We start from the raw sequence: 223,497 nt of genomic DNA, 5'->3' as shown, positions 1-223,497 counted from the left end.
GCTCGACTGGTGCATCGTGGGCGAGCCCACGTCGGTCGAGCGCACCGGCGACATGATCAAGAACGGCCGCCGGGGCACGATGAGTGGGAAGCTCACCGTCAAGGGCATTCAGGGCCACATCGCCTACCCGCACCTGGCGAAGAACCCGATCCACCTGGCAGCGCCCGCTTTGGCCGAGCTCGCTGGCACGGCATGGGACGCCGGCAATGCCTTCTTCCCGCCCACGAGCTGGCAAATCAGCAACATCCACGGCGGCACCGGTGCGAGCAACGTGATTCCCGGCACCGTGGTGATCGACTTCAACTTCCGTTTCTCCACCGAGTCCACGCCCGAAGGCTTGCAGCAGCGCGTGGCCGGGATTCTCGCGCGCCACGGTCTGCTGCCCGACAGCGGCTACGACCTGAGCTGGACTTTGGGCGGTCGCCCATTCCTCACCCCACCCGGCACGCTGGTGGACGCGGTGCGCGAGGCCATTCGATCGGAGATCGGCATCGAGACCGAACTCTCCACCACTGGTGGCACCAGCGACGGGCGATTCATCGCGCAGGTTTGTCCACAGGTGATAGAACTCGGCCCCCCCAACGCCACCATCCACAAGATTGACGAGCACGTGGCCGTGTCCGACATCGAACCGCTCAAGAACATTTACCGCCGCACACTGGACAACCTGTCCCGCCTCGCCGGCTCCCCACACTGAGCGCTCCCGTGAAACTGAAAGAACTGCTGGCTGCGGCCACCCGCCGCCTGGATGCGGCCCATCTGGCCTATGGCCATGGCACCACCAACGCGCGCGACGAAGCCAGCTGGCTCGTGCTGTGGCAGCTCGGCCTGCCGCTGGACAGCGACCTGGACGCCCTCACCCGCCAGCCCGTCACGGCGCAGCAGCAAGCCGAGGTGGAGGCGCTGATCCAGCGGCGGATCGACTCCCGTGAGCCAGCCGCCTACCTCACCGGCGAAGCCTGGCTGCAGGGCGTGCCCTTCCACGTCGATCGGCGCGCCATCGTGCCGCGCAGCTTCATTGCCGAGCTGCTGGCCGAGGGCTCGATCGATCCCTGGCTGGACGAAAAAACCCGCGATGTGCTTGACCTGTGCACCGGCAACGGTAGTCTGGCCGTGCTCGCCGCCATGGCCTACCCCGACGTGCGCGTGACCGGCGCAGACATCTCACCCGAGGCCCTGGAAGTCGCCCGCATCAACGTGGCCCGGCACGAACTGCAACACCGCATCCAGCTGGTGGTGTCCGACGGCCTGAAGAACTGCCCCGGCCCCTGGGACCTGATCCTGTGCAACCCACCCTATGTGAACGCACAAAGCATGGCGGCCCTGCCGCCGGAGTACCGCGCTGAACCGGCGTTGGCCCTGGACGGCAACACCGCGGGCAATGTGGACGGCATGGACTTCGTGCGACAGCTGATCCGCGACGTGCCCCGCCACCTCAAGCCTCAGGGCGTGCTGGTGCTGGAAATCGGCAATGAACGCGCGCATTTCGAAGCTGCGTTCCCCCACCTGGAAACCGTCTGGCTGGCCACCAGCGCCGGCGATGACCAGGTCCTCTTGCTCACCCTTGAATCCATCACGGCACTGCACACCTTGCAGACGCCCGCTCCATGATCACCTTGAAAAACCTTGTCCTTCGCCGCGGCGTGAAGGTCCTGCTCGACAACGCATCCTGCACCATCAACCCGGGCGAAAAGGTCGGCCTTGTAGGACGCAACGGCGCGGGCAAATCCAGCCTGTTCGGTCTGCTCAACCACACGTTGCACGAAGACAAGGGCGACTTCTATGTGCCTCCCCAGTGGCGCATGGCGCAGGTGGCCCAGGACATGCCGGAGACCGACCAGACGGCCACGCAGTTCGTGATCGAAGGTGATGTGACCTTGCTCGCCGCCCAGCAGGAAGTGACCGCCTCGGAGGACAGCGGCGATGGCGAACGCATGGCGCACGCCTACATGGCACTGCACGACGCCGGCGCGCACGACGCGCCCGCCCGCGCTCAGGCGCTGATTCTGGGCCTGGGCTTTCGCACCGACGAGCTGGAGCGCCCGGTCAACAGCTTCTCTGGCGGCTGGCGCATGCGCCTGCAACTCGCGCGTGCCCTCATGTGCCCGAGTGAGTTGCTGTTGCTCGACGAGCCCACCAACCACCTGGACCTGGATGCCCTGGTCTGGCTGGAAGCCTGGCTCAAGCGCTACGAAGGCACCATGCTGGTCATCAGCCACGACCGCGAGTTTCTGGACGCCGTGACCAACGTCACCATACACATTCACACCGCGCAGCTCACGCGCTACGGTGGCAACTACAGCCGCTTTGAAGACATGCGCGCCGAGCAGATGGCGCTGCAGCAGTCGGCCTACGCGCGCCAGCAGGACAAGATGGCGCACCTGCAGAAGTTCATCGACCGCTTCAAGGCCAAGGCCAGCAAGGCCAAACAGGCACAGAGCCGCGTGAAGGCGCTCGAGCGCATGGAGAAGATCGGCCCGGTGCTCGCCGATGCCGACTTCACCTTCGAATTCACCGAGCCGCAGAACCTGCCCAACCCGATGCTGGCCATGAGCGACGCCAGCTTTGGTTACCCGCCACCCGACGAAGGCAGCGAGCCCACCATCATCGTGCGCAACATCAGCCGCTCGGTGCTCGCGGGCCAGCGCATCGGCATCCTGGGTGCCAACGGCCAGGGCAAGTCCACCGTGGTCAAGACCATCGCGCGCGACCTGCAACCGCTCGCCGGCCAGATCACCGAAGGCAAAGGCCTGAACATCGGCTACTTCGCCCAGCAAGAGCTCGACGTGCTGCGCCCGGCCGACACCCCGCTGGAGCACATGATCCGGCTGGTGCGCGAATGCACGGCCGAAGGTCGCCTGAGCGGCCAGCCCACGCGCGAGCAAGACCTGCGCAGCTTCCTCGGCAACTTCAACTTCACCGGCGATCAGGTCAAGCAAAGCGTGGGCAGCATGAGCGGCGGCGAGAAAGCGCGCCTGGTGCTGTGCATGATCGTCTGGCAGCGCCCCAATCTGCTGCTGCTCGACGAACCCACCAACCACCTCGACCTCGCCACGCGCGAGGCCCTGTCGGTGGCACTCAACGAATTCGAAGGTACGGTCATGCTGGTCAGCCACGACCGTGCCCTGCTGCGCGCGGTGTGCGACGAGTTCTGGCTGGTCTCTCGCGGTGGCATCGAGCCCTTCGATGGCGACCTGGACGACTACCAGCGCTACCTGCTGGACATGGCCAAGCAATCTCGCGAGGCGCAACGTCAGGAACAGCGCGATGCCCAGCGCAATCCCGTGGTGGCTCCCGTGGCCGCGCCCGAGCAGAAACGCAACGACGCCCAGCGCCGCCAGCAACTGGCAGAAAAAACCAAGCCGCTGAAGAAAGAGCTGGAGCAGACCGAGAAGCGCATGGCGCAACTGGCACAGGAGAAATCTCGCCTGGAAGCCAGCATGAGCCAACCGCTGAGTCCGACCGACCTCGCACACAACGGCAAGCAGCTCAAGGCCGTCAATGACGAGAACGAGGCTCTCGAAGCACGTTGGCTGGAACTCACCGAAGCAATCGAGTCCGTCAACGCCTGACCCTTCGCCGGACAACCGAAGTAGGTGCCCAGGGGAGGCGATGAAAAGCGGCTAGAGTGCAAGCTCTACTGCTTTTGTATCAATCTCAACCCTCTGGAGCCTTCCAATGATGTCCATCCTCGGCACCCTCTTCATCGGCCTCATCGCCGGCTTCATCGCACGCGCCCTCAAGCCCGGCAACGACAGCATGGGCTGGATCATGACCGCCCTGCTCGGGGTGGCGGGCTCGTTCCTGGCCGGCTTCCTGGGTGCAGCGCTTGGTCTTTACCGGCAAGGTGATCCCGTGGGCTTTCTGGCCTCGGTCGTCGGCGCCATCATTTTGTTGATGATCTACGGCTTCGTAAAAAAGACCTGAGGCCGCTCCCGCCTCATGACCTGCGCGAGCAACAAAAAAGCCCTGATCTTTCGATCAGGGCTTCAAATGTTTTGGTGGGACGTGCGGGGGTCGAACCCACGACAAACGGATTAAAAGTCCGCTGCTCTACCAACTGAGCTAACGTCCCATCAGGGCTTCGCGTTCTTCACACTGTTTACACATTGTGTATCCCGCGAAGCCTCAAATTATAGCTTCTTTTTTAGGGACTTTTGAAGACCTCGTCGAGATTGCATTCACATCTTTCGACAAGGTGTTCATCACCCACCCCGCAGCACAAAAGCCGAAGGTCGCCGTGACGCTGACCACTGAGCCATAGCCGTGGCAATTGAGCGAGCCATCGGGACCCTCGATGTTGCAGGACGCGTCGGGCGGGGCCACAGTCTCGCGGCTGAACACACAGCTCACGCCCATGCTCCCCGAGCGCGCGCCACCGTGGTGCTTGCGAAGGCGGTAACGCAATTGCGCCAGCAAGGGATCGTGCGTGACGTCAGCCAGATCGGCGACATCAACCGCATGGGCGAGCCGCTTGCCACCGGCAGCACCCGCGGTGATGAATGGCACCGAATGGGCTGCTGCCCAGGCGGCCAAGGTGGTCTTGGCACGCACCTGATCGCATGCGTCGATGACAGCCGAGGGCAAGCCCATAAGTCCCGGCAAGGCCTGCAGCAAGGCTGGCCAGTTGTCGGGCGTCACGAAGTCATCCACCACGTCGACCAAGCAGCCCGGGTGAAACAGCGCAATGCGTTCGCGCATCGAATCAGCCTTGGCCTGGCCCAGGGTCGGCTCCAGCGCATGGATCTGCCGGTTGATGTTGGATTCGGACACGTGGTCCAGGTCGATCAGCGTGAGACGGCGCACGCCGCTGCGCGCCAGGGCTTCCACCGCCCAGGACCCCACACCACCAATGCCCACCACCACCACATGCGCGTCAAAGACACGCTGCGCTCCATCGACACCATACAGACGGCGCAGGCCACCAAAGCGGCGTTCGAACAATGCGATGGCGTCTTGTGTCACTCGCGATCCAGCAACCAGATCTGAAAACGAAAACCACCGATGGCGCCCAGCACGATGCCTGTCACGGCGATGATGCTCGTCAGGCTCAGCGTGGACAGGCCCGACATGCCCTGGCCCACCGTGCAACCCAGTGCCGTGACACCACCCACTCCCATGCACACCGCGCCAGTCAGGTGCAGTGCCGTGTCTTGTGTGCTGCGAAACCCTTCCCAGCGGAAGCTGCCTTCAAGCAAGGCGCAGACAAGTGCTCCAACGACCATGCCCGCCACCGTGACGATGCCGAAAGTAAGCGCCTTGGAGGTGTCGCTGAAAAAGATGATCCAGTCCAGGGTGAAGGCCATCGGCGCGGTGAAGGTCAGCGCCTCCATCCGGCCCGTGTTGCTGCCCAGGTAGACGGCCTCCAGGGTCTCGGGATGTTCGGCCACGAAACCCAGTCGGCCACTGACCCACCACATTGCGATCACCACCAGCCCGAGCCCGATACCGGCCAGCAAGTTGTTGGCGTTGCGAAAATCCTGGCCCACCAGGGCCCAGACCACCAGCGCACCGCCGACCACCAGCGCAAAGACTAGCCCGGTCAGTGTGGGCTCCATGCCGGTGAGGCTGGCCAGCCAGGCGGGCAGCGCTGACCCGGAGGCCATCTCGAAACTCACCTTGTCCACGGTGTTGACGCGCAGCACAGCGGTCACGCCGCGCAGCGTGGCAAATGCTGCGAAACCCATGACGAAGAAGACCACCAGCGACTTCAGGCTGCCCGCGCCGATGCGCACCAGGGTCTTGCTGCCGCAGCCCGACGCCAGCACCATGCCGAAACCGAACAGGAGCCCACCCAACGTGGCAGAGAGCCAGATCACGCGGTTGCCGGTGTAAATGCTCTGGTTCGGATCTATCCAGCCCAACCATGCCATGCCGTAAAAGCCGATCATGGCGATACCCACTGCCATGCCCCACATGCGCATGCGGGTCCAGTCACCCATGTTCACGATATCGCTGATCGCCCCCATGGTGCAGAAATGGGTGCGTTGTGCGATGAACCCGAAAACAACAGCCACCGCGAAGGCGGCCCAGAGCACAAGGGCATTCAGCTTGAGAAGGTCGGCAATTTCCATGGCCGCCATTGTAGGAGGCCGACCTCACTGCTCATTGATCGATACGCGCCGAAGCGCGCACCGCGCATCAGCGCAGCCGGGCCAGTCGCTCGCGCGCCGCTGCTGCGGCTTCGGCGTTGGGGTACGCCTTCACGAGGTCTTCCAGCGTGCGCTTGGCGGTGCGCGCGTCTTTCAGCTCGATCTGGCTGTTGGCCATGGCGAGCATCGCCTCGGGCGTGCGCACATGGGCTGGGAACTCGCGCACCAGCCGGCCATGGGTAACCACGGCTTCCTTGTAAGCGCGGCTCGCGTACTGGGCGTTGCCCAACCAGTACAGCACCGAGGGTGTGTAGCCGCTGGCCGGATACCGCTGCATGAAAGCGGCATAGGCCGCCGACGCGGGCTGGAACTCGGACTTGCGCAACTGCGCCATCGCAGCATCGAAGTCGCTCTTTTCGGCGGGCGCTGCCGTGAACGTCTGGCCGTCGTACTCGATGCGCAGCGGCTCCACCTGCCGCAAGCGTTCGTCGATGCCGGATTGCACGTCCTTCTGCTGGCGCTGGAGTTCGGAGACTTCGCGCGCCAATTGTTCGTTCTGGCCCCTCAGGCGCGCCAGTTCACCACGCAACTGCTCGATCTGGTTGGACAGCTCGAGCATGCTGCGCCGCGCGCCGGCATCACCTTCCCGCGCTTCTGCTGCAGCGGCATCGGAAGCCTGCTTGTTGGCATCCACCTTCTGGCGCAGCTCGATGATGGCCTTGCGGGCCTCGTCGTCGCCGAACAGGGCATGGGCCTGGAAGGGCCACAAGACTGCCAGCGAAAGCGCCCAGGGCGCTGCGGTGGAGAGCTTCATGTTCAACGGTAGGTCAGTTCAACGCGGCGGTTCTTGGCGAACGAGGTTTCGTCCAGGCCGACCTGCGCAGGTTTTTCTTCACCAAAGCTCACCGCTTCCATCTGTGCATCGGTCACGCCCAGCAGGCTGAGCGCACGGCGCACAGCTTCGGCGCGCTTCTGACCAAGAGCCAGGTTGTATTCGCGGCCGCCACGCTCGTCGGTGTGACCTTCGAGGTTCACACGGCGAGTGCGGTTGGCATTGAGGTAGCGTGCGTTGGCTTCCAGCGTGGCGGCTGAATCGGCCTTGACCTCGAAGCTGTCGTAGTCGAAATAGATGATGCGGGCCACGGCGGCAGGCTGCGCCGAGTCTGCACCACCCACGGACACGCCCGACACGCCGCGCGGATCGACCGCACCACCTTGCCCACCCGCAGCACCACCGGAGTTGACCGCCGAGCCCGTTCGATTTTCAACCGGCACATCGTCGAGCTTCACGCCCGAGCTGCAAGCGGCCAGCACAGCGGCCAGGCCCAAGCCGGCAACCAGGCGAACGCCGCGTCGGGCCCAGGTGTTTTGAAGAGAAGCGGTCGAGATGGATGTGGTCATGAAAATTCCTTGGAAATGAAAAACGAATGTGTGTGGGAATGCTGCGCACCCCCAGGCTTGACTCAGCGCAGGAACGGGCCCCACTCGGGCTCCCGGATGTCACCCTGCGCGCCGGCCAGCCGGGTTTTGATGCGCCCATCCACCGTGGTGGTCATCAGGGCTTCCTGCCCCTTTTCCCGGGTGGCGTAGATGATCATGCGGCTGTTGGGCGAGAAGCTGGGGCTCTCGTCGGCGCTCGATTCGGTGAGCGCCGTGACGTTGCCACTGGAGAGCTCCATCACATGCAGGCGGAAGGCTCCGTTCACCCGTGAGATGAACGCCAGCCAGCGGCCGTCGGGGCTGGGCGCGGGCGAGATGTTGTAGTTGCCGGTGAAGGTCAGGCGCTGCGCATTGCCACCTTGCGACCCCATGCGGTACACCTGCGGCGAGCCTCCGCGGTCGCTCACGAAATAGATGGTCTTGCCATCGGGGCTGAACACCGGTTCGGTGTCGATGCTGGCCGACTGGCTCAGGCGGCGGGGTTCACCTCCGTTGGCATCCATGGAGTAGACCTGTGCGTTGCCCGAGAGCGAAAGCGTGGCCACCACCGAGCGGCCATCAGGCGACCAGGATGGCGCGCTGTTCGAGCCCTTGAAATTGGCCAGCAGCCGACGCTTGCCCGACGCCACGTCGTGGGCATAGATCACGGGCTTGCGGGCCTCGAACGACACATAGGCCAGCTGCGCACCACCCGGTGCCCAGCTCGGCGAGATGATGGGTTCGGGGCTCGTGAGGGCCGCACGAGCGCTTTCACCATCGGCATCAGCCACCCACAGGTTGTGGCGCTGTGCGGTCTTGGTGACGTAGGCGATGCGGGTGGAGAACACGCCCTTTTCGCCGGTGATCTTCTCGTAGATGAAATCGGCGATTCGGTGGGCCGCCAGGCGCAGGTCTTGCGCGCCCACCGGGTAGCTCAGTCCACCGAGGTCCTGGCCACGGACCACGTCCCAGAGACGGAAACGTACGTCAAAGCGGCCGTCGGCCAGTCTGGTGACGCTGCCGGTGAGCAAGGAATCGGACTTGCGCTCGCGCCAGGGACCAAGGTCGGGGCGGGAGGTTTCGTCCAGACCGCCCGCAATGGGCTCCACAAAACGGAACTGACCACTGCGTTCCAGATCGGCGCGCACGATGGCGGCGATGTTCTCGCTGGCCACCTCATTGCCGCGAAAACCCACGACAGAGAACGGAAACTGGGTGAGGCCGACGCCCGCCACCTCAACCCGGAACTGGGCTTGCGAAGCCAGAGGCCAAGCCAGCAGAGGGAGGGTGGAAACCAGGCCGAGCGCGCGGCGTCTCGGGATCAGGGGCAGCGCGTTGTGTCGGTTCAAATCCAGCATGCTGTGTGTGTCACTTGTCCTGTGGTCGCAGCAGGGGCAAAACGCCCTGCACAGCCGACCGATAATAACGGAGGCATCCGGCCCTTCCGTGACAAGATGTGTGTGCGCGGGCCGACGCTTGTGGTGCAAGGCTGATTCACCGCCGCGCGGAATGTTCCGCAAGCCCGCATACTTTGGGACCGATCCGCTTTTGACCGCCTCCAACCGTACCAACCCACCACTGGCCGGCACGCTGACCCAGCGCCTGCTGCGCCTGTGGCCTTATTTCCGTTCGGCCAAGACCGGCATCGCCCTGGCCGCCATCAGCACGCTGATCGGTGCGCTGACCGAGCCACTCATTCCCGCGCTGCTCAAGACGCTGCTTGACCGTGGCTTTGCCGAAGGCGACATCGATCTGTGGATGGTGCCCGTGGCGCTCATGGGCCTGTTCGGCGTCCGCGGGCTGGCCGGCTTCGTGGCGCAGTACACGCTGTCCTACACCGCCAGCCTGGGCCTGCTCAACCTGCGCCGGGCCATGTTCGTCAAGCTCAACGACGCCCAGATGACGCTGTTCGCCCGCCAGAGCGCCAGCAAACTGTCCAACACACTGGTCTACGAGGTGCAGACCGGCTCGCAGATGCTGGTGTCGGCCTTCCTCACGCTCACCAAGGACAGCCTCACGGTGATCGCGTTGATGGGCTACCTGTTCTACCTGAACTGGAAACTCACGCTGATCGTGTTGACCGTGTTTCCAGGCCTGATCCTCATCATGCGGGTGCTCTCGCGCCGCCTCTACAAACTCACCCGGGACAGCCAGACCGCCACCGACGAACTGGCCTATGTGGTGGAAGAAAACGCCCTGGCCCACCGCATGGTGCGGCTGCACGGCGCCCAGGCGCGCCAGACCGAGCGCTTCGACGTGCTCAGCGTGGCGCTGCGCCGGCTGGCGCTCAAGTCCACCATCGCCATGGCGGCCATGACACCGCTCACGCAGTTGCTCGCCTCGGCCGCCCTGTCGGCCGTGATCGCGGTAGCACTGTGGCAAAGCAGCAGCAGCGGCGTGACGGTGGGCAACTTCGTGGCCTTCGTCACCGCCATGCTGATGCTGATCACACCGATCCGCCACCTGGCCGAGATCAGTGCGCCCATCACGCGCGGCCTCGCGGCGCTGGAGCGTGGCCTGGAACTCATCGAGAACACGCCTGAGCAACCCGGGGGCGCGCACACGGCCGATCGCGTGGCCGGCTCCATCGACTTGAGGGATGTGTGGGTGCGCTACCCGGCCAAGGACGACCAGGTCGTGCGCAGCGACGACGACAGCCTGGTGGCGTTGCGCGGCATCTCGCTGAACATCCACCCGGGCGAGACCGTGGCCTTCGTCGGCCCTTCCGGCTCGGGCAAGACCACGCTGGTCAACCTGCTGCCGCGTTTCGTCGAATTCGAGCGCGGCGACATCCGGCTCGACGGCGTGCCCCTGACCGACTGGAACCTGGCCAGTTTGCGACGCCAGTACGCCATGGTGAGCCAGGACGTGGTGATGCTCAACGACACCCTCGCGGCCAACGTGGCCCTGGGAGCCATGGGCAACGAGGTCGATGAAGGCCGGGTGCGCGCGGCATTGCTGTCAGCCAACCTAGGCGAGTTGGTCGAGCGCCTGCCGCAGGGCATTCACAGCACCGTGGGACACAACGCCGCCGAGCTCTCGGGCGGCCAGCGCCAGCGGCTGGCGATTGCGCGAGCCGTCTACAAGGACGCCCCCATCCTCATCCTGGACGAAGCAACTTCAGCGCTGGACAACGAATCGGAGCGGCTGGTGCAGGACGCACTCGCCCACCTGATGAAGGGCCGCACCACCCTGGTGATTGCACACCGCCTGTCCACCATCGAACACGCCGACCGTGTGGTCGTGCTGGCCGACGGTCGCATCAGCGAACAGGGCACGCACCGCGAGCTGCTGCAGGCCGACGGCCTCTACGCCCGGCTGCATGCCCAGAGCTTCAGGCCCGAAACACCAACCTGAGCAGGCCGGTCACAACAGAACAATGTCGTATTGTTCCTGCGTCATCGAGCCTTCGCTCTGCAGTGAAATCGGCTTGCCGATGAAGTCCGACAGACCCGCGAGGTGCGCCCGTTCCTCGTCGAGGAACAGCTCCACCACCTTGGCCGAGGCCACCACGCGGAACTCGCGCGGGTTGAAAGCCCGGGCTTCGCGCAGGATCTCGCGCAGGATGTCGTAGCACACGCTGCGCGCGGTCTTCACCACGCCTTTGCCACTGCAGGCCTCGCAGGGCTCACTGAGCATGTGGGCCAGCGACTCGCGCGTGCGCTTGCGTGTCATCTCCACCAGACCGAGCTGCGAAAAGCCGCCGGTCATGGTTTTCACGCGGTCCCGCGCGAGTTGTTTGCGGAACTCGCTGAGCACCGAATCGCGGTGATCCTCGCGCACCATGTCGATGAAATCCACGATGACGATGCCGCCCAGGTTGCGCAGGCGCAGTTGCCTTGCAATGGCTTGCGCTGCTTCGAGGTTGGTGCGGAACACCGTGTCGTCGAAATTGCGCGCACCCACAAAACCGCCGGTGTTCACGTCCACCGTGGTCAGCGCCTCGGTCTGGTCGATCACCAGGTAGCCGCCCGACTTCAGGTCGACCCGCCGGCTGAGCGCGCGCACGATGTCTTCATCGACGTTGAACAGATCGAAGATCGGCCGCTCACCGCTGTAGTGCTGCAGCTTGGCCACGGTGTCGGGCATGAACTCGGCGGCAAATGCGGTGAGCAGGCCGTGCTGCTCGCGCGAATCGATGCGAATGGAATGGGTGTCGGCCCCCACCAGGTCGCGCAGCACGCGCTGCATGAGGTTCAGGTCTTCGTGCAGCAGCGTGGCCGAGGGCTGACGTGTGGCCGCCTCCTTGATGCGCAGCCAGGTCTTGCGCAAATAGGCCGTGTCTTCGGCAAGCTCTTCGTCGGTGGCGTCTTCGGCGTTGGTGCGCAAGATGAAACCACCCGCTGCGCTGCCGTCGGTGGTGGCCGTCAGGCGCAGCAGGCGCTGGCGCAGGGCCTCGCGCTGCGTCGGCGGAATCTTCTGCGAGACGCCGATGTGGTTGTCTTGCGGCAGGAACACCAGCAGGCGACCCGCAATGCTGATCTGTGCGGTGAGGCGCGCGCCCTTGGTGCCGATCGGGTCCTTGAGTACCTGCACCATCAGCGCCTGGCCCTCGAAGATTTGCCGCTCGATCGGCAGCACAGGGTTGGGAGCCAGCAGCTTGCCATTGGCGCCCGAAGCTGGTGCTGCGGGTTCTGACTCGGTCGCCGCCGGCACACTCGCACGTGGTGCCGCGTGTTTGGCCGCGATGTTGGGCATGAGGTCGGCAACATGCAGAAAGGCCGCGCGATCCAGGCCAATGTCGATGAAGGCCGACTGCATGCCGGGCAGCACGCGCGAGACCTTGCCCAGATAGATGTTGCCGACCAAACCACGCTCCAGCGTGCGCTCCAGGTGCACCTCCTGCACAGCCCCCTGCTCCACCACCGCCACCCGCGTTTCCTGTGGGGACCAATTGATCAGAATGTCCTGGCTCATGGGCCCTTCTCCGTGGCGTGATGCGGTTCAGATCAGCCGCACACCGGCGGCGTGCAGCACCTGCGCTGTCTCGTGCGCGGGCAAGCCCATGATGCCCGAATAGCTGCCGCTGATGTGGCTCACCCAGAGGCTCGCGCGCCCCTGGATCGCATAAGCCCCGGCCTTGCCCATGGGCTCACCGCTGGTCACGTAGCGCGCGATCTGCGCGGCTGTCAACGGCTCGAACGTGACCCACGAGGTGGACAGGGCCGTGTGGATGCGCGGATTGCGTTTGCCGGGCACGCCCACCGCCACGGCGGTGAGCACGCGGTGGCGCTGGCCTGCCAGGCTGGCGAGCATGCCGCAGGCCTCTGCCGCATCGGCGGGCTTGCCCAGGATGCGGCGACCCAGCGCCACGGTGGTGTCGGCGCACAGCACAGGCGCGAGAGGCAGGCCACGGCGTTTCAGGCGCTCGAGCGAGGCCTGCAGCTTCAGGCCTGTCACGCGCTGAACATAGGCGGCGGGCACCTCACCCGGCAACACGGCTTCCAGCGACTCGGCGTCTTCGTCAGCATCGGGCAGCAGCAGTTCGCAACGAACGCCCCACTGCTCGAGCAGCTGTTTGCGGCGCGGGCTCTGGGACGCGAGATAAATGAAGTCGCTCATTCTCTGTGGTACGGGTGGTTGGCGTTGACGGACCACGCGCGGTAGAGCTGCTCGATCAGGAGCACCCTCACCATGGCATGTGGCAACGTCAGGTCGGACAAGCGGATGCGCTGGTGGGCAGCGGCGCGAAACGCGGGGTCCAGGCCGTCGGGTCCGCCGATCACCAAGGCCACGTCGTCACTCTCCAACTGCCATTCGTTCAGCTGCTGGGCCAGCGCCTTCGTGGTGAGGGTGATGCCGCGCTCGTCGAGTGCCACGATGCGCGAGCCGCGCGGGATCGCAGCCTCGATGCGTTCCCGCTCGGCCGCGAGCAGCGTTTCCAGGGTCTTGGAGCCGCGCGGTTCGGTCTTGACCGCTTTGAGCTCCACACGGAGTTCGGGCGGAAAGCGCTTGGCGTAATCGTCGTAGGCGGTCTGGGCCCAGTCGGGCACCCGCTGCCCGACCGCGACGATCAGCAGCTTCATGCCTTTCTAGGGGCAACCGCCTTGGTGGTCTTGCGCGCAGGCGTCTTGGCGGCGGGGTTGGTGGCGGCCTTGGGAGCCGCTTTGGACGCCGCTTTCGGGGCGGATTTGGCGGCGGGCTTCGCGCTCGGAGCCACGCGGGGCTTGACCACCAGTTTCTGCAGCGCCGCTTTCGGTGCGCTGGTTGCTGGTTTGCGGGTGGTCTTGGCAGCCGTGGTTTTGGCTGGAGCGGACTTGGCTGCCGACTTCACTGCGGGCTTCTTGGCCGCGGTTTTGGCCACGGGTTTGGCCGGTGCAGCCGCAGCCGTGCGGGCCGCCGACTGCGCGGCCTTGCGCGCCGTGCTCTTGGCAGGCTGGGCGGCGGCCGTGGCCACCGGCTTCTTGCGGCTGGTCTTGGCGGGCTTGGCCTCTGCCACCACAGGCTTCTCGGCACCGTGTTTCAGGCGAACCGGCTTGGCGCCCCAGATCTCTTCAAGGCGGTAGTACTGGCGGATCACGGGCTGCATCACGTGGGCAACGGCAGCGCCGCAGTCCACGATGATCCATTCGCCGTTGTCTTCGCCCTCAATGCGGGGCTTGTCGAAGCCAGCTTCGCGCACGGCATCGCGCACACTGGCGGCCAGGGCCTTGGTCTGACGGTTCGAGGTACCGCTGGCGACGATCACGCGCTCGAAGAGCGGTGAGAGGTGTTCGGTGTTGAAAACCACAATGTCCTGCCCCTTGACGTCCTCCAGCCCGTCGACGATGGCCCGCTGGAGTCTCTGGATGTCTTTTTTGGCAATGGTTTCGCTGGTCATGTGGGATTCTGATAAAGGTGATGGGTTGAAATGTAGCTTGCGACGGCCTCGGGCACCAGAACCTCCAGGGTGCTGGTGCTCTGTGCCGCCTGCCCCAGTCGGGCCCGTACGGCGGTCGCGCTGATGTTCTTGAGTGGCATGTCCAGCCGGTCAAAGGGGAGCCCCACCTGCGACAGGTCGGTCTCGACGGCATGGTCCAGTGGGGCGTCGGCTCCGATGTTGGTCGCGCGGTTGGCCACCGCCAGCGTGGCCAAATCCAGTACCTCTTGCCAGCGCACCCAGGTGCGAAACGACAACAACTGGTCGGCACCCAGGATGAGAAACAGCTGTGCGCCTGGGTACTCGCGCCGGAGTTCGTGCAGCGTATCGGCGGTGTAGCTCGGGCCTTGCCGCTGGATTTCGCGCTCGTCGATCTTCACACGGGCCAGGTCGTCAAACGCGAGATGGCACATGGCCACCCGATCGACGGCGGGTGAGAGCACCCGGGTCTTGTGCCAGGCGTAGCCGGTGGGCAGGATGTGCAACACGTCCAGCCCGAGCTGCTGGAGTGCGGTTTCAGCCAGCGCGCGGTGCGCCCAGTGCGGCGGATCAAACGCACCACCGAACATGCCCACGCGCTGAGGGCTCGCGGCACCAGGCTTCAAAGCCAGTCCTTGCGAACCAGGAATTCCTTGTAGAGCCGCTCCTCGGGCGTGCCTTTTTTGGTCTTGCGGTTGTATGCCCAGCTCACCAGCGGCGGCATGGACAACAGGATGGATTCACTGCGGCCACCCGATTGCAGGCCGAAATGGGTGCCACGGTCCCACACCAGGTTGAATTCGACATAGCGCCCACGGCGGTAGAGCTGGAAGCTGCGTTCGCGCTCGCCGTACGGGGTGTTCTTGCGCCGGTCGACGATGGGCAGGTAGGCGTCAAGGAATGCATCGCCGACCGAGCTCATCATGGCAAAGCTGCCGTCAAAACCGAGTTCGGAGAAATCGTCGAAAAACACACCACCAATGCCGCGTTGTTCATCGCGGTGTTTCAAATAGAAGTACTCGTCGCACCAGGTTTTGAAGCGGGGGTACTTGTCGACGCCGAAGGGGTCGAGCGCGTTCTTCACCGACTGGTGGAAATGCACCGCGTCTTCCTCAAAGCCGTAGTAGGGCGTGAGGTCCATGCCGCCGCCAAACCAGCACACCGGCTCGCCACCGGCGGGCGTGGCGGCGAGCATGCGCACATTCATGTGCACCGTGGGCACGTAGGGGTTGCGCGGGTGGAACACCAGCGAGACGCCCATGGCTTCAAACGGCGCGCCGGTCAGTTCGGGCCGGTGTTGGGTGGCCGAGGGCGGCAGGCGAGGACCCGTGACGTGCGAGAACCCGCAGCCCGCCCGCTCGAACACGGCACCGTCTTCCAGGATCTGCGTGATGCCGTTGCCCTGCAAGGTTTCACCCGATGGCTTGGTCCACTTGTCAACCACGAAACGACCACCATCGACCATGGCCACGGTGGAGGTGATGCGGTCCTGCAAATCGGTGAGGAACTCGCGCACGGCGGTCAAGGACGTCTGTTTCATGGTCAAACCGTGTCAAGAGAGGTGGATTTGGACAGGGGCTGAATGGGGCTGGCCAGTTCGGGGTGCAAGCCACGGGCATCACCGTAGAGCTGCGCAATCCGGGCGTGATCGGCCGCCACGTCTCCGCTCAGGCGCACGAAGTCGGTCACATCGATCTGCTTGCGACTGTAATCCAGCCGGATCAAGGCCAGCGGCACGTCTGCCCCTCGCGCGACCTGGTAGAAACCGCTGCGCCAGCCGGACGTGCGCCGCCGCGTGCCTTCGGGCGACAAGGCCAGCCAGAGCATTCGGCCCTGCCGGCGGTGCTCGGCCATGAGGGCCACCATGTCGCTGACGGCGCCGCGTGGCGAATGGCGGTCCAGCGCAATGCCGCCCAGCCAACGCACCCAGGCGCCCAGCAGCGGCACACGAAACAGCGAGTCCTTGCCCCAGAAACGCGCAGGCACACCCATGGACCACTTGGCCAGCAGCATCACCACGAAATCCCAGTTGCTGGTATGCGGGTAGACGATGGCCACGCCTTGCAGGGCCGGAAAACCGCCGAAATTCACCGTCCAGCCCAGGCGTCCCAGCAGCCAGCGCGCCAGCCTTGAGCCCTGGAATTGCACCGCGTGTGGCGTGGGGAAATCGCAGACGGAATTCAAAGTGCGCGGTACCCGATGTCGCGGCGGCACTGCATGCCGGCGAACTGGATGCCATCCACCACCTCGTAGGCACGCTGTTGCGCAAGCGCGACCGTCTCGGCCAGGGCGGTCACACACAGCACGCGGCCGCCCGAAACCCGCACCTCATCGCCAGCCTTGGCCGTGCCCGCGTGGAACACCATGCGCTCAGCAGCATCGGCCGGCAGGCCCGTGATGGCATCGCCCTTGCGCGGGTTCAGCGGGTAGCCGGCGGCGGCCAGCACCACGCCCAGCGCTACGCGCGGGTCCCAGTCCAGCGCCACGCGGTCCAGTTCGGCCCGTGTGGCCGAGAGCAGCACCTGCGTAAGATTGCTCCTGAGGCGCATCATGATCGGCTGTGTCTCGGGGTCGCCCATGCGGCAGTTGAACTCCAGCGTCTTGACCTGACCATCGGGCGTGATCATCAGGCCCGCGTACAGGAAACCGGTGTACGGAATGCCGTCGGCGGCCATGCCGCGCAACGTGGGCAGGATCACCTCGTTCATGGCACGTTCGTGCACGGCAGGCGTGACCACCGGCGCAGGCGAATACGCGCCCATGCCGCCGGTATTGGGGCCCTGGTCGGCGTCCAGCAGGCGCTTGTGGTCCTGGCTGGTGGCCAGCGCCAGCGCGTGCTCGCCATCGCACAGCACGATGAAGCTGGCCTCTTCGCCTTCAAGAAATTCTTCGATGACGACGCGCGCCCCGCCCTCGTTGTGCGCCACGCCCAGGGTGTTGTCGAGCAGCATGAAGTCGATGGCTTCGTGCGCCTCGGCCGCCGTCATGGCCACCACCACGCCTTTGCCAGCGGCCAGGCCGTCTGCCTTCACGACGATGGGAGCGCCTTCGGCATCCACGTAAGCGTGGGCCAGCGCCGGGTCGGTGAAGGCCTGGTACCTGGCGGTGGGAATGCCGTGGCGCTGCATGAAGGCCTTGGAGAAGGCCTTGGAGCTCTCCAGTTGCGCCGCCGCTTTGGTGGGGCCGAAGATCGGCAGGCCGTGGGCGCGGAATTCGTCCACCACACCCGCGGCCAAAGGCGCTTCCGGCCCCACCACGGTGAGCGCCACGTTCTGGGCCTGCGCCCATTCACGCAACGCCACCTTGTCGGTGATGTCGAGGTTGACCAGATCCGGGTCGCGCGCCGTGCCGGCGTTGCCGGGCGCGACAAACACCTGGCTCACGCCGTCGTCGTGCTTGAGTTTCCAGGCCAGGGCATGCTCGCGGCCACCGCCGCCAATAACCAATACGTTCATTCGTTGATCTCGGCATTGTGGAAGACGCCTTGCACGTCATCCAGGTCTTCAAGGACATCGAGCAGCTTCTGCATGCGCGCCGCGTCGTCACCCGTGAGCTCCACCGTGTTCTCGGCACGCATGGTCACTTCGGCGATCTCGGGCTTGAGACCGGCGGCCTCCAGTGCGTTCTTCACAGCTTCGAATTCGGTCGGTGAGGTCAGCACCTCGATGGCGCCATCGGCGTCGGTGATCACGTCGTCGGCGCCGGCTTCCAGCGCCACCTCCATCACCTTGTCTTCAGAGGTGCCCGGCGCAAACACCAGCTGCCCGCAGTGCTTGAACTGAAAAGACACCGAGCCGTCGGTGCCCAGGTTGCCGCCGTGTTTGCTGAAGGCGTGGCGAACCTCGGCCACGGTGCGGACCTTGTTGTCGGTCATGGTGTCGATGATCACGGCCGCGCCACCGATGCCGTAGCCCTCGTAGCGAATCTCTTCCAGGCTCACGCCCTCCAACGTGCCGGACGCTTTCTCCACGTTGTACTTGATGCGATCGGCCGGCATGTTGGCCGCCTTGGCCTTGTCGATGGCCAGGCGAAGGCGCGGGTTCATGGCCGGGTCGCCGCCGCCCTGGCGCGCGGCCACGGTGATCTCACGGATGACGCGGGTCCAGATCTTTCCGCGCTTTTCGTCCTGGCGACCCTTGCGGTGCTGAATGTTTGCCCATTTGCTGTGTCCGGCCACGAAATTGTCCTTTTGCCTGCTTGGGCTTTGATCTAATAAGCCTGCGATTTTACGTTTTCACCCGCCCTGCCCCGAACCCGCACACAAGGAAGCTCCGCCATGGCCGAACCGATGCTGATCGCCCAGAACGCCAACACCACCTGCCAGTTGCTGCCGGGGCTGGCCAACCGCCACGGCCTGATCACGGGCGCCACCGGCACCGGCAAGACGGTGACGCTGCAAACCCTGGCCGAGCAGTTCTCCAACATCGGGGTGCCGGTGTTCATGGCCGACGTCAAAGGTGATCTTTCGGGCATCAGCCAGAAGGGCAGCTTCGGCGAAAAGATCAGCAAGGTTCTGCAGGACCGTGGCATCACCCTGCCCGCCCCGCAGGCCTGCCCCACCACGCTGTGGGACGTGTTCGGCGAGATGGGCCACCCGGTGCGCGCCACCGTCAGCGACATGGGCCCGCTGCTGCTGGCGCGCATGCTCAACCTCAACGACACCCAGGCCGGCGTGCTCAACCTGGTGTTCAAGATCGCGGACGACAACGGTCTCTTGCTGCTGGACATGAAGGACCTGCGGGCCATGCTGCAGCACATCGGTGACAACGCCAAGCAGTTCACCACCGAGTACGGCAACATCAGCGCGGCCAGCATCGGCGCCATCCAGCGCGGGCTGATGCAGGTGGAGCAGCAGGGGGGTGACCGGTTCTTTGGCGAGCCCATGCTCGACATCACCGACTTCATGCAGACGGTGGACGGCAAAGGCGTGATCAACATCCTGGCGGCCGACAAGCTGATGAACGCGCCGCGCCTCTACGCCACCTTCCTGCTGTGGATGCTCTCCGAGTTGTTCGAGACCCTGCCGGAGATCGGCGACCCCGACAAGCCCAAGCTGGTGTTCTTCTTCGACGAGGCCCACCTGCTGTTCAACGAGGCGCCCAAGGTGCTGATCGAGCGCATCGAGCTGGTGGTGCGCCTGGTGCGCTCCAAGGGCGTGGGCGTGTATTTCGTGACGCAGAACCCGCTGGACATCCCCGACAGCGTGCTCGGCCAGCTCGGCAACCGCGTGCAGCACGCACTGCGCGCCTTCACACCGCGCGATCAGAAGGCCGTGAAGTCCACCGCGCAGACCATGCGACCCAAGGCCGGGCTGGATATCGAAGCCGCCATCACCGAGCTGGCCGTGGGCGAGGCGCTGGTGAGCCTGCTCGACGCCAAGGGCCGACCCAGTGAAACCGAGCGCGTCTTTGTGCTGCCGCCGGGCAGCCAGCTCGGGCCCATCACCGATGCGCAGCGTCAGCAACTGCGCCAGGAATCCCTGGTGGCCGGTGTGTACGAAAAGCTGCTGGACCGCGAGAGCGCCTACGAAATGTTCGCCAACCACGCAGGCAAACGTGGTGCCGAAGCCGAGCCCGAAGCCACGAAAGACGCACCGAAGACACCCCGCATTCCCGGCGCTGCGAAACAGGAGGCCGAAGCTGGCGGAGGCGGCATCGGTGGCATGGTCAACGAGGCCTTGTTCGGCCGCACCGGTCCGCGCGGCGGCCAGTACGACGGCCTGGTGCAGACCATGGCCAAGACGGCGGCGCGCAGCGTGGCCAGCGGCCTGGGCCGCCAGATCGTGCGTGGCGTGCTCGGCAGTTTGTTGGGCGGTAAGCGCTGAGCCCGGGCCTGGCCATGAAGATCGCGCTCTACATCGTTCTGGGCGCTGTCGTGGTGGCCCTGGTGGCCGCTCAGATGGGCCTGCTGAGTGGTCAGCGGCCTGCTGACATCGGTATCAAGGACGGCCGCTTCAAGCCACCGTCCGGCACCCGCAACAGCGTGAGCAGCCAGGCTGCGCTCTATACCGACCACCCACAGCGCATTTACGCAGCCATCGATCCCCTGCCCCTCAAGGGTGCCGGCGCTGCCGACTCGCTCAAGACTCTGGAAGCCGTGCTGCGGGCCATGCAGGACGTGACCGTCGTTGAGCAGCGCCCGGACTACCTCTACGCGCAGGCGCAAACGCGCTGGCTCAAGTTCGTCGACGACGTGGAGTTCTGGGCCAATCCCGCCGGCGGCGTGATCGAGGTGCGCAGCGCCAGCCGTCTGGGGCAGGAAGACTTCGGAGTGAACCGCAAGCGCGTCGAGGCGATTCGGGCCGCCTACCTCGCGGCACCCTGAGCGAGCTGCAACCAGACAAAAGGCCCGGGATCACCGGGCCTTTTGTCTGGGAGAAGAACGGGCTCAGCCCGCCGTGGCCTCTTCGGGCTTGGCCTTGCCTTCCTTCTTGGGCAACGGCTGGATGTCCAGCAGAACTTCCTGCACTTCCTTGCCTGCTTCATCGTGCTTGGTCTCGATGTCCACCGTCAGGCGGCCACCTTCTGTCAGGCGTCCGAACAGCAGTTCGTCGGCCAAGGCGCGGCGAATCGTGTCCTGGATGAGGCGCTGCATCGGGCGTGCGCCCATCAGCGGGTCGAAACCCTTCTTGGCCAGGTGCTTGCGCAGGGCATCGGTGAACGTGACCTCGACCTTCTTCTCGCCAAGTTGCGTTTCCAGTTGCAGCAGGAACTTGTCGACCACACGCATGATGACGTTCTCGTCCAGCGCCTTGAAGCTCACCGTGGCGTCCAGGCGGTTGCGGAACTCGGGTGTGAACAGGCGCTTGATGTCGGCCATCTCGTCACCCGCTTCGCGCGGGTTGGTGAAGCCGATGGTCGCCTTGTTCATGGTCTCGGCACCCGCGTTCGTCGTCATGATCACGATGACGTTGCGGAAGTCGGCCTTGCGCCCGTTGTTGTCGGTCAGCGTGCCGTGGTCCATGACTTGCAGCAGCACGTTGAAGATGTCGGGATGCGCTTTCTCGATTTCGTCGAGCAGCAGCACGCAGTGGGGCTTCTTGGTCACGGCCTCGGTGAGCAGACCACCCTGGTCGAAGCCGACGTAGCCCGGAGGCGCACCGATCAGGCGACTCACGGCATGGCGTTCCATGTATTCCGACATGTCGAAGCGGATCAGGTCGATACCCATGATGTAGGCCAGTTGCTTGGCGGCTTCGGTCTTGCCGACGCCGGTGGGGCCACTGAACAGGAAGGCGCCGATCGGTTTGTCGCTCTTGCCCAGGCCCGAACGCGCCATCTTGACGGACGAGGCCAGGATCTCCAGCGCCTTGTCCTGACCGAACACCACGCTCTTGAGATCGCGCTCCAGCGTCTGCAGCTTGCTGCGGTCGTCGTTGGACACGTTGGCCGGGGGAATACGCGCGATCTTCGCCACGATTTCCTCGACCTCGGTCTTGCTGATGGTTTTCTTGCGCTTGGACACCGGCAGGATGCGCTGGGCCGCACCGGCCTCGTCGATCACGTCGATGGCCTTGTCGGGCAGGTGGCGGTCGTTGATGTACTTGGCGCTCAGTTCGGCCGCGGCCTGCAGGGCGGCCACGGCGTATTTCACGCCATGGTGCTCTTCAAAGCGAGACTTCAGACCCTTGAGGATGTCCACCGTTTCCTGCACGGTCGGCTCGACCACGTCCACCTTCTGGAAGCGGCGGCTGAGTGCCGCGTCTTTTTCGAAGATGCCGCGGTATTCGGTGAAGGTGGTGGCGCCAATGCACTTGAGCTGGCCGCTGGAGAGCGCCGGCTTGAGCAGGTTGGACGCGTCCAGGGTGCCGCCCGAAGCCGCGCCCGCACCGATCAGGGTGTGGATCTCGTCGATGAACAGGATCGCGTTGGGGCGGTCCTTGAGCGACTTGAGAACACCTTTCAAGCGCTGCTCGAAATCACCGCGGTACTTGGTGCCGGCCAACAGAGCGCCCATGTCGAGCGAGAACACGCTCGAATCGGCCAGGATCTCGGGCACATCGCCCTGGGTGATGCGCCAGGCCAAGCCCTCGGCGATCGCGGTCTTGCCCACGCCGGCCTCACCCACCAGCAGCGGGTTGTTCTTGCGGCGGCGGCACAGAATCTGGATCACGCGCTCGACTTCGTACTCTCGCCCGATGAGCGGATCGATCTTGCCGTCCTTGGCCATCTGGTTGAGGTTCTGGGTGAACTGCTCCAGCGGAGAGGCCTTTTCGTTGCTCTTGGCTTCACCGGCTTCCTCGTTCTCGGCGGCGCTCTCGCCCGACTTGGACGGCTCGGGCGGATCGCTCTTACGAATGCCGTGCGCGATGAAGTTCACCACGTCCAGGCGGGTCACGCCCTGCTGGTGGAGGTAGTACACGGCGTGTGAGTCTTTCTCGCCGAAGATGGCCACGAGCACGTTGGCGCCAGTGACTTCCTTCTTGCCGTTTCCGGTGGACTGCACATGCATGATGGCGCGCTGGATCACGCGCTGGAAACCCAGCGTGGGCTGCGTGTCCACCTCGTCGGTGCCGGCCACCTGGGGAGTGTTGTCCTTGATGAAGTTCGTCAAGGACTTGCGGAGGTCGTCGATGTTGGCCGAGCAGGCGCGCAACACTTCGGCGGCGCTGGGATTGTCCAGCAGCGCCAGCAGCAGGTGCTCGACCGTGATGAATTCGTGCCGCTGCTGCCGGGCCTCGACAAAGGCCATATGCAAGCTGACTTCAAGTTCCTGGGCAATCATGGGGCACGTCCTTTGGGCTTGGGTGAACGGATAAGCAAACGTCTGGAAAACAAATTGAACTGATTCGGAGGGTCAGATGGGGCGCGTCGTGCTTTATTCAACTGGCTCACTCATGCATTGAAGAGGGTGTCCGGCAGCCCTCGCGGCCTGGAGAACCTGATCCACCTTGGTGCTGGCCACATCACGCGAATACACACCGCAAATGCCTTTTCCTTCAAGATGGATCTTGAGCATGATCTGGGTGGCGGTTTCACGGTCCTTGCTGAAGAACTCCTGAATGACGTGCACCACGAACTCCATGGGCGTGAAATCGTCGTTGAGTAAAACCACCTGAAACATGTGGGGCGGCTGGGTGCGCTGGGCGCGCCGTTCGAGCACCACCGACTCGTCGTTGCTGACGCTGGGAGGCGCCGTCGGGTTTTCGGGTTTTTTGGGGTTCTGGGTGGCCATGAAAACCATTCTAGCGGCGCATATCCGCCCACCTCGCCACGCGGGATTAGGGACGGCCCTTCCAGCAAAACCACACCCCGCCCCGTGGCAGGGGCAGAACGCGGACGGCTGGTCGTTTCCATGCCTCATTGTGAATGGAAAGCCCAAAACAAAACCGAAGAGCTGACGGTTTTTGAGGGCGTAGTTCGCGCTATCGGGCGGTGGGTGGAGGCAACGCGAACTTCACCGGTTCTCAGAAGCCGCAGCCGAACTGAAAAAAGCCCCTGTCGCGCGGGCGCCAGGGGCTTTTGGATCCAGAAAGCTGGCCAGCGATGACTTACATGTTCTCGATCATCACCTGACCAAAACCGGAGCAGCTCACCTGGGTGGCACCCTCCATCAGGCGCGCAAAGTCGTAGGTGACCTTCTTGCTGGCGATCGACTTCTCGATCGAGCTGATGATCAGGTCTGCCGCTTCTTTCCAGCCCATGTGGCGCAGCATCATCTCGGCCGACAGGATTTCGGAGCCGGGGTTCACGTAATCTTTGCCGGCGTACTTGGGCGCGGTGCCATGGGTGGCCTCGAAGCAAGCCACGGTATCGGACAGGTTGGCACCCGGCGCAATGCCGATGCCGCCGACCTGGGCAGCCAGGGCGTCCGAGATGTAGTCGCCGTTCAGATTGAGCGTGGCCACCACCGAGTATTCGGCCGGTCGCAGCAGGATCTGCTGCAGGAAGGCATCGGCGATGCTGTCCTTGACGATGATGTCCCGTCCGGTCCTGGGGTTCTTGAACTTGCACCACGGGCCGCCGTCGATCAGCTCGGCGCCGAATTCCTTCTGCGCCAGGGCGTAAGCCCAGTCACGGAAGCCCCCTTCGGTGTATTTCATGATGTTGCCCTTGTGGACGATGGTCACGTTGGGCTTGTCGTTGTCGATCGCGTACTGAATGGCCTTGCGCACCAGGCGCTCGGTACCTTCGCGCGACACCGGCTTGATGCCGATGCCCGAAGTCTCCGGGAAACGGATCTTGGTGACACCCATCTCCTCGCGCAGGAACTTGATGAGCTTGACGGCCTTGGGCGACTCGGCTTCGTACTCGATACCCGCGTAGATGTCTTCCGAGTTCTCGCGGAAGATCACCATGTTGGTCTTCTCGGGCTCTTTCAGCGGCGAAGGCACACCCTTGAAATACTGCACCGGGCGCAGACAGACGTAGAGATCGAGCTCCTGGCGCAGCGCCACGTTGAGCGAGCGGATACCGCCACCCACAGGCGTGGTCAATGGGCCTTTGATGGAAACCACATATTCGCGCAGCGCGGTCAGGGTTTCTTCGGGCAGCCACACGTCGGGGCCGTACACCTGGGTCGACTTCTCGCCGGCGTAGACCTCCATCCAGTGGATCTTCTTTTGCCCGCCGTAGGCCTTGGCCACGGCCGCGTCGACCACCTTGAGCATCACTGGCGTGATGTCCAGACCCGTGCCGTCGCCTTCGATGTACGGCACGATGGGCTGGTCAGGCACATTGAGCGACATGTCAGCATTGACGGTGATTTTTTCGCCCTGGGCGGGCACCTTGATGTGTTGGTACATGGGAACATCTCCGAGAATTTTGGTGCGAGGCCGCCGGCTCGCGTGGAGCCACCCTGGGCCTGAAGTTCGCGCTGGGGCGCTCTGGAAATTCTAGTCTTCGCCGGCCTTGCGCCCAGCGTGGCTGCGGGGTCGTCCCGCAAGACGCACCCAGAGCAGGTGAATGGCGGAGAATGCGGATCTGAAGCGAACCACTCAACTCATTGCATGAAAAAGCTGTCAACCCTCTTGCTGTCTCTGCTGGTCCTCGCAACGGGCCCGGCCTGGCCCCAGGAAACCCCACAGCTCCAGTTGCCACGGGTCACGTTGGCAGCCGGCATGCACCTGATCCAGGCCCAGGTGGCGGCAACCCCGCAAGAGCGCGCGGTCGGCCTCATGCACCGCAAGGAAATGCCAAGCAACGAAGGCATGCTGTTTGCGTTCGAGCAGGCTTCGGAACAGTGCTTCTGGATGAAGAACACCCTGCTCCCGCTCACGGCGGCCTTCGTGGCTGACGACGGCACCATCGTCAACCTCGCCGACATGCAGCCGCAGACCTTGACATCGCACTGCTCGGCCAAGCCGGTGCGCTTTGTGCTGGAGATGAACAAGGGCTGGTTTGACAAGCGTGGCCTCAAGGCCGGCGCCAAGCTGAGCGGCCCACCGTTTGCCCGGTAGGCCGCTTCATTCCACGTCCAGGCGTCGCGTCAGGCCTGGACCGATGCCAGCGCAGCGTTGAAGGTGTTGCTGGGGCGCATGACGGCTTCAAGCTTGTCGAAGTCGGGCCTGTAGTAACCACCGATGTCCACTGGCTTGCCCTGCACGGCCGCCAGCTCGGCCACGATGGTCTGCTCGTTGTCGGCAAGTTGCTTGGCCAGGGGGGCGAACTTGGCAGCCAACGCAGCGTCGTCTGCCTGCGCGGCAAGTTCCTGCGCCCAGTACAACGCCAGGTAGAACTGGCTGCCCCGGTTGTCGAGCTGGCCGGTCTTGGGCGAGGGATTCTTGTTGTTGTCCAGCAGCTTGCCGGTGGCGGCGTCCAGCGTTTTGGCCAGCACCTTGGCCTGCAGATTGCCGGTCTTCAGGCCCAGGTCTTCCAACGACACCGCCAGCGCCAGGAACTCACCCAGTGAATCCCAGCGCAGGTGGTTCTCTTCCACCAGCTGCTGCACATGCTTGGGCGCCGAGCCGCCGGCACCCGTTTCGTACATGCCGCCACCGGCCATGAGCGGCACGATGGACAACATCTTGGCACTGGTGCCCAGTTCCATGATGGGGAACAGGTCGGTGAGGTAGTCGCGAAGGATGTTGCCGGTAGCGCTGATGGTGTCCAGCCCGCGAGCCACGCGCTCCAGCGTGTAGCGCATGGCACGAACCTGGCTCATGATTTGAATGTCCAGGCCAGCGGTGTTGTGCTCGTGAAGGTACATCTTGACCTTGGTGATCATCTGCGCTTCGTGCGGACGGTACTGGTCGAGCCAGAACACCACCGGCATGCCCGAGTTGCGCGCACGGCTCACGGCTAGCTTCACCCAGTCGCGGATCGCGGCGTCCTTGACCTGACACATGCGCCAGATGTCGCCCTGCTCCACGTTCTGACTGAGCAGGACTTCGCCGGTGGCGAGGTCGGTGATGTTGGCGACACCGTCTTCGGTGATCTCGAAGGTCTTGTCGTGCGAGCCATATTCCTCGGCCTGCTGTGCCATCAGGCCCACGTTGGGCACGGTGCCCATGGTCTTGGGGTCGAAAGCGCCGTGCCATTTGCAGAAGTTGATGATCTCCTGGTAGATGCGGGCAAAAGTCGACTCGGGCATCACCGCCTTCACATCTTTCAGGCGGCCGTCAGCGCCCCACATCTTGCCGCTGTTGCGGATCATGGCGGGCATGGAGGCATCCACGATCACGTCGTTGGGCGAATGGAAGTTGGTGATGCCTTTGGCCGAATCGACCATCGCGAGTTCGGGACGGCCTTCGTGGCAGGCGTGCAAGTCGCGCTTGATTTCGTCCTGTTTGGACTGCGGCAGCGTGGCGATCTTGTTGTACAGGTCGACCATGCCGTTGTTGACGTTGACACCCAGTTCGTCAAACAGCTTGCCGTGCTTTTCGAAGGCGTCCTTGTAGAAGATCTTCACGCAATGACCGAACACGATGGGGTGCGACACCTTCATCATGGTGGCCTTGACGTGCAGCGAGAACATCACGCCGGTCTTGTGGGCGTCCTCGATCTCTTTTTCGTAGAAGTCCAGCAAGGCCTTCTTGCTCATGAACATGGAGTCGATGATTTCGCGGTCAAGCAAGGACACCTTGGGCTTGAGCACGATGGTCTTGCCGCTCTTGGTGACCAGCTCCATCTTCACATCGCGCGCCTTGTCCAGCGTGATGGACTTTTCACCGTGGTAGAAGTCGCCCGCGTGCATGTGCGACACGTGCGAACGCGAGGCCTGGCTCCACTCGCCCATGCTGTGTGGGTTCTTGCGGGCATATTCCTTCACTGCCCTGGGTGCACGGCGGTCCGAGTTGCCTTCGCGCAAGACCGGGTTGACGGCACTGCCGGTGCATTTGGCATAGCGCGCGCGCAGGGCCTTCTCTTCTTCGGTCTTCGGGTTCTCGGGGTAATCCGGAATCTGGTAACCCTTGGCCTGCAGTTCCTTGATGCAGGCCACCAGTTGCGACACAGACGCACTGATGTTGGGCAACTTGATGATGTTGGCTTCAGGCTTGAAAGTCAGCTTGCCAAGTTCAGCCAGGTTGTCGGGCTCACGCTGAGCTTCGGTCAGGCACTCGGGGAAGGCGGCGAGCACGCGGGCGGCCACCGAGATGTCGCTGGTGGCCACGTGGATGCCGGCCGGCGCCGCGAAGGTGCGGATGATGGGCAGGAACGCGCTGGTCGCCAGCAAAGGGGCTTCGTCCGTCAGGGTGTAAATGATGGTGGGTTGCTGGCTGCTCATCGCGTATCTCCAAAATTGTTGGGGTATGGCTCGTTTGACTGTCCTGTGCAGGGTATGCCGGAGAGTCAGATCAGGCCAGCCTTGATTTTGCTTTCCAAGCGATCCGTGAAGCCCCGTTTTTTGAACCGCTATCTCACGATGCAAAAATCAGAATGAAATTTCTGCATTCTTTTCCTGTGCACGGCCAACAAAAAGGGCCCGAAGGTTGCCCTTCGAGCCCAGTGAGCAGGATGCGCTGCTTCAGGCGAAATTGGCTTCGGCAAACGACCAGTTCACCAATTTGTCGAGGAAGGTTTCCACGAACTTGGGACGGGCATTGCGGTAGTCGATGTAGTAGGCGTGCTCCCACACGTCCACGGTCAGCAGGGCTTTGTCGCCGGTGGTCAGCGGGGTGCCGGCGGCGCCCATGTTGACGATGTCGACCGAACCGTCGGCCTTCTTCACCAACCAGGTCCAGCCCGAGCCGAAGTTGCCCACGGCGGACTTCACGAAAGCTTCCTTGAACGCGGCGTAGCTGCCCCACTTCGCGGTGATGGCTGCGGCCAGCGCGCCGGACGGCTCACCGCCGCCGTTGGGCTTCATGCAGTTCCAGAAGAAGGTGTGGTTCCAGATCTGTGCGGAATTGTTGTAGATGCCCCCGCTGGATTTCTTGACGATGGACTCGAGGTCCATGGCTTCGAACTCGGTGCCTTTTTGCAGGTTGTTGAGGTTGACCACATAGGCGTTGTGGTGCTTGCCGTGGTGGAACTCCAGCGTTTCGCGGCTGTAGTGGGGAGCCAGGGCGTCCAGGGCGTAGGGCAATGCGGGCAGGGTGTGTTCCATGGGGTTCCTCGTGAGTGCTGTTGTTGAATGACTTGCCGCCGGGCTGGGTGCCCCTGCGATCAGCCGGCCATTGTAGGCACGCGTTTGTGCATCGATGGTGTCAGGGTTTCTGAAGGATGTCTTCCACGCGCACGGTCAAAGTGCCATCGGCCAGTGTTGCACCCAGTGCCTGGCCGGGTTGCACCTGGGCCGCCCGCGTCACCGCCAGGCCTTGCTGGTCGGTGAGAAATGCATAGCCGCGCTCCAGCACCAGCTGGGGGTCGAGCAAGCCCAGCGCGAGCTCGCACCGCTGCAACCGCTGCTGCTGCTGGCGGAACGAACGTTGCAAGGCGCTCGGCATTTCCCCTTGCAGGACCTGCAGCCGGTTGCGACGCTGTTGCGTGCTCAGCATCCAGCCGCTTTGCAACCGGTGCTGCAAACGGTTGAGTTGTTGCAGGCTGTCGTGCAGGCGCACAGACGGACGCCCCATGCGCTGCGCCAGCCGGTCCAGACGCTGACCGCGTTGGTCAACGATGGCAAAGGCGGCCGCGCCCAGCCGCTCCTGCAGGTAGTCGAGTTCACCCAGGCGTTGCTCGCGCGCCGGGGCGCACAGCTCCGCCGCCGCGGTGGGCGTGGGCGCCCGCAAGTCCGCCACAAAGTCGGCCAGGGTGAAATCGGTCTCGTGCCCGACACCACACACCACCGGCATCGGAGCACGCGACACCATGCGAACCAGTTCGGGATCGTTGAACGACCAGAGGTCCTCCAGCGATCCGCCGCCTCGCACCAGCAGCAACACCTCGCTCTCACCCGTCTGCGCGTGGCGCCGGTAGGCCGTCTGCAGGGCCGCGCACAGCTCGGCGGGCGCCTGGGGGCCCTGCACCGACGCCGGATAGATCACCACGGGCAGATGCGGTACCCGCCGCTGGAGGGCGGTGACCACGTCGCGCAATGCGGCGGCCCCCAGCGAAGTGACCACACCGATGCTGCGCGGCTGGGGTGGCAGGGGCCTTTTGCGCGCCGACTCGAACAGGCCCTCAGCCTCCAGCTGCGCCTTGAGCCGAAGAAACTGCTCAAACAGCGCGCCCTGCCCCGCCGGCTGCAAGGTGTCCACGATCAGTTGCAGTTCGCCACGCGCGCCATACACGTCAAGCTTGCCGCGGGCCTGCACGAGTTGTCCATCGCGCGGGGCGAACGTGAGCTGCTCGGCCGAGCGCCGGAACATGGCACAACGCACCTGTCCGGTTTCGTCCTTCAAGGAAAAATAACAATGGCCGCTGGCCGCGCGCGAGAAACCGGAAATCTCACCACGCACCGCCACCGGATTGAACCGCGCGGCCAAGGTGTCCGCCACGGCACGCATGAGCGGGCCAACTGCCCATACACGGCCCGCCGACGGGGCATCCAACCCTTGAAACAGCTCAGCCACGGGCGTCTCCCGGGCAAATGTGTCCACAGACCGCACCAGCGCTGGTGATCGAATGCGGAAGGCATGCGTGGACAGGCTGGGGCGGATAGCGCATTGATTCAGAAGCGTTTTGCACTGCCTGTTTGCTGATCGTTTTGTCAAAACCGAGGCCCTGCGCGGGCTCGGGACACTTGCGCGCCGGGTTCTTCACAAAGTTATCCACAGAATCTGTGCACGAAGTCGGCGCTGGGCATCGATGAATGGACACGGGGGTCGAGGCCATTTCGCGGGGCGGGTGCCACCCCTGAGACATAATCGCCGCACTGTCACGAGCCGCGCGACTCAGCGGCACCCGCCTGGAGCCCAGACTTGCTTTCCATCATACAAGCCGCCGGATGGCCCATCTGGCCTCTGATCCTCTGTTCCGTCATCGGACTGGCCCTCGTCATCGAACGATTCGTCAGTCTCAAAACAGCCAAGATATTCCCCCCCAAACTGCTGGATGAAGCCATCATGGTTTCGCGCAACGGCGTGCCCGGGCCCGACGTGGTGACCCAGCTCGAACAGAACTCCGTGCTCGGCACCGTGCTCGCCAGCGGCTTTCGTACCTTCAACAGCAACCCGCGCGCCAGCGAAGACGACTTGCGCTCCAGCCTGGAGGGCGCCGGTCGCCAGGCCGCAGCGCAGTTGCAACGCTACCTCGGCGCGCTGGCCACCATCGCATCGGCCGCTCCGCTGCTCGGTCTGCTCGGCACGGTCATCGGCATGATCGAGATCTTTGGATCCCAGGGCGCACAGGGTGCTGGCGTGGTGCCCGGCGTGGGTGACCCGGCCCAACTGGCCCAGGGCATTTCGATTGCCCTCTACAACACGGCTTTCGGCCTGATCGTGGCGATCCCCGCGTTGATCTTCTGGCGCTACTTCCGTGCTCGGGTCGACGACTACCTGCTGAGCCTGGAGTTGGCAGCGGAGCGTTTTGCGCGCCATCTGCTGAGTCTGCGCAAACACTGACGCCATGAACTTCCGTCCCGGCTCGCGCGACGAACCCGAGATCAACCTGATCCCGTTCATCGACATCCTGCTGGTGGTGCTCATCTTCCTGATGCTCACCACCACCTACAGCAAGTTCACCGAACTCAAGGTGAACCTGCCGGTGGCCGATGCCCAGGCACCCAAGACCAACACACAGGAAGTCGTTGTGGCCGTCGGCAGCGACGGGCGCTACTCGATCAACCGGCAGGTTCTGGAGAGCGCCAGCGTCGAACTGCTCACCAGCGTCTTGAGCCAAGCGTCGCAAGGCAACGCAGAGACCGTGATCATCATCAGCGCTGACGCCACAGCCACCCACCAGTCGGTCATCAACGTGATGGACGCAGCCCGCCGCGCAGGCCTGGCGCAGATCACGTTCGCCACCCAGCAGACGGGCGCCGCCGCAGCCCGTGGCAAGCCCTGACAGGCAGACTGTCGACCGCAGGCCGATGAGGCAGTCCCGCTGGCAGGCGCTGTGGTTGGTGCATTCGCGACAGCGCAGTTGGCTGGCCTGCCTGCTATGGCCGGTCTCGCTGGTGTACGGGGGCCTGATGGCTATGCGCCGCGGCCTGTACGCAGCCGGCGTCTTCAAGGCTCACCGCATCAAACTGCCGGTGATCGTGATCGGCAATGTGGTGGTGGGCGGCGCGGGCAAGACGCCCACGGTGATCGCGGTCGTCAACCACCTGCAAGCCCAAGGCTGGCAACCCGGTGTGGTTTCACGCGGGCATGGGCGGCACAGCCAGGCGGTTGTCGAACTCCGGCCCGATACGCCACCCGAGGACAGTGGCGACGAACCCGCCCTGATCCGGCGTCGGACGGGCGCTCCAGTCTGTGTGGCGGCCAACCGGGTGGCCGCAGCCAACGCTCTGGTGGGCAAGCATCCCGAGGTGAACATCATCGTGTGTGACGACGGCCTGCAACATTGGGCCTTGCACCGCGACGTGCAGATCGTCGTGTTCGACGACCGCGGCACAGGCAACGGCTGGCTGCTGCCAGCCGGCTTGCTGCGCGAAGCGTGGCCCCGCCGCGCCAGTGACAGCCCGACGGCAGATCTGGTGCTGCACCAGCACCGCGAAGATGCGCCCGCGCCGCCACTGACGAGCGCCCCAGGCGCAACGGCGTTCAGCGCCACACGGCGGCTTGCCGCACAGGCCGTGGGTCCTGCTGGAGAACGCATGCCACTGCACGAACTGCGCAGCCACCGCCTGACCGCCGTGGCTGGCATCGCCAGGCCCTCGGTGTTTTTCGACATGTTGCATGCGGCAGGCGTGCAACCCGAGCTGGAACTGGGCCTGCCCGACCACGCCGATGCGACCGGCTACACAGCCTTGATCCAGGACCCCGCGCGCACCGTGATCTGCACCGAAAAGGATGCCATCAAGTTGTTCCCCCTGCTGGCCCGGGTTCAACCCGCCCTGCGTCCGCAGGCCTGGGCCGTGCCCCTCGAAATGACGCCGGAGCCAGCCTTCTTCAACGCGCTCGACGACCGCCTCGAAGGCCTCAAGCACGCGCCCTGAACCGGCACCACGGGCTACCCGCGCGACTATCATCGCGAGATGGACACCAAACTGCTCGAACTGCTGGTCTGCCCCGTCACCAAAGGGCCCCTGATCTTCAACCGCGAGAGCCAGGAACTGCTCTCCCGAAGCGCGCGTCTGGCCTATCCGGTGCGCGACGGCATCCCGATCTTGCTGGAGCATGAAGCACGACCCCTGACGGAAGAAGAAGCCGCAAGGCCCAACGCGCCCACGCCCCTGCCATGAGCGCACCCGAGCAGTCGTGCGGCTTCACGGTTCTGATCCCTGCTCGCCTGGCCTCCACCCGCCTGCCCGACAAACCCCTGGCCGACATCGCGGGCCTGCCCATGGTCGTTCGCGTGGCCCGACAAGCGCAGCTCAGCAGCGCGCGCATGTGCGTGGTGGCGGCCGACGACGTGCGCATCGTCGAGGCCTGCAAGGCGCACGGCGTCGAGTCCATCCTCACCCGCAACGACCACCCCAGCGGAAGCGACCGGCTGGCCGAGGCCTGCGCCCTGCTGGGCTTGCCCGACGGCGAGGTGGTGGTCAATGTGCAGGGCGACGAGCCCCTGATCGATCCCGAACTCATCAATGCCGTGGCGGCCCACTTGCAAGCCCGGACCGATTGCGTCATGAGCACTGCGGCTCACGCCATCGATCAGGTGGCCGACTTCCTGAATCCCAACGTCGTCAAGGTCGTGCTGGACCGTCAGCAAACGGCCCTTTACTTCAGCCGTGCGCCCATTCCATGGTGGCGCGACGGCATGGCGGCCAGCAGCACTCCCGCGCTGCCCTCGCCCGCTCCCTGGCGACATGTGGGTATCTACGCGTACCGCGCGGGGTTTCTGCGGCGCTTCCCGGGGCTGGAGCCTGCGCCGCTGGAGACCACCGAATCGCTGGAACAGCTGCGCGTGTTGTGGCATGGCGAGCGCATTGCGGTGCATCTGAGTGCTGTCGCTCCCGGTGCTGGTGTCGATACGCCGCAGGACCTCGAAAGGGTCCGTCACCTGCTCTCTCAGGGCTGAATCTGGGATTGGCTCATACCCTGCAGGGCAGCCCTTTCTAGGCCGTCCGCTGTAAGCCGGGCGCGAGGATGTGCATGCTATCCTCGAACGGTCGCCCCGGCCCCACGCCTTGGGCGGCCGCTCGAGACAAGCGGCCAAGCCATTGAAACACCAAAGAAGGAAAGCGATGAGACTGATTTTGTTGGGCGCGCCGGGAGCCGGCAAAGGGACGCAGGCGACGTTCATTTGCCAGAAGTACGGCATTCCCCAGATTTCCACTGGCGACATGCTGCGTGCCGCAGTCAAGGCAGGCACTCCACTGGGACTGCAAGCCAAGGCTGTCATGGAATCTGGCGGTCTGGTCAGCGACGACCTGATCATCAATCTGGTGAAGGAGCGCATTGCGCAGCCCGACTGCGTGGGAGGTTTCCTGTTCGACGGCTTCCCCCGCACGATCCCCCAGGCCGACGCCATGAAGGCCGCCGGCGTCAAGCTCGACTATGTGCTGGAGATCGACGTGCCCTTTGACGCGATCATTGAGCGCATGAGCGGGCGCCGCTCGCATCCTGCGTCGGGCCGCACCTACCACGTGAAATTCAACCCACCCAAGGTCGAAGGCAAGGACGACGTGACCGGCGAGCCGCTCATCCAGCGCGAAGACGACAAAGAAGAGACCGTGAAAAAGCGGCTGGAGGTGTACAGCGCCCAGACCCGCCCGCTGGTGGATTACTACAGCAGTTGGGCGCGCACCGACGCCGCTGCGGCCCCACAATACCGCGCCATCAGCGGCATGGGCTCGGTCGAAGACATCACGGCGCGCGCCTTCGAGGCCCTCTCGAAGTAATCCGTCGTCCCCCATGAAAGACCCGGCCTTGTGCCGGGTTTTTTTGTGTCATGCCATGTCTCAAGCCGGGCTTGAGCGCAGACCGTAGACCTTGCCGCCCAAAAACACATATTCGGCCCGCACGGTGGCAGCGCCGGCCTCGTCCTTGAAGGTGAAGCCCACCAACGAGAGGGCCTCACCGTTCTTGATCTCGGGCATCTACCACTGCCCGAGTCGAAACAGCGGCGCCAACTCGACTTCCCATCGGCGATCGCGCCGGGTCGGCACCACCGCCTTGGCCAGCAAGGCAGGCCCGTCCACACCGGCGGTCTGCGCTGGCAGTGCTCGTTGGGCGAGATCGGCAGGCACACGCAGTGTCTCGGGCAGCTCAAGCGCCAGTTCGACGTGCGGGTTGCGCCATCTCACATCGGCAGCCTTGCCTTCCAGGTAGACCGGGCGGCTCTGATCAAAGCTGCTCCAGCCATGGTGTGCCAGGGCGTCCGCGATACCGCCGCCACTGCCCAGCAGCGCTGCCAATTGCACAAATTCACGACGTTGCATGAGGGTCTCCATTAGACGTAGGCAATCCAGCGCCCACAGGTGATGACCAGAATCCAGATGACCAAGGACACGAGCATGCTCAAGCGGGCAGTCGCGTCCTGGAGCTGCAGCGAACGGCGTGCATGGAACCAGCCCGCATTGCAGCCAGCCAGCATGATCAACGCGATTTTGACTGTGAACACACGGTTGGCCAGCAGTTCCCCGGGCTGTGTGCCGAACATCAAGAGACCCGTTATCGTGGCCAGGCCGAAACCCAGACCCACCAGCCCAAGGCTCAATCGGGCCAACGGCTCCATTGGCAACTCGGACACCCATCCGAACACGCGCAACTCCAGCAAGACCAGATTGCCCAGGATCAAGGCCACACCGATCAGATGCACCACCTCCAGCATGGGGTAAGCCCAAGGATGTGCACCCAGAGCCAGCAGCATCTCAGCTCTCCAGCAACTGCAACGCCAGCGCCAGACGCGCCTTGACCGGCGAGAGCCCGGCCGAGTCTGGCAGCGGTTGGCCAGGGTGCGGCACCACACGGCCTTGCGCGCACCGGCTGGCCACGACCACGTCGACGCCACGAGCCTGTGCTTGTTTCAACGCGATCAACAGATCGTCGTGCACCGTGCCGTTGCCCGTGCCCGCCACGACGATGCCGCGCAACCGCTGCGCACCTGCAGGGCTGTGGCTGAGCAGGGCACGCACCATCTCGCCATCGGCGCCAGCGTGACTGAACATCAATTCCACGCGGGGAAGCGCGGTAACGCGCATCAAAGAGCGCAGTCTTGCGGCATCGTGCGTGCCACGGCTCACGGCTTGCGGCCAGGGCCTGAACATGCGCAAGCGCGCCTCTTCGACGCAGCCCAGATCTCCCGCATCGCCTGAGCCAAACGGGTCCGTCCTGTAGGGGTGCACCTTGGCCACGTCCAGAGCGCCATGAATGCGCCCGGCGCACACGACCACCACGCCACTCGCCTGCGGATGCAGGGCCACCGCTACCGCATCGCTCAGGTTCTGTGGCCCGTCGGGCACCAGCGCGGTGGCGGGACGCATCGCGCACGTCAGCACCACCGGTTTGGACGGCATCAACAACGTCTGCAACACAAAGGCAGTCTCTTCGATCGTGTCGGTGCCGTGTGTGATCACGATGCCGGCCACCTCGGGCCTATCCAGGTGCGCGGCCACGCGCTGGGCCAGCGCTTGCCACACGCTCAGCACCATGTCCTTGCTGTTGATCTGGGCGACCTGCTCCACGTCCACCGGACAATCCGCCAGGATCGGAACCATCGCCACCAGTTCGCTCACAGCCACCTGTCCTGCCACATAGCCCACGTTGTCATTCGCCTGGGTTGCGCGTCCGGCAATCGTTCCGCCGGTACCCAGAACCACAAGGCGACGCGCCTGGTTGTCATTCACCACTTGCCAAGTCCTTTGAACTGGTTAAAAATACAGCCACTGGATAAGAAAACAGTGACTTACCGATCGGATACCCCGCCCGGTTAAGCATCCACCCCGATGAGGTTCACATGCTCGACATGCCCGCCACCACGCCCAAGCTCACCGCCCGGCAACAGCAGATTCTGGAACTCATCCAGACCGCCATTGCACGCACAGGTTCGCCGCCAACGCGTGCCGAGATCGCCAGCGAGCTCGGCTTCAAGTCGGCCAACGCGGCCGAGGAACACTTGCAGGCCCTGGCACGCAAAGGCGTGATCGAATTGGTCAGCGGCACATCGCGTGGCATCCGTCTGCGCAGCGAAGACCTGCGCTCCATCAACGATTCACGTGGGCGTCAGCTTACACTCCCGCTCCCCAGCCTGGCCCAGCTCATGCTGCCCCTCATTGGGCGTGTGGCGGCTGGCTCGCCCATCCTGGCGCAAGAACACGTGGATCAGACCTATCACGTGGAACGCAGCCTGTTCCAGCGAGAACCGGATTACCTGCTCAAGGTCCGTGGCATGTCCATGCGCGACGTCGGCATCATCGATGGCGATCTGCTCGCGGTGAAGTCCGCCAAGGAAGCCAAGAATGGCCAGATCGTGGTGGCTCGGCTGGGAGACGATGTGACCGTCAAGCGGTTCATGCGCCGGCAAAACGTCATCGAGCTTCACGCCGAGAACCCGGACTACAAAACCATCGTGGTCGAGCCCGGTGAACCGTTCGAAATAGAAGGCCTCGCCGTGGGCCTCATCCGCAACAGCTTCCAACTCTGACCTTCGGGTCGCGTTGCCTCAGCAGGTGGCGGGCGTTTGGTCCGACGAGCGAACGGCTCGTCATGTGGACACATCCCTGCGTTGGCAACTTCCTTCCAATCCTGCCTGTGTTCAACCCCTCATCTGGAGTTTCGCATGGGAAAAATCTTCAATACCAACACGTGGCGCGCCCCCCTGCAGTTGATCGACTGCTGGTTGCCCATGCCTTCACAACGCGATGCCCGCCCGGCCGCTTCAGCGGTGGCAGCCAGGGCCATGCAACGTTTTACCCGTGCGGGCTGGTTGAACAGGGAAGCGGCCAACAGCGCCACGCCTCAGACTCGCCAAAGCCAGGCGAGTGAGCCAGGCGCAGCGTCCTTGTGTCGGGTGCGCGTGCTGCGCCAGGCCGACGTGCGGCCAGTGAAGCGACCCGACATGCGTCTGGTCATATCTGGACCCATCAACGATGTGTGTGCCGAACTGGACCGCCTCGCTGCGCTGGAACAGGCATCCATGGCCCGCGCAGCCTGAGGCAAAAGAGCGACCAGCCTGGGCCGCGCGGGCACAATAGGCGCATGAACATAGTGATTCTTGACGACTACCAGGACGCGGTTCGAAAGCTGAAATGCGCAGAGAAGCTGGAGTCTTACCCTGCCAAGGTGTTCACCAACACCGTCAAGGGTGTCGGCCAGCTGTCAATCCGCCTGCGTGACGCCGACGTGCTGGTGCTGATCCGTGAGCGAACCCAGATTTCTCGCCAGCTCATCGAAAAACTGCCGCGCCTCAAACTCATCGCTCAAACGGGGCGAGTGGGGGCGCATCTTGATGTGGCAGCCTGCACCGAGCGCGGCATTGCGGTGGCCGAAGGTGTGGGCTCGCCCGTGTCGACGGCCGAACTCACCTGGGCCTTGATCATGGCCTCGATGCGCAGGATTCCCCAATACGTGTCCAACCTGAAGCATGGGGCTTGGCAGCAAGCCGGGCTCAAGTCTTCCGCCATGCCGACCAACTTCGGTGTCGGCATGGTGCTGCGCGGCAAGACACTCGGGGTCTGGAGCTACGGGCGCATTGGCCAATTGGTGGCAGGCTACGGTCGCGCGTTCGGCATGCGCGTGGTGATCTGGGGCAGCGAAGCGTCACGGGCCAGTGCGGTGGCCGACGGCTTCGAGGCGGCAGAGAGCCGGGAGGCATTTTTCGCCTCGGCTGACGTGCTGTCGTTGCACCTGCGGCTGAGCGAAACCAATGCTGGCTGTGTCACGCTGGAAGACTTGGGCCGCATGAAGCCCACCTCCTTGCTGGTGAACACCTCACGCGCAGAGCTGATCGAGCCCGAAGCTTTGCTCGCCTCCCTCAACCGGGGTCGGCCAGGATTGGCGGCGGTCGACGTGTTCGAGTCAGAGCCCATCTTGCAGGGACACGCCCTGCTGAGACTGGAGAACTGCATTTGCACGCCCCACATCGGCTATGTGGAACAAGACAGCTACGAGCAGTATTTCTCCTCGGCGTTTGACAACGTGGTCAATTTCATCAAAGGCACGCCCACCAACATCGTGAATCCCGGCGCATTGCAGGTTCGTCGCTAGGCTGCTCAGCGCACTCATAAAAAACGCCGCAGATGGATGCGGCGTTTTTTATGTTCCGGACGGACGAGCGGCTGTCAGGTTTTCTTGCCTGACCGTGCGCCGCCATCGGATTCGTTCGGCAGGTCGAAATCGAGCACCTCAAAGTCGATGAGATTGCCGTCGACCTCCCGAATTTCAAAGTCTGCAGGCTGGGTGGGCTTGGCGGACTGCTCCACCGCCACATTCACTTCGGGCAACGATGCCTCGAAGCTGTCCGTCTCTGCAAAGTCATCCAGATTGATGTCAAGACCCAAGCGAGATGAGGCCTTCGGCAGACTCTCCAGCCCCATGGGCTGGGTATGCCGCTCCGACGCATCGCGCAGCGAACCACTCACCTTGAACGCAGCCTTGTCCGCCGCTTTCAGCGGTTGCATGGAAGTGTGCTGAAAATCGCCGCTCGCGCGGGGAACTGGGTTGTCGCGCTGGATGAGGTCTTTGGCAATTGCGTGCAGCATCAGCAGCTCGCGATACGCCTCAAGATCAAAGACCTCGGACGCACTGTCGGTGGCATCACGGAAGATGGACTGTTCGATCAGGTCCAGCACACGGGGCTCCGGCCACAGCGCCTGGATGCGGCTGAACGCGGTTTCGTAGGCTTCAAGACCCCTGCCACGCTGGGAATACTGGTCGAACGGTGGCGCTCCAGCGTTGAACACGTGGTTGAACTCTTCGCGCAGATTTTCGTAGTCGTTGCGGCGTCCCAGCCGGTGGTAGATGTGGAACAGGTCCATGTAGGTGAGCGCACTGGGCTCATGGCTTTCCGCCAGATGATCCTTGAGGACCTGAATGGCTTGCTCGTCTTCGCCCAACGACACGAAGAAATCGGCCTGCTGCTGCACGTCGAACAGCTCCTCGGTAGCCACCGAACGGGACACATTCAGGGCACTGGTGGAGAACTCCCGCCGGTCGCGAGCGGACAACGGCGTCGCCGTCTGCTCGGTCAACCGCGACTCCTTGGCGCTCAAGGCCGCGTTGTTGGCGTTGGCCAGTTCGTCAAATGAAGAATCCTGGTCGAGATCGAGATCCAGATCAACGTCGTTACCCAACGGAGTGAATCCCGAAGTCTCCCTGGACACACCAGCCTCCGGCTCCAGGGGCACCAGCAAGGTTTTCTCTTCTTCCTCGGGATTCCACCAAGCGCGGGAGGCCTCCGAGCCCTGAACCACCGCTTCTTGACGTCGACGCGAGACCAGCAGCACGCCCAGCAAGGCCAGAAGCAACAATCCGCCCAGCAAATAGACCAACCAGTTTCGGTAGCGCTGCGCCTGCGATTGCTCCAGCTGCGACTTCAGTTCGCCCAGTGCGGCCTGGCTCTGCGCCTGCTCCTGACGAAGCCGCTCCATGTCGGACTCCAGCGCGATCAGCTTCTGGGCGTCGCGCATGATGTCTTCGGACGACGCGTTGATGCTCTTCCAGAGCAGGGCCGCAGCGGCCCGCGTTTCTTCCGAGGTGCTGGGCTCGCTCAACAGCATGGGCGAGAGTTTGAGGGTGGGGTCGCGCTCAATACCCGTGGTGAGGTCGATCGGATCCAGCTGCAACCGAGGGGCGGCGACCACGGGAGGCTTGGGAGGAACGCGTCGCACCACCGACGCTGGACGCGGTGCCGACCTGTCCGGGCTAACGGCACCATCCACTTTGGCTTGCGCAGAACCGTTGGCCGCGCTGGAAGCCGCGCCTGCTCCATTTGTAGAACCCGCCACTCGGGGCAACGCGGAAGCCGCAACCGTCGCCGGGGCAACCGAGGCGGCACCAGCAGCCGGCGGCACCGTGGCCGCGATGGGCTCGTTGACCAGATCCGCCAGCAACACGAAGCGGCGTGTGAACTGCGTGCTGCAACCGGCTTTGACGTACAAGGTCACGAAGGGCTCGTTGACGGGCAAGTTGGCCTGGACCCGCACGGACGCTTCGGTATCGGGTGTGGTTCGTTGCGGCGACGTTCGCACCAGGCTGGGCGAGACCTGGGTGTCTCCATAGAAGACATCGGTCTGGATGCAGAGGTTGGTCAAGTCTTCGCCGGAAGCCAGCAACACCTGCACGCGCACATCCAGCGACCGGCCGATCACGGCCGCGCCACTGTGACGACCGAGGGTCACGGCAGAACTGCTCAGGGCAGTTGATAGCAAAATACAACCTGTCCAGTACTTGCGCACGCCAGACTTCCTTCTTTCGTTCGTTGGGCGATTCTGTCATAGCTCCAGAAGCTCTCATTCCAAATACAACACACTTATGCAACCCATCTTCCAGAACACCGGCCTCGTGGGAACCGGCGCCATGGGCCGCGGCATCGCCCAGATGGCCGCCCAGGCAGGCAGCCAGGTTTGGCTCTTCGACGTGCAACCGGGTGCGGCACTTGCCGCGCGAGACGCATTGCACGCCACCTGGCAAACGCTGGTGACCAAGAACAAGATGACGGCCGAACAGATGCAGGCCTGTGTGGACCGCCTGCAACTGGCCAGCGCATTGAGCGACCTCGCGCCTTGCGATCTGGTCGTCGAGGCCATCGTCGAGCGGCTCGACGTCAAGCAGCGCCTCTTCGCCGAACTCGAAGACATCGTCGGACCCGAGGCAGTGCTGGCCACCAACACCTCGTCGTTGTCGATCACGGCCATTGCCGCGCCGCTCAAGCGACCCGCACAGCTGGCGGGCTTCCATTTCTTCAACCCGGTGCCGCTGATGCGGGTGGTGGAGGTGATTGCCGGCCTCAAGACCAGCGCCAAGGTTTGCCAGCAGCTCACGGAATTCACCCGTCGGTTCGGGCACACGCCGGTGACCGCGCAGGACACGCCTGGCTTCATCGTGAACCACGCCGGGCGTGGCTACGGTACCGAGGCCCTGCGGGTGGTGGGCGAGCGTGTGGCGGACTTCGCCACCATCGACCGCATCCTGAAAGACCAGATGGGTTTTCGCCTTGGTCCGTTCGAACTGATGGACCTGACCGCGCTCGATGTGTCGCACCCGGTGATGGAGTCGATTTACCACCAGTACTTTGAAGAGCCCCGCTACCGCCCCAGCGTGATCACCGCACAGCGGCTGGCCGGCGGCGTGGTGGGCAAGAAGGTGGGCGAAGGTTTTTATGCCTACGACAAGGGCGTGGCCCAGGTGCCGGCAGAGCCCGCTGTGCCGGTGGTGGCCGAGATGCCGCCGGTGTGGGTGTCGCCCAAGGCCGCGCGCCGTGCTGAGCTTTACCAGTTGCTGAAAGACCTGGGCGCGCAAATCGAAACCGCGGCCGCGCCCTCTTCCGCCGCGCTGATCCTGGTGGCACCGCTCGGACTGGACGTCACCACGCTGGCGGCTGTGGAGCGGCTCGACGCCACACGCACCGTGGGCATCGACATGATGCTGGACGACGCATCGGTCAAGCGCCGGGTGCTCGCCACCAACCCGGCCACCCGCCCCGACATGGCACAGGCCGCCCACGCGCTCTTTGCGCGCGACGGCAAGGCAGTCAGCGTGATCCGCGACAGCGGCGGTTTCATCACGCAGCGCGTGGTGGCCACCATCGTCAACATTGCCGCCGACATGTGCCAGCAAGGCATCTGCTCGCCGGCCGATCTGGACGTGGCGGTGACGCTGGGGCTGGGTTACCCCATGGGCCCGCTGGCCATGGGCGACCGCATCGGTCCGACCAACATGCTGGAGATCCTGTTCAACCTTCAAACGGTCTATGGCGACCCGCGCTACCGCCCTTCGCCCTGGCTGCGCCGACGTGGTGCCCTGGGCTTGAGCCTGACGCACGAAGAAGCCTGATCGAACTCCACAGGACGCACCCCATATGACCGCCAGCCTCAAAAGCCACAGCCATGGCCAGACCATGGTGCTGACCATCAGCAACCCCGAGCACCGCAACGCGCTCGGCCCCGACATGTACGCCGCAGGCGTGGAGGCGCTCAACGTGGCCGAGAGCAGCCCGGAGGTGCGCAGCGTGGTGATCACCGGCGAGGGCAACCACTTCTGCGCCGGTGGCAACCTGCAGCGGCTGCTGTCCAACCGCCAGCAGCCGCCGGAAGTGCAGGCACAAAGCATCGAGGGTCTGCACAACTGGATCGAGACCATCCGCGCGTTTCCCAAGCCCGTTGTAGCGGCTGTGGAAGGCTCGTGCGCCGGCGCTGGTTTTTCACTCGCGCTGGCCTGCGACATGGTGGTGGCCGCGCACAGCAGCGTGTTCGTGATGGCCTACAGCAACGTGGGCCTGTCGCCCGACGGGGGCGCCACCTGGAGCCTCATGCGCGCCTTGCCTCGCGCCACCGCCTTGCAATTGTTGATGTGTGGCGACCGCATTGGTGCCGAACGCTTGCAGCAGTTGGGCGTGATCAACACGGTGAGCGTCACCGGTGAGGCACTGGTGGACGCGCTCGCACTGTGCGAGCGTCTCAACGCCCGCGCGCCCAATGCCCTGGCCAGCATCAAGGAGCTGGCCAACGACGCCACCACCGTGTTGCTGCACGCGCAACTGGGCGCCGAGCGCGACCACTTCGTGCGCAACCTGCACCACGCCAATGCAGGTGAAGGCATCGACGCTTTCATCAGCAAGCGCCCAGCCCACTACCGCTGAACAGCGGCGCCCCTGTGGAGGCGCGGACGGTCTGCGCGCATACCCTGAGCCCGTTGCCACGTCCCAGTGGCGACAATCATCGACTTTTCAGTCACTCAAAAGACAGCCCATGGACGAACCGATTCTGACAATGGAAGAACGCGAGGCGATCAACAGTGGTCGCTGGTTCTCCAGCCTTTCTCCTTCCCTGCGGCACGACATACTCCGATGCGCCTACGTCAAGCGTTTCAAGGACAGCGACCTGATCGTTGCCCGAGGCGATCCTCCCTCCGAATGGACGGCGGTGGCCAAGGGCGCGGTGCGCGTGAGTTCCACATCGCTCTCGGGCAAGCAGATCACGCTGACCTATGTGGAGCCGGGTGTGTGGTTTGGCGATGTGGCGATGTTCGATGGCGACCAGCGCACGCACGACGCGTATGCCCATGGACCCACCACGCTGCTGTGCGTGGCCCGCACCGACTTTCAGAAGATCCTCAGCACGCATGTGGAGCTGTACGAAGCCTTGATGCGCCTGCAGGCTCGGCGCATCCGCACCCTGTTCGGCCTGGTGGAAGACCTCAACACCTTGCCGCTGCGCGCGCGTCTGGCCAAACAGCTGCTTCACCTGGTGCGCAGCTACGGTGTGCCCTGCCTGTCCGACGGCAACGAGATGCGCATCGGCCTGCAGCTGGCGCAGGAAGAGCTGGCTCAGCTGCTGGGTGCTTCGCGCCAGCGGGTGAACCAGGAACTCAAGTCGATGGAGCGCGACGATGCGATCCGCATCGAACAGGGAGGGCTCGTGGTGCGCAACCGGGACATGCTGATGCGCATCGCGGAAGCCGAGTCCTGAGGCTCTGCGTGACGGCCTCCTCTCCCACTTCACACCCAGGCCTTCACGAATGAGCGACACACAAAACTTCACCGGCACCCGGCCCGTGGCGGGCCAACATGCTTTCGACGAGGCCGCCCTGGCCACCTGGCTGCAAAGCCGCTTGCCGGGGTTCGAAGGTCCACTGACCGTGGAAATGTTCAAGGGCGGCCAGTCCAACCCCACTTACAAGCTCATCACGCCCCAGCGCGCCTACGTGATGCGCGCAAAACCCGGCCCAGTGGCCAAGCTGCTGCCCTCGGCCCACGCCATCGAGCGCGAGTTTCGTGTGATGAGTGCGCTGCACGGCACAGGCGTGCCGGTGGCGCAGATGCACGTGTTGTGCGAAGACGAGTCGGTGATCGGACGCGCGTTCTACATCATGGAGTGCGTCAACGGCCGTGTGCTGTGGGACCAGTCTTTGCCCGGCATGACGAACGAGCAGCGTGGCGCGATCTACAACGAAATGAACCGCGTCATCGCCGCGCTGCACACCGTCAAGCCACTGGCCATCGGCCTGGACGGCTACGGCAAGCCCGGCAACTACTTCGAGCGCCAGATCGGCCGCTGGAGCAAGCAATACGTGGCGTCCATCACCCAACCCATCCCCGAAATGGACCGGCTCATGGAATGGCTGCCCAACAACATTCCGGCCATGGCGCGCGACGAGTCGATGCTGTCGGTGGTGCACGGCGACTTCCGGCTCGACAACCTGATGTTCCACAGCCAGGAGCCACGCGTGCTCGCGGTGCTCGACTGGGAGCTCTCCACCCTGGGCCATCCGCTGGCCGACTTCAGCTACCACTGCATGTCCTGGCACATTCCGCCTGGCATGTTCCGCGGCATCGGCGGGCTCGACGTGAAGGCCCTGGGCATTCCCACGGAAGACGAGTACATCGCAAGCTACTGCGAGCGCACCGGCATCGCCACCCCGGCGCAGCTCAAGGCCGACTGGAACTTCTACCTCGCCTACAACATGTTCCGCCTCGCAGCCATCCTGCAAGGCATCGCCAAGCGGGTCGAGGCCGGTACCGCATCGAGCGACCAGGCGGTGAAGTCTGCCGCCGGTGCCCGCCCCATGGCAGAGATGGCCTGGCGATTCGCCAGCGGCACCTGAACCGTTTCAAACACCACACCACCCACTGGAGACACCATGAATTTCGACTACACCGACAAGGTCAAGGACATGCGCGAGCGCCTGCTGGCGTTCATGGACGAGCACATCTACCCGAACGAAGCGCGCTTCTTCAGCGAGATTGCCGCCAACCGCGCCAAGGGCAACGCGTGGATTCCCACCGAGATCATTGAAGAGCTCAAGCCCAAGGCGCAGGCCGCCGGCCTGTGGAACCTGTTCCTGCCGCGCAGCCCGCGCGCGCCGCAGGGCCTCTCCAACCTGGAGTACGCCCCCATGTGCGAAATCATGGGCCGCGTGCCGTTCGCCGCCGAGGTCTTCAACTGCTCGGCACCCGACACCGGCAACATGGAGACCTTCGAACGCTACGCCAGCGAGGAACTCAAGGACCAATGGCTGGAGCCGCTGCTGCGCGGCGAGATCCGTTCGGCCTTCCTGATGACCGAGCCCGACGTGGCTTCATCGGACGCGACCAACATCGAGTGCAGCATCGAGCGCGATGGCAACGAGTACGTGATCAATGGCCGCAAGTGGTGGTCGTCGGGTGCGGGCGACCCACGCTGCGCGGTCTACATCGTCATGGGCAAGAGCAACCCGGATGCGCCGCGCCACTCGCAACAGTCGATGATCATCGTGCCGGCCAACAGCCAGGGCGTCACCATCGTGCGTCCGCTCTCGGTATTTGGTTACGACGATGCTCCGCATGGCCACATGGAGGTGGTGCTCAAGAATGTGCGCGTGCCGGTGGGCAACCTGTTGCTGGGCGAAGGCCGTGGCTTCGAGATTGCACAAGGACGCCTCGGCCCTGGCCGCATCCACCACTGCATGCGCTCCATCGGCGCAGCCGAGCGTGCCATGGAACTCATGTGCAAGCGGCTCAACAGCCGTGTCGCGTTCGGCAAGCCGGTGTCTGCCCAGTCAGTGTGGCATGAGCGCATCGCCGATGCCCGCTGCCGCATCGAGATGGCGCGCCTGCTCACGCTCAAAGCCGCTTACATGATGGACACCGTGGGCAACAAGGTCGCCAAGGCGGAAATCGCAATGATCAAGGTGGTGGCGCCCAACATGGCCTGCGACATCATCGACATGGCGATTCAGGCGCACGGCGGTGGCGGCGTGAGCGACGATTTCCCGCTGGCCTACAGCTACGCCAGCCAGCGCACCCTGCGCCTGGCCGATGGACCGGACGAGGTGCACCGCATGTCGATCGCCAAACTGGAACTGGCCAAGCACATGCTCGTGAAAACCGAGGTGGAGATGCCGATCACGCGCGGCTCCTGAAGCCACGCTGTCAGCGGCAGGTTCAGCGGGCAGCCATCTCCAGCGCACGCTGGCTTGCTCGCTCAAACAGGCCCAGGGCGTGCAGCGCGGTGGCCGAGTCCCCCTGGCGATCGATCTGCATGCGCAGGTAGGTCTTGCCGCGTTGCAGCATCAACATCACCGGTGTCTCATCAGACACCCACTCGGGCCAGGCCATCAGCTGTTGTTCGGTTTCGCTGTCGATCCAGCGCTTGGCCATGTCTGGCGCGTCGGTGAGCACCGCGTAGCGGCTCCAGAAACGCCGGTCGGGTCCAGCCCATCCGGCATCGCGGTACATGGCCAGCCAGCGAACCTCTTCGGGCACCACGCCCGCCATGGTCTGCAGATCGTCTGTGTACTGTGAGTACAGGGCACGCGACTGCGCCTCCAGGACATCCTTCAGCCGGCGGTTCATCACCACCACGTTGCCCTCTTGCTTGAGGCCCAGGTCGGCGCGGGCCATCAACTCCATGCCTTGAATGAACGGGCGCGAAGTCTCCAGGCATTGGATGCGCACCGGGCGCTCTTGCCAACGACCCGTCAGGGCATAGGCGCCACCCTCCATCGGGTTGAACGTCAGCGCATGGTCCTGCGCCCATTTGGTCAGCGGCGCCGAACTGGCGCGCAGCCATGCGGGGCGCATCAAGACATTCTTCAAACTTGCAAACATGGTTTCGGGTTTTACCTTAGAGTGCGGCCACTTGCGCGTGGCAAGCCCCCACAGAAAGGCCGATTTGATGATCAATGTCCACTCATGGCCCACTCCCAATGGCCACAAGGTCCACGTCATGCTCGAAGAGTGTGGATTGCGCCTGGGCCGCGACTGGCAAGTGCACGCCGTCAACATCGGCCAGGGCGACCAGTTCCAACCCGAGTTCCTGAAGATCAGCCCCAACAACAAGATCCCGGCGCTGGTCGATTCCGATGGCCCGGACGGCAAACCCATCAGCCTGTTCGAGTCGGGCGCCATCCTGCTTTACCTGGCGGCCAAGACCGGCAAGTTCTTGCCCAAGTCCGACCGGGCGAAGTTCAAGGTGTTGGAATGGCTGATGTTTCAAATGGGCGGCGTGGGCCCCATGTTGGGCCAGGCGCACCACTTCCGCATCTACGCGCCGGAGAAGATCGAGTACGCCATCAACCGCTATACCAACGAGGCCAGGCGTCTGTATGGCGTGATGAACAAGCAACTGGAAAGCCAGAAGTTCATCGCGGGCAACCAGTACACCATCGCCGACATTGCGATCTTCCCCTGGCTGCGCAGCTGGCAGAACCAAGGCATCGACTGGGCCGACTATCCCCATCTCAAGGCCTGGTTCGACAAAATTGCCGCACGTCCCGCCGTGCAACGCGGGGTGGCGGTGCTCGCCGATGCCCGCAAACCCCTCACCGACGACAAGTCTCGCGACATCCTGTTTGGCAAGACTCAGTACGAAAAGAGATGAAAGTGGTGCCTGCGCTCCAGAACCGGGCATTTCAGCAGGTACAATTCGCAGCTTAGTCGGAGCGTAGCGCAGCCTGGTAGCGCATCTGCTTTGGGAGCAGAGGGTCGCGAGTTCGAATCCCGCCGCTCCGACCATTCATCGAAAAAGAAAAAGGCCCACTCTGTGGGCCTTTCTTCTATGTGCTGCCGGTTATCTGTCTGCCCGTAGCTCAACCGGATAGAGCAGCTGCCTTCTAAGCAGCAGGTCGGGGGTTCGAGTCCCTCCGGGCAGGCCACCCCAGCTTTGACGCCCAACGCACCCAACACAGGCCGTCGGCCACACCACACTGCATTTCACCCTGCCCTGTCGGGGTTTTCCCGGGGTGGTCAGCGGAAAAACATGAAGTATATTGCGTGCACATCATATGAGCACGCCTTCAAAACTCCTCATCCTGGTCGGGACCATGACCAACACCGCCGAGTACGTGGCCCAAGCCATCGAGATGGATTGCGCGGATCTGGTCTCAAGCATTGAAGTTCGCTTGATGGACGGTCTGGGCATCCAGGTTTTTGAGGAAGATGCACTTTACGTCATCTGCACATCGACCTACGGCGCGGGTGACGTGCCCGACAACGCGCGCCATCTGTACGAATCCCTGGCCAGTGAACCCAAGTACCTGGGCTCGGTGCGCTATGGCGTGATTGCCCTGGGCGACAGCGTCTATCCCCAGACGTTCTGCAACGGCGGCTTGCGGTTTGACGAGCGCTTGGCGGATCTGGGCGCGGTTCGCATCGGTGAGGTATTTCGGCACGACGCCTCGGCCGGCACCGAGCCCGAGGTGGTTTGCACGGCGTGGGCTCGCGAGTGGCTCGCGTTTGCCCTGAATGCCACAACCTGACAGCCGCTCTGTCGATTGATATGTAAATAGTTCAAGCTTCAAGTACGGGTTATTCTGTATCGCCAATCGGCACCCTCGCCCCTACAGTGCCGCTACATCCCACCGCTTTCCGCCAACCCACCTGGAGATCCTCAATGACCACTCGCCGACTTGTCCTGACCCGCAGCGCTGCCGTGATCGGCGCCGCGTCCACCGGCCTGTTGCTGCCCGAATTCGCGCGCGCACAGTCGGACAAGGTCCGTGTGGGTTTCATGCTGCCCTACACCGGCACCTTCGCCCAGCTGGGCGTGGCGATCGAAAACGGCTTCCGCATGGCTCTGAACGAACAGGGCGGCAAGCTCGGCGGTCGTGAGGTGGAGTTCTTCAAGGTCGATGACGAATCCAACCCGGCCAAGGGCATCGAGAACGCCACCCGCCTGGTGCAGCGCGACAAGGTCGATGTGCTCGTAGGCACCGTGCACTCGGGTGTGCAGATGGGCATCCACAAGGTGGCGCGCGACAGCGGCGTGCTCAGCCTGATCCCCAACGCGGGCGTGCACGTGGCCACCCGCGCGCAGTGCGCACCCAACGTCTTCCGCACCTCGTTCACCAACTCCCAGCCCACGCTGGCGCTGGGCAAGGCCATGATGGAGCGCGGCCACAAGAAAGCCGTGTGGATCACCTGGAACTACGCGGCTGGCGACGAAGCCTTCGAAGGTTTCGAACAAAGCTACACGGCGGCCGGCGGCACCATTGTCAAGAAGCTGGGCCTGCCCTTCCCCAATGTGGAGTTCCAGGCGCTGCTCACCGAGATCGCCTCACTCAACCCCGATGCCGTGGCCTGCTTCTTCGCCGGTGGTGGCGCCGCCAAGTTCCTGCGCGACTTCGCAGCGGCTGGCCTGAACAAGAACATCCAGCTCTACGGCTCGGGCTTCCTGACCGAAGGTGTGCTGGATGCCGCCGGTGATGCGGCCAACGGCGTGCTGACCACCATGCACTACAGCGATTCGCTGGACACGCCGCGCAACAAGAAATTCCGCCTGGAGTACGCCAAGACCTTCAAGCTGCAGCCTGATGTGTACGCGGTGCAGGGTTACGACACCGGTTTGTTGCTCGTGAAGGGCGCCAATGCCGTGAAGGGCGATCTCAACAACAAGCCTGCCCTGTACGCGGCCATGAACGGCGCCGAGATCGACAGCCCGCGCGGCAAGTGGAAGATGAGCGCCGCGCACAACCCGATCCAGGACATGTACCTGCGCAAGGTCGAGAACAAGGAAAACAAGGTCATCGGCATTGCGCAGAAGGCCGTGGCCGACCCTGCCACTGGCTGCCGCATGGGCTGAAGTCAGTCGGGCCCGCGCCCCATGCGGGCTGGTCTCGCAGCAGGCCGGCGCCTCACGGGCGCTGGCCTGTTTTTTGCACGCTAAACAGATCTCTCGACCCACCTGCTCGCCCATGGATTTCGCCAACTTCCTCATCCAGCTGCTCAACAGCCTGCAATACGGCCTGTTGCTGTTCATGCTGGCCGCGGGCCTCACGCTGATCTTCGGGATCATGGGTGTGGTCAATCTGGCACACGGCAGCTTCTACATGCTGGGCGCCTATCTTGCGTGGTTCCTGGTCGGCCAGCTCGACAGCCTGGTGTTGGCCATCGCTCTGGGCACGGTGATTGCCGTGGCGCTGGGCTGGCTGCTGGAGTGGTCGCTGTTTCGGCACTTCTACCACCGCGACCACCTGGACCAGGTGCTGCTCACCTTTGGCCTGATCTACATCTTTGAAGAGGTGCGCTCCATCCTCTGGGGCGACGACGTGCACGCGGTGCAGGTGCCCGAGGTGCTGAACTGGTCGATCCCGTTGACGGACAACCTTTCGTACCCGGTGTACCGGCTGGTGATGTCGGGCGTGTGCATCGCGCTGGCGCTGGGTCTGTACCTGCTGATCTCCAAGACGCGCCTGGGCATGAAGATCCGCGCGGGAGCCTTCAACCGCGAGATGACCGAGTCGCTGGGCATCAACATCCGCCTTATCCACGGCGTGGTGTTTGCGCTGGGCGTGGCGCTCGCCGCCATCGCCGGCATGATCGCTTCGCCCATCGCCAGCGTCTACCCCGGCATGGGCAGCTCGGTGCTGATCATGTGTTTCGTGGTGGTGGTCATCGGCGGCATTGGCTCGGTGCGTGGTGCGTTGGTGGCCGCCTTGCTCGTGGGCCTGGTCGACACCTTCGGCAAGGTGCTGGTGCCGCAGATCGCCGGCATGGCTGTTTACATGCTCATGGCCGCCGTGCTGCTCTACAAGCCCGAAGGGCTGTTCAAACAATGAGCTCCCCCAAAGCCCAACTCGAAAAGCTGCCACGCAGCATCCAGGCCATCTTGCTGCTGGGCGCCATCGCGCTCGCCGCGTTTCCGCTGATGCCTTTGACCGGTGCCGACTTCTACCTGCAGATGCTCTCGCAGATGATGATCCTGGCGATCTTCGCCATGAGCCTGGATCTGCTGCAGGGCGTGAGCGGCCTGGTGTCGCTCGGCCACGCGGCCTACTTTGGCCTGGCCGGCTACGCGCTGGCCTTTCTCACACCGGCAGATGCGCCCATCAGCCTGTGGTGGGCACTGCCCGCCTCGGCCCTGGGCGCGGGCCTGGCGGCGCTCATCATCGGCTTCTTCGTGGTGCGCACCCACGGCATCTACTTCATCATGGTCACCATGGCGTTTGCGCAGATGGTGTTCTTCCTGTTCTTCGACAACAAGGCGCTCGGCGGGTCGGATGGCGTCTATGTGAACTTCCGGCCCGACGCCTCGCTGTTCGGCTGGGCCGGCATCAACCTGGAAAACAAGACCACGTTCTATTACTTCACGCTGCTGTTGCTGGTGCTGGTCTACGCCTTCCTGCGCCGCCTCTTGTTCTCACCGTTTGGCCGCGTGCTCGCGGGCATCCGGGTGAACGAGCACCGCATGCGCGCCGTCGGCTATGGCACCTTCGGCTACAAGCTCGCGGCCTTCACGCTCGCGGGTGCGTTGGCCGGTGTGGCGGGCTTTCTCTGGGCCGCTCAGACCGGCTATGTGAACCCCGAGCTGATGGGTTTTCACATGAGTGCGCACGCCATCATGATGGTCATCCTCGGCGGCATGGGCAACTTCGCCGGGGCCATCGTGGGCGCCTTTGCGTTCGAGTATGTGATGCACTTTTTCAAGGACCTCACCAAACACTGGCAGTTGCTCATGGGCAGCTTCATCGTGCTGGTGGTGGTGTTCGCGCCGCGTGGCCTGCTGGGTCTGGTGGGGCAGTTGTCGAAGAAGCGGGAGACTCCATGAACGAGCTCCTGCTGAGCGCCAGCAAGCTCACCAAGCGCTTCGGAGGACTGGCCGCCGTCAACGATGTGTCGGTGAACCTGCACCGGGGACGCATCCACGCGGTGATCGGCCCCAACGGCGCGGGCAAGTCCACCTTGACCAACCTGCTCTCGGGCGACCTGCCGCCCACCTCGGGCCGCATCACGCTCAACGGTGTCGAGACCGCCGGCAAGAGCCCTGAGAAAATTTCGCGCCTGGGCCTGGGCCGCAGCTACCAGAAGACCAACATCTTCCTGCCCTTCACCGTGTGGGACAACGTGCGGCTGGCCGCGCAATCGCGCGAGCGGCACGCGCCGTGGAACCCGCTGCGCTGGGTGTCTTCGGCCAGCGCCATGGGCGCGGTGAACCAGCGTTGCGAACGCGCGCTGGAACTCGCGGGCCTGGCTGCGCGCGCCAATGTGGTGGCCGGCACCACCAGCCACGGCGAGCAGCGCCAGCTGGAAATTGCGATGACCCTGGCCACCGAGCCCACCGTGCTGCTGCTCGACGAGCCCCTGGCCGGCATGGGCCAGGCCGAGGCCGAGAGCATGGTGGCGCTGCTGCTGCGTTTGAAGAAAGACCACGCCATGATGCTGGTGGAACACGACATGGACGCCGTGTTCACGCTGGCCGACCAGCTCACCGTGATGGTGAACGGCCAGGTGATCGCCAGTGGCACACCGGCCGAGGTGCGCGCTGATGCATCGGTGCAAGCGGCCTACCTGGGCGAGGAGCACTGATGAGCACACCGGCATTGATTGAGGCGAAGGGTCTCCACACCCACTACGGCGCCAGCCACATCCTGCGCGGCATCGACTTCACCGTGGGCCAGGGTCAGACGATTGGCCTGATGGGCCGCAACGGCATGGGCAAGTCCACGCTGCTCAAATCCATCATGGGCATCGTCAAGCCCAGCGGCGGCAAGGTGCATGTGAAGGGCCGCGAAATGACCGGCGCGCCCACCTTCGAGATTGCGCGTCTGGGCCTGGCCTACGTGCCCGAAGGCCGCGGCATCTTCGGCAACCTGAGCGTGCGCGAGAACCTGGTGATGTCGGCCCGAGCAGGTACCAAGGGCCAGCGTGACTGGACGTACGACCGCGTGCTGGAAACCTTTCCGCGCCTGGCCGAGCGCCTGAACCACGGCGGGCAGCAGCTCAGCGGCGGCGAACAGCAGATGCTCACGATCGGCCGCGCGCTCATGACCAACCCCGACCTGCTCATCCTCGACGAAGCCACCGAGGGATTGGCGCCTTTGATTGCGCGCGAGATCTGGCGCATCTGCGGCCTGATCCGCGAGAGCGGCATCAGCAGCATCATCGTGGACAAGAACTGGAAACACGTCACCCAGATCACCGACCGCAACGTGATCCTGGTCAAGGGTGAAGTGGTGTTCGAGGGCAGTTCGGACGAGCTGCTGTCCCAGCCCAGCCTGCTGGAACAGCACCTGGGCGTCTGATCGGGTTCAGAGCAAGGGCCGCAGTTCGCGCGCGGCGTCTTGCAGCAGCGGCAGCATGTCGCGCTGAAACTGCGGCGAATCCATGCGCTCGGCGGACGACACCACGTTCAGCGCAGCCACCGCCTTGCCTTGCATGTTGCGCAGCGGCACCGCGAGTGCGAACACACCCAGCTCGTGCTCTTCTCGCGCAATCGACACGTCCTGGCTGCGCACCTCGGCAATCAGGGCTTTGAACGCCTTGTGATCGACCGCGGTGTGTGGCGTCAGCCGGGGCAGCTCGCGCCCCTTGAGCCAGGTGGTGAATTCCGCGCGGGGCATGGCCGCGAGCAGCACACGGCCGGTGGACGTGGCGTGCGCAGGCAGCCGGGCGCCCAGGTGCAGCCCATAGGCCATGAGCCGCTGACCGCCGATGGACACGTTGCGCGCAATGATCACCACCTCGTCGCCATCGAGCACAGCCGCAGAAAACGAGTCTCTGGTGAGCGCGGCGAGGCGGTTCAGCGTGGGCTGCAGCAAGCGTGGCAGGCGGGCCGAAGCCAGGTAGCTCCCCGAGAACCGCAGCACCTTGGCCGAGAGCCAGTAGTGGCTGCCGTCGGTGTCCAGGTAGCCCAGGTGCGCCAGCGTGAGCAGGTGGCGGCGCGCCGCCGCGCGCGTGAGGCCGGCGCGCTCGGCCGCCTGGGTGGCGTTGAGCCGCTGGCGTTGCGTGTCGAAACTCTCCAGCACCGCCATGCCCTTGGCCATGCCTTCGATGAAATCCGCCTTGGCGATGGCGTGTTCGGGTGCGTTCATGGCCGGATTATGCGCCGGGCATTCCATATTGCGCGGTGATCGCACAAGCTGTCCGATCATCGCGCAAGCTCGGCAATGAGCGATTGTGCTGAAGGCGCGAGGTTTTTACGCTTGACGATTCCCATCAGGAGACAAGTCATGAGAACCCAGGTCGCCATCATCGGCGCCGGCCCGTCGGGCCTGCTGCTCGGCCAGTTGCTGCACAAGGCCGGCATCGACAACATCATCATCGAGCGCCAGAGCGGCGACTACGTCCTGGGCCGCATCCGCGCCGGCATCCTGGAACAGATCACGGTGGACTTGCTGGCCGAGGCCGGCGTGGGCGAACGCGTGAAAACCGACGGCACGGTGCACCACAGCATCGAGCTGGTGTTTTCCGGCAAACGCCACGCCATCGACGTGCACGGGCTCACCGGCGGCAAGGTGGTCACGGCCTATGGCCAGACCGAAGTGACGCGCGACCTGATGGACGCGCGCAGCGCCGCCGGCCTGCCCACCGTCTACAGCGCGGCCAACGTGACGGTGAACGACTTCGACACCGACCACCCGGTGGTGCGCTACGAGAAAGACGGCCAGACCCATGAAGTGACCTGTGACTTCATCGCCGGCTGCGACGGCTTTCACGGCGTGTGCCGCGCCAGCGTGCCCGAGGGCGCCATCACCGAGTACGAGAAGGTCTACCCGTTTGGCTGGCTTGGTGTACTGGCCGATGTGCCACCTGTGTCGACCCACGCCATCGTCTACGCCAACAGCGAACGCGGATTTGGCCTGTGCTCCATGCGCAGCCTCACGCGCAGCCGCTACTACGTGCAGTGCCCGATTGACGACAAGGTCGAGGCCTGGAGCGATGACCGTTTCTGGGACGAACTGCGCCGACGGCTGGACCCCGACATGGCCGAGCGCATGGTCACCGGCCCCAGCATCGAGAAAAGCATTGCGCCACTTCGCAGCTTCGTGGCCGAGCCCATGCGCTTCGGGCGTTTGTTCCTCGCGGGCGATGCGGCGCACATCGTGCCGCCCACCGGCGCCAAGGGCCTGAACCTGGCGGCCAGCGACGTGAAGTACCTCTCCAGCGCCTTCATCGACCACTACATCGAGAAATCCAGCGCCGGCATCGACAACTACTCGCAGCAGGCACTGGCCCGCGTGTGGCGCGCCGAGCGCTTCAGCTGGTGGCTCACCTCGCTCATGCACCAGTTCCCCGACACCGCGGGCTTCGGCCAGAAGGTGCAGGAGGCTGAGCTGGATTACCTGGTGAATTCCGAAGCGCTGTCGCGCTCGCTGGCCGAGAACTACGTCGGGTTACCACTGGACTTCGACGTCGGGTTACCACTGGACTTCGGGCGCCGCTGACATCGGGCGGCACCTTTGAAACGGGCGACACTGTCGCCCGTTTGCGTTTCAGCCGGCAGATGCGGCGGTACATTGCATCGACCTCATCCAACGCCCCACCCATGACCGCCACCACCCGCCCCGCCCCCACCCTCAAACCCTTGCGCGGCGTGCGAGTGCTCAGCCTGGCGCTCAACCTGCCGGGGCCGGCCGCGCTCATGCGCTTGAAGGCCATGGGCGCGACCTGCACCAAGGCCGAGCCACCCGCACCCAAAGGCGCGACACCGGGCGCACCGGGCGACCCCATGGGCCAGTACAACCCCAAGGCCTACGCCACGATGCACGATGGCATCAAGACCACCACCATCGACCTCAAGACCGACCGGGGCCAGGCCGCGCTGCACAAGGCTCTGGCGAGCTCCGATATGCTGCTCACTTCATTCCGCCCTTCGGCACTCACCAAGCTCAACTTGGGCTGGAAGGTTCTGCACAAACAATACCCGTCACTCAGCGTTGTCGCCATCGTGGGTGCGCCCGGCGTGCGCGCCGAAGAACCCGGTCACGACCTCACCTACCTGGCGGATGCCGGCCTGGTGCCCGGACTCGACTTGCCCGCCACCCTGTTTGCTGACATGGGCGGCGCGCTCATGGCCAGCGAGGCAGCGCTCAAGGCGGTGATGGTGCAAAAGTCCACCGGCAAGGGTGTGTTCCAGGAAGTTGCCTTGTCGGATGCGGCCAACTGGCTTGCCCTGCCCCGCAGCTGGGGCCTGACGATGCCCACTGGTGCGGTGGGTGGCGCGCACGCAGGCTACCGCGTGTACCCCTGCAAAGACGGCCGCGTGGCCGTGGCCGCGCTGGAGCCGCATTTCGCCGCAGCGCTGTGCACGGCGGCGGGCCTGCCGGTGAGCGACATGCGCACGCTGTTCAAACCCGAGACGCACGCAGAAATTGCCGCGTTCCTGAAGGGCATGACGCGCAAGCAGCTCGACCAGCTCTCGGTGGCAAAGGACATTCCGCTGCACACGCTGGCCTGAGCCTCAGTCGGCCAGCACGGCGGACGCCCAGTCCGGCAATTGGCCCGGCATCACCGCCGGCAAGCCCTGGCGGCAGCGGGCCACCAGCCGTGGCGGCTGAATGGCGGTGCCCGAGGTGTCGTAGAGCAAGGCCAGATCGGCCAGGCGCACGGCGTCTTTCAAATGCGCCAGGGTACGTGGGTAGCGCGCGAGGATGCGGTCAGGCGGCACGGCGTGGCCTCCTTCTCGCACCCGCTGAGCCACCCGGCGCACCAGTTGCTGAGCATCGTCCACGCACACCACGAGCAACACGGTACGAAAACCCGCTGCCCGGGCGTCCTTCATGAGCTGCAGCTTGGAGGGGTGGGAGAACACGGTTTCGCTCGCGAACGAAAGGCCGGTGGCCAGCAACATGGCGCGGCGTCGGTCGGCCCACTCGCGCGCCTGCTCCGAACGCGCCTTCGGATCTGCCACCTGCGCGAGCTCTGCCGCCTCAAACAGGTCGGCGTTGACAAACTCAATGTCGGCGGGAATCAGGCCCTCGGCCACCGCCGCACGGTACAGGGTGGACTTGCCCGCGCCGTTGGGCCCGGCGAGCAGGTAAAAAACCGGCGGCGTCACGCAGCGCGGCGGGCGGTGGGGGCCTTGCTGCGGTTGTCCTGCACGGTCTGGCGCACCGCCTGAGCCAGGCGGCCGCTCGATTCAGCGGCCAGAAAACGCGCCTCGATCGCATCGAGCGGATCGGCAGCCACGGCGTGCCGAGCGGCCGCGTCGTAACGGGCAATGGCCTCGCGCGCTTCCTGCACCGTGAGGCCGGTCTCTTCGGCAATGCGCCCGAGCGTGGCCCAGTACTCGATCTGCCCGGCCACCGAGCGCCGCTGTGGCTGCGCCGCCTCACGGGCTTGCTGAACCAGCCCGGCGGGCAACTTGACAGACGAAAATGCGGAACCGGTGGTGGGCATGAAAAGTCTCCTGTTTGGCGCATTTTGCGCCATTCTGGCGATGCTCACAAGCCACCCTCCTCGACCCATCACTCAACAACATGCAAAAACAAGGAACCGTGGTGCGCTGGGATCCAGCCAAGGCGTTCGGCTTTATCCGCAGCGAGCAAACCGCCGCCGACATCTTCTTCCACCTGCGGGATTTCAGCGGCCACCAGCCGCCCCGCGAAGGGCTGCCGGTCACGTTCCATGAAATCCATGTGGGTGGCAAGGGGCCGCGCGCCTTGTCGGTGGAGCCGTTGCGCAGCGAGGTGAAGGCGCCGTTAGAAACGCCCAAGCCCATCGTGCCACCCGAGGCCGAGTTGCTGCCCCGCAGGGCGCCCGCCAGGCGCTCCCCCCTGCCGCGCGAGAAACGCCGCGAAGAGCTGCCGCTGTGGATCGGCCTGGGCCTGATCGCCTTCTGGTTGCTGCTGTGGCTGGTGGGCATCGGCATGGGCCGTTTTCCGTGGGTGATCCTCACGGCGGTGGTGCTGATCAACCTGGGCACGTTCTACATGTACTGGCGGGACAAGGACGCCGCCATCAACGAAACCCAGCGCACACCCGAAGACCAGTTGCACATGCTGGCGCTGGCGGGGGGTTGGCCGGGCGCCTGGTTTGCGCAGCAGATCCTGCGCCACAAGACGAGCAAGCAGCCGTTCCGGCTTTACTACTGGTTCACCGTCGGCGCCAACACCACCGCATTGCTGGGCTGGATCGCCTGGCCCGCTTTCGCTGGCTGAGAACTGCCGTCAGCGAGGCTTGCGCTTGCCAGCACCCACCGGCGAACCCGGCCGCCCGGCACCGGTCACCCGCGGCGGCAGACCGGTGTGTTGCGTGAGCAGGCGGCCAGCCGCCGGTTGCACCGCTTTGCCCACCGGCGTGCTGTTCTTGCGGCGCGCGCTCTGGTAGCTGCCATCCGTCATGGGCTGGAAGGTGGGAATCAGGTGGTGCTTGCCGTTGCCGATCAAGTCCGCGCGGCCCATGGTCTTGAGCGCTTCGCGCAGCAGCGGCCAGTTGTTCGAATCGTGGTACCGCAGGAACGCCTTGTGCAGGCGGCGGCGCTTGTCGCCGCGCACGATATCCACCCGCTCGGCGCGCTGCGCGTCGCGGCTGATGCCCTTGAGCGGGTTCAGGTTGGTGTGGTACATGGCCGTGGCGGTGGCCATGGGGCTGGGGTAGAAGGTCTGCACCTGGTCGGCGCGAAAACCGTTTTTCTTCAGCCAGACCGCGAGATTCATCATGTCCTCGTCGCTCGTGCCCGGGTGGGCGGCGATGAAGTACGGGATGAGGTACTGCTTCTTGCCCGCCTCTTCGCTGAACTTCTCGAACAGCTGCTTGAACCTGTCGTAGCTGCCGATGCCCGGCTTCATCATCTTGGACAGCGGCCCGCCCTCGGTGTGCTCGGGCGCGATCTTGAGATAGCCGCCCACGTGGTGCTGCACCAGCTCCTTGACGTATTCGGGGCTCTTGATGGCGAGGTCGTAGCGCAGGCCGGAGCCGATCAGCACCTTCTTGATGCCGCGCAACTCGCGTGCCCGCTTGTAGATCTTGATCAGCGGGCCGTGGTCGGTGGTGAGGTTGGAGCAGATGCCGGGGTAGACGCAGCTGGGCTTGCGGCAGGCGGCTTCGATTTCGGGTGTCTTGCAGCCCAGGCGGTACATGTTGGCCGTGGGGCCACCGAGGTCGGACACCACGCCGGTGAAGCCTTCCACCTTGTCGCGGATGTCTTCCACCTCCTTGATGATCGATTCTTCAGAGCGGCTCTGGATGATGCGGCCCTCGTGCTCGGTGATCGAGCAAAAGGTGCAACCGCCGAAGCAGCCGCGCATGATGTTCACGCTGAAGCGGATCATTTCCCAGGCCGGGATCTTGGTCGCGCCGTCGTGCTTGCCGTGTTCGTCGGCGTAGGCCGGGTGCGGGCTGCGCGCGTACGGCAGGTCAAAGACAAAGTCCATCTCGGCCGTGGTCAGCGGGATCGGCGGCGGGTTGATCCACACGTCGCGCGCCGTGGCGCCTTCACCATGGGCCTGCACCAGCGCACGGGCGTTGCCAGGGTTGGTTTCCAGGTGCAGCACGCGGTTGGCATGGGCATACAGCACAGCGTCGCTTTTCACCTGCTCGTAGCTGGGCAGGCGGATCACCGAGCGGTCGCGTGCCGGTGGCTTGCGTTTGCTTTGCAGCGCGGGGTTGGGCACGAACTTCAGCGGCTGGATGGCAGGGTTGGCCGTTGCGGGCGCGGCACCGCCATCTTCCTTCGAACACGTCTCCCCCTGCGCCTGCGCCTGCTCGCTGGTGGTCAGGTAGGGGTTGATGTGGTCTTCCACGCGGCCCGGCATGTCGACCTCGGTGGAATCGATCTCGATCCAGCCTTCTGCCGTGGGATCGTGCGGGCGGCGCACGAAAGCGGTGCCGCGCACGTCGGTGATGTGTTCGATCGGCTCACGGGCCGCGATGCGGTGCGCCACCTCGACCAGCGCGCGCTCGGCGTTGCCGTACAGCAGCAGGTCGCACTTGCTGTCCACCACCACGCTGCGGCGCACCTTGTCGCTCCAGTAGTCGTAGTGCGCGATGCGGCGCAGGCTGCCTTCGATGCCACCGAGCACGATGGGCACGTCCTTGAAGGCTTCTCGGCAGCGCTGGCTGTAGACGATGGCCGCGCGGTCCGGCCGTTTGCCGCCCACGTCGCCGGGGGTGTAGGCGTCGTCACTGCGGATCTTGCGGTCCGCCGTGTAGCGGTTGATCATGGAGTCCATGTTCCCGGCGGTCACGCCCCAGAACAGGTTGGGCTTGCCCAGGGCCTTGAAGGCCTCGGCGCTCTGCCAGTCGGGCTGGGCAATGATGCCCACGCGAAAGCCCTGCGCCTCCAGCACGCGCCCGATCACCGCCATGCCGAAGCTGGGGTGGTCCACGTAGGCGTCCCCGGTCACCAGGATGATGTCGCAGCTGTCCCAGCCCAGCTTCTCCATTTCAGCGCGGCTCATCGGCAGCAGGGGCGCCACCCCGAACCGCTTGGCCCAATACGGGCGGTAGCTGGTAATCGGCTTGGCAGCGCGAGCGAAAAAGGAGACGTCGACGGGAGCGTTCATGGGGTGACACGGACCCGGAGCGCGGGTGGGTGGAAAACCCCTGATTTTACGGGCTGCCCCTGATTTCAGGGGGTCGAGGGGCTACTGCCCTCCTGCCGGTCGTGCGCATGGGCGATCAGGCGGTCGAACACTGCCTCAAGCTGGCGCTGCTCGGCGCTGGAGAGGCACCCGAAAATGTCGGCGTTGCGCTGCTCGATCAGTCGCATCACCCGCCTCCACAACGGCCGGCCGGTGCGCGTGAGTGTGAGCACGACGCCGCGAGCATCGGTTTCGCTGGCCGACTTCAACACCAGCGAGCGCTCCACCAGCATCTGCGCGGCCCGGCTGGCCTGGGCTTTGTCCAGGTTGGCGCGGGCCGCGAGGTCTTTCACCGACAGCGGTGCGAACTGGCCAATGGCGGCCAGGCACCGCGCCTCGCCCACGCCCAGCCCGAAGACGTTGGCGTAGGCGTCGCTGCTCTGGCGATCGGTGAGTTTGGCGAGCCGGTGCAGCCGGTAGGTCAGAAAATCCTGAAGCGCCGGCGGGGTGGTGTCAGCGGCCATTGCCGGCACCCGCTGCGCACTGGCGCTCGGCCTGTGCCATCAAGGGCGGCAGGTCGTCGGCCTGCTGCATGCGGCTGATCAGCGAGAGGCAGAGCATGGAGAGGAACAGCGGGGCCTTGTCTTCCCCCACGCGGGTGAGCGCTTCGCACAGGGCGCTGTAGCTGCGGTCCAGATCGGCTTCGTTCATGCGGACACTCCGGTGGTGGTCAGGGTTTGCAACAGAGGTGCCAGGTTGTGGCCTTGCCATCGGCCCATCACGTAACCGTCGGGCCGCACGAGCACCAGGGCCGTGTCGGTGGCCGAAGGCAAACCGTAGCGCTGCCAGGCCTGCACGTGAATGTCCATGGCGGGATCGATGTTCAGCAACTCAAGGCCTGACACGGCGGGCGCCGGCTGACCCGTGGGACCGAACGCGAGCACGAGAAAGTCGCGCCCGAAACGGCTGCTGAGGTGAAAGCTGCCCGGCCCGTCCTGCAACAAGGCCTCGGGCGCGGGTGCGCCGGGTGCCGCCTGCTCGCTGGTCCACACATCAACCTGCGCCGCATTGAGCGGTGATCCCACGTAGGTGATGGGCGTGGACTGGCGCGGGTTGATGAGCGAACGCACCTGTGCATCGCCCTCGGCCAGCCGCAGCGTCGCTTCGCGCATGAGCTGGTAAGCAAAGTTGGGCGGCGCCATGAACTCGGTGCTCTTGGCGCCATAGGCGATGTTCTCGCGCGTGGCGTGCACGCGCTCGGTGGAGTACGAATCGAGCAGCGTGTGCGGTGACTGGCCCCGCACCACCCGCGCCAGCTTCCAGGCCAGGTTGCCTGCGTCATCCAGCCCGGAGTTGAGTCCGCGCACACCGAAGATGGGCACCAGGTGCGCGGCGTCACCCGCGAACAGCACACGCCCGTGCCGGTAACTCGGCAAGGTGAGGCACTTGGCGTTGTAGATCGAGATCCACAGCGGCTCCCAAGGTTCGTTTTCGCCGATCATGCTCAGGTGGCTCTGCACACGCGGCAACACGTTCTCGGGCTTCACCGCCTCCAGCGGATCTTCGTCGTCGCGGATCTGATAGTCGATGCGCCACACATCGTCGGGCTGGCGGTGCATGAGGATGGTGGAGCCGGGGTTGGACGGCGGATCGAACCACGCCAGACGCTCCACCGCGCGCCGCGTCTTCTGCACCACGTCGACGATCACGTACTTGCCGTCGTACTGCGTGCCTTCGAGCTGCAGGCCCAGTTGCTCGCGCACCGTGCTGCGCCCACCGTCGCAGGCCACCAGCCAGTCGGCGTGCAGGGTCTGCGGGCCTTCGGGTGTGCTCACCTCCACCTCGACCCCGTCGACGTGAGGCTTCACCTCGGTCACTCGACTGGCCCATTGAACTTGTGAAGCACCTGCCGCCTGCGCAGACTGGTGCGCAAACTCTTCCACATAAAACTGCTGGATGTTGACCATGGGTGCAAAGCGCTGTGTGGGCTCGCTGGGCATCTGGAAGTGCAGCACTTCGGTCTGACGCCAGTAACTGCGCCCGCCCACCCAGCTCAGGCCCTTGGCCACCAGAGCCTTGTCGGCACCCACCCAGCCCAGGATCTCCTGCGATCGGCGCGACATGCAGATGGCGCGGCTGCCGCTGCAGTAGCTCTCGTCGGCCTCGATCACGAGGTTGGCAATGCCCTGGCGGCAGAGCAAGGCTGACAGGGTCAGACCGACGGGGCCGCCACCGGCAATCAACACGGGAACATGGGCAGGCAAGGTCATGGGAGGCTGTTTCGGTTTTGTTGCGTGCGCAACTGTATAGCCGATTGGTTGTGTGCGCAACCGTTTTCTCGAGCCACAGACAATGCCCTTGGTTATCATCAAAAAAACAACCCGGAGACACGACATGCCCACCTACACCACCCTGCGCATCGACAAAGACGCCCACCAGCCCCGCGTGGCGCGTCTGCTGCTCAACCGGCCCGAGCGCCTCAACGCCATCAACGACGCGATGCCACGCGAGATCCGCGCCGCGGTGGACTGGGCCAACGCCGACGACGAGGTGCACGTGATCGTGGTCGAGGGCGCCGGCAAGGGCTTCTGCGGTGGCTATGACCTCTCGCAATTCGGCGAAGGCGAAATCGACCATCCCTGCCAGCAGGAGCGCGCGCCCTGGGATCCGATGGTCGACTACGCCTACATGAAGCGCAACACCGAAGACTTCATGAGCCTGTGGCGCAGCCCCAAGCCGACCATCGCCAAGGTGCACGGCGCAGCGGTGGCCGGTGGCAGCGACATCGCGCTGTGCTGCGACCTGCTGGTGATGGCCGATGACGCACGCATCGGCTACATGCCCACCCGTGTGTGGGGCTGCCCCACCACCGCCATGTGGACCTACCGGCTGGGTGCCCTGCGGGCAAAGGAAATGATGTTCACCGGCAACGTGATCGACGGTCGCACTGCGGCCGCCTGGGGCCTGGCCAACGAGGCCGTGCCATGGGACCGGCTGGAAGCCGTGACGATGGCGTTGGCCGAACGCATCGCCGGCGTGCCGCGCTCGCACCTGGCCATGCACAAGATGGTGGTCAACCAGGTCATGCTCGCGATGGGCCTGGAGCAGACCCAGATGATGGCCACGGTGTTCGACGGCATCACGCGGCACAACCCTGAAGGTGTGTGGTTCCGCCGCCATGCGCAGGAGGCCGGGTTCAAGGACGCGGTGCAATGGCGCGACAGCGGCAAACCGATTCCGGAGGGGGACGAAGCACGCGCGCTGATCCGCGAGATGGAAAATCGCAAGCGCTCATCCGCGGAAAAATGAAACCGCATGTACGGTTCATCTCGTTACCCCTCTTACGGAACCCACCTGAATGTAAGCCACGCCACACTTAGCATCAGTGCTTCACTTTTTGAAGGAGCTGGCATGGCACTGCACTTTGGCAAACGCGACATCGATCAACCCAAACCCTTGAACACCGGCATGGCGACACCGCGCTACGGACAAGCCACCAGTGGTTCTGTCGCGCAGCCCCAGGCCCAGACCGCCGCCCCATCTCAGGCCACGACCGATGCGGACCTGACACCCAGCACCACCACCAGCGCAGCAAGTTCTATCCCCGAAGGCGGCAGCAAACTCACCGTCGGCCCGAACATCAAGCTCAAAGGCGTGGAGATCACCGACTGCGACACGCTGGTGGTCGAAGGCATGGTCGAGGCCACCATGGACTCACGGGTGATCCAGATCGCCCAGCAAGGTGAGTTCAAGGGCTCTGCCGAGATCGACATTGCTGAAATCCGCGGCGTATTCGATGGCAACCTCACCGTGCGCAACAAGCTGGTGATCTATTCCACCGGCAAGGTGACCGGGCGCATCCGCTACGGCAAGGTGGTGATCGAGGAAGGCGGCCAGCTCTCCGGCGACATCGAATGCTCGGTGAGCGCCGGCAACAAGGCCACCAGCAAGCACGCGATGGCCCTGGCAGCCTGATTTTTTGCACTGGCGGGGCGGCGGGATCGGGTGACCCGCTCGCCTGAGCCGTCGCACGCATGGGGCGGCGCTATGCTTGGCGCCCGAAGAGCATCGGGCACCCAGCCGTGACACCACCCCCACACACCCACATTCTTGACGTCAAAAGCCTGCATTTCGGCTGGCCGGACATCCCGCTGTTTCAAGACCTGAACCTGCAAGTTCCCGCTGGCGTCTCGGCGGTGCATGGCGAGGAAAGCAGTGGCAAGACAACCCTGCTGATGTTGCTCGCGGGTGAGCTGCGCGCCCACAGCGGGAACTTCGTGCTGCGCAACACCGACTTGAACACGCACGCTGATGCCTACAGGGCCCAGGTCTTCCGCACCGAGCCACGCAGCGATGCGCTCGATGCGACCAGCGCGCAGGTGTGGTTCGCCACACTCACATCGCGCTACCCCAGCTTCGACCTGGACACCGCGCTGGAGCTCGCACGTGGCTTTGCGCTGGATCCCCACATCGACAAGCCGATGTACATGCTGTCGGCTGGCAGCAAACGCAAGGTCTGGCTGAGCGCAGCCTTTGCGGCAGGTACCGCCCTCACGCTGATCGACGAGCCTTTCGCGGCACTGGATCTGACATCCATCCGCTTTCTCAACGCGCTACTGCACGAAGCCTCGCGGCACACCGATCGTGCCTGGGTGCTGGCCGACCACTCACCTCCCGACGGGATCAGGCTGGGGACCCAACTGTTGCTCGGCACGTAGTTGGCTACCGCCCCTCTTGATGGTGCGCGATTGATTTTCGCTATTCAGTTTCACGAAAGTGCCATCGCCATCTGCGAAATGGACGCCTGCCCTGCTCGCTTCTAAATTCCTTCCATCGGCAACGCAGTCAATGGAGGATGCACATGGCAAACAAAGGTCCAATGCACGGCGCTCAACGCCTTATCGCACAGCCATCGTTCTCGCATTTTGATCAGATGCACGGGCCGGCAAGACCCGGCAACAGCACCTTCAACACCGGCTTTCGCGAATGGCTTCGAAAGATCACGTCAAGTGAACACAGCCCGACGCAGGTGGCGTGTGAACACATCAGGCTCGAACAACTCAAGAAGCTGCTGGGAAGCATGCTCGGCACACACATCGTCAGCATGTCACATCGGGACCTTCGGCTCTACCTGAAGATCATTTCAGCCTCTCACCTCGCCACCATTCACGACTTGCGTTTCGAATGCTTCGACCTGATGTGCCGAAAGATCAGCGAACCGGTTGCCGTGCAAAAACTGCGTGAAATGGACGCACTGTTGAATTGAAGCCGGCGGGCGCAAGCCACGGGTTCAAAGAGGTCTCAAGACGCGCCGGAAGTCATCGAGGCGTCGGCGACTGGCACATCTTCCTCCGACACCAGGGAGAGAAACTCGCGCAACTGCAAACGCAACCACCGGTGCGGCTTGCTGTTGTGCGTGCGCTGATGCCAGATCATGTTGACGGGCATGGTCGGCCAGTCGAAGTCGGTGGGCAGCGGAATGCACCGGATCTTCGGGTTGCTGCGCACCAGTTGCCGAGCCTGTTGCTGGCTGGTGGTCACGAGCCTGTCGGTGCGACCCAGCAACTCCGAACACAGGTGCCATGAGTTCACGATGGTCGTTCGCCGGGGCGTGAACCCGCGGGCTTCAAGCTCCAGGTCGATGGGGCTGCGGCGCCCACCGTGGCGCTTGAGAAAAGTGATCAGCAGGTGTTCCTCGGACTGGTACTGCTCCAGCGTGAGGGTGTCGAGGATGCGAGGATGGTCGACGTTGATGCAGCAGTGCGTGATCTGGAAATGCTTGACAGTTTCCACGTACAGATCGCGCGCATCGACAGGTGGCTCGTAGTGGCTGCAGACGACGTCGACATCACCACCGCGCAAGGCGTCGACGTCCTGAGGTCCGTTGGCTGGCGCATGAATGTCCAGACTCAGGCTGGGCGCCTTGCGAAGGATGCTGCGGTACAACTCGGCCAGTTCGGTTTCGCCGAAAGCGTCGTAGCACGACATGATGATGTGGGCATCGCATTGCAACGGGTCAAACGCCCAGGCGCTGTTGCTCACGTCCTTCCACAAACCGACCATCTGCTGAAAGACAGCAAATGCGCCGTCGGCATAGGGTGTCAGCTGGTATCGGTTCTTCTCGCGCACGCACAAGTCGTCGTTGAGCACATGGCGCAAGCGGGTGAGCGCCTGGCTGGCGGCCGAGGGCGTGATGTTCATGCGCGCGGCAGCTTCGGTCAGGCTCTGGCTCTCGATGAGCTCACAAAACAGCGCCAGTTGTTTGATGTCGACGTTTTTCACCTTCCACCCTCCCCAAGACAAAAAGCTGACGAATCATACTTTTTAACTACAAATATTGAATGGGGAGGAACGAATCAGGGCCGAAATATTTCGATGCCGGGTGTAAGGACGGCCCAGAAGTGCCGACTACCGCACAGGTGGTTGCAAGGTGCACCACCAAAGTCACCACCGAAAGGCACTCCACGATGAAACCCCTGCTTCTTGCCGCCGCCGTATCTGCCGCCCTGGGCAGCTCACTCCTGACGCCCACCGCCTTTGCCCAGCCCTCTCTGGCGGAATCCCAGGTCAATGCGCTGGAAGGCCTGGCCGGCCCGCAACCGGGCTCGCGGCGCTCGGGCGCCAAGGGCATCTGCGCGAGCGGCCATTTCATCGGCAGCGCTGCCGGCCGCGAGCTCTCGCGCGCCTCGGTGTTCAAGGGCGACAAAATTCCTGTGGTGGCCCGCTTCTCGGTCGGTGGCGGCAGCCCCAAGGCGAGCGACAAGGGCAAGACGGTGCGTGGCTTGGCGCTGCAGTTTCAGCTGCCCGGTGGTGAGCAATGGCAAATGGCCAACATCTCGGCACCGGTGTTCTTCGTGAGCAAGCCCGAGCAGTTCGCGCCGTTTGTGCAGGCCCGCACCGCAGACCCGGCCACCGGCAAGGCCGACCCCGAGAAGATCAAGGCCTTCAGCACCGCCAACCCGGACACCACGCGCCAGGGCGCGTACCTCGCGCAAGCGCCGGTGCCTGCGAGCTACGGCGCTGTGAATTTCTGGGGTGTGAACGCGTTCGAGTTTGAAACCACACCAGGCAAGAGCCGCTTCGCGCGCTGGCAGTTTGCGCCCGAGGCCGGCGTGCTCGGACTCACCGAAGACCAGTTGAAGACCATGGGCGACGAGTTCCTGGCCGGCGAGCTGCGCGAGCGTGTGGGCAAAGCCCCCGTGTCGTTCGACTTCCGCCTGCAGCTCGCCGAAGCCGGCGACAACCTGACCGACCCGACACTGACCTGGCCAGAGGCGCGCACCGTGGTCTCGGCTGGCAAGCTGGTGATCGACAAAGTGAGCGAGGGCATGGGCGGCGCCTGCGACACCATGACCTTCAACCCGCTGGTGCTGCCCGCCGGCATCAAGCCCTCGGCCGACCCGGTGCTCAATGCGCGCGCCGCGCCCTACGCCATCTCGCTCGGCCGCCGGCTGACGGAAGCGGCGAAGAAGTAAGCCGGCGCGCGGGTGGGCGGGCCGTCAGCGCCCGCCCAGTCCCATGCCGCGCGAGATCACTTCTTTCATGATCTCGTTGGTGCCGCCGTAAATGCGCTGCACGCGTGCGTCGGCGTAGGCGCGGGTGATGGGGTATTCCCACATGTAGCCATACCCGCCATGCAGCTGCAGGCACTCGTCCATCACTTTGCACTGCAGGTCGGAGCACCAGTACTTGGCCATGCTGGCGGTGGCCGTGTCGAGCTGGTCCACGCTGACCAGCTCGCAGCACTTGTCGACGAACACGCGCGCCACCTGCACCTCGGTCTGCAGCTCCGCGAGTTTGTAGCGTGTGTTCTGGAACGCGGCCACCGGTTGGCCGAACACCTTGCGATCTTTCGTGTATTGCACCGTCCAGTCGATCGCAGCCTGCGCCGCCGCCACCGCCCCGATGGCAATCTGCAGCCGCTCCCAGGGCAGTTGCTCCATCAGGCAGACAAAGCCGCGGTTTTCGTGCGCGGCACCACCCAGCAGGTTTTCCGCCGGCACCTTCACGTTGTCGAAGAAAAGTTCGGAGGTGTCCTGTGCCTTCATGCCCAGTTTCTTCAGCCGCTTGCCTTTCTCGAAGCCCGGCATGCCGCGCTCCACCAGCAGCAGGCTGGTGCCCTTGGCACCTGCGCTCGGATCGGTCTTGGCGACCACGATCACGAGGTCGGCGTGCCAGCCGTTGGTGATGAAGGTCTTGCTGCCGTTGAGCAGGTAGCTGCCATCAGCTTGCTTGATGGCGGTGGACTTCACGCCCTGGAGGTCGCTGCCGGCAGCGGGCTCGCTCATGGCGATGGCTCCCACCATCTCACCAGTCGCCAGCTTGGGCAGGTACTTCTGCTTCTGCGCCTCGGTGCCGTAGTGCAGGATGTACGGTGCCACGATCTCGCTGTGCAGGCCGAAACCGATGCCGCTGAAACCAGTGCGCGCGATCTCCTCCATCTGCACCACCGAATACAGCTTGTCGGCTTCGGAGCCACCATACGCCTCGGGCAGCGTCATGCACAGAAAACCGTTGTCGCCGGCCTTGCTCCACACCGCCCGGTCCACATAACCTTGCTCCTCCCAGGCCTCGTGGTGCGGGGCGATTTCTTTCTCGACGAACTTGCGAAAACTGTCGCGAAAGGCTTCGTGGTCGGCGTTGAACAGGGTGCGTTCGATCATGGTGTCACCTATCAGACTGGAGGACGGAATTTGACAAAGCAAGTGCTTGGCAAAAGTCTATACTGAGTCGCGGCATCCGCATTCCCCCAGGAGACACCATGAGCGAAGCATTCGTATTCGATGCCGTGCGCACGCCGCGCGGCAAGGGCAAGAAAGACGGCAGCCTGCACGAGGTCAAGCCGATCGACCTGCTCGCCGGCGTGTTGACCCAACTGCAGCTGCGCAACGGCTTCGATACTGGCGCAGTGGACGACGTGGTGATGGGCGTGGTCTCGCCCATCGGCGAGCAGGGCTCGGTGATTGCCAAGGTGGCCGCGCTCAAGGCCGGCTGGGACTGGCGCTGCTCGGGCGTGCAACTCAACCGCTTCTGTGCCTCGGGCCTGGAGGCGGTGAACATGGCGGCCATGAAGGTGAAGAGCGGCTGGGAAGACCTGGTGGTGGCCGGCGGCGTGGAAAGCATGAGCCGCGTGCCGATCGGTTCGGATGGCGGCGCCTGGGCGCAGGACCCGCAGACCAACAGCGACACGCTGTTCGTGCCTCAGGGCATCGGCGCGGACTTGATCGCCACGCTCGAAGGATTCAGCCGCGACGATGTGGACGCCTTCGCGCTCGAATCCCAGAAGCGCGCCGCGGCCGCGCGCGCGGCGGGCTACTTCAAGGGCTCGGTCGTGCCGGTGACCGACTTCCTGGGCCAGACCATCCTGATTGAGGACGAGTTCATCAAGCCCCACACCACGATGGAGGGCCTGGCCGCGCTCAAGCCCGCGTTCGAGCAGCTCGGCGGCATGGGGTTTGATGCCGTGGCGCTGCAGCGCTACCCGCAGGTCGAGCACATCCACCATGTGCACCACGCGGGCAACTCCTCGGGCATCGTCGATGGCGCCACCGCGGTGCTGATCGGCAGCGAGGCCGCCGGCAAGACGCACGGCCTCACGCCGCGCGCGCGCATCGTCGCGGTGGCGCTCTCGGGCGCCGACCCCACCATCATGCTCACCGGCCCGATGCCGGCGGCGCGCAAAGCGCTGGTCAAGGCTGGCCTCACCATCGACCAGATCGACCTGTTCGAAGTGAACGAAGCCTTTGCCGCCGTGCCCATGAAGTTCATGAAGGAGCTGGGCGTGCCGCATGAGAAGGTGAACGTGAACGGTGGCGCCATAGCCCTGGGCCACCCGCTGGGCGCCACCGGCGCCATGATCCTGGGCACGCTGGTCGACGAACTGCACCGCCGCCAGCTGCGCTATGGACTGGCCACGCTGTGCGTGGGCGGCGGCATGGGGATAGCGACCATTGTCGAAAGGGTCTGAAGACCGGATCCACCCATTGCACCGTTCGCCCTGAGCCTGTCCTTCGACAAGCTCAGGATGATCGGAACACCAACTCCGTTCGGGCTGAGCCTGTCGAAGCCCTCTAGCGATGCACCGCGCAAGCCCTTCGACAGGCTCAGGGCGAAAGGTGATTCCAGATACTCCGACAGCATGAAAACCATCCGCTACGAACTGCACGACGGCATCGCCACCCTCACCTTCGACGAGCCCGGCTCGCCGGTGAACACCATGTGCGCCGACTGGCAGCGCGACCTGACCACCGCCACCGGCCTCGTGGTGCGTGACAAGAGCTTGATCAAGGGCATCATCCTCGCGTCGGCCAAGAGCACCTTCTTCGCTGGCGCCGACCTCAAGAGCACGATGCGCCTGACACCGGCCGACGCGCCCCGCGTCTTTGCCGAGATCGAGCAGACCAAGAAGAACTTCCGCACGCTGGAGACCCTGGGCGTGCCGGTGGTGAGCTGCATCAACGGCGCGGCACTCGGCGGTGGCTGGGAAGTGGCGCTGGTGGGCCACCACCGCGTGGCCGCGGACGACCCCCGGATCCAGCTTGGCCTGCCCGAGATCACGCTGGGCCTGATCCCCGGCGCCACCGGCATCACCAAGATGACGCGCCTGCTGGGTCTGATGGGCGCGCAGCCTTTCATCCTGGAGAGCAAGCTGTTCAACCCGCGTGAAGCGCTCGAACTCGGTCTGGTGCAAGAACTGGTGCCGGCCAACGGAGCCGACCTGGCGGCTTCACTGCGCACCGCGGCACTTCTGTGGATCACGGCCAACCCCAAGGCCCAGCACCCCTGGGACGCCAAGGACTACAAGATTCCGGGCGGCACACCGGCCAATCCCAAGATCGCCGGCATGCTGACCGTGGCGCCGGCCATGCTCAAACAAAAGACGCGTGGCCTGTACCCCGCACCCGAAGCGGCACTGGCGGCCATGGCCGAAGGCGCGATGGTGGACTACGAAACGGCCACACGCATCGAAAGCCGTTACCTGGCCAAGCTCATCGTGAGTCCGGTGGCCCGGAACATGATCAACACCTTCTTTTTCAACATGAACGCGATCAAGAGCGGGCAGTCGCGTCCCGGCGCATCAGCAGGCACAGCACGCACCGAGAAGTACAAGCCCAGGAAGGTCGGCATCCTGGGCGCCGGCATGATGGGCGCGGGCATCGCCTACACCCAGGCCAGCCGCGGTATCGACACCGTGCTCGAAGACGTGAGCCTGGAAAATGCCCAGCGAGGCAAGCTGTACAGCGCGCGCCTCACACAAACCCGGGTCGACCAGGGTCGCATGACCCTGCAGGAGCAGCAGTCGCTGCTCGAACGGATCAGGCCCACCGCCTACCCCGCCGACCTGCGGGGCTGCGACATCATCATCGAGGCCGTGTTCGAGAACCGCGAACTCAAGGCCACCGTCACGCACGAGGCCGAACCCATGCTGGCCGAGGGTGGATTCTTTGCCAGCAACACCTCGACCCTGCCGATCTCGGGCCTGGCCCAGGCCAGCAACAACCCGGCCAAGTTCATCGGTATCCACTTCTTCAGCCCGGTGGACAAGATGAGGCTGGTGGAGATCATCCGCGGCAAGGAAACGGACGACGAGACGGTGGCGCGCGCCTACGACTACGTGCAGGCGCTGGGCAAGCTGCCCATCGTGGTGAACGACTCGCGCGGGTTCTACACCAGCCGCACCTTTGGCGCCTTCGTGATGGAGGGTGCGGCCATGCTGGGCGAAGGCATTCCCGCGCCGGTGATTGAAAACGCGTCCATGCAGGCCGGCATGCCGGTGGGGCCCCTGGCCGTGCTGGACGAGACCGCGCTGTCACTCTCGGTCCACGTCCTGGACCAGACCCGCGCCGACCTGGCCGCCGAAGGCAAGACGTACGCCGCCACACCGGGTGAGTTGCTGGTCGAGCGCATGGTCAAGGAACTCAACCGCGCGGGCCGCGCAGCCGGTGGCGGCTTCTACGACTACCCGGCCGGGCAGAAGAAGACGCTCTGGCCGGAACTCAAGCCCCTGTTCGAAAAGCCCGGGCACGCCTGGGATCTGCAGGAAGTGAAAGACCGCCTGCTCTACCGCCAGGCCGTGGAGACCGCACGCTGCCTGGCCGAGGGCGTGCTCACCTCCGTGCACGACGGCAACATCGGCTCCGTCTTCGGGATTGGCTTTCCGGCCTGGACCGGTGGCGCGCTGCAGTTCATCTACGGCATGGGCATCGACGCTTTCGAGCAGCGCTGCGCCGGGCTGGCTGCCCGCCATGGCGCGGGCTTCGCGCTCGACGAGGCCACTGCGCGTGCCATCCGCCATCACCAACCCGTGTACTGATCTCCCCCCCACCCACCGGCGGCGCACCCGCCGGTTTTTTTTCGACCCATTCCCGAACCCACAACATGAAACGTCTCGACGGAAAAATCAGCCTCATCACCGGCGCTGCACAGGGCATCGGCCTGGCCACCGCCATCAAATTCGCCCAGGAAGGCGCCGTGGTCATCGTTTGCGACGTGAAGCAGGCAGCGGTGGATGCCGCCGTGCTGCAATGCGAATCGATCGGCGCCCAGGCCGTGGGCTTCGTGATGGATGTGACCCAGCGCGAGATGGTGGATGCTGTGGTGGCACGCGTGATGGAGCGCTTCGGCCGCATCGACGTGCTGGTGAACAATGCCGGCATCACGCAGGACGCACGCCTGCAGAAGATGACACTGGAGCAGTTCGACCGCGTGATCGACGTGAACCTGCGTGGCGTGTTTCATTGCGCACAGGCCGTGACCGAGCACATGGCGGCGCAAGGCAGTGGCGTGATCCTCAACGCCTCGTCGGTGGTGGGTATCTACGGCAACTTCGGCCAGACCAACTACGCGGCAAGCAAGTTCGGCGTGATCGGTTTCACCAAGACCTGGAGCCGCGAACTCGGCCCCAAGGGCATCCGCGTCAACGCGGTGGCGCCCGGCTTCATCGCCACACCCATCCTCAGCACGATTCCCGAGAAGGTCATCACGGAGATGGAGCACCGCGTGCCGTTGCGCCGCCTTGGCCAGCCTGAAGAGATCGCCAACGTGTACGCGTTTCTTGCCAGTGACGAGGCAAGCTACATCAACGGCGCCGTGATCGAGGTGTCCGGCGGCATGTCGGTGTGAGCGGTTTCACAGTGGGTGGCATGGGGCCCGTGTCGAAGTCGACGGCACCGGGTATATCGCTTTGTAAAGGGTGATCAACACAGGGTGCTGTGTTACAACTTGATCGTTCCTCCGACGACCGCATCATGCAGACACCCCCCATCCCAGCCAACGACGCGCAGCGACTGGTCAGGCTCCACGGCCTGGGAATCCTCGACACACTGCCCCAGAAGGCCTTCGACGACATCTCGGCCATGGCCCAGATGATCTGCGGCACCCCGGTGGCGCTCATCACACTGATCGACAAGGACCGTCAATGGTCCAAGTCGCGCATCGGTGTTGAAGCTGTGGAGTTGCCGCGCGAGCTGGCTTTCTGCTCCCACGCCATCCTGGAGCCGGACAAAGTCATGATGGTGGAAGACCTGTCGCAGGATCCACGCTTCAGTGACAACCCGCTGGTGGCAGGGCCCACGAACGCACGCTTTTATGCGGGTGCGCCCATCGTCACCGGCGACGGCTTCGCCATGGGCACGGTGTGTGTCGTCGATCTGAAAGCCCGCACGCTGGACGCTGCCCAGCTCGACGCCCTGCGCCGCCTCTCCAGCCTGGTGAGTACGCTGTTCGAGCATGAGAAGGATCGCCTCCAGGAGGCTGAAAAAAGCGCTGCGGCTGCGCGCCTGGCACACGAAGAGCTCACCGCCATGGCCATCGCCGGCCTGGACCTGCAGGTCTACGTTGATGCCAACTATGTGTACCAACACGTCAACGACACCTTCCTGTCCTACTGGGCTTGCGGGCGCGAGGACATCATCGGTCGCTCGGTTGCATCACATGTGGGCGAAGAGGCCTTCCGAACCATCTTGCAGCCCGCATTGGCCACGGCACTGACCGGCGAACCCCATTCCTACAACCGCAAGGTCGAATTCCCCGGATGTGGCATACGCCATGTCGAGGTTGCCCTGCTGCCGGCGCGTGGCCCCAACGGCGAGATCACCGGGGTGGTCATGCGGGCACAGGACGTTCAGGAGATCCGGGAGCGAGAAGCGCATCTGCGCCAGACCGTGGCCCTGCTGGAGCAGAAAACGCTGGAGCAGGAGCGCTTCATTCACATCATCTCCCACGACCTGCGCGAGCCGATCAACACCATCAACAACTTCACCTCGCTGCTGGTCTCCGATCACCAGCAGGAGCTAACGGCCACAGCGCAACGCTACCTTTCGTTCGTGCAGTCGGGCGGCCAGCGCATGAGCTTCCTGCTCGACGATCTGCTGCACTTCGTGCGACTGGACAACCACGCCGTGAAGATCCGTCCGGTCGAAGTCAGCCGGCTGATGCAACAGCTCCAGAACGATCTGGCGGGGGTGATCTTCCGCGTGGGTGGGCGCATCGACTGCGCACCCCAGCCGCTGGTGATTGCCGACGAATCGCTGCTGCGCATCGTGCTGCAAAACCTGGCCACCAACGGCCTGAAGTTCTCGCGCCGGGGCGTGGCACCCGTGGTGCACATCTCGGTCGAACAGGGCGACGGCTTCCACAACGTCCATGTCACCGACAACGGCATTGGCATCGCCTCCGACCACCAGATTGACATCTTCGATATGTTCAAGCGCCTGCACACGCGCAAGCAGTACGAGGGTTCGGGCCTGGGCCTGTCCATTTGCCGCCGCATCGCACACCTGCACGGCGGCCGCATGTCGGTGCAATCGACGCTTGGTGAAGGCAGCCGCTTCACATTGCACCTGCCTGCGGCACACGCTGCATCCCATCTGGAATGACCATGACCGCACCTGAGCGCTTCATCCTGATCGACGACAACGAAGCCGACAACGTCTACCACGAGATCATGATCCGGCGTGCCGGTTTCGAGGGCGAGATACTCATCTTCGAAAGCGGCATCGAAGCACTGGCCCACCTCAGGACCGATCCGCTCACCCTGCCCACCTGCATCTACCTCGACATCAACATGCCCCTCATGGATGGCTTCGAGTTCGCCATCGAGGCCACCCCGCTTCTGGCTGGCAAGCCCACGGTGGTGCTGGTCATGTTGACCTCGTCAGGCTCTCCCAAGGACCGCGATCGCGTGGGCGAAATCCCCGTGATCCAGGGATTCGTCACCAAGCCCTTGCTGGTGGACGTTGTTCGGGACATGCTGCAGCGTGACTGAAGAAGCCCTCGCACAACCCAGCTCCAAAACCGACCTCTTCGTCTCGTTCACCTGGCTGGCCCTGCAGGGCTTTGGCGGCGTGCTGGCGGTGGTGCAAAGGGAGCTGGTGGAGAAGAAGCGCTGGATGACACGCGAGCAGTTCGTCGAGGACTGGGCTGTGGCGCAGATCATGCCGGGCCCCAACGTGGTCAACCTCTCGATGATGATCGGCGGCCGCTACTTCGGCCTGCCGGGCGCACTCGCCGCCCTGGCGGGCATGCTGGCCGCGCCACTGGTGGTGGTGCTGCTGCTGGTGGTGCTTTACGGCAGCGTGGCTGACAACCCCATGGCGCAGAACGCGTTGCGTGGCATGGGCGCTGTGGCGGCCGGCCTGATCACCGCCACCGGCATCAAGCTCATCGGCGCACTCGACAAGAACGCCATGGGCATGGCCGTTTGCATCAGCTTTGCCGCGCTCACCTTCATCGCCATCGGCCTGCTGCGCTGGCCCCTGCTCTGGGTGCTGCTGGGTATTGGCGGCGCGGCGTGTGTGTGGGCCTACCGCGTGCTCAAGCACAGCGAGGAGCAGCACCCATGACGAGCATGACGCCCGACGCGGCGAGCTGGATCAACCTGTTCACCCACTTCGCCTCGCTCTCGCTGCTGGGCGTGGGCGGCGCCATCACCACCGCGCCCGACATGCACCGCTATCTGGTCTACCAGAATGGCTGGCTCAGCGAAGCCCAGTTCACCTCGTCGATCGCACTCTCACAGGCTGCCCCCGGACCCAACGTGCTGTTCGTCGCCCTGTTGGGCTGGAACGTGGGACTCAACGCTGGCGGAGGCCCGGGCGCAGGGTGGACTTCCTGGGCGCTGGCGCTCCTGGGCGTGGTGGTCACGATGGTGGCCATCATGCTGCCCTCCTCCGTGCTCACCTACACCGCCACCCGCTGGGCCCACAAGAACCGAGAGTTGCGCGCGGTGCGCGCCTTCAAGACCGGAATGGCCCCGATCGTGATCGCCCTGCTGATCGCCACCGGCTGGCTGCTCACCGGTTCCCACGATCATCCCGAGCGCGACTGGCCGCTGTGGATGCTCACCGGCGTGGCCACGCTGCTGGTGTGGCGAACGAAGATTCACCTGCTGTGGATGATCGGGGCGGGGGCGGTGTTGGGGGCGATGGGCTGGGTTTGATCGCTTTGCCACCAGCACGCAAGTACACGACGGCCTTGCGTACGCCGTTCTAAAGCAGCAACTGGGGCAGACACACCGCAGCCGGTTCAGGCAAGCACTGCTCGGCCACCGCGTCGAGCGGCGTGGGCTCGGGATTGACGATCACCACGCGCGCGCCACACTGGTGGGCGATCAGGGCCAGCCCAGCCGCCGGGTACACCTCCCCCGAGGTACCCACCACCAGCATCAAGTTGCAATCGCGTGCGGCTAGCTCCGCGACCTCCAGCGTGGCCGCCGACAGGTGCTCGCCGAACCAGACCACTGCGGGGCGGCGCAGATTGCCGCAGACCTGGCAGCGCGGCGGGTGGCCAGCTTCGATGGCATCGACCTGACAGCACGCGCGCGGCGCGTCCAGCCACTGGTCTTCGGCGATGTTGCCGTGCAGGGCAAGGACATCGACGCTTCCTGCGCGCTGGTGCAGACCGTCCACGTTCTGGGTGATGAGCGTCAGGCGGCCGGGGTGTCGCAGGGCATACGTGGCCAGCGCCACATGGCCCGCGTTGGGCTCCACGCGATCGATCATCTCGCGACGATGGGCATACCAGTCCCACACGCGCTGCGGGTGCGCGCGGAAAGCAGCTTCAGTCGCGAGATCTTGCGGGTTGAATTTCGACCACAGCCCGGTCTGCGCATCGCGAAACGTGGGCACGCCAGACTCGGCACTCATGCCCGCCCCGGTGAGCACCGCGATGTGGCGCGCTTCGCGGATCCAGCCGCGCACCGTGTCGCGCATGTTCAGCTTCGCTGGCGCAGTGCCTCGTACAGACACACGCCACTGGCCACCGACACGTTCAAGCTCTCCACAGCACCGGCCATGGGGATGCTCACCAGCTCGTCGCAGGTCTTGCGGGTGAGCTGGCGCATGCCCGCACCTTCGGCACCGAGCACCAGCGCCACCGGACCCTTGAGGTCCACCTGGTAGAGCGTCTTGGGCGCGTCATCGCTGGTGCCGATGATCCAGATGTTGCGCTCCTTGAGTTCGCCCAGGGTGCGCGCCAGATTGGTCACCATGAAATACGGCATGGTCTCGGCCGCGCCGCTGGCCACCTTGGCCACGGTGGCGTTGATGCCGGCGGCATGGTCCTTGGGTGCGATCACGGCGTGCGCGCCGGCGCCGTCGGCCACACGCAAGCAGGCACCCAGGTTGTGCGGATCGGTGATGCCGTCGAGCACCAGCAGCAAAGGTGGCACACCCGTGGCCTCCAGCTGCTCCAGCAATTCGTCCAGCGAATGCACCTGCTTGATCTCTTCCACGCGGGCGGCCACGCCCTGGTGGCCGTGGCTGCCAGCGAGCTTGGCGATGCGCAGGCCATCTGCCTCGATCAGACGGGCGTTGGCCTCGCGGGCCTTGTCGAGAAACTGCCGCATGCGCGCGTCGCGGCGCGTGGGCTCGTAGTAGATCTCGATGATGGATTGCGGCGCGGTTTTCAGGCGCACGCCCACGGCGTGAAAGCCGAAAAGCACTTTGGGAGAAGACATGCCCGGATTATCCCCTCCGGGCGCGGGAGGGCTCAGGCGATGGCCGCCGACTCGCTGACTTCGGGCACCACCTGCCCGGCCTCGATGGTGATGCGCCGCTCGCAGCGCTGGGCGATGCTGCGGTCGTGCGTGACCAGCACGAGCGTGGTGCCCTGCTCGCGGTTCAGATCAAACATGAGTTCCATGATCTTGCCGCCGGTGGCGAAATCCAGGCTGCCGGTGGGCTCGTCGGCCAGCAACACGGCGGGCTGCACCACGAAGGCGCGCGCCAGCGCCACGCGCTGTTGCTCGCCGCCCGAGAGCACCTTGGGATAGCTCGACAGGCGCTCGCCCAGGCCCACGCGTTGCAACATGTGGGTGGCCGTGGCACGGGCATCGCGCCGCCCGGCGAGCTCCAGGGGCAGCATCACGTTCTCCAGCGCGGTGAGGTTGCCCAGCAGCTGGAAGCTCTGGAACACGAAACCAACCTTTTGTGAACGCAGCGCGGCGCGCTGGTCTTCATTCATCGCAAACAAATCAACGCCATCGATGTGAACTGTGCCGCTGGAGGGCGTGTCCAAACCGGCCACGATGGACAGCAGCGTGCTCTTGCCCGAGCCGGATGCCCCGACGATGGCGGCGGTTTCCCCCTTGTTCAGGGTGAAATCGATATCGCGCAGAATGGTCAGCGACCCGGTGGAGTCGGTGACCGACTTGAACACATGCTGGACCGCAATCATCACATCGGACATGGAAGGACTTCTCAAGTTGAAACGCCGTCACTTTAACGCGCTGGTCTGCAGCGTGTGCGCGCTCGCCGCTGCAGGGTCTTTGGGCAGCGCGCTCGCCCAAGCGCCCGCACAGGCCGCCAACGGCAACGCGCCGGTGGTCCTGGTGGTGGGCGACTCGCTGAGCGCCGAATATGGTCTCAAGCGCGGCACTGGCTGGGTGGCCTTGTTGGGCGAAACGATGGCCAAGGAAAAAGTGAAGGCGCGCGTGGTCAACGCAAGCATCAGCGGCGACACCACCTCCGGCGGGCGTTCGCGCATCGCAGCGCTGCTCAAGCAGCACCAGCCGAAGTGGGTGGTGATCGAACTCGGCGGCAACGACGCGCTGCGCGGCCTGCCGCTGAACATGACGCGTGACAACCTTGCCACCATGGCGCGCCTCTCGGTTGACGCAGGTGCCCGGGTGCTGCTGCTGGGGATGGAGATGCCACCCAACTACGGTGCGAAGTACGCGCAGGAGTTTCGCGACGTGTTCACCACCGTGGCCAAGACCGAGAAAGCCGCGCTCGTGCCGTTTTTCCTCAAGGGTGTGGCCGACACCACCAACCCGACCGCGTTGTTCCAGAACGACCGCATCCACCCCAACGAAAGCGCTCAGGCCACCATGCGTGACAACGTGTGGCCCGAACTGCGCAAGTTGATCGCGCGTCGATAATCGGACATGCCCGTACACACCCTGAATGCTGCAGAAGCGCTGAGCCGCCTGGCCGAGTTCGACCTCATCATCGACGCCCGCACGGAGGACGAGCACGCGCTGGACCATGTGCCCGGTGCGGTGAACTGGCCCACGCTCAACAACGAAGAGCGCATCACCATCGGCACGCTGTACAAGCAGGTCAATCCGTTCGAGGCCAAGAAGCGCGGAGCAGCCCTGTCGGCGCGCAATATCGCGGCCCACATCGAGCGTGAAGTGATCGACAAGCCGCGCACCTGGAAGCCGCTGGTGTACTGCTGGCGCGGAGGCAACCGCAGCGGGGCACTGGCCACCATCCTGGGCGCCATCGGTTTTCACGTCACCCTGGTCGAAGGCGGCTACAAGGCCTGGCGCGCGGCGCTGGTCGAGTCGCTGCCGGCGCTGGCCGAGCGCCTGCGCTACCGCATCATTTGCGGCCCCACCGGCAGCGGCAAGACCCGCCTGCTGCAGGCGCTGGCCGCGCAAGGCGCGCAGGTGCTCGATCTGGAAGCCCTGGCCAGCCACCGCAGCTCGGTGCTGGGCCACATTCCCGGCCAGCCGCAGCCAAGCCAGAAGCGCTTTGATTCCCTGGTGTGGTCGGCCTTGCGCGGCTTCGACCCGGCACGAGTGGTGTACGTTGAAAGCGAGAGCAAGAAGGTGGGCAATCTGCGCGTGCCCGACGCGCTGATCGACGCCATGCGGGCGAGCCCTTGCATCGATCTGCGCCTGTCGGATCAGGAGCGCGTGGCGCTGCTGCTGGAAGACTACGACTTCTTCGTGAAAGACCCGGTTTCGTTCTGCTCCCGCCTGGAGGCCCTGACGGAACTGCGGGGCAAGGAAGTGGTGTCGGGCTGGATCGAGAAGGTGAAGAATGGGCAGACGCCGGACGTGGTGCTGGAGTTGTTGACCCGCCACTACGACCCGATGTACGCCCAGTCGATCGGGCGCAATTTCAAACAATTCCCTCAGGCCCTGCCCTGTGAGCTGCGGGACCGCTCAGCCGAGTCGCTGAACGCTGCTGCGCTGTCGTTGACCGCCAGCGAAGCCAAGACCTGAGCATCGGCCCAGGTCTGGACGGAACACCAAGCTCAGTCCGCGGCCGCTGCGCCGTCGCCGCTGGCTGCAGCATCGGGGGCTTCGGAATCCGGCTGCTCTTCGGGCGCATCGGTGTCGTCGTGGCGGCGACCTTCCGCCTTGGCCTTGAGCTTTTCCTCTTTCTTTTTCTTCTTGGCAAGCTCGCGCTGGCGCTTTTCGTATCCGTAGTTGGGAGTAGCCAAATCAGTCTTTCAGGTCTGTTGAAACAAAAGGGTCAGGCTTGCAAGGCCGCCAAGGCCTGTGCAAGGTCTGCACGCAGATCGCGCACAGATTCCAGACCGACAGCAAAGCGTACCAGACCACCGGCGTCTTGCCAGCCCCGGGTGCGGATTGAAGCCAGGTTGTAGGGCGCGCACAGGCTGATCGGCCCGGCCCAGCTCCAGCCCAGGCGGAACAATTTCAGGCTGTCACAGAACGCATCAATGCGCGCCTGCGGAATCGAAGGGTCGAACTCGGCGCTGAACAGACAGGCCGCGGCCGTCGCGTCGCGCAGCCAGGTGGCATGTCCGGGCGAGCCCGGCAGCGCCGGATGCAACACCCTCACCACGCCTGGTTGCGCCTGCATCCAGGTGGCGAGTTCGCGCGTGCTGGCGTCCTGCGCACGGTAGCGCAGGTCCATGCTGGGCAGGCCGCGCAAAACGAGTTCGGCGTCGTTCGCGCCAACGCCCAGGCCCAGGCGCATGCGGGTCAGCAGGATCTGTCGGTGCAAGGCGAGGTCGCGTGTGATCACCGAGCCCATGAGCACGTCGGCCCCGCCGCTGGGGTACTTGGTGAGGGCCTGCACCGACACGTCCACGCCTTGCTCGAAAGGCTGGAATGCAATGCCGGCGCCCCAGGTGTTGTCCAGCGCGGTGACGATGGGTCGCTGGCCCGCGCGCGTGGCGTTGGCATCGCGCACGCGCTCCACCAGTGCCGGGATGTTCGGGTATTCGAGGGTGATGGATCCGGCCGCCTCCAGCCAGACCAGTCGCGTGGCCGGGGCGATCTGGCGCGCCAGGTCGTCCGGATCCATGGCGTCGTAATAGCGGTGCGTGATGCCCCAGGCCGCCAGCTCGACCTCGGCGAACACCTTGCCCGGACCGTAGGCGTTGTCGGGAATCAGCAGCTCGTCGCCGCTGCGCAGCAAGGCCATGTCCACCAGCGTCATGGCGGCCAGACCGCTGGGTGCCAGCATGCAGTGCTCGCCACCCTCGATTGTGGCCAGGCGCTCTTCCAGCGTAAAGGTGGTAGGCGTGCCGTGCAGGCCGTAGGTGTAGCCGCTCTTGTCTTTCCAGTCTTTGGTGCGCAGGGCCTGGACGTCGGGGAACAGGACGGTGGAGGCCTTGTGCACGCCCGGCGCCACGGCTTCAAAGCCCTCGGGGGGCTTGTAGGGGTGGTGGATCAGCCGAGTGGAAAGATCAGCCATTCAGATCAGAGTTTCCATTTTTCAAGGAGCTGCGCTGGGCGCATGCTGTCGTAGCCTTCGAACGGTTGATGGATCCAGGGGTTCGTGGGAAGGAACTCCACCGAGTAGTCGGGCGTGAACGTCGAGAGCTGCTTGGTCCAGATCACGGCACTGCGCATCTCGGTGATCGGCTTGTAGTTGTTCTTCAGCATGTCGATCACGGCCTTGAGCGTGTGGCCAGAATCGGCCAGGTCGTCGACCAGCAGCACCTTGCCGGCAATTTCGCCCTTGGGCGTGGTGATGTAGCGCGCGATGTCCAGGTTGCCCTGCTGGGTGCCGGCGGCGGCACGGTAGGAGCTGGTGGACATGATGGCCAACGGCTTGTCGAAGATGCGCGAGAGGATGTCGCCCGGGCGCATGCCACCTCGGGCCAGGCACAGGATGGTGTCGAACTCCCAGCCCGACTGGTGGACCTTGAGTGCGAGCTTCTCGATCAGGTTGTGGTACTCGTCGTACGAAACGTAGAGGTGTTTGCCGTCTTCGGTGAGCATGCGGACTCCTGGGGGTATCGATCGGGATTTTGCACGATGCACGGCCACGCGGGCCATGCATGGGCCGCTCAGCCGTGGTACGGGTGGTGGATCAGGATGGTGTGGTCGCGATCGGGGCTGGTCGACACCACATGGATCGGCACACCCGTGGTCTGCGCAATGCGCTCCAGGTAGCGACGTGCGTTCACGGGCAGCTTGTCGTACTGCGTGACGCCCACCGACGAATCGCTCCATCCCGGCAGGGTTTCGTAGATCGGTTCGCAGCGCGCGATGTCCTCGGCGCTCATGGGCAGGATGTCGATCACTTCACCGTCGAGCCGGTAGCCGGTGCACAGCTTGAGCTCTTTCAGGCCATCCAGCACGTCGAGCTTGGTGATGCACAGGCCAGTGAGTCCGTTGACCTGGGCCGAGCGCTTGAGCAGTGCGGCGTCGAACCAGCCGCAGCGGCGGCTGCGTCCGGTGGTCACGCCCTTCTCGGCGCCTACGGTGGCCATGTGCCAGCCCGGCGTGCCTTCCTTCTCCCATTCCAGCTCGGTCGGGAACGGGCCACCGCCCACGCGGGTGCAGTAGGCCTTGGTGATGCCCAGCACATAGTGCAGCAGGCCAGGCCCCACGCCAGAGCCGGCGGCGGCGTTGCCGGCCACGCAGTTGCTGGAAGTCACGAAGGGGTAGGTGCCGTGGTCGATGTCGAGCAGCGTGCCCTGCGCGCCTTCGAACAGCAGGTTGGCGCCAGCCTGATGGGCTTCGTTGAGCTCGCGCGAGGTATCCGCAATCATGGGCTTGAGCAGTTCGGCCTGCTGCATGGCCTCGGCATAAACCGGCTCGAACTGGATCGCACCGTCCTTCATATACGCCGCGATCTTCTCGTCCCAGACCATGTCGGCCGAGTGCAGATAGCTGGTGAGCAGGTGGTTGTGCAGGTCGAGCAGTTCGCGCAGCTTGGCGGCGAAACGCTCGGGGTACTTCAGGTCCTGCACGCGCAAGGCGCGGCGCGCGATCTTGTCCTCGTAGGCTGGGCCGATGCCACGGCCAGTGGTACCGATCTTCTCGTTGCCAGCCTTGACCTTGGCGGCTTCGCGAGCAATGTCGATCGCAGCGTGGAACGGCAGGATCAGCGGGCAGCCTTCGCTCACACGCAGGCGCGAGCGCACTTCCACGCCGGCCTTCTCCAAGCCTGCAATCTCCTCGAACAGCTTGCCTACCGAGAGCACCACGCCGTTGCCGATGTAGCACCTGACACCAGCCCGCATGATGCCGCTGGGGATCAGGTGCAGCGCGGTCTTCACGCCATTGATGACCAGCGTATGGCCGGCGTTGTGACCGCCCTGGAAACGCACCACTCCGGTGGCGGTCTCGGTCAGCCAGTCGACCAGCTTGCCCTTGCCCTCGTCGCCCCACTGGGTCCCCACCACCACCACGTTGCGACCGGGTGTCACGGCGCTGTTGCTGTTCTTCATTGGCTGATTTCCGTTTGAATGTTCTTTACTGTCCATGCGCCCGCCTGCGCCGCATCGGGCACCAGTTCGCGGTCGCAATGAAATTCGTCGACTTCGTGTTCGTGGCCGGGCAAGACGCACACCACCGTGTGGCCCTGCGATCGCAGGCTGGCCACGGCGTCGCGCAAGCTGGCGTCCATGCCCCAGGGCGCACGGATCGCAGCGACCAGAGGTCGTGGCGCCACCGCAACCACGAGCTCCTTCAGGTCCAGGCTGAAGCCAACGGCCGGGCGATTGCGACCGAACACGGCGCCCACTTCGTCGTAGCGACCACCCCGGGCCAGTTCCAGCGACTGGCCTGCACTGCCCTGCCACGCCTGCGCAAACAGGGCAAAGCGCATGCCGGTGTAGTAGGCATAGCCACGCAGGTCGGCCAGATCGATCGACACCGCCATGTCCTGCGCATGGGAGGCGAGCCAGCGCAGGTTGTCGAGCGCGGCATGCAACGCCGACGAGGGCTGCAAGGTCTGGCGCGCTTCATCCAGCACGGCCAGCCCACCGAACAGGCGCGGCAACGCACACAGATCGCGCCGCACGGTGGCCGGCAGGTCGCGCGCCAGGGAGCTGAGTTCGGACACATCCTTGGCGTTGAGCGCCGCATGAATGCGCGCCTCCTGGGAGGGCGTGAGTACCACTGGCGCCAGCACCGCGTCGATCACGCGCACATCGGCCATGTCGAGCTGCAAGCCCTTCACGCCAGCGCCCCGCAGACAGGCCTGCGCGAGTTCGATCACCTCCAGATCAGCCTCAAGGCCGGCGTGGCCATAGATCTCGGCCCCGAACTGCAGCGGCTCGCGGCTGGCCAGCGGACGATCGATACGCGTGTGCACCACCGGCCCGCAGTAACTCAGACGAGCCACCCCCTGGCGGTTGAGCAGGTGCGCATCGATGCGTGCGACCTGCGGCGTGCTGTCAGCGCGCAGGCCCAGCGTGCGGCCGGAGAGCTGGTCAACGAGTTTGAAAGTTTGCAGGTCGAGCGCTTCACCCGTGCCCGTGAGCAGGGACTCAAGGTGCTCCAACAGCGGAGGCATGACCAACTCGTAGCCATAGCCACGGGCGGTGTCGAGCAAGCTCCTGCGCAATTCTTCGATGTGACGGGCCTCGGAAGGCAGGACATCGGCAATGTGATCCGGGAGGACCCAGGCAGACATGGGCATTTTCAGGAGCTGTTAAAAGCGTGATTTTACCGGGGTGCGGCAGGGTATCCGCGGGCTTGTCGCATCAGCAGGTGGACACGGGCACGACAAGCACCTGGCCACCGGGGGAATTCAGCTGAGCAGCCAGACCATCAGAGCGCCGCTGGCCACGCAGATCACACCAAAGAAGCGAAGCTGCCCATCGCGCAGGCCCAGCATTTCAGAGAAAACCCGCCGCCACAGACGTGGCGCCACCAAAGGCAAGATGCCCTCGAACACGAGCACGAGAGCCAGTGCGGCCCAGATCAGGTCCACGCCAATTTGGCCGCGCGTTCAGCGCTGCCCAGTGGTGAGCTCAGGCGCAGCGTGGATCACCGGTTGGGCGCCACGTTGCTGCTGCGCAATGACTTGAAGAAGTCGGAAGACGGATCGACCACCACCACGTCGGACTTGCTGGCGAAGCTCGCCTTGTACGCCTCCAGGCTGCGGTAGAACTGGGCAAATGCCGGGTCGCGGCCGAATGCGTCGGAGAACGAAGCGGCTGCCTTCGCGTCGCCCTCGCCTTTGATCAACTGGGCATCGCGGTAGGCTTCGGAGACGATCACTTCCCGCTGGCGGTCGGCATCGGCGCGGATCTTTTCACCTTCAGCAAAGCCGGTCGATCGCAGTTCGTTGGCTACCCGTTTGCGCTCGGCTTCCATGCGCTGGTAGACCGACGCCGTGATGCTCTCCGCGTAGTCAACGCGGGTGATGCGCACATCCACCACATCCATGCCCCAAGGCTTGTCAGCGCTGCGCACGGCCGCGAGCACTTCGCGCTTCACATCGGCCATCAACTGCTCGCGTCGTGTCGACAGCAACTCATTGACAGTGCGCTTGTTCACCTCCTGCTGGAACGAGTTGCGCACCACACGGTTGAGCTGCAAGGCACCCGCGCGCTCGGTGATACCGACGTTGCGGATGTATTCCTGTGGCTCGGCAATGCGCCAGCGAACGTACCAGTCGATCACCACGCGCTGCTTTTCGGCGGTGAGCGTCGGCTCGGTGTCGGTACTCTCCAGCGTCAGCAGGCGCTTGTCGATGTAGGAGACGTTTTGAAACGGCGGGGGCAATTTGAAGTTCAGACCTGGCTCGGTCACGACCTGCTTGATCTGGCCCAACTGGAAGACCACGCCGAACTGGCGCTGGTCAACCACGAACAGCATGGAACTGGCGATGGCCAGCGCCACGACGAGGCTGGTGAGGATGAAACCCAATTTGTTCATGTGCGTTGCTCTTTGGTCTCGTGTGCTGCGTTCAACGGCCTTCGCGGTCGCGCGAGCGGGCCGCATTGTCGATGTTGCGGCTGGCCGGTGTCGAAGCGGTGCCCGTGGCGGGTGGCGGCACAGCAGGTGCGGCGGGTGCAGCCGCTGGCGACTGGGCCGTCATCTGCATGATCTTGTCCAGCGGCAGGTACAACAGGTTGTTGCCCGCTTTGGAGTCCACGAGCACTTTGGTGACGTTGCTGTAGATCTCCTGCATGGCATCGGTGTACATGCGCTCTCGGGTGACCTGCGGAGCCTTCTGGTACTCGGTCAGCACCGAACGAAAGCGCTGCGAATCACCGTCAGCCTGGGCGACGATACGTGCACGGTAGCCTTCAGCTTCTTCGGTCAGGCGCGATGCAGCACCGCGAGCGCGGGGCACCACGTCGTTGGCGTAAGCCTCGGCTTCGTTTTTGGCGCGCTCACGTTCCTGGCCAGCCTTCAGCACATCATCAAAGGACGCCTGAACCTGCTCGGGCGGGCGCACACCACCCTGTTGCAGGTTGATGCCGACAACCTCGATGCCCACCTTGTAGCGGTCCAGGATGGTCTGCATCAGTGCGCGAACACGCGGCGCAATTTGATCGCGCTCCTCGGCCAGCGCGGCGTCCATCTTCATCTTGCCGACAACCTCACGCACAGCCGTTTCCGCAGCCTTGACCACCGAGGCGTCCGGGTCGCGGCTCTCGAACAGGAAAGCCCGCGCGTCGTTGAGCCGGTACTGAACAGCGAACTTGATCTCAACGATGTTCTCGTCTTCCGTCAACATGGCTGATTCACGCAGGCCAGTGGCCGGCACGAGGTTGTCACGGCCCACGTCGACCGAGCGAATCTGGGTCACGAACACCGTCTCGTGGCGTTGGACCGGGTACGGAAGGCGCCAGTTGAAACCGGCACCCACGGTGCTGTTGTATTTGCCGAACTGCGTGATGACGGCTTGCTGACCTTCCTGCACGATGAAGAAGCCCGTGCCCAGCCAGATCAGCGCTGCCACGCCGACGATCAGGCCTGCACCGATGCCCGTGGTCATGGGGCTGGGGTTGAAGTTGGGCATGCCACCGCCCCCGGATCCGTTTCCGCCGCCCTGACCACCACCCTTTTTGCCCAACAGACCACCAAGCTTGCGGTTGAAGTCGCGCCACAGCTCGTCGAGATCCGGAGGCCCCTGGTTGGGTCCCTGACCCCGCTGAGGACGCTGCGGCGAACGGTTGTCGTCATTGCGCTCAGGCTCCTGCCCGTCTTTCGATCCCTCGTTGCGGGATGCATCATCACCCCGGCCCCAGCGCGGATCGTTCAAGTTGAACATGCCCAGCAGCTTGCTCACGATCCGTCGAGGGTTGGAGCTTGAGCCTGGCTGGACAGCGCGGGCGGGGTTTTGCAGATTCACATCCATGTGTTGCCAACTTTTTGTCGATTCAAAAACCATCACATTGTGCCCAATCAGGACACCGGACTTTCCATTTCAGGGAACGCCCCGGGGGTCATGGGGCCTTGCCCGTCTTTGAGGGCGTTGACCTGTGCCGCCAGAAGCGCCCGCAAGGCCGGCAACCCCTCACCTGTTTTCGCACTTACGTAGATTCGAGACACCGTGTGACCGTCCAGTTCCATTTGATCACTCAGGAGACGCGGAATGTGGGCTTCGTCCATCGCATCCAGCTTGTTGAAAACCAGAATCTGAGGGACCTGGTCAGCACCGATGTCCTTGAGCACTCCCATCACGGAAGCGATCTGTTCCAGATGAGAGGGGTTGGAGGCATCCACGATGTGCAGCAGCAGGTCGGCATCAGCCGCCTCTTGCAGAGTGGCCGCGAAAGCATCAACCAGGCCGTGCGGCAGGTCGCGAATGAACCCCACCGTGTCCGACAGGGACACCGACCGACCAGCCTCGCCCAGATAAAGCTGGCGGGTGGTGGTGTCCAGCGTGGCGAACAATTGATCGGCAGCATAGGCACGCGCCTTGACCAAGCCGTTGAACAGGGAAGACTTGCCTGCGTTGGTGTAGCCCACCAGCGAGATCGAGAAGGTGTCACGGCGCTCGCGCTGGCGGCGCTGGGTGGCCCGCTGCTTTTTCACTTTCTCGAGACGCTCTTTGGTCCGCTTGATCGAGTCTCCGATCATGCGGCGGTCGAGCTCGATCTGTGTCTCACCGGGACCGCCGCGCATGCCGATGCCACCACTTTGTCGTTCCAGATGGGACCAGCGCCGAACCAGGCGGGTCGACAGGTATTGCAATCTCGCCAACTCAACCTGCAACTTGCCCTCATGGCTGCGCGCGCGCTGGGCAAAAATCTCCAGGATCAGCAAGGTCCGGTCATTGACGGGCATGCCGAGATGACGCTCAAGGTTGCGCTGCTGCGCCGGGCTGAGAGATTGGTCAAACAGCACCTCGGAAGCGCCTTTCGTCTGTGCCAACATTTTGATTTCATCGGCCTTGCCGGAACCGACAAACAAGGCCGGGTCGGGGGCGCGCCTCTTGCACGTAACACGATCAGCCACGATGTAACCTGCGGTCTGGGCCAACAGGCCCAGCTCCTCAAGAGGAGCATCAAAATGAGGCGTGCCGAAATCCACCCCCACCAGAATGACCGATGGCGTGGGCGTAGCGAGGGTGTCGGGAGATTTCAAATCGGTTCAGCGACAGCGCAGCCAGCGCTGTGAACCGGGTCGCACGGCAGGGACGACCCGGCGTTCAAAAGCCACGCGTTCAAGGCGCGGCAGGCTCATCCGCAGACGCTGCGGTGAACTGCACCGGACGACCCGGAACGATGGTGGAGATGGCGTGCTTGTAGACCATCTGGGTAACGGTGTTGCGCAGAAGGACCACGTACTGGTCAAATGACTCGATCTGCCCTTGCAACTTGATGCCGTTAACCAGATAAATCGACACTGGAACGTGTTCCCGGCGCAGCTGGTTCAGGAATGGGTCTTGCAAGAGTTGGCCTTTGTTATTGCTCACGATATGCTCCGTGTTCAGAAGAAAGTTGGTAAGAGATCAACCATACCACAGGGTTTGTACGGCTCAAGCCTGCGGGGAAAATCCTATTCCTTGAAGGGATTGGTCGAGGTCTTGAACTCAATCCGCAAAGGCGTTCCCACAAGATCGAACGCCTTGCGAAAGCGTCCTTCCAGAAAACGTTTGTACGAGTCGGGCACGTGCTCCAGCGAATTGCCATGGATCACGATCACCGGCGGGTTCATGCCACCTTGGTGCGCATAGCGCATCTTGGGGCGAAACATTCCACCACGGGTTGGTGCCTGAAACTGCACTGCTTCGGCCAGCAAACGGGTGAGGACGGGGGTGGACATCTTGCGCATGGCCGAAGCCTGGGCCTGAATGATCGATTTCCAGACCGGCGCCAGCCCCTGGCGTTTCTGTGCCGAGATCATGTGCATCGAGGCGAACTTCAGGAAGGCCAGTCGAGTCTCGATTTGCCGCTCGATTTGCTCGCGCTGGTACGCATCCACCGCATCCCACTTGTTGATGGCCAACACCACGGCGCGTCCACTCTCCAGAATGTAGCCCGCAATGTGGGCATCCTGATCGGTCACACCTTGTGTGGCATCAAGCAGCAACAACACCACGTGGGCGTTTTCGATGGCCTGCAACGTTTTCACCACCGAAAACTTCTCGATGGCTTCAAATACGCGTCCCTTGCGGCGAATGCCGGCCGTGTCGATCAGTTCGAATTTTTGGCCATTGCGCTCAAACGGCACGGAGATGGCGTCGCGTGTGGTGCCGGGCAGATCAAATGCGACCAGACGCTCTTCACCCAGCCAGGCGTTGATCAAGGTCGATTTGCCGACATTGGGTCGGCCCGCAACCGCCAGCCGAATCACGCCGGCCGGCGCTGGCTCGTCTTCCTCGTCTTCCGGAGGCAGGCCGGGAATGCGCTCCAGCGCCAATTCGACCATGGAGCGCACGCCCTGACCGTGTGCACCCGAGACTGGCAGCACTTCCCCCAGACCAAGTTCAAAGAACTCGACGAGCTGCAGGCCTTGGGTCATGCCTTCGGCCTTGTTGGCCACCAGCACACAGGGCTTGCCGAGGCGGCGCAAATAGCTGGCAATCTCGTGGTCTTGTGCGCTGATGCCGGCACGGGCGTCAACCACGAACAGCACCACGTCGGACTCAGCCACGGCTTGGCGGGTCTGCTTGGCCATCTCCTTGTAGATGCCTTCGGTGGCATCGGGTTCAAAGCCGCCGGTGTCAATGACGATGTACTCACGGGCGCCGAGTCGGCCGTTGCCGTAATGGCGATCGCGGGTGAGGCCGGCGAAGTCGGCCACGATGGCATCGCGAGAACTCGTCAAGCGGTTGAACAGAGTGGACTTGCCCACATTGGGGCGGCCCACCAGGGCGATGACGGGTTTCAAGGAAGGCTGCTTTCGTTCAGGAGGCGGTTCGGCTCAACCGTCATTGGGGGCGCCAGGCATAAACGCCACCGTTGCGCGTCTGCACCACGAGCGCGTCACCCGAGAGCACAGGCGCGGCAAGGATCGGAGAGCCGTCGGTGCTCAGGCGGGTCATTTCACTGCCGTCTTCGCGCGAGATCAGATGCACCAGGCCAGTGTTGTCGCCCACGGCGATCACGCGACCCAGCGCCAGTGGAGCACTCAAGCCGCGGTATTTGAGGCGCTGGATGTCCCATGCAGGCTCACCGGAGCTGCGCTGCCAAGCCTGGAATCGGCCTTCGCTGTCGGCGCCAAATAAGAGGCGGTCGTCGCCATGAACACCGGTGGTGCCCTGCGCTGCGCGTGACCACACCACGGTGCCACGGCTGGCATCGACACAGCCCACGGCCGCTGAGTAGGCGCGCGCGCAAACGCTGTCGCCGATCCTGCTCACCGGCCCGACGATGTCCACCAGCCGCTCCACCTCGTTGGTGCCTCGCGACGTGGCCACCGGCGCTTCCCAACGCACGGAACCGTTCGCAGGATTGAAACCCACGAGCCGACCTGAAAGGCCTGCAACGAGCGTGTCGCCCACAGCCAGCAGTGCGCCGCTCTGGCTCAGCACCAGGGGTTCGCTGGTGCGGGACTGGGCCCACAGGCGTGCGCCGTTCTGGGCATCAAACGCGGTGACGGTGCGGTCGGCCGTGAGCACGAACACGCGTGCACCGGTCACCAGCGGCGCCGTGAATGCACGCGCGGGCAGGCGCACACGCCAAACCTCACGACCGTTGGCGAGCGCCACCAGCTGGTTGGACTGGGTGACCACTGCGGCCGTCTGACCATCCGAGCCGACGCCGGCAGCAATCGGCGCACCCACGTTCAGGCGCCAGATGTCCTGGCCGGTGGTGCCGTCCAGCGCAGCCACCGTGCCGGAGGTGCTCGCCACAAACACGCGGCCCGACGCCACGATCGGCGTGGTCGACTCTGTGCCGGCGCCCACTTGGGCTGTCCACGCCGCGCGGGTGCCCATCAACGCAGCCACGGGCGGCAGCTCGGTGGGCTGAGGCTTCTTGGTGCCGGAGGAGCAGGCCGTCAGGGCCGCGACGACCAGCGCGCCCATGCAAACGCTGGGCAGGCTGCGCTGCCATGAAATCAGAAATGGGTTCAACGGACCACCTCGGTTGTTGGAGTCAAGCTGGCCACATCCACGCCCAGCGAAGCAAGCTTTACTTCCACCAGGCGGCGGTATTCGGTGCGGCTGCTCAGGCCGCGCCATGCGGTCTGGTACTGCACCTTGGCTTCGTCGGCCTTGCCCTGCGCCATCAACACGTCACCACGGCGATCGGCCACGAGTGGTTCGAACGACTTGGGAACGGGTGCTTCCAGCATCCTGAGGGCCTGGTCATAGGCTTGGGCTTCGATGTCCAGCGCGGCGAGCCGCAAGCGGGCCACCGCCTTGTAGGAGTCGTCGGACGATTTTTCAGCGGCCCAGGCCAATGCTGCGCGCGCCTCGGGCAATTTGCCCGCATCGAACAGCGTCTTGCCGGCTTGCAGCGCCGCCTGGCTGGCAAACGTGGTGCTGGCGAACTGGGCCTGCATGTCGGCCAAAGCACGTTGCATGCGATCAGCATCCTTGGCGACGGCAGCACGGTCCACTTCGTCATACAGGGCGGCGGCCTTGGCGGCCTGGGTGCGCTGCCAATAGTTCCAGCCGTTCCAGGCAGCAAAAGCTCCGAAGACCACGATCAACACCCAGCTGATGAGGTTGCCGTATTGGTTCCAGAAGTGTTTGATCTGGTCGAGCTGTTCCTGCTCTTCAAGGTCGAGGTGTTTGGCCATGTTGCAAATTCAGTTCGGATTCGCGCGCTGAAGGCGCAACGTTCGATTGTAGGCGGGCGGCTCGGGCATCACTGCCTCGGCCGCGAGGAGGAAATAAGAGGGGATTCAGGCGCCGCGCAGACTGGCCGCCCAATCGGACACGGCGTTGAGTGACAGCAGCCTTTGCGCGAGTTCCGGGTGTGTTGAATCGCCGTCGGGCCGAGGCCCGCGCAGCGGTTTCAAGGCCACGCTGCCTTGCTGCAACTCTTGTTCGCCAAAGATCAGCGCGAAGCGCGCGCCGCTGGCATCGGCCTTCTTGAATTGCGACTTCATGCTCCCCATGCCGTCGGCGCCACCGGCATGCATCTGCACGTTCACTCCCTGGCGGCGCAGCGCGCGCAACACCGGCATGACCTGCGGCACATGGGCCGCATCGGGCACCACCGCATAGGCATCGGGTACAGGCTGCTCGGGCAGCCTGCCCTGCTCTTTCAGCAACTCCAGGATTCGCTCCATGCCCAGGGCCCAGCCCACGGCGGGCGCAGCCTTGCCACCGATCTGCTCGAACAGGCCGTCGTAGCGGCCACCGGCGCACACGGTGCCTTGTGATCCGAGCTGTGTGGTGACGAACTCGAACACCGAAAGGTTGTAGTAGTCCATGCCACGCACCAGGCGCGGGTTGATGCGGTAGGCAATGCCGTGCGCATCGAGCAGGCCGCGCAGGCGGTTGAAGTGGTCGAGCGACTCGGCACCCAAATGGTCCATCAAGCGTGGCGCGGCATTCACGAGCGCCTGCATCGCGGGGTTCTTGGTGTCCAGGATGCGCAATGGGTTGCTGTGCAGGCGGCGTTTTGCCTCTTCGTCCAATTGGTCAGCGTGGGCCTCCAGGTAAGCGATGAGGGCTTGGCGGTGCGCCAGTCGCTCGGGTGGCTGTCCCAGGCTGTTGATTTCGAGCTCGATGCCGGTCAGGCCCAGCTCGGCCCAGAGATCGCAGGCCAGCACGATGAGCTCTGCGTCCACGTCCGGCCCCGCAAAGCCAAGGGCCTCGGCGCCGAACTGATGAAACTGCCGGTAGCGCCCACGCTGCGGCCGCTCGTGGCGGAACATCGGGCCCATGTAGTACAGGCGCTTGCCACCGTCGTACAGCAGTGAGTGCTCCAGCGCGGCGCGCACCACGCCGGCGGTGTTCTCCGGGCGCAGGGTGAGCTGCTCACCGTTGAGCCGGTCCTCGAAGGAATACATCTCCTTCTCGACGATGTCGGTAACCTCGCCCAGGCCACGCACGAAGAGCGCTGTGGGCTCCACGATGGGCGTGCGCAGGTTGCGGTAACCGTAGCGGCGCATCAGGCGGCGCAAGGTGTCTTCAAGCCACTCCCAGTGCGCTGACGCGGGAGGGGCGATGTCGTTCATGCCTTTGACGGCGTTGAGTTTTTCTGCCATGTGCTGGAAGCCTGTGCGGTCAGCGGAAGCCGGGTGTGGACCCAGCCTCAAGCGGTAACGCCGAACTTCTTCTCGATGTAGTTGTCCACGATGACCTGAAACTCGCGCACGATGTCGTCGCCGCGCAAGGTCAGTGCTTTTTGTCCGTCGATGAACACCGGCGCAGCCGGCGCCTCGCCGGTGCCGGGCAGGCTGATGCCGATGTCGGCGTGCTTGCTCTCGCCGGGCCCGTTGACGATGCAGCCCATGACGGCCACCTTGAGGTTTTCCACGCCGGGGTATCGGACGCGCCAGACCGGCATGGAGCTGCGCAGGTAGTCGTCGATCTGCTTGGCCAATTCCTGAAAGGTGGTGCTGGTGGTGCGGCCGCAGCCGGGACACGCGGTCACCGAAGGCACAAAGGCACGCATGCCCAGCGCCTGCAGGATCTCCAGCGCAATCACCACCTCTTGCGTGCGGGACTCACCCGGCTGCGGCGTGAGCGAGATCCGGATGGTGTCACCGATGCCTTGCTGCAGGAGCACCGAGAGCGCAGCGGCAGAGGCCACCGCACCCTTGGTACCCATGCCGGCTTCGGTCAGGCCCAGGTGCAGCGCGTAGTCGCAGCGCTGCGCCAGTGCCTGGTAGACCGCGATCAAATCCTGCACGGCACTCACCTTGCACGACAGGAAAATGTTGTTGCCGTTGAGTCCTATTTCCTCGGCGCGCCTGGCCGAGTCGAGCGCAGACGTGATCAGCGCCTCGTACATCACCTGGCGCGCTTCCCACGGCTGGGCTCGGCTGGCGTTTTCGTCCATCAGGCGCGCAAGCAGGTCCTGATCCAGGCTGCCCCAGTTCACGCCGATGCGCACAGCCTTGTCGTGGCGCGCGGCCATCTCCACCATTTGAGCGAACTGGCGGTCACCCTTGTCGCCACGGCCCACGTTGCCGGGGTTGATGCGGTACTTGGAGAGCGCTTCGGCGCAGGCCGGGTGGTCGGTGAGCAGGCGGTGGCCGTTGTAATGAAAGTCGCCGATCAGGGGCACATCGATGCCCATGCGGTCCAGCTGCTCACGGATGTAGGGCACGGCCTTGGCGGCCTCGTCGTTGTTGACAGTGATGCGCACCAGCTCGGAGCCGGCCAACGCGAGCTCCTTCACCTGAATCGCGGTGCCCACGGCGTCTGCGGTGTCGGTGTTGGTCATGGACTGCACGCGCACCGGCGCATCGCCCCCCACCGTCACGCGGTGATTGCCCCAGGCCACCACCCCTTGTCGGGTGCGGCGCGAGCGGGCCGCAGCCAGGGCGATCGGCTGGTTGCTGGATGCCAAAGAAGGTGGGGACACGGTATCCATGCTCATTTCACCTCGAATCGAGCCACGTTGTTGCGCGCAAATGGCGACGTGTCAAACGGTTTTCCTCGCACGCTCACCCGCGCGGAGTCGACCTTGCCCAGCACCACGGTGTAAGGCGGTGCGGCAGAAAAATCGACGACGTCACCCGACTGCAGCAGGCGTTTGGTCACCACCGTGCCGGCGCCATTGATCACCTCGACCCAGGACTCACCGGTTGCGGCAATGCTCAGCACGCTGCCCTGGGCAGAAGCCGCCTGGGTCGGCGCACCAGGGCTGACGGCCGCCGCAGGTTCCGGCGGCGGTGTCGAGGGTTCCGCCGGTGCCGTCGTGGTGCCCCCTGGGGCTGCTGCGGGGTCGGCTGTGAGCGGCGTGGGAGCAGCGCCCCCTGCGGCATCCTGCAGACCGGGACCCACTGGCTCCTGGACGACCACAGGCACTGCGGGACGCACCGGCTCGGGGACAACCTCGGAGACGCTCGACGCAGCAGGCGGGGCTTCGGCCCTCGGCAGAAAGACGATCACCAGCGCCCCCAGCAGCAAGGCAATGGCCGCCAGCAGCGCCGGGCGCGACAGCCAACTCAAGGGATGAAAGGGCACCTCATCGTGACCGGCGTTGAACGGTGCATTGAGAGTGTGACCGGGTTGCCCGAGCTTGGGCAATGCGCCTTGCGGAATCTGCTGCAGGATCGGCGCGGGATCGACCTTGAGTTGCCGGCACGCACTGGACGCCAGGGCTCGGGCAAAGGTGAGATCGGGCAACTCGTTGTAGCGCCCCGCTTCGAGCGCCTCCAGTTTCTTGACCGGCACCTTCAAGGCAGCGGCGAGCGCGGCAATGTGCAGCCCGGCGGCTTCGCGCGCTTCCTTCAAGCGGATGGGTCTCAAAACGGCCTCGGAAACAACGCCGTCCTGATGTGCAACCGCCTCACTCATTGAAAGCTCCCCGCTGGTAGTTCGCCCACTGGGCAGACTCCGGGTAGCGCCGGCTCAGTTGTTGGGCGAGTTGCGTCATGGCCTGGGTATTTTGCAGCTGGCGTTCCACCTTGATGCCCAACCAAAGCGTCTCGGCGTTCGCCAGATCGGTGTTGTTGAGCCGGCGAATGGTGAACTGCGCCTTGCTGGCCTCGCCTCGGCGAAACTGCAGCGACGCGAGGTTGTAGGCGACGATCGGGTTGCCCGCGTCAAGTTCGTATGAGCGCGCCAGGCTGGCCTCGGCTTCTGCAAGCTGGCCGGCGCGGATCTGGCAGATGCCCATGGCCAACAACGACCTGGCCTGACCGCCGTACACCGGACTGGCCAGAGCACGCCGAAACAGGTCGGTGGACTGCGCATACCGCCCGGCCTGGCACTCGAACCAGCCATAGTTGTGCAGCGCATCCGGGTCGCGTGGGTTGAGCTGTATGGCGCGCTTGAAGCTCTCTTCGGCCAGCGCGCTGTTGTTCAGCTGCATGTAAACCAGACCGCGCAGCGCATAGGCTGGGGCGTAGGTCGGATCGGCCTGCAGGGCGAGCTTGATTTCATCGAGCGCCACGGTGGTCTGACCCTCGGCGAAGTAGCCAGCAGCGAGTTCGATGCGGATGCGCGCCCGCTTGCGCACCTCGGGCTCGTCCGAATCGGTGATCGGTTCCTGCAAGGTCGATGCACTGGGCGCTGCGGCGGTCTGAGCGCAACCCGCCAAGATGGCCAGGCAACACAACACGAACGCCAGCAACCCCACCGTGGCGCCTGAAAACCGGGCTGGGTATCGAGTGGCTGAAGTCATGCCTGCCTTTCCTTGTGGACGATGCGTATGGGTTGCTCGGCTGCGCTGCGGCGTTTGGCGAGGCGACTGGCTGCGTTGGTGCGATCCAGTACGTCGCCAGCGAGTTGACCACAGGCCGCGTCGATGTCGTCGCCACGCGTCTTGCGCACCGTTGTCACCAAACCACCCTCGCTGAGAATGCGCGCGAATTGCTGCACCACCGGCCGTGGTGAACAGAGCAGGCCCGAACTCGGAAAGGGATTGAAGGGAATGAGGTTGATCTTGCACGGAACACCACGGCCAGCATGGCCTTTGAGCAGCGCGAGCAAGGCCTGGGCATGGTGCGGCTGATCGTTCACGCCATCGAGCATGCAGTACTCGAAGGTGATGAAGTCGCGCGGTGCTGCGGGCAGATAACGCAGGCAGGCATCGAGCAGTTCCGCGATGGGGTATTTCAGGTTGAGCGGGACCAGATCGCTGCGAAGAGCGTCGTTCGGCGCGTGCAGCGACACAGCGAGCGCCACGGGGCAATCCTGCGCCAAGCGGTCCATCATGGGCACCACGCCCGAGGTGGACACGGTGACGCGACGGCGCGACAAGCCATAGCCGTGGTCATCGAGCATCACGCGCAGCGCCGGCACCAACGCGTTGTAGTTCTGCAAGGGCTCACCCATGCCCATCATGACCACGTTGGTGATCACGCGCTCGGAGCGTTTGAGGTGCTTGCGCAGGAAGAACTCGGCCTGCCACAGCTGGGCGAGGATCTCGCCGGTGGTGAGGTTGCGTGAAAATCCCTGATGGCCGGTGGAGCAGAAACGGCAACCCACCGCGCAACCGGCCTGAGACGAGATGCACAGGGTGCCACGGTCTTCTTCGGGAATGAACACGGTCTCGACCGCGTTGCCACCACCCACATCGAACAGCCACTTGATGGTGCCGTCGGCCGAGTCCTGGCGCGAGAGCACGGGCAGGCCGGTGATGGTGCAGGCGCCGGGTAGCTTCTCGCGCAGGCTGCGCGCGAGGTCGGTCATCTCTGTGAAGTCCGACGCCCCTTTTTGATGGATCCAGCGAAACAGCTGGACGGCGCGAAAGCGCTTTTCGCCCAGTTGCTCGCACCAGGCGGCCAAACCCTCAAGATCGAAGTCGAGCAGGTTGACCGTCATGGCATGGTCAGCGCGCTGGCTCAGCGCGAGTAGACGTTGAGGCCGGCGAAGAAAAACGCGATTTCAGCGGCAGCAGTTTCGGGGGCGTCAGAGCCGTGCACAGCGTTGGCGTCGATGCTGTCGGCGAAGTCAGCGCGGATCGTGCCGGCATCGGCCTTCTTCGGGTCGGTGGCGCCCATCAGGTCGCGGTTCTTGGCAATCGCGCCTTCGCCTTCGAGGGCCTGGATCATCACCGGGCCGGAGATCATGAAGTCGACCAGATCCTTGAAGAAAGGACGGGCCTTGTGCACGGCGTAAAACTGCTCGGCTTCGCCGCGCGACAGGTGGGCCATGCGGGCCGCCACGACCTTCAGGCCTGCGGCTTCAAAGCGGGCGTAGATCTGGCCAATGACGTTCTTGGCAACGGCGTCGGGCTTGATGATGGAGAGGGTGCGTTCGATGGCCATGGAAATCCTGAGGTTTTGTGGGTGAATCTGCCGGGGTTTGGGGCACCCCGCAAAGCCCCTGATTCTACATTGGTCGTGTCACGGTGCCGTGACGGCGAGCCGAGGGTGGCACGCGCTCAGCGGCCACCCGATCGACCACCGCCCCCGCCACGACGGCGAGCCCCACCCGGCGCACTGCCGCGGCCGGCTTCCTGCTCGCGACGTCGTTGCAAGGCGTCTTGCCCGATATAGCCGAACGAGGTCTTCATGGGATCGGGCTGCGACGCCGCGCCACCCGGCCCGCGACCGCCCGCACCGGCGCCCGGTTTGGCACCTCGGCCTTTGCCACCAGGGCCGCCCGGGGCACCCCCCATGCCGTAGCCGCTGCTGCGTCGGTCACCGAAGCCTGGGCCTTCGTTGCGACTGCCAGGCGGATTGCCCTGGGTTCGGCCGGACCTGGGACCCTGCTTTCCACGTTGTGCAGGATGGCGGCCGGCCGGCCGGGGTGGGCGAGCGCCCTCCTCGTCGGCGCCGGGCATGCCGGCGGCGGCGGTCAGGCGGGCAATGTCGCGCTCGTCCAGCTCGATCCAGGCGCCTCGCTTGAGGCCGCGCGGCAGCATCATGGCGCCGTAGCGAATGCGGATCAGGCGGCTGACCGCGTGGCCCACCGCCTCGAACATGCGGCGCACCTCGCGGTTGCGGCCTTCGCCAATCGTTACGCGGTACCAGCAGTTGGCGCCCTCGCCGCCGCCGTCTTCGATGGAGGCGAACTGGGCCATGCCGTCGTCCAGCCGCACGCCATCGAGCAGGCGCGCTTTTTCCTCGTTCGACAGCGCGCCGAGCACACGCACCGCGTATTCACGCTGCAGGCCGAAACGCGGGTGCATCAGGCGGTTGGCGAGTTCACCGGAGCTGGTGAGCAGCAGCAGGCCTTCGGTGTTCAGATCGAGCCGGCCGACCGACTGCCACTTGCCCTGCATCAGCTTGGGCAGGCGGCGGAACACGGTGGGCCGGTTCTGCGGATCATCGTGCGACACCACTTCGCCAGCGGGCTTGTGGTACGCCAGCACGCGTGGTGGTGGTGGCGTCATGCGCACGCGCACCGGCTTGCCATTGACCTTGATCACGTCGCCAAACTGGATGCGCTGCCCCACGTGGGCCGGCTCACCGTTGACCGAGATGCGGCCCTCCAGGATCAACTGCTCCATTTCCAGCCGCGAGCCCATGCCGGCCTGCGCCAGCACCTTGTGCAGCTTGGGCGACTCGGCTTGGGGGGCCAGCACGCGCTTGGCTGGGAGCAGCGGGAGATCCTGCTCCTGCTCGGCATCGAATGCACCACTGACCACGTCGTCAAAGCGAAGCACCTCCGGTACAGGAGCCACTTGCACCGGGCTCGTCGCGCCGGCTTGCTCGGGCGCAGTCGCCTCGGGAGCGTGATCGGGCTCAGGCGAGGCTGGGGGGGTTTGATCCGGGGTCATGGTCTTCCTGTGTGGACGGTTCCAACAACTGCGGGTCGGAGGGCGGGGAATGGGGATCGGTGGCCAGGGGTTCGGCCACCAGAAGCAGATCTGATTCGGGTGCGTCGGGCTCGGAAGAGCCGGGCTGCAAACTGTTGGCCAGAGATTCGAAATCGAGGCGGTCCAGCGCGGACTCCTGCACCTCGCTGCCGTCCAGTGGCGGCAACTGGTCCAGCGAGGCCAGCCCCAGGTCGTCGAGGAACTGGCGCGTGGTCGCAAACAAGGCCGGGCGACCGACGGTTTCGCGGTGGCCGATGACTTCGATCCAGCCCCGGTCTTCGAGCTGCTTGATGATCAGCGAATTGATGGTGACGCCGCGGATGTCTTCCATGTCGCCACGCGTCACGGGCTGGCGGTAGGCAATGATCGCCAAGGTTTCCATGGCGGCGCGGCTGTAGCGCGGGGGTTTCTCTGGATGCAGTCGGTCCAGGTACGGACGCAGTTCGGGCCGGCTCTGGAAACGCCAGCCCGTGGCCACCTGCACCAGCTCGACGCCGCGCCCGGTCCACTCCAGCTGCAGGTCGGCCAGCAGAGTCTTGAGCGTATCGGCCGACACTTCCATGTCGAACAGCGTGCCGAGCTCGCGCACCGACAGCGGCTGGGGCGCGCAGATCAATGCCGTCTCGAGGACACGCTTGGCATCCGTTGTGTTCATGGTGTCTGTCAGTCAAAAACCGGTTGTTGGCCGGGACGGTGCGAAAAGCAAACGGTGCCTGCATCATCCGGGCTGTGTGTCCGGGCCATGCAGCAGGCGGGCGCGACCGTTGGGTCGGGTCGAATCGGCTGGATTCTGCAGAGCCCGGGCGCTGGCTCTCGGTCAGGCGGTGAAATCGGGCGGTGGGGCGAAGGTCGGGGTGAAGGGAGTTGCGCATCCATCCGCGTCGGATGGTGCGGCTTCAGGCCACCGGATCGCTGTCCCAGCTCTGCGCATTGTAATGGAGCCCGCTGGATTCCATCGCCTGGAGCATATCGGCCGGTGGCGTGGAGCGAAACAACAAGGGCTGGCCGCTGACGGGATGCTTGAGCTCCAGGCGCGCCGCGTGCAACGACTGCCGGCCCATGCCCCACAGCGCTCGCCCGCCATACAGCGTATCGCCGACCAACGGATGACCAAGCCAGGCCATGTGGACCCGGATCTGGTGGGTGCGTCCGGTGTGCAGCTTGCAAGCCACCAGACTGGCCTGATCGCAGGTATCGAGCAGGCGGAACGTCGTCTGCGCGGTCTTGCTGCTGCCGCCCTCCACCCGCACCACCGCCATGCGCAGGCGGTTTTGCACGTCGCGCCCGATGGGTTGGTCCACATGCTGGTCACCAAGGCCCTTCCAGCGGCCATGGGCCAGGGCCAGGTACTGGCGACTCACCTCGCGTGCGGCGATGGCGCGCACCAGCGCCTCGACGGCCAGGCGCGATTTGCCCACGAGCATCAGACCCGAGGTGTCCTTGTCGAGCCGGTGCACGATGCCGGCGCGCGGCAGGCTGGCGGCCCCCGCGTGGTGGGCCAGCAGGCCGTTGAGCAGGGTGCCGCCCCAGTGGCCGGCGGCGGGATGCACCACCAGGCCGGCAGGCTTGTGAATCACGAGCAGGTCGGCGTCTTCAAACACCACGTCCAGCGCCATCGTTTCGGGCACGAAGGCCTGGGCCTGCTGTGTGGGACGCAGTTCCACATACAACTGGTCACCGGCGGCGATGCGCGCCGACGGTTTGGTCTGGGCCGCACCACGCAGCTCCACGGCACCATCGGCCATGAGTTGCTGCAGGTAGGAGCGAGAGAACTCAGGGATCAGCTGGGCCAGCGCGCGGTCGATTCGCCAGCCATGCATGCCCACGGGCACGGCACAGAGGCGTTTTTCGATCTCGAGCACCCATTCGTCGGCGGTCGCTGCCGCGTCATGGGTCGTGTCTGCTGCCAGACCGTCCGACTCCCCCCCCGTCGATATACTTTGCGCTTTCAATCCGTCGTTCCGTTGTGAAGGTGAGTTCGTTATGTTGACGTTCAGATTATCGGCTCTGACCGCTTGTGCGCTGGGCGCTGCGCTGGTGCTGAGCGCTTGCGGCAGCACCAAGCCCAAAGATGAGACTGCGAACTGGAGCCCCAACCGCATCTACAGCGAAGCCACCGACGAACGCTCGGCAGGCAACTTCGAGCGCTCCGTGACCTTGCTCGAGAAGCTCGAAGGCCGCGCCGCCGGCACCCCGCTGGCGCAACAGGCCCAGCTCGACAAGGCCTACACCCATTACAAAGCCGGCGAACCGCCTCAGGCGCTGGCGGCCATCGAGCGGTTCCAGAAGCTGCACCCGGCCAGCCCGGCCATGGACTACGCGCTCTACCTCAAGGGCCTGGTCAACTTCAATGACAACCTGGGCCTGTTCGGCGCCATTGCGCGGCAGGACCTGTCCGAGCGCGACCAGAAGGCCGCCAAGGAGTCGTTCGAGGCATTCCGCGAGCTGAGCACCCGCTTCCCGGACTCGCGCTACACGCCCGACGCCCGCTTGCGCATGACCTACATCGTCAATTCGCTGGCCCAGTACGAAGTGCACGTGGCACGTTATTACCTCAGCCGCGGCGCTCATGTCGCGGCCATCAACCGGGCGCAGACTGCGCTGAACGAATACACCAACGCGCCCGCGCTGGAAGAGGCCTTGTTCATCATGGTGCGCTCCTACGACGCCCTGGGCATGACCCAACTGCGCGACGACGCCCGCCGCGTCATGCAGGCCAACTACCCGCGAAGCGAGTACCTGAGTCAGGGCTTCAAGACAGCGAACGATCCGTGGTGGAAGGTCTGGTGAGAACCAGTGCGTCCAGCGCTGCATTCATGTCGGCGTCGTCCACCAGACGGCGCATGGGTGGCAGGCAGGACAACAACTGAAGGCCATAACTGCGTGTGAGCAGCCTGCGGTCGCCGATCACCAGCACACCCCGGTCGGTCTCGGTTCGAATCAAACGCCCCGCCCCCTGCTTCAGTGCCATGGCGGCCTCGGGCAGGTAGCCATCAACGAATGCCTTCAGGCCTTGCGCCTCCAGACGCTCCGAGCGCGCCATGGTCAAGGGATCGTCTGGCGATGGGAAGGGCAGCTTGTCGATCACGAGCAGTTGAAGTCCATCCCCCGGCAGATCCACCCCTTCCCAGAACGAAGCCGACGCCACCAGAATGGCGCCGTGGGGCGATGACGCAGCCGCCCGAAACCGCGCCAGCAGCGCTGCCCGAGACAGTTGCCCTTGGGCAAGCACCACCATCGGCGCGCTTCGGCCCTGCAACACCTGTTCGTTCAAGGCCTCGGCCATGCGCGCCACTGCGCGCAGTGTGGTGGTCAGCACCAAAGTGCGCCCGCCCAATCGACTCGCCCAACGGGCCACCTGCACCGCCAGTTCGGGCGTGTGTGCCACGTCCGACGGCTCGGGCAGATCGGCCGGCACATGGAGCGCGGCCTGCTCCCCATGGTCGAACGGACTGGCCACCCGCAGCGTGCGCACCGTGAGGTGATTCGACAAGCCCAGGCTGCGGGTGAACCAGCTCAGCGCGTCGTCGTGGCCCAGCGTGGCCGATGCGAAGATCCAGCTTCGGGCGCTGGACCCTGAGCCCGGCACGAGGTGGCTGAAGCGGGTGGCGCTGTCCAGCGGCGCACGCACCATGCGCCAGGAGCGATCAGCGCCCCATTCCATCCAGCGCACGCTGGCGGCATCCAACGGGCTCGGTCCACCTGGCGCCAACAGGCCCCACGTCGTCTGCAGCGCCTTGATGCGGTTGAGCAGTCGTGCGAGTTCGGCGGCGCTCTGGGCGGTGGCCGACACAGCCTCCAGCACAGCCGTCAAGGCGTGGTCGAGGCCGGATACCGCTGGCAGCCAGGCGGCCGGGTCCAGGCCCTCGGGAATGGGTTCGGTCCAACGGCTGCGGCCGTGGATGCCCGGGCCACGGACCAACGAACCCAGCGTGCGGCAGGCCTGCTCCAGGCTGAGCGCCAGGCGCCCCCAGGGCCGCAGGCCCCGGGCCCAGGCATTGCCTTGCACGCCCAGCTCGCGCGCGAGATCGCGCAGGTGATCCGACGAGATGGACTGAGACAACAGCTGGATACCCGTGTCGTTGAGCTGGTGTGCTTCGTCCAGCACCACCACCCCGGTCTCGGGCAGCCAGTCCACCGCTTCGGCCTCACGGATGACCTGATCGGCAAAAAACAGATGGTGGTTGATCACGACCCAGTCGGCTTCGCGTGCCTGGCGGCGCGCGAGATTGACATGGCACAGCGCAGCCTGCGGGCAACTGGCGCCCAGGCAGTTGTGGCGAGTGGAGGTGATCAGGGGGCGCAACGGCGAGCGTTCGTCCAGCATGTCCAGCTCACCCACATCGCCGCTGCGGGTGAGCCGCGCCCAACGCTGCACTTGCTCCAGTCCGGCGGCCATGGTGGGGTCGCGCTGCGAAGGCGACCCCACGGTTCTGGCCAGTTCCAACCGGTGCAGGCACAGGTAACTTGAGCGCCCCTTGAGCAGGGCCGCGCGCACCGGCAGGCCCAATGCTCGAGAAACCGCCGGAATATCCCGGAAGAACAATTGGTCTTGCAAAGCTTGCGTGGCCGTCGACAACAGCGCCCGTTGCCCGCTCAGCAACACAGGCACGAGGTAGGCAAACGTCTTGCCCACACCCGTGCCAGCCTCCACCGCCAGGTGTTCGCCGGCCTGTAAAGCCTGCGCCACAGCGAGCGCCATCTGCAACTGCGCAGGTCTGGGACGATGGCCAGGCCGGCCTGCAGACAGGGCGCCTTCGGCGGCGAAGGCGGCCGCCACGCGCTGGGCCAGATCAATCACACCAGCAGCATGCAAGGACGCACGGGAGATGGGGCACCACGGGAACATAACTGGATACCATTGCACGCATCGAATGGCATCCGAACAACGATTGATTCATATGTCCAAAGGCTACCGCATCCAGGCATCGACCGGCATCCACCGGGGCGATCGCGACTACCAGCAGGATCAGGTGTGTCTGCTGAACCACCCGCGCCAGAGCACGTGCATCCTGGCCGTGCTGGCCGACGGCATGGGTGGGCGCAGCGGAGGGCGCAAGGCGTCCGACCAGGTGATGCTCACGGCGCGTCAGCTGTTCGAACGCTACGACCCGGACACCGACGACGCGTCGGCGCTGTTGCGCCAGATCGTCGAAGAGTCGCATCTCGTGATCAAGCTCACCGCCGTGTCAGCCGAACAGGAACCGCACAGCACCATCGCGGCCTTCCTGATCGATCCGGACGGTGAGAGCCACTGGGTGCACGCTGGTGATTCGCGGATCTACCACTTCCGCAACGGCCGCATGGTGTTTCGCACCATGGACCACTCTTACGTGCAGACGCTGGTCAACCAAGGTGAGATCAGCGAACAGGATGCGCTGGATCACCCGCACGCCAACATCCTCATGGGCTGCCTGGGCACCGAGAACGATCCGCCAGTGGATCTTCACGTGGTGCCTCAACTCATTCCAGGTGAAGCCTTTATGGCGTGCAGCGACGGCGTGTGGCACTACTTCACACCCGAAGAGCTGGCCAGCACGATCGCCATGCTGTCGCCGCGTGAAGCCTGCGAGTTCCTGATCCAGAAGGCCCGCACACGCGCCAAAGGTGCGGGCGACAACCTGTCGATCGTGATCGTGAAGCTGGAGCCGTTGAGCTAGGGCCTTGGCACCACCGCGGAGCGCTTCGACGGGTCAGGTCAACCCGGTGTCCACCAAGCGGTGTTCCAGCGCCAGAAACTCCTCGGACTGCATCTCGCCCAAGCGCGACACCGTGCGAGGGAACTCGTGTGACATGGGCCCTTCCAGGTAGAGCTCTTCGGGCTGAACCGCAGCCGACATGACCAGCTTGACGCGGCGGTCGTAGAGCACGTCGATCAGCCAGGTGAATCGCCGCGCCTCCGACGCCTGACGCACCTGCATCTGCGGCACATTGGACAGCATCACCGTGTGGAACTGGGTGGCGATTTCCAGGTAGTCGTTTTGAGACCGCGGCCCGCCACACAGCGTGCGGAAATCGAACCAGATCACTCCGCCAGCACGTCGCACCGCGTTGATCTGGCGCGACTCGATCTGCATCACCGGATCCTGGTCGCCGGCTTCGGCCAATTCGTTGAAGGTGGCTTCCATGGCCGCGTCGGCCTGCGGCCCCAGCGGGCAGTGGTAGAGCTGGATGTGGTTGAGCGTGCGCTGACGGTAGTCGGTACCGTTGTCCACACTCAACACCTCCAGCCGCTCTTTAAGCAGCTCGATGGCAGGCAGGATGCGATCGCGGTGCAGACCGTCGGGGTAGAGGCCGTCGGGGTGGAAGTTGGAAGTCGTTACGAAACCCACGCCGGCCTTGAACAAGGCGTCGAGCAGGCGATGCAGGATCATCGCATCGGTCACGTCGGCGACGTGGAACTCGTCAAAGCAAATCAGCTTGTAGCGCCTGGCAATACGCAAACCCAGCTCGTCCAGCGGGTTCACCGTGCCTTGCAGGTCGCGCAACTCGCGGTGCACCTCGCGCATGAACTCGTGGAAATGCAACCGCGTCTTGCGCTTCAGGGGGACCGCGTTGAAAAAGCAATCCATCAGGAAGCTCTTGCCCCGGCCCACGCCGCCAAACATGTACACACCGCGCGGAATGTCGGGCTTGATGAAGAGCTTTTTGAGCGAGTTGGAGCGGCGCTGTTTGTACTCGGTCCACTCGGTGGCGCACCGCTCCAGCGCGTCGATGGCACGCTGCTGGGCGGGGTCGGTTGTGTAGCCGCGCTCTTTCAGCGCGGCTTCATAGGTGCTGCGAACGCTCAAAGCGGTTGACCGTGCGCGTTCAGAAGTTCAGCGTGCGCTTGTCCACCGCGAGCGCGGCTTCCTTGGTCGCTTCCGACAGCGAGGGGTGCGCGTGGCAGATGCGCGCGATGTCCTCGGCGCTGGCCTTGAACTCCATCGCCACCACGGCTTCGGCGATCAGCTCGCTGGCCATGGGGCCCACGATGTGCACGCCCAGGATCTCGTCGGTGGTTGCATCGGCCAGGAACTTGACCATGCCGGTGGTGTCGCCCAGCGCACGCGCTCGGCCGTTCGCCAGGAAAGGGAACGTGCCGGCCTTGTAGGCGGCACCGCGCGCCTTGAGCTGCTGCTCGGTCTCGCCCACCCACGCGATCTCGGGGCTGGTGTAGATCACCCAAGGGATGGTGTTGAAGTTCACATGCCCGTGCTGGCCGGCGATGCGCTCGGCCACGGCCACGCCCTCTTCTTCCGCCTTGTGCGCCAACATGGGGCCGCGCACCACGTCGCCCACCGCCCACACGCCTTTGAGGTTGGTGCGGCACTCCGCGTCCACCACGATCGCACCGCGCTCGTCGAGCTGCAGGCCGACCGCTTCGGCGTTGAGGCCGATGGTGTTGGGCACACGGCCGATGGAGACGATAAGCTTGTCGGCGTCCAGCGACTGGGCTTCGCCCTTGGCGTTGGTGTAGGCCACGCTCACGCCTTTTTTGCTCGTCTTGATCTCGCCGACCTTCACGCCCAGTTCGATCTTCAGGCCTTGCTTGTCGAACGCCTTCTTGGCTTCCTTGGCGATCTGCTCGTCCACCGCGCCCAGGAAGGTCGGCAGGCCTTCGAGGATGGTCACGTCAGAGCCCAAGCGGCGCCAGACCGAACCCATTTCCAGACCGATCACACCCGAGCCGATCAACACCAGTTTCTTGGGCACGGCGCCGATGCGCAGCGCGCCATCGTTGGAGAGCACGGTCTCTTCGTCGAACGGCGTGCCGGGCAAGGCGCGCGCGTTGGAGCCGGTGGCCACGATGATCTGGCGCGCGGTCAGCAGTTCTTCTTTGGCACCGGTCACCTGGATTTCGTAGCCGGTTTCCACCGCCTTGGCGAACGAACCGCGGCCGTGGAAGAACGTGATCTTGTTCTTCTTGAACAGGTACAGGATGCCGTCGTTGTTCTGCTTCACCACGGTGTCCTTGCGGCCGATCATCTTGGCGATGTCGATCTTCACGTTGGTCGCGGTGATGCCGTGGTCGGCAAAGTGGTGGTTCGCGTGGTCGAAATGTTCCGACGACTGCAGCAGCGCCTTGGACGGGATGCAGCCGACGTTGGTACAGGTGCCGCCCGGGGCCGGGCCACCGGCGGCGTTTTGCCACTCGTCGATGCAGGCGACCTTGAAACCGAGTTGGGCTGCGCGGATGGCAGCGATGTAGCCACCGGGGCCACCGCCAATGACGACGACGTCAAATGTTTGGGACATGTTGGATTCCTGAATTCAAAAGGCCAGCGCCCATGTCGGGGCGCCGGCGTTCGGGGTTGCCGATCAGATGTCGAACAAGAGACGGGCCGGATCTTCCAGCGCTTCTTTCATGGCCACCAGGCCCAGCACGGCTTCGCGGCCGTCGATGATGCGGTGGTCGTAGGACATGGCGAAGTAGTTCATGGGGCGAACGACGACCTGGCCGTTTTCCACCATGGCGCGGTCCTTGGTGGCGTGCACGCCCAGGATGGCCGACTGCGGCGGGTTGATGATGGGGGTGGACATCATCGAGCCGAAGGTGCCGCCGTTGGAAATGGAGAAGGTGCCCCCGGTCATTTCGTCGATGCCCAGCTTGCCGTCCTTGGCTTTCTGGCCGTACTCGGCGATCTTCTTCTCGATGTCGGCGAAGCTCATCTGGTCGGCGTTGCGCAGGATGGGCACCACCAGGCCACGCGGCGAACCCACGGCAATGCCGATGTCGAAGAAGCCGTGGTAGACGATGTCGTTGCCATCCACCGAGGCGTTCAGGATGGGGTACTTCTTCAGCGCGTGCACCGCGGCCTTGACGAAGAAGCTCATGAAGCCGAGCTTGACGCCGTGTTCCTTCTCGAACTTCTCCTGGAACTTCTTGCGCATCTCCATGACCGGGGCCATGTTGATCTCGTTGAAGGTGGTCAGGATGGCGTTGGTCGACTGCGACTGCAGCAGGCGCTCGGCCACGCGGGCGCGCAGGCGGGTCATGGGCACACGCTCTTGCGGGCGGTCACCCAGGTCGGGGGCGACCACGGGCACCTGCGGCAGCACCTTGGCGGGTGCGCCTGTGGGAATGGCCACGGGTGCGGCCACCGCCGGCTTGGGAGCTGCCACGGCCGACAACACGTCGCCCTTGGTCACGCGGCCGTCTTTGCCGGTGCCGGGCACCGAGCCCGAAGCCAGGTTGTTGTCGGCCATGAGCTTGGCGGCGGCGGGCATGGCCACGCCGGCTTTGCTGGTGGACGCGAGGGCAGCTGCTGCTGCGGCAGGCGCCGGAGCAGCAGCTGGCGCAGCTGCAGCGGCGGGTGCGGGAGCACCGGCCACAGCGGCCGTGTCGATGCGCGCAATCAACTGCTCGGCCGCCACGGTGGCGCCGTCGGCCTGGAGGATTTCAACCAGCACGCCGGCCGAGGGAGCCGGCACTTCGAGCACGACCTTGTCGGTCTCGATTTCGATCAGGATCTCGTCGACCGCCACCGCGTCACCGACTTTTTTCTTCCACTGCAGCATGGTGGCTTCGGCCACCGATTCGGAGAGCTGCGGAACTTTGACTTCTACGATTGCCATGTTTCTTCTACCTGTGTGTTTCGGACTGCGCTGTGCCGGCCAGCCCGGGATGCGACATCCACGGGCCAGGCGGCAGGAGCGGCTTACTTGGTGAGGATGTAGCCCTTGAGCTTGCCGAAGGCGGCGTCGATCAGGTTCTTCTGCTGTTCCTGGTGCAGATGGGAATAACCCACCGCTGGCGAGGCGGAAGCAGCGCGCCCGGCGTAGCCGAGCTTCTGACCGTCAAGCATGTTCTCGTGGATGTAGTGCTGCACGAAGAACCAGGCACCCTGGTTTTGCGGTTCGTCCTGGCACCACACGATGTCGGTGGCGTTGGGGTACTTGCGCAGCTCGGCACCAAACACCTTGTGCGGGAACGGGTAAAGCTGCTCGACGCGGATGATGGCCACGTCGTCAGACTCGCGCTCCTCGCGCTTCTTCACCAGGTCGTAGTACACCTTGCCCGAGCAGCAGACGACGCGCTTGACCTTCTCAGCCTTCTTCGCCACGTCGGCGCTCTGGTCGGGGATGACGGTCTGGAAGCCGCCCTTGGTGAACTCGGACAGCGGCGAGGTCGCGTCCTTGTTGCGCAAGAGCGACTTGGGCGTGAAGATCACCAGCGGCTTGCGCAGCCCGCGGATCATCTGACGGCGCAGCACATGGAATATCTGGCTGGCCGTGGTGGGCTGCACGATCTGCATGTTGGTGTCGGCAGCCATCTGCATGAAGCGCTCCAGACGCGCCGAGCTGTGCTCGGGGCCCTGGCCTTCGTAGCCGTGCGGCAGCATCATGGTGATGCCGTTGACACGGCCCCACTTCACTTCGCCGGAGGCGATGAACTGGTCGATCACCACCTGGGCGCCGTTGACGAAATCGCCGAACTGCGCTTCCCAGATCACCAGCGTGTTGGGGTCATTGGAGGCGTAGCCATACTCAAAGGCCAGCACCGCTTCTTCCGACAGGATCGAGTCGATCACCACGAAAGGAGCCTGGTTGTCGGCCACGTTCTGCAGCGGCACGTAGGTGCCCTCGTCGAACTTCTCGCGGTTCTGGTCGTGAATCACGGCGTGGCGGTGCGTGAACGTGCCGCGGCCGCAATCTTCGCCCGACAGGCGCACCGGGAAGCCGCTGGCCACCAGCGAGGCAAAGGCCATGTGTTCGCCCATACCCCAGTCCACCGGAATCTCGCCGCGGCCCATGGCCGCGCGGTCGGCGTACACCTTCTTCACCAACTGGTGTGGCGAGATGTTGTCGGGGATCGTGGTGAGTCGCTCCGACAAACGCTTCCATTCGGCCATGGGAATCGCGGAGTCGGAGCTGTCGGTCCACTTCTTGTTGAGGTACGGACTCCAGTCGACCGCGAACTTGCTCTTGAAGTTGGTGAGCACCGGGTCCACCGTGTGGCGGCCATCATCGAGTGCGGCGCGGTAGGCCTTGACCATGTCGTCACCGAGCGTCTCGCCCAGACCTTGCGCAACCAGCTTGTCGGCGTACAGCTTGCGCGTCCCGGGGTGGGACGCGATCTTCTTGTACATCAGCGGCTGGGTCAGGCTCGGGGTGTCCTGCTCGTTGTGGCCGAGCTTGCGGAAACACACGATGTCGACCACCACGTCCTTCTGGAAGGCCATTCGGAATTCGAGCGCGAGCTGGGTGGCGTACACCACGGCTTCCGGGTCGTCACCGTTCACGTGCAGCACCGGCGACTCGATCATCTTGACGACATCGGAGCAGTACAGTGTGGAGCGGCTGTCGCGCGGATCGGAGGTGGTGAAGCCGATCTGGTTGTTGATCACCAGGTGCACCGTGCCGCCGGTGGAATAGCCACGCGTTTCGGCCAGCGCAAGCGTTTCCATCACCACACCCTGGCCGGCAAACGCTGCGTCGCCGTGCACCAGAACGGGAAGCACCTGCTTGCCCAGCGGGTCGCCGCGGCGGTCCATGCGGGCACGCACCGAGCCCTCAACCACGGGGTTGACGATCTCCAGGTGCGAGGGGTTGAACGCCAGAGACAGGTGGACCGGGCCACCGGGGGTGGTCACGTCGGAGCTGAAACCCTGGTGGTATTTCACGTCGCCGGACGGCAGGTCTTCAGGGGCGGTGTGGTCGAACTCGGCGAACAGGTCCTTGGGCATCTTGCCCAGGGTGTTGACCAGCACGTTCAAGCGACCGCGGTGGGCCATGCCGATCACGATTTCCTGGATGCCGACCTGGCCCGCCTGGCGGATCAGCTCGTCCATGGATGCAATGAAACTCTCACCACCTTCGAGCGAGAAGCGCTTCTGGCCCACGTATTTCGTGTGCAGGAAACGCTCCAGGCCTTCTGCTGCGGTCAGGCGGTCGAGGATGTGCTTCTTCTTCTCGGCGTTGTAGGCCGGCTTGGAGCGGGTGCTCTCCAGGCGTTCCTGCCACCAGCGCTTCTGGCTCTGGTCCGTGATGTACATGTACTCGGCGCCGATGGAGCCGCAGTAGGTTTCACGCAGGGCATTGAGCAACTCGCGCAGGGACATCGTCTCCTTGCCGAAGAAGGTGTTGCTCGTGTTGAAGATGATTTCCAGATCGGCGTCGGCAAAGCCGTAGAACGCCAGATCGAGCTCGGGAATGTTGTCGCGCTCGGCGCGCTTGAGCGGATCGAGGTCGGCCCAGCGGGCACCCACGTTGCGGTAGGCGGCAATCAGTTGCTGGACTGCAACGCGCTTGCGGCCGAGGTCGGAATCAGCGCCCGTGGCGATGACGACCTTGGTGCCGCCCTGCTTGGCGCGGTCGGCAAAGGCATTGATGACGGGCTGGTGCGGCACATCGCGTGCGTCAGAGCCATCGCCGGCGGGGACGTTTTGAAGTGCATCAAAGTACCCACGCCAGTTGTCCGGCACGCTGCCGGGGTTGGCGAGGTAGTTCTCGTACATCTCTTCCACATACGGCGCGTTGCCACCGAAGAGGTACGAGTTGGTCTTGTAGGCAACATAGACGTTGCCCCCATTGGCTTGGGAATCGCTCATAAATCCGCTGACCTCCGTTTCCCTGCAGGAAACATTAGCTGGTTAGAAAAACCTTCCGCTGCCCGGCTGAACCGTTATGCGGATGCGACAGTGACTGTGGAAGGACCTGACTGCAGCCCGGGATTGTGCCACCTTGGAACGCGCGATAGAAAAAACTTCGGCGTCAGCGCCAGGACATCAGGATGTCACCCGGGGTGAAAGCCGCTCGGAAGCCGGCACGGCACTGGGCTCGTCGATCTCGATGGCGATCTGTGTGCACACGGTGCGGCACAACATGACCGCCTTCTCACTTTGCACCCGGTAGATGACCTGCGTGCCTTCCTTGCGCTTGGCCAACACGCCCGAGCGGTAGAGCAGGTTCAGGTGCTGGGACAGGTTGGGCTGGGTGGTGTCGATCTCCTGCAGCAACTGGGAAACCGATTTTTCGCGGTCACACAAGGCGCTGAGGATGCGCAGGCGCATGGGCGTGGCCAGGACGCCAAAGAGTTCCGCGGCGAGTTCAAAGACCCGGACCCGCTCCACCTGCGCCTCGGATGCAATCATCTTGTCCATGGTGCCTGTCGCTCGTGTGAATATAAGCATGGATCATACTTAGAAAGCTTCGGAGCGACCATTCGCCCGACTTCTCAGACGGGCGCAGGCGGGCACCTCAGGCCAGCAGATCCTTGATCTGCTGCAACGCGGCCGGGTCGTCCATGGTGGTGAGGTCGCCGGGGTCGCGCCCTTCACACACCGCCTGGATCGCCCGGCGCAGCAGCTTGCCGCTGCGCGTCTTGGGCAACACCGCCACGAAACGCACGCGGGCAGGTCTCGCCACGGCACCCAACTGCTCGTCCACCACCTTCATCACTTCGCCTTCAAGCTTCAGGCGTGAGGCGTCGTCGGTCAGCGTTGAAGCGTCCTTGACCACGGCAAAGGCCATGGCCACCTGGCCCTTGAGCTGATCGGCCACGCCGACCACCGCCACCTCGGCGATGCGCGGGTGGCTGGAAATGCTCTCCTCGATCTCGCGCGTGCCCAGGCGGTGGCCCGCAACGTTGATCACGTCGTCGGTGCGGCCCAGGATGAAGAAGTACCCGTCTTCGTCCTTGATGCCCCAGTCGAAGGTGCTGTAGACCATCTTGCCCGGCACGCTGGACCAGTAGGTCTTGACGAAGCGTTCGTCGTCGCGCCACACGGTCTGCATGCAGCCGGGTGGCAGAGGGCCTTCGATGGCCACCACGCCCTTTTGCCCGGGCTCGGTGAGCTCGGCTCCGGTCTGGTCGTCCAGCAGCTTGACGTTGTAGCCGTACACCGCGCGCCCGGGCGAGCCGAACTTGCTGCTGGCAGGCTCCACGCCGTTGCACAACGACAGGATGGGCCAGCCGGTTTCCGTCTGCCAGTAGTTGTCGATGATGGGTTTGCCCAGCGCGTCGGCGATCCACTGCGCGGTGGGCTCGTCCAGCGGCTCGCCAGCAAGAAACAAGGCCTTGAGGCTGGAGAGATCGTGGTCCTTGATGAAGGAGGCGTCGTACTTCTTGAGCACCCGCACCGCCGTGGGCGCGCTGAACATGACGCTGACCTTGTACTTCTCGACCAGCTCCCACCAGATGCCAGCGTCCGGGCGGATCGGCAGACCTTCGTACATGATGGTGGCCATGCCGGCGATCAGTGGACCGTAGACGATGTAGCTGTGGCCCACCACCCAGCCGATGTCACTGGTGGAGAAGTAGGTTTCGCCCGGCTCGCCCATGAACACGTGCTTCATGCTGGCGGCCAGCGCCACGGCGTAGCCACCGGTATCGCGCTGCACACCCTTGGGTTTGCCCGTGGTGCCGCTGGTGTAGAGCGTGTAACTCGGGTGGGTGGCATCCACCCATTCGCAAGGCACCACGGTTTGCAGATGCTGTTCTCGTGCGCTGGCGTAGTCCACATCGCGTCCGGGCGTGAGCTTCATCGGAGCCAGTCCCCGATTCACCATCAAAACCTTGGAAGGTTTGTGGGCCGAGAGACGGATGGCCTCGTCGAGCAGCGGCTTGTACTCGACCACCTTGCCGCCACGCGAGCCGGCGTCGGCGCTCACGATGGCTACCGGAGAAGCGTCTTCGATGCGGCTGGCCAGTGAATGGCTGGCGAAGCCGCCGAACACCACCGAGTGGATGGCACCGATGCGCGCGCAAGCCAGCATGGCAAAAGCGGCCTCCGGAACCATCGGCATGTAGATCAACACGCGCTCGCCCTTCTTCACCCCCAGGCTGAGCAAGACCGCGGCCATGCGCTGCACCTCGGCGTGCAGTTCGCGAAAGCTGTAGGTGCGCTCCACCTCGGTTTCGGTGGAAACGAAGATCAGCGCGTTCTGGTCCGGACGATCCTTCAGATGGCGGTCCACCGCGTTGTGACACAGGTTGGTGAGCCCCCCTTCAAACCAGCGGGCAAACGGCGGGTTGTCGTGGTTGCAGACCCGGTCAAACGGCTTCTTCCAGTCCACCAGGGTGGCCTGCTCCGTCCAGAAGGCATCGCGGTCTTCGATGGAACGGCGGTAGAAATCGGCGTAACCCAGGGCTTGACTCATGAACTTCTCCTGCTGTGGCGGTGTGGGGTTGGCTGCATGCAAACTGAATTCATAATTATGGTCGCCGGGCTTGCGACAGGCTGACATGCGCCGGGAAGTCCCCGCGCATGTCCCATCGGCTTTATTTGATAAGCGCCTGCACGTCGCGAAACAGCGGGTGCTCAGCGGTACGGAGCCACTCGAAGGCCACCATCTCGGTCGTCACCAGTTCTGCCCCGGCACCGGCGAGGCGGTCAAACGCCGCGTCGCGATTGCGCTCAGTGCGCGAACCGCAGGCGTCGGTCACCACCCACACGTCGAACTCCTGCTCGATCAGCTCCAGCGCGGTCTGCATCAAGCACACATGGGCTTCGCAGCCGGCCACCACCACAGTCTGGCGTTCAGCCGCCGGCGCTGCAGCGGGCTTCTGAAGATGCTTCGGGAGACTGCGCGCGTTGCCGCCACCCTGAGCTGGCCGCGCGGGGGGGCGCAACCAGTCGCCCAATCCATCGGACACCGCGCCAAAGTGCATCTTGGCCAGCGTCCTGCGGCACAACTCACGCAATTCCGGCGGGTTGAGCCCCAGTTTCTCGGGGTTCTGTTCGGTGCCCCAGGCCGGTACCTCCAGCAGTTGGGCCATGCGGGCCAAGCGCACGGCGTTCGCCAGTACCTGGGGGCCTTCAAAAATGGCGGGCATCAGGCGGGCCTGGTAATCCACCAGCACCAGTTGGGAGTCGTCAGCGTCCAGCAGCATGCTCATCGTTCCTTGTTGCGTTGTTTGTTCAAATCGTTCGAATGCCGGATTTTCGCAGCGCGGATGGCGTCAGCGCCGGCTGCCTGTCAGAGGCCGAACAGATCTGGCTGATCCACCGCCCGCGAAGCCGCGGATGCACCCGGACGCAGGCGCTCCACCAACTGCTCCACATACGCCGCGAACAACGACTCCGCCGACTGACCAAACAGCCGGATGCGCCCAGTGTGCTGCAGCAGCAGCAAGCCCACGCCGTGCGCGAACAGCGCGGTGTTTTCACGCAAGGCCAGGTCGGGCGACAGGCCCATCGCCTGCAGCGCCACCTCGCACGGGCGCAGCGCGTCCTGCAGGCGGCCGTTGAGTTGCTGGTTGAGTTCGCTGGTCAGGCCCCGGGGTGCCAGGCCCTGCACCAGGTAGAAGCCCAGGTCCAGGTCGCGCGGGTTGCGGGCATAAAAGCCGAACCAGGCCTGTGCCTTGGCCGCCAGGGTCAATTCCGGCTGCAACTTGAACGCCCGAGCAGCCGCCACCTCGGCGTTGAGCCGCTCCAGCGACTCGGCCAACAAGGCGGCATAGATCGCCTCCTTGCTGTCGAAATAGCTGTAAATCGCTCCCGGTGTGTAGCCAGCGCGGCGCGCGATCTCGCGGATGCTCGCGCCCTCGACGCCCTTTTCAGCAAACACGCTGCGCGCGGCGTCGAGCACCAGGGCGCGGCGCGTGTCCGACATGGCCACCTGGCGCTGCTGGCGTTGCTGTTGCTGGCGCTCCAACGCCTCCTGGTCGGCGGCCGACAGGACCGGTGTGAGTTCGTGCAACTGGACTTCCATCGCGGCAGTTTAGCCTCGGCGAACCGTCCTGATCAAAAATTTGAACATTTGCATATAAATTTGAACGATGTTCAAATAATTGGCCAAAGACAAATAAACACGGCCACGTTCAATTCATTCGCCCACGCTCAATGCCATGAACACCACAGACAAAACCCCGCTGCTCATGAGCGCTCAGGACTACCGCGATTCCCTGCGCCGCTACAAACCCCGGGTGTTCGTTGAAGGGCGTCTCGTCGACAGCGTTGCCGACGAGCGTGCGTTCCAGCCGGGCATCAATGCCGTGGGCCTGACCTACGACTTTGCCCTCGAGGCCCGATATGCGCCACTGATGACGGCGGTGCAGCACACCAGCGGACGCACGGTCAACCGGCTCAGCCACCTGAGCACCAGCAGTGGCGACCTGCTCAACAAGCTGGAAGCGGTGCGCCTGATTTGCCAGGAAACCGGCTGCGCTCAGCGCTACCTCACCCACGACGCGGTCAACGCGATCGCACAGGTCAGCGCGCGCATCGACGACGCGCGAGGCACCACCGAGCACACCGATCGCTTTCACCACTACCTGCACCGCATCCAGGACCAGGACCTCACCCTGGGCGTGGCCATGACCGACGCCAAGGGCGACCGCAGCCGCCGCCCGCACGAGCAGGCCAATGTGGACAGCTACGTGCATGTGGTCGAACGCAACGCCGTCCACAACGGCATGCGCGGCATCGTGATCAGCGGCACCAAGGCCATCGTCACTGGCGCGCCCTACATGCACGAACTGCTGGTGATGCCGTGCCGCAACATGGGCCGGGAAGATGCCGACTTCGCCGTGTGTTGCGCCGTGCCCATCGACGCGCCCGGCCTGACCATCGTGGCCCGGCCCGCCGGGCGGCCGGGCGAAAAACTGGAGCATGGCGACGCGCTGTTCAGCCGCAAGTACGGCCAGAGCACCGGCGTCTGTATCTTCGACCGGGTCTTTGTTCCCTGGGACAGCGTGTTCTTCGCTGGCGAGTGGGAGCATTCGGGCCACCTCACCTACAGCTACGCCACCCACCACCGCCAGACCTGCATCGCAGCCCGCGCGGGCTTTGGCGACCTGCTCATTGGCGCAGGCGCCCTGATGTGCGAAGCCAATGGCTTCGACCCGGGCCAGGAAACGCACTTGCGCGAGCAAATGGTGGAGCTGATCACCATCACCGAAGGCTTCTATGCCTGCGGAGTGGCGGCCAGCGTCTACGGCAAGGCCGACGAGCACAGCCAGACCTTCATGCCCGACCCGGTGTTTGCCAACATCGGCAAGCTGCTGCTGGCCACGAAAATCTACGACATGCACCGGATCGCGCACTACGTCAGCGGCGGTCTCATCGTCACCCTGCCCGGGCCCGACGAGGACCACAACCCCGAGACCGGCGCCAAGCTCAGCGAGGTGTTGCGCGCCAACCCCGACGTGCCGTACGAACAGCGCATCGAAACCGCGCGCTTCATCGAGGACCTGACGGCCGGCTACCAGGGCGGCTGGTACAGCGTGATCAGCCTGCACGGCGGCGGCTCACCGGCCGCCATGAAGCAGGAAATCTGGCGCAACTACCCGGTGGGCAACAAGGTCGAGCTGGTCGAGCGCCTGCTGGAGCGTGGCATCGCCGCCGACGGCAGCGCTGCTGCGGCCCCGCACGACCCGGCCCGCGCCATCACGAAAAACCGCCAACCCGGTCAATGCTGCGACACCGGCTGCACCACGCCGGGCCAGGCGGTCATGGTCGATCTGCCCACGGTGCAAGGCACCCTGCCCTCACGTCGGCCAAGCTGACGGTGGATTGGGCTGACGAATGGTACAAAATTCAACAAAATCAATGGTTTGCATGGTATTTCTCGCTTGACTTCACGGGGTATCGCCGATAACCTGCGAGCCATGCGTCGAATCCTCCCTGTCCTCCTGCTCAGCCTCGCGGCCGCGGCCCAAGCCGCCCCCCCCGACGCCGCCTTCGAAGACATGGACGCATTGCTGGCGGAAAAGGGACTGATGTCCCGATTGGGCAGCCAGATCCAGCATGCGCGCGACAGCGTGAGCGTGCAGGCTTCGGGCCTGGTCATCAACGCCATGGCCTTTCTCGGCGTGCCCTACAAATACGGTGGCAACTCGGTGGACACCGGTTTCGACTGCAGCGGCTTCGTGCGGGCCGTTTTCGAACAGTCGGTGGGCAAGATCCTGCCCCGCCGCTCCGACGAGCAGGCCGCTGCCACCCAGGAAATCGACCGAAGCGAACTCAAACCCGGTGATCTGGTGTTCTTCAACACCATGCGCCGAGCCTTCAGCCACGTGGGCATCTACGTGGGTGACGGCAAGTTCATCCACTCACCCCGTTCTGGCTCCCAGGTGCGCGTGGAGGACATGCGCATGGCCTACTGGAGCACACGCTTCAACGGTGCGCGGCGCGTGCCCATCGTGGGAGCCAGTGGCCCGGTGCCCACGTCGCCGTGAACCAGACAACCCCAAAAAAGCCCGCAGGTTGATGCAACCTGCGGGCTTTTTGTTGGGTGACCCGATTTATTTGCGGGCTGGCGGCACGTCCGTGCAGCTGCCGTGCGCGATCTCGGCCGCCATGCCGATGCTCTCGCCCAGCGTGGGGTGCGGGTGGATGGTCTTGCCGATGTCCACCGCGTCCGCGCCCATCTCGATGGCCAGCGCGATCTCGCCGATCATGTCGCCCGCGTGTGTGCCCACCATGCCGCCGCCCAGGATCTTGCCGTGGCCATGCGCCTCGGGTGAATCGTCGAACAGCAGCTTGGTCACGCCCTCGTCGCGCCCATTGGCAATGGCTCGGCCCGAGGCGTTCCAGGGGAACAGACCCTTCTTGACCTTGATACCTTGCGCCTTGGCCTGGTCTTCGGTGAGACCCACCCAGGCCACCTCAGGGTCGGTGTAGGCCACGCTGGGGATCACGCGCGCGTTGAACGCGGCGCTGGCCAGTTCCTGGTTGCCCTGCAGTTCACCGGCGATCACCTCGGCCGCCACGTGTGCCTCGTGCACCGCCTTGTGCGCCAGCATGGGCTGGCCCACGATGTCGCCGATGGCGAAGATGTGCGGCACGTTGGTGCGCATCTGGATGTCGACGTTGATGAAGCCCCGGTCGGTCACCGCCACACCGGCCTTGTCGGCCGCGATCTTCTTGCCGTTGGGCGTGCGGCCCACGGCCTGCAGCACCAGGTCGTAGGTCTGCGGGGGTGGCGCCGTGCCGCCCTCTTCGGCCGCGGCAAACGTCACCTCGATGCCCGCCGGCGTGGCCTTGGCCCCCACCGTCTTGGTCTTGAGCATGATGTTGTCGAAGCGCTTGGCGTTCATCTTCTGCCAGATCTTCACCAGGTCGCGGTCGGCGCCCTGCATCAGACCATCGAGCATCTCCACCACGTCCAGGCGCGCACCCAGGGTGCTGTACACCGTGCCCATCTCCAGGCCGATGATGCCGCCGCCCAGGATCAGCATGCGCTTGGGCACTTCTTTCAACGCGAGTGCGCCGGTGCTGTCCACCACGCGGGGGTCCTCGGGCATGAAGGGCAAACGCACGGCTTGCGAACCGGCCGCGATGATGGCTTTCTTGAACGCGATCACCTGCTTCTTGCCGTTCTTGTCCTGCGCCGCGCCGCTGGTTTCTTCCACCTCAAGGTGGTTCGCACCGACAAAGGCGCCGTAGCCGCGCACGGTGGTGACTTTGCGCATCTTGGCCATGGCGGCCAGCCCGCCGGTGAGCTTGCCGATCACCTTCTCTTTGTGGCCACGCAGCTTCTCGATGTTCACCACCGGCCGGCCGAAGTCCACGCCCAGATCGGCCATGTGGCTGACCTCGTCCATCACGGCGGCCACGTGCAGCAGTGCCTTGGACGGAATGCAGCCCACGTTCAGGCAGACGCCGCCCAAGGTGGCGTAGCGCTCGACCAGCACGACCTTGAGACCCAGGTCGGCCGCGCGGAAGGCCGCGCTGTAGCCACCGGGGCCACCGCCGAGCACGAGCACGTCGCACTCGAGGTCGGCGCTGCCGCCGAAGCTGGCCGCTGTGGGCGCAGCCGCCACAGCAGGCACTGCGACCGGTGCCGCGGCAACGGGCGCCAGGGCAGCCGCGGGTGCAGGCGCCGCAGCGGCCTCACCGGCCGCCTCCAGCGTGAGCACCACGCTGCCCTGCTTGACCTTGTCGCCCAGCTTGACCTTGAGCTCCTTCACCACGCCAGCAGCAGATGACGGAATCTCCATCGAAGCCTTGTCGGACTCCACCGTGATGAGCGACTGCTCGGCCTTGACCGTGTCACCGGGCTTGACCAGCAGCTCGATCACCGCCACTTCGTCGAAGTCGCCGATGTCGGGGACCTGGATGTCAATGATTGCCATCGCCATTCCTTAAAGAAGAACGCGACGGAAGTCGCCGAGGATTTGACCCAGATACGCGTTGAAGCGCGCCGCCGCAGCCCCGTCGATCACCCGGTGGTCCCAGGTCAGCGAGAGCGGCAGCATGAGACGTGGCGCGAACGCTTTGCCGTCCCACACCGGTTCCATATTGCTCTTGCACACACCGAGGATGGCGACCTCGGGCGCGTTGATGATGGGCGTGAAATAGCGCCCGCCAATGCCGCCCAGGCTGGAGATGGTGAACGTCGCACCACTCATCTCGGCCGGGCTCAACTTGCCTTCTCGCGCCTTCTTGGCGAGTTCGCCCATTTCCTGGCTGATCTGCAGCACGCCTTTTTTGTCGGCATCCTTGATCACCGGGACCATCAGGCCGTTGGGCGTGTCGGCGGCGAAGCCGATGTGCCAGAACTGCTTGTAGACCAGCGCGTCACCATCCAGCGAGCTGTTGAACTCGGGGAATTTCTTGAGCGCGGCCACACAAGCCTTGATCAGGAAAGCGAGCATGGTGACCTTCACGCCGCTCTTCTCGTTCTCCTTGTTGGTGGAGACGCGGAAGGCCTCCAGGTCGGTGATATCGGCATCATCGAAGTTGGTGACGGCCGGGATCATGACCGCGTTGCGCAGCAGGTTGGCGCCGCTGATCTTCTTGATGCGGCCCATCTCCTTGCGCTCGATCGGGCCGAACTTGGCGAAGTCCACCTTGGGCCAGGGGATCAGCCCCAGCTCGGAGCCGCCACGGCCGCTGGATGCTGGCGCCCTGGCCGCCTGTGCCACGGTCTGCACCGCACCAGCCATCACCGACTTCGTGAACGACTGGATGTCTTCGGCGGTGATGCGGCCCTTGAGGCCCGAGCCTTTGACTTCGGCCAGCGGCACGCCGAGCTCGCGAGCGAACTTGCGCACCGAGGGCGAGGCGTGGGGCAGGCCGACGGGGGCAGTTGCGGTGGGGTTGTGCGCGGGAGCAGCAGGCGCAGAAACGCTGGCCGCCTGCGGTGCAGCCGCAGCGGCTGGAGCGGCTGCAGCAGGAGCGGGCTTGGCTCCCTCGCCCCCCTGGGGAGAGGGCTGGGGTGAGGGGCTCGCCGCCACAGACCCCTCCAGAATCGCCAACAAATCGCCGATGTTGACCGTGTCACCGACCTTGACCTTGAGCTCCTTGAGCACACCGGCGTGCGACGACGGAATCTCCATCGACGCCTTGTCGGACTCCACCGTGATCAGGCTTTGCTCCAGCGCGATCTTGTCGCCCGGTTTGACCAGCACCTCGATCACCGCGACGTCCTTGAAGTCGCCAATGTCGGGTACGAGCACCTGCACCGGGCCGCTGGCAGCGGGCGCCGCTGCGGCAGGGGCAGGGGCGGGAGCGGCCACGGGTGCGGCAGCCGCTGCGGGAGCTGCAGCCACCGGCGCGGGAGCAGCGGCTTCACCCGCAGCCTCCACCACCAACACCACCGAACCCTGCTTGACCTTGTCGCCCAGCGCGACCTTGAGCTCTTTCACCACGCCGGCCGTGCTCGACGGAATTTCCATCGATGCCTTGTCCGACTCCACCGTGATCAGCGACTGCTCGGCCTTGACCGTGTCGCCCACCTTGACCAGCAGTTCGATCACCGCCACCTCGTCGAAGTCGCCGATGTCCGGGACCTTCACATCTATGAGTGCCATGTTGTTGTCTCCTCGCCGTATCAGGCGTACAGCGGGTTGATCTTGTCGGCCTTGATGCCGTACTTGGCAATGGCCTCGGCCACCTTGGCCACCGGTACCGTGCCCTCTTCGCTCAAAGCCTTGAGCGCCGCCACCACGATGTAGTGGCGGTTGATCTCGAAGTGCTCACGCAGCTTGCTGCGGAAGTCGCTGCGGCCGAAGCCGTCGGTGCCCAGCACCTTGTAGGTGCGGCCTTTGGGAATGAAGGGCCGGATCTGTTCGGCGTAGTTCTTCATGTAGTCGGTCGATGCCACCACCGGGCCGGTGTGCTTTTCCAGCTGTTTGGCCACGAACGAGACACGCTGCGGCTCGGTGGGGTGCAGCAGGTTCCAGCGCTCGGCGTCCTGGCCATCGCGGGTCAGTTCGTTGAAGCTCGGGCAGCTCCACACGTTGGCGGCCACGCCCCAGTCTTTCTCCAGCAGTTCCTGTGCGGCAATCGATTCGCGCAGGATGGTGCCGGAGCCCAGCAGCTGCACGCGCGGTGTCAGTTTCGCTCCCTCTTTGCATAGGTACATGCCCTTGATGATCTGGTCTTCGGTGCCGGGCGTGAGGCCGGGCATCGCGTAGTTTTCGTTCAGCAAGGTCAGGTAGTAGAAGACGTTGTCCTGCTTCTCCACCATGCGCTTGAGGCCATGGTGCAGGATCACGCCCACTTCGTGCGCGAAGGTCGGGTCGTAGCTGATGCAGTTCGGGATGGTGCCGGCCAGGATGTGGCTGTGGCCGTCTTCGTGCTGCAAGCCTTCGCCGTTGAGCGTGGTGCGCCCGGAAGTGCCGCCGAGCAGGAAGCCGCGCGCCTGCATGTCGCCGGCAGCCCAGGCCAGATCGCCGATGCGCTGGAAGCCGAACATGGAGTAGTACACGTAGAACGGCACCATGATGCGGTTGCTCGTGCTGTAGGACGTGGCCGCCGCGATCCAGCTGCTCATGCCGCCGGCCTCATTGATGCCTTCCTGCAGGATCTGACCGGCCTTGTCTTCCTTGTAGTACATGACCTGGTCTTTGTCGACCGGGGTGTACTGCTGCCCTGCGGGGTTGTAGATGCCGATCTGGCGGAACAAGCCTTCCATGCCGAAGGTGCGCGCCTCATCCACCAGGATGGGCACGATGCGCGGACCCAGGGCCTGGTCGCGCAGCAGCTGGGTGAGGAAACGCACATAGGCCTGCGTGGTCGAAATCTCGCGGCCTTCCACGGTGGGCTCCATCACGGCCTTGAAGGTCTCCATCGAAGGCACGGTGAAGCTCTCGTCGGCCTTCACACGGCGCTTGGGCAAGTACCCGCCCAGGGCCTGACGGCGCTCGTGCAGGTAACGCATTTCCGGGGTATCGTCGGCCGGCTTGTAGAACGGGATCTTCGAGAGTTCGCTGTCGGGAATCGGCAGGTTGAAGCGGTCGCGGAAGATCTTGATGTCTTCGTCGGTGAGCTTCTTGGTCTGGTGCACCGTGTTCTTGCCCTCGCCCGACTTGCCCATGCCAAAGCCCTTGACGGTCTTGATCAGCAGCACGGTCGGCTGGCCCTTGTGGTTGACCGCCTTGTGGTACGCCGCGTAGACCTTCTGCGGGTCGTGGCCACCGCGTTTGAGGTTCCAGATGTCGTTGTCGCTGAGATGGGCCACCATCTCCAGCGTCTTGGGGTCGCGGCCGAAGAAGTGCTTGCGCACGTAGGCGCCGTCGTTGGCTTTGAAGGACTGGTAGTCGCCATCGACCGTGTCCATCATGATCTTGCGAAGCGCGCCGTCCTTGTCGCGCGCCAGCAGCGAGTCCCACTCGCTGCCCCACAGCAGCTTGATCACGTTCCAGCCGGAGCCACGGAACTCGCCTTCAAGCTCCTGGATGATCTTGCCGTTGCCGCGCACCGGACCATCCAGGCGCTGCAGGTTGCAGTTCACCACGAAGATCAGGTTGTCGAGGTTCTCGCGCGCGGCCAGGCTGATGGCGCCCAGCGATTCGACCTCGTCCATCTCACCGTCGCCGCAGAACACCCAGACCTTGCGGTTCTCGGTGTTGGCAATGCCGCGGGCGTGCAGGTATTTCAGAAAGCGCGCCTGGTAGATCGCCATCAGCGGGCCCAAGCCCATGGACACCGTGGGGAACTGCCAGAACTCGGGCATCAGCTTGGGGTGCGGGTAGCTGGAGAGGCCTTTGCCGTCGACTTCCTGGCGGAAATTGAGCAACTGCTCTTCGGTCAGACGGCCTTCGAGGTAGGCGCGGGCGTAAACGCCGGGCGAGACGTGGCCCTGGATGTAGAGGCAGTCGCCACCGTGGTTCTCGCTCTCGGCGTGCCAGAAATGGTTGAAGCCGGCGCCGAACATGTGGGCCAGCGAAGCAAACGAGCCGATGTGGCCTCCCAGGTCGCCGCCGTCTTCGGGGTTGTGGCGGTTGGCCTTGACCACCATGGCCATGGCGTTCCAGCGCATGTAGGCACGCAGGCGCTCTTCGATCTCGATGTTGCCGGGACAACGCTCTTCCTGGTTGGGCTCGATGGTGTTCACGTAGCCCGTGGTGGCCGAGAACGGAAGGTCGATGCTGTGCTGGCGGGCCTCTTCAAGCAGTTGCTCCAGCAGGAAGTGGGCGCGCTCCGGGCCTTCCCGGTCGATCACGGCGCCCAGCGCCTCCATCCATTCGCGCGTTTCCTGGGTATCCAGGTCACCGGCGCCGCGGCCGTCCTGAGCGTTGTTCGCTGCCATGTCTGTCTCCTGTTGGTTGAAATCGAGCTTACGGGGGGCATTCCGCGCTGTCACGGAGTTTCCCACAATGTTTTCTAGATTTCAATATGTGCTTTTCTTTTCTACATTGTGAAATTTTGTTGGCGTGCAAAAGACGGAGATACGGCACACCGGCGCTCCACAAATCGAAGCAAGCGGCACCTGCTCACGTAGACTCGGCAGGCTATGAGTTCCGCGCCTTCCACACCCGCATCATCACCGCCAAACCCCGGGCAAGCACCTTGGTGGAAACGCTGGTGGCGGCGCTTGCCACCGTCGCGGCAAGACCGGTTTGCCACGCTGGCACCGCTGCTGTCGGTGTTGCTGTTCCTCTCGGCCATCGTGGTGGCCATCACCTACCTGCGATTCGAAGAACTTGAGCGCGAACAGGAAGCCGTGACGCGCGATGTGGAGTACGCGCAGCAGCGCCTGCGCCTGCGCCTGCTGGAGCGCCAGGAACAGCTGATGCGCCTGGCCCGCGAAATCGACAACCGGGACATCGATACAGAGGAGTTCGTCTTCCAGGTCGAGGCACTGGTCAGCCAGTTCCCCGAATTGCTCGCGGTGACATGGGTGGATGCCCGGCGCAACGTGCTCGCCAGCTACGCGTCTCCCAGTGCCCCACCCAGGCTGATGCGCCCCACCGGCAGCACCCTCTCACCCAACGAAACCGACGGCACCTTCGACCTCGCCCGCGACCTGCGCCAGCCCACTTATTCGCGCCCGCTGGAAACACAGGATCCGCGCAACGCCACGCTGATGCTGCATGTGCCGCTGAGCGAGCAGGGCCGGTTTGCCGGCACCGTCATGGGTGAATACGCCATCGACGGCCTCATGCGCTATGGCATGCCGCCTGAAATCATGGCGCGTTATGCCGTGGCCCTGGTCGACGACCGGGGCCAGGTGCTTGCAGGCAGCCTGCAGACGCCCACCTCCGTGCTGCGCCTGCTGCCCTGGTCCAACCCGCCGCTGGAACACGAGGTGCCGGTTTCACCGGTGGGCAACGGACTGATCGTGAAAGCGCAGGGTTACCGCACCTCGCAGGACATCGTGGGCAGCGGTTTCTTCTGGGTGATCGGTGCGCTCTCGGCGCTGACGGTGTGGATGTTGCTCGGGACCTGGCGCCACACACGCCGGCGCGTTCAGGCACAGCAAGCCCTGGTGTCCGAGACCAACTTTCGACGCGCCATGGAAAACTCCATGCTCACCGGCATGCGCGCGCTCGACATGCAGGGTCGCATCACCTACGTGAACCCGGCCTTCTGCTCCATGACGGGATGGACCGAAGGCGAGCTGGTGGGCCGTACCGCTCCCTTCCCCTATTGGCCAGACGAAGACTTCGACCAGCTCTCGGCACGTCTGGAAGACGAACTCCGTGGTCGCTCCACACCTGGTGGCTTCGAGGTGCGGGTGCAGCGGCGCGACGGCAGCATCTTCGACGCGCGCATGTACGTGTCGCCGCTGATCGATCCCAAAGGTCACCAGACCGGCTGGATGACGTCGATGACCGACATCACCGAGCCCAAGCGCATCCGCGAAGAACTCTCCGCATCCTATGAGCGCTTCACCACCGTGCTGGAGAGCCTGGACTCGGCCGTGTCGGTGGCGCCTCTGGGCAGCGACGAGATGCTGTTTGCCAACAAGATGTACCGCATGTGGTTCGGCACGCGTGGCCAGGGCCACCGGCACCTGGTGGATCTGGCGGGTACCCAACCCACACCCAGCCCGGACGACGGCGATGCGGTGGACGCCTTTGCGGGCATGCCCACCGAGACCTTGACGGACGCTGGCGCGGAAAACGCCGAGGTGTTCGTGGAAGAGCTCGACCGCTGGCTGGAAGTGCGCACGCGATACCTCACCTGGGTCGACGGACGCCTGGCACAGATGGTGATTGCCAGCGACATCACACCGCGCCGCTACGCCGAAGAGCAGGCCTCGCGGCAGGCCGAGCGCGCGCAGACCGCCAGCCGCCTGATCACCATGGGCGAGATGGCGTCAAGCGTGGCGCACGAGCTCAACCAGCCGCTCACCGCCATCAGCAACTATTGCAACGGCATGATCTCGCGCGTGAACGAAAACCGGATCAGCACCGAAGACTTGCTGGGCGCGCTGGAGAAAACCGCGCGCCAGGCGCAGCGCGCCGGGCAGATCATCCAGCGGATCAAGGCCTTCGTGAAACGCAGTGAACCCAACCCGGCGCCTTCCGACGTGGCGCAGATGGTGAGCAATGCGATCGAGCTGGCCGACATCGAACTGCGCCGCCATCAGGTGCGCCTGTCGCCCTACGTGGCAGCTCGCCTGCCCAGCCTGATGGTTGACCCCATCCTGATCGAACAGGTGCTCATCAATCTGTTGAAGAACGCGGGCGAGGCCATCATGCAGGCGGGCCGTGCACCGGGCGAACGCTACGTGGAGCTGCGCGTCGGACCACGCCGCCAGGACGATCTGGATGTGGTCGAATTCTCGGTGCGCGACTCCGGCAACGGGGTGCCCGACGAGATGATCGAGCGCATCTACGAAGCCTTCTACAGCACCAAGAGTGAAGGCATGGGCATTGGCCTGAAGCTGTGCCGCAGCATCGTCGAATCGCACCACGGCAGGATGCATGTGCACAACATCTACAATGGCGAAGAGGTTGTGGGTTGCTGCTTCAGTTTCTGGATTCCCGTGGTCTCCAGATTGAAGGTCAGCGACGCATCAACCGGACCAGCCACAGAGCCGGTGACGGACACAGAAAGAGCGAGATGAGTTTGATCCCGAAAAAAGGCACCGTGTATGTGGTCGATGACGACGAAGCGGTACGCGACTCACTGCAATGGCTGCTCGAAGGCAAGGACTTCCGGGTCCGCTGCTTCGAATCGGCCGAAGCATTCCTCAGCCGCTACGACGCCCGAGAAGTGGCCTGCCTGATCGCCGACATCCGCATGGGCGGCATGACCGGCATGGAGTTGCAAGAGCGACTCATCGAACGCCAGTCTCCCCTGCCCATCGTCTTCATCACCGGCCACGGCGACGTGCCGATGGCGGTGGAGTCGATGAAAAAGGGTGCGCTCGATTTCATCCAGAAGCCGTTCAAGGAAGACCAGCTCGTCACGCTGGTCGAACGCATGCTCGAGCGCGCGCGTGAAGCTTTCACCACCCACCAGCAGGCGGTGAGCCGCGATGCGTTGCTCTCCAAACTCACCAGCCGTGAAGCCCAGGTGCTGGAGCGCATCGTGGCCGGCCGGCTGAACAAGCAGATCGCCGACGACCTGGGCATCAGCATCAAGACGGTGGAGGCGCACCGCGCCAACATCATGGAAAAACTCGGCGCCAACACCGTGGCCGACCTGCTCAAGATCGCGCTGGGACAGACCCCGGCCAAGGCCTGACACACCGCTCCCACACAACCGATCAACGCCCGCCCTTCCCGGCGGGCGTTTCCATTTCAACCGCATCCCGCCCACCCCATGACCGCACAACTCATCGACGGCAACGCCCTCTCCCGCCAACTTCGCGCCGACGTGACCGCACGGGTCACCGCCTTGAAGGCGCGTGGCATCACGCCGGGCCTGGCGGTGATCCTGGTGGGCGAGAACGCGGCGTCGCAGGTTTATGTGCGCAACAAGGTCAAGGCCTGCGAGGACACCGGCATGCACTCGGTGCTGGAGCGCTGGCCCGCCACCATGACCGAGGCCGAACTGCTGGCGCGTGTGGACGCCCTCAACCTTGATGCCACCATCCACGGCATCCTGGTGCAGCTGCCGCTGCCCGCGCACATCAACGCGCAGAAGGTGATCGAGGCCATCTCACCCGCCAAGGATGTGGACGGTTTCCACATCGCCAGCGCCGGCGCCCTCATGACCGGCATGCCGGGCTTCTGGCCCTGCACGCCCTATGGCTGCATGAAGATGCTGGAGAGCATCGGCTACGAGCTCAAGGGCAAACATGCGGTGGTGATCGGCCGCAGCAACATCGTGGGCAAACCCATGGCTCTCATGCTGCTTCAGCAGAACGCCACCGTCACCATCTGCCACAGCGGGACCCAAGACCTCAAGGCCATGACGCTGCAGGCCGACGTGATCGTGGCCGCCGTGGGCAAGCGCAACGTGCTCACGGCCGACATGGTCAAACCCGGTGCGGTGGTGCTCGACGTGGGCATGAACCGCAACGACGAAGGCAAGCTCTGCGGGGATGTGGACTTTGACGGTGTGAAGGAGGTGGCGAGCTACATCACGCCCGTGCCCGGTGGTGTGGGCCCCATGACCATCACCATGTTGATGGTCAACACACTCGAGTCCGCAGAACGGCTGGCGAGCTAAGCCGCATCGGACTGGCGCGTCAGGCGCCACAGCACCCATCCCGCGCACAACCACTGCCCCAGCACCATCGCGGAGCCCACGCCATGCCACAGGCGCAAATTGCCGCCGCTGGCGCGGGCGGTGACGATGTTCTGAGCCACGCCGAATTCCTGCACCAGCGCCAGCAGCATCGCGAACAACACGAATCCCATGGTGGTGAGTGCGACGGGCGCGATGCTGGCACCCTCGGCACGCCAGCGGCGCAGGATCATCAGGAGCGCCAGGCCCAGTCCAAGGCCAGCCCAGCATTGCAGTGAGAAGATTTTCGCCGCCACCGGTCCGGCCATCGCAGGGCTGTCCAGGGTCATGAACAGCAGCGGAACAGCCAGAAAACTCAACGCTGTGATGCCACCCCACCACAGGGCAGCAACCACAACAGCCAGCCTTTGCTGCGGCATCAGGCGTAGCGCACGGCCACGATCTCGAAGCGCTTGGTACCACCGGGTGCCTGAACCTCGGCCACATCGCCCTCTTCCTTGCCGATCAACGCTCGTGCAATCGGACTGCCGATGTTCACCAACCCCAGCTTGAGATCAGCCTCGTCCTCGCCAACGATCTGGTACGTCACTGCCGCGCCGCTGGCTTCGTCTTCCAGCTCCACAGTGGCACCGAACACCACCTTGCCCCCCGCGTCCACCGCGGTCGGGTCGATGATTTGCGCGGCCGAGAGCTTGCCCTCGATCTCGGCGATGCGACCTTCGATGAAGCCCTGGCGATCTTTGGCAGCGTCGTATTCAGCGTTCTCGCTCAAGTCGCCCTGGGCACGCGCCTCGGCAATCGCGTTGATCACCCAGGGGCGGTCCACGGTCTTCAGGCGATGCAGCTCTTCCTTGAGCTTTTCTGCGCCGCGCTTGGTGATGGGTAGGGTGGCCATGGGGTGCTCCGGAATTCGGGATGCAGCCGTCTGTGCGTCTGCGTCAATACAAAAGGAAACCGCCGAGCGTTGCCGGTCGGCGGTGTACTGGAACCAATTATGCCCCGCTCGAGCCTGTGCTCAACCGGGATGAACCCGGATCAAGCTGTGAGCTGCGCGTGCATTTCCTGCACCGAGATGACGCCCAGGCTGTCCATGTATTTCATGCCTTCCACCGCCGCCTCAGCCCCTGCAATCGTGGTGAAGGTGGTCACCCGTGCCAACAGCGCCGAGGTGCGGATGGCGCGCGAATCGGTGATGGCGTTGCGGCGCTCTTCCACCGTGTTGATCACCAGCACGATGTCGCCGTTCTTGATGGCGTCCACGATGTGCGGGCGGCCTTCGGTGACCTTGTTCACCATCTGCACCGCCACACCTGCCGCGCTGATGGCAGCGGCCGTGCCGCGCGTGGCGACCAGCTCGAAGCCCATGTCCACCAGTTGGCGCGCAATCTCCACCGCGCGCGGCTTGTCACCGTTCTTCACGGTCAGGAACACCTTGCCGGTTGAACCGTTGGCGGCCTTGCCTGGCCGGGGCAGCTTGGTGCCGGCGCCCAGCTGGCTCTTGACGAAAGCCTCGCCAAAGGTCTTGCCCACGCCCATCACCTCACCGGTGGATTTCATCTCGGGACCAAGGATGGTGTCCACGCCGGGGAACTTCACAAACGGGAACACGGCCTCCTTGACGCTGAAGTACGGCGGCGTGACTTCGGCGCCGATGCCCTGGTCGTCCAGCGACTGACCGGCCATGCAGCGCGCCGCCACCTTGGCCAGCTGGATGCCGGTGGCCTTGGAAACGAAAGGCACGGTGCGCGAGGCGCGTGGGTTCACTTCGAGCACGAAGATCACGTCCTGACCGTCCACCTCTTGAATGGCGAACTGCACGTTCATCAGGCCGATCACGTTCAGGCCCTCGGCCATGGCCGCGGTCTGGCGCTTGAGCTCGTCCACCGTGGCCTTGGCCAAGTAGTACGGCGGCAGCGAACAGGCGGAGTCCCCGCTGTGCACGCCGGCCTGCTCGATGTGTTCCATCACGCCGCCAATGAACACTCGGCCCGTGGCGTCTCGGATCGCGTCCACATCGCACTCGATCGCGTCGTTAAGGAAGCGGTCGAGCAACACCGGCGAGTCGTGGCTGACCTTGACCGCTTCGCGCATGTAGCGCTCCAGGTCGCGCTGCTCGTGCACGATTTCCATCGCGCGGCCGCCCAGCACGTAGCTCGGGCGCACCACCAGCGGGTAACCCAGCGCGGCGGCCTTTTCAAGCGCCTCGGGCTCGGCACGCGCGGTGGCGTTGGGCGGCTGGCGCAGGCCCAGGGTGTGCAGCAGCTGCTGGAAGCGCTCGCGGTCTTCGGCCGCGTCGATCATGTCGGGACTGGTGCCGATGATGGGCACGCCCGCAGCTTCCAGGCCGAGCGCGAGCTTCAGCGGCGTCTGGCCGCCGTATTGAACGATCACGCCCAGCGGTTTTTCCTTGTCCACGATTTCCAGCACGTCTTCCAGCGTGAGCGGCTCGAAGTACAAACGGTCGCTGGTGTCGTAGTCGGTCGACACAGTCTCAGGGTTGCAGTTGACCATGATGGTCTCGTACCCGTCTTCGCGCATGGCAAGCGCGGCGTGCACGCAGCAGTAGTCGAACTCGATGCCCTGGCCGATGCGGTTGGGGCCACCGCCCAGCACCATGATCTTCTTGTTGGTCGTCGGCTCGGCTTCGCACTCACCGTCGCCGTTGCCTTCGTACGTGGAGTACAGGTAAGCGGTATCGGTGGCGAATTCGGCCGCGCAGGTGTCCACACGTTTGTAGACCGGGCGGATGTTCTCGGCGATGCGGCGCTCGCGCACGGACTGCTCGTTGGTTTTGAGCAGCTTCGCGAGCCGCCTGTCTGAGAAGCCTTTCTTCTTGAGGCCGCGCAGCGTGTCGGCGTCGATGGCTTCCAGGCTGGTCTTTTCCAGCGCGAGTTCGATCTTCACGATCTCTTCGATCTGCACCAGGAACCACGGATCGATCTTGGTGAACTGGTGCACCTCGTCCATGGTCCAGCCGGCGGCAAACGCGTCGCCCACATACCAGATGCGGTCGGGGCCGGGCTCGCCAAGCTCGCGCTCCAGCGTCTCGCGGTCCTGCGTCTTCTCGTTCATGCCGTCCACGCCCACTTCCAGGCCGCGCAGGGCCTTCTGGAACGACTCCTGGAAGGTGCGGCCCATGGCCATGACCTCGCCCACGCTCTTCATCTGCGTGGTCAGGCGGCTGTCGGCGGTGGGGAATTTTTCGAATGCAAAACGCGGGATCTTGGTGACCACGTAATCGATCGACGGTTCGAACGATGCCGGTGTGGCACCGCCGGTGATCTCGTTGCGCAGCTCATCCAGCGTGTAGCCGATGGCCAGCTTGGCCGCGACCTTGGCGATGGGGAAACCGGTGGCCTTGGAGGCGAGTGCGGACGAGCGCGACACGCGCGGGTTCATCTCGATCACCACCATGCGGCCGTCGGCTGGGTTGATCGAGAACTGCACGTTGGAGCCACCGGTGTCCACACCGATCTCGCGCAGCACGGCCAGGCTGGCGTTGCGCAGGATCTGGTATTCCTTGTCGGTCAGCGTCTGCGCAGGGGCCACGGTGATGGAGTCGCCGGTGTGCACGCCCATGGGGTCCAGGTTCTCGATCGAGCACACGATGATGCAGTTGTCCGCCTTGTCGCGCACCACTTCCATCTCGTACTCTTTCCAGCCGAGCAGCGACTCTTCGATCAGCAGCTCATTGGTGGGCGAGGCTTCCAGGCCACGCTTGCAGATCACTTCGAACTCTTCCGGGTTGTAGGCAATGCCACCGCCGGTGCCACCCAGCGTGAAGCTCGGGCGGATCACCACAGGGAAGCCGACGGTCTTCTGCACGCCCCAGGCCTCTTCCAGGCTGTGGGCGATGCCCGAGCGCGCCGAGCCCAGACCGATCTTGGTCATGGCGTCCTTGAACTTCAGGCGGTCTTCGGCCTTGTCGATGGCCTCGGGCGTGGCGCCGATCAGCTCCACGTCGTATTTGGCCAGCACACCGTGGCGCCAGAGGTCCAGCGCGCAGTTCAACGCGGTCTGGCCGCCCATGGTCGGCAGGATGGCGAAGCCGCCCTGGGCCAGCGGACGCTCCTTGGCGATGATCTTCTCCACCGTCTGCCAGGTGATCGGCTCGATGTAGGTGACGTCGGCCGTGGCCGGGTCGGTCATGATGGTCGCGGGGTTGCTGTTGATCAGCACGACCTTGTATCCCTCTTCGCGCAGGGCCTTGCAGGCCTGCACGCCGGAGTAGTCGAACTCACAGGCCTGGCCAATGATGATCGGGCCAGCGCCGATGATGAGGACGGTTTGGATGTCGGTTCTTTTGGGCATGGTTCGCGGTGGGTGTGCGCCGGCTCAGGCGGTGGCGGGCACGCGGGCCTGCATCAGGTCGATGAAACGGTCGAACAGGTAGCCGATGTCGTGCGGGCCGGGAGAAGCCTCGGGGTGGCCCTGGAAGCAGAACGCTGGCTTGTCGGTGCGGGCCAGGCCCTGCAGCGTGCCGTCGAACAGGCTCACGTGTGTGGCGCGCAGCGTGGCCGGCAGGCTCTTCTCGTCCACCGCAAAGCCGTGGTTCTGGCTGGTGATGGAGACGCGGCCGTTGTCCAGGTCTTTCACCGGGTGGTTGGCACCGTGGTGGCCAAATTTCATCTTGAAGGTCTTGGCCCCGCTGGCCAGCGCCAGTATTTGGTGGCCCAGGCAGATGCCGAACGTGGGCACGCCGGCTTCGATGATCTCGCGCGTGGCGGCGATCGCGTAGCCGCAAGGCTCCGGGTCGCCGGGGCCGTTGGAGAGGAACACGCCGTTGGGCTTGAGCTTGAACACGTCGGAGGCGGGCGTTTGCGCCGGCACCACGGTGATCTTGCAGCCGCGCTGCGCCAACATGCGCAGGATGTTGTACTTCACGCCGAAGTCGTAGGCGACCACATGGAAACGCGGTGCGATCTGTTCGCCGTAGCCGAAGCCGAGTTGCCACTCGGTCTGTGTCCAGGCGTAAGGCTCGGTGGCCGAGACCACCTTGGCCAGGTCTTGCCCGGCCATGTTGGGAGCGGCTTTGGCGGCAGCCACGGCCGCAGCGCGGTGCGCTTCGGTGATGACCTCGCCCGCGGGCAGGGCCACGATGCAGCCGTTCTGCGCGCCGTGGGTGCGCAGGCGACGGGTGAGCGCACGGGTGTCGAGGTCGGCAATGGCCACCGTGCCTTCGCGTTGCAGATAGTGCGAGAGCGTTTCGGTGCTGCGGAAGTTGGAGGCCAGCAGGGGCAGGTCTTTGATGATCAGGCCGGCGGCGTGGATGCGGCGGGCTTCGACGTCTTCGGCGTTGATGCCAGTGTTGCCGATGTGCGGATACGTGAGGGTCACGATCTGCTGGCAGTAACTCGGATCGGTGAGGATTTCCTGGTAGCCGGTGAGTGAGGTGTTGAACACGACCTCACCCGTGGTCTGACCGGTGGCGCCGATGGAGACGCCTGTAAAGACCGTGCCGTCGGCGAGCGCGAGAAGGGCTTTCGGATGGACGGGAAGCACGGATGGGACTCCAGAAGTGGGGCGAAACGCAGGCCACCGGCGGTTGGTGCCGCGCAGGCTTGGCACCCGCCCTGCCCCCACATCAGCTGAGGGGCCCGGACAGACTAAAACCTGGGGTGTGGAACCGGGGTGAGCGCGCGTCGCGCTGATTGCGGGTAAACCCCGGAATTATATGCTGCCGCCACGCTCCGTCGCGCTCGCATGCAGGCAGATGGCCGCCGCAGCCGCCACGTTGAGCGACTCCTCACCACCGGGCTGCGCAATGCGAACCGACTGCGCGGCCAGGGATTCCAACGCCGCACTCACGCCCTGCCCTTCATGTCCGAGCACCCAGGCACACGGCCAAGGCAGCGCCGCACGGTGCAGCAGATCGCCCTGATGGGAGCTGGTCACCAGCAACGGGACCTCCAACGCGGCGAGATCGCCCACCGACAGGCCTTCAACGAGTCGCAAGGCAAAGTGCGCGCCCATGCCGGCGCGCAACACCTTGGGCGACCAAAGCGCGGCCGTGCCCTTGAGCGCGAGCACCTGACCGAAGCCGAAGGCCGCCGCGCTGCGCAGGATCGAGCCCACGTTGCCGGCGTCCTGCAAGCAGTCCAGCACCACGGCGGGCTGCCCTGCCGCCAGACCCACGGCCTTGGGCAAGTCCCACACGAAGCCCACGCCGGCTGGTGATTCGAGCCCACTGATGGAGGCCATGAGGGCGCGCGGCACGGTCACGGTGCGATCGGACGCGTCGCGCAGGTCGTGCGGAGCTTGCACCCAGAAGTCGTCGGTGAAAACGGCCATGGCAGGCCTGTGGCCGCGCGCCAGCAGGGCACGGCAAAGGTGGTCGCCCTCAAGCCAGACCTGCCCCTGCTTGCGGTAGGCGGTGTTGTCCTGCGCCAGCACGCGCAGGCGCTTGAGCAACGGGTTGTCGCGCGAGGTGATGGGGCTGGGTGGATTCATGCGCTCGGCCCGTTCTCTGGGTTCATTCGGGCAAGCGCCCGCGCCACGGGTGCAAAGGACCGCCGGTGCATGGGCAAAGCTCCGTGTTCCTGCAGCGCCCGCATGTGCTCGGCCGTGCCGTAACCCTTGTGGCGGTCGAAGCCGTATTCGGGGTGCTGCAGGTGCAGTTCGCACAACAGCCGGTCGCGCGTGACCTTGGCCAGGATGGACGCGGCCGAAATACAGGGCACCAGCGCATCGCCCGACACGATGGCCTCGGCCAACACGTCCAGCGCGGGCAGGCGGTTGCCGTCCACCAGCACCTTGGTCGGCTTCAGGCGCAGGCCCTGCACCGCGCGGCGCATGGCCAGCATCGTGGCCTGCAGGATGTTGAGCTGGTCGATTTCCTCCACCGAGGCCTGTGCAATGCTGCAGCAGAGCGCCTTGGCGCGGATCTCGTCGTACAGGCGCTCACGGCGCAAGGCAGAGAGCTGCTTTGAATCGGCCAGTCCCTTGATGGGTGAGCGGTCGTCCAGGATCACAGCCGCGGCCACCACCGGACCGGCCAGCGGCCCACGACCGGCCTCGTCCACGCCTGCCACCAGACCGGGGACATCCCAGGCGAGGTGGGCCTGTTCAGCTCTCAAGAACTTTTTCGATCGCATCGGTGGCCAGTTGGGCGGTATCGCGCCGCAGGGTGTGGTGCAGCGCGGTGAAGCGCTGCTGCAGGGCAGCGATTCTCTCAGGCGCGTCGAGCCAGTCCAGCACGCCTTGAGCCAGCGCCCGAGGCGAAGCCGCCTCTTGCAGGAACTCCGGCACCACGAAGTCACCGCACAGGATGTTGGGCAAGCCCACCCAGGGTTGCAGTTGCTTGCGCCGCATGATCTGCCAGGACAACCAGTTCATGTTGTACGCAATCACCATGGGGCGCTTGAACAGCGCCGCCTCCAACGTGGCGGTGCCGCTGGCGATCAGGGTCACGTCGCAGGCGGCCAGCGCCGTGTGCGACTGGCCTGCGATCACCTGCAGTTCGCCGCCCAGGCCCGCGCTGCGGGCGGCCGCCTCGATGCGCTCGCGCAGCGCCGGCACGGCCGGCACCACGAACCGGGTGCCGGGTCGTTCGCTTCGCAGGCGCTTGGCGGCTTCAAAAAACACCTGGGCGAGATACTGCACTTCGGAGGCACGACTGCCTGGCAGGATGGCCACCACGGTGTCTTCGTCGCGCAGCCCCAGGGCCACCCTGGCGGCGGCCCGATCCGGCTCCAGCGGAATCACGTTGGCCAGCGGATGGCCCACGTAGGTCGCGGCAATGTCGTGCCGGGCGAGCAGGTCGGGTTCAAACGGAAAAATGCACAGCACGTGGTCGGCACTGCGCCGGATCTTCTCAACGCGCTCCGCGCGCCAGGCCCAAACGGACGGGCACACGAAATGCACGGTCCGCACGCCACTCGCCTTCAGGTTGGCTTCGAGGTGCAGGTTGAAGTCGGGGGCATCCACACCGATGAACACGTCGGGCCGGTCGGTGGTCAACAGGCGCTGCTGCAGTTGGGCGCGGATACCGACAATCTCGCGGTAGTGCCGCAGCACCTCGACATAGCCGCGCACCGCGAGCTTCTCGCTGGGCCACCAGGCTTCGAACCCTTGCGCCGCCATCTGCTGGCCGCCAATGCCGAAGGACTGGAGATCGGGCCAGCGCTGACGCACACCACCGAGCAGCAAGCCTGCGAGCAGATCGCCCGACGTCTCGCCCGCCACCAGGGCAAAACGTTTGGAGGGGTTCATGCCGAGTTCAGCGAACGATGCCGCGCTGGGGCGACACCTGCCCGAGGAAGTCCAACATCATGGCCACATCGGGCGCGGCTTCGGGCGTCTTCCCGGTCAGGGCGCGAATGCGTTCCACCGACTGATCCAGCTTGAGGTCTTCGCGGTAGAGCGCCTTGTGCATGGCCTTCACGGCCGAAATGCGCTCGGGCGAAAAGCCGCGGCGGCGCAGGCCTTCGAAGTTCATCGAGCGAGCCTGCGCGGGCTGGCCCTGGCACATCACGAACGGCGGCAAATCGGCAAAGAGCAGCGAACACATGGCCGTCATGGCGTGAGCGCCAACGCGCACGAACTGGTGCACCACCGTGAAGCCGCCGAGGATCACCCAATCGTCCACCACCACGTGGCCCGCCAGCTGCGAGTTGTTGGCGAAGATGGTGTGGTTGCCCACCACGCAGTCGTGCGCCAGGTGCACGTATGCCATGATCCAGTTGTCGTTGCCAACCTGGGTCACAGCACGGTCTCCGGGGGAGCCGATGTTGAAGGTGCAGAACTCACGCACGGTGTTGCGGTCGCCGATGACGAGTTCACAGGGCTCACCAGCGTACTTCTTGTCCTGCGGTACCGCACCCAGCGAGTTGAACTGGAAGATCCGGTTGTCTCGACCGATGGTGGTGTGGCCTTCGATCACGCAATGCGCGCCGATGGTGGTGCCCCCACCCACCTTCACATTCGGACCGATCACGGTATAGGGGCCGACCGCGACCGAGCTGTCGAGTTCTGCGGCCGGGTCCACCAGTGCGGTGGGGTGAATCAGAGACACGAGGCGCCCTCCCCCAGCGTCAGGCGATGGTGCGCATGGTGCACATCAGCTCGGCTTCACACGCCACCTGCTCGCCCACGCGGGTGATGCCTTTGAACTTGAAGATGCCGGCCTTCATGCGGTCCAGCGTCACGTCCATCACGAGCTGATCGCCGGGCTCCACCGGGCGCTTGAAACGCGCACCGTCGATACCGGCGAAGTAGTACACCGTCTTGTCGTCGGGCGTCACGCCCAGCGTGTCGAACGCCAGCAGGGCCGCGACTTGCGCCATGGCCTCCAGCATCAGCACACCCGGCATCACCGGGCGGTGCGGGAAGTGGCCCACGAAAAACGGCTCGTTGATGGTGACATTCTTGAGCGCCTTGATGCTCTTGCCTTTGTCGAGCTCCAGCACCCGGTCCACCAGCAGAAACGGGTAGCGGTGGGGCAGTTGTTTGAGAATCTGGTGAATGTCCATCATGGCTTTGTGTTGTTCTGGAGGGCTTGTTCGATCGCGTGTTCCGCCGCCTTGAGGCGTTCGCGGATGCGGTTGAGCTGCTTGAGGGATGCAGCATTTTTTTCCCAACTCGCATTGTCGTCGATGGGGAACATGCCGGTGTAGTGGCCTGGCTTAAGCAGCGAGCGCGTGACCACCGAAGCCGCCGACACATGCACACCTTCGGCCAGCGTCAGGTGGCCCAACACCACGGCACCGCCACCGATGGTGCAGCCCGCGCCGATGGTGGCGCTGCCAGCCACCCCCACACACCCGGCCATGGCTGTGTTCGCACCCACGCGCACGTTGTGGCCGATCTGGATCAGGTTGTCGAGCTTCACGCCGTCTTCGATGACGGTGTCGTCCAGCGCACCACGGTCAATACAAGTGTTGGCGCCAATCTCCACGTCGTTGCCGATCCGCACGGCGCCCAGTTGCTCGATCTTGATCCACTGGCCCTGGTGAGGAGCAAAGCCGAAGCCGTCTGCTCCGATCACCACACCCGAGTGCACCACACAACGCTCGCCCAGCATGCAGCGCTCTCCCACCGTCACGCGGGGGTGCAACAGCGTGTTCGCACCGACCTGCACGTGCTCGCCGAGTACGCAGTGCGCCCCGATGCGGGCGCCTGGGCCAATCCGAACGCCCGCAGCAATGAACGCAAACGCGCCAATATCGACGCCCGGTGCCAGCTCGGCCGTGGGATGCACCGCTGCTGTCTGATGAACACCAGTCAGTGCTGCGGACGCATGCTCGCGTTTCCACCACTGGGTGAGGCGCGCGAAATACAGGTAAGGATCGTCGGTGACGATGCACGCACCGCGCTCACTGGCGGCGCTGCGCAGCACTGGCGACACAATCAGGCACGCGGCGCGGGTGGTGGCTATTTGCGGGGCATAGCGAACATGTGAAACAAACGCCAGCGCGTCGGACTCGGCCGTGGCCAAAGGGGCCAGTCGACGAATGACCAAGTCGGATGCGCCGACGAGTTCACCACCGAGGGCTTCGACAATGGAGCCCAGTGGTTTCGACACTCCCGGATCCCGCGGCTTACTTGCTGCCGTTCAAGCCGCTGAGCACCTTGTCGGTGATGTCGTGCTTGGGGTTGATGTAGACCGCTTCCTGGATGACCAGGTCAAACTTTTCTGCCTCAGCCACCTGCTTGATGATGCGGTTGGCGCGTTCCAGAACGCTTTGCAGTTCTTCGTTCTTGCGCATGTTCAGGTCTTCCTGAAACTCGCGTTGTTTGCGCTGGAAGTCGCGATCCTGCTCAACGAGTTGACGTTGACGCGTGGTGCGTTGGCCCTCGGGCAGCGTGGGAGCTTCGCGCTCGAACTTTTCTGACGCCGTCTTGAGCTGGGCCGCCAGCGCCTGCACTTCCTTTTCGCGGCGGGAGAACTCCTGCTCGAGTTTGGTCTGGGCGGCTTTGGCCGAGTTGGAGTCGCGCAGGATGCGCTCCAGATTCACGAAGCCGATGCGCAGGTCTTGCGCGGCAACGCCAAGCGTTGCAAGCCCCAAGGCCACGGCAACGAGCGTCTTGCGATTGAACAGGCTGGAAAGTGTCTTCATCAAAAGGAGGTTCCGATCTGAAACTGGAATTTCTGGATTTTATCGCCGGTGAATTTCCGGATGGGATTGGCAATGGCGAATCTGAGCGGGCCGACAGGCGAGATCCAGCTCAAGCCCACACCCACGGAGGCGCGCAAGTCTTTCGCATTGGCACGGGTATCGTTTTCGCCAAAAACGTTGCCCACGTCGACGAAGCCGAACATGCGCAGGCTGCGGTCGTTGCCGGCACCGGGGAATGGGGTGATGAACTCGGCATTGAGGGCGATGCTGCGATTGCCACCGATGTTGATGCCCTCGCCCGTCAAGGAACCTGTGACTGGTGAACTCGGGCCGAGTGTGCCTTGCTCAAAACCGCGAACCGAGCCCAGTCCGCCGCCAAAGAAGTTCTTGAACACCGGGTAAGGGCGCCCACCCAGTCCTTTACCGAAGCCCAATTCGCTGTTCAGCGCCAGGGTGTACTGCTTGCTCAACGGGAAGTACTGCTGGAACTGGTAGTTCACCTTGACATAGCGGGCATCTCCCGCCACACCAAGTTCGGTGTTGAAACGCTGCAGGCGGCCACGGGTGGGCACCAGGGCACTGTCCCGGGTATCGCGAGACCAGCCAACCGTCAACGGCACGGTGTTGCTGGTCTCTCCGAAATCCCTGGCGTAGTCGCGATAGGCGTCTGGCAGAAAAATTCCGGATTCAATCGTTGTCTGCTCGACGCCCGCACCGAAAAACACCGTATCGGCTTCAGTGAACGGAACGCCGAACTTGAGCGACAGGCCCTTGGTGATCAACCGGTAGTCACCCGTTTCGGTGGTGGCCTGGGTGTCGTAGGGGCGTGTGGTACGGTAGTAAGCGTCGATGCTGCGAGAGATGCCGTCGGGCGTGAAGTACGGGTCCACCGTGCTGACCACCAATTGGCGGTTGAACTTGCTGGTGTTGATGTCGATGCCGAGGTAGTTGCCCGAACCGAACACGTTTTCCTGGCGAATACCCGCAATGATCGACAGTTCCTCAGCCTGCGAATAACCCGCGCCCAGCGACAGGTTGCCGGTGGGCTTCTCCACCACCGAAATGGTGAGGTCGACCTGGTCAGGGGAACCCGGCACCGGCTGGGTGTCGATACCGACCTCGGTGAAAAAGCCCAGGCGGTCCACCCGGTCGCGAGACAAGCGAATGCGATCACTGTCATACCAGGCCGATTCGAGCTGGCGGAACTCGCGGCGGACGACTTCATCGCGCGTGCGGTTGTTGCCTTCGACGTTGATGCGGCGCACATACACACGCCGGGCAGGCTGACCGCGCACCACGAACGAAACGCGCTTGTTGACGCGGTCGATTTCGGGCGTGGCTTCCACCTGTGCGAACGCGTAGCCGAAGGCGCCAAAGTAATCGGTGAAGGCCTTCACGGTACTGGTGACGTCTTCTGAGTTGTAAGCCTCACCAGCGCGCAAGGTCACCAGGGACTTGAACTCTTCTTCCTTGCCCAGGTACTCGCCCTCCAGCGTCACCGACGACACCACGTAGCGATTGCCTTCGGTGATGTTCAGCGTGATCGACATTTCCTGCTTGTCGGGCGAAATGGCGACCTGGGTGGAGTCGATGCGGAACTCGAGGTAACCGCGGGTGAGGTAATACGAGCGCAGCGTTTCGATGTCGGCGTTGAGCTTGGCGCGCGAGTACCGGTCGGACTTGGTGTACCAGCTCAGCCAGCCACCGGTGTCGAGGTCGAACAGATTGCGCAAGGTGGATTCGGAAAAGGCCTGGTTGCCCACGATCCGGATGTCCTTGATCTTGGCTACATCACCCTCTACCACGCTGAAATTGAGGTTGACCCGATTGCGCTCACCCGGCGTCACGGTGGTCACCACCTGGGCGGCGTACATGCTTTTGCTGATGTACTGGCGCTTGAGTTCCTGCTCGGCACGATCGGCCAGTGCCTTGTCGAACGGGCGGCCTTCGGTCAGACCAACGTCGCGCAATGCCTTGGTCAGCACCTCGTTGTCGAATTCCTTGATACCGGAGAAACTCACATCGGCCACCGTTGGCCGCTCCTCCACGATCACAACCAACACGTCGCCATTGATCTGCAGGCGGATGTCGCTGAACAGACCCAGCCCAAACAACGAACGGATCGCTGTGGAGCCTTTGTCGTCGCTGTACTGATCACCGATGCGAAACGGCAGCGATGCGAACACCGTGCCGGGTTCAACCCGCTGCAAGCCTTCCACGCGGATGTCACGCAAAGTGAAGGGATCGGCGGCCCATGCAGGCAAGGCACTCAGCAAGGCGGCCGCGAGCGCTGAGAGGGTCAGGCCACGCAGACCGTTTTTGTTTTTTGTCATGAGGAAAAGTGTTCAGCCAGCCAAGCGGGCCACATCATTGAACAAGGCAACGGACATGAGCGCCATGAGAACCACGACACCACCACGCTGCAGGCGCTCCATCCAAACGTCAGACACGCTGCGACCGGTCACACCCTCCCAAAGATAATACATCAGGTGCCCCCCGTCCAAGACCGGCAGCGGCAGCAGATTCAGGACTCCCAGACTCACGCTGATGAGGGCCAGAAACAGGATGTAAGAGGTGATGCCCAGGCTGGCCGACTTGCCCGCGTAGTCGGCGATGGTCAGTGGACCGCTGAGGTTCTTGACCGACGCTTCGCCGATCAACATGCGCCCCATCATCTTCAGCGTGAGCCACGACACCTCCCAGGTGCGCACAACACCGTTGAGCAAACCATCCAAAGGCCCGTGGCGCACCGTCATCATCTCGGGCGCCGCGCCGATGTAGGCGCCAATGCGCCCCACCCACACGTCGCCCTGCAACTCGGGGAGCGGCTTGACCTTCAATTGGGTGGCCCGCCCGTTGCGCTCCACGATCCACTGCTGTTCGCGGGCCTCACCGGCAGCGCCAGTGGAAGCACGAATCAACGCCCGCAGGCTCTGGCCATCGGCCACCGAAGCGCCATCCACACTGCGGACGGTGTCGCCAGCCCTTAACCCGGCGGCGGCAGCAGCGCCCCCCTCCATCACCTCACCCACCACGGGCTGCGTCCAGGGTCCGGTGATGCCGATCTTCTGAAACAGGCTGGCATCGGCCTCGCGCACATCGAGTTGGGCCAAGGGCAGCAGAACCGAGCGAGGCGAACCTCCCTCCTGGTTGCTGACCCTCAGGGTGATGGCCTCACCGGACAGCGCCGCCTGGGTGAGGCGCCAGCGCAGATCTTCGAAAGAACCCACATCGGTGAGGCTGTCTTCATCGGCTCCGGCCTGAGACACCCATTCGCCACCGCGCAATCCGGCCCCCGCGGCCAGCGAGCCGACCGTCGGACTTGCGAGCACCGGCTTGGGTTCTTCGACACCACTCCAGTTCACCACGGTGTACAGCATCACCGCCAACAACAGGTTGGCCGCGGGGCCTGCGGCCACGATGGCTGCGCGCGAGCGCAGGGGCTGGGTATTGAAGGCCAGGTGGCGCTCAGTCGCATCGACCGGCGCCTCGCGCTCGTCCAGCATGCGCACATACCCGCCCAGCGGCAACGCACACAGCACGAACTCGGTCGGGCTGCCTTTTTTGTGCCAGGTCAGCAAGGGTTTGCCGAAACCGACCGAGAAACGCAGCACCTTCACACCGCAGGCCACCGCAATGCGGTAATGACCATACTCATGCACCGCAATCAGAACGCCGAGAGCGACCACAAAGGCAACAAGTGTGAGCATGGAGTTCGCGCCGTGAAGTTGAAAACGTGTGCTTCAGCGCCCGTGCGCCGCCAGGATCAGCGCGCCAGGCGTTCGACCTGGGTTTGTGCCAGATGCCGCGCTTGCTGGTCGATGGCCAGCAAATCGGACAGGTCGCCAGGCTTGGAGGGCACCAGCGCCTGCAAAGTTGCATCGTTGACGGCGTGAATCTGGTCAAACCGCAGCCGCTGATCAAGGAATGCAGCCACAGCGACCTCGTTGGCCGCGTTGAGCACCGCAGTTGTCCCGACCGGTCCGTTGAGGGAATTCCAGGCCAGCCGGAGCCCCGGGAAACGCTGGTCGTCGGGCTTCTCGAACGTCAGTGCCCCCAGGGAACTGAAGTCCAGCGCCGCGGCACCCGATGCCATGCGCTCGGGCCAGGCCAGGCCGTAAGCGATCGGAACCCGCATGTCAGGGGTGCCCAGCTGCGCGACGACCGAGCCGTCGTTGTACTGCACCATTGAATGGATCACGCTCTGGGGGTGGATCACCACCTCGATCTGCGCCGGCGCCACCCCAAAGAGATAGCAGGCCTCGATCACTTCGAGCGCCTTGTTCATCATGGTGGCCGAGTCAACCGATATCTTGCGCCCCATCACCCAGTTGGGGTGCGCGCAGGCTTCATTGGGGGTCACTTGCCCGAGTGTCTTGGGGTCTCGCGTGCGAAACGGTCCACCCGATGCCGTCAATACGATCTTCTCCACGCGGCGTGACCACGAAGCCGGATCTTCAGGCAACGACTGGAACACGGCGGAGTGCTCGCTGTCGATGGGCAGCAGCGTGGCGCCACCATCGCGCACCGCCTGCATGAACAGCGCGCCACCTACCACCAGGGCTTCCTTGTTGGCCAACAGCAGTTTTTTGCCCGCGCGCGCGGCTGCCAGGCTGGGTGCCAGGCCGGCTGCGCCCACGATGGCAGCCATGACCGCGTCAACCTCGACATCGGTGCAAACGTCGCTCAATGCCTGCGCGCCCGAGAGCACCTGCACGGTCAAGCCCAGCTCGCGCACGCGTTCGTCCAGTTGCTTCGCGTGCGACGGACTCACCATCACGGCGTAACGCGGCGCGAACTGCTGGCATTGCGCAAGCATCAGATCGACTTGCGTAGAAGCCGTTAGGGCAAACACACGGTAGCGGTCCGGATGGCGAGCCAACACGTCGAGCGTGCTTTTGCCGATGGAGCCGGTGGATCCGAGGATGGTGATGGACTGCGTGACGTTCATGAAAATCAGAGTGTGGTGAGCATCATCGCCAAAGGCAGTACGGGCAGCAAGGCATCAACACGATCGAGCACACCACCATGGCCGGGCAGCAGATTGCTGGAATCTTTCACACCGGCGCTGCGCTTGACCAGAGATTCCACCAGATCCCCAACCACGCTCATGGCCACCATGAAGGCCAGCGACAACATGGCGAGCAATGGCCCGAAAGCCCAGAGTCGGGCATAGAGGCTGGTTGCGTCGCCCATACCTTGCGCGTCGGCCCAGAGCCAGGCTGCGGCCAGCACGAAGACACCGATGAAACCGCTGATGGCGCCTTCCCACGACTTGCCCGGGCTGATGGTGGGAGCCAGCTTGCGTCGCCCGAACGCCTTGCCTCCGAAATAGGCAGCAATGTCTGCCATCCACACCAGCAGCAGCACCGACAGCAAAAAACCCAGTCCCATGAGGCGGGCCTGCACCATCGCGAGCCACGCACAACCGATCAGGACCAATCCCAACCACAGGCGCAGGCCAGCTGGCCATGCACTCCAGCCCGGCACGCCACGCGCGAGCATGGCCACTGACAAAACCACCCAGATGGCCCCCACGCCGATCCACAAGGTGCGCCAGGACTGGTTCAGACCGCCCGAGAGCCAGATGGCGGCCAGCACCGCGCCCAGACCCAGGCCAAATGCGAGCGCGAGGCTCGTGCCCACTCCATTGAGGCGCGCCCACTCCCAGCCGGCCGCCACGATCAGCAACAGCGTGAGCGTGGCGAACGGTTCGATGGAGGGATAAAACAGCGCGGGCAATAGAACCGCCAGCAGCAGCAGGGCGGTGATGACACGCTGTCTAAGCATGTCGGTCGCCACTCACCGCGAGCATGGGCTCGGCTTGGCCGACTTGCTCTGACGTCTGACCGAAGCGGCGCTCGCGGTTGGCGTACTCCAGCAGGGCACGATCCAACTCCGCTGAGTCAAAGTCTGGCCACAAACATTCGGTGAACACCAGCTCCGTGTAGGCGGCCTGCCAGAGCAAAAAGTTGCTGATGCGAAGTTCACCACCAGTGCGGATCATCAGGTCCGGGTCGGGCACATGGGCCAAGGCCAACTCGCTGCTGAGGCTCTTTTCGGTGATCTCGCGCCCTTGTGCGGCCAGCCGCTGAGCGGCTTGTGCCACGTCCCAGCGGCCACCGTAATTGAAGCAGACGTTCAGCACGAGCTTGTGGTTGTGTGCAGTCTCGCGCTCGGCAGCCATCAAGCCTTGCACCACGCGATTGGACAAGCCGCGGCGATCACCCGGAAAGTGCAGGCGCACGCCATTGCCACTCAGTGATGGAACCTCGCGCGAGAGCGCCAGCACCAGCAAATCCATCAGGCTGGACACCTCCTCCACTGGGCGGCTCCAGTTCTCCGAAGAAAAGGCAAACACGGTCAGCACGGACACACCACGCTCCAGGCAGGCCTTGACCACACGGCGCAAAGCTTCAACACCTTGCTTGTGCCCTGCCACGCGGGGCAGCCAGCGCTTCTGCGCCCACCGGCCGTTGCCGTCCATCACGATGGCGACGTGGCGAGGCAACGATGCCGCGGATGCGTCTGGCATGGAGTTGGACTGGGGCATGTGCGCGGTGCGTGGAATTGCGGACGGGTCGGCGCTCAGACCGCCATGATGTCCTGTTCCTTGCCAGCCACGAGACGATCCACCTCGTTGATGACGCGGTCAGTGAGCTTTTGAATGTCCTCCTGCGACCGGCGATCGTCGTCCTCGGAAGCCAGCTTCTCCTTCACCAGCTTCTTCACCTGCTCGTTGGCATCGCGCCGCAGATTGCGAATGGCGATCTTGGCGGCTTCGCCATCACCACGCACAACCTTGGTCAGCTCCTTGCGGCGCTCTTCGGTCATGGGGGGCATGGGCACGCGAATCAAATCGCCCTGGCTGGACGGGTTCAAACCAAGGTCGGACTCGCGGATGGCCTTCTCGATCTTCGCACCCATGCCTTTTTCCCAGGGCGCCACGCCAATCGTGCGCGAATCCAGCAGCGTCAGGTTGGCCACCTGCGACAGAGGCAGCATCGAGCCGTAGTAATCCACGTGCACGGTATCGAGCAGCGCGGGGTTGGGACGACCGGTGCGAATCTTGGTCAGTCCGTTCTTGAACGCTTCAACCGACTGCATCATCTTGTGCTCGGCGGTCTTGCGGATGTCATCAACGCTCATGAAAACTCCTCATTTCAGCAAGTGGTGCGCGCCAGCGGGCGTCACACATGAACCAGCGTGCCCTCGTCCTTGCCCATCACCACATCGCGCAGTGCACCAGGCTTGAAGATGGAGAACACCTTGACCGGCAGTTTCTGGTCTCGGCACAGGGCGAACGCGGTGGCGTCCATCACCTGAAGGTTCTTGTTCATGGCCTCATCAAACGTGATTGAGGCATATCGGGTGGCGGTCGGGTCCTTGTTCGGATCGGCGCTGTACACACCGTCCACCTTGGTTGCCTTGAGAACGATCTCGGCGCCAATCTCTGCACCGCGCAGGGCCGCAGCCGTGTCGGTGGTGAAGAAGGGGTTGCCCGTGCCAGCTGCAAAAACGACGACCTTGCCCTCTTCCAGATACTGCAGCGCCTTCGGGCGCACATAAGGCTCGACCACCTGCTCGATGGCAATGGCCGACATCACACGAGCCACCAGACCGGCCTTGTCCATGGTGTCAGCCAACGCCAGTGAGTTCATCACCGTGGCCAGCATGCCCATGTAGTCTGCGGTGGCGCGGTCCATGCCGACCGAGCCACCAGCCACACCGCGGAAGATGTTGCCACCACCGATAACGATGGCCACCTGTACGCCCAGGCGAGTGACATCTGCGATTTCTTCCACCATGCGCACGATGGTGGCCCGATTGATGCCGAAGGCGTCGTCGCCCATGAGGGCTTCCCCCGACAACTTCAACAGAATCCGTTTGTAGGCAGGCATGTGACAACTTTCAGGAAGCGAAAACACAAGATTCAGCCGGCAAGTGTACCGAGGAGCGGCGACGCCTTCAGTGCCGGTGATACACAAGACAACGGGCCTTGCGGCCCGTTGTCTTGTTCAGGGCAGCAACGGCTGCCACCAGAAGACGCTCAGGCGCCCTTGGCTGCAGCGACCTGGGCGGCCACTTCGGCTGCAAAGTCGTCCACCTTCTTCTCGATGCCCTCACCCACCACATACAGGGTGAAGCCCTTGACGGTGGTGCCAGCGGCCTTGAGCATGGCCTCGACGGTCTGCTTGTCGTTTTTCACAAAGGGCTGGTTGAACAGCGATACTTCTTTCAGGTACTTCTGCACGGCACCGTCGATGCGCTTGGCAACGATTTCGGCGCTCTGCGCAGGTTTGCCAGCCGCTTCGAGTTCCTTGTTGGCTTCGTCGGCCTTGGCCGTGGCCACCGAACGTTCGCGCTCGATGAACTCCGCCGGCACATCGTTGCTGGTCAGTGCGACAGGCTTCATGGCGGCCACGTGCATGGCGACGTCCTTGGCTGCAACCTCTTCACCGTCGAACTCCACCACCACGCCGATGCGGGTGCCGTGCAGGTAGCCGGCCAGCTTGGTCGCGCCACTGTAGGCCTTGAAGCGGCGGAACGACATGTTCTCGCCGATCTTGCCGATCAAGCCCTTGCGCACGTCTTCCAGGGTGGGGCCGAAGCCGTCCTGGCTGTACGGCAGCGCGCCGAGCGCTGCGACATCGGCCGGCTGGTGCTTGGCCACAAGTTGCGCCGCAGCGTTGGCCAGGGCCAGGAAGCTGTCGTTCTTGGTGACGAAATCGGTTTCGCAGTTGACTTCGATCAGGCCGCCAGTGGTGCCTTCAATGAAGCTGGCCACGACGCCTTCGGCGGTCACGCGGCTGGCGGCCTTGCCGGCCTTGGTGCCCAGCTTGACTCGCAGCAGCTCTTCGGCCTTGGCCATGTCGCCATCGGCTTCGGTCAGGGCTTTTTTGCACTCCATCATGGGAGCGTCGGTCTTGGCGCGCAGTTCAGCGACCATGCTTGCGGTAATTGCCATCTGTTTTCTCCTTGGCGCCGCCTCATGCTGGTGCGTGAGATCGGCCATGTTCATTGATCGGTTTTCGGTGTGAAAAAGGGGCTCACGAGCCCCTCTTCCATGGGAGCAAAGCCTTCACGCGGCCGTGTTTTCCTTGACTTCGACAAACTCGTCGGCGCCTTCAGCGGAGACAGCCTTGACCACGTCGTTGACTGCGTTGCTGCGACCTTCAAGGATCGCGTCGGCGATACCGCGGGCATACAGCGCCACGGCGCGGGCCGAGTCGTCATTACCGGGGATCACGTAGTCGATGCCCACGGGCGAGTGGTTGGTATCAACCACGCCCACCAGCGGGATGCCCAGTTTCTGAGCTTCGAGCACGGCGATCTTGTGGAAGCCCACATCGATCACGAAGATGGCATCGGGCAAGGCCGTCATGTCCTGGATGCCGCCGATGTCTTTTTCCAGCTTTTCCATTTCGCGGGAGAAAGTCAGCTGCTCTTTCTTGGTCATGCTGTCCAGGCCGGCTTCTTTCTGGGCTTGCATGTCCTTCAGACGCTTGATCGAGGTCTTGACGGTCTTGAAGTTCGTGAGCATGCCGCCGAGCCAGCGCTGGTCAACGAAAGGTACGCCAGCGCGACGGGCTTCCTGGGCCACGATGTCGCGCGACTGGCGCTTGGTACCCACCATCAAAATGGTGCCGCGGTTGGCGGAGAGTTGGCGCACGAACTTGGCTGCATCTTCAAACAGAGGCAGCGTCTTTTCGAGGTTGACGATGTGGATTTTGTTGCGGTGACCGAAGATGTACGGAGCCATCTTGGGGTTCCAGAAGCGGGTTTGGTGACCGAAATGGACACCAGCTTCCAGCATTTCGCGCATGGAGATAGACATGAGTTAACTTTCCAGAGGTTGAGTCTAAAATCCAGCCCCGATCACCTGCTGGCCACCCCATCAAGACTGATTCGGTGGCTACAGACAACACCCGGTTGGGCTGGTTTGCGATTTTCCTTGCGAGGCAGCAAGACCTTTGTCTTGTCCGTCACCCGCAAAGCCTGTCGATTATAGCAGCCCGATCCCTTCCTTCAGCCATCTTCGCCGGGCGTGCCATTTAGAACATGCCCGGGGGTTTTGCGTGCGTTCCCCATGTCTGACACCCTGTCCACCTCCCTGAGCATCGAATGGCGCCTGCCGCTCAACGGCACAATGCAGTTTTCAGGGAGCCAGGTTTGAAAATCGCGATCGTTGGAGCTGGTGTCGTGGGCATTGCCTGCGCGCATGAGCTTTCTCAGGACGGCCATGAGGTCACGGTCTTCGAGCGGCGCAGCACGGTGGCCGAAGAGGCCAGTTTTGCCAACGGGGCGCTCATTGCTCCTGGCTGGACGGCGCCCTGGGCACACGACCACGGGCGACTCGCATGGCCTTGGTCCGCCAGCGGCGCTGGTCTGCAGGTGTCGCGGCTGCCCCGCGGAGGCGAGTGGAGCTGGCTGTGGCAGTGGCGACGTGCCGGCAAGGGTCCACAAATGTTGTCAAACCACGCGCAGGTTCATCAATGGGTGCGTTACAGCCAGGAGCGCCAGCAGGCGATCACTGATCGGTACCAGTTTGAACACGATCGCAGCCACGGCATGTTGGTGCTGCTGCGCAGCGAGCCGGAGGCCGCAGCGGCTCAAGCCCCGTGGCAGCAACTGCGCGACCTCGGTCTGACAGCCAAGTTGCTATCGGCCGACGAGGCTCGCGCGCTGGAACCCTCGCTCAACACCGAGACGCCGCTGCACGGCGCCATTGAGCTCGGCGGAGAAGCCGTGGCCAACTGCAGGGAATTCGCCGTGTTGCTGAGAGCCCAGGCCCAACGGTTGGGCTGCCGCTTCGAGTTCAACACCATCGTCAGCCGCATCGAGCCCCAACTGAATGCGGGGGTGAACCTGACGCTCACCCACACCGCGACTCACCCATCCGGCGAAGCCACGAATGGCTCCGCCCAGCGCTTCGATGCGGTGGTGGTTTGCGCCGGCGTGGCCGCCGTCGGCATACTTTCACCGCTGGGATTGAAGTTGCCACTGCAAGCGGTGGTCGGCCATTCGCTGAGCGCCGCGGTTCGCGAGCCCATGGATGCACCGCAGTCGGCGGTGCTCGATGGGAGGCACGGCATTTCAATTGCTCGTCTGGGCCAGCGCGTGCGCGTGGCCGGCGGAGCCGAGTGGGGCCGCGAATCCGGCTCACCGTCAAAAGCATCCCTGCAACGCCTGTACCGCGTGCTCTCCGACTGGTTTCCGGGCGCTGTGCGCCTGGGCGGCCCGGCCGGCAGCGTGCAGGAATGGCGCGGTGTTCAGGCCACCGTGCCCGATGGGATGCCACTGCTCGGCGCGAGTCGGCTGCCCGGTGTCTGGCTGAATCTGGGCCACGGACAAGCTGGGTGGTCCGTGGCTTGTGGTGCCGCCAGGGCGCTGGCCGATCGCATCGACGGACGCTCACCAGATATCGATATGGCCGCCTGTTCGCCCCAACGGTACGGACTTTGAGCCAGACTGGGGCCCATGCGAATCATCAACGCCGATCGACTTGAGCCTCTCTTTGACACGGCGGCCACGCGCTCCATCGAGCAGGCCGCCCAGGCCGCCCTGCCACACCATACCCTGATGGCGCGGGCGGGTCTGGCGGTGGCACGACTGGCGCAGGCACTGGCGCCGCATGCCCGTTGCATCTGGGTGGCTTGTGGCCCGGGCAACAACGGGGGCGACGGCTTGGTGGCGGCCACACATCTGCACACGTGGGCGCAGAAGTCGGGCAGCGCCCTCCGGGTCGTGGTCACGCATGCGGTAGCCGAAGGTGATGCCCTTTCGCGACTGCCCCCTGACGCGCGCCAGGCATTGGCCAGCGCGCAGGCAGCGGGCGTCACGTTTCAGACCGGCCCGCCAGACGACGCCGACTTGGCCATCGACGCGTTGCTGGGTATTGGTGCCATCCGGCCATTGACGGGCACGCTCGCCACCTGGCTGGCCATGCTGCGGACCAGCGCCAAGCCGGTGCTCTGTGTTGACCTGCCAAGCGGACTGCATGCTGACACTGGTGCGCTGGCCGGGACCGAGCATGACACGAGCGAAAGCGCCGCCGCCACGCAGGCCGGGCCGCGCCACACCCTGTCGCTGCTGAGCTTGAAGCCGGGTCTGTTCACCGGGCAAGGTCGGGACGCGGCGGGGCAAGTCTGGTTCGACGATCTGGGCGCGACGCCTGCCGCCGACGTGCCCGTGACGGCCTGGTTGTCTGGTCAGGCAACACATGCCAACGCAAAAGTGACCATGCCGCACGGGAGCCACAAAGGCAGCTTTGGCGATGTGGTGGTGGTCGGCGGCCAGGGCGTGGCCACAACCGGTGCGGGCATGACCGGTGCAGCGGTGCTGGCAGCGCGCGCGGCGTTGCACGCTGGCGCGGGAAGGGTGTTCGTCGGCCTGCTGGAGGCAGGCTCTCTGAACGAAACCACCTGGGACCCCGTGTGCCCCGAAGTCATGTTTCGCCGGCCACAAACCCTGCTGGACACCCCATTGCTACGGCGGGCCAGCGTGGTCTGTGGTTGTGGGGGTGGCGCTTTGGTGGCCGCCATGCTGCCGCGGGTGCTGTCCCAGGCCGCCACGCTGGTGTTGGACGCCGATGCGCTCAACGCCGTTGCACAGGACACCAGCCTGCAAGCACAACTGACGCACCGCCAGGGACGTGGCTGGATCACCGTGCTCACACCGCATCCCCTTGAAGCTGCGCGGCTGCTCGGCACCCACACCGCCCTGATCATGTCAGACCGCCTCCAAGCGGCCCACAAGATCGCCACACGGTTCGGCGCCATCTGCGTGCTCAAAGGGTCGGGCACGGTGATCGCCGCGCCGACCGGGATCCCCCGCATCAACTCCACCGGCAATGCCGCCCTGGCAACGGCAGGCACCGGCGATGTGCTGGCGGGCATGATCGGCAGTGCCCTGGCGCAACCGGTCTCGTCGACCGCGACCGCGCTGGATCGGGTGGTCAGCGCCGTGTTCCAGCACGGCTGGCTGGCGGACCATTGGAATGACGGTCAGCAAGTCGCACAGCGCACATCACTGATGGCGGGTGAACTGGCCCAGCGCGCCAGACCCATCGTCTGACGCGGGAACGGGCTATCAGCCCAGGATCATCAATCCGACCTGCAACAAGATGATCAGCACCAGCACCGACAGGTCGACACCACCCACCAGCGGAATCACACGGCGGATCGGGCGCAACAAAGGCGCGCACAGTCGGTCCAACGTGGCCATCACCGGCGAATGCGGCTGCACCCAGGACAGGATGGCATAGCCGATCAACAGGATCATCAGGCCTTGCAGCAGCGTACGCACCAGAATGCGCAAGGCCATGGTCAGGATGGTGACCACCCAGGTGGCAGGCGAGGCAGACACCTCCGACACGCTGGCCGCCAGCACCAACCAGATGCCGCCATAGGCCAATGCCAGCACGATGGCCGACAGAAGACTTCCCCAATCGATGCGGCTCTGCGCCCATGCACGCGGCAGGACTCTGCGCATCGGCTGAACCAGCCAATCCGTTACAGCAATGGCAAATCGACCAGGCTGGCCCGACATCTGTACGCGCAAGTGGTTCATCCAGGCGCGCAACAAGGCCATCGCCATCAGAAAAAAGAACAGGGTTTCGAGCAGGAAGAAAACGATGCGCATGCGTTGCTGACGTGTTGTGGGTACAGGCTGCCGGCCGCCTGGAAATTGAAGTTCAGTGGCCTGCCAGCCTCAAGGGCGGGCGAGGCACTCGTGGATCGGGTTCACCGCCTGCGGCCAGTCGCGCCATGGCTGCCGTGCGAGACGCTTCGAGAAAGTCCAGCATGATCGGCGAACTGTCGGCCAGCGCATGCCTCCCGTGGTGAAACTCCGGGTGCCACTGCACGCCCCGAGCATAGGTGTCACCGGTCCAGCGGATCGCCTCCACCATGCCGTCCAGCGTCGAGACCGCCTCCACCACCATGCCCTTGCCCAACTCAGCCACCGCCTGGTGGTGGATGCTGGTCACGCGCAACTGCGAGGCGTTGGGGTACAGCCTGGTCAGGACCGTGCCTTGCAAAAAGGTCACGTCGTGCTCCAGCTGGTCGTACAGATCGGTGTCCACGTGGGCGTGGGCCGCCGGGCACTGGGTGGGGATGTCCTGGTACAGCGTGCCGCCAAACGCGACGTTGAGCAACTGCGCGCCACGGCACACCCCCAACACCGGTTTCTTCTGCGCCAGAAAGGTCCTGAGCAAGGCCAGTTCGTATCTGTCCCGCACCACGTCGCCGTGCCAGCGCGGGTCGATCGGCGTCTGCCCGTAAGTCTGAGGCGCCACATCGGCGCCACCCTGCAACACCAGCGCATCAAGTTCCTGCACCACATGCTCCACCTTGAGGTGGCGCGCAGCGTGTTTGCTGTCGTGGGCGACTGCCGGCACCATGAAGGCAATGGCCCCATGCTCCATGATCCAGTGCGCCAGCGACTGTTCGATGTATTGCAGGTTCTTGTTGCGAAACCCCAGCTCCGAGGGCACCTGGTACAGCAGCCGCGCCGACACGCCAATGCGCAGTGGCCGCTCGGTGGGCATCGGCGGGACCCTGGAGTCGGCGATCTTCACCGGCCGAGACCGCGCACGGCTGGTGGAGGGGGCTTCCAGCGCAGCGGACCTGGCGGGCGTCTTCCGGGGCTCGGCGCTCACGGCGTGCAAACCCTTCAGCGGCGGCTCTTGCGAGGCTGGTTGGCGGTGCTGCGCGCGCCACCCCGGTCCGACTTCTTGCCAGCGGCCTTCTTGACAGCCGCCTTCACCTCCATCGTCGGAGCGCGTGGCGCACGTTCCTGACGACCCGAGGGCGCGCCCTCAGAACTGCGACCCCGGTGGGGTTTGCCGCCACGCCCAGCTCCCGCTGGGCCGTCCGCCGGGCCCGCTTGACCCGTCTTGTCGCGCATGGCCCGCAGCACCAGATCGTCGTCGCCACTCACGAGGCGGAAATCAATGCGACGACCATCCAGGTCCACCCGGCTCACCTGCACCTGCACACGGGTGCCCAGTGCATAGCGGATACCTGTTCGCTCGCCACGCAACTCCTGCCGAGCTTCGTCGAAGCGGAAGTACTCGCCACCGAGCTCGGTGATGTGCACAAGGCCTTCGACGTACATGGCGTCGAGCGTGACAAACAGGCCGAAGCTGGTGACCGAACTCACAACCCCGCTGAACTCCTCGCCCAGGTGCTCGCGCATGTACTTGCATTTGAGCCAGGCTTCCACGTCGCGGCTGGCCTCGTCGGCGCGGCGCTCGTTCGCGCTGCAGTGCAGGCCGGCTGCTTGCCAGGCCAGCGTATCAACCGAAGGCTTCTTCACCACCTCGCCCACCGCCAATGGCTTGGCGCGGCTGGCCAGGCGTTTGCTCAGTTTGGCATGGGCCTCACCCGGCGTGGGCAGAGCCGGCAGTTCGTAACGCTTGCGCGCCAGGATCGCCTTGATCACGCGGTGCACCAGCAAGTCCGGGTAGCGGCGGATCGGACTGGTGAAGTGCGTGTAGGCCTCGAACGCCAGACCGAAGTGGCCGCTGTTGATCGGCGTGTAGATGGCCTGCTGCATGGAGCGCAGCAGCATGGTGTGGATCTGCTGGGACTCGGGCCTGTCTTTTGTCGCGGCCGCGATCTTCTGAAAGTCGGCCGGCTTGGGGTTGTCGCCAATGGTCTGCGACACGCCCATGGCCTTGAGGTAGTTGCGCAGGATCTCCTGCTTCTCGGGCGTGGGGCCTTCGTGCACGCGGAACAGGCCGGTGTGTTTGCCCTCGCTGATGAAATCGGCCGAGCAGACGTTGGCAGCCAGCATCGCCTCTTCAATCACCTTGTGGGCGTCGTTGCGGGTGCGCGGAATGATCTTCTCGATGCGGCCCGACTCATCGCAGACGATCTGCGTCTCCGTGGTCTCGAAATCCACCGCACCGCGCTCGCCGCGCGCCGCCAGCAGCGCGCGGTACACGTCGTGCAGGTTGAGCAGATAAGGGACGAGCGCCTTGCGCTGACTCGCCTCGGGGCCACGCGTGTTCTGCAGAATGGCGGCGACTTCGGTGTAGGTGAAGCGCGCGTGGCTGAACATCACCGCAGGATAGAACTGGTATGCGTGCACCTCGCCCTTGGCGTTGACCAGCATGTCACACACCATGCACAGCCGCTCCACGCCCGGATTCAGCGAGCACAAGCCATTGGAGAGCTTTTCCGGCAGCATCGGAATCACGCGGCGCGGAAAATACACCGAGGTCGCGCGGTCGTAGGCATCCACATCGATGGCCGAGCCGGTCTGCACATAGTTGCTCACATCGGCAATCGCCACCAGCAAACGCCAGCCTTTGCCCTTGCCGACCTTGGCCGGCTCGCAGTACACCGCATCGTCGAAGTCGCGCGCATCTTCACCATCGATGGTGACCAGGGGCACATCTCGCAGATCAACACGGTCTTTGTGATCAGAGGCGCGCACGTGGTCCGGCAGCGCACGGGCCTGCGCCATGGCGGCGTCCGAGAACTCGTGCGGAACGCCGTACTTGCGCACCGCAATCTCGATCTCCATGCCGGGGTCATCGATCTCGCCCAGCACTTCCTTCACCCGTCCCACCGGCTGCCCATACAGCGCAGGTGGCTCAGTGAGTTGCACCACCACCACCTGGCCCGGCTTGGCCGAACCGGTGGCGCCTTTGGGGATCAACACGTCCTGCCCATAGCGTTTGTCTTCGGGCGCCACCAGCCACACACCGCTCTCTTGCAGCAGGCGACCGATGATGGGGGAGTCGGAGCGTTCGACGATTTCCGTCACGCGTCCCTCGGGCCGGCCCTTGCGGTCCAAGCGCACGATGCGGGCCTTGACCCGGTCCTTGTGCAACACCGCCCGCATCTCGTTGGAAGGCAGGTATATATCGGCCTGACCATCGTCGCGGATCACAAAACCATGGCCGTCCCGATGACCGGAGACGACACCTTCATATTCGGCCAACAGGCTGTTTTTTTCGTTCACTTTTTCTCTGCTATAATTGTGTTTTTCCTGAAATGCCCAGGTGGCGGAATTGGTAGACGCACTAGTTTCAGGTACTAGCGCTGAGAGGCGTGGAGGTTCGAGTCCTCTCCTGGGCACCAATCATAAAGGCTTGCAAACGTGATGTTTGCAAGCCTTTTTCTTTTGTCTCAACGCAAACAAGCGGATGACCGCCTGCTGACGCGCTGATCAAGCGCTCCGAAATTCGAAGCACGCGCTGCTGGGCCGTTGCCACGCCGCTTGGGGCCACCAAGTGACAGGCAACCGCCATCAAATCGGGACCGCCAACAGGTCGTGTCCCTGCGCCGCGACAACCCGCGCCTTGGTGAACTCGCCCACCTTCAAGGTCTTGCTGATCTTCTCGGGTGGAAGCAAGCGCACCAACCCATCGATCTCGGGCGCATCTGCATAGCTCCGACCGATGCCGCCCTTCTTGCCCATGCCCGGCGCCGAGTCCACCAACACCTGCATGGTCGCACCCACACGCTGCTGCAGCTTGTCGGCCGACACGGCTTCAGCCACCGCCATGAAGCGCGCGCGGCGCTCTTCGCGCAAGGCGTCGGGCACAGCATCGGACAATTCGTTGGCAACGGCACCCGTCACGGGCGAGTAGGCAAAACAACCCGCACGGTCAATGCGCGCCTCACGCAGGAAATCGAGCAGGTGATCGAACTCGGCTTCGGTCTCGCCCGGGAAGCCCGCGATGAAGGTGCTGCGCACCACGATCTCGGGGCACAGTTCGCGCCAGCGCGCAATGCGCTCGAGGTTTTTTTCGCCGCTGGCTGGCCGCTTCATGCGGCGCAACACATCTGGATGGCTGTGCTGCAGCGGCACATCAAGGTACGGCAGACACAGACCTTCGGCCATCAGCGGAATGATCTCGTCCACGTGTGGGTACGGGTACACATAGTGCAAACGCACCCAGGCACCGTAACCCCTGGCCAGCTCACCCAGCGAGCGAACCAGATCGAACATGCGCGTCTTCACCGGCTTGCCGTCCCAAAAGCCGGTGCGGTACTTCACATCCACGCCATAGGCCGAGGTGTCCTGACTGACCACCAGCAGCTCCTTGACGCCGGATTCAAACAACTTGCGCGCTTCCGTCAGCACATCGCCGATCGGACGGCTCACCAGATCACCACGCATCGACGGAATGATGCAGAAGGTGCAGCGGTGGTTGCAGCCTTCGCTGATCTTCAGATATGCGTAGTGGCGCGGCGTGAGCTTGATGCCTTGGGGTGGTACCAGATCCACGAAGGGGTCGTGTGGCTTGGGCAGGTGCTGGTGCACCGCGGTCATCACCTCGTGCGTGGCATGCGGGCCGGTCACGGCCAGCACGCTGGGGTGCATCTGGCGCACCAGGTTGCCACCGCCCTCGCCTTCGCGAGCGCCCAGGCAGCCGGTGACGATGACCTTGCCGTTCTCGGCAAGGGCTTCGCCAATGGTGTCCAGACTCTCGCGCACGGCATCGTCGATGAAGCCGCAGGTGTTGACGATCACCAGGTCGGCACCGGCAAACGTCTTGGAAGTTTGGTAACCCTCGGCGCTGAGTTGCGTGAGGATGAGTTCGGAGTCGGTCAACGCCTTGGGGCAACCCAGGCTGACAAATCCGACTTTGGGGGCCGCATGGGCGACCGGGACAAGCGTTTCAGACATCGCCCGATTGTCTCAGACCTGCACCGAAGACGCAGATTCAGGTCTCAGCGTTTGAGCCCCAGCGCTGCGAGCATCTGCTCGCTGTTCTTCTGCATCTGCTCCTGCATCTGGGTGAACGCGCTGCGCGACTGCTCCAGATAGGTCCCCATCATCCCTTGCATCATGGGCGACTGCACGTTCATGAACTGTTTCCAGGCCTCGGGATTCGCGCCGCTGGATTGCTCCGTCATCTTGTGCTGCAGGTCCATGAAGATCTGCACGTTCTTCTCGAGGTAGGCGCCCATGAAATCCTGCATGGCATGGCCGTAGAAGCGAATGATGTTGGCCAACACCTGCTCGGTGAAGATGGGCACGCCCGCAGTTTCCTCCTCCAGGATGATCTGCAGCAGGATGCTGCGCGTGAGGTCGTCGTTGGTCTTGGCGTCACGAACCACGAAGGGTTCGTTGTCCATCACGAGCGTCTTGACCTCGGCCAGCGTGATGTACGACGACGTATCGGTGTCGTACAGACGCCGGTTCGGGTACTTCTTGATGACGCGCACAGCGGGCGGACTACCACCCTCGGCCTTGTTTTTTTGCACTGATGGATCTTTCTGGAAGAAGGGAATGAACCACCGGATAGAGCCAGGGGTTCCTGAGCCATTCTAGAAACGCTTGAACGCCCCCGCAGCATGGGTTTTCCCTGTGCATGCTAACGATCTCCACGCTTTTCCGGAGAACAAACCGAAGCGGCCACAAAAAAGCCCGACTCAGGGCCGGGCTTGGTTGCTGGATGCCTTGCATCCGGGAAAGGTTTGGTAGGCGCGATTGGACTCGAACCAACGACCCCCACCATGTCAAGGTGGTGCTCTAACCAGCTGAGCTACGCGCCTACAAACGATTCGAAGCTGCGAAGTATAGCAGCACTGCGAGGCCCCTTTTCAGCGACGACGAACCACACGCACGCCAGGCACATCGCCCACCACCGCCATGGCCCTGGCCACCTGCCGCGCATCGGCCACTTCGATGGTGAAAGTCATCCACGCCACGCCACGCACCGACTGCGTCTGCACCCCGATGACGTTCATCTTCTCGCGAGCAAACACATCCGAAATATCGCGCAGCAAGCCCTGCCGGTCTTGCGCCTCGATGCCCACGTCCACCGGGTACACCGCGGCCTGTCCGTCCCGACCAGCACCAGCCTGGCCGCCCCACTGCACCTCGATCACGCGGTCCGGGCTTTTGCGCTGCAGGTGCGCAAAGTCGGTGCAGTCGGCGCGGTGGATGCTCACCCCCTTGCCACGGGTGACGAACCCACCGATCTCGTCGGGCGGCGCGGGTTTGCAGCACTTGGCCAGCTGGGTCATGAGCGAATCCACGCCAACAACCAGCACGCCCCCTGCCGATGCGCCGGAGTTCTTGCGTGGCTTCTTGAGCCACACGGGCATGTCGTCCGGCGGGGCCACTTCGGGCGGGCGCAAATGGAGTTCGATGGCGCGCAGAGAGAGCTCGTCCTTGCCCACCTGCTCGAACAATTCCTGCGCCGACACCAGTCCCATGGCCACGGCGAGATCGTCGAACTTCAGGGCGGTCTTGCCCTCGCGCTGCAGCAGCTTTTCCACCGCCTCGCGCCCACGCGCCACCGTCTCTTCCATGGCCTGCGCGTTGAACCACGCCCGAACCTTGCTCTTGGCGCGGTGGCTGACCAGATAGCCCAACTCCGCGTTGAGCCAGTCACGCGATGGTCCACCCTCCTTGGCCGCCGTGATCTCCACGGTCTGGCCGTTCTGCAGCGGCGTGTTGAGGGTGACCATGGCCCCGTCCACACGGGCGCCACGGCAGCGATGACCCAAACTGGTGTGCACCGTGTAGGCGAAGTCCACCGCGGTCGCACCCTGGGGCAGTTCGACGATGGCAGCGTCTGGCGTGAGCACGTAGATTCGATCATCGAACAGCCCCTGGGCTGCCCCACTGAGGTCGCGCTCCCACGCCAGCAGCTGGCGCAACACGGCGATCTTGGCGTCGTAGTCGGAGCTGGCCGACACACCCGCGTAGCCCTTGGAGCCGGCTTCCTTGTAGGCCCAGTGCGCGGCCACACCGTGCTCGGCGTGGTCGTGCATCGCCTGCGTCCGGATCTGGATCTCGAACGCTCGACCTTGAGCGTCGCGCACCACGGTGTGCAACGACTGGTAGCCGTTGGGTTTGGGCTTGGCGATGTAGTCGTCGAACTCGTCAGCCACCGGCACAAACTGGGCATGCACATGCGCCAGCACGGCGTAGCAGTCGTCCACCTGCGGCACGATCACACGCAGCGCGCGGATGTCGAACACCTGATCAAAGTCGAGCGACTTGCCGCGCATCTTCTTGACGATGCTGTAGATGTGCTTGGGTCGCCCCTGCACCGAGGCCGAAACGCCTTGTTGCTGCAGATCGTTTTCAAGTTGTTGACGCACCTGCTCAACGTGGGCTTCGCGCTCGGCACGCTTCTCGTCCAGCAGCCGGGCCACGTTCTTGTAGGTTTGCGGCTCCAGAAAACGGAACGCAAGGTCTTCCATTTCCCACTTGATCTGCCAGATGCCCAACCGGTTGGCCAGGGGTGCAAACACGTGCAGCGATTCGCTGGCGAGCGCCTGACCCGGATCGCCCTTGCTCGCGGCGAAGTAGCGCAGCGTCTGCAGGCGAGACGCCAAGCGCAGCATGACCACACGCAGGTCACGCGAGAACGCCAGCAGCATCTTGCGCACGTTTTCGGTCTGGCTGGCCGCCAACTCAGACACGGGTCCTTTGTTTTGCGCTGCCGCCGTGAGGTCCAGCGCGGCCAGACGTTCTTCTTCCTTCTTGGCCTGCACCTCGGCGGTCTTGATGCGCGCCTGCCGTTGCAGCTGCACCAGCTTGGTGGTTTCCAGGGCGAGTGCGGCAAAGTTTTCGCCGAAAGCCTTGGTGATCACTTCCTGAGGCCGGTTCAGGTATTGGCAGGCATAAACCAGGTAGGCAGCAGCCTGCATGGCCTCGGAGCCACCGATGTCGGACAGCACATTCGCCACAGCATCTGCATGCGCCAGGATGTTCTCGCCAGTGTCGAGCTCTTCTTGAGACAGCAGTGGCTCGGCAAATGCCCGGGCTCGTTGCAAAGCCTGCGCCTGGTGCGGCAGGCTGTCGGCGGTGGCCGCCACGATCGCCGACGGCACGACCGAAGGCCCCTCGGCTGCTTCGGCTTGCCCCGTGGAAGAAGATCGCTTCATGTCCATGGACCCGTCAGATCGACCACAGGAAATCCCGCACGGTCGCCACCTGGTCTTCGGCCACCAGCGTGGGCGCATGGCCCACGCCGCTGAAGGTGATCAGGGAGGCCTTGGGCCCACGCTGCGTCATTTGCTCCGCTGTCTCAGGCCTGAGCAGATCGGATTGCTCACCGCGCAGGAGCAAGGTGGGGGCCTGGATCGCGTCGTACAGCCCCCAGAGGGCGGCTTCCCCCGCCCGCACGATCTGCTGGGCGGCCGCCGCATCGTTCGAGGCTGTCATGGCCCTGAACGGCACCGCGATCGCTGGGTCGTAGTGCAACCACCAGCGCCCTTCGCGCTCGCGCAGCAATGGACGTGAAAGTGCCAGCCATTGCTCGGCCGTGTGGGGACCGAAGCCGGCCGAGATGGAGGCCAGGTAAGCCACGGCGGCCTGCTCACTGTCAAACGAGGGGTTCAGGCCGAGGTAGGTGCCGATGCGCAGCAGCGCGTCCCACTGGATCACGGGCCCCACATCATTGAGCACCAACCGACGCAGCGCCATCTGAGGCTGGGCCGCCAGCGCCATGCCGATGAGGCCGCCCATGCTGGTGCCGATCCAGTCGATCTGGAGGTCGGGCGCATCGGTGCGCAACTGCGTCACGAGCGCCACCATGTCGGCCGCGTAGGTGGGAATCTGGTACCCCATGGGATCGGCCAGCCAGTCGCTGTGGCCGCGACCGGCCACGTCGACGGCAATCACGCGTGAGCGTTGGCGCAGCGTCTGGGCCAGCGTATCGAAGTCCAGGCCCTGGCGCGACAGGCCGTGCGCGCAGATCACGACACTGCGGTGTTCAGCGGCCTGACAGGACCAGTCCCAGTAAGCCAGGCGGCGCGGTGCCCCCGTCGTCGCGGCCGCGCCGCCCACGGTGAGATGCTGGAGTTGGGGTACTTGCATGATGCGAAGAGATTGAGAGGCGGAGGTGTCCGTGATAATGAAGCTGACACCGTTCAACAATCGTAATGGAAGTGGGGATTTCACATGCTTTCCAACAAGACCGCCCTCGTCACCGGCTCCACCAGTGGCATCGGCCTGGGCATTGCCAAGGCGCTGGCGCGCCAGGGAGCCAACATCGTGCTCAACGGGTTTGGTGATGCCGAAGGTCCCAAGGCCGAAATCGCCGCACTGGGCGCAAAGGTGGCGTACCACGGGGCGGACATGAGCAAGGCTTCCGAGATCGAAGCCATGATGGCTTTTGCCGCCGCCACGTTCGGGCAGGTCGACATCCTGGTGAACAACGCCGGCATCCAGCACGTGGCGCGCATTGAGGACTTTCCCGTCGAGCGCTGGGACGCCATCATCGCGATCAACCTCACCAGCGCCTTTCATGCCAGCCGCCTGGCCCTGCCGGCGATGCAAAAGGCCAACTGGGGTCGCATCATCAACGTGGCCTCGGTGCATGGGCTGGTCGGTTCGGCTGAGAAATCGGCTTATGTGGCGGCCAAACACGGTGTTGTGGGACTCACCAAGGTGACGGCCCTGGAAAACGCCACCAGCGGCGTGACCTGCAACGCCATCTGCCCGGGCTGGGTGCTCACCCCGCTGGTGCAGAGACAGGTGGACGCCAAAGCCGCCGCGCTGGGCATTTCCAACGAAGAAGCCAAGAAGGTGCTGCTGGGCGAAAAGGAGCCTTCCATGCAGTTCACCACGCCCGACGAACTGGGTGAACTGGCTGTGTTTTTCTGCTCCCCAGCGGGCAACAACGTGCGCGGCGTGGCCTGGAACATGGACGGCGGCTGGACGGCCCAATAGCCTGCTCCGCCCACATGCAAAAGGCCCGCTTCAAGCGGGCCTTTTGCATGGCGCAGCGGGTGGCCAATCAGCGCAGCTGGACCGAGCCAGACACGGTCACGTTGACCGTGGACTTGCCCGGCTCCACGGGCACCGCCGCATCCGACATGGCGGCCTTGGCTTCCATGGCCATCGCACGCGGCTGGAACGGGCGACCTTCCTGGTCGGCCGAGCTCACTGCCACTTCGCGCAGGCTGTAGCCAGCGAAACCGAAGCCCTTGGCCACCTCACCCGCCTTCGACTTGAAACGCTCGATGGCCATCGCCTGCACGTCGGACTCCAGCTTCAACCGCGCTTCACGCGAGAGCGAGAAGCCCATGTTGCTCATGGTGAGTGTCTGGATCTTGCCGGCGGTGGTGCTGATGCGGGCGAAGTCGCGGCCTTCGAGCACGAGCTCGGTGCTGCCTTGCCAGCCACTGATCTTGCCCTTGTCGGTGTAGCGCGGGTACAGGCTGAACTGGCCGGTGCGCACCTCCAGCTGCTGGGGTTGAGCGCTGGCGCGGGCCACCGCCAAAGCGGCTTCGAGCGCCGCCTTGAGCTGGTTCTGCACGGTGACCGCGTCAGGTCCCTCGCGCGTGGTGCTCAGGCTCATGCTCAGCCAGTCTTGCGGCGCTTCGAGGAAGCCGCTGGCCGAGAGGTTGACGACGTTGAGGGGTGGAGGCTGAACAACCTGGGCTTGCGCCAGTGAGCCAAGGGCAATGAGCGAGGAGAGAAGGAAGGAGCGGAATCGGGGAAGTTGAATGGCGCGCGGTGCTGACAAGGTCATGGTTTGAATCTGTGTTCATGAGGCGACTGGCCGCGAAGCTGTTCGCGCAGTCGTTGACGCTCTTCAACGGACAAGCGATACGGCTTGGCGTTGTCCTCCATGTCGTCAAAGGGTTGCTTGAGCACGTCTCGCAGGCGCATGACGTTGCGAGGCTCACCCTCATCCACCGAAATGGGCATCACCATCACCGATGCGTTGGACGGCATCGGATGGGTGCGCTGATCACCCGGTCCGGCATGTGCCAAACCCAGTGTCAACATGATCAAGCCCAAGGGCAAATGCGTTTTCATGGTCCGCTCGAGTATCAACAATCCGGTCATTGTGGGATGTGCGCGCCGTGAACGGTTCGAGCGTGCGGGCAACATCTGTAACAGCATGTCAGGAAAATAAAAATCCAGTGCTGACAAGCACTTGGCGCTGCCACAATCGAGTTTGTTACATATTCAGGAAGTTGCCTACATGCCACAAACCAACGCACGCCCCAACAAGATCCTGGTGGTCGATGACGATGTCCGCATCCGCGACCTGCTGCGCCGCTATCTCATGCAGGAGGGATTTGAGGTCATGCTGGCCGAAGACGGCAAGTCGCTCAACCGGGTTCTGCAGCGCGATTCGGTGGATCTGATCGTGCTCGATCTCATGATGCCGGGCGAAGACGGCTTGTCCATCTGCCGCCGCCTGCGCGCCAACGGCGACCGCACCCCGATCATCATGCTCACCGCCAAAAGTGAAGATGTCGACCGCATCGTCGGCCTGGAAGTCGGCGCCGACGACTACCTCGGCAAACCGTTCAATCCCCGCGAGCTGCTGGCGCGCATCCACGCCGTGCTGCGCCGCCGCCCTCCCACCGAGGTGCCCGGTGCGCCCTCACAGGACCAGGAAGTCGTGAACTTTGGTCCGTTCGAATTCGACCTGAGCCTTCGCACGCTGCGCAAGGAAGGCGCCGACCTGCCGCTGACCACCGGCGAATTCGCCATGCTCAAGGCATTGGTGCGCCATCCGCGCCAGCCGCTGTCGCGCGAAAAGTTGGCCCAGCTGGCCCGCGGACGCGAGTTCGAGCCCTTTGACCGCAGCCTGGACGTGCAGGTTTCCCGACTGCGCAAGCTGATCGAGGAAGACGCCGCGTCGCCGCGTTACCTGCAGACGGTCTGGGGTGTGGGCTACGTGTTTGTGCCGGACGGCAACGCCTGATGCACGACGAGTCGCGGGTTCCGTTCGAGACCCAGCCCACCTCACTGGAGACCGCACCCGCCCCGCTGGAGCTGCGGCCCAGTCGGGGCTTCAGCCTGTTCTGGCGCACCTTCTTCTTTCTGGCCCTGCTGCTGGTGGGCTGCATCGTGGCCTGGTTGCAGACCTTTCGCGCGCTGGAGTACGAGCCCCGCGCCCTGCAGAGCGCGAACCAGCTGGCCTCGCTCGTCAACCTGAGTCGCGCGGCCCTGGTGCATTCGGATTCGATCGCCCGTGTCTCACTCATCAAGACACTGGCCGATGAAGAAGGCCTGCGCATCGCGCCACGCGAGCCCAACGACACCTACCGCCTCTACAACACAGATGTGCTCAGCCGCAACGTGGCCGAGCGTCTGAGCGGACGCCTCGGGCCCGGCACCCTGGTGGCGCGTGAGGTCAATGGCACACCGGGTCTGTGGATTGGCTTCAACATCGACGGCGACCCGTACTGGTTGCTCACCGACCCCTCGCGCATCGGCCCCGTGGCGGGCACCACCTGGTTGATCTGGCTGGGCACCGCCGCCCTGCTCTCGCTCACCGGCGCGGCGCTGATCGCCCGCCTGATCAACCGACCGCTCAAGAAGTTGTCGTTCGCGGCCAGCCGGGTGCGCGAAGGTGACTTCAACGCCAGCCAGCTCAACGAAACCGTGGCCACCAGCGAGATCCGCGAGGTCAACATCGGCTTCAACCGCATGGCGCAGCGACTCTCCAAGATCGAGCAGGACCGCGCCCTCATGCTCGCGGGTATCTCCCACGACCTGCGCACACCGCTCTCGCGGCTGCGCCTGGAGACCGAGATGAGTGTGGCCGATCCCGACGCGCGCGAGCACATGGCGGCGGACATCGAACAGGTCAATTCAATCATCGACAAGTTCCTCGACTACGCCCGCCCCGACCACATCAAGCCCGAGCGGGTGAGCCTGAACCAGGTGGTCGACGCGGCCGTGTTTGCGCTGGGTGACGACGAACGCAACGTGTTCACCACCAGCATCCCGCCGGACACGGTGGTGATGGGCGACGCGGTGGAGTTGCAGCGCGTGTTTGCCAACCTGCTGGAGAACGCCTGCCGCTACGGGCGCGACCCCAACACCGGCGTGGTGCGGGTGGAGATTGCCGCCAAGCCCAAGGACGACTGGGTGTTGATCAAGCTGCGCGACCATGGACAAGGCGTGGACCCGGAGATCCTGGAGCAACTGACACAACCGTTTTTCCGGGGCGATGTCTCGCGCACCTCGGCCACCGGCACGGGCCTGGGACTGGCCATCGTGGACCGCGCCATCGCCCGCATGGGCGGCCGCTTCGCACTGGCCAACAGCAGCACCGGAGGCCTCTCGGCCCACCTCAAACTGCAGCGCGCTCCCGCCTGATGCCGTCGGTGCTCAGGCCCGCACGAAGAGCATTGCCACGGCCCGCGCCTCAATGGACAGGCCCTGCCCCACCGGACCGATCTTCTCGGCGGTCTTCGCTTTCACGTTGACCTGACCCACCGCCAGACCCAGCGTGCGCGCGATGGCGTCCACCATCGCCGGGATGTGTGGTGCCAGTTTGGGCGCCTGGGCAATCACCGTGCTGTCCACGTTGCCGATCTCGAAACCCGCCTCGCGCACGCGGCGTGCGGCCTCTTTCAACAGCACGCTGGAATCCGCGCCCTTGAAGCGCTCGTCGGTGTCGGGAAAGTGGCGGCCAATGTCGCCCAGCGCAGCCGCACCCAGCAAGGCGTCGGTGATGGCGTGCAGCAGCACGTCGGCATCGGAATGCCCCAGCAGGCCTTGCGTGTGCGGGACGTGCACGCCACCGATGATGAGCTTGCGACCGGGCACGAGCGCGTGCACGTCCCAGCCCTCGCCGATGCGAAACGGGGGGGCGGTGTTCATGCGCGGCTCCTGAAGATGGCTTCGGCCAGGGCGAAGTCGTCGGGGTAGGTGATCTTGAAGTTGCGCGCGCTGCCTTGCACCAGCAGCGGGCGGTGCCCGGCCATCTCCATGGCGCTGGCCTCGTCGGTGACACCGGCAAAGCCCTGCGCTGCGGTGGCGGCCAGCGCAGCGTGCAGCGCGCCCAGGCGAAACATCTGGGGCGTTTGCGCGAGCCACTTGCCCGAGCGGTCCACCGTGGCAGTCACCCGCCCATCGGCCTCGGCCTTGAGGGTGTCGGGCAAGGGAATGGCGAGCAGGCCTCCCACGGGATCGTGCTGGCAGGCGTCGATCAGCGCATCGACCAGGGATGCGGTGACGAGGCAGCGCGCAGCGTCGTGAACCAACACCCAGTCGGTCGGATCCGTGCCTTCGTCCAGCAAGGTCTGCAATCCGTTGAACACGCTCTGGGCCCGCGTGCTGCCGCCGCAGCGCAGCGCCTCGACGCCGGGGTAACCCGTGGTCCAGAAATCGTCACCGGGAGCGGCCACCACCACAATCCGTTCCAGGCGCGACACCGAGCGCAAGGCCATCAAGGTGTGCAACACCATCGGCAAGCCGAGGATGGGCTGGTACTGCTTGGGAATCTCGGTGCCGGCCCGCGAGCCGGTGCCGGCGCAGGGCAGCAAGGCGTGGCAGCGGATGCCGACCTCTTGAGAAGGGTGGGGGGTCAATTCGTGGACGGCATCGGGCATGGGTGGCTGCATTCTAAAATCACGGCTCACACACCCCCTGTTCGCCTGGACCGGGGGTGTTCGTCATGGAAACACCGCCCGTCATGGATCTCCCCAAACTCACCCCCGGCAAACGCTTCACCCTGCCCCACCCCGGCGGCTCGGCCGACGCGCTGTTGCTGGCCAAGCTCGCCGCGCGCGACAAGGCCGCAGGCCGGCTCACGGCCATCATCACGTCGGACGCCAACGACGCGCAGCGCCTCATCGACGAAATGGCGTTCTTCGCGCCCGAGTTGCGCTGTGCGCTGTTTCCCGACTGGGAAACCCTGCCCTACGACACCTTCTCGCCGCACCAGGACCTGATCAGCGAGCGCCTCGCCACCCTCTGGAGAATCTCGCAGCGCGACAAGGACACCGGCGCCGACGTGGTGCTGGTGCCCGCCACCACCGCGCTGTACCGCGTGGCGCCGCCGGCGTTTCTCGCCGGCTACACCTTCCAGTTCAAGGTCAAACAGAAGCTGGACGAAGCGCGCCTGAAAAGCCAGCTCACGCTGGCGGGCTACCAGCACGTGACCCAGGTGGTGAGCCCGGGCGAGTACGCGGTGCGCGGCGGGTTGATCGACCTCTTCCCCATGGGCAGCCTGGTTCCCTACCGCGTGGACCTGTTCGACGACGAGATCGACAGCATCCGCACCTTCGATCCCGACAGCCAGCGCAGCCTGTACCCGGTGCCCGAGGTGCGGCTGCTGCCCGGGCGCGAATTCCCCATGGACGACGGCGCGCGCGCGAAATTCCGCAGCCGCTGGCGCGAACTGCTCGATGGCGACCCGACCAAAAGCCGCATCTACAAGGACATGGGCAACGGCGTGGCCACCGCCGGCATCGAGTACTACCTGCCGCTGTTCTTTGACGACACGGCCACGGTGTTCGACTACCTCGGCGCAGAAGCGACTGTCGTTTTGCACGGCGACCTGGAGCCCGCGTTTCAGCGCTTCTGGCAGGACACCAAAGACCGCTACCGCCTGGTGCACGGCGACCCCGAGCGCCCGGTGCTGCCGCCCGATTCGCTGTTCCTGAGCGTGGAGCAGTTTTATGCGCGGGCCAACGAGCACGCGCAGCTTTCTGTGCGCCCGGTGCAGGCCGAGCAGGAGCACAGCGCCTTCGCGCAAAAGCTGGGCGACCTCTCGGTGGTGCGTGGCGCCGAAGACCCGCTCTCGCGCCTGCAAGGCCACATCCGCAACACCGCGCAGCGCGTGCTGCTGCTGGCCGAGAGCGACGGCCGGCGCGAGAGCCTGCTCGACTTCTTGCGCGCCAGCGGCGTCAACCCGCCAGCCTTCGATTCGCTGCTGGAGTTTCAGACCAGCAGCGAAAAACTCGGCATTGCCACCGCCGCGCTCTCGACCGGTTTTTCATGGCTGGAAGACGGCATCGACTTCGTCACCGAGACCGAGCTCTTCGCCGCCAGCCCGACCACCCGCCGGCGCAAGAAGCAGGAACAGGTCAGCGACGTTGACGCGCTGATCAAGGACCTCTCCGAGCTCAACCTGGGCGACCCGGTGGTGCACATCGCGCACGGCATCGGGCGCTACCGCGGCCTGATCAACCTGGACATGGGTGAGAAGAACGCCGACGGCACGCCCGCGCTGATGGAGTTCCTGCACCTCGAATACGCCGACAAGGCGGTGCTCTACGTGCCGGTGAGCCAGCTGCAACTGATCGGGCGCTACACCGGCGTGAGCGCCGACGAGGCGCCCCTGCACCGCCTGGGCAGCGGTCAGTGGGAGAAGGCCAAGCGCAGGGCCGCCGAGCAGGTGCGCGATGCCGCGGCCGAGCTGCTCAACATCTACGCCCGCCGCGCCGCGCGCCAGGGCCACGCCTTCCGCTACTCGGCGCAAGACTACGAGGTGTTCGCCAACGACTTCGGCTTCGAGGAAACCGCCGACCAGCGCGCGGCCATCCACGCCGTCATTCAAGACATGATCAGCCCGCGCCCGATGGACCGGCTGGTGTGTGGCGATGTGGGCTTCGGCAAGACCGAGGTGGCGTTGCGTGCCGCCTTTGTGGCCGTGACCGGCGGACGCCAGGTGGCGCTGCTCGCGCCCACCACATTGCTCGCCGAGCAGCATTACCAGACGCTGGTGGACCGCTTCGCCAAGTGGCCGGTGAAGATCGCCGAGATGAGCCGTTTCCGCTCCGCGAAAGAAATCACCGCCGCTGCCAAGGGCCTGGCGGATGGCTCGGTGGACATCGTGGTCGGCACGCACAAGCTGCTGAGCGAGAGCGTGAAGTTCAAGGACCTGGGCCTGCTCATCATCGACGAGGAACACCGCTTCGGCGTGCGCCACAAGGAGCAGATGAAGGCGCTGCGCGCCGAGGTCGACGTGCTCACGCTCACCGCCACGCCGATCCCGCGCACGCTGGGCATGGCGCTCGAAGGCCTGCGCGATCTCAGCGTGATCGCCACCGCGCCGCAGCGCCGCCTGGCGATCAAGACCTTTGTGCGCAACGAGGGCAACGGCGTGATCCGCGAAGCCGTGTTGCGCGAACTCAAGCGCGGCGGTCAGGTGTACTTTCTGCACAACGAGGTTGAGACCATCGAAAACCGCCGGCAGAAGCTCGAAGAAATATTGCCCGAGGCGCGCATTGCCATCGCCCACGGCCAGATGCCCGAGCGCGAACTGGAACGCGTGATGCGCGACTTTGTGGCGCAGCGCTTCAACGTGTTGCTGTGCTCCACCATCATCGAAACCGGCATCGACGTGCCCACGGCCAACACCATCGTGATGGCGCGCGCCGACAAGTTCGGCCTGGCGCAGCTGCACCAGTTGCGCGGGCGCGTGGGCCGCAGCCACCACCAGGCCTATGCCTACCTCATGGTTCCCGACATCGAGGGCCTGACCAAGCAGGCTGCGCAGCGGCTGGACGCGATCCAGCAGATGGAAGAACTCGGCAGCGGCTTCTACCTCGCCATGCACGATCTGGAGATCCGCGGTGCGGGCGAGGTGCTGGGCGAGAACCAGAGCGGCAACATGCTGGAGGTGGGATTCCAGCTCTACAACGAGATGCTGAGCGAAGCCGTGCGCTCCCTCAAAGCCGGGCGTGAACCCGACCTGCTCTCGCCGCTCTCGGTCACGACCGACATCAACCTGCATGCGCCAGCGCTGCTGCCCAGCGACTACTGCGGCGATGTGCACCTGCGCCTGTCGTTCTACAAGAAGCTCGCCACCGCGCAGACCACCGATCAGGTGGACGGGCTGCTCGAAGAGATCGTGGACCGCTTCGGCAAACTGCCACCGCAGGCTCAGACGCTGGTGGACGTGCACCGCCTGCGGGTGCTGAGTGCGCCCTACGGCGTGGTGAAGGTCGACGCAGCGCCGGGCGTGGTGCAGATCACTTTCCGCCCCAACCCGCCGTTTGATTCGATGCGCATCATCGAACTGATCCAGAAGAACCGCCACATCAAGCTCGCTGGCAACGAAAAGCTGCGCATCGAGCGCGCCCTGCCCGAGGTCAAAGACCGCGTGCAGCTGGTGCGCGACGTGCTGCGCTCGCTCGGTCAGCCCCACAAGAATCCTGAAACTGTTTGACCGTTCGGGCTGAGCCTGTCGAAGCCCACCCAGACCATGACCATGACCACCGCCACCGAATTCGCCCCCGGCCTCACCGTTCAAGGCTTCGCGCCACCGCTCAAGCTCAGCGACTTCAAGCTGATTGCTTTCGACATGGACTCCACGCTCATCAGCATTGAATGTGTGGACGAAATTGCCGACGCCGTGGGCAAGAAAACCGAGGTGGCCGCCATCACCGAAGCGGCCATGCGCGGCGAGATCGCCGACTACAAGGACAGCCTGCGCCAGCGCGTGGCCCTGTTGCGCGGCGTGACGGTGGCCGACATGGAGCAGGTCTACACCGAGCGCCTGCGCATCAACCCCGGCGCGGCCGAGCTCATCACGGCCTGCAAGGCCGCGGGCATGAAGGTGCTGCTGGTTTCGGGCGGTTTCACCTTCTTCAGCGAGCGCGTGCGCCAGACGCTGGGCATCGACTTCACGCGCGCCAACGTGCTCGAAGTGGAGAGCGGCCCCAACTGCGGCCAGCTCACCGGCCGCATGGTTGACCAGCCCTGGGGCGACATCTGCGACGGCGCCGAGAAGCGCCGCACGCTGCTGGAGGTGGCCTCGCTGCTGGGCATCGAGCCCTCGCAATGCATCGCCATGGGCGATGGCGCCAACGACCTGCCGATGATGGGCGTGGCTGGCCTATCGGTGGCTTACCACGCCAAACCCGCAGTGCGCGCGCAGGCCATGGTGGCCATCAACGAAGGCGGGCTGGACCGCTTGCTCAGCGTCCTGCGCTGAGTCGTCACGGGCACCCGAACGAGGGTGCGACAGCGCACAGACGGTGCGCAATCGTCCTTTTAGAGTCTGGGCATTGGCTTCGGGGATCACTCCCCGGACCATGCGGTGACCTTGCAAAGATGTTGGGCCACGCCCACCAACCAAGCCAAGGAAAACCTCATGAAAACACGCTCACTCTTCCCCATCGTCATGCTCGCCGTGGCTGCTTCGGTCATGACCCTGGCCGGCTGCACCTCCAGCCCCAAGCAGGAAAGCGCCGGCCAGTACATCGACGACACCGCCATCACCGGCAAGGTGAAGGCCGCGATCTTCAACGACGCCACACTCAAGTCCGCCGAAATCAACGTCGAGACCTTCAAGGGTGCAGTGCAGCTCAGCGGGTTCGTGAACTCGCAAGCCGACATCCAGCGCGCTGTGGCCGTGACACAAGGCGTGTCTGGTGTGAAGTCGGTCAAGAACGACATGCGCCTGAAGTAAGCCGCCGGCTTGCCTCTCACCCACTCATCTCTTCAAGGACTTCATCATGAAATCGATTCAAACCCGCTCGATCACCGTTGCCGCTTCCATTGCCCTGCTGGTGGGCCTGACCGCCTGCAGCGGCATGACCCGCCAGGACCAGAACACCGCCATCGGCGCAGGTGCTGGTGCCGTGGGTGGTGCAGTTCTGACCGGTGGCAGCACCATCGGCACGCTGGGCGGTGCCGCCATCGGTGGCCTGATCGGCAACCAGGTCGGCAAGTGACCGAGGCCGGCTTCGGCCGGCTTTCGGTTCGTTTCTCCCACTTCACGAAGGACGACCATGATCACGACTGACAAAACCGTCGGGAACGAATTCTCCAACCTCGCACAAACCGCTGAACGCGCCGCCAGCACGGCACGCAACGGCATTGGTCAAGGTCTGCACGACATGTCCAACGGGCTGGAACACGCGCGTTCGGAAACCGGCAATGCCTTGCGCCAGCTGGCTTCCGAATCCGATGCCCTGCTGCACCGCGGACTGGACAAGGTGCGCGACGCGTCGGGCCAGTTGCGCGACAAATCGATGGTCGCCCGTGACGCGGCGTCCACCTACATCCAGCACGAACCCATGAAGTCGGTGCTCATGGCCGCCGCCGTGGGTGCTGGCCTGATGGCGCTGGTGGCGCTGTTCAGCCGCAACGGCCACACCGGCCGCTGATCGCGGTCGCCACGGCCATGCTTCACCCTGTGTTCCGCCTCGCGGCATCACAACCGCAAATGCTGGCTGAGCATGCGGCGGGTTATGCCGGTTTGCTGGTCGAGGAGGTCTCCAGCACTGGCGTGCACCTCAAACGCCTCCTCACGCTGCAGGTCGTCGGGCTTTTGAGCATCATGGTCTCCAGCATTCTGGGTGGCGTGGCGGTGTTGCTGTGGGCATCGCTGCCTCTGGCTTCGCTGCAGCAGCCCTGGCTGTTGTGGTTCATACCGCTGGTACCTGCCTCACTGGGGATGATGGCCCTTGGGCTGGCCGCCAACCACAAAGCGCCCCCGTCGTTTGCCACGCTGCGCGAGCAGTTTGCGCAGGACGCTGCGTTGTTGCGCAGGTCGACCGCGCCATGAACCCATCTGAAACGGCTGTGCAACGCCTCGCGCGCAGCCGAGCTCAGGCAGGGCAATGGCTCGACCAAGACCTGACTCGACGCAACGCCTTCGCCGACAGCAGCCTTGGCCAGTTCGCAGGACTGCCGTGGATCCGTCGCCTCGGCGGTCATCCGCTGGCCAGTCTGGCGCTGGGCGCGGTCACCCGATGGTGGATGAAGCCGCGCCAGGCGCACTCGCCTGTCACGAGCGTGTTGGCACTGAACACGAGCCTGGGCCTGCTGCGACGCCGGCCGCTGCTCACACTGGCCACCTTGGTGGTGATCAGCACAGTTGTCTGGTGGACCCAGTTCCGAAAACACACGGCCACATCACAGATCGCCCACTTGAAGTAAGGAAACACCATGCTCTACACCATCGCCGTCGTCCTGCTTGTTCTCTGGCTGCTTGGCCTGGTCACATCCACCACCATGGGCGGCTTCGTCCATGTGCTGCTGGTGATCGCCGTTGTCATGATCCTGTTGCGCCTGATCAGCGGACGCAAACCATTCTGAACCGGGCGCGGTCGCTCAGCCGCCCGCGCGTTTGACGGTGTGGCCCTGCGCCTTGAGCGAGGTCATCACCTTCTCCATGTGATCGCCCTGGATCTCGATCACGCCGTCTTTCACGGTGCCGCCCGATCCACATGCCGCCTTGAGCTGCTTGCCCAATGCGGCCAGTACTTGCGAATCCAAGGCCACACCCTTCACCAGGGTCACGGCCTTGCCACCGCGCCCTTTGGTTTCACGCGACACGCGCACCACGCCGTCGCCCGCCGGCACGGCCGTGGCCTGCTTGCACACACATTGCGCCACTGGCTGGCGGCAGACCGGGCACATGCGGCCGGCTTCGGTGGAATACACCAGGCCGCCAGTGGAGAGCTTGTTTTTCATGGGGCTGGATCGTAGCGCGCTCCACCCGCTTGGGCATGCGCGACCGGTACACTGGCCCGAAACATTCCAACGCCATGCCATTCCACGCCCTGGGCCTAGCGCCCACCCTCGCTCAAGCCGCGGCCGAACTCGGCTTCACCACCCCCACGCCCATTCAGGAGGCGGCTGTGCCCGCCGTGCTCAGCGGTGCAGACGTGCTCGCCACGGCGCAGACCGGCTCAGGCAAAACCGCCGCCTACGTGCTGCCGATGCTGCAGCGCCTGATGGCCGGCCCCGGCCACACGCCTCGGCGCGTGCGCGCACTGGTGCTGGTGCCCACGCGCGAACTGGCGGCTCAGGTGGGCGAGGTCATGCGCAGCCTGGCGCAGCATCTGCCCACAAAGACGAAAACCGCCGTGGTGTTCGGCGGCGTTTCCATCAACCCGCAGATGCTGGCCCTGCGCGGCGGCGCCGACGTGGTGGTGGCCACACCGGGGCGTCTGCTCGATCTGGTCGAGCACAACGCCTTGAGGCTTGCCAGCGTGGAACTGCTGGTGCTCGATGAAGCCGACCGCCTGCTCGATCTGGGCTTTGCCGAAGAACTGGCCCGCGTGCTGGCGCTGCTGCCGGCCGTGCGCCAGAACCTCTTTTTCTCGGCCACCTTCCCGCCCGCCGTGCAAGCATTGGCGAACACCTTGCTGCGCGAGCCGCAGCGCGTTGATGTGCCCAGCGTTGAGGTCGAGGAAGCGGTGGTGCTGCAGCAGGCCTACCTGGTCGACAGCACCCGCCGCACGCAGTTATTGCGCCAGCTCATCAAGACACAGGGCTGGCAGCGGGTGCTGGTGTTCGTGGCCACGCAGTACTCGGCCGAGCGCGTGGCCTCCAAGCTCCACCAGGGCGACCTGTACGCCACCTCGTTCCATGGCGGCCTGAGCCAGGGCGCGCGCAAGCAGGCGCTCGACGAATTCAAGGAAAAGCGCTGGGACGTGGTGGTGACCACCGACCTGGCCGCGCGCGGCATCGACATCAGCCAGTTGCCAGTGGTGGTGAACTACGATCTGCCCCGCTCGGCCGTGGACTACGTGCACCGCATCGGCCGCACCGGTCGTGCGGGCGCCAGCGGCCTGGCCGTGAGTTTCGTGACGCCGGCCACCGAGGCCCATTGGCGCCTGATCGAAAAGCGCCAGGGCCTGAGCCTGCCGCTGGAAGTGGTACCCGGGCTGGAGCCCACCGAGGTGGCGCCCGTGAGCGAGGCCGGCGGTGGCGTGAAGGGCAAGCGCCCGAGCAAAAAGGACAAGCTGCGCGCAGCCGCTCTGGTTGCCGGGTCAGGTCCGACAAAATCCTAGACAGCGGATCGGCGCACTCGATCAAACCTGCCGGGTGCGAAGCGCGGCACGAGCGCGCGCCACCCGGTGCTTGACCGCGGCCACGCTCACTCGCAAGGTGCTCGCGGCCTCGTCGTACGACAGGCCATCCACCCCGACGAGCCACAGCGCCTCGGACTGTTTCGCGGGCAGTCTGCTGAGACCGACTTGAAGGCGTTGGACCATCTCGCGCTGCGCCAGGCGCTCGCAGGGGTCGGGTGCGCTGCACAAGGCCATGTCCACCGCATCGCCCAGGCCGAACTGCACCAGGCCAGACCCGCGTGTCACGTGGTTGCGAGCCAGGTTATGGGCAATGCCGAACACCCACGTCGAGACCTCGGCCTCGCCGCGAAACGTGGGCCAGCCCACCACCGCCTGCAGCAGCGCCTGCTGCACCAGATCGTCCACGTCGCTGGCCAGCGCCACGCGCCGACGCAGCGTGTAACGCAAGGCCCCGGCGTAACGTGTCACCAAGGCCCGCCAGTCCTGTTCTGACAAGGGAGGCCTCGCGCCGCCTGACCCACCGGGCTTCGCCGCCTTGTTCACAGGGACTTCATCGGACGCTTCTCGGACATCGGGTAAGTGCATGTGGGCAGTCTGGCCGAGGCCCGCGCGCTGCGGAATCCCGTCCAGACCGGATGGCCCGGCCCTTCGCGCTGGGGCTGCCAGCCCAGTGACTCGCGCAATCAAGACCAACAGCGCAGACACGCCACCCATGGACCGTGATGGGAATACGCCCACCGCACACACCCAACCTCCATGGAGAACCGCATGCGCGAACAATTCGAAAAACTGACCAAGGACTTCTGTGCCCTGGTCAAACTGCCCGAGCCGGCCCAGGTGATCGCAGGCCAGGCCTTTGACGCCAACGGCATCACCTGCTCGCTGAACTACGACGACGTGCTCACCGGTGACCATTGCTTCCTGTTCGCCGACTGCGGCCCCACGAGCCCGACCACGCCGCCCGCGCTGTACCACGAGCTGCTGGTGCGCAATTTCAGCAACTTCAGCGGTTCTGGCGTGGGCTTCGGCATCTCGCCCAAGAACGGGCACCTGTTCTATGCGGAACCCATCGAACTGGCCGGCGCCACCGCAGACCAGCTGCTCAACACTTGCCTCTTCGCCGCCCAGCAAGCCCAGGAGCTGCACCAGAAGTTTCCAGCCGCAGCGGTCAAGAAGTGAGGAGCGGGTCATGGAAACAAACATCACGCCGAGTCACGACAAGATCGAGATGCCGCGCGCCCAGAAACTGGAGCGCAAGTATTCCAAGGCGGACGTGCACTTTCACCACAAGAACTACGCCCAGCAAGGATCCAACCCACAAGAGCTGCTGGATGCCATGGACTGCATGCACATGGAATACACCGTGCTCTCGCCCATCCCCACCAACCTGCTGGTGCAATGCGGCAGCTGCGAGGCGGCAGATCACCACCCAAAGCCACTGACGCCCAAGCAGATGGCCTCGGTTGAAAAGCTCTGGAACGGTGGAACCTGGAGCGAAGCACTGTGGAACGAATTCAACCCGGCGACGGGCTCGACCTCGCTCGACATCCACGATGTGCCCAATTACTACATCTCCGACATGAAGATTCGCCAGAGTTTTCAGGTCGATGAAAAGGTGTACGGCGAGCTGATCAAGAAAGATGGCCCGCTCTACTACAACACCATGGTGGACGACCAGACAGCCGAGGCTTTCCGCGCGCTGAAAGACCACGACAAGCCCAGATTCGATCCGATGGTGACCGGTCTTCCGTTGGGCGACATGCGCTCCAGCGAGCTGCTGCTGGACAAGGTGCGTCGCAACAAGGGCGTGTTCACCGGGGTGGGTGAAATCACCGTCTACAAGGAATGGGTGCAGGAAAAGGTCGGCATCTCCTTGCAGGCCGACCTGCAGTCGCGCGCCTGTGCGCTGATCAAACTGATGAACACCTGCGGTGTGATCGGCATGCCGGTGGTGCTGCATTGCGATGTGGACGTGATGCCCTGGGACAGGAAGTTCAACGGTCCCGCGCACTTCGAGAACATCTGCAGCTTCATGCGCAGCACTGAATGCAAGAACACCACCATCATCTGGGCGCATGCGGGGGGGCTGGGCAAATACTCGCGCATCCGCGACGGCCACCTCGACCTCCTGGAGAAGGTGCTTTCAGACCCCAACATGAACCACGTTTTCTTTGATCTTTCGTGGGACACCGTGGCCAGACAGCTGACCATGGACAAGGACGAGAAGCTCGCCGATCCCGCCAAGATCAACCAACTGGTGACTTTGCTGGAACGTTTTCCCACCCGTTTCCTGTTCGGCTCGGACTCCTTGAGCCCCAACAGCGTGGCCATCTGGCAAGGCACGGAACTGGCGTATGACGCGGTGTTCAAACTGCTCAAGCTCGACACCGCCAACGCCATCAAAAAAGGCAACTACGAACGGCTGATTGTGGGCGCGCGACGGAAGGTTCGGCTGTACGAGAAGTACTGCGTGGACTATGCCGGACTGGCCATCGACATTCGGCAGGACAACGGTCGTCCAGCGGAAGTGCAGTGGGCCGTGCGCGAAGCCATCAAGGACGCCGTGGCCTACGGTCTGGCCCAGCGCGCGCACGACCTGGACCCCAAACAACCAGCGCCCACCAAAGAGCACCAGGCCCGCCTGGTATCGCTGGAAGACTTGCGCACGATCGCCACCAAGGTGCTGCTGCCCAAAGAGGTGCCCTGGGAAAAGACGCACAACTTCCAGCCCTACCTGAACCGCGCGCCCAAGCTGTGAGCAAACCGACCTCACTGGTGCACCGGTGGGGTCGTCCATGCAATCCATCCCATCAGGCGACGCGGCAATTCAACACCGCGCGCAGTCGCCTCGTTCAAAAGCATCACCATGAACCCCAAAATCTTCGCCCAACTCTGCGCCGACGCCAGCAAGGCGCTGGCCCTCAAAGACACAACCGCCCTGGGACTGGGTCAACCCATCAGCATCTACGGCGTGGACGTGGAGCTGATGATGAAGACCTCCTTCCCCGCCGTCGTTCAAGTCATCTTCGAGGTGGGCGCGCCCGAGCCCAAAGAACGCCTTGCCGTGTACGAGGCGCTGCTGGCCCAGCAGATGCTGTGGATGGGCGACCTCAATGGTCTCTTTTGCTACGACGCCAGCCACGACCGCGTGCTGTTCAGCGTGGGCATGCCCACCGACGACAACACCCAGGGCAACCAGCTGGCCAAGGCCATTCAGGGTTTCGCCGACCTGGTGCTGAGCTGGCGAAACGGCTTGCTCAAGGGCCTGCTGAACCCGGAGTGGCTGGATCGGGATGCGCTGCTCGACAAAGCAGCCCACGGCTGAGGAACTCATTATGGAAAAATCGACATCCAGCGATGAGCACAGTTCAGGCCACGAGGCCGGCAATCCGGCGAACATGGACCCGGATCTGCGGGCCTTCATCCGGATTTTTGGCACCTTGCCGGACGACCTGGAAATGCCGCCTTTGCCGTTGACCCCCGTGGGTCAAGGCCTTGCGCAGTTGAGTCACCGCGACCGGCTCAGCCTGTCCAGGCCACTGGGCAACAACCCGCCCAACAGCCCCAGGCCCGCCACGCCACGCCTGGACATCACGCTGGTGCCCACGCCCCGCGATACACAGGGCATGGTCAATGAGGGCGCCACCTGGGTCACCAAGCTGATGGTGCAGATGCGTGCCCTGTCCGAGCTAAGCGACGACAACAAGGTGCAGTTGCTCAGCGAGGTCCCGTCCCTGGAAGGCGCCAGGGCCCTGGCCACCCAGGACACGCTGGCCAAAGTGAACGCGCTGGCCGGTCGGCGCTGGCGCACCAGCCTGTACTCGGCACTGGTGATGTACTGGCTGACCTTCGGGCTGGGCAAGGTGGTGGGCAACTCCTTTGGTGCGGCGATGGTCGCTTGCGGCCTGCCCGCCGCAGCGCTGTATGCCCCCCTGTTCACCATGCTGGGGGTGCCGTTCACGCAGGTGATCTTTGGTGAGCCCTACGGCGGCGCCCTGCGCAGCGCCGGTGTGAGCTACGGCTCGCCCGACCAGGCCGCTTACATCAACTACCAGACCGCGCACGCGCTGTACATCCGCGCCTGGCTGGAGGACAACAAGGCCGACGAGGAGAAGTACCGCAAGATCATGAACGGAATCGTTGACGGCTTGATCAAGCGGGAACAGGCCAGAAAGCCCGACGGCAGCTCGCGCATCCCCAGACGACTGCGCTCCAATGCCAGCGTGCCCGATCGCAACCCCGACGGCACGGTCAAGCCCGGACACGCCGACCCCTCCCAAGCGGTGGTGGGCGCTGCCCGCACGCGATCCTTCATCACCGACGAGGTGCCGGTGCACACCTTCACCGTGCTCAACGGCATGTCTGGCTTTGCCAACCTGTTCTGGAAGCTCTTCATGGGCAGCGCCGTGACGCGAGTGCCCGACATGGTCGCCCATACCGTGATGGGCTCCATCGCCATGGTGTCCATGTTCGAATGGCAAAACGTGTGGCGAGCCAAGTTCCAGGGCGTGGACCTGTCCGATGGCGGGCACCCGGCCGTGCTGGGCGCTCAGAAGGAAGCCGCGCGGGTCACGCTGGACATGTGGAGCAAGCGCTATTGGGACGCGCTTTCGTTGATCAAGAAGATCGAGGACATGCTCGGTCGGGTCGACGACTACCGAAAGAGCCACGATGCAAGCGACGTGCACTGGAACGACATCCATGGCCTGGAAGCAACGCTGATGGCGGCCAAAGGCCAGTTGCGTGAATCACTCGGAAAAATCATGGCCGCATCAAGACTGGCCAAGAAGCAGCTCAATACCCTGACCACGCGCGGTGCCCGGGCCAACGTGGCGGCCAAAATGATCATGTCTTCAATGGTGGGAGAGAGTTCCGCAGCGGAGCCCTGGTTGACCGGCGCGCCCATGCGCATCCGCAGCGTCTCCCGCGTCCTGGGCTACATGACCGTACTGGGCGCAACGGCCACCCAGGCCATCTTGCTGGGCATGTCGCTGACGAGCTACGCACAACAACTGCAGGAAGGTCGGGAAATGACCGCCCACCATCCGAACGACACCCTCGTCACCGCGCCTCTCAACGCCCTGGGCCTGACCTCCGACCAGATGGCGGTGGCCTCGTTCAATGCCAGCACGATTGCCTGTACCGCCATCGTCGGCTGGACGGCCAAGACCTTGTACGGTCTGCCGCTGTGGGAACACGGCATCCACGGCATCGCAGGCATTGCAACTCGGGCCATCAAGGAAACCCGCAAGTGCCTGGGTCTGGCACCGGATCTCACACTGCCGGTCCATGCCGACCCGACCCCGGACAACCCCTTCGACCCCGTCGACATACCCGCGTACAGCAGCGATGAAGAAGATCACGGCCTGCCACCCTTGCCCAAGGTCAACATCGAGGGCAGTTCCTCGAGTTCGAGCAGCAACAGTCACCACTGAAATGAAGACATGGATGCCGATGGCTTGAGCACGGCCACGAAACGAAAACCCCCGATGGCCAGGGCCAGCGGGGGTTGATGTTTTGGTGGGCGGTGCAGGGTTCGAACCTGCGACCCCTGCCGTGTGAAGGCAGTGCTCTACCACTGAGCTAACCGCCCGATCGTTCAATCATGCAACAAGGCATCGATCGATCGGAAGCCTCAGATTATAGCCAGGTTTTCAGCGGTTTCAGGCAACGGCCAACGAACGCCACACGGTTTTTCCTTTGCTGGCTTTGTCGAGGTCGGCCAACACACCGTCGTGCGCCTGCGTTTCCTGTTCATTGGCTTGCAGCACAGGCAGATCGAAGCTGCTCAGATCCAGCGTTTCTGTCAGACCGTTTTCGTCGGGCGCGTCACCCAGGTCCATGAGCAGTGCATCCTGGCCACGCGTCATGTTGATGTAGACGTCGGCCAACAGCTCAGCGTCGAGCAAGGCGCCGTGCAGCGTTCGGCCCGAGTTGTCCACGCCCAGGCGATCACACAGGGCGTCCAGGCCATTGCGTTTGCCTGGGAACATCTCCTTGGCCATCACCAGGCTGTCGGTGACCTGACCAATGACGGTCTTGATCGGTGGGCGGCCCAGACGATCCAGCTCCTTGTTGAGGAAGCTGATGTCGAACGGCGCATTGTGGATGATCAATTCCGCGTCGCGCAGGTAGTCGAGCAACTCGTCAGCGATGGCGGCGAACTTGGGCTTGTCGCGCAGGAACTCGTTGCTGATGCCGTGCACCTTGAGCGCGTCCTCGTGGCTGTCGCGCTCAGGGTTCACGTAGAAGTGCAGGTTGTTGCCGGTGAGCTTGCGGTTGAGCAGCTCCACACAGCCGATCTCGATGATGCGGTCGCCGTTGTCGGCGGACAGGCCGGTGGTCTCGGTGTCAAGGACGATCTGGCGCATGTTCAAGTCTCCGGAAAAAAACGATCCGCCGCCGGGCCGCCCCACGGCGGAGCGTGGGCATCAATGATTTTCCTTGGCGTGGTTGATCGAGTACTTGGGAATTTCCACCGTCACGTCGTTCTGCGCCAGGATGGCCTGGCAAGACAGGCGCGAGTTTGGCTCCAGGCCCCAGGCGCGATCAAGCAGGTCTTCCTCGGTCTCGTCGAGTTCGTTCAGGCTGTTGAAACCCTCGCGCACGATCACATGACAGGTGGTGCAGGCAGCGCTCATGTCGCAGGCGTGCTCGATGTTGATCTTGTTGTCCAGCAGGGCCTCGCAGATCGAGGTGCCGGCAGGCGCAGTGATGCTGGCGCCCTGGGGGCAGTATTCGGGGTGGGGCAGGATTTTGATGATGGGCATGGGGTTCAGACTTCTTCGAGTTTCTTGCCGGCCAGGGCCTGCTGGATGCCGCGGTTCATGCGCAATGCGGCAAATGCCTCGGTGCCCTTGGCCAGGGCCGTGGTGGCGGCTTCGATGGTGGCGGCCTCGGTGCTGCCGATGGACTGGCGCAGCGCCTCGATCAGCGCATCGATGCCCTGACGCTCATCGGTGGTCAGCAAATCCGCATCGGCCGCCAGCGCGGTGCGGGTGGCCGCGATCATGCGGTCGGCGTCCACGCGGGCTTCGACCAGCGCGCGCGCCTGCATGTCTTGCTGGGCGGTGGCAAAGCTGTCTTGCAGCATGGCGGCAATCTGCTCGTCGCTCAGGCCGTAAGCGGGCTTCACGTCCACGCGCGCCTCCACGCCGCTGCCCTGTTCTTTGGCGCTGACCGACAGCAGGCCATCGGCATCCACGGTGAAGGTCACCCGAATGCGCGCCGCGCCGGCCACCATGGGCGGAATGCCACGCAGCTCGAAGCGAGCCAGGCTGCGGCAGTCGGCCACCAGATCGCGCTCACCCTGCACCACGTGCAACGCCAGTGCGGTCTGGCCATCCTGGTACGTGGTGAAGTCCTGCGCGAGCGCCGTGGGAATCGAACTGTTGCGCGGCACGATGCGTTCAACCAGACCGCCCATGGTCTCGATGCCCAGCGACAGCGGAATCACGTCGAGCAGCAGCAGGTCTCCGTCCTTGCTGTTGCCAGCCAGGGCATTGGCCTGGATGGACGCACCCAGCGCCACGACTTCGTCGGGGTTGAGGTTGGTCAGAGGCTCCTGAGCAAAGAATTCACCCACGGTGCGGCGCACCACGGGCATGCGGGTCGAACCACCGACCATCACCACCCCCTTCACCTCGTCTTTCGCGATGCCGGCATCTCGCAGCACCTTGCGCACGGCGGTCATGGTCCGGGTGGTCAACGGGGCGGTGCAGGTCTCGAAATCGGCTGCGCTCACCGGCTGCTCGATGGTCTGGCCGACCACGCTGGCGCGGAAGATTTCACTCGCCGATGAGGTCAAGGCTTCTTTCACGCGGCGTGCCTCGGCATGCACCGCGGCGCGCTCCGACGGGTTGAGCGCAGCGCCCACGCCCTGCTGCGCGAGCACCCAGGCGGCCAGCGCCTGGTCGTAATCGTCTCCACCCAGGGCCGAATCGCCTCCGGTGGCCATCACCTCGAAAACGCCGCGCGTGAGCCGCAGGATGGAGATGTCAAACGTGCCGCCGCCCAGGTCGTAGATGGCGTAGACACCCTCGGAGCCGTTGTCCAGCCCGTAGGCTATTGCCGCGGCCGTGGGTTCGTTGATCAGGCGCAGCACGTTGATGCCGGCGAGTTGCGCCGCGTCCTTGGTGGCCTGGCGCTGGGCGTCGTCGAAGTACGCAGGCACGGTGATCACCGCGCCATAGAGTTCGTCGTCAAAACTGTCCTCGGCGCGAAAACGCAGCGTGGCCAGGATCTCCGCGCTGACTTCCATCGGCGTCTTGCGACCGGCCACGGTGTCCACCACGGCCATGCCGTCCTGCTCCACCACGGTGTAGGCCAGTTTGTCCACGTCAACCACCTGCGCGCGGCTGCGTCCCATGAGGCGCTTGACCGAGCTCACCGTGTTGGCGGGGTCCTGCACCTGCGCGGCGAGCGCATCAAAACCGATCTGGCGACCCGAGCCACCTTGCACGGGATCGAGGTAGCGCACGACGCTGGGCAGGATCACCCGGCCATCGGTGGCAGGCAGGCATTCGGCGATGCCGTGGCGAACGGCGGCCACCAGCGAATGTGTGGTGCCCAGGTCGATGCCCACCGCCACGCGGCGTTGATGCGGGTCGAGAGATTGGCCAGGTTCAGAGATCTGCAGAAGCGCCATGGGTCACGATCGGTTCAAGGGAAACAGCCACCTATTGTCCCAGCAGTTCGATGCGGCTTTCCACATCGCGCGCAAAGCGCTCAACGAACATAAGGGCTCTGACCTGCCGCGCCAACCCGGGCCAGTCGCGCAACTCGTCGGCCGTGGTCTGCAAGCCTTGCAACATGCCACGGCGCGCAGCAGCCACGTCATCGGCCATGCGCTCCAGATCCGCCAGCCCGCTGGCCTCGTCGAGGTCTTCGCGCCATTGCATCTGCTGCATCAGGAACGCAGCAGGCATGGCGGTGTTGTTTTCGGCCTGGATCGGCGCACCATGCAGCTCGCACAGATACGCCGCGCGTTTGAGCGGGTCCTTCAAACGCTGGTAGGCCTCGTTGATGCGCACCGACCACTGCATGGCCTGGCGCTGAGCTTGTGCGTCGGCGGTGGCAAAGCGGTCGGGGTGGGCTTCGCGCTGCAGGTCTTTCCAGCGTGCGTCCAGCGCAAGGCGGTCCACCTCAAATCGGGGCTCGATGCCAAAAATCTCGAAATCGTTCGATTGCAGGTTCAAGTTCATAAAGCAAAAGCCGCCGGCGCTCTGACACGCGGGCGGCTTGAATGGAAATCTCTAACGCATCAAACCCGGAAGCTCTCGCCGCAACCGCAACGGTCGCGCTCGTTCGGGTTGTTGAAGCGAAAACCTTCGTTGAGGCCTTCGCGCACAAAGTCGAGCTGGGTACCGTCGATGTAGGCCAGGCTCTTGGGGTCGACCAGCACCTTCACGCCGTTGTCCTCGAACACCACGTCCTCGGGAGCGATGTCGTCGGCGTACTCCAGCTTGTAGGCCAGACCCGAGCAACCGGTGGTCTTCACGCCCAGGCGCACGCCCACACCCTTGCCGCGTTTGGCAATGTAGCGGGTCACGTGCCGCGCAGCGGCTTCAGAAATGGAAATGGACATGGCGCCTGCAGCTCAGTGGCTGTGCTTCTTGCGGTAGTCGTCCACCGCTGCCTTGATCGCGTCTTCGGCCAGGATCGAGCAGTGGATCTTCACGGGCGGCAAGGCCAGCTCTTCGGCGATCTGGCTGTTCTTCAGCGCAGCCGCTTCGTCCAGCGTCTTGCCCTTGACCCATTCGGTCACCAGCGACGAGGAGGCAATGGCCGAACCACAGCCGTAAGTCTTGAAGCGTGCGTCTTCGATCACGCCCGTGGTGGGGTTCACCTTGATCTGCAGCTTCATCACGTCGCCGCAAGCAGGCGCGCCCACCATGCCGGTACCAACGCTGTCGTCGCCCTTTTCGAACGAGCCCACGTTGCGGGGGTTTTCATAGTGGTCAACCACTTTTTCCGAGTAAGCCATGATCTTTCTCCTTCAGTGTGCTGCCCACTGGATGGTGGACAGGTCAATTCCGTCTTTGAACATTTCCCACAGGGGTGAGAGTTCGCGAAGCTTTGCAACGTTCTCCTTGATCGTCGCAATGGCGTAGTCGATCTCGTCCTCGGTCGTCCAGCGACCAATGGTCATTCGCAAGCTGCTGTGAGCCAGCTCGTCGCTGCGGCCCAGGGCGCGCAGCACATAGCTGGGTTCCAGGCTGGCCGAGGTGCAGGCCGAACCCGACGACACCGCCAGGCCCTTGATGCCCATGATCAACGACTCGCCCTCAACGTAGTTAAAGCTCATGTTGAGGTTGTGTGGCACGCGCTGCGTCTCGTGGCCATTGATGAAGACCTCTTCCACATCCTTGAGGCCGGCGACCATGCGGTCGTGCAGGGCCTTGATACGCAGGTTTTCCTCATGCATCTCGGCCTTGGCAATGCGGTACGCCTCGCCCATGCCCACACACTGGTGGGTGGGCAGGGTGCCCGAGCGCATGCCACGCTCATGGCCGCCACCGTGCATCTGCGCTTCGATGCGGATGCGCGGCTTGCGGCGCACGTACAGCGCGCCGATGCCCTTGGGGCCGTAGGTCTTGTGTGAAGTCAGGCTCATCAGGTCGACCGGCAGGGTTTGCAGGTCGATGTCGACGCGGCCGGTGGCCTGCGCGGCGTCCACATGGAAGATCACGCCCTTCTCACGGCAGATGGCGCCGATGGCCGCAATGTCCTGGATCACGCCGATTTCGTTGTTCACGAACATGACCGAGGCAATGATGGTGTCCGGGCGGATCGCGGCCCTGAAGACATCCAGATCGAGCAGGCCGTCGGCTTGCACGTCCAGGTAAGTCACTTCAAAGCCCTGGCGCTCAAGCTCGCGGCAGGTGTCGAGCACGGCTTTGTGCTCGGTCTTCACCGTGATGAGGTGCTTGCCCCTGGTCTTGTAGAAATGCGCCGCGCCCTTGAGGGCGAGGTTGTTCGACTCGGTCGCGCCGCTGGTCCAGACGATCTCACGCGGGTCGGCGTTGATCAGGGCCGCCACCTGCTCGCGAGCGGTTTCCACGGCCTTCTCGGCCTCCCAGCCCCAGGCGTGGCTGCGCGATGCTGGGTTGCCGAAATGCTCACGCAACCAGGGAATCATGGCGTCCACCACCCGCGGATCGCAGGGGTTGGTGGCGCTGTAGTCCATGTAGATGGGGAAGTGAGGAGTGCTCATGGCGGGCTGTCTCTGTGCGGGTCTGTTGAAGCGGAGGAAATGTTGCTGGAACTGGCTGACGAAGGCCTTAAACCTGCCCGGAGCGTTGCTCCGGGGCTGTCAGGTTCACTTGGAAAACGCGGCTCCACCCAGCGCGAACACCGAGTTGGGCGCGTTCACGCGAATGGGCTTGACCACAGGCGCGCTGGAAATGGCTCGCTTGATCATCGGGGCGTTTTCCACCACCACGCCCTTGGCGAGTTGCTCGTCCACCAGCGATTGCAGGGAAACGGAGTCGAGGAAGTCCACCATCTTGGTGTTCAGCGCCGCCCAGAGTTCGTGGGTCATGCAGCGGTGACCTTCGCCCAGACAGTTCTCCTTGCCACCGCATTGCGTGGCATCGATCGGCTCGTCCACCGACACGATGATGTCGGCCACGGTGATCTCGGATGCCTTGCGGCCCAGGGTATAGCCACCGCCCGGCCCACGGGTCGATTCGACCAGTTCGTGGCGGCGCAGCTTGCCGAACAATTGCTCAAGGTAGGACAACGAGATCTGCTGCCGCTGGCTGATGGCCGCAAGCGTGACAGGTCCGTTGTTCTGGCGCAGGGCCAGATCAATCATGGCTGTGACCGCAAAGCGGCCCTTGGTCGTGAGGCGCATTTTCAAGCTCCTTAAATGTTGGCTTGACTGTCGTTGACTGGTTCAACGGGCATCACCCCTTGAACCCCTTCTCCGCCCACCCTGACCGCTATGGGTCGCTTCATCGAAGGCTTTCCCGACTGTTTTCGTCGAGTATAGCGTAAAAGCCTAGTGATTTGCTCGGCATCTTAAACCAAAAGACATGTTTGTCCAAGACAAACATGTCTTGACTCAAAAGACCGGAATGAGACCGAGCAGTCGCACCGGGTTGCCGAGTGAGACTTGGAACAACGCCAAATCGTTCAGACAAAACAACAAAAGCCGTCGTCTGTGCCGCGCAAGGCACGGCACAGACGACCCGGCGTTCCGCTGTCAGGCAATGTTGTCCATGCCAGGCGCCCCGAACACCGAGGCCTTGAGCCGGCCGAGTTGGTCGCGCACGCCGGCGGCCTTCTCGAACTCGAGGTTGCGGGCGTGCTCCAGCATGAGCTTCTCCAGCCGCTTGATCTCGCGCGCCACGTCCTTCTCGCTCATCTCGTCGATGCTGGCGCGGTGCGCGCTCTCGGCCGCCAGGCGATCGGCTTCCTTACCCGCCTTCTCGCTGTAGACGCCGTCGATCAGGTCCTTGATGCGCTTGTTGATGCTGCGCGGCTCGATGCCCATGGCCAGGTTGTGCGCCACCTGCTTGGTGCGGCGGCGGTTGGTCTCGTCCATCGCCTTCTTCATCGACTCGGTGATGCGGTCTGCGTAGAGGATGGCGCGGCCATTGAGGTTGCGCGCGGCGCGACCAATGGTCTGGATCAGGCTGCGCTCGGAGCGCAAGAAACCTTCCTTGTCGGCATCCAGAATGGCCACCAGCGAGACCTCGGGAATGTCCAGGCCCTCGCGCAGCAGGTTGATGCCGACCAGCACGTCGAAAGCACCCAGGCGCAGGTCGCGCAGGATCTCCACCCGCTCCACGGTGTCAACGTCGCTGTGCAGGTAGCGCACCTTCACGCCGTTTTCGGTCAGGTAATCGGTGAGCTGCTCGGCCATGCGTTTGGTCAGGGTGGTGATCAGCACGCGCTCGTTCTTGTCCACCCGGATGCGGATTTCCTGCAAGACGTCGTCCACCTGGTGGGTAGCGGGGCGCACCTCCAGTTCGGGGTCGACCAGTCCCGTGGGGCGCACGAGTTGCTCCACCACCTGGCCAGCGTGGGTTTTTTCGTAGTCGGCCGGCGTGGCCGAGACGAACACCACCTGGCGCATGCGCTGCTCGAACTCGTCGAACTTCAGCGGCCGGTTGTCCAGCGCACTGGGCAGGCGAAAGCCGTACTCCACCAGCGTGGTCTTGCGGGCGCGGTCGCCGTTGTACATGCCGCCAAACTGGCCAATGAGCACGTGACTCTCGTCCAGGAACATCATCGCGTCCTTGGGCAGGTAGTCGGTCAGGGTGGATGGAGGCTCGCCCGGCAGGCTGCCGGAGAGGTGGCGCGAGTAGTTCTCGATACCCTTGCAATGGCCGACCTCGCTGAGCATTTCCAGATCGAAGCGGGTGCGCTGTTCCAGCCGCTGCGCCTCCACCAGCTTGCCCATGCCCACCAGTTCCTTGAGCCGGTCAGACAGCTCCAGCTTGATGCCCTCCACGGCACTGAGCACCTGCTCGCGCGGCGTCACATAGTGGCTGCTGGGGTAGACCGTGAAGCGCGGGATCTTCTGCCGCACCTTGCCGGTGAGCGGATCGAACAGCTGCAGAGTCTCGACCTCGTCGTCGAACAGCTCAATGCGAATCGCCATTTCGGAGTGCTCGGCCGGGAACACGTCGATGGTGTCGCCGCGCACGCGAAACTTGCCGCGGCTGAAATCCTGCTCGTTGCGCGCGTACTGCATACGCACCAGCTGCGCGATCAGGTCGCGCTGCCCCACCTTGTCGCCCACGCGCAGCGTCATCACCATCTGGTGGTAGCTCTCGGGCTTGCCAATGCCGTAGATGGCCGACACCGTGGCCACGATGATCACGTCGCGCCGCTCCAGGATGCTCTTGGTGCAACTCAGGCGCATCTGCTCGATGTGCTCGTTGATCGCGCTGTCCTTCTCGATGAACAGGTCGCGCTGTGGCACATAAGCCTCGGGCTGGTAGTAGTCGTAGTAGCTGACGAAGTACTCGACCGCGTTCTTCGGAAAGAACTCGCGGAATTCGCTGTAGAGCTGCGCGGCCAGCGTCTTGTTGGGCGCGAACACGATGGCCGGGCGGCCCAGCCGCGCGATCACGTTGGCCATGGTGAAGGTCTTGCCCGAACCGGTCACGCCCAGCAGGGTCTGGAACACTTCGCCGTCGTTGACGCCCTCCACCAGCTGGCGGATCGCCTCGGGCTGGTCGCCAGCGGGCGGATACGGCAGAAACAGCTCGAACGGCGAGCCGGGAAACCGGACGAACTCACCCTCGGCGGGTGGCCCGTTGTCCACCTCAAGCAGCGGGGTCTTCGGAGGTGTGGGCAGTGTGATCGGGGGCATCGGCGGATTGTGCCGGATGGTCTTCTTTGGCGCTGGCGCCGGGCGGGCGCGCCTGGCGAACACCAGGTTTGGCCAGGATCTCCACATAGGCCTCGGTGGCACCCTCTTTCGCCACAGTGTCCAGGTGCCCCATCAGCGCTGAAAGGTGAATCGACTCGGCCACCTCTTTGGTCAGGCCAAAGCGGCAATCGAAGTCCAGGAAGTCGACACCCTCGGGCAGTTCGCGACGGCGCTCGCGCTTGAGGTATTTGCGGATCTCGTGCTTGACCGCTTCGAGCACACGGTCGCGGTGACGGCCTTCTTGGGTCAGGGGGAAATTTTTTCTCATGGCGGTCGGGCGCGCGTGCGGCGCTGAGTCTGGGTACGAAGGGCGCGATTATGCGCGCCGGGGTATCCTGAACCGCACATGACAACCCGCGAACAACACCCCACGCCCAGCAAGGACGAGATCGCCCTGCTCGAACCCTTCGAGCGCCTCGGGCTCGACCGCATCGTGCTGGTGCAAACAGCCTCGCAAGCGCGCGAGGCCTGCGCCGAGCTCGCCGACCACGCCGTCTGGGGCTTTGACACCGAGTCCAAGCCCACCTTCTTCAAGGACCAGGTCTCCGACGGGCCGCACATCGTGCAGCTCGCCACGTTGCAGCGCGCCTGGGTGTTCCAGTTGCTCGACCCGGGCTGCCGTGATCAGGTGGCGGCCCTGCTGGCCAACGCAGACCACGTCAAGGCGGGCTTTGGCCTGGGCGACGACACGAAACGCATCGTCGCCAAACTGGCGGTGGAGCCCGCTGCGGTGCTGGAACTCAACACGGTGTTTCGAGAACGCGGCTACCGCAAGGACATGGGAGTGAAGGGTGCAGTGGCTGTGCTGTTCAACCGGCGCTTTCTCAAGTCCAAGAAGGCTGCAACCTCCAACTGGGCCAACCCGCACCTGAGCGAAGCGCAGTTGGTGTATGCGGCCAATGACGCGTGGGCAGCCGGGCGGGTGTTTGAGATGCTCGGTTTGCGCTGAAGGCCCCGTCAGCGCCGGCGAAGCGGCGTGAGCAGGTCCCCCAGGCCGTTGTGGTCGATCTCGTGCATGAGCTGCAGCAGTCGCCCCACCTCGCTTCTGGGAAAGCCCTCGCGGGCGAACCAGTTGAGGTAGTTGCCCGGCAGGTCCGCGATCACGCGGCCCTTGTGTTTGCCAAACGGCATTTCCACGGTGAGCAGGCGTTCCAGGTCTTCGGGTTTCATGCGGAGGCATCGTAACGCCGCCCGTGCGCCCTCTCGCCGATACTGGGCATCATGCAACGCACGATCTTCACCACGCCCGTCGTCAACTCGCTGCTGCGCGCGTTCTCGATCGGCTTCCTCAAAATCACCGGCTGGCGCGTTGAGGGCGCCCTGCCCGCCCACGCCGCCAGGAGCGTGCTGATCGCCGCACCCCACACCAGCAACTGGGACCTGCCCTACACCTTGATGGTGGCCTTCGCCCTGCGGCTCAACATCCGCTGGATGGGCAAACAAAGCATCTTCCGCGCGCCGTTTGGCGGGGTCATGCGCTGGCTGGGCGGCATCGCGGTCAACCGCGAGCAGTCCACCAACCTGGTGGCCGCCTCGGCCCAGGCCATCCGCGACGCCGACGGCCCGCTGCAACTCATCGTGCCGCCCGAAGGCACGCGCAGCAAGACGCGCTACTGGAAGACCGGCTTCTACTTCATCGCCCGCGAAGCCCAGGTGCCCATCGTCATGGCCTACATGGACTACGAGCGCAAGATCAGTGGCCTGGGCCCGCTGTTCGAGCCCACTGGCGATGTGGCCGCCGACATGGCAGCCATCAAGGCGTTCTATGCCCCGTTCAAAGGCAAGAACGCGGCGCAGTTCGAGTCGACCGACTGAATCAGAACGCCTGGGCCAGACGGCCCACGCCTTCTTCGATCTTCTCCAGACCCACGGTGGCAAAGCTCAGGCGCAGCGTGGCGGCATCGGGGTTGCGGGCGTAGAACGGCGCGCCCGGCACAAAGGCCACGCCCTTGTCGATCGCGCGCTTTGCCAGCTCGGCGCCGTCGGCCACTCGGCCACCCGCACCGGTGAGCCGAGCCCAGATGAACAGTCCGCCCTGCGGCTGCACGAACTCGATGGCGTCGCCCAGCTCGCGCTTGAGCGCCTGGCCCATGGTGGTGGCGCGCTCGGCGTACACCTGCCGCACTTTCGCCAGCGTGGCGGGCATGCGACTGGCCTTGAGGTACTGCGCAGCCGTGGCCTGCGCAAAGGTGCTGGTGTGCGCGTCGCTGAACTGCTTGCACATGGTGGCTTTGGCCAGCAGTTCAGCAGGACCCACCATCCAGCCCACGCGCAAACCGGGTGAGAGGACCTTGCTCAGCGAACCACAGTGCACCAGCCGCTCGCGGCTGCCCGGCACCTCGGCGCTCAGGGCCAGCAAGCTGGGTGGTGGCGCATCGCCAAAGTACAGATCGCCATAAGGATCGTCTTCCACGATGAGCGTGTCGTGCTTCACCGCCATCTGGAGCACCGCCTTGCGCCGCTCCAGGCTCATCAGCGCGCCGCTGGGATTGCCGAAGGTGGGGATGAGGTAGACGAACTTGGGTTTGTGTTCGGCAATGAGCCGCTCCAGCGCGTCGGTCTGCGTGCCTTCGCCGTCCACCGGCACGGTGATGAGTTCGGCGCCGTACAGGCGAAAGCACTGGATGGTGGCCAGAAACGTGGGGCCCTCGACGATGACCTTGTCGCCGGGTGAGATCAGCGTCTTGCCCAGCAGGTCCAGGCCCTGCTGGCTGCCCGTGGTGACGATGAGGTCGTTTGCGCTCACGCCGCTGTTGCCCTTGCTCGCCATGAAGGCCGCGAGCTGCTCGCGCAGCGGCTGGTAGCCCTCGGTCGCGCCGTATTGCAGCGCGCCGCCCGGCTCTTCAGTGAGCGCGGCGTTCACCGCCTCGCGGATGCCGTCCACATCAAACAGTGCGCTGTCGGGGAAGCCGCCCGCGAAGCTGATGATGCCGGGCTTGCCCAGCAGCTTGAACAGTTCGCGGATGGCGGAGGTTTCGACGTTGTTGAGGCGGTCGGCGAAGGGAATGGTGAAGGGCATGGTGGGGTCTCGTCGGGCAGGGTCGCGAAAGAACAAGCCCGCATTGTCCCCAAATCCGCGGCGCTAGACTCGCCGGCATGACACCCGCCCAGATCGAAATCTTCTTTGCCACCCTCAAGGCCGCCAACCCCAACCCGCAGACCGAGCTGGAATACACCAGCGTGTTCGAGTTGCTGGCCGCCGTGCTGCTCTCGGCGCAGGCCACCGACGTGGGTGTGAACAAGGCCACGCGCAAGCTGTTTCCGGTGGCGAACACGCCGCAGAAAATTCTCGATCTGGGTCTGGAAGGTCTGGAGGCGTACATCAAGACCATCGGCCTGTACCGCAGCAAGGCCAGGCACCTGATGCAGGCCTGCCGCATGCTGGTGGAGCTGCACGCTGGTGAAGTACCGCGCACCCGCGAAGCACTCGAAGCCCTGCCCGGCGTGGGCCGCAAGACCGCCAACGTGGTGCTCAACGTGGCCTTCGGCCAGCCCACCATGGCGGTGGACACGCACATCTTCCGCGTGAGCAACCGCACCGGCCTGGCACCCGGCAAGAACCCGCTGCAGGTGGAGACGCAACTCATGAAACGCGTGCCACCCGCCTACGCGGTGGACTCACACCACTGGCTGATCCTGCACGGGCGTTATGTATGCCAGGCACGCAAGCCGCTGTGCCCGAAATGCGCGGTGGCTGCGTATTGCGATTTCAAGGACAAGACAAAGGCCTGAGCGCCGATCTTCAGAAGGACAGCGACGTCCACCCACCCGGCTCAGGCGCATCCTTCGGCCACTCGGCCGCGTCGCGAATGTGCACACCCCCGCTGGTCACGATGTGTTGCACCGCGCGGATCACGCCGGCGTGCGTCACCCACACCACGTCGGTGCTGGTCGCGGGGCGCAGATCGCCCAGCGCGGCGGCCACGCGGTGGAGCAGCATCTGTGTGCTCTCGGCGCCACCAAAGCGGTGGTGCGCGAAGTCGGCCATCCAGTCGTCGAACGCGTTGCGCGGCATGGTGTCCCAGCGCTGCAGTTCCCAGGCGCCGAAGTCCATTTCGTTCAGGCGTGTGTCCATGCGCGCGGCACCCAGATCGGGCCGCTCAGCCTGCAGCGCGCCGGCCATCTGCTGCGCGCGCAGCAGGCCCGACACCCACACCGGCGTGCCCGGCGGTGGCAGCGGCGCGAAGGCCTGGGCGGCCTGGCGCGTGAGCGCGGCATCGGCTGGCACGTCGCTCGCGCCGTAGCACAGGCCTTCGGGCAGCAACACGCGCGCGTGGCGCAACAACCAGAGCTTCATGCGATGGACAGCGCCAGCCCCAGGTAGAACAGCACTTCGCTCACCTGCTGCGTGGCGCCCAGGCCGTCGCCGGTGAAGCCTTGCAGCCGTCGCTGCAACAGGCGCCACATCCAGGCCAGGCCGATCAATGCGCCGAGCACGGCCTGCGCCCACGGCGCATCGGGCAGCAGCCACACCACCAGCGCCATGGCCAGCCCCCACCACAGCAGGCCCGCCAGCAGGCCCGTGTTGGACAGGCTCTCGGCCAGCGGTTTGCTCTTGGATTGCGGGGTGTCCCCCACATGCGGCAGCGTGCGGATCACGAGCAAGGGCACCGTGCGCGAGGTGACGTGCGCCGCGAACAGCGCCACCACCGCGAGCCACGCGTTGGCTTGCGCCAGCAGCGCGAGCAGCGCCACCTTGGCCAGCAGCGCAAGCACGAGTGCGATGGCGCCGAAGCTGCCGATGCGCGAGTCCTTCATGATCTCCAGCGCGCGCGTGCGGTCCGCGCTGCCGCCCAGCCCATCGGCGAGGTCGGCCAGGCCGTCTTCGTGAAAGGCGCCGGTGAGCAGCACGCCGAACACGGTGCTCGCGATGACCGCCACCCAGGGCGCGGCGGGCACCACAGGCAACAGCGCGAGCAACCCCCACAACACCACCGCTGTGAGCCCGCCCACCAACCAGCCCACTCCGGGGAAATGCGCCGCGCTCGCGCGCAGCATGGCCGGGCTGAAGCCCACCCACGCAGCCAGGCGGCCCGTCACCGGGATGCGGGTGAAGAACTGAAGTGCCAGCAGGAAGTGGCGAGCGAATTGGCTCATGCGCGCGCGGGGGTCGCCTCGTCGCTGCGCGACACCCCCGCCGCTTCAAAACTCGCCATCTCGCGCAGCAGCGCACACGCGCTCACCAGCAGCGGCCAGGCCAGCGCCGCGCCCGAGCCTTCGCCCAGGCGCAGGCCGAGGTCCAGCAGCGGTTCGGCCTTCAGGTGGGCGAGCATGAGGGCGTGGCCGCGCTCGCCCGAGCGGTGGGCGAACACGCAGCGCTGCAACACATGCGGCTGCAGGTGCGCGGCCACCAGCACGGCCGAGGTGGCGATGAAGCCGTCGACCACGATCACGCGCCGCTCCTCGGCGGCCTGCAGCACCGCGCCGACCAGCGTGGCGATCTCGAAACCGCCGAAGGCGGCGAGTGCGTCCAATGGGGTTTTGGCATCGGCGTGGCGCGCCAGCACCTCGCGCAGGATGCCGATCTTGCGATGCACCGCTGGTGCATCGAGCCCGGTGCCGGCGCCGGTGACCTCGGCCACGTCCAGACCACCCAGGCGCGCGAGCAGCATCGAAGCCGCTGAGGTGTTGCCGATGCCCATCTCGCCGAGCAGCAAGGCGTTGCCGGGCAGGCCCTGCAGTACCTCGCGGCCATTGGCGATGGCCTGCGCGCACTGCGCCGCGCCCATGGCCGGGCCTTCGAGCGCGTCGGCCGTGCCGTGCGCGATCTTCTTGATGATCAAACCGTCTCTGGCCGCGAAGTCGTGTTTCACGCCGCAGTCCACCACCATGAGGCCGATGCCGTGCTGGCGCGCGAGCACACTCACCGCCGCGCCGCCGGCGAGGAAGTTCTCCACCATCTGCCAGGTCACGTCGCTCGGGTAGGCCGAGACGCCGCGCGCAGCCAGGCCGTGGTCGCCCGCGCACACCAGCATCTGCGGCGCCTGCAGCAGCGGCTGCGCCGTGCCCAGGATCAAGCCCATGCGCTGCGCCAGGGCCTCGATGCGGCCGAGCGAGCCCAGCGGCTTGGTCTTGTTGTCCATCGCGCGCCGCAGGGCCTGGGCGAGTTCGGGCTGGGTGATGTCGGGGATGTTCGTGTTCATGGTGCGATGAGTTGGTCGAGCACGCCGGGCTCGAAGTGGGTTTCGATGAAATCGGCCAGGCCGTTGAACACGGTCTCCAGCGTAGGGGCGGTGGCGCCAAACAGCGCGTGCAGCACGCGCGGGTCTTCGAACAGGCCGTGCAGATACACACCGAGCACGTTGCCCGCTGCGTTCTGCCAGCCCAGCCCGTTGGGCAGCACCTCGCGCGCCACATCGCCGCTGGCGGCCATGGCCGGGTGTTGCGCGGTCTGGCCGTGGTGAATTTCGTAACCGGCGGCGGCCACGCCCGAGAGCGCGGCCCACGCGCCGTGCAGGGCGCCGAAAGCGGTGTGCGTGTGGCGCACGGTTTTCTGCAGGTCGAACTGCGTCACCAGCGGCAGCAGGCCCAGGCCGGGGGCGTTGCCCAAATCCATGGGTTCTATGCCATGCGTGTCGATGAGTGCCTCGCCCAGCATCTGCAGCCCGCCGCACACGCCCAGCACCGCCCCGCCCTGCGCGGCGTGTGCGGCGATCGCGCGGTCCAGGCCCTGCGCGCGCAGCCAGGCCAGGTCGGACGCGGTGGCCTTGCTGCCGGGCAGCACGATCCAGTCGGCCCCCGCGCAATCGGCGGGGGTGCGCGCCCAGACCAGGCGCACGCCGGGCACGTTCTTGAGCGGCTGGAATTCGTCGAGGTTGCTGATGCGCGGGTAGGCGATGACGGCGAAGGTGCGAAAGCCCGATGCCGCGTGCGGGGTTTCGCCGCCGGGCCGCCCCAAGGCGAAACCAGCCCCCTCGGGGGGCAGCGCACCACGCGAAGCGGGAAGCGTGGGGGTCATGTCGAAGACACCGTCCTCCTCGGGCAGTCCGTGTTGCCACCACATCGGCAGCGTGGCCACGGTGGGCACGCCGGTGAGGTCTTGCAACATCTGCGGCGCGGGCGCGAGCAGGCTGGCGTCGCCGCGGAACTTGTTGAGCACGAAGCCGTGGATCAGCGCGCGCTCCTCGGCGGGCAGCAGTGCCCAGGTGCCGTAGAGGTGGGCGAAAGCGCCGCCGCGGTCGATGTCGCTCACGAGCAGGCAGCGCGCCCGCGCATGCAGTGCCACGCGCATGTTCACGATGTCGCTGGCGTGCAGGTTGATCTCGGCCGGCGAGCCCGCGCCTTCGATCACCACCACGTCGTTCTCCGCCATCAGCGCATCGAGCGCTGCGGCGATCTGCGGCCACACGTGCAGGCTGCGGCCGCGCCACGGCATGCTGGACAAGGCCTCGTTCACCTGCCCCATCAGCACCACCTGGCTGCGCATGTCGGCCTCGGGCTTGAGCAGCAGCGGGTTCATGCGGACTTCGGGCTCGGCCTTGGCTGCGAGCGCCTGAAAGTACTGCGCACTGCCGATCTCGCCGCCGTGCGCCCAATTTTCCGCTGGGCCGCCCCAAGGAAAATCAGCCCCCTCGGGGGGCAGCGACCCGCTTGAGCGGTGGAGCGTGGGGGCAACAACTCTTGCGTTGTTGCTCATGTTCTGGGCCTTGAACGGAGCGACCTTCAGACCCATGCGCGCGTAGTGCCGGCACAGCGCGGTGGTGAGCCAGCTCTTGCCCGCGCCGCTGGTCGTGCCCAGCACCATCACACAGCGCGCGGTCATTCGAACACCTCCGCGCGGCGCAGCGCGGTGCCCAGGGCAGCCTGCGCCTCGGGCGGCAACACGCCCAGGCGCCAGTGGCCCGGCAGGCCGAAGGACGTGGTGTCGCGCAGCTTGATGCCGGCCGCGCGCAGGGCCGGCGCGTCGAGCGGGCGCGGCGGCGCGGCGCAGAAGTAGTTGGCGTCGCCGGGCAGCACGGTCCAGTCGAGTTCGGTCAGCAACTGGCGCTGGCTCGCGCGCCATTCGCGCAGGCGCTCCAGGCTTTGAGCCAGCCAGTCCTGCGCGGTCGGCGACACCCAGGCATCGAGCAGCGCCACAGCGTGCGCGCCCAGCGGCCACGAGGGCGCCAGCTGGTCCAGCGCACGCGCCTGGGCCACGGCGCGCTCGGGCGCGATGGCGTAGGCGCCGCGCACCCCCGTGAGTCCCATGGCCTTGTTGGGCGTCCAGAGTTGCCACACCTGCCGCAGCGCTGCCGCCTCCAGGCCGCAGCGGCCGCTCAGGCGCAGCGGCTCATAGGCACGGTCAAGCACCACCTGAGCGCCCGAGGCGACCACGCTCCGCGCAAACGGCTCAACCTCGCCGAGCGGGCTCGAAGGCTCGCACAACCAGGCCAGGTGGGCGCGTGCCGGGTCGCGCACACGCTCGAACTGCCAGGCCTGCGCTGCTTGCGCATAGTCGCCATACGCCAACACAGGCAGCCAGACCTGCTTGCCGCCGTTGCGCGCCACCCAGGCGGTGAACCGACCGATGAACTCGCTCGCGCTGCCAGCCAGCACGATGCGCGCAGCGTCCACCGCGTGAAAGGCCGCGAGCGATTCGCGCAGGGCCGTGTACGAGGGGTCCGGGTAGGGGCGTGCATCGGCGCGCTGCACGGCGGCCAGCGCGCTCGGGCACGGACCACTGGCGTTGGCGTTGGTGGAGAAATCCCAGCGCGGCACGCCCAGGGCGTCGGGCCCGCCGTGTGTTGTGGTGGTCATGGTGTGATCCTCCAGGCCAGCACGGCCCACAGCAGCGCGGCAGCGCCGAGCAGGGCCACCACGCGGCCCGCCAGCTGCAGCGCCTGCGCGGTATCAACTGCCTGCGGGCTTCGTCCCGCGCCATGCAGTTCGTACACGCCGGGCTTGCCCAGCCGCACGTCAAGCGCCAGGGCCATGGCCGCCATGGGCCAGCCGCTGTTGGGCGACGGGGTGCGCCGCGCTTGTGCCGGCAGCTTGTGCAACCCACCCGCCGCGCCCAGCACACCGAGCAACACACCCGTGATGCGCGCAGGCAGCCACGACAACACGTCGTCAGCGCGAGCAGCCCATTTGCCGGCCCAGGTCCAGTCGCGGCCACCGCGCTCGCCACGGTAGCCCCACATGGCGTCGGCGGTGTTGGCGAACCGGTAGAGCGCGGCGCCCGGCAGGCCGGCGATGGCGAACCAGAACAGCGGCGCGACCACCGAATCGTTGAGGTTTTCGGCCAGCGACTCGATGGCGCTTTCGCGCACCTGCGCGGCGTCGAGCGCGCTCACGTCACGGCTCACCAGCCACGCCAGCCTTGCGCGCCCGGCCGACAACGATTCGCCCAGGGCAGATTCCACCGCCCGCACCTCGTCGCACAACATGCGCCAGGCCATCAGCGGCTTGAGCAGCAAGCCCAGCGCGAGCGCCTGCGCCCACCCGTTCCAGCCGGCCATGGCGTCTACCAACACGATTGCAAGTGCCACGAACAGCAACGCACCAAAGCACCAGGCCACAGCACCCGCGACGAAGTCACGCGCCGCCTGAGGCTCGACGCCTTCAGCGGGCGCCACGCGCGAACCCATGAAGTTCAGGTAGTGCCCCATGGCCACAACAGGGTGCCAGCGCGCGGGCGGCTCGCCCAGCGCACGGTCCAGCGCCAGCGCCACCAGCACCGCAAGCGGTGTGGCGATGCCACTGGGCCAGACATCGAGCATGGTGGTGGACTCAGCCGCGCCGCGCCCGCAGGCCCAGCTTGGCCAGCAGGGCCATGTCGGCCGCCACGTCGGGGTTGCCGGTGGTGAGCAGCTTCTCGCCATAGAAGATGGAGTTGGCACCGCCCAGGAAACACAGGGCCTGCACCGCCTCGCTCATCTGCTGGCGCCCGGCCGACAGGCGCACCCGCGCGCGCGGCATGGTGATGCGCGCCACCGCGATGGTGCGCACGAACTCCAGCGGGTCCAGGTCGGGCTGGTCGGCCAGCGGTGTGCCCTGCACCTTCACCAGGTTGTTGATCGGCACCGACTCGGGATAGTCGGGCGCGAGGTTGGCGAGCTGGGCCACCAGCGCGGCGCGCTGGCGGCGCGACTCGCCCATGCCCACGATGCCCCCGCAGCAGACTTTGACGCCCGCGCCGCGCACACGCTCCAGCGTGTCCAGGCGGTCCTGGTAGTCGCGCGTGGTGATGACCTCGCCGTAGAAGTCGGGCGCGCTGTCCAGGTTGTGGTTGTAGTAATCCAGGCCGGCGTCGCGCAGGGTCTCGGCGTGGCCCTCGTTGAGCATGCCCAGCGTGGCGCAGGCCTCCAGGCCTTCTTCTTTCACGGCGCGCACCAGCTCGGCCACGGCGTCCACGTCGCGGTCTTTCGGCGCGCGCCAGGCCGCGCCCATGCAGAAGCGCGTGGCACCCGCCTGCTTGGCGCGCTGCGCGGCTTCGCGCACAGCGGCCACGCCCATGAGCTTGCCGGCTTCCAGGCCGGTGTCGAAGTGCACCGACTGCGGGCAGTAGCCGCAGTCTTCGGGACAGCCGCCGGTCTTCACCGACAGCAGCGTGGCCAGCTCCACCTCGGTCGGGTCGAAGTGCTCGCGGTGCACGGTTTGCGCGCGGTGGATCAACTCGGAGAACGGCAACTCAAACAGCGCGGCGACGTCGTCGACCGACCAGCGTTCGGTGGTGGCCGCGGCGGGCGTGGCGCGTGGCACAAGGCGCACGGGTTGTTCGTTCAGGGTGGTCGTGGTCATGGTTTTCTTCTTTCGGAAACAGAGTCAGTCTTCAATGCCGCGCTGGGCGGGAATGCCCGCCTTGAACGCGTGTTTCACCAGGGTCATTTCGGTCACGGTGTCGGCCAGCTCGATGATCTCGGGCGGGCAGCGCCGTCCGGTGATGACCACGTGCACATGGCGCGGACGTTCGCGCAACGTCTGCAACACGTCGTCGAGCGGCAACCAACCGTAGATCAGCGGGTAGGTCAGCTCGTCGAGCGTGACCATGAAGTATTCACCACCCAGGATGGCTGCGCGCGCCTTCAGCCAGCCATCTCGGGCCAGTTGCGCTGAATGCTCGAGGTCCTGGCTCTTCCAGCTGAAGCCGTCACCCAACCCCTCGATCGGCAAGCCGAGCTGCTCGAAGATGCGGTGCTCACCAAAGCGAGCGCTGGGTACCTTCATGAACTGGAAAATCTTCACCAGCTTGCCGTGCACATGCGTGCGGCCGAACGCGCGCAAGGCCAGACCAAACGCCGCCGTGCTCTTGCCCTTGCCGTCGCCGGTGTGGACGATCACCAGACCTCGGCGCTCACCCTCGGGTTTGTCGTAGCGTTTGTCGGTGGGGGGTGATTCGATCTGCATGAACGGACTCCAAAAAAAATTCAACGCGGCAGCGCCACCCACTGGTCGCCCAGCGGGTGAATGGCGATGCGGTGGTCAAAAACCTCCTCCAGCGCCTGGTGGGTCACCGGGTCTTCGCAGGCGCCCTGGTGCGCCACACGGCCCTGCGCCATCACCACCATTTGGTCGGCGTGCAGCGCCATGCCGATTTCGTGCAGCACGCTCACCACGGTCTTGCCTTGTGCCACCAGCGCGCGCACCAACAGCAGCCAGTCGGCCTGGTGCGGCGGGTCCAGGTTGGCCAGGGGTTCGTCCATCAGCATCACCTCGGCCTGCACCGCGAGCAGGCGCGCCAGCAGCACTCGCTGGCGCTCGCCGCCCGAGAGTGCGCCCAGCGGCCGCTCGCGCCAGTCCCAGGCCTGGGTGGCGCGCAGGGCCTGCTCCACGGCCACGCGGTCGGCGTGCGATGGTGCAGCGAGCCACGGTTGGTGCGGCAGGCGCCCGAGCATGGCCACGTCCCACACGCTGAGATCGTCCGCACCCTGCTCGCCCTGCCCCAGCCACGCCAGGCAGCGTGCGCGCTCGCGGCCGCGCCATTGGGCCGTCGGGCGATTCATCAGTTGGACGCTGCCGCTGTGCGGCAGCAGGCCGGCCAGCGCCTTGAGCAGGGTCGACTTGCCAGCGCCATTGGGGCCGACGATGCTGGTCCAGCAACCGGCGGGCAGGACCACGTCGATGCCGTGCAGCACGGGTGTGCCGCCGAGCGCAACGCCGATGCCGACGGCCTGGATGGCGGGCTTCACAAAGCGCCCCCCGGCCGGCGGCGCCGGTGCATCAACCACAGCAGATAGCTGCCGCCGAGCACAGCGGTGAGCACGCCCACGGGCAGTTCCTGCGGTGCGATCATCCAGCGCGCCAGCACGTCGGCGGCCATCAGCAGCAGGCCACCCATCAGCGCACTGAGCACCAGCAGGCGGCCGTGTGTGGTCTTCACGATGGAGCGCACCAGATGGGGTGAGGCCAGGCCCACGAAGGCGATCAGGCCGGTCTGGGCCACGGCCGCGCCAGTGGCCAGCGCCAGCACGGCCACCAGCACGCCGCGCACCGCCGCCAGCGGCAAGCCCAGGCTCAGCGCCGTGGCCTCGCCCAGGGCCAGACCGTCGAGCACACGGCCCAGCGAAGCCGCCACCAGCACGGCCACCAGCAACATGGCCGCCATCACGCCACACGCCGCCCAACCCACGAAACCCGTGCTGCCCAGCATGAAGCCCTGCATGGCCTGCAAGGTGTCGGGCGAAGCGATGGTGACGAGATCGCGCCCGGCACCCAGCACCACACCCACGATCACACCCGCCAGCAGCAGGCGCAGCGTGTGCTGCACGCCCCGGGCCAGCGTCAGTGTGAGCACCACGCCGAGCACCGCGCCGGCAAAGGCCGCACCGGTCAGACCCAGGCGCACCAACCACTGCGTGGCAAACGGCGAGGTGCCGAACAAGGCTAGCGCCAAAGCCACACCGAGCGCCGCGCCCGATGCACTGCCCAGCAAATAGGGATCGGCCAGCGGGTTGCGGAACAGCCCCTGGGCGACCGCACCGGCCAGGCCCAGCAGCCCGCCGGCCACCCACGCACCCATCGTGCGCGGCAGCCGGATGTCCCACAGGATCTGCCACGCCACCGGATCGTTGCGCGCGTTCAGCACACTCTCAAAGCCGGTGCTGCCCACGCCAGCGCCCAGCAGCATCACGGCCGCCGCCGCCAGCAGCAAGGCGCTGGCGAGCCAGAGGCTGTGGCGGGCGCCGCTCACCGGAGTCCTTTTTCGCTGATGCAGCGCGCCATCACCCGCGCGGCTTCGGCCATGCGCGGACCCGGGCGCACGAGCACGTCGGATTCGGCCTCGGTGAACACGCACACGCGCTGCTCGCGCAAGGCCCGCATGCCCACCCAGCCAGGGCGCTGCTCCATGCCCTGCACGTTGCGGGTGCCGATCATGATGAGGTCGGGGTTGGCACGCACCACGTACTCGGGGTTGATGCGGGGAAACGGGCCGAGGTCGGGTGTGACGATGTTCTGCACGCCCAGACGCGCCATCATCTCGCCGATGAACGATTGCGTGCCGGCCGCATACCCGCCGGCGCTGACCTCGTAGTACACGCGCAGCGATCGCGCGCCGGGCGGCAGCGACTGCGCCGCGGCCGCCACACCCGCATCGATGGCGCGCCAGATGCGGTCCGCATCGGGCACTTCCAGCAACTGCCCCAGCTTGCCCATGACACGCTGGGCATCCGAGGACTTCTTGGGCTCCAGCGCCAGCACCTTCAGGCCAAGCGCCTCCAGCCGCTGCACACCGCGCGACGACGTGGCCATCAACACCACGTCGGGCCTGAGCGCCACGATGGCTTCGATGTTGGGATCGATTCCGCCACCGGTCTGCGGCAACTTGCGCACCGATGCAGGATGGTTCGAATAGCGGTCCACGCCCACCAGCCGGTGGCACTGGCCGAGTTCGCACACGGTCTCGGTGAGTGACGGCAGCAGCGAGACGATGCGTTGCGGCGACTGCGCCAGCGTGACCGTCACGCCGCGGTCGTCCGTGATCTGAATACCGGCAGCGTGCAGCGCGCCCGTGCAGGCCAGCCATGCGGCGGCTGTCAGCCAACGTCTGATGGCGAGGTGTTTCATCCGGGTTCCTTCAATGTCAATGGCAGGCCGGCGGCCATGAAGGTGACGCGTGCGCACGCAGCCGCCACCGCCTGATTCAGGCCACCGAGCGCATCCACGAAATCACGCACCTCGCGCCCCAACGGAATCACACCCAGGCCGATTTCGTTGCCCACCAGCACCACGGGGCCCTTGGCCTGTTCGATCGCCTGACACAGCGCCTTCGTCGGCCCCTGGGCGTCCAGCGGCACGCCATGCGCCGGCATCAGCAGGTTGGTGAGCCACAGCGTGAGGCAATCCACCACCACCAGGGTCTGAGGCGAGCTGTGCTTCTGCAGCACCTCGGCCAGTGCCACGGGTTCTTCCACCGTGACCATGCCGGGCACGCGCACCATGCGATCGCGCTGGTGGCGTTCGATGCGCTCGCGCATCTCGTCGTCCCAGGCCTGGCCGGTGGCGATCAGCACCGCGCGGTGCGCCACGGTGGTGTCGAGCCAGCGCCTGGCGATCATTTCGGCACGGCGCGACTTGCCGCTCTTCTGGCCACCCAGGATGAATTCGCTGCGGGCGATGTCAACCATGCTCGCCCATCCAGTCAGAAACGATGCGCTGCATCTGCGCCACACCGTCGGTGAGCGCAGCGGGGCCGGGCTGCAAGATGTCGGCCGACTTGATCTCGAACAGCTGGTCGGTCCTCACCGCCGCCACGTCCTGCCAGCCCGCGCGTGCGGCCACTATTTCGGGCCGGAACTTCTTGCCGCACCACGAGCCGATGACGATGTCGGGGTTGCGGCGCACGATCTCGGCACCGTCCGCGATGATGCGGTGCTTGCCCAGCGACTGCGTGGCCAGCTCGGGGAAACAGTCGTCACCCCCCGCAATGCCCAGCAACTCCGACACCCAGCGAATGCCGCTGATGTGCGGCTCGTCCCACTCTTCAAAAAACACCCGCGGGCGGCGCTTGCCCTGCGCCTGCAATGCCTTCACCGATTGACGAATGCCGTCAAGCTGCAACCGGTTCGCCTCGATCCAGGCCAGCCCGGCATCAGCGCAACCCACCATGGCCGCCACCTGGAACAGCATGGAATGGATCTCCTCCACGCTGCGCTGGTTGAACACGGTCACCTGCACGCCCGCGCGGATCAACAGGGCCGCGATGTCGGCTTGCAAGTCGGAAAAGCCGAACACGCAGTCAGGCTGCAGCGCCAGGATCTTGTCGATCTTGGCGCTGAGGAAAGCACTGACCTTGGGTTTTTCCTCCCGCGCCCGGCGTGGGCGCACCGTGTAGCCTGAAATGCCGACGATGCGGCTCTCCTGCCCCAGCAGGTAGAGCCACTCGGTGGTTTCCTCGGTGAGGCAGACGATGCGCTGCGGGCCAAGCGAGGGCGTCATGGCAGCATCAGAACGACACGCGCAAGGCGGCCGTGAAGGTGCGGCCAGCTTCGGGGTAGATGGACGTGGTCTGCCCGCCCGCGCAGCCGAACGCCTGGGTGTAGTAGTCACGGTCGAACAGGTTGTTCACACCGAACGACAGTTCCATATTCTTCACCTGCACCGCGTAACGCGCATCCGCCGTGGTGTAGGCCGGCATGCGGCAGACGTTGGCGAAATCGGGATGCTGCGAGCCAACGAAGTTCACACCACCGCTGACGCGGTGGCCGGCCAGCGGCACCCAGTCGGCGCGCAGGGCCAGCGTGCGGCGCGGCGCCAGTGGCACGTCCTTGCCGCTGTAAGGTCCGTCCCGGAAAGTCGAGCGCCGCAACGCGACCCGAGCGCCCAGGGACAGCGTGTTGCTGAGTTTCCAGTCACCATCGATTTCCAGACCCTGGCGGCGGGTCGGGTCAAAGTTGATGTTGGCCCCTCCCATCGGTCCAAGAGCAAGGCGGTCGTAGCCGATCTCGTCGGTCAGGTTGCTGCGGTATAGGCGAGCTTCAAGCTTGTACTCCCCACGCGCCCAGCGCAGCCCCGTTTCCAGGTCGCGTGAGGTCTGCGGACGGATGGCCACCGCCGGGTTCGTGAAACTGAACTCGTCCACGTTGGCCAGTCGGAAGCTGTTGCCCACGCGACCCCACACCGTCGTAACGCTGCTCAGCGGCTGACTCACACCCAGCTCCCAGGCGGTTTCGCGCTCGGACAGTCTGAAGAGCGCGAAACCGTCGTCAACGCTCTTGTCCAGTTTCTCGGTGCGCACGCCAGCGGAAAAGCGCGTTCCGCTGGCTAAGGTGAGATCGTCCTTGAGGTACCAGCCGCGAGAGGTCTGTTCTGCCACGGACGATCCAAAGGTGCCTCTGACGTCGCGATCCCATTCGCCACGATCGTGCCCCACGACGAAGCTGTTCTGCATGCCGGCCCAACGGCTCACGTGTCTCGCCTTGAAAGCAAGTTGTCGCGCATCGACGTCATACCCATAAACATAGGTAGGCTGCACCGTATCAAGCGATTTTTCACGCCAGCCGGCGTCCACGCCCAACTGCCAGTTGCCGAGCATGGCTTCGCCGAACACGCCGCTGCGCTCGTTGCGAATGCTGGCGCGGTCGAAAGGGCTGTCGGTCTGGCGAGGATTTGCGGCGTATTGGGCTGCATCAAGCGACCCCGGCAGCCCGGTGTCGAGGGCGTCGCGGTCGTGGCGCAAGCCCAGGCGCACGGTGTCGTTCGACCACTGGGCCGTGAAACCTGCACCATCGGTCTCGGAACGGAAGTTGTCCCGGTGGTTGTCGGTCTCGCGGCGCTGACCGTGCAAGTCCAGCGAAAAACCGCCGCTGGCTACCGTTGCGTTGGCGCGCAGCTCGCGCAGGGCATTGCTGCCCACGGCGCCATACAGGGTGGCGCTGTTGCGTCGCGCCGTTCCATTGCCGGCCTTGGTGGTGATCACGATCACGCCACCAGTGGCACCCTCGCCGTACAGCACCGAGCCGCTGCCGCGCAAGACCTCGATGCGCTCGACCGAATCGATCGGAATGCCCGCCAGCCGCGTGCCGCCCAGATCGGCCTCGTTGAGGCGCACACCGTCAAGCACCACCACCTGGTTGCTGTCAGACGTTGTGCCAAAACCTCGGAGGTCCAGCGCGTAATCGCCACCACCGTAGGAGTCCTGGCGGCCCGGCACGCCCAGCAACTTCATCACCGCTTCGTTGACAGTGCTGGCACCCGATGCACGGATCTGGTCGGCGGAAATGACACTCACGCCCAGCGGCAGCGACGCGAGTGGCTCCGCAAAACGCGTGGCGGTGACCACGGTCTCTGACAGGTCGCCCGATGCGACGGTCTGGGCGTGGGAAGGCAACGCGGCCAGAACGGCCAGCGCCAACGCGGCCGATGGCGCGCGCAAGATACAGTTTTTCATGGTGAAGAAACAAGAGACAAAGCTCTCACCGCCTTCCCCGACGGTGCCTGAGCGTCACGGCAGCGCGGCCATTGCCAGACGCACCACCACCTTGTTGGCCGGTATCCGGGCTGACAGAACAACCTTCATCGCCTTCCCAGACAACACGGCGGTTGTCCAGTGGCTGCGAGATGAAAGCGGAGTGGCCTGATCTGCGTCAGGTCTCTCGTCTGCTTACCGTTGCGGGGGCAGCGCAGGTTAGGTTCGTCCTTGTGGACTCTCCCTCCTGCTTCCCGTTGAACTGCGGCATGTGAACCACACCGCGAGCACCAACAGCCGGCATTCTAAGCCGCACCGGCCTGGGGCAACCCTACAATGCGAAAACTGCGAGTCCCCACCATGGCCGATCCCAAGCACCTTGACCAGATCACCGAGCGTGTCGAACGCCTGCTGCTGCGGCATGAAGAACTGCAGCGCACCAATGCGCTGCTGGTCGAACAGGTGCACGCGCTGCAGGCCGAGCGCGACTCGCTCAAGTCCCGCCTGATGGCAGCACGCGCACGCATCGACGCGCTGCTGGAGCGCCTTGCACCGAGCCATATTGACCCGGCCCATGCCCCCACCGACAGCCACAAGGATCGCGCATGAGCGCAGTGCAAAGCATGGAGGACATCCGATGAACAAGCCAGGCAGCAAGCAGATTGAGGTTCAGATCATGGGCCAGAGTTACCTGCTCTCGTGCCCGCCCGGCGGCGAGTCCTCGTTGCTCGACGCGGTGGAGCGCGTGGACACCGCCATGTGCCGCATCCGCGATGCGGGCAAGGTGAAGGCACGTGACCGTATCGCCGTGCTGGCCTCGCTCAACCTCGCCTTTGAACTGTCACAGAAAGAAGCTGAGAGCTTTCAGGCTTCTTCATTCGGGCAGGCCGACAACAGCGCGTTCGCCGAGGCCGGTGGCGCGTTCGACCATGAGCCGCTGGACCCTCAGACCCAGGCCCGCGTGGACGAACTCATGCGCCGCCTCGATCAGACACTCGACAAGGATGGGCGCTTGCTCTGAGTCCCCTGGCGCCGTCCGTCACTGCGGTCTCTTTTCTTTTCCGATGGCCCGCACGGGCCTCGCGCAGCACCTACAATTTCCCTGTCTGCAGTGCGCGCCGGGCTTTATATTTCCTTGAACCAATGCTCATAGAGCCCGGGCTTGGTACATTGCGTGGCTGGCGTGAGCGTCTCGCGTCAGACGATCCCAAAGCCACGCTGCCCTTGCCCACCTGAACCCCGGTTCAGGATGCCGGTCCGGCGGCACTTGCAGACACCTTTCATGCCTTTAGATCCCCTGTTGATTCTTGAGTTGGCCGTGCTCGGCCTCGGTACCGGCTTCCTCGCCGGCTTGTTGGGAATCGGTGGAGGCATGCTCATGGTGCCCTTCATCACCTTCATCCTCTCGACCCGAGGTGTGGAGGCCGATCTCGCCGTCAAGATGGCCATCGCCACCTCCATGGCCACCATCATCTTCACCTCCATATCCAGCGTTCGCGCGCACCACAAGCGCGGCGCCGTGCGGTGGGACATCGTCAAAGGGCTCGCTCCCGGCATCGTGCTGGGTTCGATGATCGCCAGCCTGGGTGTGTTTGCCCTGCTCAAGGGCAGTTGGCTCGCATTTTTCTTCGCCGGCTTCGTGAGCTTCTCCGCCACGCAAATGCTGCTCGACAAGAAACCCAAACCCACACGCACCATCCCCGGCACCCCCGGCTTGCTCGGCGCGGGCGGCGTGATTGGCTTCCTCTCCGGCCTGGTCGGTGCGGGCGGTGGCTTCGTGAGCGTGCCGTTCATGACCTGGTGCAACGTGACGATCCACAACGCCGTGGCCACCAGCGCGGCGCTCGGCTTTCCGATTGCGCTGGCCAATGCGGTGGGCTACGTCATTGCAGGCCAGGGCGTGCAGAACCTGCCAGCGGGCGCGGTGGGCTATATCTACCTGCCTGCGCTGGTGGTGATTGCCTGCGTGAGTGTTCTGATGGCGCCGCTGGGTGTGAAGGCGGCCCACGCCCTGCCAGTGAAGTCGCTCAAGCGCGTGTTCGCCGGCCTGCTCTACCTGCTCGCCGCTTACATGCTGTACAAAGGGCTGACCGCTTAAAGCAACGCGCGGTCAGCCACCACAATGCCGTCTTCGTCGGCATAGAGCCAGTCTCCTGGTCTCACCCACACGCCCTGAATCTGCACCGCCACGTCGCGCTGGCCTTCGTTGCGTTTTTCGGTGGGCAGCGGCATGGGTGCCAGCGCTCGAATGCCGGTCTGGCAATTCGCAAGTTCAGCGATGTCTCGCACACAACCATCCACCAACACGCCAGCCCAGCCGTTGCGCGCAGCCGCGGCGCCCAGATTGCCGCCCAGCAAGGCACGGCGCAGCGAGCCACCTCCATCGACCACCAGCACGCGGCCCTCACCCGCGCTGTCCACCGCTGCCTTGACCAGCGAGTTGTCTTCGAAGCACTTGACCGTGACCACCGGCCCGCAGAATCGTTGCACCGCGCCGAAATTGCGGAACACGGGTGGCAGCACGCGAAAGGCCCCAGAGCTCTCGTTCTTGTGGGCATCGCACAGGTCACAGGTGGCAAATGATGGTGTGTTGGTCATGGCAATGGCTGTCGAAAGTTGGAGCGCGGACAGTGAGGAAAACAGCGCCGCATTTGAGCAGATGCGCCCGCACGCCGCGCCGCCTGTGGCTCTGCCTGCAGCGAAGTGTTGTTTTCCCCGCCAAAAAGCTGCTTTCCCCCTCTGAAAACGAAGAAAAAACCGCGCTGCCCACCTTGGATTGCATGTGCATCTCCATTAGCATCCGAGACACCGGTGTGAAAGCGCGTTTTCCGCTGGGAAATAAGTCAACTTCTAGAAGGAAATTCAACCATGGCAACTGCGAAAAAAGCTCCCGCGAAAAAAGCGGCCCCGGCCAAGAAGGCTGCTGCTCCGGCAAAGAAGGCAGCTCCTGCCAAGAAAGCCGCGGCACCTGCCAAGAAGGCCGCTCCTGCGAAGAAGGCTGCTGCTCCTGCAAAGAAGGCAGCTCCTGCCAAAAAAGCTGCACCCGCCAAGAAGGCAGCTCCCGCCAAGAAGCGCACGCCCAACGCTGCCTTCATGAAGGCACTGACCCCCAGCGCCGCTCTTGCCGCCATCGTGGGCGCCAGCCCCCTGCCACGCACCGAAGTCACCAAGAAGATCTGGGACTACATCAAGAAGAACAAGCTGCAGGACTCGGTGAACCGTCGCATGATCAATGCCGACGCCAAGCTCAAGGAAATCTTCAAGAAGGCCCAGGCCTCCATGTTCGAGATGACCAAGCTGGTCAACGACCACCTGAAGTGATCCTGGCTTTCGCACCCTGTCGGGTGTGACTCCTCCAACAAAGCCGACGCGAGTCGGCTTTGTTGTTTTTGCCAACCTCACAACCAGTCCTCAAGATCAGTTGTGAGAAACTGCAACGCAACCCGCATACCCCCACCGGCATGACCAGCAGCCCCACCCCGAACACCTCGCAGCCCCCCGACGACAAAGGGGTCGGGGAGACTGCCCTTCCATTGCCGCAGCAGCGCCACAAGGTGGTGCTGGTGATGGATCTGGTGGAGTCGGTTCGCCTGATGGCTGCCAACGAAGCCGCCGTGGTGAACCAATGGCGTGGCTTTGTGCACCACGCCACCAGTGTGGTGTTGCCGGACTGCAAGGGCCGCATGGTCAAGAGCCTGGGCGACGGCATGCTGGTGGAATTCGACCAACCCACCGATGCCGTTCGCGCGGCCCTCACGCTGCACAGGTACTTTGCTCCGCTCAACGACACACTGCCGGCCAGCCAGCGTCTGTTTCTTCGGGCAGGTCTCAATGCCACGCACCTGTATGCCGACGAAAACGACGTGTATGGCCATGGCGTGAACCTCGCGGCGCGCGTGGCCGATCTGGCTGCCCCGGGCGAGACGATCATCACCGCCAGCATCTTCGACGGTATCGTCGTGGGCATGGATGCCGAGGTGGAAGACCGTGGCGAGAACTACCTCAAGCACTGGCCCGAACCGGTTCGCACCTGGGCCATCCACTCGGTGAGCGCGGGGTCACCCACGGTCCGCGCTCAGGTGCCCGAAGGCACGCCACTCGACTTCCGGCCGTCCATCGCTGTCGTGCCTTTCGAGACGCGCAGCCACGCGGCCGAACAGTTCGTCATTGGCGAACTCATTGCCGACGGCGTCATCGCGCAGCTCGCGCGCAGCCCCGATCTGCGTGTGATCTCCCGCCTGTCCACCACCGCATTCCGGGGACGTACATCTTCGGCCGGAGAAATCGGTCGGCACCTGGAGGCCACGTTCGTGCTCGGCGGCAGCTACGTCACCTACGGCGACAAGGTCGTGATCATGGCGCAGCTCACCGACAACCGCCGTGAGGAAGTGATCTGGGCCGATCGCCTCTCGGGCGATGTGCGCGACCTGATGGAAGCCCAGAGCGCGCTCCTGGATGCACTGTGCTCGGCCTGTTCCAAGGCCCTGCTCAATGACGTGGTGCAGCGCACCTTGGTGCTGCCCGTGCCCCAGCTCGACAGCAACGCGCTCTTGCTGGGTGGCATAACGCTGATGCACCGCTCCACGCCGCGGGATCTGCAACGCAGCCACCAGTTGCTGGAGGCGGTGGTGGATCGCCACAAGCGGGTTGCCACGCCGTGGGCTTGGCTGGCCAAGTGGCACATCATGCAGGTGGTGCAAGGCCTCTCGGGGGAACCGGCGCGAGACTTCCAGCGTGCCATCGACACCGCCGACCGTGCACTCGACCTGGAGCCCGCCAGCTCGCTGGCCATGGCCATCAAGGGACATGCGCTGTGCCACCTTGGTGAAGACGTGGACGCATCACACCGCTTGCTGCAAGAGGCCACGCAGAGCAATCCCAACGACCCGATGGCCTGGCTCTACAACAGCGTGTGGTCAACGATGTGGGGCACGCCAGAGGACTCGATGGTGGAGGCAGAGAACGCGCTGCATCTCTCGCCACTGGATCCGCAGAAGTACTACTTCGAGATGATGCTGGCCAACAGCTACCTCGCCATTGGCCGTCTGTCAGAGGCGGTCGATCTCTGCCGATCGTCCCTCGCAAAAAACCGATACCACCTCCCGACCCTGCGCGCCATGCTGATCGCGCAGTTCGAGATGGGACTGGTTCGGGAAGCGCGCGAGACCTTCGTGTTGATCATGACGCTGCAACCCGATTTCACATTGGGCAAATACCTCGCGGCAGGCAGCCACAGCCGCCTGCGGCAGCGCGGCGCCAAGGTTTTCTCGGAGCTGGGTCTGCAGCACTGAGCCTGATTCGATTCATCAACCAAGACGGGAGTGGCAATCATGAGTGGTGGCGCAAGCGGAGGAGCCAGTGGTGGGGCGAGCGGCGGGGCCAGTGGCGGCGCAAGTGGTGGCGCCAGCGGCGGAGCCAGTGGCGGAGCGAGCAACACGGTGGTGTATGCCGATGCGCTCCTCCTGAGCCGCGCCGCCATCGTCGGCCCCTTCGTTGGAGCCACCTTGCACTTCAACGAACCCGCCTTCGACAAGCCGGCCAACCTGGCCCTGTGGGCCGATGGTCCGCGCGTGGAAGCGTGTTTCACCGAACTCGTCGAGGGCCTGCTTTTCAGAAGCCGCAGCGGCCCCAAAGAAGCCATGCTGGAGTTTGCCAACCTGCAAGCCAGCACCATCCAGCGCAAGCCGCTTGTGAAGCTGCGTGCACCCACCAAACCGCAGTTCAAAAAACAGCTCGACCTGGTGGCGGCTTACGCCGACCTGCGGGCCGACCGCGCGGCCGAGATCGTGGCGCAAACGGGACTGCCCGTGGCGTTCTGGTCTTCCTTGGTGGGGCTCACCGCACACCGCCACAAGAAGACTTTGCAGCTCATGGACCTCATGTTCACGCTGTGTGTGCATGTCGAGATGCGCTTCAAGCACATCTTCGCCAGCCTGCGCCCGGTGGCGATGTCGCCGCAGATCCAGCCCATGATCGAAACCCCGGGGCACGGCAGCTGGCCCAGTGGCCATGCCACCGAAGCGTTTGCTTTTGCCGTGTTGCTGGAAGCGCTGCTCAACGCGGCCTCACCCACAAGCGGTACACCCAACGGCACGGAGAGCCGCGAACAGCTGCAGCGACTGGCCGCGCGCATTGCGACCAACCGCGTGGTGGCCGGCGTGCACTTTCCGGTGGACAGCGCTTGCGGGCGCCTGCTCGGCACGGCGCTCGCCGAATTTCTGGTGGCGCGCGCCACCGGTACCAAGGTGCACGAGCGCGGCTTCGATGGCCGCCTGTTTGAAGGACCCCACGGCGAACCGCTGGACTTCAGCCTGCACCAGTCGATGGACCACACCAGCGGCCACGCCTACACACGATCTGCCGGCACCACGGGTGTGGGCAATGCACCCCTGGTGGCATGGCTGTGGGAGGAAGCGCTCAAGGAGTGGGCATGAGCGCAGCACGGAGGGCTTTCGAATGAGCGCGGCTTGGTCTCCTCTGCCCACGGGCGAATTCACCGGCATCCACTGGAGCGCGCCAGGCGCCATCGATGGGCAAGACCCCTACCTCGCCTGGGCAGAATCCGACCGGTTTGCAGGCTACCGCGTGGAGCCCAAAGGCAAGTCGCCGAAGTGGCTGCCCATCGTCATTGAGCTCACACCGGGCGCCAGCGTGCCGTCGCTGGTGGAGGCCTCCAGCGTCAAGTGGCTGCAGGTTCCGCGCGTGTACCTCAACCTGCCCGCGCTGCGCTTTTGCACGGCGCATGTGAAGCCCAAGTTCTTCAAGAAGCTGCGCTCCGACCCGCAACTGCGCGGTCTGATCCAGCGCTTCGAACTCGGCCTTCCGGTGGCCCACCACACGCAGCCAATCCACGACCCCTGCAAGCCCGACTCGAGCCCCGTGGTTGCGCCCGATCGCCTCAGTGGCAGGGTGCTGGGTGTGATCGATGGCGGACTGGCATTTGCCAACCAGGTGTTCCTCAAGGCCCAGGGCCACACACGCGTCAAACATTTCTGGCGCCAGGACGACACACAGGACGGCAACTGGCCAGGCAACGAGCCCCACCACCAGACGCCACTGGACCCGACTCGCGCCGGCCCGCGCCCGCGCGACATGGGCTATGGCCACGAGCTCTCGGGCGCTGCGATCAACGCAGCCATGGCCGAGTACACGCATCATGGTCAGCTGGACGAAGATGCGCTCTACCAGCACCTTCAGCTCTGGGACCTGAGCAAACCCGTCAACCACGGCACCCACGTGATGAGCCTGGCCTGTGGCAAGGGCAACCTGCTGAACCCGGCGGACGACGAGGCCAGCCACTGCGACCTGATCGCGGTACAGCTGGACTGGTCCAACGTGCTCGACACTTCGGGCGGCGCCATGAACGTGAGCGTGCTCGACGCACTCATGTACATCCTGGCCCGCTGCACGCCGCAAGCCCAATTGGTGGTGAACATCAGCTGGGGCACGCTGGCCGGGCCGCACGACGGCAGCTCCATCCTGGAGGCCGCGATGGACCAGCTGATCGAGCTGTGCGCCGGGCGGTTGCAGGTGACCGTGCCGGCGGGCAACGCCTACCAGAGCCGCACCCACGCCAACGACACGCTGGCGCCGGGCGCATCGCTGCCTTTGCACTGGCGCGTGCAGCCCGACGACCGCACGCAAAGTTTTTTGGAGATCTGGATACCCTACGGGGCACAGGGTGTCGAGATCAGTGTCACGCCGCCGGGGCATGCCCAAGCGTTGCCTCCACTGAGCAAGGGCCAGTCGGGCCTGTGGCTGGGAGCCGATGGTCTGCCCTTGTGCGGCCTGATCTATCCGAGCGATTCCGCACTGGGCACGGGCAGTACCTGCGCCTTGCTGGCGCTGGCACCCACCTTCAGCCGTCATGCCAAAGCGGTCACTGCGCCGTTCGGTTCATGGGAAGTCACGCTCATCAACACCAGCACCGAGCCGGTGGTGTTCGACGCTTACGTGGAGCGCGACGACGTGGCGCTGGGCCAGAACACCGGGGCCCGGCAGTCGTACTTTGAAGACGCCTGGTACGACACCAGCGGCAACATAGGCAGCTTCGTGGACCACCCGGACAACCCCACACCGATCCGGCGCAGCGGCACCTTCAACAGCCTGTCGACCGGGCAAAACACGGTGAGCGTGGGCGGCATCCGCCGGCAAGCTTCAGCCAGCGGGCACTTTGCGCGCTACTCCCCACGCAAGCCCGACCCGGACGCCAGCCGGCCGCAACGCCCCGGCGTGAGGAGCGTGCCCGACACGCTGGCCGTGAGCGACGACAACCCGGCCCTGTGGGGGGTGCTGGGCGCGGGCAGCTTGAGCGGCAGCGTGGTGCGGCTGGCGGGCACCAGCTCGGCCGCACCGCTGGAGGCGCGGCGCCTGATCAACCTGCCCTGAGCGCCTCGGGCCAGGCCCTACCAGCGCGCGGGCAGTGCCTTGAGCAGCCAGATCCAGCGCTCGCGCACAGCGATGTAGCCGCCGGTTTCCAGATCTTTCAGCAGGCGGCTCACCATCTCGCGTGAGCACGCCAGGTGCTGGGCCATCTGCTGGTGGGTGAGGCGCTCCTTGAGCGCTCGCTCGCCCCGCTCGTTGGGAACCTGCGCCAGCGTGTTGAGCAGCCGCACCAGGCGTCCATACACATCGATGAGCGCCACGCTGCGTGCACTCTCGGTGGCCAGGCGCGCGCGGCGGATCAGGCGCGCCATCAGCTCCAGTGCAAATTCGGGGTGCTCGGCGATGTAGGCCAACAAGGTGGCGCGTGTCACCACCGCGCAGGTGCTGGGCTCTGCGGCCTCTACGTTGGCCGAGCGCGGACCGCCATCAAGCGACATCTCACCCACGTACTCCAGAGGACCGAAGAGGCCCAGCGTCAACTCGCGACCGTTGTTGTCCGACAGGAACGCCCGCAGCCGCCCCTGCAGCACGATGTAGAGCGTGTCACCGGTCTCGCCTTCCTGGATCAGCAGGGTGCCACGCCGGTAGCGGCGCTGCACGCCCTGCGCGGCCAGCGCTTCAATGTGTAGGTTGGGATGGGCAAAGGCAGCGGAGAGGGTGACCGGCATTCATGCTCACGGGTGGATGGACTCCGAGGCATTGTGGGGCATGGGCATGACGATGCGCAAGGCGGGCACCACCGGCGGCAGGCTGTTGATGCGCTGCAGCAGCCGGCGGATGCTCGGCGAGCCGGCCTTCTCTCGCAGGGTCTTGATCTGGCTGCGGATCGTGGACGGCGCCACGCCGTGCTCGGCAGCGATTTCGGGTATCTCGAGGCCGCGGCACAAGCCCATGAGCACCGCTTCCTCGCTGGGGCTCAGACCAATGGTGCGGGCAAACATGCGCACCGCCAGGTTGTCGCAGGTGCTCTGGCGTGAAAGCATCACCAGCACGCTGGGCTGGTCGGTCTCAAGCGGGTGGCTCAGGGGTGTGAAGGTCATGGCCAGTTCGCGCTCGCCCTTGTTCAGCAGTGCCAGACGGCGCTGTCCGCGAAAGGCAGCCTCCATGGCCACCTGCATCTGCGCGGTAAATTCGGCGTTGCTGCCCAGCAAGGTGTTGCCATACGACACGAGCATGCGTCCGCTGGCGAGTTCGTGCCGGGCCAGGTGGTTGGCGTGCAGGATGGCGCCCTGCGCATCGATGATCAGCATGCCGTAGTCGACCTCGTCGAGCACGCGCAGCAGGTGCGCCCGACCCACCGCGGGCTGACCGGGCACCCCGCCCAGTTCAGGAATCTCCGACACCCTGGTTGCACCGCTTGTTTGCCACATGACCACTCTCCTTTGATGAGTTGGACCAGTCTAGGCAGGCGAAGTGATCAGGGGATGTATGGGAGTGCCGGGGACTTTGTGACGTAGTTACCAGGCGATGGGCCCGAGCAAGCTCATGCTTGCGCGCGCGCCCGGATGGCAGAGAGCGTTCCACGGGTTGTGATCACGTCCACGTCGATCATCACCTCGATCAGGCTGCCCCCAGGCGCAGCCAGGGCGCGCTGCAGCGCGGGCTCGAACTCCGCCGTGTGGGTGATGCGCTCGGCAGCAAAGCCGTAAGCCCGCGCGAGCGCGCAGAAGTCGGGGTTGGCCAGACCCGAGCCGCTCACATGCGCCGGGTACTCGCGCTCCTGGTGCATGCGGATGGTGCCGAAGCTGCCGTTGTTGAGCAGCAGCACGATGCTTCTTGCGCCGTGCTGCACCGCCGTGGCGAGCTCCTGGCCGTTCATCAGGAAGTCGCCATCGCCGGCGATGGTGAACGCGGTTCGCCCGGTGAGGATGGCCGCGCCGATGCCAGCGGGCACGCCGTAGCCCATGGCGCCGTTGGTGGGTGCGAGCTGTGTCTTGTGGCCTTTGGCCAGGCCGTGGTAACGGTAGAAGCGGTGCAACCAGCTGGCGAAATTGCCGGCGCCGTTGGTCAGCACCGCGTCTGCAGGCAGGTGCTTTTGCAGGGTGTGCATGAGCGCGGGCATGTCGATGGTGCCGGGCAGCGAGATGCCGCCGTTGGCCACATCCACGTTGGCCACGTAGTCGGCGTGACAAGCCTGTGCCCAGTCTGCCCACTTCAAGGTGGGCGGCGCGGTGAGCACCTCCAGGCTGCGCGCGGCCGCGTTCATGGTGGCATTGATCGCCAGCGTGGGCTGGTACACGCGGCCCAGCTCCTCGGCGCTGGCGTGGATGTGCACCAGCTTTTGCATGGCCACCGGCGCCTGGATGAGCGTGTAGCCGCCGGTGGTGGCTTCGCCCAGCCGCGGGCCGATGGCGATGAGCAGGTCGCTCTCGCGCACGCGCGCGGCCAGTGCCGGGTTGATGCCCAGACCCACATCACCGGCATACAAGGCGTGGTGGTTGTCGAAGGTGTCCTGGAAGCGGAAGGCGTTGGCCACCGGCAGTTGCCAGTTCTCGGCGAAGCGCTGCAGCGCCGCGGCCGACTGCGGGGTCCAGCCGCCCCCGCCCGCAATCACCATCGGGCGCTCGCTGGCCAGCAGCAGGCTGCGCAACTCGCGCAGCGCGCCCGGGTCGCTCCAGGCCTGCACCGCCTCCACGCGCGGCAACGGCACGGCGTCCACCGTCTGCGTGAGCATGTCTTCGGGCAGCACCAGCACCACCGGCCCGGGCCGGCCATTCATGGCGGTGGCAAAGGCGCGCGCCACGTACTCGGGAATGCGGCGCGCGTCGTCGATGCGCTCGACGCGCTTGGCCATGCCTTTGGTGGACGGACCGAAGAACGAGAGGTAGTCCACTTCCTGAAAAGCCTCACGGTCTCGTGCATCGCTCGCCACGTCGCCCACGAAAAGCACCAGGGGCGTGGAGTCCTGGAACGCGGTGTGCAGGCCGATGGAGGCGTTGGTGGCGCCGGGCCCGCGCGTCACAAAACACACGCCGGGGCGTCCGGTGAGCTTGCCCTGAGCCTCGGCCATGAAGGCCGCACCACCTTCCTGGCGGTTGGTGATGAAACGGATGCGGTCAGCGCGTGCGTGGAAGCCATCGAGCACCGCGAGATAGCTCTCGCCCGGCACCCCGAAGGCGTGTGTCACGCCCTGGGCGATCAGGCAGTCAACGAGCAGGTGTCCAGCGAGTTGTGAAGTCATGGCGGCATTGTGCCGCGAGCGCTAACGCGCCACCGCCGTGCGCTGTCCCACACCCACGGCGGCAAACACCGACACCATCAACACCAGCGCGGCACCAGCCAGCGTGAGGCCGTACCAGCCACGGTCCATGGCCAGGCCAAAGATCAGCGGCGACAGGGCGAAACCGACATCCAGCCCCGAATAGACCGTGCCATACACGCGGCCGGTGGCGCCCTTGGGGGTGGCCTTCTTGATCATCATGTCGCGGCTGGGCCCGCCCACGCCCACCGCAAAACCGGTGGCGGCCAGGGCCACCATGGTGCCCACGGCACCCAGCCAGCCGGTGGCGCACACCAGCAACAGCACCGCTCCGCTGGTCATGGCCATGGCCACCACGCGGTCGCTGGACCAGCGGTGGCTCTGGCCGTAAGCCGCCACAAAGCCCCCCACCAGCATGCCGAGCGCGGAGCACAACATGTAGGCACTGATGGTGAGCGTGGCGATCTCCACGCTCACGCCGTGCACGACGTTGAGGATGGAGGGCGCAAATGTCTGCACCACGGCCAGCGTCATGGTGGAGAGCAGGAAGAACGCGAAGCACCACCACACCACGGGCAGTTTGAGGAAGGCCAGATCACCACCCCGGGGCGCGTCGCCATGCCGCACCACCACCTCGGTCAGCAGCTTGTCGCGCTGCCAGAACAGCACGGCGAGCACCCCCACATAGAGCAACGCCGCGCCGAGGTAGGCGGTGCGCCAGTCGGACAGCGCGGTGATCCCGATCAGAAAGGCCGGGGCCAGGGCCCAGCCCAGATTGCCGGTCAGGCCGTGGGCGCTGAAGGCGTGACCCAGCCTGGGCGAGGAGACGCGCTGGTTGAGGATGGTGAAGTCGGCCGGGTGAAACGGAGCGTTGCCCAAGCCGGCCAGCATGGCCACCAGCACCAGGCCGGCGTAGCCCGTGGCCTGGGAGGCGGCCAGGGCGGCCAGCAGGAAACAACCGATCGCGGCGAACAGCACCGGGCGCGCACCGATGCGGTCCACCACGAACCCCGCAAGGGCCTGCCCCATCCCCGAAATGACGAAGAAGATGCTCATGAGCAGCCCGACATCGGAATAGCTCAGGCCGAAGTCGCGGATGAACACCGGAAACAGCGGCGCCAGCAGCAGGTGCGAGAAGTGTGATGTGGCGTGGGCCAGCCCCACCAGGCCGATCACGGCGGCGTCTTGTCGGAGGGGAATCGGATTGGCAGGCGCGGCGGCACCCAGGGTGGCGGTGTTCATGGGATTGATCGTACGGCGCGTGCCGCGCGCACAATGGCGACGGAAAGACAAGAATCGTCGATATCCAGCCAACCTACCTTCATGCAGCCATCACACCGCCGCCCGGCCCCCCGCGCAGTGCCTTTGGGCGACACCGATCCGTTTCGCCCCACGCCCGAGCATCCGGTGCGCTGCCGTGCGCGCCAGATCGACAGCGACAACCAGTTCGAACCGCACCACCATCCCTGGGGACAACTGGCCTACTGCGCGCGCGGCCTGCTGCAGGTGACGGTGGTTCACACGGGCGATGCGGATGGTGAACGCTCGCCACTGGAGACCACCACCATCGTGCCGCCCTCGCGCGCGGTGTGGATCCCTCCGCTGGCGCGCCACGCGGTGACCATCGTGGAGTCGGCCCAGTTGCTCAC

At 64.7% G+C, this 223,497-nt stretch carries 219 protein-coding genes, 6 tRNA genes, 1 other RNA gene and 1 riboswitch (2 of these 227 running past the window's edge); of the genes, 86 read left to right on the top strand and 140 right to left on the bottom strand.

Annotated features, from left to right (window positions below; translation table 11 throughout):
• From dapE to F9Z44_RS10490, 4 genes are all read left to right on the top strand, one after another.
• Positions 1–697, top strand: partial view of a succinyl-diaminopimelate desuccinylase gene (dapE, locus tag F9Z44_RS10505; protein WP_159605898.1) — the 3' portion only. Its footprint begins 476 nt before the window's first position; the window shows 697 of its 1,173 coding nt (coding positions 477–1,173); the start codon falls outside the window, past its left edge; the stop codon is at positions 695–697.
• An 8-nt stretch (positions 698–705) separates the two neighbouring features.
• A complete protein-coding gene (gene prmB / locus F9Z44_RS10500) occupies positions 706–1,611 on the top strand; it encodes a 50S ribosomal protein L3 N(5)-glutamine methyltransferase (protein ID WP_159605896.1) in 906 nt (301 codons plus the stop codon).
• Positions 1,608–3,572: an ABC-F family ATP-binding cassette domain-containing protein gene (locus F9Z44_RS10495; protein ID WP_159605894.1), complete on the top strand. Its 1,965-nt coding sequence runs from the start codon at positions 1,608–1,610 to the stop codon at positions 3,570–3,572. Before prmB ends, F9Z44_RS10495 begins: the two co-directional genes overlap by 4 nt.
• Positions 3,573–3,678: 106 nt before the next feature.
• Entirely contained in the window at positions 3,679–3,927 is a 249-nt protein-coding gene (locus F9Z44_RS10490) for a GlsB/YeaQ/YmgE family stress response membrane protein (RefSeq protein ID WP_159605892.1), read from the top strand.
• A 72-nt stretch (positions 3,928–3,999) separates the two neighbouring features.
• Here the strand turns inward: F9Z44_RS10490 and F9Z44_RS10485 are convergent.
• The 6 genes from F9Z44_RS10485 to tolB form a co-directional block, all read right to left on the bottom strand.
• Positions 4,000–4,075, bottom strand: a tRNA-Lys gene (locus F9Z44_RS10485).
• A 53-nt stretch (positions 4,076–4,128) separates the two neighbouring features.
• Positions 4,129–4,965: a tRNA threonylcarbamoyladenosine dehydratase gene (locus F9Z44_RS10480; protein WP_201449945.1), complete on the bottom strand. Its 837-nt coding sequence runs from the start codon at positions 4,963–4,965 to the stop codon at positions 4,129–4,131.
• On the bottom strand, positions 4,962–6,074 hold the full coding sequence (locus tag F9Z44_RS10475; RefSeq protein ID WP_159605890.1) for a YeeE/YedE family protein: 1,113 nt from the start codon (positions 6,072–6,074) through the stop codon (positions 4,962–4,964). The genes F9Z44_RS10480 and F9Z44_RS10475 overlap by 4 nt, the downstream gene beginning before the upstream one ends.
• Before the next feature lie 67 nt (positions 6,075–6,141).
• On the bottom strand, positions 6,142–6,906 hold the full coding sequence (ybgF, locus tag F9Z44_RS10470) for a tol-pal system protein YbgF (RefSeq protein WP_159605888.1): 765 nt from the start codon (positions 6,904–6,906) through the stop codon (positions 6,142–6,144).
• Positions 6,907–6,908: 2 nt separating this feature from the next.
• A complete protein-coding gene (gene pal, locus F9Z44_RS10465; RefSeq protein ID WP_159605886.1) occupies positions 6,909–7,493 on the bottom strand; it encodes a peptidoglycan-associated lipoprotein Pal in 585 nt (194 codons plus the stop codon).
• A gap of 62 nt (positions 7,494–7,555) precedes the next feature.
• Entirely contained in the window at positions 7,556–8,869 is a 1,314-nt protein-coding gene (gene tolB / locus F9Z44_RS10460; RefSeq protein ID WP_159605884.1) for a Tol-Pal system beta propeller repeat protein TolB, read from the bottom strand.
• A 151-nt stretch (positions 8,870–9,020) separates the two neighbouring features.
• Between tolB and msbA the strand changes: the two genes are divergently transcribed.
• Complete coding sequence (gene msbA, locus F9Z44_RS10455; protein ID WP_159605882.1) at positions 9,021–10,868, top strand: lipid A export permease/ATP-binding protein MsbA; 1,848 nt, start codon at positions 9,021–9,023, stop codon at positions 10,866–10,868.
• Between the two features lie 9 nt (positions 10,869–10,877).
• On the opposite strand, the gene F9Z44_RS10450 is transcribed toward msbA, so the two are convergent.
• The 9 genes from F9Z44_RS10450 to F9Z44_RS10410 are packed head-to-tail and all read right to left on the bottom strand — an operon-like array spanning position 10,878 to position 18,526.
• Positions 10,878–12,428, bottom strand: coding sequence for an Rne/Rng family ribonuclease (locus F9Z44_RS10450; RefSeq protein ID WP_159605880.1), 1,551 nt, complete (start codon positions 12,426–12,428; stop codon positions 10,878–10,880).
• Between the two features lie 27 nt (positions 12,429–12,455).
• Positions 12,456–13,073, bottom strand: coding sequence for a Maf family protein (locus F9Z44_RS10445; RefSeq protein ID WP_159605879.1), 618 nt, complete (start codon positions 13,071–13,073; stop codon positions 12,456–12,458).
• Positions 13,070–13,537 carry a 23S rRNA (pseudouridine(1915)-N(3))-methyltransferase RlmH gene (rlmH, locus tag F9Z44_RS10440; protein WP_159605878.1) on the bottom strand — a complete coding sequence of 156 codons (468 nt, stop codon included), beginning with the start codon at positions 13,535–13,537 and terminating at the stop codon, positions 13,070–13,072. Before rlmH ends, F9Z44_RS10445 begins: the two co-directional genes overlap by 4 nt.
• The gene (gene rsfS, locus F9Z44_RS10435; protein WP_159605877.1) at positions 13,534–14,331 is read right to left on the bottom strand and encodes a ribosome silencing factor; all 798 of its coding nucleotides are present in this window, start codon (positions 14,329–14,331) and stop codon (positions 13,534–13,536) included. The genes rlmH and rsfS overlap by 4 nt, the downstream gene beginning before the upstream one ends.
• Positions 14,328–14,975: a nicotinate (nicotinamide) nucleotide adenylyltransferase gene (nadD, locus tag F9Z44_RS10430; protein WP_236574094.1), complete on the bottom strand. Its 648-nt coding sequence runs from the start codon at positions 14,973–14,975 to the stop codon at positions 14,328–14,330. Before nadD ends, rsfS begins: the two co-directional genes overlap by 4 nt.
• A complete protein-coding gene (hemF, locus tag F9Z44_RS10425) occupies positions 14,972–15,889 on the bottom strand; it encodes an oxygen-dependent coproporphyrinogen oxidase (RefSeq protein WP_159605876.1) in 918 nt (305 codons plus the stop codon). The genes nadD and hemF overlap by 4 nt, the downstream gene beginning before the upstream one ends.
• Positions 15,890–15,891: 2 nt before the next feature.
• Positions 15,892–16,497, bottom strand: coding sequence for a 1-acyl-sn-glycerol-3-phosphate acyltransferase (locus F9Z44_RS10420; RefSeq protein WP_236574093.1), 606 nt, complete (start codon positions 16,495–16,497; stop codon positions 15,892–15,894).
• 32 nt (positions 16,498–16,529) lie between these two features.
• Entirely contained in the window at positions 16,530–17,804 is a 1,275-nt protein-coding gene (purD, locus tag F9Z44_RS10415) for a phosphoribosylamine--glycine ligase (protein ID WP_159605874.1), read from the bottom strand.
• The gene (locus F9Z44_RS10410) at positions 17,801–18,526 is read right to left on the bottom strand and encodes a YebC/PmpR family DNA-binding transcriptional regulator (RefSeq protein ID WP_159605873.1); all 726 of its coding nucleotides are present in this window, start codon (positions 18,524–18,526) and stop codon (positions 17,801–17,803) included. Before F9Z44_RS10410 ends, purD begins: the two co-directional genes overlap by 4 nt.
• Positions 18,527–18,625: 99 nt before the next feature.
• Here F9Z44_RS10410 and F9Z44_RS10405 point away from each other — a divergent pair, with 99 nt between their 5' ends.
• Together F9Z44_RS10405 and F9Z44_RS10400 are read left to right on the top strand one after the other, a co-directional pair.
• Positions 18,626–20,173 (top strand): helicase HerA-like C-terminal domain-containing protein, encoded by a 1,548-nt coding sequence (locus tag F9Z44_RS10405; RefSeq protein ID WP_159605872.1) that lies wholly within the window; start codon positions 18,626–18,628, stop codon positions 20,171–20,173.
• A 14-nt stretch (positions 20,174–20,187) separates the two neighbouring features.
• On the top strand, positions 20,188–20,673 hold the full coding sequence (locus F9Z44_RS10400; RefSeq protein ID WP_159605871.1) for a DUF1499 domain-containing protein: 486 nt from the start codon (positions 20,188–20,190) through the stop codon (positions 20,671–20,673).
• A 63-nt stretch (positions 20,674–20,736) separates the two neighbouring features.
• On the opposite strand, the gene clpA is transcribed toward F9Z44_RS10400, so the two are convergent.
• The 3 genes from clpA to icd form a co-directional block, all read right to left on the bottom strand.
• Positions 20,737–23,073, bottom strand: a complete 2,337-nt coding sequence (gene clpA / locus F9Z44_RS10395) for an ATP-dependent Clp protease ATP-binding subunit ClpA (RefSeq protein WP_159605869.1) — start codon at positions 23,071–23,073, stop codon at positions 20,737–20,739.
• Positions 23,074–23,166: 93 nt separating this feature from the next.
• On the bottom strand, positions 23,167–23,532 hold the full coding sequence (gene clpS, locus F9Z44_RS10390) for an ATP-dependent Clp protease adapter ClpS (RefSeq protein ID WP_159605867.1): 366 nt from the start codon (positions 23,530–23,532) through the stop codon (positions 23,167–23,169).
• Between the two features lie 307 nt (positions 23,533–23,839).
• Positions 23,840–25,093 carry an NADP-dependent isocitrate dehydrogenase gene (icd, locus tag F9Z44_RS10385; protein ID WP_159605865.1) on the bottom strand — a complete coding sequence of 418 codons (1,254 nt, stop codon included), beginning with the start codon at positions 25,091–25,093 and terminating at the stop codon, positions 23,840–23,842.
• A gap of 204 nt (positions 25,094–25,297) precedes the next feature.
• Here icd and F9Z44_RS10380 point away from each other — a divergent pair, with 204 nt between their 5' ends.
• Positions 25,298–25,747, top strand: a complete 450-nt coding sequence (locus F9Z44_RS10380; protein ID WP_159605863.1) for a DUF192 domain-containing protein — start codon at positions 25,298–25,300, stop codon at positions 25,745–25,747.
• Positions 25,748–25,776: 29 nt separating this feature from the next.
• Here the strand turns inward: F9Z44_RS10380 and F9Z44_RS10375 are convergent, their stop codons facing one another.
• From F9Z44_RS10375 to xseA, 3 genes are all read right to left on the bottom strand, one after another.
• The gene (locus F9Z44_RS10375) at positions 25,777–28,014 is read right to left on the bottom strand and encodes an NADP-dependent isocitrate dehydrogenase (RefSeq protein ID WP_159605861.1); all 2,238 of its coding nucleotides are present in this window, start codon (positions 28,012–28,014) and stop codon (positions 25,777–25,779) included.
• Positions 28,015–28,254: 240 nt separating this feature from the next.
• On the bottom strand, positions 28,255–28,836 hold the full coding sequence (locus tag F9Z44_RS10370) for a superoxide dismutase (protein ID WP_159605859.1): 582 nt from the start codon (positions 28,834–28,836) through the stop codon (positions 28,255–28,257).
• 100 nt (positions 28,837–28,936) lie between these two features.
• A complete protein-coding gene (xseA, locus tag F9Z44_RS10365; RefSeq protein WP_442907288.1) occupies positions 28,937–30,235 on the bottom strand; it encodes an exodeoxyribonuclease VII large subunit in 1,299 nt (432 codons plus the stop codon).
• 357 nt (positions 30,236–30,592) lie between these two features.
• On the opposite strand from xseA, the gene F9Z44_RS10360 reads away from it, so the two are divergent.
• From F9Z44_RS10360 to adk, 6 genes are all read left to right on the top strand, one after another.
• The gene (locus tag F9Z44_RS10360; RefSeq protein ID WP_159605857.1) at positions 30,593–31,234 is read left to right on the top strand and encodes a MotA/TolQ/ExbB proton channel family protein; all 642 of its coding nucleotides are present in this window, start codon (positions 30,593–30,595) and stop codon (positions 31,232–31,234) included.
• 4 nt (positions 31,235–31,238) lie between these two features.
• On the top strand, positions 31,239–31,676 hold the full coding sequence (locus F9Z44_RS10355) for an ExbD/TolR family protein (protein WP_159605855.1): 438 nt from the start codon (positions 31,239–31,241) through the stop codon (positions 31,674–31,676).
• Positions 31,663–32,772 (top strand): tetraacyldisaccharide 4'-kinase, encoded by a 1,110-nt coding sequence (gene lpxK, locus F9Z44_RS10350; RefSeq protein ID WP_442907190.1) that lies wholly within the window; start codon positions 31,663–31,665, stop codon positions 32,770–32,772. Before F9Z44_RS10355 ends, lpxK begins: the two co-directional genes overlap by 14 nt.
• A gap of 39 nt (positions 32,773–32,811) precedes the next feature.
• Positions 32,812–33,018 carry a Trm112 family protein gene (locus F9Z44_RS10345; RefSeq protein ID WP_159605851.1) on the top strand — a complete coding sequence of 69 codons (207 nt, stop codon included), beginning with the start codon at positions 32,812–32,814 and terminating at the stop codon, positions 33,016–33,018.
• Entirely contained in the window at positions 33,015–33,797 is a 783-nt protein-coding gene (gene kdsB / locus F9Z44_RS10340) for a 3-deoxy-manno-octulosonate cytidylyltransferase (protein ID WP_159605849.1), read from the top strand. The genes F9Z44_RS10345 and kdsB overlap by 4 nt, the downstream gene beginning before the upstream one ends.
• A 166-nt stretch (positions 33,798–33,963) precedes the next feature.
• Entirely contained in the window at positions 33,964–34,620 is a 657-nt protein-coding gene (adk, locus tag F9Z44_RS10335) for an adenylate kinase (protein ID WP_159605847.1), read from the top strand.
• A 60-nt stretch (positions 34,621–34,680) separates the two neighbouring features.
• On the opposite strand, the gene F9Z44_RS23275 is transcribed toward adk, so the two are convergent.
• Genes F9Z44_RS23275 through F9Z44_RS10320 form a run of 4 tightly spaced genes read right to left on the bottom strand, consistent with a single transcriptional unit; the run spans position 34,681 to position 36,567 of the window.
• Positions 34,681–34,818 carry a hypothetical protein gene (locus F9Z44_RS23275; protein ID WP_442907189.1) on the bottom strand — a complete coding sequence of 46 codons (138 nt, stop codon included), beginning with the start codon at positions 34,816–34,818 and terminating at the stop codon, positions 34,681–34,683.
• Positions 34,819–35,160 carry a DUF6152 family protein gene (locus F9Z44_RS10330; RefSeq protein WP_442907188.1) on the bottom strand — a complete coding sequence of 114 codons (342 nt, stop codon included), beginning with the start codon at positions 35,158–35,160 and terminating at the stop codon, positions 34,819–34,821. It abuts the gene before it with no gap.
• A gap of 11 nt (positions 35,161–35,171) precedes the next feature.
• Positions 35,172–35,591, bottom strand: coding sequence for a hypothetical protein (locus F9Z44_RS10325; protein ID WP_159605845.1), 420 nt, complete (start codon positions 35,589–35,591; stop codon positions 35,172–35,174).
• Between the two features lies 1 nt (position 35,592).
• On the bottom strand, positions 35,593–36,567 hold the full coding sequence (locus tag F9Z44_RS10320; RefSeq protein WP_328793944.1) for an asparaginase: 975 nt from the start codon (positions 36,565–36,567) through the stop codon (positions 35,593–35,595).
• Positions 36,568–36,686: 119 nt separating this feature from the next.
• Here F9Z44_RS10320 and lexA point away from each other — a divergent pair, with 119 nt between their 5' ends.
• From lexA to F9Z44_RS10305, 3 genes are all read left to right on the top strand, one after another.
• Positions 36,687–37,364 (top strand): transcriptional repressor LexA, encoded by a 678-nt coding sequence (lexA, locus tag F9Z44_RS10315; RefSeq protein WP_156775604.1) that lies wholly within the window; start codon positions 36,687–36,689, stop codon positions 37,362–37,364.
• Positions 37,365–37,499: 135 nt separating this feature from the next.
• Entirely contained in the window at positions 37,500–37,874 is a 375-nt protein-coding gene (locus F9Z44_RS10310) for a hypothetical protein (protein WP_159605843.1), read from the top strand.
• 44 nt (positions 37,875–37,918) lie between these two features.
• A complete protein-coding gene (locus F9Z44_RS10305; RefSeq protein ID WP_159605841.1) occupies positions 37,919–38,926 on the top strand; it encodes a D-2-hydroxyacid dehydrogenase family protein in 1,008 nt (335 codons plus the stop codon).
• A gap of 74 nt (positions 38,927–39,000) precedes the next feature.
• On the opposite strand, the gene F9Z44_RS10300 is transcribed toward F9Z44_RS10305, so the two are convergent.
• Positions 39,001–41,115 carry a type IV pilus assembly protein FimV gene (locus F9Z44_RS10300; protein WP_159605839.1) on the bottom strand — a complete coding sequence of 705 codons (2,115 nt, stop codon included), beginning with the start codon at positions 41,113–41,115 and terminating at the stop codon, positions 39,001–39,003.
• Positions 41,116–41,191: 76 nt separating this feature from the next.
• Here F9Z44_RS10300 and F9Z44_RS10295 point away from each other — a divergent pair, with 76 nt between their 5' ends.
• From F9Z44_RS10295 to F9Z44_RS10275, 5 genes are all read left to right on the top strand, one after another.
• A complete protein-coding gene (locus F9Z44_RS10295) occupies positions 41,192–42,712 on the top strand; it encodes a 3-hydroxyacyl-CoA dehydrogenase (RefSeq protein ID WP_159605837.1) in 1,521 nt (506 codons plus the stop codon).
• Positions 42,713–42,737: 25 nt separating this feature from the next.
• Positions 42,738–43,517, top strand: coding sequence for an oxepin-CoA hydrolase, alternative type (locus F9Z44_RS10290; protein ID WP_159605835.1), 780 nt, complete (start codon positions 42,738–42,740; stop codon positions 43,515–43,517).
• 109 nt (positions 43,518–43,626) lie between these two features.
• Positions 43,627–44,346 (top strand): Crp/Fnr family transcriptional regulator, encoded by a 720-nt coding sequence (locus F9Z44_RS10285; protein WP_159605833.1) that lies wholly within the window; start codon positions 43,627–43,629, stop codon positions 44,344–44,346.
• Positions 44,347–44,395: 49 nt separating this feature from the next.
• The gene (locus F9Z44_RS10280) at positions 44,396–45,481 is read left to right on the top strand and encodes a phosphotransferase (protein ID WP_159605831.1); all 1,086 of its coding nucleotides are present in this window, start codon (positions 44,396–44,398) and stop codon (positions 45,479–45,481) included.
• Between the two features lie 36 nt (positions 45,482–45,517).
• Complete coding sequence (locus F9Z44_RS10275) at positions 45,518–46,777, top strand: acyl-CoA dehydrogenase family protein (RefSeq protein ID WP_159605829.1); 1,260 nt, start codon at positions 45,518–45,520, stop codon at positions 46,775–46,777.
• A gap of 22 nt (positions 46,778–46,799) precedes the next feature.
• On the opposite strand, the gene F9Z44_RS10270 is transcribed toward F9Z44_RS10275, so the two are convergent.
• Positions 46,800–47,438: a hypothetical protein gene (locus F9Z44_RS10270; protein ID WP_159605827.1), complete on the bottom strand. Its 639-nt coding sequence runs from the start codon at positions 47,436–47,438 to the stop codon at positions 46,800–46,802.
• A 94-nt stretch (positions 47,439–47,532) separates the two neighbouring features.
• Here F9Z44_RS10270 and F9Z44_RS10265 point away from each other — a divergent pair, with 94 nt between their 5' ends.
• The 9 genes from F9Z44_RS10265 to F9Z44_RS10225 all read left to right on the top strand — a co-directional run bounded on the left by F9Z44_RS10265 (position 47,533) and on the right by F9Z44_RS10225 (position 53,875).
• The gene (locus tag F9Z44_RS10265; RefSeq protein ID WP_159605825.1) at positions 47,533–48,237 is read left to right on the top strand and encodes a glutathione binding-like protein; all 705 of its coding nucleotides are present in this window, start codon (positions 47,533–47,535) and stop codon (positions 48,235–48,237) included.
• A 57-nt stretch (positions 48,238–48,294) separates the two neighbouring features.
• A tRNA-Pro gene (locus tag F9Z44_RS10260) sits at positions 48,295–48,371 on the top strand.
• A gap of 63 nt (positions 48,372–48,434) precedes the next feature.
• Positions 48,435–48,511 (top strand) — tRNA-Arg (locus tag F9Z44_RS10255).
• A 129-nt stretch (positions 48,512–48,640) separates the two neighbouring features.
• Positions 48,641–49,114 (top strand): flavodoxin domain-containing protein, encoded by a 474-nt coding sequence (locus F9Z44_RS10250; RefSeq protein ID WP_159605823.1) that lies wholly within the window; start codon positions 48,641–48,643, stop codon positions 49,112–49,114.
• 134 nt (positions 49,115–49,248) lie between these two features.
• Entirely contained in the window at positions 49,249–50,436 is a 1,188-nt protein-coding gene (locus F9Z44_RS10245; protein WP_159605821.1) for an ABC transporter substrate-binding protein, read from the top strand.
• 112 nt (positions 50,437–50,548) lie between these two features.
• Positions 50,549–51,412: a branched-chain amino acid ABC transporter permease gene (locus F9Z44_RS10240; RefSeq protein ID WP_159605819.1), complete on the top strand. Its 864-nt coding sequence runs from the start codon at positions 50,549–50,551 to the stop codon at positions 51,410–51,412.
• Entirely contained in the window at positions 51,409–52,401 is a 993-nt protein-coding gene (locus F9Z44_RS10235) for a branched-chain amino acid ABC transporter permease (RefSeq protein ID WP_159605817.1), read from the top strand. The genes F9Z44_RS10240 and F9Z44_RS10235 overlap by 4 nt, the downstream gene beginning before the upstream one ends.
• The gene (locus tag F9Z44_RS10230) at positions 52,398–53,159 is read left to right on the top strand and encodes an ABC transporter ATP-binding protein (RefSeq protein WP_159605815.1); all 762 of its coding nucleotides are present in this window, start codon (positions 52,398–52,400) and stop codon (positions 53,157–53,159) included. The genes F9Z44_RS10235 and F9Z44_RS10230 overlap by 4 nt, the downstream gene beginning before the upstream one ends.
• Positions 53,159–53,875, top strand: a complete 717-nt coding sequence (locus F9Z44_RS10225) for an ABC transporter ATP-binding protein (protein ID WP_159605813.1) — start codon at positions 53,159–53,161, stop codon at positions 53,873–53,875. The genes F9Z44_RS10230 and F9Z44_RS10225 overlap by 1 nt, the downstream gene beginning before the upstream one ends.
• A 6-nt stretch (positions 53,876–53,881) precedes the next feature.
• Here F9Z44_RS10225 and F9Z44_RS10220 read toward each other — a convergent pair whose 3' ends face one another.
• Positions 53,882–54,664 carry an IclR family transcriptional regulator domain-containing protein gene (locus F9Z44_RS10220; RefSeq protein ID WP_159605811.1) on the bottom strand — a complete coding sequence of 261 codons (783 nt, stop codon included), beginning with the start codon at positions 54,662–54,664 and terminating at the stop codon, positions 53,882–53,884.
• Between the two features lie 138 nt (positions 54,665–54,802).
• Here F9Z44_RS10220 and pobA point away from each other — a divergent pair, with 138 nt between their 5' ends.
• Positions 54,803–56,017 (top strand): 4-hydroxybenzoate 3-monooxygenase, encoded by a 1,215-nt coding sequence (gene pobA, locus F9Z44_RS10215; RefSeq protein WP_159605808.1) that lies wholly within the window; start codon positions 54,803–54,805, stop codon positions 56,015–56,017.
• 101 nt (positions 56,018–56,118) lie between these two features.
• Entirely contained in the window at positions 56,119–57,030 is a 912-nt protein-coding gene (locus F9Z44_RS10210; RefSeq protein WP_159605806.1) for a CoA transferase, read from the top strand.
• A gap of 3 nt (positions 57,031–57,033) precedes the next feature.
• Here F9Z44_RS10210 and F9Z44_RS10205 read toward each other — a convergent pair whose 3' ends face one another.
• A complete protein-coding gene (locus tag F9Z44_RS10205) occupies positions 57,034–57,630 on the bottom strand; it encodes a zeta toxin family protein (protein ID WP_159605804.1) in 597 nt (198 codons plus the stop codon).
• Positions 57,627–57,971, bottom strand: a complete 345-nt coding sequence (locus F9Z44_RS10200) for a TA system antitoxin ParD family protein (protein ID WP_159605802.1) — start codon at positions 57,969–57,971, stop codon at positions 57,627–57,629. The genes F9Z44_RS10205 and F9Z44_RS10200 overlap by 4 nt, the downstream gene beginning before the upstream one ends.
• Before the next feature lie 80 nt (positions 57,972–58,051).
• Here F9Z44_RS10200 and F9Z44_RS10195 point away from each other — a divergent pair, with 80 nt between their 5' ends.
• On the top strand, positions 58,052–58,732 hold the full coding sequence (locus F9Z44_RS10195) for a cold shock and DUF1294 domain-containing protein (protein WP_159605800.1): 681 nt from the start codon (positions 58,052–58,054) through the stop codon (positions 58,730–58,732).
• Positions 58,733–58,741: 9 nt separating this feature from the next.
• On the opposite strand, the gene F9Z44_RS10190 is transcribed toward F9Z44_RS10195, so the two are convergent.
• The 4 genes from F9Z44_RS10190 to F9Z44_RS10175 form a co-directional block, all read right to left on the bottom strand.
• Positions 58,742–61,078: a YgiQ family radical SAM protein gene (locus F9Z44_RS10190; RefSeq protein ID WP_159605798.1), complete on the bottom strand. Its 2,337-nt coding sequence runs from the start codon at positions 61,076–61,078 to the stop codon at positions 58,742–58,744.
• Positions 61,079–61,143: 65 nt separating this feature from the next.
• A complete protein-coding gene (locus F9Z44_RS10185; protein ID WP_159605796.1) occupies positions 61,144–61,620 on the bottom strand; it encodes a MarR family winged helix-turn-helix transcriptional regulator in 477 nt (158 codons plus the stop codon).
• On the bottom strand, positions 61,610–61,807 hold the full coding sequence (locus F9Z44_RS10180) for a hypothetical protein (RefSeq protein WP_159605794.1): 198 nt from the start codon (positions 61,805–61,807) through the stop codon (positions 61,610–61,612). Before F9Z44_RS10180 ends, F9Z44_RS10185 begins: the two co-directional genes overlap by 11 nt.
• On the bottom strand, positions 61,804–63,366 hold the full coding sequence (locus tag F9Z44_RS10175) for an FAD-dependent monooxygenase (protein WP_236574319.1): 1,563 nt from the start codon (positions 63,364–63,366) through the stop codon (positions 61,804–61,806). Before F9Z44_RS10175 ends, F9Z44_RS10180 begins: the two co-directional genes overlap by 4 nt.
• 124 nt (positions 63,367–63,490) lie before the next feature.
• Here F9Z44_RS10175 and F9Z44_RS10170 point away from each other — a divergent pair, with 124 nt between their 5' ends.
• The 4 genes from F9Z44_RS10170 to F9Z44_RS10155 all read left to right on the top strand — a co-directional run bounded on the left by F9Z44_RS10170 (position 63,491) and on the right by F9Z44_RS10155 (position 66,362).
• A complete protein-coding gene (locus F9Z44_RS10170; protein ID WP_159605792.1) occupies positions 63,491–64,405 on the top strand; it encodes a crotonase/enoyl-CoA hydratase family protein in 915 nt (304 codons plus the stop codon).
• A gap of 102 nt (positions 64,406–64,507) precedes the next feature.
• Positions 64,508–65,071, top strand: coding sequence for a bactofilin family protein (locus tag F9Z44_RS10165; protein WP_159605791.1), 564 nt, complete (start codon positions 64,508–64,510; stop codon positions 65,069–65,071).
• 107 nt (positions 65,072–65,178) lie between these two features.
• Positions 65,179–65,814 (top strand): ABC transporter ATP-binding protein, encoded by a 636-nt coding sequence (locus F9Z44_RS10160; protein WP_236574318.1) that lies wholly within the window; start codon positions 65,179–65,181, stop codon positions 65,812–65,814.
• A gap of 143 nt (positions 65,815–65,957) precedes the next feature.
• Positions 65,958–66,362, top strand: coding sequence for a hypothetical protein (locus tag F9Z44_RS10155; protein ID WP_159605789.1), 405 nt, complete (start codon positions 65,958–65,960; stop codon positions 66,360–66,362).
• A 35-nt stretch (positions 66,363–66,397) separates the two neighbouring features.
• Here the strand turns inward: F9Z44_RS10155 and F9Z44_RS10150 are convergent, their stop codons facing one another.
• Positions 66,398–67,378, bottom strand: coding sequence for a LysR family transcriptional regulator (locus tag F9Z44_RS10150; protein WP_159605788.1), 981 nt, complete (start codon positions 67,376–67,378; stop codon positions 66,398–66,400).
• 185 nt (positions 67,379–67,563) lie between these two features.
• Between F9Z44_RS10150 and F9Z44_RS10145 the strand changes: the two genes are divergently transcribed.
• Positions 67,564–68,571 (top strand): catalase family peroxidase, encoded by a 1,008-nt coding sequence (locus F9Z44_RS10145; RefSeq protein ID WP_159605787.1) that lies wholly within the window; start codon positions 67,564–67,566, stop codon positions 68,569–68,571.
• A gap of 24 nt (positions 68,572–68,595) precedes the next feature.
• Here the strand turns inward: F9Z44_RS10145 and F9Z44_RS10140 are convergent, their stop codons facing one another.
• Positions 68,596–69,759 carry an acyl-CoA dehydrogenase family protein gene (locus F9Z44_RS10140; RefSeq protein WP_159605786.1) on the bottom strand — a complete coding sequence of 388 codons (1,164 nt, stop codon included), beginning with the start codon at positions 69,757–69,759 and terminating at the stop codon, positions 68,596–68,598.
• Positions 69,760–69,857: 98 nt separating this feature from the next.
• Between F9Z44_RS10140 and F9Z44_RS10135 the strand changes: the two genes are divergently transcribed.
• The 7 genes from F9Z44_RS10135 to F9Z44_RS10105 all read left to right on the top strand — a co-directional run bounded on the left by F9Z44_RS10135 (position 69,858) and on the right by F9Z44_RS10105 (position 77,534).
• Positions 69,858–71,063 carry an acetyl-CoA C-acetyltransferase gene (locus F9Z44_RS10135; protein WP_159605784.1) on the top strand — a complete coding sequence of 402 codons (1,206 nt, stop codon included), beginning with the start codon at positions 69,858–69,860 and terminating at the stop codon, positions 71,061–71,063.
• Positions 71,064–71,234: 171 nt separating this feature from the next.
• On the top strand, positions 71,235–73,409 hold the full coding sequence (locus tag F9Z44_RS10130) for a 3-hydroxyacyl-CoA dehydrogenase NAD-binding domain-containing protein (protein WP_159605782.1): 2,175 nt from the start codon (positions 71,235–71,237) through the stop codon (positions 73,407–73,409).
• Positions 73,410–73,474: 65 nt separating this feature from the next.
• Positions 73,475–74,218 (top strand): 3-oxoacyl-ACP reductase FabG, encoded by a 744-nt coding sequence (fabG, locus tag F9Z44_RS10125; protein ID WP_159605780.1) that lies wholly within the window; start codon positions 73,475–73,477, stop codon positions 74,216–74,218.
• 125 nt (positions 74,219–74,343) lie between these two features.
• Positions 74,344–75,972, top strand: coding sequence for a GAF domain-containing sensor histidine kinase (locus F9Z44_RS10120; RefSeq protein WP_159605778.1), 1,629 nt, complete (start codon positions 74,344–74,346; stop codon positions 75,970–75,972).
• A gap of 2 nt (positions 75,973–75,974) precedes the next feature.
• Positions 75,975–76,361: a response regulator gene (locus F9Z44_RS10115; protein WP_159605776.1), complete on the top strand. Its 387-nt coding sequence runs from the start codon at positions 75,975–75,977 to the stop codon at positions 76,359–76,361.
• Entirely contained in the window at positions 76,354–76,938 is a 585-nt protein-coding gene (locus F9Z44_RS10110; protein ID WP_236574317.1) for a chromate transporter, read from the top strand. Before F9Z44_RS10115 ends, F9Z44_RS10110 begins: the two co-directional genes overlap by 8 nt.
• On the top strand, positions 76,935–77,534 hold the full coding sequence (locus tag F9Z44_RS10105; protein WP_159605772.1) for a chromate transporter: 600 nt from the start codon (positions 76,935–76,937) through the stop codon (positions 77,532–77,534). The genes F9Z44_RS10110 and F9Z44_RS10105 overlap by 4 nt, the downstream gene beginning before the upstream one ends.
• A 49-nt stretch (positions 77,535–77,583) precedes the next feature.
• On the opposite strand, the gene F9Z44_RS10100 is transcribed toward F9Z44_RS10105, so the two are convergent.
• From F9Z44_RS10100 to F9Z44_RS10090, 3 genes are read right to left on the bottom strand one after another with little or no spacing between them, the layout of a single operon-like run.
• The gene (locus F9Z44_RS10100) at positions 77,584–78,306 is read right to left on the bottom strand and encodes an SIR2 family NAD-dependent protein deacylase (protein WP_159605770.1); all 723 of its coding nucleotides are present in this window, start codon (positions 78,304–78,306) and stop codon (positions 77,584–77,586) included.
• A 2-nt stretch (positions 78,307–78,308) separates the two neighbouring features.
• Positions 78,309–79,052 (bottom strand): 23S rRNA (guanosine(2251)-2'-O)-methyltransferase RlmB, encoded by a 744-nt coding sequence (gene rlmB, locus F9Z44_RS10095; RefSeq protein ID WP_159605768.1) that lies wholly within the window; start codon positions 79,050–79,052, stop codon positions 78,309–78,311.
• Between the two features lie 32 nt (positions 79,053–79,084).
• A complete protein-coding gene (locus F9Z44_RS10090; protein WP_159605766.1) occupies positions 79,085–79,783 on the bottom strand; it encodes an ABC transporter ATP-binding protein in 699 nt (232 codons plus the stop codon).
• Between F9Z44_RS10090 and F9Z44_RS10085 the strand changes: the two genes are divergently transcribed.
• Both F9Z44_RS10085 and mnmH read left to right on the top strand, forming a co-directional pair.
• On the top strand, positions 79,782–80,474 hold the full coding sequence (locus tag F9Z44_RS10085; RefSeq protein WP_159605764.1) for an arylesterase: 693 nt from the start codon (positions 79,782–79,784) through the stop codon (positions 80,472–80,474). The genes F9Z44_RS10090 and F9Z44_RS10085 overlap by 2 nt on opposite strands.
• A 6-nt stretch (positions 80,475–80,480) precedes the next feature.
• A complete protein-coding gene (gene mnmH / locus F9Z44_RS10080; protein WP_159605762.1) occupies positions 80,481–81,548 on the top strand; it encodes a tRNA 2-selenouridine(34) synthase MnmH in 1,068 nt (355 codons plus the stop codon).
• Positions 81,549–81,580: 32 nt separating this feature from the next.
• Here the strand turns inward: mnmH and F9Z44_RS10075 are convergent, their stop codons facing one another.
• The 22 genes from F9Z44_RS10075 to F9Z44_RS09970 form a co-directional block, all read right to left on the bottom strand.
• Positions 81,581–81,769, bottom strand: coding sequence for a hypothetical protein (locus F9Z44_RS10075; RefSeq protein ID WP_159605760.1), 189 nt, complete (start codon positions 81,767–81,769; stop codon positions 81,581–81,583).
• Between the two features lie 32 nt (positions 81,770–81,801).
• Positions 81,802–82,992, bottom strand: coding sequence for a PLP-dependent transferase (locus F9Z44_RS10070; protein ID WP_159605758.1), 1,191 nt, complete (start codon positions 82,990–82,992; stop codon positions 81,802–81,804).
• Positions 82,993–82,997: 5 nt separating this feature from the next.
• On the bottom strand, positions 82,998–83,522 hold the full coding sequence (locus tag F9Z44_RS10065) for a phosphoribosyltransferase (RefSeq protein ID WP_159605756.1): 525 nt from the start codon (positions 83,520–83,522) through the stop codon (positions 82,998–83,000).
• A 68-nt stretch (positions 83,523–83,590) separates the two neighbouring features.
• The gene (locus F9Z44_RS10060) at positions 83,591–84,979 is read right to left on the bottom strand and encodes an adenylosuccinate synthase (protein WP_159605753.1); all 1,389 of its coding nucleotides are present in this window, start codon (positions 84,977–84,979) and stop codon (positions 83,591–83,593) included.
• Positions 84,976–86,169 carry an ATP phosphoribosyltransferase regulatory subunit gene (locus F9Z44_RS10055; RefSeq protein WP_159605751.1) on the bottom strand — a complete coding sequence of 398 codons (1,194 nt, stop codon included), beginning with the start codon at positions 86,167–86,169 and terminating at the stop codon, positions 84,976–84,978. The genes F9Z44_RS10060 and F9Z44_RS10055 overlap by 4 nt, the downstream gene beginning before the upstream one ends.
• Positions 86,170–86,286: 117 nt before the next feature.
• Positions 86,287–86,469 (bottom strand): DUF2065 domain-containing protein, encoded by a 183-nt coding sequence (locus F9Z44_RS10050; RefSeq protein WP_442907276.1) that lies wholly within the window; start codon positions 86,467–86,469, stop codon positions 86,287–86,289.
• Positions 86,470–86,525: 56 nt separating this feature from the next.
• The gene (gene hflC, locus F9Z44_RS10045) at positions 86,526–87,419 is read right to left on the bottom strand and encodes a protease modulator HflC (RefSeq protein WP_159605749.1); all 894 of its coding nucleotides are present in this window, start codon (positions 87,417–87,419) and stop codon (positions 86,526–86,528) included.
• Between the two features lie 31 nt (positions 87,420–87,450).
• Positions 87,451–88,851: an FtsH protease activity modulator HflK gene (hflK, locus tag F9Z44_RS10040; protein ID WP_159605747.1), complete on the bottom strand. Its 1,401-nt coding sequence runs from the start codon at positions 88,849–88,851 to the stop codon at positions 87,451–87,453.
• Between the two features lie 47 nt (positions 88,852–88,898).
• Positions 88,899–90,035 carry a GTPase HflX gene (gene hflX / locus F9Z44_RS10035; RefSeq protein ID WP_159608666.1) on the bottom strand — a complete coding sequence of 379 codons (1,137 nt, stop codon included), beginning with the start codon at positions 90,033–90,035 and terminating at the stop codon, positions 88,899–88,901.
• A 127-nt stretch (positions 90,036–90,162) separates the two neighbouring features.
• Complete coding sequence (hfq, locus tag F9Z44_RS10030) at positions 90,163–90,432, bottom strand: RNA chaperone Hfq (RefSeq protein ID WP_159608665.1); 270 nt, start codon at positions 90,430–90,432, stop codon at positions 90,163–90,165.
• A 65-nt stretch (positions 90,433–90,497) separates the two neighbouring features.
• Positions 90,498–91,832 (bottom strand): ribosome biogenesis GTPase Der, encoded by a 1,335-nt coding sequence (gene der, locus F9Z44_RS10025; RefSeq protein WP_159605745.1) that lies wholly within the window; start codon positions 91,830–91,832, stop codon positions 90,498–90,500.
• A 40-nt stretch (positions 91,833–91,872) separates the two neighbouring features.
• Positions 91,873–92,970: an outer membrane protein assembly factor BamB gene (gene bamB / locus F9Z44_RS10020; RefSeq protein WP_159608664.1), complete on the bottom strand. Its 1,098-nt coding sequence runs from the start codon at positions 92,968–92,970 to the stop codon at positions 91,873–91,875.
• A gap of 44 nt (positions 92,971–93,014) precedes the next feature.
• Positions 93,015–93,689 (bottom strand): YfgM family protein, encoded by a 675-nt coding sequence (locus tag F9Z44_RS10015; protein WP_159605743.1) that lies wholly within the window; start codon positions 93,687–93,689, stop codon positions 93,015–93,017.
• Positions 93,690–93,794: 105 nt separating this feature from the next.
• Positions 93,795–95,108, bottom strand: coding sequence for a histidine--tRNA ligase (hisS, locus tag F9Z44_RS10010; RefSeq protein WP_159605741.1), 1,314 nt, complete (start codon positions 95,106–95,108; stop codon positions 93,795–93,797).
• Positions 95,109–95,155: 47 nt separating this feature from the next.
• Entirely contained in the window at positions 95,156–96,442 is a 1,287-nt protein-coding gene (ispG, locus tag F9Z44_RS10005; protein ID WP_159605739.1) for a flavodoxin-dependent (E)-4-hydroxy-3-methylbut-2-enyl-diphosphate synthase, read from the bottom strand.
• Positions 96,443–96,444: 2 nt separating this feature from the next.
• Positions 96,445–97,323, bottom strand: a complete 879-nt coding sequence (locus F9Z44_RS10000; protein WP_159605737.1) for a RodZ domain-containing protein — start codon at positions 97,321–97,323, stop codon at positions 96,445–96,447.
• 40 nt (positions 97,324–97,363) lie between these two features.
• Entirely contained in the window at positions 97,364–98,200 is an 837-nt protein-coding gene (gene pilW, locus F9Z44_RS09995) for a type IV pilus biogenesis/stability protein PilW (RefSeq protein WP_159605735.1), read from the bottom strand.
• A complete protein-coding gene (gene rlmN / locus F9Z44_RS09990) occupies positions 98,197–99,342 on the bottom strand; it encodes a 23S rRNA (adenine(2503)-C(2))-methyltransferase RlmN (RefSeq protein WP_159605733.1) in 1,146 nt (381 codons plus the stop codon). The genes pilW and rlmN overlap by 4 nt, the downstream gene beginning before the upstream one ends.
• A 20-nt stretch (positions 99,343–99,362) precedes the next feature.
• On the bottom strand, positions 99,363–99,788 hold the full coding sequence (gene ndk, locus F9Z44_RS09985; protein ID WP_159605731.1) for a nucleoside-diphosphate kinase: 426 nt from the start codon (positions 99,786–99,788) through the stop codon (positions 99,363–99,365).
• Positions 99,789–99,904: 116 nt separating this feature from the next.
• Positions 99,905–101,245 carry a pseudouridine synthase gene (locus F9Z44_RS09980; protein ID WP_159605728.1) on the bottom strand — a complete coding sequence of 447 codons (1,341 nt, stop codon included), beginning with the start codon at positions 101,243–101,245 and terminating at the stop codon, positions 99,905–99,907.
• Positions 101,211–101,939, bottom strand: a complete 729-nt coding sequence (gene scpB / locus F9Z44_RS09975) for an SMC-Scp complex subunit ScpB (RefSeq protein ID WP_159605726.1) — start codon at positions 101,937–101,939, stop codon at positions 101,211–101,213. The genes F9Z44_RS09980 and scpB overlap by 35 nt, the downstream gene beginning before the upstream one ends.
• A gap of 241 nt (positions 101,940–102,180) precedes the next feature.
• Complete coding sequence (locus tag F9Z44_RS09970; protein WP_442907275.1) at positions 102,181–103,146, bottom strand: RluA family pseudouridine synthase; 966 nt, start codon at positions 103,144–103,146, stop codon at positions 102,181–102,183.
• Positions 103,147–103,267: 121 nt separating this feature from the next.
• Between F9Z44_RS09970 and F9Z44_RS09965 the strand changes: the two genes are divergently transcribed.
• Positions 103,268–104,074, top strand: coding sequence for an outer membrane protein assembly factor BamD (locus tag F9Z44_RS09965; protein WP_159605724.1), 807 nt, complete (start codon positions 103,268–103,270; stop codon positions 104,072–104,074).
• On the opposite strand, the gene F9Z44_RS09960 is transcribed toward F9Z44_RS09965, so the two are convergent.
• Positions 104,037–106,085: an ATP-dependent DNA helicase gene (locus F9Z44_RS09960; RefSeq protein ID WP_236574315.1), complete on the bottom strand. Its 2,049-nt coding sequence runs from the start codon at positions 106,083–106,085 to the stop codon at positions 104,037–104,039. The two genes, F9Z44_RS09965 and F9Z44_RS09960, sit on opposite strands and share 38 nt — an antisense overlap.
• Positions 106,086–106,185: 100 nt before the next feature.
• On the opposite strand from F9Z44_RS09960, the gene F9Z44_RS09955 reads away from it, so the two are divergent.
• Positions 106,186–106,944 carry a PP2C family protein-serine/threonine phosphatase gene (locus F9Z44_RS09955; protein ID WP_159605722.1) on the top strand — a complete coding sequence of 253 codons (759 nt, stop codon included), beginning with the start codon at positions 106,186–106,188 and terminating at the stop codon, positions 106,942–106,944.
• Between the two features lie 33 nt (positions 106,945–106,977).
• Here F9Z44_RS09955 and zapE read toward each other — a convergent pair whose 3' ends face one another.
• The 8 genes from zapE to F9Z44_RS09915 all read right to left on the bottom strand — a co-directional run bounded on the left by zapE (position 106,978) and on the right by F9Z44_RS09915 (position 117,922).
• The gene (gene zapE, locus F9Z44_RS09950; RefSeq protein WP_159605720.1) at positions 106,978–108,075 is read right to left on the bottom strand and encodes a cell division protein ZapE; all 1,098 of its coding nucleotides are present in this window, start codon (positions 108,073–108,075) and stop codon (positions 106,978–106,980) included.
• A gap of 19 nt (positions 108,076–108,094) precedes the next feature.
• The gene (gene lpdA / locus F9Z44_RS09945) at positions 108,095–109,522 is read right to left on the bottom strand and encodes a dihydrolipoyl dehydrogenase (protein ID WP_159605718.1); all 1,428 of its coding nucleotides are present in this window, start codon (positions 109,520–109,522) and stop codon (positions 108,095–108,097) included.
• Between the two features lie 63 nt (positions 109,523–109,585).
• Positions 109,586–110,842 carry a 2-oxoglutarate dehydrogenase complex dihydrolipoyllysine-residue succinyltransferase gene (gene odhB / locus F9Z44_RS09940; protein ID WP_159605716.1) on the bottom strand — a complete coding sequence of 419 codons (1,257 nt, stop codon included), beginning with the start codon at positions 110,840–110,842 and terminating at the stop codon, positions 109,586–109,588.
• Between the two features lie 83 nt (positions 110,843–110,925).
• Positions 110,926–113,817, bottom strand: coding sequence for a 2-oxoglutarate dehydrogenase E1 component (locus F9Z44_RS09935; RefSeq protein ID WP_159605714.1), 2,892 nt, complete (start codon positions 113,815–113,817; stop codon positions 110,926–110,928).
• A gap of 177 nt (positions 113,818–113,994) precedes the next feature.
• Positions 113,995–114,369, bottom strand: a complete 375-nt coding sequence (locus tag F9Z44_RS09930; RefSeq protein WP_159605712.1) for an ArsR/SmtB family transcription factor — start codon at positions 114,367–114,369, stop codon at positions 113,995–113,997.
• Between the two features lie 97 nt (positions 114,370–114,466).
• Positions 114,467–116,368 carry a propionate--CoA ligase gene (locus tag F9Z44_RS09925; protein ID WP_159605710.1) on the bottom strand — a complete coding sequence of 634 codons (1,902 nt, stop codon included), beginning with the start codon at positions 116,366–116,368 and terminating at the stop codon, positions 114,467–114,469.
• A 121-nt stretch (positions 116,369–116,489) separates the two neighbouring features.
• Positions 116,490–117,101: an isochorismatase family protein gene (locus F9Z44_RS09920; protein ID WP_159605708.1), complete on the bottom strand. Its 612-nt coding sequence runs from the start codon at positions 117,099–117,101 to the stop codon at positions 116,490–116,492.
• Between the two features lie 86 nt (positions 117,102–117,187).
• Entirely contained in the window at positions 117,188–117,922 is a 735-nt protein-coding gene (locus F9Z44_RS09915) for a TetR/AcrR family transcriptional regulator (RefSeq protein WP_159605706.1), read from the bottom strand.
• 136 nt (positions 117,923–118,058) lie between these two features.
• On the opposite strand from F9Z44_RS09915, the gene F9Z44_RS09910 reads away from it, so the two are divergent.
• Positions 118,059–119,717 (top strand): 4-hydroxyphenylacetate 3-hydroxylase family protein, encoded by a 1,659-nt coding sequence (locus F9Z44_RS09910; RefSeq protein ID WP_159605704.1) that lies wholly within the window; start codon positions 118,059–118,061, stop codon positions 119,715–119,717.
• A 102-nt stretch (positions 119,718–119,819) separates the two neighbouring features.
• Positions 119,820–120,389 (top strand): C40 family peptidase, encoded by a 570-nt coding sequence (locus tag F9Z44_RS09905; protein WP_159605702.1) that lies wholly within the window; start codon positions 119,820–119,822, stop codon positions 120,387–120,389.
• A 66-nt stretch (positions 120,390–120,455) separates the two neighbouring features.
• On the opposite strand, the gene lpdA (F9Z44_RS09900) is transcribed toward F9Z44_RS09905, so the two are convergent.
• Genes lpdA (F9Z44_RS09900) through aceE form a run of 3 tightly spaced genes read right to left on the bottom strand, consistent with a single transcriptional unit; the run spans position 120,456 to position 126,691 of the window.
• A complete protein-coding gene (lpdA, locus tag F9Z44_RS09900; RefSeq protein ID WP_159605700.1) occupies positions 120,456–122,288 on the bottom strand; it encodes a dihydrolipoyl dehydrogenase in 1,833 nt (610 codons plus the stop codon).
• Between the two features lie 9 nt (positions 122,289–122,297).
• Positions 122,298–123,968 (bottom strand): dihydrolipoyllysine-residue acetyltransferase, encoded by a 1,671-nt coding sequence (gene aceF, locus F9Z44_RS09895; RefSeq protein WP_159605698.1) that lies wholly within the window; start codon positions 123,966–123,968, stop codon positions 122,298–122,300.
• Between the two features lie 20 nt (positions 123,969–123,988).
• On the bottom strand, positions 123,989–126,691 hold the full coding sequence (gene aceE / locus F9Z44_RS09890) for a pyruvate dehydrogenase (acetyl-transferring), homodimeric type (RefSeq protein ID WP_159605696.1): 2,703 nt from the start codon (positions 126,689–126,691) through the stop codon (positions 123,989–123,991).
• A gap of 204 nt (positions 126,692–126,895) precedes the next feature.
• Between aceE and F9Z44_RS09885 the strand changes: the two genes are divergently transcribed.
• From F9Z44_RS09885 to folD, 3 genes are all read left to right on the top strand, one after another.
• Entirely contained in the window at positions 126,896–129,457 is a 2,562-nt protein-coding gene (locus tag F9Z44_RS09885; RefSeq protein ID WP_159605694.1) for a PAS domain-containing sensor histidine kinase, read from the top strand.
• Complete coding sequence (locus F9Z44_RS09880; RefSeq protein ID WP_069046646.1) at positions 129,454–130,080, top strand: response regulator transcription factor; 627 nt, start codon at positions 129,454–129,456, stop codon at positions 130,078–130,080. The genes F9Z44_RS09885 and F9Z44_RS09880 overlap by 4 nt, the downstream gene beginning before the upstream one ends.
• 78 nt (positions 130,081–130,158) lie before the next feature.
• The gene (gene folD / locus F9Z44_RS09875; protein ID WP_159605692.1) at positions 130,159–131,010 is read left to right on the top strand and encodes a bifunctional methylenetetrahydrofolate dehydrogenase/methenyltetrahydrofolate cyclohydrolase FolD; all 852 of its coding nucleotides are present in this window, start codon (positions 130,159–130,161) and stop codon (positions 131,008–131,010) included.
• Here folD and F9Z44_RS09870 read toward each other — a convergent pair.
• From F9Z44_RS09870 to rpsB, 20 genes are all read right to left on the bottom strand, one after another.
• Positions 131,007–131,447 (bottom strand): DUF4149 domain-containing protein, encoded by a 441-nt coding sequence (locus F9Z44_RS09870; RefSeq protein WP_159605690.1) that lies wholly within the window; start codon positions 131,445–131,447, stop codon positions 131,007–131,009. The two genes, folD and F9Z44_RS09870, sit on opposite strands and share 4 nt — an antisense overlap.
• The gene (greA, locus tag F9Z44_RS09865; protein WP_159605688.1) at positions 131,447–131,923 is read right to left on the bottom strand and encodes a transcription elongation factor GreA; all 477 of its coding nucleotides are present in this window, start codon (positions 131,921–131,923) and stop codon (positions 131,447–131,449) included. Before greA ends, F9Z44_RS09870 begins: the two co-directional genes overlap by 1 nt.
• A 140-nt stretch (positions 131,924–132,063) precedes the next feature.
• A complete protein-coding gene (gene carB / locus F9Z44_RS09860) occupies positions 132,064–135,339 on the bottom strand; it encodes a carbamoyl-phosphate synthase large subunit (RefSeq protein WP_159605686.1) in 3,276 nt (1,091 codons plus the stop codon).
• Positions 135,340–135,363: 24 nt separating this feature from the next.
• A complete protein-coding gene (gene carA, locus F9Z44_RS09855) occupies positions 135,364–136,530 on the bottom strand; it encodes a glutamine-hydrolyzing carbamoyl-phosphate synthase small subunit (protein ID WP_159605684.1) in 1,167 nt (388 codons plus the stop codon).
• A 168-nt stretch (positions 136,531–136,698) separates the two neighbouring features.
• Positions 136,699–137,478 (bottom strand): TrmH family RNA methyltransferase, encoded by a 780-nt coding sequence (locus F9Z44_RS09850; protein WP_159605682.1) that lies wholly within the window; start codon positions 137,476–137,478, stop codon positions 136,699–136,701.
• The gene (rnhB, locus tag F9Z44_RS09845; protein ID WP_159605680.1) at positions 137,475–138,122 is read right to left on the bottom strand and encodes a ribonuclease HII; all 648 of its coding nucleotides are present in this window, start codon (positions 138,120–138,122) and stop codon (positions 137,475–137,477) included. The genes F9Z44_RS09850 and rnhB overlap by 4 nt, the downstream gene beginning before the upstream one ends.
• Positions 138,094–139,239 carry a lipid-A-disaccharide synthase gene (gene lpxB, locus F9Z44_RS09840; protein WP_201450039.1) on the bottom strand — a complete coding sequence of 382 codons (1,146 nt, stop codon included), beginning with the start codon at positions 139,237–139,239 and terminating at the stop codon, positions 138,094–138,096. The genes rnhB and lpxB overlap by 29 nt, the downstream gene beginning before the upstream one ends.
• A gap of 7 nt (positions 139,240–139,246) precedes the next feature.
• Entirely contained in the window at positions 139,247–140,041 is a 795-nt protein-coding gene (lpxA, locus tag F9Z44_RS09835; RefSeq protein WP_159605678.1) for an acyl-ACP--UDP-N-acetylglucosamine O-acyltransferase, read from the bottom strand.
• 19 nt (positions 140,042–140,060) lie between these two features.
• Positions 140,061–140,501, bottom strand: a complete 441-nt coding sequence (gene fabZ / locus F9Z44_RS09830) for a 3-hydroxyacyl-ACP dehydratase FabZ (RefSeq protein WP_159605676.1) — start codon at positions 140,499–140,501, stop codon at positions 140,061–140,063.
• Positions 140,498–141,550: a UDP-3-O-(3-hydroxymyristoyl)glucosamine N-acyltransferase gene (gene lpxD, locus F9Z44_RS09825; RefSeq protein ID WP_159605674.1), complete on the bottom strand. Its 1,053-nt coding sequence runs from the start codon at positions 141,548–141,550 to the stop codon at positions 140,498–140,500. The genes fabZ and lpxD overlap by 4 nt, the downstream gene beginning before the upstream one ends.
• Positions 141,551–141,566: 16 nt before the next feature.
• On the bottom strand, positions 141,567–142,085 hold the full coding sequence (locus F9Z44_RS09820) for an OmpH family outer membrane protein (RefSeq protein ID WP_159605672.1): 519 nt from the start codon (positions 142,083–142,085) through the stop codon (positions 141,567–141,569).
• Entirely contained in the window at positions 142,085–144,418 is a 2,334-nt protein-coding gene (gene bamA, locus F9Z44_RS09815) for an outer membrane protein assembly factor BamA (RefSeq protein ID WP_159605670.1), read from the bottom strand. Before bamA ends, F9Z44_RS09820 begins: the two co-directional genes overlap by 1 nt.
• A 12-nt stretch (positions 144,419–144,430) precedes the next feature.
• Positions 144,431–145,795: an RIP metalloprotease RseP gene (rseP, locus tag F9Z44_RS09810; protein ID WP_159605668.1), complete on the bottom strand. Its 1,365-nt coding sequence runs from the start codon at positions 145,793–145,795 to the stop codon at positions 144,431–144,433.
• 56 nt (positions 145,796–145,851) lie between these two features.
• Positions 145,852–147,036 (bottom strand): 1-deoxy-D-xylulose-5-phosphate reductoisomerase, encoded by a 1,185-nt coding sequence (gene ispC / locus F9Z44_RS09805; RefSeq protein ID WP_159605666.1) that lies wholly within the window; start codon positions 147,034–147,036, stop codon positions 145,852–145,854.
• 5 nt (positions 147,037–147,041) lie between these two features.
• Positions 147,042–147,875, bottom strand: a complete 834-nt coding sequence (locus F9Z44_RS09800; RefSeq protein WP_159605664.1) for a phosphatidate cytidylyltransferase — start codon at positions 147,873–147,875, stop codon at positions 147,042–147,044.
• Positions 147,868–148,620: a polyprenyl diphosphate synthase gene (gene uppS / locus F9Z44_RS09795; protein WP_159605662.1), complete on the bottom strand. Its 753-nt coding sequence runs from the start codon at positions 148,618–148,620 to the stop codon at positions 147,868–147,870. Before uppS ends, F9Z44_RS09800 begins: the two co-directional genes overlap by 8 nt.
• A 53-nt stretch (positions 148,621–148,673) precedes the next feature.
• Positions 148,674–149,234 (bottom strand): ribosome recycling factor, encoded by a 561-nt coding sequence (frr, locus tag F9Z44_RS09790; RefSeq protein WP_056277813.1) that lies wholly within the window; start codon positions 149,232–149,234, stop codon positions 148,674–148,676.
• 41 nt (positions 149,235–149,275) lie between these two features.
• The gene (pyrH, locus tag F9Z44_RS09785; protein ID WP_159605660.1) at positions 149,276–149,986 is read right to left on the bottom strand and encodes a UMP kinase; all 711 of its coding nucleotides are present in this window, start codon (positions 149,984–149,986) and stop codon (positions 149,276–149,278) included.
• A 149-nt stretch (positions 149,987–150,135) separates the two neighbouring features.
• Entirely contained in the window at positions 150,136–151,053 is a 918-nt protein-coding gene (tsf, locus tag F9Z44_RS09780) for a translation elongation factor Ts (RefSeq protein WP_159605658.1), read from the bottom strand.
• A gap of 114 nt (positions 151,054–151,167) precedes the next feature.
• Complete coding sequence (rpsB, locus tag F9Z44_RS09775; RefSeq protein ID WP_159605656.1) at positions 151,168–151,923, bottom strand: 30S ribosomal protein S2; 756 nt, start codon at positions 151,921–151,923, stop codon at positions 151,168–151,170.
• A 335-nt stretch (positions 151,924–152,258) separates the two neighbouring features.
• Here rpsB and F9Z44_RS09770 point away from each other — a divergent pair, with 335 nt between their 5' ends.
• Together F9Z44_RS09770 and F9Z44_RS09765 are read left to right on the top strand one after the other, a co-directional pair.
• The gene (locus F9Z44_RS09770) at positions 152,259–153,551 is read left to right on the top strand and encodes an FAD-dependent oxidoreductase (RefSeq protein ID WP_159605654.1); all 1,293 of its coding nucleotides are present in this window, start codon (positions 152,259–152,261) and stop codon (positions 153,549–153,551) included.
• A 15-nt stretch (positions 153,552–153,566) separates the two neighbouring features.
• Complete coding sequence (locus tag F9Z44_RS09765; protein ID WP_159605652.1) at positions 153,567–155,162, top strand: NAD(P)H-hydrate dehydratase; 1,596 nt, start codon at positions 153,567–153,569, stop codon at positions 155,160–155,162.
• A 15-nt stretch (positions 155,163–155,177) separates the two neighbouring features.
• On the opposite strand, the gene F9Z44_RS09760 is transcribed toward F9Z44_RS09765, so the two are convergent.
• Genes F9Z44_RS09760 through rnr form a run of 3 tightly spaced genes read right to left on the bottom strand, consistent with a single transcriptional unit; the run spans position 155,178 to position 159,062 of the window.
• Positions 155,178–155,729: a YggT family protein gene (locus F9Z44_RS09760; RefSeq protein WP_159605650.1), complete on the bottom strand. Its 552-nt coding sequence runs from the start codon at positions 155,727–155,729 to the stop codon at positions 155,178–155,180.
• Positions 155,730–155,781: 52 nt separating this feature from the next.
• Positions 155,782–156,747 carry a gamma-glutamyl-gamma-aminobutyrate hydrolase family protein gene (locus F9Z44_RS09755; RefSeq protein WP_236574314.1) on the bottom strand — a complete coding sequence of 322 codons (966 nt, stop codon included), beginning with the start codon at positions 156,745–156,747 and terminating at the stop codon, positions 155,782–155,784.
• A 14-nt stretch (positions 156,748–156,761) separates the two neighbouring features.
• Entirely contained in the window at positions 156,762–159,062 is a 2,301-nt protein-coding gene (gene rnr, locus F9Z44_RS09750) for a ribonuclease R (RefSeq protein ID WP_159605648.1), read from the bottom strand.
• Positions 159,063–159,096: 34 nt separating this feature from the next.
• Here rnr and F9Z44_RS09745 point away from each other — a divergent pair.
• Positions 159,097–159,181 (top strand) — tRNA-Leu (locus tag F9Z44_RS09745).
• A gap of 169 nt (positions 159,182–159,350) precedes the next feature.
• Here the strand turns inward: F9Z44_RS09745 and rimO are convergent.
• From rimO to F9Z44_RS09720, 5 genes are all read right to left on the bottom strand, one after another.
• Positions 159,351–160,736 carry a 30S ribosomal protein S12 methylthiotransferase RimO gene (gene rimO, locus F9Z44_RS09740; RefSeq protein ID WP_159605645.1) on the bottom strand — a complete coding sequence of 462 codons (1,386 nt, stop codon included), beginning with the start codon at positions 160,734–160,736 and terminating at the stop codon, positions 159,351–159,353.
• Positions 160,737–160,780: 44 nt separating this feature from the next.
• The gene (phaR, locus tag F9Z44_RS09735) at positions 160,781–161,317 is read right to left on the bottom strand and encodes a polyhydroxyalkanoate synthesis repressor PhaR (protein ID WP_159605643.1); all 537 of its coding nucleotides are present in this window, start codon (positions 161,315–161,317) and stop codon (positions 160,781–160,783) included.
• Positions 161,318–161,531: 214 nt separating this feature from the next.
• A tRNA-Val gene (locus F9Z44_RS09730) sits at positions 161,532–161,608 on the bottom strand.
• A 48-nt stretch (positions 161,609–161,656) separates the two neighbouring features.
• The gene (locus F9Z44_RS09725; protein ID WP_159605641.1) at positions 161,657–163,957 is read right to left on the bottom strand and encodes a RelA/SpoT family protein; all 2,301 of its coding nucleotides are present in this window, start codon (positions 163,955–163,957) and stop codon (positions 161,657–161,659) included.
• 13 nt (positions 163,958–163,970) lie between these two features.
• Entirely contained in the window at positions 163,971–164,891 is a 921-nt protein-coding gene (locus tag F9Z44_RS09720; RefSeq protein WP_159605638.1) for an alpha/beta fold hydrolase, read from the bottom strand.
• An 84-nt stretch (positions 164,892–164,975) separates the two neighbouring features.
• On the opposite strand from F9Z44_RS09720, the gene F9Z44_RS09715 reads away from it, so the two are divergent.
• Positions 164,976–165,746 carry a 3-hydroxybutyrate dehydrogenase gene (locus F9Z44_RS09715; RefSeq protein ID WP_159605636.1) on the top strand — a complete coding sequence of 257 codons (771 nt, stop codon included), beginning with the start codon at positions 164,976–164,978 and terminating at the stop codon, positions 165,744–165,746.
• A gap of 67 nt (positions 165,747–165,813) precedes the next feature.
• On the opposite strand, the gene F9Z44_RS09710 is transcribed toward F9Z44_RS09715, so the two are convergent.
• The gene (locus F9Z44_RS09710) at positions 165,814–166,551 is read right to left on the bottom strand and encodes an SIMPL domain-containing protein (RefSeq protein WP_159605634.1); all 738 of its coding nucleotides are present in this window, start codon (positions 166,549–166,551) and stop codon (positions 165,814–165,816) included.
• The gene (locus F9Z44_RS09705) at positions 166,548–166,871 is read right to left on the bottom strand and encodes a hypothetical protein (protein WP_159605632.1); all 324 of its coding nucleotides are present in this window, start codon (positions 166,869–166,871) and stop codon (positions 166,548–166,550) included. The genes F9Z44_RS09710 and F9Z44_RS09705 overlap by 4 nt, the downstream gene beginning before the upstream one ends.
• 139 nt (positions 166,872–167,010) lie before the next feature.
• On the opposite strand from F9Z44_RS09705, the gene ompR reads away from it, so the two are divergent.
• The gene (gene ompR, locus F9Z44_RS09700) at positions 167,011–167,742 is read left to right on the top strand and encodes an osmolarity response regulator transcription factor OmpR (protein WP_159605630.1); all 732 of its coding nucleotides are present in this window, start codon (positions 167,011–167,013) and stop codon (positions 167,740–167,742) included.
• A complete protein-coding gene (locus F9Z44_RS09695) occupies positions 167,742–169,145 on the top strand; it encodes an ATP-binding protein (protein WP_159605628.1) in 1,404 nt (467 codons plus the stop codon). Before ompR ends, F9Z44_RS09695 begins: the two co-directional genes overlap by 1 nt.
• 12 nt (positions 169,146–169,157) lie before the next feature.
• On the opposite strand, the gene ispF is transcribed toward F9Z44_RS09695, so the two are convergent.
• Both ispF and ispD read right to left on the bottom strand, forming a co-directional pair.
• Entirely contained in the window at positions 169,158–169,652 is a 495-nt protein-coding gene (gene ispF / locus F9Z44_RS09690) for a 2-C-methyl-D-erythritol 2,4-cyclodiphosphate synthase (RefSeq protein ID WP_159605626.1), read from the bottom strand.
• Positions 169,649–170,383 carry a 2-C-methyl-D-erythritol 4-phosphate cytidylyltransferase gene (gene ispD / locus F9Z44_RS09685; RefSeq protein ID WP_159605624.1) on the bottom strand — a complete coding sequence of 245 codons (735 nt, stop codon included), beginning with the start codon at positions 170,381–170,383 and terminating at the stop codon, positions 169,649–169,651. The genes ispF and ispD overlap by 4 nt, the downstream gene beginning before the upstream one ends.
• An 83-nt stretch (positions 170,384–170,466) precedes the next feature.
• On the opposite strand from ispD, the gene mfd reads away from it, so the two are divergent.
• From mfd to F9Z44_RS09645, 8 genes are all read left to right on the top strand, one after another.
• Positions 170,467–173,949: a transcription-repair coupling factor gene (mfd, locus tag F9Z44_RS09680; RefSeq protein ID WP_159605622.1), complete on the top strand. Its 3,483-nt coding sequence runs from the start codon at positions 170,467–170,469 to the stop codon at positions 173,947–173,949.
• Positions 173,950–173,991: 42 nt separating this feature from the next.
• Entirely contained in the window at positions 173,992–174,717 is a 726-nt protein-coding gene (gene serB, locus F9Z44_RS09675) for a phosphoserine phosphatase SerB (RefSeq protein WP_159608659.1), read from the top strand.
• Positions 174,718–174,876: 159 nt separating this feature from the next.
• A complete protein-coding gene (locus F9Z44_RS09670) occupies positions 174,877–175,194 on the top strand; it encodes a BON domain-containing protein (RefSeq protein WP_159605620.1) in 318 nt (105 codons plus the stop codon).
• A 46-nt stretch (positions 175,195–175,240) separates the two neighbouring features.
• Positions 175,241–175,459 carry a glycine zipper 2TM domain-containing protein gene (locus tag F9Z44_RS09665; protein WP_159605618.1) on the top strand — a complete coding sequence of 73 codons (219 nt, stop codon included), beginning with the start codon at positions 175,241–175,243 and terminating at the stop codon, positions 175,457–175,459.
• 57 nt (positions 175,460–175,516) lie between these two features.
• Entirely contained in the window at positions 175,517–175,894 is a 378-nt protein-coding gene (locus F9Z44_RS09660) for a hypothetical protein (RefSeq protein WP_159605616.1), read from the top strand.
• Positions 175,895–175,953: 59 nt separating this feature from the next.
• On the top strand, positions 175,954–176,295 hold the full coding sequence (locus tag F9Z44_RS09655; protein WP_159605614.1) for a hypothetical protein: 342 nt from the start codon (positions 175,954–175,956) through the stop codon (positions 176,293–176,295).
• Positions 176,292–176,669 (top strand): hypothetical protein, encoded by a 378-nt coding sequence (locus F9Z44_RS09650; protein ID WP_159605612.1) that lies wholly within the window; start codon positions 176,292–176,294, stop codon positions 176,667–176,669. Before F9Z44_RS09655 ends, F9Z44_RS09650 begins: the two co-directional genes overlap by 4 nt.
• A 9-nt stretch (positions 176,670–176,678) precedes the next feature.
• A complete protein-coding gene (locus tag F9Z44_RS09645) occupies positions 176,679–176,828 on the top strand; it encodes a lmo0937 family membrane protein (protein WP_159605610.1) in 150 nt (49 codons plus the stop codon).
• 15 nt (positions 176,829–176,843) lie between these two features.
• Here F9Z44_RS09645 and F9Z44_RS09640 read toward each other — a convergent pair whose 3' ends face one another.
• A complete protein-coding gene (locus F9Z44_RS09640) occupies positions 176,844–177,206 on the bottom strand; it encodes a translation initiation factor Sui1 (protein WP_159605608.1) in 363 nt (120 codons plus the stop codon).
• Positions 177,207–177,280: 74 nt separating this feature from the next.
• Between F9Z44_RS09640 and F9Z44_RS09635 the strand changes: the two genes are divergently transcribed.
• Entirely contained in the window at positions 177,281–178,531 is a 1,251-nt protein-coding gene (locus tag F9Z44_RS09635; RefSeq protein WP_159605606.1) for a DEAD/DEAH box helicase, read from the top strand.
• Between the two features lie 21 nt (positions 178,532–178,552).
• On the opposite strand, the gene F9Z44_RS09630 is transcribed toward F9Z44_RS09635, so the two are convergent.
• Positions 178,553–179,020: an RNA polymerase sigma factor gene (locus F9Z44_RS09630; protein ID WP_236574339.1), complete on the bottom strand. Its 468-nt coding sequence runs from the start codon at positions 179,018–179,020 to the stop codon at positions 178,553–178,555.
• 300 nt (positions 179,021–179,320) lie between these two features.
• On the opposite strand from F9Z44_RS09630, the gene F9Z44_RS09625 reads away from it, so the two are divergent.
• From F9Z44_RS09625 to F9Z44_RS09610, 4 genes are all read left to right on the top strand, one after another.
• Positions 179,321–179,731: a CesT family type III secretion system chaperone gene (locus F9Z44_RS09625; protein ID WP_159605602.1), complete on the top strand. Its 411-nt coding sequence runs from the start codon at positions 179,321–179,323 to the stop codon at positions 179,729–179,731.
• A 10-nt stretch (positions 179,732–179,741) separates the two neighbouring features.
• A complete protein-coding gene (locus tag F9Z44_RS09620) occupies positions 179,742–181,310 on the top strand; it encodes a hypothetical protein (protein WP_159605600.1) in 1,569 nt (522 codons plus the stop codon).
• A 108-nt stretch (positions 181,311–181,418) separates the two neighbouring features.
• Entirely contained in the window at positions 181,419–181,877 is a 459-nt protein-coding gene (locus F9Z44_RS09615) for a hypothetical protein (protein WP_159605598.1), read from the top strand.
• Positions 181,878–181,887: 10 nt separating this feature from the next.
• Positions 181,888–183,987, top strand: coding sequence for a hypothetical protein (locus tag F9Z44_RS09610; RefSeq protein WP_159605596.1), 2,100 nt, complete (start codon positions 181,888–181,890; stop codon positions 183,985–183,987).
• 83 nt (positions 183,988–184,070) lie between these two features.
• On the opposite strand, the gene F9Z44_RS09605 is transcribed toward F9Z44_RS09610, so the two are convergent.
• From F9Z44_RS09605 to F9Z44_RS09555, 11 genes are all read right to left on the bottom strand, one after another.
• Positions 184,071–184,145: transfer RNA gene (locus F9Z44_RS09605), tRNA-Val, on the bottom strand.
• A 70-nt stretch (positions 184,146–184,215) separates the two neighbouring features.
• On the bottom strand, positions 184,216–184,923 hold the full coding sequence (gene dnaQ, locus F9Z44_RS09600) for a DNA polymerase III subunit epsilon (protein ID WP_159605594.1): 708 nt from the start codon (positions 184,921–184,923) through the stop codon (positions 184,216–184,218).
• Between the two features lie 60 nt (positions 184,924–184,983).
• Positions 184,984–185,322: an ISC system 2Fe-2S type ferredoxin gene (fdx, locus tag F9Z44_RS09595; RefSeq protein ID WP_159605592.1), complete on the bottom strand. Its 339-nt coding sequence runs from the start codon at positions 185,320–185,322 to the stop codon at positions 184,984–184,986.
• A gap of 5 nt (positions 185,323–185,327) precedes the next feature.
• A complete protein-coding gene (gene hscA / locus F9Z44_RS09590; RefSeq protein ID WP_159605590.1) occupies positions 185,328–187,199 on the bottom strand; it encodes a Fe-S protein assembly chaperone HscA in 1,872 nt (623 codons plus the stop codon).
• A gap of 31 nt (positions 187,200–187,230) precedes the next feature.
• Positions 187,231–187,749: a Fe-S protein assembly co-chaperone HscB gene (gene hscB, locus F9Z44_RS09585; protein WP_159608658.1), complete on the bottom strand. Its 519-nt coding sequence runs from the start codon at positions 187,747–187,749 to the stop codon at positions 187,231–187,233.
• Between the two features lie 65 nt (positions 187,750–187,814).
• Entirely contained in the window at positions 187,815–188,138 is a 324-nt protein-coding gene (iscA, locus tag F9Z44_RS09580; RefSeq protein WP_159605588.1) for an iron-sulfur cluster assembly protein IscA, read from the bottom strand.
• Between the two features lie 12 nt (positions 188,139–188,150).
• Entirely contained in the window at positions 188,151–188,537 is a 387-nt protein-coding gene (gene iscU / locus F9Z44_RS09575) for a Fe-S cluster assembly scaffold IscU (RefSeq protein ID WP_069046695.1), read from the bottom strand.
• Positions 188,538–188,549: 12 nt separating this feature from the next.
• On the bottom strand, positions 188,550–189,767 hold the full coding sequence (locus F9Z44_RS09570; RefSeq protein WP_159605586.1) for an IscS subfamily cysteine desulfurase: 1,218 nt from the start codon (positions 189,765–189,767) through the stop codon (positions 188,550–188,552).
• A gap of 105 nt (positions 189,768–189,872) precedes the next feature.
• Positions 189,873–190,409 carry a Fe-S cluster assembly transcriptional regulator IscR gene (gene iscR, locus F9Z44_RS09565; RefSeq protein ID WP_159605584.1) on the bottom strand — a complete coding sequence of 179 codons (537 nt, stop codon included), beginning with the start codon at positions 190,407–190,409 and terminating at the stop codon, positions 189,873–189,875.
• Between the two features lie 351 nt (positions 190,410–190,760).
• A complete protein-coding gene (gene uvrB, locus F9Z44_RS09560; protein ID WP_236574312.1) occupies positions 190,761–192,881 on the bottom strand; it encodes an excinuclease ABC subunit UvrB in 2,121 nt (706 codons plus the stop codon).
• Positions 192,835–193,209 (bottom strand): DUF6172 family protein, encoded by a 375-nt coding sequence (locus F9Z44_RS09555; RefSeq protein ID WP_159605582.1) that lies wholly within the window; start codon positions 193,207–193,209, stop codon positions 192,835–192,837. Before F9Z44_RS09555 ends, uvrB begins: the two co-directional genes overlap by 47 nt.
• 78 nt (positions 193,210–193,287) lie before the next feature.
• Here F9Z44_RS09555 and F9Z44_RS09550 point away from each other — a divergent pair, with 78 nt between their 5' ends.
• Positions 193,288–193,890 (top strand): 3'-5' exonuclease, encoded by a 603-nt coding sequence (locus F9Z44_RS09550; RefSeq protein ID WP_159605580.1) that lies wholly within the window; start codon positions 193,288–193,290, stop codon positions 193,888–193,890.
• A gap of 8 nt (positions 193,891–193,898) precedes the next feature.
• Here F9Z44_RS09550 and F9Z44_RS09545 read toward each other — a convergent pair whose 3' ends face one another.
• On the bottom strand, positions 193,899–194,111 hold the full coding sequence (locus tag F9Z44_RS09545) for a DUF3820 family protein (protein WP_159605578.1): 213 nt from the start codon (positions 194,109–194,111) through the stop codon (positions 193,899–193,901).
• A 51-nt stretch (positions 194,112–194,162) separates the two neighbouring features.
• Between F9Z44_RS09545 and F9Z44_RS09540 the strand changes: the two genes are divergently transcribed.
• Complete coding sequence (locus tag F9Z44_RS09540) at positions 194,163–194,756, top strand: lysophospholipid acyltransferase family protein (RefSeq protein ID WP_159605576.1); 594 nt, start codon at positions 194,163–194,165, stop codon at positions 194,754–194,756.
• 1 nt (position 194,757) lies between these two features.
• Here F9Z44_RS09540 and F9Z44_RS09535 read toward each other — a convergent pair whose 3' ends face one another.
• Entirely contained in the window at positions 194,758–195,948 is a 1,191-nt protein-coding gene (locus F9Z44_RS09535) for an aminotransferase-like domain-containing protein (protein WP_442907287.1), read from the bottom strand.
• A gap of 89 nt (positions 195,949–196,037) precedes the next feature.
• Here F9Z44_RS09535 and nth point away from each other — a divergent pair, with 89 nt between their 5' ends.
• Entirely contained in the window at positions 196,038–196,673 is a 636-nt protein-coding gene (nth, locus tag F9Z44_RS09530) for an endonuclease III (protein ID WP_159605572.1), read from the top strand.
• A 10-nt stretch (positions 196,674–196,683) separates the two neighbouring features.
• On the opposite strand, the gene F9Z44_RS09525 is transcribed toward nth, so the two are convergent.
• The 14 genes from F9Z44_RS09525 to F9Z44_RS09460 are packed head-to-tail and all read right to left on the bottom strand — an operon-like array spanning position 196,684 to position 210,246.
• Entirely contained in the window at positions 196,684–197,238 is a 555-nt protein-coding gene (locus tag F9Z44_RS09525) for a histidine phosphatase family protein (RefSeq protein WP_159605570.1), read from the bottom strand.
• Positions 197,235–198,038, bottom strand: a complete 804-nt coding sequence (locus tag F9Z44_RS09520) for an adenosylcobinamide-GDP ribazoletransferase (protein ID WP_159605568.1) — start codon at positions 198,036–198,038, stop codon at positions 197,235–197,237. Before F9Z44_RS09520 ends, F9Z44_RS09525 begins: the two co-directional genes overlap by 4 nt.
• A complete protein-coding gene (cobT, locus tag F9Z44_RS09515) occupies positions 198,035–199,084 on the bottom strand; it encodes a nicotinate-nucleotide--dimethylbenzimidazole phosphoribosyltransferase (RefSeq protein WP_159605566.1) in 1,050 nt (349 codons plus the stop codon). The genes F9Z44_RS09520 and cobT overlap by 4 nt, the downstream gene beginning before the upstream one ends.
• The gene (locus tag F9Z44_RS09510) at positions 199,081–200,703 is read right to left on the bottom strand and encodes a cobyric acid synthase (RefSeq protein WP_159605564.1); all 1,623 of its coding nucleotides are present in this window, start codon (positions 200,701–200,703) and stop codon (positions 199,081–199,083) included. The genes cobT and F9Z44_RS09510 overlap by 4 nt, the downstream gene beginning before the upstream one ends.
• Entirely contained in the window at positions 200,700–201,677 is a 978-nt protein-coding gene (locus F9Z44_RS09505) for an aminotransferase class I/II-fold pyridoxal phosphate-dependent enzyme (protein WP_159605562.1), read from the bottom strand. The genes F9Z44_RS09510 and F9Z44_RS09505 overlap by 4 nt, the downstream gene beginning before the upstream one ends.
• Positions 201,674–202,639: an adenosylcobinamide-phosphate synthase CbiB gene (gene cbiB / locus F9Z44_RS09500; RefSeq protein WP_159605560.1), complete on the bottom strand. Its 966-nt coding sequence runs from the start codon at positions 202,637–202,639 to the stop codon at positions 201,674–201,676. The genes F9Z44_RS09505 and cbiB overlap by 4 nt, the downstream gene beginning before the upstream one ends.
• Before the next feature lie 10 nt (positions 202,640–202,649).
• Positions 202,650–203,645 carry a biotin synthase BioB gene (gene bioB / locus F9Z44_RS09495; RefSeq protein ID WP_442907286.1) on the bottom strand — a complete coding sequence of 332 codons (996 nt, stop codon included), beginning with the start codon at positions 203,643–203,645 and terminating at the stop codon, positions 202,650–202,652.
• 39 nt (positions 203,646–203,684) lie between these two features.
• On the bottom strand, positions 203,685–204,266 hold the full coding sequence (gene cobO / locus F9Z44_RS09490; RefSeq protein WP_159605556.1) for a cob(I)yrinic acid a,c-diamide adenosyltransferase: 582 nt from the start codon (positions 204,264–204,266) through the stop codon (positions 203,685–203,687).
• Positions 204,267–204,286: 20 nt separating this feature from the next.
• The gene (locus F9Z44_RS09485; protein WP_159605554.1) at positions 204,287–205,048 is read right to left on the bottom strand and encodes an ABC transporter ATP-binding protein; all 762 of its coding nucleotides are present in this window, start codon (positions 205,046–205,048) and stop codon (positions 204,287–204,289) included.
• A complete protein-coding gene (locus F9Z44_RS09480; RefSeq protein WP_159608656.1) occupies positions 205,045–205,986 on the bottom strand; it encodes a FecCD family ABC transporter permease in 942 nt (313 codons plus the stop codon). The genes F9Z44_RS09485 and F9Z44_RS09480 overlap by 4 nt, the downstream gene beginning before the upstream one ends.
• A 59-nt stretch (positions 205,987–206,045) precedes the next feature.
• Complete coding sequence (locus tag F9Z44_RS09475; protein ID WP_159605552.1) at positions 206,046–206,924, bottom strand: ABC transporter substrate-binding protein; 879 nt, start codon at positions 206,922–206,924, stop codon at positions 206,046–206,048.
• Positions 206,921–207,484 (bottom strand): bifunctional adenosylcobinamide kinase/adenosylcobinamide-phosphate guanylyltransferase, encoded by a 564-nt coding sequence (locus F9Z44_RS09470; RefSeq protein ID WP_159605550.1) that lies wholly within the window; start codon positions 207,482–207,484, stop codon positions 206,921–206,923. The genes F9Z44_RS09475 and F9Z44_RS09470 overlap by 4 nt, the downstream gene beginning before the upstream one ends.
• On the bottom strand, positions 207,477–208,295 hold the full coding sequence (locus F9Z44_RS09465; protein ID WP_159605548.1) for an ABC transporter substrate-binding protein: 819 nt from the start codon (positions 208,293–208,295) through the stop codon (positions 207,477–207,479). Before F9Z44_RS09465 ends, F9Z44_RS09470 begins: the two co-directional genes overlap by 8 nt.
• A gap of 7 nt (positions 208,296–208,302) precedes the next feature.
• Positions 208,303–210,246 (bottom strand): TonB-dependent receptor, encoded by a 1,944-nt coding sequence (locus F9Z44_RS09460; RefSeq protein ID WP_159605546.1) that lies wholly within the window; start codon positions 210,244–210,246, stop codon positions 208,303–208,305.
• 78 nt (positions 210,247–210,324) lie between these two features.
• Positions 210,325–210,574: riboswitch (cobalamin riboswitch) on the bottom strand.
• Positions 210,575–210,624: 50 nt separating this feature from the next.
• Between F9Z44_RS09460 and F9Z44_RS09450 the strand changes: the two genes are divergently transcribed.
• The 4 genes from F9Z44_RS09450 (at position 210,625) to F9Z44_RS09435 (ending at position 212,362) form a co-directional block, all read left to right on the top strand.
• Positions 210,625–210,873 (top strand): DUF904 domain-containing protein, encoded by a 249-nt coding sequence (locus F9Z44_RS09450; RefSeq protein ID WP_159605544.1) that lies wholly within the window; start codon positions 210,625–210,627, stop codon positions 210,871–210,873.
• 28 nt (positions 210,874–210,901) lie between these two features.
• A complete protein-coding gene (locus F9Z44_RS09445; protein ID WP_159605542.1) occupies positions 210,902–211,285 on the top strand; it encodes a cell division protein ZapA in 384 nt (127 codons plus the stop codon).
• Positions 211,286–211,364: 79 nt separating this feature from the next.
• A non-coding RNA gene (ssrS, locus tag F9Z44_RS09440) (6S RNA) lies at positions 211,365–211,544 on the top strand.
• Between the two features lie 2 nt (positions 211,545–211,546).
• Positions 211,547–212,362 carry a sulfite exporter TauE/SafE family protein gene (locus tag F9Z44_RS09435; protein WP_159605540.1) on the top strand — a complete coding sequence of 272 codons (816 nt, stop codon included), beginning with the start codon at positions 211,547–211,549 and terminating at the stop codon, positions 212,360–212,362.
• Here F9Z44_RS09435 and rraA read toward each other — a convergent pair.
• On the bottom strand, positions 212,359–212,862 hold the full coding sequence (gene rraA, locus F9Z44_RS09430; RefSeq protein WP_201450038.1) for a ribonuclease E activity regulator RraA: 504 nt from the start codon (positions 212,860–212,862) through the stop codon (positions 212,359–212,361). The genes F9Z44_RS09435 and rraA overlap by 4 nt on opposite strands.
• The gene (locus F9Z44_RS09425) at positions 212,831–213,046 is read right to left on the bottom strand and encodes a hypothetical protein (RefSeq protein ID WP_159605538.1); all 216 of its coding nucleotides are present in this window, start codon (positions 213,044–213,046) and stop codon (positions 212,831–212,833) included. The genes rraA and F9Z44_RS09425 overlap by 32 nt, the downstream gene beginning before the upstream one ends.
• 86 nt (positions 213,047–213,132) lie before the next feature.
• Between F9Z44_RS09425 and F9Z44_RS09420 the strand changes: the two genes are divergently transcribed.
• The 4 genes from F9Z44_RS09420 to F9Z44_RS09405 all read left to right on the top strand — a co-directional run bounded on the left by F9Z44_RS09420 (position 213,133) and on the right by F9Z44_RS09405 (position 218,652).
• Positions 213,133–213,585 (top strand): SWIB/MDM2 domain-containing protein, encoded by a 453-nt coding sequence (locus F9Z44_RS09420; RefSeq protein WP_159605536.1) that lies wholly within the window; start codon positions 213,133–213,135, stop codon positions 213,583–213,585.
• Between the two features lie 140 nt (positions 213,586–213,725).
• Positions 213,726–215,555, top strand: coding sequence for an adenylate/guanylate cyclase domain-containing protein (locus F9Z44_RS09415; protein WP_159605534.1), 1,830 nt, complete (start codon positions 213,726–213,728; stop codon positions 215,553–215,555).
• Positions 215,556–215,594: 39 nt separating this feature from the next.
• The gene (locus F9Z44_RS09410; protein ID WP_159605532.1) at positions 215,595–216,698 is read left to right on the top strand and encodes a phosphatase PAP2 family protein; all 1,104 of its coding nucleotides are present in this window, start codon (positions 215,595–215,597) and stop codon (positions 216,696–216,698) included.
• A 22-nt stretch (positions 216,699–216,720) separates the two neighbouring features.
• Positions 216,721–218,652, top strand: coding sequence for a S8 family serine peptidase (locus F9Z44_RS09405; protein WP_159605530.1), 1,932 nt, complete (start codon positions 216,721–216,723; stop codon positions 218,650–218,652).
• Positions 218,653–218,669: 17 nt separating this feature from the next.
• On the opposite strand, the gene F9Z44_RS09400 is transcribed toward F9Z44_RS09405, so the two are convergent.
• The 4 genes from F9Z44_RS09400 to F9Z44_RS09385 all read right to left on the bottom strand — a co-directional run bounded on the left by F9Z44_RS09400 (position 218,670) and on the right by F9Z44_RS09385 (position 223,090).
• A complete protein-coding gene (locus F9Z44_RS09400) occupies positions 218,670–219,317 on the bottom strand; it encodes a Crp/Fnr family transcriptional regulator (RefSeq protein WP_159605528.1) in 648 nt (215 codons plus the stop codon).
• Positions 219,318–219,323: 6 nt separating this feature from the next.
• Complete coding sequence (locus F9Z44_RS09395; RefSeq protein ID WP_159605526.1) at positions 219,324–220,019, bottom strand: helix-turn-helix transcriptional regulator; 696 nt, start codon at positions 220,017–220,019, stop codon at positions 219,324–219,326.
• A gap of 113 nt (positions 220,020–220,132) precedes the next feature.
• On the bottom strand, positions 220,133–221,830 hold the full coding sequence (locus F9Z44_RS09390) for a thiamine pyrophosphate-binding protein (protein ID WP_159605524.1): 1,698 nt from the start codon (positions 221,828–221,830) through the stop codon (positions 220,133–220,135).
• A 21-nt stretch (positions 221,831–221,851) separates the two neighbouring features.
• Positions 221,852–223,090 carry an MFS transporter gene (locus F9Z44_RS09385; protein WP_159605522.1) on the bottom strand — a complete coding sequence of 413 codons (1,239 nt, stop codon included), beginning with the start codon at positions 223,088–223,090 and terminating at the stop codon, positions 221,852–221,854.
• Between the two features lie 81 nt (positions 223,091–223,171).
• On the opposite strand from F9Z44_RS09385, the gene F9Z44_RS09380 reads away from it, so the two are divergent.
• Positions 223,172–223,497, top strand: partial view of an AraC family transcriptional regulator gene (locus F9Z44_RS09380; protein WP_159605520.1) — the start only. 568 nt of this gene lie beyond the right edge of the window; the window shows 326 of its 894 coding nt (coding positions 1–326); it begins with the start codon at positions 223,172–223,174; the stop codon falls past the right edge of the window.

The organism is Hydrogenophaga sp. PBL-H3 (genome assembly GCF_010104355.1).
Lineage (GTDB): Bacteria > Pseudomonadota > Gammaproteobacteria > Burkholderiales > Burkholderiaceae_C > Hydrogenophaga.
The sequence above is the reverse complement of the archived record's forward strand: the minus strand, read 5'-3'. Positions and strand labels throughout refer to the sequence as shown.

What these genes read in the sequence shown, in the direction of transcription:
- uppS (WP_159605662.1), bottom strand. Translation starts at nt 148,620, where the DNA reads ATGCCAGACGCATCCGCGGCATCGTTGCCTCGCCACGTCGCCATCGTG.
- F9Z44_RS10290 (WP_159605835.1), top strand. Translation starts at nt 42,738, where the DNA reads ATGACCGCCAGCCTCAAAAGCCACAGCCATGGCCAGACCATGGTGCTG.
- F9Z44_RS09920 (WP_159605708.1), bottom strand. Translation starts at nt 117,101, where the DNA reads ATGCTGCTGGACGCTGACGACTCCCAACTGGTGCTGGTGGATTACCAG.
- clpA (WP_159605869.1), bottom strand. Translation starts at nt 23,073, where the DNA reads ATGATTGCCCAGGAACTTGAAGTCAGCTTGCATATGGCCTTTGTCGAG.
- F9Z44_RS10250 (WP_159605823.1), top strand. Translation starts at nt 48,641, where the DNA reads ATGAGCACGCCTTCAAAACTCCTCATCCTGGTCGGGACCATGACCAAC.
- F9Z44_RS10210 (WP_159605806.1), top strand. Translation starts at nt 56,119, where the DNA reads ATGACCGCCACCACCCGCCCCGCCCCCACCCTCAAACCCTTGCGCGGC.
- purD (WP_159605874.1), bottom strand. Translation starts at nt 17,804, where the DNA reads ATGAACGTATTGGTTATTGGCGGCGGTGGCCGCGAGCATGCCCTGGCC.
- F9Z44_RS09400 (WP_159605528.1), bottom strand. Translation starts at nt 219,317, where the DNA reads ATGCCGGTCACCCTCTCCGCTGCCTTTGCCCATCCCAACCTACACATT.
- F9Z44_RS10165 (WP_159605791.1), top strand. Translation starts at nt 64,508, where the DNA reads ATGGCACTGCACTTTGGCAAACGCGACATCGATCAACCCAAACCCTTG.
- clpS (WP_159605867.1), bottom strand. Translation starts at nt 23,532, where the DNA reads ATGGTTTTCATGGCCACCCAGAACCCCAAAAAACCCGAAAACCCGACG.
- pal (WP_159605886.1), bottom strand. Translation starts at nt 7,493, where the DNA reads ATGACCACATCCATCTCGACCGCTTCTCTTCAAAACACCTGGGCCCGA.
- F9Z44_RS09710 (WP_159605634.1), bottom strand. Translation starts at nt 166,551, where the DNA reads ATGACCTTGTCAGCACCGCGCGCCATTCAACTTCCCCGATTCCGCTCC.
- odhB (WP_159605716.1), bottom strand. Translation starts at nt 110,842, where the DNA reads ATGGCAATCGTAGAAGTCAAAGTTCCGCAGCTCTCCGAATCGGTGGCC.
- nth (WP_159605572.1), top strand. Translation starts at nt 196,038, where the DNA reads ATGACACCCGCCCAGATCGAAATCTTCTTTGCCACCCTCAAGGCCGCC.
- F9Z44_RS09635 (WP_159605606.1), top strand. Translation starts at nt 177,281, where the DNA reads ATGCCATTCCACGCCCTGGGCCTAGCGCCCACCCTCGCTCAAGCCGCG.
- F9Z44_RS09475 (WP_159605552.1), bottom strand. Translation starts at nt 206,924, where the DNA reads ATGAAACACCTCGCCATCAGACGTTGGCTGACAGCCGCCGCATGGCTG.
- fdx (WP_159605592.1), bottom strand. Translation starts at nt 185,322, where the DNA reads ATGCCCATCATCAAAATCCTGCCCCACCCCGAATACTGCCCCCAGGGC.
- F9Z44_RS10380 (WP_159605863.1), top strand. Translation starts at nt 25,298, where the DNA reads ATGAAAAAGCTGTCAACCCTCTTGCTGTCTCTGCTGGTCCTCGCAACG.
- F9Z44_RS23275 (WP_442907189.1), bottom strand. Translation starts at nt 34,818, where the DNA reads ATGCCCGAGATCAAGAACGGTGAGGCCCTCTCGTTGGTGGGCTTCACC.
- tsf (WP_159605658.1), bottom strand. Translation starts at nt 151,053, where the DNA reads ATGGCAATTACCGCAAGCATGGTCGCTGAACTGCGCGCCAAGACCGAC.
- F9Z44_RS09420 (WP_159605536.1), top strand. Translation starts at nt 213,133, where the DNA reads ATGGCAACTGCGAAAAAAGCTCCCGCGAAAAAAGCGGCCCCGGCCAAG.
- ispG (WP_159605739.1), bottom strand. Translation starts at nt 96,442, where the DNA reads ATGGATACCGTGTCCCCACCTTCTTTGGCATCCAGCAACCAGCCGATC.
- F9Z44_RS10130 (WP_159605782.1), top strand. Translation starts at nt 71,235, where the DNA reads ATGAAAACCATCCGCTACGAACTGCACGACGGCATCGCCACCCTCACC.
- F9Z44_RS09435 (WP_159605540.1), top strand. Translation starts at nt 211,547, where the DNA reads ATGCCTTTAGATCCCCTGTTGATTCTTGAGTTGGCCGTGCTCGGCCTC.
- rsfS (WP_159605877.1), bottom strand. Translation starts at nt 14,331, where the DNA reads ATGACCAGCGAAACCATTGCCAAAAAAGACATCCAGAGACTCCAGCGG.
- F9Z44_RS09800 (WP_159605664.1), bottom strand. Translation starts at nt 147,875, where the DNA reads ATGCTTAGACAGCGTGTCATCACCGCCCTGCTGCTGCTGGCGGTTCTA.
- F9Z44_RS09850 (WP_159605682.1), bottom strand. Translation starts at nt 137,478, where the DNA reads ATGAATCCACCCAGCCCCATCACCTCGCGCGACAACCCGTTGCTCAAG.
- F9Z44_RS10495 (WP_159605894.1), top strand. Translation starts at nt 1,608, where the DNA reads ATGATCACCTTGAAAAACCTTGTCCTTCGCCGCGGCGTGAAGGTCCTG.
- F9Z44_RS09470 (WP_159605550.1), bottom strand. Translation starts at nt 207,484, where the DNA reads ATGGTTGACATCGCCCGCAGCGAATTCATCCTGGGTGGCCAGAAGAGC.
- bamB (WP_159608664.1), bottom strand. Translation starts at nt 92,970, where the DNA reads ATGGGCGCGCTGGTCGTCGCGGCCCTGACGGCCTGCTCCTCCGGCACC.
- F9Z44_RS09765 (WP_159605652.1), top strand. Translation starts at nt 153,567, where the DNA reads ATGCGAATCATCAACGCCGATCGACTTGAGCCTCTCTTTGACACGGCG.
- lexA (WP_156775604.1), top strand. Translation starts at nt 36,687, where the DNA reads ATGCCCGCCACCACGCCCAAGCTCACCGCCCGGCAACAGCAGATTCTG.
- F9Z44_RS09650 (WP_159605612.1), top strand. Translation starts at nt 176,292, where the DNA reads ATGAACCCATCTGAAACGGCTGTGCAACGCCTCGCGCGCAGCCGAGCT.
- F9Z44_RS09645 (WP_159605610.1), top strand. Translation starts at nt 176,679, where the DNA reads ATGCTCTACACCATCGCCGTCGTCCTGCTTGTTCTCTGGCTGCTTGGC.
- ompR (WP_159605630.1), top strand. Translation starts at nt 167,011, where the DNA reads ATGCCACAAACCAACGCACGCCCCAACAAGATCCTGGTGGTCGATGAC.
- F9Z44_RS09965 (WP_159605724.1), top strand. Translation starts at nt 103,268, where the DNA reads ATGTTGACGTTCAGATTATCGGCTCTGACCGCTTGTGCGCTGGGCGCT.
- ndk (WP_159605731.1), bottom strand. Translation starts at nt 99,788, where the DNA reads ATGGCCATCGAACGCACCCTCTCCATCATCAAGCCCGACGCCGTTGCC.
- F9Z44_RS10265 (WP_159605825.1), top strand. Translation starts at nt 47,533, where the DNA reads ATGATCAATGTCCACTCATGGCCCACTCCCAATGGCCACAAGGTCCAC.
- bamA (WP_159605670.1), bottom strand. Translation starts at nt 144,418, where the DNA reads ATGACAAAAAACAAAAACGGTCTGCGTGGCCTGACCCTCTCAGCGCTC.
- F9Z44_RS10170 (WP_159605792.1), top strand. Translation starts at nt 63,491, where the DNA reads ATGCCCACCTACACCACCCTGCGCATCGACAAAGACGCCCACCAGCCC.
- F9Z44_RS10490 (WP_159605892.1), top strand. Translation starts at nt 3,679, where the DNA reads ATGATGTCCATCCTCGGCACCCTCTTCATCGGCCTCATCGCCGGCTTC.
- F9Z44_RS09655 (WP_159605614.1), top strand. Translation starts at nt 175,954, where the DNA reads ATGCTGGCTGAGCATGCGGCGGGTTATGCCGGTTTGCTGGTCGAGGAG.
- F9Z44_RS09670 (WP_159605620.1), top strand. Translation starts at nt 174,877, where the DNA reads ATGAAAACACGCTCACTCTTCCCCATCGTCATGCTCGCCGTGGCTGCT.
- aceF (WP_159605698.1), bottom strand. Translation starts at nt 123,968, where the DNA reads ATGGCACTCATAGATGTGAAGGTCCCGGACATCGGCGACTTCGACGAG.
- F9Z44_RS09880 (WP_069046646.1), top strand. Translation starts at nt 129,454, where the DNA reads ATGAGTTTGATCCCGAAAAAAGGCACCGTGTATGTGGTCGATGACGAC.
- uvrB (WP_236574312.1), bottom strand. Translation starts at nt 192,881, where the DNA reads ATGCCCCCGATCACACTGCCCACACCTCCGAAGACCCCGCTGCTTGAG.
- F9Z44_RS10085 (WP_159605764.1), top strand. Translation starts at nt 79,782, where the DNA reads ATGGAAGGACTTCTCAAGTTGAAACGCCGTCACTTTAACGCGCTGGTC.
- F9Z44_RS09820 (WP_159605672.1), bottom strand. Translation starts at nt 142,085, where the DNA reads ATGAAGACACTTTCCAGCCTGTTCAATCGCAAGACGCTCGTTGCCGTG.
- serB (WP_159608659.1), top strand. Translation starts at nt 173,992, where the DNA reads ATGACCACCGCCACCGAATTCGCCCCCGGCCTCACCGTTCAAGGCTTC.
- rimO (WP_159605645.1), bottom strand. Translation starts at nt 160,736, where the DNA reads ATGTCTGAAACGCTTGTCCCGGTCGCCCATGCGGCCCCCAAAGTCGGA.
- F9Z44_RS10355 (WP_159605855.1), top strand. Translation starts at nt 31,239, where the DNA reads ATGAACTTCCGTCCCGGCTCGCGCGACGAACCCGAGATCAACCTGATC.
- F9Z44_RS10015 (WP_159605743.1), bottom strand. Translation starts at nt 93,689, where the DNA reads ATGGCCAAACACCTCGACCTTGAAGAGCAGGAACAGCTCGACCAGATC.
- F9Z44_RS09705 (WP_159605632.1), bottom strand. Translation starts at nt 166,871, where the DNA reads ATGACCGGATTGTTGATACTCGAGCGGACCATGAAAACGCATTTGCCC.
- F9Z44_RS10155 (WP_159605789.1), top strand. Translation starts at nt 65,958, where the DNA reads ATGGCAAACAAAGGTCCAATGCACGGCGCTCAACGCCTTATCGCACAG.
- F9Z44_RS10405 (WP_159605872.1), top strand. Translation starts at nt 18,626, where the DNA reads ATGGCCGAACCGATGCTGATCGCCCAGAACGCCAACACCACCTGCCAG.
- hflC (WP_159605749.1), bottom strand. Translation starts at nt 87,419, where the DNA reads ATGAACAAATTGGGTTTCATCCTCACCAGCCTCGTCGTGGCGCTGGCC.
- F9Z44_RS09390 (WP_159605524.1), bottom strand. Translation starts at nt 221,830, where the DNA reads ATGACTTCACAACTCGCTGGACACCTGCTCGTTGACTGCCTGATCGCC.
- F9Z44_RS10325 (WP_159605845.1), bottom strand. Translation starts at nt 35,591, where the DNA reads ATGCTGCTGGCTCTGGGTGCACATCCTTGGGCTTACCCCATGCTGGAG.
- F9Z44_RS10275 (WP_159605829.1), top strand. Translation starts at nt 45,518, where the DNA reads ATGAATTTCGACTACACCGACAAGGTCAAGGACATGCGCGAGCGCCTG.
- F9Z44_RS09415 (WP_159605534.1), top strand. Translation starts at nt 213,726, where the DNA reads ATGACCAGCAGCCCCACCCCGAACACCTCGCAGCCCCCCGACGACAAA.
- F9Z44_RS09870 (WP_159605690.1), bottom strand. Translation starts at nt 131,447, where the DNA reads ATGCCGCAGCAAAGGCTGGCTGTTGTGGTTGCTGCCCTGTGGTGGGGT.
- F9Z44_RS09460 (WP_159605546.1), bottom strand. Translation starts at nt 210,246, where the DNA reads ATGAAAAACTGTATCTTGCGCGCGCCATCGGCCGCGTTGGCGCTGGCC.
- F9Z44_RS09935 (WP_159605714.1), bottom strand. Translation starts at nt 113,817, where the DNA reads ATGAGCGATTCCCAAGCCAATGGGGGCAACGTCTATGTTGCCTACAAG.
- F9Z44_RS09665 (WP_159605618.1), top strand. Translation starts at nt 175,241, where the DNA reads ATGAAATCGATTCAAACCCGCTCGATCACCGTTGCCGCTTCCATTGCC.
- lpdA (WP_159605718.1), bottom strand. Translation starts at nt 109,522, where the DNA reads ATGTCCCAAACATTTGACGTCGTCGTCATTGGCGGTGGCCCCGGTGGC.
- cobO (WP_159605556.1), bottom strand. Translation starts at nt 204,266, where the DNA reads ATGCAGATCGAATCACCCCCCACCGACAAACGCTACGACAAACCCGAG.
- F9Z44_RS10270 (WP_159605827.1), bottom strand. Translation starts at nt 47,438, where the DNA reads ATGCGCCCCGCATGGCTGCGCGCCAGTTCGGCGCCGCTGACCAAATGG.
- icd (WP_159605865.1), bottom strand. Translation starts at nt 25,093, where the DNA reads ATGTACCAACACATCAAGGTGCCCGCCCAGGGCGAAAAAATCACCGTC.
- F9Z44_RS09445 (WP_159605542.1), top strand. Translation starts at nt 210,902, where the DNA reads ATGAACAAGCCAGGCAGCAAGCAGATTGAGGTTCAGATCATGGGCCAG.
- cobT (WP_159605566.1), bottom strand. Translation starts at nt 199,084, where the DNA reads ATGAACACGAACATCCCCGACATCACCCAGCCCGAACTCGCCCAGGCC.
- F9Z44_RS10240 (WP_159605819.1), top strand. Translation starts at nt 50,549, where the DNA reads ATGGATTTCGCCAACTTCCTCATCCAGCTGCTCAACAGCCTGCAATAC.
- F9Z44_RS10230 (WP_159605815.1), top strand. Translation starts at nt 52,398, where the DNA reads ATGAACGAGCTCCTGCTGAGCGCCAGCAAGCTCACCAAGCGCTTCGGA.
- F9Z44_RS10370 (WP_159605859.1), bottom strand. Translation starts at nt 28,836, where the DNA reads ATGGAACACACCCTGCCCGCATTGCCCTACGCCCTGGACGCCCTGGCT.
- ispD (WP_159605624.1), bottom strand. Translation starts at nt 170,383, where the DNA reads ATGCCCGATGCCGTCCACGAATTGACCCCCCACCCTTCTCAAGAGGTC.
- F9Z44_RS09695 (WP_159605628.1), top strand. Translation starts at nt 167,742, where the DNA reads ATGCACGACGAGTCGCGGGTTCCGTTCGAGACCCAGCCCACCTCACTG.
- F9Z44_RS09450 (WP_159605544.1), top strand. Translation starts at nt 210,625, where the DNA reads ATGGCCGATCCCAAGCACCTTGACCAGATCACCGAGCGTGTCGAACGC.
- F9Z44_RS10345 (WP_159605851.1), top strand. Translation starts at nt 32,812, where the DNA reads ATGGACACCAAACTGCTCGAACTGCTGGTCTGCCCCGTCACCAAAGGG.
- pyrH (WP_159605660.1), bottom strand. Translation starts at nt 149,986, where the DNA reads ATGCCTGCCTACAAACGGATTCTGTTGAAGTTGTCGGGGGAAGCCCTC.
- F9Z44_RS09520 (WP_159605568.1), bottom strand. Translation starts at nt 198,038, where the DNA reads ATGAGCCAATTCGCTCGCCACTTCCTGCTGGCACTTCAGTTCTTCACC.
- F9Z44_RS09570 (WP_159605586.1), bottom strand. Translation starts at nt 189,767, where the DNA reads ATGAGCACTCCTCACTTCCCCATCTACATGGACTACAGCGCCACCAAC.
- F9Z44_RS10310 (WP_159605843.1), top strand. Translation starts at nt 37,500, where the DNA reads ATGGGAAAAATCTTCAATACCAACACGTGGCGCGCCCCCCTGCAGTTG.
- F9Z44_RS09395 (WP_159605526.1), bottom strand. Translation starts at nt 220,019, where the DNA reads ATGTGGCAAACAAGCGGTGCAACCAGGGTGTCGGAGATTCCTGAACTG.
- F9Z44_RS10450 (WP_159605880.1), bottom strand. Translation starts at nt 12,428, where the DNA reads ATGAGCCAGGACATTCTGATCAATTGGTCCCCACAGGAAACGCGGGTG.
- F9Z44_RS10195 (WP_159605800.1), top strand. Translation starts at nt 58,052, where the DNA reads ATGCAAAAACAAGGAACCGTGGTGCGCTGGGATCCAGCCAAGGCGTTC.
- F9Z44_RS10070 (WP_159605758.1), bottom strand. Translation starts at nt 82,992, where the DNA reads ATGGCTGATCTTTCCACTCGGCTGATCCACCACCCCTACAAGCCCCCC.
- ybgF (WP_159605888.1), bottom strand. Translation starts at nt 6,906, where the DNA reads ATGAAGCTCTCCACCGCAGCGCCCTGGGCGCTTTCGCTGGCAGTCTTG.
- F9Z44_RS10140 (WP_159605786.1), bottom strand. Translation starts at nt 69,759, where the DNA reads ATGATCGAACGCACCCTGTTCAACGCCGACCACGAAGCCTTTCGCGAC.
- F9Z44_RS10065 (WP_159605756.1), bottom strand. Translation starts at nt 83,522, where the DNA reads ATGCTCACCGAAGACGGCAAACACCTCTACGTTTCGTACGACGAGTAC.
- rnhB (WP_159605680.1), bottom strand. Translation starts at nt 138,122, where the DNA reads ATGCGATCGAAAAAGTTCTTGAGAGCTGAACAGGCCCACCTCGCCTGG.
- F9Z44_RS09525 (WP_159605570.1), bottom strand. Translation starts at nt 197,238, where the DNA reads ATGAAGCTCTGGTTGTTGCGCCACGCGCGCGTGTTGCTGCCCGAAGGC.
- msbA (WP_159605882.1), top strand. Translation starts at nt 9,021, where the DNA reads ATGTTCCGCAAGCCCGCATACTTTGGGACCGATCCGCTTTTGACCGCC.
- F9Z44_RS10475 (WP_159605890.1), bottom strand. Translation starts at nt 6,074, where the DNA reads ATGGAAATTGCCGACCTTCTCAAGCTGAATGCCCTTGTGCTCTGGGCC.
- F9Z44_RS10115 (WP_159605776.1), top strand. Translation starts at nt 75,975, where the DNA reads ATGACCGCACCTGAGCGCTTCATCCTGATCGACGACAACGAAGCCGAC.
- dnaQ (WP_159605594.1), bottom strand. Translation starts at nt 184,923, where the DNA reads ATGCGCCAGATCGTCCTTGACACCGAGACCACCGGCCTGTCCGCCGAC.
- F9Z44_RS09385 (WP_159605522.1), bottom strand. Translation starts at nt 223,090, where the DNA reads ATGAACACCGCCACCCTGGGTGCCGCCGCGCCTGCCAATCCGATTCCC.
- F9Z44_RS09405 (WP_159605530.1), top strand. Translation starts at nt 216,721, where the DNA reads ATGAGCGCGGCTTGGTCTCCTCTGCCCACGGGCGAATTCACCGGCATC.
- F9Z44_RS10375 (WP_159605861.1), bottom strand. Translation starts at nt 28,014, where the DNA reads ATGAGCAGCCAGCAACCCACCATCATTTACACCCTGACGGACGAAGCC.
- rlmH (WP_159605878.1), bottom strand. Translation starts at nt 13,537, where the DNA reads ATGAAGCTGCTGATCGTCGCGGTCGGGCAGCGGGTGCCCGACTGGGCC.
- F9Z44_RS09545 (WP_159605578.1), bottom strand. Translation starts at nt 194,111, where the DNA reads ATGAAACCCGAAGACCTGGAACGCCTGCTCACCGTGGAAATGCCGTTT.
- F9Z44_RS09625 (WP_159605602.1), top strand. Translation starts at nt 179,321, where the DNA reads ATGCGCGAACAATTCGAAAAACTGACCAAGGACTTCTGTGCCCTGGTC.
- F9Z44_RS09905 (WP_159605702.1), top strand. Translation starts at nt 119,820, where the DNA reads ATGCGTCGAATCCTCCCTGTCCTCCTGCTCAGCCTCGCGGCCGCGGCC.
- tolB (WP_159605884.1), bottom strand. Translation starts at nt 8,869, where the DNA reads ATGCTGGATTTGAACCGACACAACGCGCTGCCCCTGATCCCGAGACGC.
- F9Z44_RS10175 (WP_236574319.1), bottom strand. Translation starts at nt 63,366, where the DNA reads ATGACCTTGCCTGCCCATGTTCCCGTGTTGATTGCCGGTGGCGGCCCC.
- F9Z44_RS09640 (WP_159605608.1), bottom strand. Translation starts at nt 177,206, where the DNA reads ATGAAAAACAAGCTCTCCACTGGCGGCCTGGTGTATTCCACCGAAGCC.
- rlmN (WP_159605733.1), bottom strand. Translation starts at nt 99,342, where the DNA reads ATGACGGTCAACCTGCTCGACTTCGATCTTGAGGGTTTGGCCGCCTGG.
- F9Z44_RS10235 (WP_159605817.1), top strand. Translation starts at nt 51,409, where the DNA reads ATGAGCTCCCCCAAAGCCCAACTCGAAAAGCTGCCACGCAGCATCCAG.
- F9Z44_RS09760 (WP_159605650.1), bottom strand. Translation starts at nt 155,729, where the DNA reads ATGCGCATCGTTTTCTTCCTGCTCGAAACCCTGTTCTTTTTTCTGATG.
- lpdA (WP_159605700.1), bottom strand. Translation starts at nt 122,288, where the DNA reads ATGGCAATCATTGACATCCAGGTCCCCGACATCGGCGACTTCGACGAA.
- pilW (WP_159605735.1), bottom strand. Translation starts at nt 98,200, where the DNA reads ATGACTTCAGCCACTCGATACCCAGCCCGGTTTTCAGGCGCCACGGTG.
- ispC (WP_159605666.1), bottom strand. Translation starts at nt 147,036, where the DNA reads ATGAACGTCACGCAGTCCATCACCATCCTCGGATCCACCGGCTCCATC.
- hisS (WP_159605741.1), bottom strand. Translation starts at nt 95,108, where the DNA reads ATGGCAGAAAAACTCAACGCCGTCAAAGGCATGAACGACATCGCCCCT.
- F9Z44_RS09930 (WP_159605712.1), bottom strand. Translation starts at nt 114,369, where the DNA reads ATGGACAAGATGATTGCATCCGAGGCGCAGGTGGAGCGGGTCCGGGTC.
- F9Z44_RS09725 (WP_159605641.1), bottom strand. Translation starts at nt 163,957, where the DNA reads ATGAAGCGATCTTCTTCCACGGGGCAAGCCGAAGCAGCCGAGGGGCCT.
- pobA (WP_159605808.1), top strand. Translation starts at nt 54,803, where the DNA reads ATGAGAACCCAGGTCGCCATCATCGGCGCCGGCCCGTCGGGCCTGCTG.
- F9Z44_RS09720 (WP_159605638.1), bottom strand. Translation starts at nt 164,891, where the DNA reads ATGCAAGTACCCCAACTCCAGCATCTCACCGTGGGCGGCGCGGCCGCG.
- F9Z44_RS09540 (WP_159605576.1), top strand. Translation starts at nt 194,163, where the DNA reads ATGCAACGCACGATCTTCACCACGCCCGTCGTCAACTCGCTGCTGCGC.
- hemF (WP_159605876.1), bottom strand. Translation starts at nt 15,889, where the DNA reads ATGAAACAGACGTCCTTGACCGCCGTGCGCGAGTTCCTCACCGATTTG.
- carB (WP_159605686.1), bottom strand. Translation starts at nt 135,339, where the DNA reads ATGCCCAAAAGAACCGACATCCAAACCGTCCTCATCATCGGCGCTGGC.
- F9Z44_RS09910 (WP_159605704.1), top strand. Translation starts at nt 118,059, where the DNA reads ATGAACACCACAGACAAAACCCCGCTGCTCATGAGCGCTCAGGACTAC.
- rpsB (WP_159605656.1), bottom strand. Translation starts at nt 151,923, where the DNA reads ATGTCTATCTCCATGCGCGAAATGCTGGAAGCTGGTGTCCATTTCGGT.
- F9Z44_RS09510 (WP_159605564.1), bottom strand. Translation starts at nt 200,703, where the DNA reads ATGACCGCGCGCTGTGTGATGGTGCTGGGCACGACCAGCGGCGCGGGC.
- F9Z44_RS10285 (WP_159605833.1), top strand. Translation starts at nt 43,627, where the DNA reads ATGGACGAACCGATTCTGACAATGGAAGAACGCGAGGCGATCAACAGT.
- F9Z44_RS10100 (WP_159605770.1), bottom strand. Translation starts at nt 78,306, where the DNA reads ATGCGCGACACGGTGCGCGGCTGGATCCGCGAAGCGCGCCACATCGCG.
- rseP (WP_159605668.1), bottom strand. Translation starts at nt 145,795, where the DNA reads ATGCTCACACTTGTTGCCTTTGTGGTCGCTCTCGGCGTTCTGATTGCG.
- F9Z44_RS10135 (WP_159605784.1), top strand. Translation starts at nt 69,858, where the DNA reads ATGAGCGAAGCATTCGTATTCGATGCCGTGCGCACGCCGCGCGGCAAG.
- F9Z44_RS09925 (WP_159605710.1), bottom strand. Translation starts at nt 116,368, where the DNA reads ATGAGTCAAGCCCTGGGTTACGCCGATTTCTACCGCCGTTCCATCGAA.
- frr (WP_056277813.1), bottom strand. Translation starts at nt 149,234, where the DNA reads ATGAGCGTTGATGACATCCGCAAGACCGCCGAGCACAAGATGATGCAG.
- F9Z44_RS10225 (WP_159605813.1), top strand. Translation starts at nt 53,159, where the DNA reads ATGAGCACACCGGCATTGATTGAGGCGAAGGGTCTCCACACCCACTAC.
- adk (WP_159605847.1), top strand. Translation starts at nt 33,964, where the DNA reads ATGAGACTGATTTTGTTGGGCGCGCCGGGAGCCGGCAAAGGGACGCAG.
- fabG (WP_159605780.1), top strand. Translation starts at nt 73,475, where the DNA reads ATGAAACGTCTCGACGGAAAAATCAGCCTCATCACCGGCGCTGCACAG.
- F9Z44_RS09915 (WP_159605706.1), bottom strand. Translation starts at nt 117,922, where the DNA reads ATGGAAGTCCAGTTGCACGAACTCACACCGGTCCTGTCGGCCGCCGAC.
- F9Z44_RS10120 (WP_159605778.1), top strand. Translation starts at nt 74,344, where the DNA reads ATGCAGACACCCCCCATCCCAGCCAACGACGCGCAGCGACTGGTCAGG.
- greA (WP_159605688.1), bottom strand. Translation starts at nt 131,923, where the DNA reads ATGGCCACCCTACCCATCACCAAGCGCGGCGCAGAAAAGCTCAAGGAA.
- F9Z44_RS09610 (WP_159605596.1), top strand. Translation starts at nt 181,888, where the DNA reads ATGGAAAAATCGACATCCAGCGATGAGCACAGTTCAGGCCACGAGGCC.
- folD (WP_159605692.1), top strand. Translation starts at nt 130,159, where the DNA reads ATGACCGCACAACTCATCGACGGCAACGCCCTCTCCCGCCAACTTCGC.
- cbiB (WP_159605560.1), bottom strand. Translation starts at nt 202,639, where the DNA reads ATGCTCGATGTCTGGCCCAGTGGCATCGCCACACCGCTTGCGGTGCTG.
- F9Z44_RS09505 (WP_159605562.1), bottom strand. Translation starts at nt 201,677, where the DNA reads ATGACCACCACAACACACGGCGGGCCCGACGCCCTGGGCGTGCCGCGC.
- F9Z44_RS09480 (WP_159608656.1), bottom strand. Translation starts at nt 205,986, where the DNA reads ATGCTGCTGGGCGCTGGCGTGGGCAGCACCGGCTTTGAGAGTGTGCTG.
- F9Z44_RS10330 (WP_442907188.1), bottom strand. Translation starts at nt 35,160, where the DNA reads ATGCAACGTCGTGAATTTGTGCAATTGGCAGCGCTGCTGGGCAGTGGC.
- F9Z44_RS09550 (WP_159605580.1), top strand. Translation starts at nt 193,288, where the DNA reads ATGACAACCCGCGAACAACACCCCACGCCCAGCAAGGACGAGATCGCC.
- F9Z44_RS09660 (WP_159605616.1), top strand. Translation starts at nt 175,517, where the DNA reads ATGATCACGACTGACAAAACCGTCGGGAACGAATTCTCCAACCTCGCA.
- F9Z44_RS10190 (WP_159605798.1), bottom strand. Translation starts at nt 61,078, where the DNA reads ATGAACGCTCCCGTCGACGTCTCCTTTTTCGCTCGCGCTGCCAAGCCG.
- aceE (WP_159605696.1), bottom strand. Translation starts at nt 126,691, where the DNA reads ATGGCAGCGAACAACGCTCAGGACGGCCGCGGCGCCGGTGACCTGGAT.
- F9Z44_RS09885 (WP_159605694.1), top strand. Translation starts at nt 126,896, where the DNA reads ATGAGTTCCGCGCCTTCCACACCCGCATCATCACCGCCAAACCCCGGG.
- F9Z44_RS10180 (WP_159605794.1), bottom strand. Translation starts at nt 61,807, where the DNA reads ATGAACGAAGCCGATCTGGACCGCAGCTACAGCGCCCTGTGCGAAGCG.
- F9Z44_RS10220 (WP_159605811.1), bottom strand. Translation starts at nt 54,664, where the DNA reads ATGAACGCACCCGAACACGCCATCGCCAAGGCGGATTTCATCGAAGGC.
- rraA (WP_201450038.1), bottom strand. Translation starts at nt 212,862, where the DNA reads ATGACCAACACACCATCATTTGCCACCTGTGACCTGTGCGATGCCCAC.
- rlmB (WP_159605768.1), bottom strand. Translation starts at nt 79,052, where the DNA reads ATGTCTTCTCCCAAAGTGCTTTTCGGCTTTCACGCCGTGGGCGTGCGC.
- F9Z44_RS09555 (WP_159605582.1), bottom strand. Translation starts at nt 193,209, where the DNA reads ATGAGAAAAAATTTCCCCCTGACCCAAGAAGGCCGTCACCGCGACCGT.
- F9Z44_RS10295 (WP_159605837.1), top strand. Translation starts at nt 41,192, where the DNA reads ATGCAACCCATCTTCCAGAACACCGGCCTCGTGGGAACCGGCGCCATG.
- F9Z44_RS09425 (WP_159605538.1), bottom strand. Translation starts at nt 213,046, where the DNA reads ATGCAATCCAAGGTGGGCAGCGCGGTTTTTTCTTCGTTTTCAGAGGGG.
- F9Z44_RS10445 (WP_159605879.1), bottom strand. Translation starts at nt 13,073, where the DNA reads ATGAGCGACTTCATTTATCTCGCGTCCCAGAGCCCGCGCCGCAAACAG.
- F9Z44_RS10060 (WP_159605753.1), bottom strand. Translation starts at nt 84,979, where the DNA reads ATGAAGAACAGCAACAGCGCCGTGACACCCGGTCGCAACGTGGTGGTG.
- scpB (WP_159605726.1), bottom strand. Translation starts at nt 101,939, where the DNA reads ATGAACACAACGGATGCCAAGCGTGTCCTCGAGACGGCATTGATCTGC.
- lpxB (WP_201450039.1), bottom strand. Translation starts at nt 139,239, where the DNA reads ATGAACCCCTCCAAACGTTTTGCCCTGGTGGCGGGCGAGACGTCGGGC.
- F9Z44_RS09980 (WP_159605728.1), bottom strand. Translation starts at nt 101,245, where the DNA reads ATGACCCCGGATCAAACCCCCCCAGCCTCGCCTGAGCCCGATCACGCT.
- ispF (WP_159605626.1), bottom strand. Translation starts at nt 169,652, where the DNA reads ATGAACACCGCCCCCCCGTTTCGCATCGGCGAGGGCTGGGACGTGCAC.
- F9Z44_RS10400 (WP_159605871.1), top strand. Translation starts at nt 20,188, where the DNA reads ATGAAGATCGCGCTCTACATCGTTCTGGGCGCTGTCGTGGTGGCCCTG.
- F9Z44_RS10105 (WP_159605772.1), top strand. Translation starts at nt 76,935, where the DNA reads ATGACGAGCATGACGCCCGACGCGGCGAGCTGGATCAACCTGTTCACC.
- F9Z44_RS10145 (WP_159605787.1), top strand. Translation starts at nt 67,564, where the DNA reads ATGAAACCCCTGCTTCTTGCCGCCGCCGTATCTGCCGCCCTGGGCAGC.
- kdsB (WP_159605849.1), top strand. Translation starts at nt 33,015, where the DNA reads ATGAGCGCACCCGAGCAGTCGTGCGGCTTCACGGTTCTGATCCCTGCT.
- F9Z44_RS10305 (WP_159605841.1), top strand. Translation starts at nt 37,919, where the DNA reads ATGAACATAGTGATTCTTGACGACTACCAGGACGCGGTTCGAAAGCTG.
- F9Z44_RS10200 (WP_159605802.1), bottom strand. Translation starts at nt 57,971, where the DNA reads ATGCCCACCACCGGTTCCGCATTTTCGTCTGTCAAGTTGCCCGCCGGG.
- iscA (WP_159605588.1), bottom strand. Translation starts at nt 188,138, where the DNA reads ATGTCCATTTCCATTTCTGAAGCCGCTGCGCGGCACGTGACCCGCTAC.
- fabZ (WP_159605676.1), bottom strand. Translation starts at nt 140,501, where the DNA reads ATGATGGACATTCACCAGATTCTCAAACAACTGCCCCACCGCTACCCG.
- F9Z44_RS10185 (WP_159605796.1), bottom strand. Translation starts at nt 61,620, where the DNA reads ATGGCCGCTGACACCACCCCGCCGGCGCTTCAGGATTTTCTGACCTAC.
- mnmH (WP_159605762.1), top strand. Translation starts at nt 80,481, where the DNA reads ATGCCCGTACACACCCTGAATGCTGCAGAAGCGCTGAGCCGCCTGGCC.
- F9Z44_RS10090 (WP_159605766.1), bottom strand. Translation starts at nt 79,783, where the DNA reads ATGTCCGATGTGATGATTGCGGTCCAGCATGTGTTCAAGTCGGTCACC.
- F9Z44_RS09465 (WP_159605548.1), bottom strand. Translation starts at nt 208,295, where the DNA reads ATGACGCCCTCGCTTGGCCCGCAGCGCATCGTCTGCCTCACCGAGGAA.
- F9Z44_RS09620 (WP_159605600.1), top strand. Translation starts at nt 179,742, where the DNA reads ATGGAAACAAACATCACGCCGAGTCACGACAAGATCGAGATGCCGCGC.
- F9Z44_RS09410 (WP_159605532.1), top strand. Translation starts at nt 215,595, where the DNA reads ATGAGTGGTGGCGCAAGCGGAGGAGCCAGTGGTGGGGCGAGCGGCGGG.
- mfd (WP_159605622.1), top strand. Translation starts at nt 170,467, where the DNA reads ATGGATCTCCCCAAACTCACCCCCGGCAAACGCTTCACCCTGCCCCAC.
- iscU (WP_069046695.1), bottom strand. Translation starts at nt 188,537, where the DNA reads ATGGCTTACTCGGAAAAAGTGGTTGACCACTATGAAAACCCCCGCAAC.
- F9Z44_RS10280 (WP_159605831.1), top strand. Translation starts at nt 44,396, where the DNA reads ATGAGCGACACACAAAACTTCACCGGCACCCGGCCCGTGGCGGGCCAA.
- iscR (WP_159605584.1), bottom strand. Translation starts at nt 190,409, where the DNA reads ATGCGCCTCACGACCAAGGGCCGCTTTGCGGTCACAGCCATGATTGAT.
- hflK (WP_159605747.1), bottom strand. Translation starts at nt 88,851, where the DNA reads ATGGATGTGAATCTGCAAAACCCCGCCCGCGCTGTCCAGCCAGGCTCA.
- F9Z44_RS09955 (WP_159605722.1), top strand. Translation starts at nt 106,186, where the DNA reads ATGTCCAAAGGCTACCGCATCCAGGCATCGACCGGCATCCACCGGGGC.
- F9Z44_RS10055 (WP_159605751.1), bottom strand. Translation starts at nt 86,169, where the DNA reads ATGTCTGCCTGGGTCCTCCCGGATCACATTGCCGATGTCCTGCCTTCC.
- F9Z44_RS09715 (WP_159605636.1), top strand. Translation starts at nt 164,976, where the DNA reads ATGCTTTCCAACAAGACCGCCCTCGTCACCGGCTCCACCAGTGGCATC.
- hscA (WP_159605590.1), bottom strand. Translation starts at nt 187,199, where the DNA reads ATGGCGCTTCTGCAGATCTCTGAACCTGGCCAATCTCTCGACCCGCAT.
- F9Z44_RS09615 (WP_159605598.1), top strand. Translation starts at nt 181,419, where the DNA reads ATGAACCCCAAAATCTTCGCCCAACTCTGCGCCGACGCCAGCAAGGCG.
- F9Z44_RS10245 (WP_159605821.1), top strand. Translation starts at nt 49,249, where the DNA reads ATGACCACTCGCCGACTTGTCCTGACCCGCAGCGCTGCCGTGATCGGC.